This is a genomic window from Candidatus Sulfurimonas marisnigri (genome assembly GCF_015265475.1).
Taxonomy (GTDB): Bacteria; Campylobacterota; Campylobacteria; order Campylobacterales; family Sulfurimonadaceae; genus Sulfurimonas; species Sulfurimonas marisnigri.
Genome location: NZ_CP054493.1, coordinates 1,614,322 through 1,845,007 on the forward strand (window position 1 = coordinate 1,614,322; position 230,686 = coordinate 1,845,007).

Annotated in this window: 238 protein-coding genes, 1 tRNA gene and 1 pseudogene (2 of these 240 running past the window's edge); 69 read left to right on the forward strand and 171 right to left on the reverse strand. The window is 32.3% G+C overall.

Annotated elements, in window-relative coordinates:
* The 5 genes from HUE87_RS08145 to HUE87_RS08165 form a co-directional block, all read left to right on the forward strand.
* On the forward strand, positions 1-1,241 hold the 3' portion of the coding sequence (locus HUE87_RS08145; protein ID WP_194365701.1) for a serine hydroxymethyltransferase. It extends 7 nt beyond the left edge of the window; only the last 1,241 of its 1,248 coding nucleotides appear in the window; its start codon lies off the left edge, out of view; the stop codon is at positions 1,239-1,241.
* Between the two features lie 12 nt (positions 1,242-1,253).
* Positions 1,254-1,796 carry a DUF1882 domain-containing protein gene (locus HUE87_RS08150; RefSeq protein ID WP_194365702.1) on the forward strand — a complete coding sequence of 181 codons (543 nt, stop codon included), beginning with the start codon at positions 1,254-1,256 and terminating at the stop codon, positions 1,794-1,796.
* A gap of 93 nt (positions 1,797-1,889) precedes the next feature.
* Positions 1,890-2,558 (forward strand): SPOR domain-containing protein, encoded by a 669-nt coding sequence (locus HUE87_RS08155; protein WP_194365703.1) that lies wholly within the window; start codon positions 1,890-1,892, stop codon positions 2,556-2,558.
* 3 nt (positions 2,559-2,561) lie between these two features.
* Positions 2,562-3,965: an anthranilate synthase component I family protein gene (locus HUE87_RS08160; RefSeq protein ID WP_194365704.1), complete on the forward strand. Its 1,404-nt coding sequence runs from the start codon at positions 2,562-2,564 to the stop codon at positions 3,963-3,965.
* A complete protein-coding gene (locus HUE87_RS08165; protein WP_194365705.1) occupies positions 3,966-4,760 on the forward strand; it encodes a shikimate dehydrogenase in 795 nt (264 codons plus the stop codon).
* Positions 4,761-4,774: 14 nt separating this feature from the next.
* Here the strand turns inward: HUE87_RS08165 and HUE87_RS08170 are convergent, their stop codons facing one another.
* The 5 genes from HUE87_RS08170 to mltA are packed head-to-tail and all read right to left on the reverse strand — an operon-like array spanning position 4,775 to position 10,318.
* Positions 4,775-7,261, reverse strand: coding sequence for an efflux RND transporter permease subunit (locus HUE87_RS08170; protein WP_194365706.1), 2,487 nt, complete (start codon positions 7,259-7,261; stop codon positions 4,775-4,777).
* A 6-nt stretch (positions 7,262-7,267) separates the two neighbouring features.
* Positions 7,268-7,870 carry a Tgt2/MlaC family protein gene (locus tag HUE87_RS08175; protein ID WP_194365707.1) on the reverse strand — a complete coding sequence of 201 codons (603 nt, stop codon included), beginning with the start codon at positions 7,868-7,870 and terminating at the stop codon, positions 7,268-7,270.
* 3 nt (positions 7,871-7,873) lie between these two features.
* Complete coding sequence (locus HUE87_RS08180; RefSeq protein ID WP_194365708.1) at positions 7,874-8,653, reverse strand: MlaA family lipoprotein; 780 nt, start codon at positions 8,651-8,653, stop codon at positions 7,874-7,876.
* Position 8,654: 1 nt separating this feature from the next.
* A complete protein-coding gene (recR, locus tag HUE87_RS08185) occupies positions 8,655-9,224 on the reverse strand; it encodes a recombination mediator RecR (RefSeq protein WP_194365709.1) in 570 nt (189 codons plus the stop codon).
* Positions 9,224-10,318 carry a murein transglycosylase A gene (gene mltA, locus HUE87_RS08190; protein WP_229855097.1) on the reverse strand — a complete coding sequence of 365 codons (1,095 nt, stop codon included), beginning with the start codon at positions 10,316-10,318 and terminating at the stop codon, positions 9,224-9,226. Before mltA ends, recR begins: the two co-directional genes overlap by 1 nt.
* 75 nt (positions 10,319-10,393) lie before the next feature.
* On the opposite strand from mltA, the gene dnaJ reads away from it, so the two are divergent.
* Both dnaJ and HUE87_RS08200 read left to right on the forward strand, forming a co-directional pair.
* Complete coding sequence (dnaJ, locus tag HUE87_RS08195; protein ID WP_194365710.1) at positions 10,394-11,518, forward strand: molecular chaperone DnaJ; 1,125 nt, start codon at positions 10,394-10,396, stop codon at positions 11,516-11,518.
* Positions 11,519-11,542: 24 nt separating this feature from the next.
* Positions 11,543-12,130, forward strand: a complete 588-nt coding sequence (locus HUE87_RS08200; protein WP_194365711.1) for a class II aldolase and adducin N-terminal domain-containing protein — start codon at positions 11,543-11,545, stop codon at positions 12,128-12,130.
* On the opposite strand, the gene HUE87_RS08205 is transcribed toward HUE87_RS08200, so the two are convergent.
* Together HUE87_RS08205 and HUE87_RS08210 are read right to left on the reverse strand one after the other, a co-directional pair.
* A complete protein-coding gene (locus HUE87_RS08205; RefSeq protein WP_194365712.1) occupies positions 12,127-13,428 on the reverse strand; it encodes an adenosylmethionine--8-amino-7-oxononanoate transaminase in 1,302 nt (433 codons plus the stop codon). The two genes, HUE87_RS08200 and HUE87_RS08205, sit on opposite strands and share 4 nt — an antisense overlap.
* A gap of 4 nt (positions 13,429-13,432) precedes the next feature.
* Complete coding sequence (locus HUE87_RS08210) at positions 13,433-13,795, reverse strand: hypothetical protein (protein WP_194365713.1); 363 nt, start codon at positions 13,793-13,795, stop codon at positions 13,433-13,435.
* Positions 13,796-13,962: 167 nt separating this feature from the next.
* Here HUE87_RS08210 and HUE87_RS08215 point away from each other — a divergent pair, with 167 nt between their 5' ends.
* From HUE87_RS08215 to HUE87_RS08230, 4 genes are read left to right on the forward strand one after another with little or no spacing between them, the layout of a single operon-like run.
* Positions 13,963-15,426, forward strand: coding sequence for a peptidylprolyl isomerase (locus tag HUE87_RS08215; protein WP_194365714.1), 1,464 nt, complete (start codon positions 13,963-13,965; stop codon positions 15,424-15,426).
* Position 15,427: 1 nt separating this feature from the next.
* The gene (ftsA, locus tag HUE87_RS08220) at positions 15,428-16,786 is read left to right on the forward strand and encodes a cell division protein FtsA (protein ID WP_194365715.1); all 1,359 of its coding nucleotides are present in this window, start codon (positions 15,428-15,430) and stop codon (positions 16,784-16,786) included.
* A gap of 9 nt (positions 16,787-16,795) precedes the next feature.
* Complete coding sequence (gene ftsZ, locus HUE87_RS08225) at positions 16,796-17,905, forward strand: cell division protein FtsZ (RefSeq protein WP_194365716.1); 1,110 nt, start codon at positions 16,796-16,798, stop codon at positions 17,903-17,905.
* Between the two features lie 18 nt (positions 17,906-17,923).
* The gene (locus HUE87_RS08230; protein WP_194365717.1) at positions 17,924-18,352 is read left to right on the forward strand and encodes a hypothetical protein; all 429 of its coding nucleotides are present in this window, start codon (positions 17,924-17,926) and stop codon (positions 18,350-18,352) included.
* Here HUE87_RS08230 and HUE87_RS08235 read toward each other — a convergent pair.
* The 8 genes from HUE87_RS08235 to HUE87_RS08270 all read right to left on the reverse strand — a co-directional run bounded on the left by HUE87_RS08235 (position 18,349) and on the right by HUE87_RS08270 (position 25,151).
* Positions 18,349-19,296, reverse strand: coding sequence for a hypothetical protein (locus tag HUE87_RS08235; RefSeq protein WP_194365718.1), 948 nt, complete (start codon positions 19,294-19,296; stop codon positions 18,349-18,351). The genes HUE87_RS08230 and HUE87_RS08235 overlap by 4 nt on opposite strands.
* Complete coding sequence (locus tag HUE87_RS08240) at positions 19,296-19,964, reverse strand: ABC transporter ATP-binding protein (RefSeq protein ID WP_194365719.1); 669 nt, start codon at positions 19,962-19,964, stop codon at positions 19,296-19,298. The genes HUE87_RS08235 and HUE87_RS08240 overlap by 1 nt, the downstream gene beginning before the upstream one ends.
* On the reverse strand, positions 19,961-21,136 hold the full coding sequence (locus HUE87_RS08245; RefSeq protein WP_194365720.1) for an ABC transporter permease: 1,176 nt from the start codon (positions 21,134-21,136) through the stop codon (positions 19,961-19,963). Before HUE87_RS08245 ends, HUE87_RS08240 begins: the two co-directional genes overlap by 4 nt.
* Positions 21,126-21,434, reverse strand: a complete 309-nt coding sequence (locus HUE87_RS08250; protein ID WP_194365721.1) for a hypothetical protein — start codon at positions 21,432-21,434, stop codon at positions 21,126-21,128. Before HUE87_RS08250 ends, HUE87_RS08245 begins: the two co-directional genes overlap by 11 nt.
* Positions 21,427-22,530, reverse strand: a complete 1,104-nt coding sequence (locus HUE87_RS08255; RefSeq protein WP_194365722.1) for a nitrous oxide reductase accessory protein NosL — start codon at positions 22,528-22,530, stop codon at positions 21,427-21,429. The genes HUE87_RS08250 and HUE87_RS08255 overlap by 8 nt, the downstream gene beginning before the upstream one ends.
* A gap of 70 nt (positions 22,531-22,600) precedes the next feature.
* Positions 22,601-23,080 (reverse strand): DUF4149 domain-containing protein, encoded by a 480-nt coding sequence (locus HUE87_RS08260; protein ID WP_194365723.1) that lies wholly within the window; start codon positions 23,078-23,080, stop codon positions 22,601-22,603.
* 2 nt (positions 23,081-23,082) lie between these two features.
* Positions 23,083-23,913: a peptide chain release factor N(5)-glutamine methyltransferase gene (gene prmC / locus HUE87_RS08265; RefSeq protein ID WP_194365724.1), complete on the reverse strand. Its 831-nt coding sequence runs from the start codon at positions 23,911-23,913 to the stop codon at positions 23,083-23,085.
* On the reverse strand, positions 23,895-25,151 hold the full coding sequence (locus tag HUE87_RS08270) for a M48 family metallopeptidase (protein WP_194365725.1): 1,257 nt from the start codon (positions 25,149-25,151) through the stop codon (positions 23,895-23,897). Before HUE87_RS08270 ends, prmC begins: the two co-directional genes overlap by 19 nt.
* A gap of 125 nt (positions 25,152-25,276) precedes the next feature.
* Between HUE87_RS08270 and HUE87_RS08275 the strand changes: the two genes are divergently transcribed.
* Genes HUE87_RS08275 through HUE87_RS08290 form a run of 4 tightly spaced genes read left to right on the forward strand, consistent with a single transcriptional unit; the run spans position 25,277 to position 29,051 of the window.
* A complete protein-coding gene (locus HUE87_RS08275; RefSeq protein WP_194365726.1) occupies positions 25,277-25,960 on the forward strand; it encodes an ABC transporter ATP-binding protein in 684 nt (227 codons plus the stop codon).
* The gene (locus HUE87_RS08280) at positions 25,960-27,198 is read left to right on the forward strand and encodes an ABC transporter permease (RefSeq protein WP_194365727.1); all 1,239 of its coding nucleotides are present in this window, start codon (positions 25,960-25,962) and stop codon (positions 27,196-27,198) included. Before HUE87_RS08275 ends, HUE87_RS08280 begins: the two co-directional genes overlap by 1 nt.
* Positions 27,199-27,208: 10 nt before the next feature.
* A complete protein-coding gene (locus tag HUE87_RS08285; RefSeq protein ID WP_194365728.1) occupies positions 27,209-27,922 on the forward strand; it encodes an outer membrane lipoprotein-sorting protein in 714 nt (237 codons plus the stop codon).
* A 4-nt stretch (positions 27,923-27,926) separates the two neighbouring features.
* On the forward strand, positions 27,927-29,051 hold the full coding sequence (locus HUE87_RS08290; RefSeq protein WP_194365729.1) for a hypothetical protein: 1,125 nt from the start codon (positions 27,927-27,929) through the stop codon (positions 29,049-29,051).
* 9 nt (positions 29,052-29,060) lie between these two features.
* Here HUE87_RS08290 and HUE87_RS08295 read toward each other — a convergent pair whose 3' ends face one another.
* The 26 genes and pseudogenes from HUE87_RS08295 to gspG form a co-directional block, all read right to left on the reverse strand.
* Positions 29,061-29,351: a Dabb family protein gene (locus tag HUE87_RS08295; RefSeq protein WP_194365731.1), complete on the reverse strand. Its 291-nt coding sequence runs from the start codon at positions 29,349-29,351 to the stop codon at positions 29,061-29,063.
* A gap of 55 nt (positions 29,352-29,406) precedes the next feature.
* Complete coding sequence (locus HUE87_RS08300) at positions 29,407-30,762, reverse strand: SLC13 family permease (RefSeq protein WP_194365733.1); 1,356 nt, start codon at positions 30,760-30,762, stop codon at positions 29,407-29,409.
* Complete coding sequence (locus HUE87_RS08305) at positions 30,763-32,019, reverse strand: protein kinase (protein ID WP_194365735.1); 1,257 nt, start codon at positions 32,017-32,019, stop codon at positions 30,763-30,765.
* Positions 32,020-32,025: 6 nt separating this feature from the next.
* Entirely contained in the window at positions 32,026-32,916 is an 891-nt protein-coding gene (locus tag HUE87_RS08310) for an NAD(P)H-dependent glycerol-3-phosphate dehydrogenase (RefSeq protein WP_194365737.1), read from the reverse strand.
* On the reverse strand, positions 32,913-33,611 hold the full coding sequence (locus tag HUE87_RS08315; protein ID WP_194365739.1) for a TrkA C-terminal domain-containing protein: 699 nt from the start codon (positions 33,609-33,611) through the stop codon (positions 32,913-32,915). Before HUE87_RS08315 ends, HUE87_RS08310 begins: the two co-directional genes overlap by 4 nt.
* Positions 33,608-35,164 carry an ion transporter gene (locus HUE87_RS08320; RefSeq protein ID WP_229855099.1) on the reverse strand — a complete coding sequence of 519 codons (1,557 nt, stop codon included), beginning with the start codon at positions 35,162-35,164 and terminating at the stop codon, positions 33,608-33,610. Before HUE87_RS08320 ends, HUE87_RS08315 begins: the two co-directional genes overlap by 4 nt.
* A 6-nt stretch (positions 35,165-35,170) precedes the next feature.
* A complete protein-coding gene (gene gatB, locus HUE87_RS08325) occupies positions 35,171-36,595 on the reverse strand; it encodes an Asp-tRNA(Asn)/Glu-tRNA(Gln) amidotransferase subunit GatB (protein WP_194365741.1) in 1,425 nt (474 codons plus the stop codon).
* A gap of 104 nt (positions 36,596-36,699) precedes the next feature.
* Positions 36,700-36,957: a hypothetical protein gene (locus HUE87_RS08330; RefSeq protein ID WP_194365742.1), complete on the reverse strand. Its 258-nt coding sequence runs from the start codon at positions 36,955-36,957 to the stop codon at positions 36,700-36,702.
* A 15-nt stretch (positions 36,958-36,972) separates the two neighbouring features.
* Entirely contained in the window at positions 36,973-37,647 is a 675-nt protein-coding gene (locus tag HUE87_RS08335) for a F0F1 ATP synthase subunit A (protein ID WP_194365744.1), read from the reverse strand.
* Positions 37,648-37,736: 89 nt separating this feature from the next.
* Positions 37,737-38,768, reverse strand: coding sequence for a tRNA pseudouridine(13) synthase TruD (locus tag HUE87_RS08340; RefSeq protein ID WP_194365746.1), 1,032 nt, complete (start codon positions 38,766-38,768; stop codon positions 37,737-37,739).
* Positions 38,765-39,586, reverse strand: coding sequence for a bifunctional riboflavin kinase/FAD synthetase (locus tag HUE87_RS08345; protein WP_194367929.1), 822 nt, complete (start codon positions 39,584-39,586; stop codon positions 38,765-38,767). Before HUE87_RS08345 ends, HUE87_RS08340 begins: the two co-directional genes overlap by 4 nt.
* Positions 39,576-40,286: a 23S rRNA (cytidine-2'-O)-methyltransferase TlyA gene (gene tlyA, locus HUE87_RS08350; RefSeq protein WP_194365748.1), complete on the reverse strand. Its 711-nt coding sequence runs from the start codon at positions 40,284-40,286 to the stop codon at positions 39,576-39,578. Before tlyA ends, HUE87_RS08345 begins: the two co-directional genes overlap by 11 nt.
* The gene (ligA, locus tag HUE87_RS08355) at positions 40,279-42,231 is read right to left on the reverse strand and encodes an NAD-dependent DNA ligase LigA (protein ID WP_194365750.1); all 1,953 of its coding nucleotides are present in this window, start codon (positions 42,229-42,231) and stop codon (positions 40,279-40,281) included. Before ligA ends, tlyA begins: the two co-directional genes overlap by 8 nt.
* A gap of 28 nt (positions 42,232-42,259) precedes the next feature.
* Positions 42,260-42,769 (reverse strand): prepilin-type N-terminal cleavage/methylation domain-containing protein, encoded by a 510-nt coding sequence (locus HUE87_RS08360; protein ID WP_194365751.1) that lies wholly within the window; start codon positions 42,767-42,769, stop codon positions 42,260-42,262.
* Positions 42,766-43,182, reverse strand: coding sequence for a hypothetical protein (locus HUE87_RS08365; protein WP_194365753.1), 417 nt, complete (start codon positions 43,180-43,182; stop codon positions 42,766-42,768). The genes HUE87_RS08360 and HUE87_RS08365 overlap by 4 nt, the downstream gene beginning before the upstream one ends.
* 10 nt (positions 43,183-43,192) lie before the next feature.
* Positions 43,193-44,710, reverse strand: coding sequence for a GspE/PulE family protein (locus HUE87_RS08370; protein WP_194365755.1), 1,518 nt, complete (start codon positions 44,708-44,710; stop codon positions 43,193-43,195).
* Positions 44,711-46,558, reverse strand: coding sequence for a secretin N-terminal domain-containing protein (locus HUE87_RS08375; RefSeq protein WP_194365756.1), 1,848 nt, complete (start codon positions 46,556-46,558; stop codon positions 44,711-44,713).
* On the reverse strand, positions 46,545-47,357 hold the full coding sequence (locus HUE87_RS08380; RefSeq protein WP_194365759.1) for a hypothetical protein: 813 nt from the start codon (positions 47,355-47,357) through the stop codon (positions 46,545-46,547). Before HUE87_RS08380 ends, HUE87_RS08375 begins: the two co-directional genes overlap by 14 nt.
* Positions 47,341-47,871 (reverse strand): hypothetical protein, encoded by a 531-nt coding sequence (locus HUE87_RS08385; protein WP_194365760.1) that lies wholly within the window; start codon positions 47,869-47,871, stop codon positions 47,341-47,343. The genes HUE87_RS08380 and HUE87_RS08385 overlap by 17 nt, the downstream gene beginning before the upstream one ends.
* Positions 47,865-48,266, reverse strand: coding sequence for a hypothetical protein (locus HUE87_RS08390; protein WP_194365762.1), 402 nt, complete (start codon positions 48,264-48,266; stop codon positions 47,865-47,867). The genes HUE87_RS08385 and HUE87_RS08390 overlap by 7 nt, the downstream gene beginning before the upstream one ends.
* Positions 48,263-49,192 carry a hypothetical protein gene (locus tag HUE87_RS08395; RefSeq protein ID WP_194365764.1) on the reverse strand — a complete coding sequence of 310 codons (930 nt, stop codon included), beginning with the start codon at positions 49,190-49,192 and terminating at the stop codon, positions 48,263-48,265. The genes HUE87_RS08390 and HUE87_RS08395 overlap by 4 nt, the downstream gene beginning before the upstream one ends.
* The gene (locus HUE87_RS08400) at positions 49,182-50,102 is read right to left on the reverse strand and encodes a hypothetical protein (protein WP_194365766.1); all 921 of its coding nucleotides are present in this window, start codon (positions 50,100-50,102) and stop codon (positions 49,182-49,184) included. The genes HUE87_RS08395 and HUE87_RS08400 overlap by 11 nt, the downstream gene beginning before the upstream one ends.
* Before the next feature lie 3 nt (positions 50,103-50,105).
* Positions 50,106-51,320 (reverse strand): type II secretion system F family protein, encoded by a 1,215-nt coding sequence (locus tag HUE87_RS08405; RefSeq protein ID WP_194365767.1) that lies wholly within the window; start codon positions 51,318-51,320, stop codon positions 50,106-50,108.
* Complete coding sequence (locus HUE87_RS08410; RefSeq protein WP_229855100.1) at positions 51,317-51,769, reverse strand: hypothetical protein; 453 nt, start codon at positions 51,767-51,769, stop codon at positions 51,317-51,319. The genes HUE87_RS08405 and HUE87_RS08410 overlap by 4 nt, the downstream gene beginning before the upstream one ends.
* A gap of 12 nt (positions 51,770-51,781) precedes the next feature.
* Positions 51,782-51,919, reverse strand: a pseudogene (locus HUE87_RS12940) (prepilin-type N-terminal cleavage/methylation domain-containing protein); the annotation flags it as partial.
* A 2-nt stretch (positions 51,920-51,921) separates the two neighbouring features.
* Positions 51,922-52,353, reverse strand: coding sequence for a type II secretion system major pseudopilin GspG (gene gspG, locus HUE87_RS08415; protein ID WP_194365771.1), 432 nt, complete (start codon positions 52,351-52,353; stop codon positions 51,922-51,924).
* A gap of 101 nt (positions 52,354-52,454) precedes the next feature.
* Here gspG and HUE87_RS08420 point away from each other — a divergent pair, with 101 nt between their 5' ends.
* The gene (locus HUE87_RS08420; protein ID WP_194365773.1) at positions 52,455-53,252 is read left to right on the forward strand and encodes a hypothetical protein; all 798 of its coding nucleotides are present in this window, start codon (positions 52,455-52,457) and stop codon (positions 53,250-53,252) included.
* Between the two features lie 14 nt (positions 53,253-53,266).
* On the opposite strand, the gene HUE87_RS08425 is transcribed toward HUE87_RS08420, so the two are convergent.
* From HUE87_RS08425 to HUE87_RS08445, 5 genes are all read right to left on the reverse strand, one after another.
* Positions 53,267-54,595: an MATE family efflux transporter gene (locus HUE87_RS08425; RefSeq protein WP_347401026.1), complete on the reverse strand. Its 1,329-nt coding sequence runs from the start codon at positions 54,593-54,595 to the stop codon at positions 53,267-53,269.
* On the reverse strand, positions 54,580-54,852 hold the full coding sequence (locus tag HUE87_RS08430) for a hypothetical protein (RefSeq protein WP_194365775.1): 273 nt from the start codon (positions 54,850-54,852) through the stop codon (positions 54,580-54,582). Before HUE87_RS08430 ends, HUE87_RS08425 begins: the two co-directional genes overlap by 16 nt.
* A 54-nt stretch (positions 54,853-54,906) precedes the next feature.
* Entirely contained in the window at positions 54,907-55,770 is an 864-nt protein-coding gene (locus tag HUE87_RS08435) for a hypothetical protein (RefSeq protein WP_194365777.1), read from the reverse strand.
* Positions 55,771-55,879: 109 nt separating this feature from the next.
* Positions 55,880-56,128, reverse strand: a complete 249-nt coding sequence (locus HUE87_RS08440) for a hypothetical protein (protein WP_194365778.1) — start codon at positions 56,126-56,128, stop codon at positions 55,880-55,882.
* Positions 56,128-57,333 carry an MFS transporter gene (locus HUE87_RS08445; protein ID WP_194365780.1) on the reverse strand — a complete coding sequence of 402 codons (1,206 nt, stop codon included), beginning with the start codon at positions 57,331-57,333 and terminating at the stop codon, positions 56,128-56,130. Before HUE87_RS08445 ends, HUE87_RS08440 begins: the two co-directional genes overlap by 1 nt.
* Before the next feature lie 129 nt (positions 57,334-57,462).
* Between HUE87_RS08445 and HUE87_RS08450 the strand changes: the two genes are divergently transcribed.
* The 19 genes from HUE87_RS08450 to HUE87_RS08535 all read left to right on the forward strand — a co-directional run bounded on the left by HUE87_RS08450 (position 57,463) and on the right by HUE87_RS08535 (position 75,052).
* Complete coding sequence (locus HUE87_RS08450) at positions 57,463-57,831, forward strand: flagellar protein FlaG (protein ID WP_194365782.1); 369 nt, start codon at positions 57,463-57,465, stop codon at positions 57,829-57,831.
* A 144-nt stretch (positions 57,832-57,975) separates the two neighbouring features.
* A complete protein-coding gene (locus HUE87_RS08455) occupies positions 57,976-59,211 on the forward strand; it encodes an argininosuccinate synthase (protein ID WP_194365784.1) in 1,236 nt (411 codons plus the stop codon).
* A 9-nt stretch (positions 59,212-59,220) separates the two neighbouring features.
* A complete protein-coding gene (locus HUE87_RS08460; RefSeq protein WP_194365786.1) occupies positions 59,221-59,958 on the forward strand; it encodes a ferredoxin-thioredoxin reductase catalytic domain-containing protein in 738 nt (245 codons plus the stop codon).
* A 178-nt stretch (positions 59,959-60,136) separates the two neighbouring features.
* Complete coding sequence (rplI, locus tag HUE87_RS08465; RefSeq protein WP_194365788.1) at positions 60,137-60,583, forward strand: 50S ribosomal protein L9; 447 nt, start codon at positions 60,137-60,139, stop codon at positions 60,581-60,583.
* Between the two features lies 1 nt (position 60,584).
* Complete coding sequence (gene hslV, locus HUE87_RS08470) at positions 60,585-61,130, forward strand: ATP-dependent protease subunit HslV (protein ID WP_194365789.1); 546 nt, start codon at positions 60,585-60,587, stop codon at positions 61,128-61,130.
* On the forward strand, positions 61,127-62,455 hold the full coding sequence (gene hslU, locus HUE87_RS08475) for an ATP-dependent protease ATPase subunit HslU (RefSeq protein WP_194365791.1): 1,329 nt from the start codon (positions 61,127-61,129) through the stop codon (positions 62,453-62,455). Before hslV ends, hslU begins: the two co-directional genes overlap by 4 nt.
* Before the next feature lie 67 nt (positions 62,456-62,522).
* Positions 62,523-63,425, forward strand: a complete 903-nt coding sequence (era, locus tag HUE87_RS08480; protein ID WP_194365793.1) for a GTPase Era — start codon at positions 62,523-62,525, stop codon at positions 63,423-63,425.
* Entirely contained in the window at positions 63,422-64,390 is a 969-nt protein-coding gene (locus HUE87_RS08485; protein ID WP_194365795.1) for a L,D-transpeptidase family protein, read from the forward strand. The genes era and HUE87_RS08485 overlap by 4 nt, the downstream gene beginning before the upstream one ends.
* A 12-nt stretch (positions 64,391-64,402) precedes the next feature.
* Positions 64,403-65,701, forward strand: coding sequence for a M99 family carboxypeptidase catalytic domain-containing protein (locus HUE87_RS08490; protein WP_194365797.1), 1,299 nt, complete (start codon positions 64,403-64,405; stop codon positions 65,699-65,701).
* Between the two features lie 16 nt (positions 65,702-65,717).
* Positions 65,718-66,380 carry a hypothetical protein gene (locus tag HUE87_RS12715; RefSeq protein ID WP_229855103.1) on the forward strand — a complete coding sequence of 221 codons (663 nt, stop codon included), beginning with the start codon at positions 65,718-65,720 and terminating at the stop codon, positions 66,378-66,380.
* A gap of 244 nt (positions 66,381-66,624) precedes the next feature.
* Positions 66,625-67,254 carry a hypothetical protein gene (locus tag HUE87_RS12720; RefSeq protein ID WP_229855104.1) on the forward strand — a complete coding sequence of 210 codons (630 nt, stop codon included), beginning with the start codon at positions 66,625-66,627 and terminating at the stop codon, positions 67,252-67,254.
* Positions 67,251-67,886 carry a type 4a pilus biogenesis protein PilO gene (locus tag HUE87_RS08500; RefSeq protein WP_194365798.1) on the forward strand — a complete coding sequence of 212 codons (636 nt, stop codon included), beginning with the start codon at positions 67,251-67,253 and terminating at the stop codon, positions 67,884-67,886. The genes HUE87_RS12720 and HUE87_RS08500 overlap by 4 nt, the downstream gene beginning before the upstream one ends.
* Positions 67,886-68,353 (forward strand): hypothetical protein, encoded by a 468-nt coding sequence (locus HUE87_RS08505; protein ID WP_194365800.1) that lies wholly within the window; start codon positions 67,886-67,888, stop codon positions 68,351-68,353. The genes HUE87_RS08500 and HUE87_RS08505 overlap by 1 nt, the downstream gene beginning before the upstream one ends.
* An 8-nt stretch (positions 68,354-68,361) precedes the next feature.
* Positions 68,362-69,885 carry a pilus (MSHA type) biogenesis protein MshL gene (mshL, locus tag HUE87_RS08510; protein WP_194365802.1) on the forward strand — a complete coding sequence of 508 codons (1,524 nt, stop codon included), beginning with the start codon at positions 68,362-68,364 and terminating at the stop codon, positions 69,883-69,885.
* Positions 69,875-70,690, forward strand: a complete 816-nt coding sequence (locus HUE87_RS08515) for an ATP-binding protein (protein WP_194365804.1) — start codon at positions 69,875-69,877, stop codon at positions 70,688-70,690. The genes mshL and HUE87_RS08515 overlap by 11 nt, the downstream gene beginning before the upstream one ends.
* Positions 70,683-71,525, forward strand: coding sequence for a hypothetical protein (locus HUE87_RS08520; protein WP_194365806.1), 843 nt, complete (start codon positions 70,683-70,685; stop codon positions 71,523-71,525). The genes HUE87_RS08515 and HUE87_RS08520 overlap by 8 nt, the downstream gene beginning before the upstream one ends.
* Complete coding sequence (locus HUE87_RS08525) at positions 71,522-72,064, forward strand: hypothetical protein (protein WP_194365807.1); 543 nt, start codon at positions 71,522-71,524, stop codon at positions 72,062-72,064. The genes HUE87_RS08520 and HUE87_RS08525 overlap by 4 nt, the downstream gene beginning before the upstream one ends.
* A 10-nt stretch (positions 72,065-72,074) precedes the next feature.
* Positions 72,075-73,808, forward strand: a complete 1,734-nt coding sequence (locus HUE87_RS08530; RefSeq protein ID WP_194365809.1) for a GspE/PulE family protein — start codon at positions 72,075-72,077, stop codon at positions 73,806-73,808.
* Complete coding sequence (locus HUE87_RS08535) at positions 73,808-75,052, forward strand: type II secretion system F family protein (RefSeq protein ID WP_194365811.1); 1,245 nt, start codon at positions 73,808-73,810, stop codon at positions 75,050-75,052. Before HUE87_RS08530 ends, HUE87_RS08535 begins: the two co-directional genes overlap by 1 nt.
* Here HUE87_RS08535 and HUE87_RS08540 read toward each other — a convergent pair whose 3' ends face one another.
* Entirely contained in the window at positions 75,053-75,619 is a 567-nt protein-coding gene (locus HUE87_RS08540; protein WP_194365813.1) for a YigZ family protein, read from the reverse strand.
* Between the two features lie 39 nt (positions 75,620-75,658).
* Positions 75,659-76,369, reverse strand: a complete 711-nt coding sequence (locus tag HUE87_RS08545) for a YebC/PmpR family DNA-binding transcriptional regulator (RefSeq protein WP_194365815.1) — start codon at positions 76,367-76,369, stop codon at positions 75,659-75,661.
* A 77-nt stretch (positions 76,370-76,446) separates the two neighbouring features.
* Here HUE87_RS08545 and HUE87_RS08550 point away from each other — a divergent pair, with 77 nt between their 5' ends.
* Positions 76,447-76,938: a hypothetical protein gene (locus tag HUE87_RS08550; RefSeq protein ID WP_194365816.1), complete on the forward strand. Its 492-nt coding sequence runs from the start codon at positions 76,447-76,449 to the stop codon at positions 76,936-76,938.
* Here HUE87_RS08550 and HUE87_RS08555 read toward each other — a convergent pair.
* The 36 genes from HUE87_RS08555 to HUE87_RS08730 all read right to left on the reverse strand — a co-directional run bounded on the left by HUE87_RS08555 (position 76,928) and on the right by HUE87_RS08730 (position 104,930).
* Complete coding sequence (locus HUE87_RS08555) at positions 76,928-77,686, reverse strand: PP-loop family protein (protein ID WP_194365818.1); 759 nt, start codon at positions 77,684-77,686, stop codon at positions 76,928-76,930. The two genes, HUE87_RS08550 and HUE87_RS08555, sit on opposite strands and share 11 nt — an antisense overlap.
* 84 nt (positions 77,687-77,770) lie before the next feature.
* Positions 77,771-78,475 carry a 5'-methylthioadenosine/adenosylhomocysteine nucleosidase gene (locus tag HUE87_RS08560; protein ID WP_194365820.1) on the reverse strand — a complete coding sequence of 235 codons (705 nt, stop codon included), beginning with the start codon at positions 78,473-78,475 and terminating at the stop codon, positions 77,771-77,773.
* An 8-nt stretch (positions 78,476-78,483) separates the two neighbouring features.
* Complete coding sequence (locus HUE87_RS08565; RefSeq protein ID WP_194365822.1) at positions 78,484-79,200, reverse strand: nitrilase-related carbon-nitrogen hydrolase; 717 nt, start codon at positions 79,198-79,200, stop codon at positions 78,484-78,486.
* A 1-nt stretch (position 79,201) separates the two neighbouring features.
* Positions 79,202-80,140 carry an ACP S-malonyltransferase gene (gene fabD / locus HUE87_RS08570; protein WP_194365824.1) on the reverse strand — a complete coding sequence of 313 codons (939 nt, stop codon included), beginning with the start codon at positions 80,138-80,140 and terminating at the stop codon, positions 79,202-79,204.
* Positions 80,141-80,256: 116 nt separating this feature from the next.
* A complete protein-coding gene (locus HUE87_RS08575; RefSeq protein ID WP_229855105.1) occupies positions 80,257-81,021 on the reverse strand; it encodes a DNA-binding transcriptional response regulator in 765 nt (254 codons plus the stop codon).
* Entirely contained in the window at positions 80,996-81,514 is a 519-nt protein-coding gene (locus tag HUE87_RS08580; RefSeq protein ID WP_194365826.1) for an FKBP-type peptidyl-prolyl cis-trans isomerase, read from the reverse strand. Before HUE87_RS08580 ends, HUE87_RS08575 begins: the two co-directional genes overlap by 26 nt.
* Before the next feature lie 67 nt (positions 81,515-81,581).
* Positions 81,582-82,544, reverse strand: a complete 963-nt coding sequence (locus tag HUE87_RS08585; protein ID WP_194365828.1) for a tetratricopeptide repeat protein — start codon at positions 82,542-82,544, stop codon at positions 81,582-81,584.
* Positions 82,545-82,547: 3 nt separating this feature from the next.
* A complete protein-coding gene (locus HUE87_RS08590; RefSeq protein WP_194365830.1) occupies positions 82,548-83,138 on the reverse strand; it encodes an OmpA family protein in 591 nt (196 codons plus the stop codon).
* A gap of 72 nt (positions 83,139-83,210) precedes the next feature.
* Positions 83,211-84,461 carry a Tol-Pal system protein TolB gene (gene tolB / locus HUE87_RS08595; RefSeq protein ID WP_194365832.1) on the reverse strand — a complete coding sequence of 417 codons (1,251 nt, stop codon included), beginning with the start codon at positions 84,459-84,461 and terminating at the stop codon, positions 83,211-83,213.
* A 2-nt stretch (positions 84,462-84,463) separates the two neighbouring features.
* The gene (locus HUE87_RS08600) at positions 84,464-85,105 is read right to left on the reverse strand and encodes a TonB C-terminal domain-containing protein (protein ID WP_229855106.1); all 642 of its coding nucleotides are present in this window, start codon (positions 85,103-85,105) and stop codon (positions 84,464-84,466) included.
* A gap of 76 nt (positions 85,106-85,181) precedes the next feature.
* A complete protein-coding gene (locus tag HUE87_RS08605) occupies positions 85,182-85,574 on the reverse strand; it encodes an ExbD/TolR family protein (RefSeq protein ID WP_194365851.1) in 393 nt (130 codons plus the stop codon).
* A gap of 3 nt (positions 85,575-85,577) precedes the next feature.
* Positions 85,578-86,144, reverse strand: a complete 567-nt coding sequence (locus HUE87_RS08610; protein WP_194365853.1) for a MotA/TolQ/ExbB proton channel family protein — start codon at positions 86,142-86,144, stop codon at positions 85,578-85,580.
* 3 nt (positions 86,145-86,147) lie between these two features.
* Positions 86,148-86,540 (reverse strand): ATP synthase F1 subunit epsilon, encoded by a 393-nt coding sequence (gene atpC / locus HUE87_RS08615; protein WP_194365855.1) that lies wholly within the window; start codon positions 86,538-86,540, stop codon positions 86,148-86,150.
* A gap of 16 nt (positions 86,541-86,556) precedes the next feature.
* Positions 86,557-87,948 carry a F0F1 ATP synthase subunit beta gene (gene atpD, locus HUE87_RS08620; protein WP_194365857.1) on the reverse strand — a complete coding sequence of 464 codons (1,392 nt, stop codon included), beginning with the start codon at positions 87,946-87,948 and terminating at the stop codon, positions 86,557-86,559.
* A gap of 11 nt (positions 87,949-87,959) precedes the next feature.
* Positions 87,960-88,847, reverse strand: a complete 888-nt coding sequence (gene atpG, locus HUE87_RS08625; protein ID WP_194365859.1) for an ATP synthase F1 subunit gamma — start codon at positions 88,845-88,847, stop codon at positions 87,960-87,962.
* Positions 88,848-88,857: 10 nt separating this feature from the next.
* A complete protein-coding gene (atpA, locus tag HUE87_RS08630; RefSeq protein WP_194365861.1) occupies positions 88,858-90,375 on the reverse strand; it encodes a F0F1 ATP synthase subunit alpha in 1,518 nt (505 codons plus the stop codon).
* 21 nt (positions 90,376-90,396) lie between these two features.
* Positions 90,397-90,930 (reverse strand): F0F1 ATP synthase subunit delta, encoded by a 534-nt coding sequence (locus tag HUE87_RS08635; RefSeq protein ID WP_194365863.1) that lies wholly within the window; start codon positions 90,928-90,930, stop codon positions 90,397-90,399.
* On the reverse strand, positions 90,931-91,443 hold the full coding sequence (locus HUE87_RS08640) for a F0F1 ATP synthase subunit B (protein ID WP_194365865.1): 513 nt from the start codon (positions 91,441-91,443) through the stop codon (positions 90,931-90,933).
* Positions 91,444-91,452: 9 nt separating this feature from the next.
* The gene (locus HUE87_RS08645) at positions 91,453-91,875 is read right to left on the reverse strand and encodes a FoF1 ATP synthase subunit B' (RefSeq protein WP_194365867.1); all 423 of its coding nucleotides are present in this window, start codon (positions 91,873-91,875) and stop codon (positions 91,453-91,455) included.
* A 96-nt stretch (positions 91,876-91,971) separates the two neighbouring features.
* Positions 91,972-92,811: a ParB/RepB/Spo0J family partition protein gene (locus HUE87_RS08650; RefSeq protein WP_194365869.1), complete on the reverse strand. Its 840-nt coding sequence runs from the start codon at positions 92,809-92,811 to the stop codon at positions 91,972-91,974.
* Entirely contained in the window at positions 92,808-93,593 is a 786-nt protein-coding gene (locus HUE87_RS08655; RefSeq protein ID WP_194365870.1) for a ParA family protein, read from the reverse strand. The genes HUE87_RS08650 and HUE87_RS08655 overlap by 4 nt, the downstream gene beginning before the upstream one ends.
* The gene (locus HUE87_RS08660) at positions 93,590-94,225 is read right to left on the reverse strand and encodes a biotin--[acetyl-CoA-carboxylase] ligase (protein WP_194365872.1); all 636 of its coding nucleotides are present in this window, start codon (positions 94,223-94,225) and stop codon (positions 93,590-93,592) included. Before HUE87_RS08660 ends, HUE87_RS08655 begins: the two co-directional genes overlap by 4 nt.
* Positions 94,206-95,114, reverse strand: a complete 909-nt coding sequence (fmt, locus tag HUE87_RS08665) for a methionyl-tRNA formyltransferase (RefSeq protein WP_194365874.1) — start codon at positions 95,112-95,114, stop codon at positions 94,206-94,208. Before fmt ends, HUE87_RS08660 begins: the two co-directional genes overlap by 20 nt.
* Positions 95,111-95,881 (reverse strand): glutamate 5-kinase, encoded by a 771-nt coding sequence (gene proB, locus HUE87_RS08670; protein ID WP_194365876.1) that lies wholly within the window; start codon positions 95,879-95,881, stop codon positions 95,111-95,113. The genes fmt and proB overlap by 4 nt, the downstream gene beginning before the upstream one ends.
* Positions 95,882-96,991, reverse strand: a complete 1,110-nt coding sequence (gene obgE / locus HUE87_RS08675) for a GTPase ObgE (protein ID WP_194365878.1) — start codon at positions 96,989-96,991, stop codon at positions 95,882-95,884.
* Positions 96,992-97,200: 209 nt separating this feature from the next.
* Complete coding sequence (gene rpmA / locus HUE87_RS08680; protein WP_194365880.1) at positions 97,201-97,458, reverse strand: 50S ribosomal protein L27; 258 nt, start codon at positions 97,456-97,458, stop codon at positions 97,201-97,203.
* 32 nt (positions 97,459-97,490) lie between these two features.
* Positions 97,491-97,799, reverse strand: coding sequence for a 50S ribosomal protein L21 (gene rplU / locus HUE87_RS08685; RefSeq protein ID WP_194365882.1), 309 nt, complete (start codon positions 97,797-97,799; stop codon positions 97,491-97,493).
* Positions 97,800-97,893: 94 nt separating this feature from the next.
* Positions 97,894-98,235, reverse strand: coding sequence for a hydrogenase/urease nickel incorporation protein HypA (hypA, locus tag HUE87_RS08690; RefSeq protein ID WP_194365884.1), 342 nt, complete (start codon positions 98,233-98,235; stop codon positions 97,894-97,896).
* A gap of 13 nt (positions 98,236-98,248) precedes the next feature.
* Positions 98,249-99,247 carry a hydrogenase expression/formation protein HypE gene (gene hypE / locus HUE87_RS08695; RefSeq protein ID WP_194365885.1) on the reverse strand — a complete coding sequence of 333 codons (999 nt, stop codon included), beginning with the start codon at positions 99,245-99,247 and terminating at the stop codon, positions 98,249-98,251.
* On the reverse strand, positions 99,240-99,491 hold the full coding sequence (locus HUE87_RS08700; protein WP_194365887.1) for a VF530 family protein: 252 nt from the start codon (positions 99,489-99,491) through the stop codon (positions 99,240-99,242). Before HUE87_RS08700 ends, hypE begins: the two co-directional genes overlap by 8 nt.
* Complete coding sequence (locus tag HUE87_RS08705; RefSeq protein ID WP_194365889.1) at positions 99,484-100,785, reverse strand: McrB family protein; 1,302 nt, start codon at positions 100,783-100,785, stop codon at positions 99,484-99,486. Before HUE87_RS08705 ends, HUE87_RS08700 begins: the two co-directional genes overlap by 8 nt.
* Positions 100,782-101,960, reverse strand: a complete 1,179-nt coding sequence (locus tag HUE87_RS08710) for an McrC family protein (protein WP_229855107.1) — start codon at positions 101,958-101,960, stop codon at positions 100,782-100,784. The genes HUE87_RS08705 and HUE87_RS08710 overlap by 4 nt, the downstream gene beginning before the upstream one ends.
* The gene (gene hypD / locus HUE87_RS08715; RefSeq protein ID WP_194365892.1) at positions 101,960-103,078 is read right to left on the reverse strand and encodes a hydrogenase formation protein HypD; all 1,119 of its coding nucleotides are present in this window, start codon (positions 103,076-103,078) and stop codon (positions 101,960-101,962) included. Before hypD ends, HUE87_RS08710 begins: the two co-directional genes overlap by 1 nt.
* A gap of 1 nt (position 103,079) precedes the next feature.
* Positions 103,080-103,370, reverse strand: coding sequence for a HypC/HybG/HupF family hydrogenase formation chaperone (locus HUE87_RS08720; RefSeq protein WP_194365894.1), 291 nt, complete (start codon positions 103,368-103,370; stop codon positions 103,080-103,082).
* A complete protein-coding gene (hypB, locus tag HUE87_RS08725) occupies positions 103,370-104,149 on the reverse strand; it encodes a hydrogenase nickel incorporation protein HypB (protein ID WP_194365895.1) in 780 nt (259 codons plus the stop codon). Before hypB ends, HUE87_RS08720 begins: the two co-directional genes overlap by 1 nt.
* A gap of 139 nt (positions 104,150-104,288) precedes the next feature.
* The gene (locus tag HUE87_RS08730; protein WP_194365898.1) at positions 104,289-104,930 is read right to left on the reverse strand and encodes a hypothetical protein; all 642 of its coding nucleotides are present in this window, start codon (positions 104,928-104,930) and stop codon (positions 104,289-104,291) included.
* 112 nt (positions 104,931-105,042) lie between these two features.
* On the opposite strand from HUE87_RS08730, the gene HUE87_RS08735 reads away from it, so the two are divergent.
* The gene (locus HUE87_RS08735; RefSeq protein ID WP_194365899.1) at positions 105,043-105,696 is read left to right on the forward strand and encodes a transposase; all 654 of its coding nucleotides are present in this window, start codon (positions 105,043-105,045) and stop codon (positions 105,694-105,696) included.
* On the opposite strand, the gene hypF is transcribed toward HUE87_RS08735, so the two are convergent.
* From hypF to HUE87_RS08785, 10 genes are all read right to left on the reverse strand, one after another.
* Positions 105,688-107,859 (reverse strand): carbamoyltransferase HypF, encoded by a 2,172-nt coding sequence (gene hypF / locus HUE87_RS08740; protein ID WP_194365901.1) that lies wholly within the window; start codon positions 107,857-107,859, stop codon positions 105,688-105,690. The genes HUE87_RS08735 and hypF overlap by 9 nt on opposite strands.
* On the reverse strand, positions 107,856-109,523 hold the full coding sequence (locus HUE87_RS08745; protein WP_194365903.1) for a hydrogenase: 1,668 nt from the start codon (positions 109,521-109,523) through the stop codon (positions 107,856-107,858). Before HUE87_RS08745 ends, hypF begins: the two co-directional genes overlap by 4 nt.
* Positions 109,520-110,065, reverse strand: a complete 546-nt coding sequence (locus HUE87_RS08750) for a HyaD/HybD family hydrogenase maturation endopeptidase (protein WP_194365905.1) — start codon at positions 110,063-110,065, stop codon at positions 109,520-109,522. Before HUE87_RS08750 ends, HUE87_RS08745 begins: the two co-directional genes overlap by 4 nt.
* A gap of 18 nt (positions 110,066-110,083) precedes the next feature.
* Positions 110,084-110,803 (reverse strand): Ni/Fe-hydrogenase, b-type cytochrome subunit, encoded by a 720-nt coding sequence (gene cybH / locus HUE87_RS08755; RefSeq protein WP_194365906.1) that lies wholly within the window; start codon positions 110,801-110,803, stop codon positions 110,084-110,086.
* 12 nt (positions 110,804-110,815) lie between these two features.
* On the reverse strand, positions 110,816-112,549 hold the full coding sequence (locus tag HUE87_RS08760) for a nickel-dependent hydrogenase large subunit (protein WP_194365908.1): 1,734 nt from the start codon (positions 112,547-112,549) through the stop codon (positions 110,816-110,818).
* Between the two features lie 14 nt (positions 112,550-112,563).
* The gene (locus HUE87_RS08765; protein ID WP_194365910.1) at positions 112,564-113,715 is read right to left on the reverse strand and encodes a hydrogenase small subunit; all 1,152 of its coding nucleotides are present in this window, start codon (positions 113,713-113,715) and stop codon (positions 112,564-112,566) included.
* 198 nt (positions 113,716-113,913) lie between these two features.
* On the reverse strand, positions 113,914-115,173 hold the full coding sequence (locus HUE87_RS08770; RefSeq protein ID WP_194365912.1) for a nickel-dependent hydrogenase large subunit: 1,260 nt from the start codon (positions 115,171-115,173) through the stop codon (positions 113,914-113,916).
* Positions 115,166-116,041 (reverse strand): NADH-quinone oxidoreductase subunit B family protein, encoded by an 876-nt coding sequence (locus tag HUE87_RS08775; protein WP_229855108.1) that lies wholly within the window; start codon positions 116,039-116,041, stop codon positions 115,166-115,168. Before HUE87_RS08775 ends, HUE87_RS08770 begins: the two co-directional genes overlap by 8 nt.
* 2 nt (positions 116,042-116,043) lie before the next feature.
* Positions 116,044-116,634: a TetR/AcrR family transcriptional regulator gene (locus HUE87_RS08780; RefSeq protein ID WP_194365914.1), complete on the reverse strand. Its 591-nt coding sequence runs from the start codon at positions 116,632-116,634 to the stop codon at positions 116,044-116,046.
* 59 nt (positions 116,635-116,693) lie between these two features.
* A complete protein-coding gene (locus tag HUE87_RS08785) occupies positions 116,694-117,071 on the reverse strand; it encodes a RidA family protein (RefSeq protein WP_194365915.1) in 378 nt (125 codons plus the stop codon).
* 153 nt (positions 117,072-117,224) lie between these two features.
* Here HUE87_RS08785 and HUE87_RS08790 point away from each other — a divergent pair, with 153 nt between their 5' ends.
* Entirely contained in the window at positions 117,225-117,461 is a 237-nt protein-coding gene (locus tag HUE87_RS08790) for a hypothetical protein (RefSeq protein WP_194365917.1), read from the forward strand.
* 5 nt (positions 117,462-117,466) lie between these two features.
* On the opposite strand, the gene HUE87_RS08795 is transcribed toward HUE87_RS08790, so the two are convergent.
* Positions 117,467-117,856 carry a thioredoxin family protein gene (locus HUE87_RS08795; protein WP_194365919.1) on the reverse strand — a complete coding sequence of 130 codons (390 nt, stop codon included), beginning with the start codon at positions 117,854-117,856 and terminating at the stop codon, positions 117,467-117,469.
* Between the two features lie 3 nt (positions 117,857-117,859).
* Entirely contained in the window at positions 117,860-118,957 is a 1,098-nt protein-coding gene (gene dapE, locus HUE87_RS08800) for a succinyl-diaminopimelate desuccinylase (protein WP_194365921.1), read from the reverse strand.
* A 230-nt stretch (positions 118,958-119,187) separates the two neighbouring features.
* On the opposite strand from dapE, the gene HUE87_RS08805 reads away from it, so the two are divergent.
* The gene (locus HUE87_RS08805; RefSeq protein ID WP_194365923.1) at positions 119,188-119,628 is read left to right on the forward strand and encodes a hypothetical protein; all 441 of its coding nucleotides are present in this window, start codon (positions 119,188-119,190) and stop codon (positions 119,626-119,628) included.
* Between the two features lie 22 nt (positions 119,629-119,650).
* On the opposite strand, the gene HUE87_RS08810 is transcribed toward HUE87_RS08805, so the two are convergent.
* On the reverse strand, positions 119,651-122,665 hold the full coding sequence (locus tag HUE87_RS08810) for a MutS-related protein (RefSeq protein ID WP_194365925.1): 3,015 nt from the start codon (positions 122,663-122,665) through the stop codon (positions 119,651-119,653).
* Positions 122,666-122,744: 79 nt separating this feature from the next.
* On the opposite strand from HUE87_RS08810, the gene HUE87_RS08815 reads away from it, so the two are divergent.
* From HUE87_RS08815 to HUE87_RS08850, 8 genes are all read left to right on the forward strand, one after another.
* A complete protein-coding gene (locus HUE87_RS08815) occupies positions 122,745-123,689 on the forward strand; it encodes a sensor histidine kinase (RefSeq protein ID WP_194365927.1) in 945 nt (314 codons plus the stop codon).
* A complete protein-coding gene (locus HUE87_RS08820) occupies positions 123,682-124,371 on the forward strand; it encodes a response regulator transcription factor (protein WP_194365929.1) in 690 nt (229 codons plus the stop codon). The genes HUE87_RS08815 and HUE87_RS08820 overlap by 8 nt, the downstream gene beginning before the upstream one ends.
* Positions 124,372-124,467: 96 nt before the next feature.
* Positions 124,468-125,397 (forward strand): OmpA family protein, encoded by a 930-nt coding sequence (locus tag HUE87_RS08825; RefSeq protein WP_194365931.1) that lies wholly within the window; start codon positions 124,468-124,470, stop codon positions 125,395-125,397.
* On the forward strand, positions 125,394-127,256 hold the full coding sequence (locus HUE87_RS08830) for a TolC family outer membrane protein (protein WP_229855109.1): 1,863 nt from the start codon (positions 125,394-125,396) through the stop codon (positions 127,254-127,256). The genes HUE87_RS08825 and HUE87_RS08830 overlap by 4 nt, the downstream gene beginning before the upstream one ends.
* Positions 127,257-127,273: 17 nt before the next feature.
* On the forward strand, positions 127,274-129,463 hold the full coding sequence (locus HUE87_RS08835; protein WP_194365933.1) for a type I secretion system permease/ATPase: 2,190 nt from the start codon (positions 127,274-127,276) through the stop codon (positions 129,461-129,463).
* Complete coding sequence (locus tag HUE87_RS08840; RefSeq protein WP_194365935.1) at positions 129,450-130,790, forward strand: HlyD family type I secretion periplasmic adaptor subunit; 1,341 nt, start codon at positions 129,450-129,452, stop codon at positions 130,788-130,790. Before HUE87_RS08835 ends, HUE87_RS08840 begins: the two co-directional genes overlap by 14 nt.
* Before the next feature lies 1 nt (position 130,791).
* Positions 130,792-131,397, forward strand: a complete 606-nt coding sequence (locus tag HUE87_RS08845; RefSeq protein WP_194365936.1) for a response regulator transcription factor — start codon at positions 130,792-130,794, stop codon at positions 131,395-131,397.
* Positions 131,398-131,422: 25 nt separating this feature from the next.
* Positions 131,423-132,289: a hypothetical protein gene (locus HUE87_RS08850; protein ID WP_194365938.1), complete on the forward strand. Its 867-nt coding sequence runs from the start codon at positions 131,423-131,425 to the stop codon at positions 132,287-132,289.
* A 13-nt stretch (positions 132,290-132,302) separates the two neighbouring features.
* Here the strand turns inward: HUE87_RS08850 and HUE87_RS08855 are convergent, their stop codons facing one another.
* The 3 genes from HUE87_RS08855 to HUE87_RS12725 all read right to left on the reverse strand — a co-directional run bounded on the left by HUE87_RS08855 (position 132,303) and on the right by HUE87_RS12725 (position 134,712).
* A complete protein-coding gene (locus HUE87_RS08855; RefSeq protein WP_194365940.1) occupies positions 132,303-133,235 on the reverse strand; it encodes a GlcNAc-transferase family protein in 933 nt (310 codons plus the stop codon).
* A gap of 34 nt (positions 133,236-133,269) precedes the next feature.
* The gene (locus HUE87_RS08860; protein WP_194365941.1) at positions 133,270-134,358 is read right to left on the reverse strand and encodes an AAA family ATPase; all 1,089 of its coding nucleotides are present in this window, start codon (positions 134,356-134,358) and stop codon (positions 133,270-133,272) included.
* Positions 134,359-134,475: 117 nt separating this feature from the next.
* Positions 134,476-134,712 (reverse strand): hypothetical protein, encoded by a 237-nt coding sequence (locus HUE87_RS12725; RefSeq protein ID WP_229855111.1) that lies wholly within the window; start codon positions 134,710-134,712, stop codon positions 134,476-134,478.
* 386 nt (positions 134,713-135,098) lie between these two features.
* Between HUE87_RS12725 and HUE87_RS12730 the strand changes: the two genes are divergently transcribed.
* Both HUE87_RS12730 and HUE87_RS08890 read left to right on the forward strand, forming a co-directional pair.
* Entirely contained in the window at positions 135,099-137,924 is a 2,826-nt protein-coding gene (locus HUE87_RS12730; protein WP_229855112.1) for a coiled-coil domain-containing protein, read from the forward strand.
* Positions 137,925-138,703: 779 nt separating this feature from the next.
* Entirely contained in the window at positions 138,704-139,795 is a 1,092-nt protein-coding gene (locus HUE87_RS08890; RefSeq protein WP_194365943.1) for a tyrosine-type recombinase/integrase, read from the forward strand.
* Between the two features lie 98 nt (positions 139,796-139,893).
* Here the strand turns inward: HUE87_RS08890 and HUE87_RS08895 are convergent, their stop codons facing one another.
* The 11 genes from HUE87_RS08895 to HUE87_RS08945 form a co-directional block, all read right to left on the reverse strand.
* A complete protein-coding gene (locus HUE87_RS08895; RefSeq protein WP_194365945.1) occupies positions 139,894-142,860 on the reverse strand; it encodes a type III restriction-modification system endonuclease in 2,967 nt (988 codons plus the stop codon).
* Positions 142,857-144,668: a DUF7380 domain-containing protein gene (locus HUE87_RS08900; protein ID WP_194365947.1), complete on the reverse strand. Its 1,812-nt coding sequence runs from the start codon at positions 144,666-144,668 to the stop codon at positions 142,857-142,859. Before HUE87_RS08900 ends, HUE87_RS08895 begins: the two co-directional genes overlap by 4 nt.
* A 46-nt stretch (positions 144,669-144,714) precedes the next feature.
* Entirely contained in the window at positions 144,715-145,446 is a 732-nt protein-coding gene (locus tag HUE87_RS08905; RefSeq protein ID WP_194365949.1) for a hypothetical protein, read from the reverse strand.
* 1 nt (position 145,447) lies between these two features.
* A complete protein-coding gene (locus HUE87_RS08910) occupies positions 145,448-146,509 on the reverse strand; it encodes an AAA family ATPase (RefSeq protein WP_194365950.1) in 1,062 nt (353 codons plus the stop codon).
* On the reverse strand, positions 146,506-148,062 hold the full coding sequence (locus HUE87_RS08915) for a DUF262 domain-containing protein (protein WP_194365952.1): 1,557 nt from the start codon (positions 148,060-148,062) through the stop codon (positions 146,506-146,508). Before HUE87_RS08915 ends, HUE87_RS08910 begins: the two co-directional genes overlap by 4 nt.
* Positions 148,063-148,104: 42 nt before the next feature.
* On the reverse strand, positions 148,105-149,973 hold the full coding sequence (locus tag HUE87_RS08920; protein WP_194365953.1) for a site-specific DNA-methyltransferase: 1,869 nt from the start codon (positions 149,971-149,973) through the stop codon (positions 148,105-148,107).
* Positions 149,974-150,567, reverse strand: a complete 594-nt coding sequence (locus HUE87_RS08925; RefSeq protein WP_194365955.1) for a retron system putative HNH endonuclease — start codon at positions 150,565-150,567, stop codon at positions 149,974-149,976.
* A complete protein-coding gene (locus HUE87_RS08930) occupies positions 150,567-151,910 on the reverse strand; it encodes an AAA family ATPase (RefSeq protein ID WP_194365957.1) in 1,344 nt (447 codons plus the stop codon). Before HUE87_RS08930 ends, HUE87_RS08925 begins: the two co-directional genes overlap by 1 nt.
* Entirely contained in the window at positions 151,907-152,641 is a 735-nt protein-coding gene (locus tag HUE87_RS08935) for a DUF4391 domain-containing protein (protein ID WP_194365958.1), read from the reverse strand. Before HUE87_RS08935 ends, HUE87_RS08930 begins: the two co-directional genes overlap by 4 nt.
* The gene (locus tag HUE87_RS08940) at positions 152,638-155,841 is read right to left on the reverse strand and encodes a helicase-related protein (RefSeq protein WP_194365960.1); all 3,204 of its coding nucleotides are present in this window, start codon (positions 155,839-155,841) and stop codon (positions 152,638-152,640) included. The genes HUE87_RS08935 and HUE87_RS08940 overlap by 4 nt, the downstream gene beginning before the upstream one ends.
* Positions 155,842-156,142: 301 nt before the next feature.
* Positions 156,143-157,039, reverse strand: a complete 897-nt coding sequence (locus HUE87_RS08945; protein WP_194365962.1) for a hypothetical protein — start codon at positions 157,037-157,039, stop codon at positions 156,143-156,145.
* 254 nt (positions 157,040-157,293) lie between these two features.
* Here HUE87_RS08945 and HUE87_RS08950 point away from each other — a divergent pair, with 254 nt between their 5' ends.
* Together HUE87_RS08950 and HUE87_RS08955 are read left to right on the forward strand one after the other, a co-directional pair.
* Positions 157,294-158,016 carry an endonuclease gene (locus HUE87_RS08950; protein ID WP_194365964.1) on the forward strand — a complete coding sequence of 241 codons (723 nt, stop codon included), beginning with the start codon at positions 157,294-157,296 and terminating at the stop codon, positions 158,014-158,016.
* 10 nt (positions 158,017-158,026) lie between these two features.
* Entirely contained in the window at positions 158,027-158,176 is a 150-nt protein-coding gene (locus tag HUE87_RS08955) for a hypothetical protein (protein ID WP_194365966.1), read from the forward strand.
* A gap of 234 nt (positions 158,177-158,410) precedes the next feature.
* On the opposite strand, the gene HUE87_RS08960 is transcribed toward HUE87_RS08955, so the two are convergent.
* Entirely contained in the window at positions 158,411-158,950 is a 540-nt protein-coding gene (locus HUE87_RS08960; RefSeq protein ID WP_194365968.1) for a pilus assembly FimT family protein, read from the reverse strand.
* 160 nt (positions 158,951-159,110) lie between these two features.
* Between HUE87_RS08960 and HUE87_RS08965 the strand changes: the two genes are divergently transcribed.
* The gene (locus HUE87_RS08965; RefSeq protein ID WP_194365969.1) at positions 159,111-159,815 is read left to right on the forward strand and encodes a CPBP family intramembrane glutamic endopeptidase; all 705 of its coding nucleotides are present in this window, start codon (positions 159,111-159,113) and stop codon (positions 159,813-159,815) included.
* 170 nt (positions 159,816-159,985) lie between these two features.
* Here the strand turns inward: HUE87_RS08965 and HUE87_RS08970 are convergent, their stop codons facing one another.
* The 15 genes from HUE87_RS08970 to HUE87_RS09040 form a co-directional block, all read right to left on the reverse strand.
* Positions 159,986-160,930: a tetratricopeptide repeat protein gene (locus tag HUE87_RS08970; protein WP_194365972.1), complete on the reverse strand. Its 945-nt coding sequence runs from the start codon at positions 160,928-160,930 to the stop codon at positions 159,986-159,988.
* A gap of 74 nt (positions 160,931-161,004) precedes the next feature.
* The gene (locus HUE87_RS08975) at positions 161,005-161,457 is read right to left on the reverse strand and encodes a hypothetical protein (protein ID WP_194365974.1); all 453 of its coding nucleotides are present in this window, start codon (positions 161,455-161,457) and stop codon (positions 161,005-161,007) included.
* Between the two features lie 318 nt (positions 161,458-161,775).
* Complete coding sequence (locus HUE87_RS08980; RefSeq protein ID WP_194365976.1) at positions 161,776-162,024, reverse strand: hypothetical protein; 249 nt, start codon at positions 162,022-162,024, stop codon at positions 161,776-161,778.
* A gap of 29 nt (positions 162,025-162,053) precedes the next feature.
* Positions 162,054-162,260, reverse strand: coding sequence for a hypothetical protein (locus HUE87_RS08985; RefSeq protein ID WP_194365978.1), 207 nt, complete (start codon positions 162,258-162,260; stop codon positions 162,054-162,056).
* 6 nt (positions 162,261-162,266) lie between these two features.
* On the reverse strand, positions 162,267-162,470 hold the full coding sequence (locus HUE87_RS08990) for a hypothetical protein (RefSeq protein WP_194365980.1): 204 nt from the start codon (positions 162,468-162,470) through the stop codon (positions 162,267-162,269).
* A 37-nt stretch (positions 162,471-162,507) separates the two neighbouring features.
* Positions 162,508-162,813 (reverse strand): DUF2958 domain-containing protein, encoded by a 306-nt coding sequence (locus tag HUE87_RS08995; RefSeq protein ID WP_194365982.1) that lies wholly within the window; start codon positions 162,811-162,813, stop codon positions 162,508-162,510.
* 1 nt (position 162,814) lies between these two features.
* Entirely contained in the window at positions 162,815-163,528 is a 714-nt protein-coding gene (locus HUE87_RS09000; RefSeq protein ID WP_194365984.1) for a Rad52/Rad22 family DNA repair protein, read from the reverse strand.
* 10 nt (positions 163,529-163,538) lie between these two features.
* Positions 163,539-164,126, reverse strand: a complete 588-nt coding sequence (locus tag HUE87_RS09005; RefSeq protein ID WP_194365986.1) for a hypothetical protein — start codon at positions 164,124-164,126, stop codon at positions 163,539-163,541.
* A gap of 251 nt (positions 164,127-164,377) precedes the next feature.
* A complete protein-coding gene (locus HUE87_RS09010) occupies positions 164,378-165,154 on the reverse strand; it encodes a DUF932 domain-containing protein (RefSeq protein WP_229855113.1) in 777 nt (258 codons plus the stop codon).
* A gap of 167 nt (positions 165,155-165,321) precedes the next feature.
* The gene (locus HUE87_RS09015; protein ID WP_194365988.1) at positions 165,322-165,462 is read right to left on the reverse strand and encodes a hypothetical protein; all 141 of its coding nucleotides are present in this window, start codon (positions 165,460-165,462) and stop codon (positions 165,322-165,324) included.
* A gap of 853 nt (positions 165,463-166,315) precedes the next feature.
* Complete coding sequence (locus HUE87_RS09020) at positions 166,316-168,478, reverse strand: hypothetical protein (RefSeq protein WP_194365990.1); 2,163 nt, start codon at positions 168,476-168,478, stop codon at positions 166,316-166,318.
* A 55-nt stretch (positions 168,479-168,533) separates the two neighbouring features.
* The gene (locus HUE87_RS09025) at positions 168,534-169,190 is read right to left on the reverse strand and encodes a site-specific integrase (protein ID WP_194367935.1); all 657 of its coding nucleotides are present in this window, start codon (positions 169,188-169,190) and stop codon (positions 168,534-168,536) included.
* Positions 169,159-169,671, reverse strand: a complete 513-nt coding sequence (locus HUE87_RS09030; RefSeq protein WP_194365992.1) for an Arm DNA-binding domain-containing protein — start codon at positions 169,669-169,671, stop codon at positions 169,159-169,161. The genes HUE87_RS09025 and HUE87_RS09030 overlap by 32 nt, the downstream gene beginning before the upstream one ends.
* Before the next feature lie 331 nt (positions 169,672-170,002).
* Entirely contained in the window at positions 170,003-170,224 is a 222-nt protein-coding gene (locus HUE87_RS09035; protein ID WP_194365993.1) for a hypothetical protein, read from the reverse strand.
* Between the two features lie 10 nt (positions 170,225-170,234).
* Positions 170,235-170,486 (reverse strand): MalT transcriptional regulator family protein, encoded by a 252-nt coding sequence (locus tag HUE87_RS09040; RefSeq protein ID WP_229855114.1) that lies wholly within the window; start codon positions 170,484-170,486, stop codon positions 170,235-170,237.
* A gap of 333 nt (positions 170,487-170,819) precedes the next feature.
* Between HUE87_RS09040 and HUE87_RS09045 the strand changes: the two genes are divergently transcribed.
* Positions 170,820-171,986 carry a hypothetical protein gene (locus HUE87_RS09045; protein ID WP_194365995.1) on the forward strand — a complete coding sequence of 389 codons (1,167 nt, stop codon included), beginning with the start codon at positions 170,820-170,822 and terminating at the stop codon, positions 171,984-171,986.
* Positions 171,987-172,174: 188 nt separating this feature from the next.
* Here the strand turns inward: HUE87_RS09045 and HUE87_RS09050 are convergent.
* Positions 172,175-172,264: transfer RNA gene (locus tag HUE87_RS09050), tRNA-Ser, on the reverse strand.
* Positions 172,265-172,468: 204 nt separating this feature from the next.
* Here HUE87_RS09050 and HUE87_RS09055 point away from each other — a divergent pair.
* Both HUE87_RS09055 and HUE87_RS09060 read left to right on the forward strand, forming a co-directional pair.
* Positions 172,469-173,017, forward strand: coding sequence for a transglutaminase-like cysteine peptidase (locus HUE87_RS09055; protein WP_229855115.1), 549 nt, complete (start codon positions 172,469-172,471; stop codon positions 173,015-173,017).
* Between the two features lie 56 nt (positions 173,018-173,073).
* Positions 173,074-173,706, forward strand: a complete 633-nt coding sequence (locus HUE87_RS09060; RefSeq protein ID WP_194365997.1) for a transglutaminase-like cysteine peptidase — start codon at positions 173,074-173,076, stop codon at positions 173,704-173,706.
* Here HUE87_RS09060 and pyrF read toward each other — a convergent pair.
* The 10 genes from pyrF to HUE87_RS09110 all read right to left on the reverse strand — a co-directional run bounded on the left by pyrF (position 173,703) and on the right by HUE87_RS09110 (position 186,539).
* Positions 173,703-174,386 carry an orotidine-5'-phosphate decarboxylase gene (pyrF, locus tag HUE87_RS09065; protein ID WP_194365999.1) on the reverse strand — a complete coding sequence of 228 codons (684 nt, stop codon included), beginning with the start codon at positions 174,384-174,386 and terminating at the stop codon, positions 173,703-173,705. The genes HUE87_RS09060 and pyrF overlap by 4 nt on opposite strands.
* Positions 174,387-174,464: 78 nt before the next feature.
* The gene (gene acs, locus HUE87_RS09070) at positions 174,465-176,417 is read right to left on the reverse strand and encodes an acetate--CoA ligase (protein ID WP_194366001.1); all 1,953 of its coding nucleotides are present in this window, start codon (positions 176,415-176,417) and stop codon (positions 174,465-174,467) included.
* Positions 176,395-177,039 (reverse strand): 3'-5' exonuclease, encoded by a 645-nt coding sequence (locus HUE87_RS09075; RefSeq protein ID WP_430732975.1) that lies wholly within the window; start codon positions 177,037-177,039, stop codon positions 176,395-176,397. The genes acs and HUE87_RS09075 overlap by 23 nt, the downstream gene beginning before the upstream one ends.
* Complete coding sequence (locus tag HUE87_RS09080; RefSeq protein ID WP_194366004.1) at positions 177,036-178,850, reverse strand: putative nucleotidyltransferase substrate binding domain-containing protein; 1,815 nt, start codon at positions 178,848-178,850, stop codon at positions 177,036-177,038. Before HUE87_RS09080 ends, HUE87_RS09075 begins: the two co-directional genes overlap by 4 nt.
* Before the next feature lie 53 nt (positions 178,851-178,903).
* Positions 178,904-180,568 carry a cation acetate symporter gene (locus HUE87_RS09085; RefSeq protein WP_194366006.1) on the reverse strand — a complete coding sequence of 555 codons (1,665 nt, stop codon included), beginning with the start codon at positions 180,566-180,568 and terminating at the stop codon, positions 178,904-178,906.
* On the reverse strand, positions 180,569-180,883 hold the full coding sequence (locus HUE87_RS09090) for a DUF485 domain-containing protein (protein WP_194366008.1): 315 nt from the start codon (positions 180,881-180,883) through the stop codon (positions 180,569-180,571).
* 11 nt (positions 180,884-180,894) lie between these two features.
* Complete coding sequence (locus HUE87_RS09095; protein ID WP_194366009.1) at positions 180,895-182,280, reverse strand: OprD family outer membrane porin; 1,386 nt, start codon at positions 182,278-182,280, stop codon at positions 180,895-180,897.
* Between the two features lie 168 nt (positions 182,281-182,448).
* Entirely contained in the window at positions 182,449-184,536 is a 2,088-nt protein-coding gene (locus HUE87_RS09100) for a methyl-accepting chemotaxis protein (RefSeq protein ID WP_229855116.1), read from the reverse strand.
* Positions 184,537-184,665: 129 nt separating this feature from the next.
* Entirely contained in the window at positions 184,666-185,322 is a 657-nt protein-coding gene (locus tag HUE87_RS09105) for a response regulator transcription factor (protein WP_194366011.1), read from the reverse strand.
* Entirely contained in the window at positions 185,322-186,539 is a 1,218-nt protein-coding gene (locus HUE87_RS09110) for a sensor histidine kinase (protein ID WP_194366012.1), read from the reverse strand. The genes HUE87_RS09105 and HUE87_RS09110 overlap by 1 nt, the downstream gene beginning before the upstream one ends.
* 114 nt (positions 186,540-186,653) lie before the next feature.
* Between HUE87_RS09110 and HUE87_RS09115 the strand changes: the two genes are divergently transcribed.
* From HUE87_RS09115 to HUE87_RS09180, 14 genes are all read left to right on the forward strand, one after another.
* Positions 186,654-187,157, forward strand: coding sequence for a peptidylprolyl isomerase (locus tag HUE87_RS09115; RefSeq protein ID WP_194366014.1), 504 nt, complete (start codon positions 186,654-186,656; stop codon positions 187,155-187,157).
* Between the two features lie 157 nt (positions 187,158-187,314).
* On the forward strand, positions 187,315-187,716 hold the full coding sequence (locus HUE87_RS09120; RefSeq protein ID WP_194366016.1) for a hypothetical protein: 402 nt from the start codon (positions 187,315-187,317) through the stop codon (positions 187,714-187,716).
* A gap of 81 nt (positions 187,717-187,797) precedes the next feature.
* A complete protein-coding gene (locus tag HUE87_RS09125; RefSeq protein ID WP_194366018.1) occupies positions 187,798-189,594 on the forward strand; it encodes a flagellar assembly protein A in 1,797 nt (598 codons plus the stop codon).
* A 22-nt stretch (positions 189,595-189,616) separates the two neighbouring features.
* The gene (locus HUE87_RS09130) at positions 189,617-190,699 is read left to right on the forward strand and encodes an epoxyqueuosine reductase QueH (protein ID WP_194367940.1); all 1,083 of its coding nucleotides are present in this window, start codon (positions 189,617-189,619) and stop codon (positions 190,697-190,699) included.
* A 47-nt stretch (positions 190,700-190,746) separates the two neighbouring features.
* A complete protein-coding gene (gene fabZ / locus HUE87_RS09135; protein ID WP_194366020.1) occupies positions 190,747-191,196 on the forward strand; it encodes a 3-hydroxyacyl-ACP dehydratase FabZ in 450 nt (149 codons plus the stop codon).
* Positions 191,197-191,207: 11 nt separating this feature from the next.
* A complete protein-coding gene (gene lpxA / locus HUE87_RS09140) occupies positions 191,208-191,993 on the forward strand; it encodes an acyl-ACP--UDP-N-acetylglucosamine O-acyltransferase (protein ID WP_194366021.1) in 786 nt (261 codons plus the stop codon).
* Positions 191,990-193,234 (forward strand): ATP-dependent Clp protease ATP-binding subunit ClpX, encoded by a 1,245-nt coding sequence (clpX, locus tag HUE87_RS09145; RefSeq protein ID WP_194366023.1) that lies wholly within the window; start codon positions 191,990-191,992, stop codon positions 193,232-193,234. Before lpxA ends, clpX begins: the two co-directional genes overlap by 4 nt.
* Positions 193,235-193,243: 9 nt before the next feature.
* Entirely contained in the window at positions 193,244-194,281 is a 1,038-nt protein-coding gene (locus HUE87_RS09150) for a rod shape-determining protein (protein WP_229855117.1), read from the forward strand.
* Complete coding sequence (mreC, locus tag HUE87_RS09155; protein WP_194366025.1) at positions 194,274-195,035, forward strand: rod shape-determining protein MreC; 762 nt, start codon at positions 194,274-194,276, stop codon at positions 195,033-195,035. Before HUE87_RS09150 ends, mreC begins: the two co-directional genes overlap by 8 nt.
* A 71-nt stretch (positions 195,036-195,106) precedes the next feature.
* Positions 195,107-198,364: a carbamoyl-phosphate synthase large subunit gene (gene carB / locus HUE87_RS09160; protein ID WP_194366027.1), complete on the forward strand. Its 3,258-nt coding sequence runs from the start codon at positions 195,107-195,109 to the stop codon at positions 198,362-198,364.
* Positions 198,325-198,798: a Sua5/YciO/YrdC/YwlC family protein gene (locus tag HUE87_RS09165; protein ID WP_229855119.1), complete on the forward strand. Its 474-nt coding sequence runs from the start codon at positions 198,325-198,327 to the stop codon at positions 198,796-198,798. The genes carB and HUE87_RS09165 overlap by 40 nt, the downstream gene beginning before the upstream one ends.
* A complete protein-coding gene (locus HUE87_RS09170; protein WP_194366029.1) occupies positions 198,795-199,238 on the forward strand; it encodes a hypothetical protein in 444 nt (147 codons plus the stop codon). Before HUE87_RS09165 ends, HUE87_RS09170 begins: the two co-directional genes overlap by 4 nt.
* Before the next feature lie 33 nt (positions 199,239-199,271).
* Entirely contained in the window at positions 199,272-199,850 is a 579-nt protein-coding gene (locus HUE87_RS09175) for a Cj0371 family chemotaxis-regulating polar lipoprotein (protein WP_229855120.1), read from the forward strand.
* 2 nt (positions 199,851-199,852) lie between these two features.
* Positions 199,853-201,034: a glutathionylspermidine synthase family protein gene (locus HUE87_RS09180; RefSeq protein ID WP_194366030.1), complete on the forward strand. Its 1,182-nt coding sequence runs from the start codon at positions 199,853-199,855 to the stop codon at positions 201,032-201,034.
* On the opposite strand, the gene HUE87_RS09185 is transcribed toward HUE87_RS09180, so the two are convergent.
* From HUE87_RS09185 to HUE87_RS09345, 33 genes are all read right to left on the reverse strand, one after another.
* On the reverse strand, positions 201,035-202,015 hold the full coding sequence (locus HUE87_RS09185) for a Wzz/FepE/Etk N-terminal domain-containing protein (protein WP_194366032.1): 981 nt from the start codon (positions 202,013-202,015) through the stop codon (positions 201,035-201,037).
* Positions 202,016-202,255: 240 nt separating this feature from the next.
* Entirely contained in the window at positions 202,256-202,501 is a 246-nt protein-coding gene (locus tag HUE87_RS09190) for a ComEA family DNA-binding protein (protein WP_194366034.1), read from the reverse strand.
* An 85-nt stretch (positions 202,502-202,586) separates the two neighbouring features.
* Positions 202,587-204,335 (reverse strand): UDP-N-acetylglucosamine 4,6-dehydratase (configuration-retaining), encoded by a 1,749-nt coding sequence (pglF, locus tag HUE87_RS09195; protein ID WP_194367944.1) that lies wholly within the window; start codon positions 204,333-204,335, stop codon positions 202,587-202,589.
* A 121-nt stretch (positions 204,336-204,456) separates the two neighbouring features.
* The gene (locus HUE87_RS09200; RefSeq protein ID WP_194366036.1) at positions 204,457-204,741 is read right to left on the reverse strand and encodes a nucleotidyltransferase domain-containing protein; all 285 of its coding nucleotides are present in this window, start codon (positions 204,739-204,741) and stop codon (positions 204,457-204,459) included.
* A gap of 78 nt (positions 204,742-204,819) precedes the next feature.
* Positions 204,820-205,245 (reverse strand): type II toxin-antitoxin system VapC family toxin, encoded by a 426-nt coding sequence (locus tag HUE87_RS09205; protein WP_194366038.1) that lies wholly within the window; start codon positions 205,243-205,245, stop codon positions 204,820-204,822.
* Positions 205,238-205,471, reverse strand: coding sequence for a hypothetical protein (locus HUE87_RS09210; protein ID WP_194366040.1), 234 nt, complete (start codon positions 205,469-205,471; stop codon positions 205,238-205,240). Before HUE87_RS09210 ends, HUE87_RS09205 begins: the two co-directional genes overlap by 8 nt.
* 55 nt (positions 205,472-205,526) lie before the next feature.
* Positions 205,527-206,489, reverse strand: a complete 963-nt coding sequence (locus HUE87_RS09215) for an MraY family glycosyltransferase (protein WP_194366042.1) — start codon at positions 206,487-206,489, stop codon at positions 205,527-205,529.
* Positions 206,490-206,765, reverse strand: a complete 276-nt coding sequence (locus tag HUE87_RS09220) for a type II toxin-antitoxin system RelE/ParE family toxin (protein WP_194366044.1) — start codon at positions 206,763-206,765, stop codon at positions 206,490-206,492.
* On the reverse strand, positions 206,755-207,009 hold the full coding sequence (locus tag HUE87_RS09225) for a prevent-host-death protein (protein WP_194366045.1): 255 nt from the start codon (positions 207,007-207,009) through the stop codon (positions 206,755-206,757). Before HUE87_RS09225 ends, HUE87_RS09220 begins: the two co-directional genes overlap by 11 nt.
* Before the next feature lie 43 nt (positions 207,010-207,052).
* Positions 207,053-207,982 carry an NAD-dependent epimerase/dehydratase family protein gene (locus HUE87_RS09230; RefSeq protein ID WP_194366047.1) on the reverse strand — a complete coding sequence of 310 codons (930 nt, stop codon included), beginning with the start codon at positions 207,980-207,982 and terminating at the stop codon, positions 207,053-207,055.
* The gene (locus HUE87_RS09235) at positions 207,979-209,190 is read right to left on the reverse strand and encodes a glycosyltransferase family 4 protein (protein ID WP_194366049.1); all 1,212 of its coding nucleotides are present in this window, start codon (positions 209,188-209,190) and stop codon (positions 207,979-207,981) included. Before HUE87_RS09235 ends, HUE87_RS09230 begins: the two co-directional genes overlap by 4 nt.
* A 6-nt stretch (positions 209,191-209,196) precedes the next feature.
* Positions 209,197-210,060, reverse strand: coding sequence for a dTDP-4-dehydrorhamnose reductase family protein (locus HUE87_RS09240; RefSeq protein ID WP_194366051.1), 864 nt, complete (start codon positions 210,058-210,060; stop codon positions 209,197-209,199).
* Between the two features lie 2 nt (positions 210,061-210,062).
* A complete protein-coding gene (gene wecB / locus HUE87_RS09245; RefSeq protein ID WP_194366053.1) occupies positions 210,063-211,190 on the reverse strand; it encodes a non-hydrolyzing UDP-N-acetylglucosamine 2-epimerase in 1,128 nt (375 codons plus the stop codon).
* Between the two features lie 3 nt (positions 211,191-211,193).
* A complete protein-coding gene (locus HUE87_RS09250; protein ID WP_194366055.1) occupies positions 211,194-212,222 on the reverse strand; it encodes a polysaccharide biosynthesis protein in 1,029 nt (342 codons plus the stop codon).
* Positions 212,215-213,336, reverse strand: a complete 1,122-nt coding sequence (locus HUE87_RS09255; protein WP_194366057.1) for a glycosyltransferase — start codon at positions 213,334-213,336, stop codon at positions 212,215-212,217. The genes HUE87_RS09250 and HUE87_RS09255 overlap by 8 nt, the downstream gene beginning before the upstream one ends.
* Position 213,337: 1 nt before the next feature.
* Positions 213,338-214,165 (reverse strand): NAD-dependent epimerase/dehydratase family protein, encoded by an 828-nt coding sequence (locus tag HUE87_RS09260; protein ID WP_194366059.1) that lies wholly within the window; start codon positions 214,163-214,165, stop codon positions 213,338-213,340.
* Positions 214,166-214,350: 185 nt separating this feature from the next.
* Positions 214,351-215,784, reverse strand: a complete 1,434-nt coding sequence (locus HUE87_RS09265) for a hypothetical protein (protein WP_194366061.1) — start codon at positions 215,782-215,784, stop codon at positions 214,351-214,353.
* Between the two features lie 136 nt (positions 215,785-215,920).
* Positions 215,921-216,748, reverse strand: a complete 828-nt coding sequence (locus HUE87_RS09270; protein WP_194366062.1) for a glycosyltransferase family 2 protein — start codon at positions 216,746-216,748, stop codon at positions 215,921-215,923.
* Between the two features lie 13 nt (positions 216,749-216,761).
* On the reverse strand, positions 216,762-217,742 hold the full coding sequence (locus HUE87_RS09275) for a WaaS/CpsH family glycosyltransferase (protein WP_194366064.1): 981 nt from the start codon (positions 217,740-217,742) through the stop codon (positions 216,762-216,764).
* Positions 217,729-218,307: an acyltransferase gene (locus tag HUE87_RS09280; protein WP_194366066.1), complete on the reverse strand. Its 579-nt coding sequence runs from the start codon at positions 218,305-218,307 to the stop codon at positions 217,729-217,731. The genes HUE87_RS09275 and HUE87_RS09280 overlap by 14 nt, the downstream gene beginning before the upstream one ends.
* A gap of 25 nt (positions 218,308-218,332) precedes the next feature.
* Entirely contained in the window at positions 218,333-219,166 is an 834-nt protein-coding gene (locus HUE87_RS09285) for an FkbM family methyltransferase (RefSeq protein ID WP_194366068.1), read from the reverse strand.
* Positions 219,167-219,214: 48 nt separating this feature from the next.
* Positions 219,215-219,859: a CatB-related O-acetyltransferase gene (locus tag HUE87_RS09290; RefSeq protein ID WP_194366070.1), complete on the reverse strand. Its 645-nt coding sequence runs from the start codon at positions 219,857-219,859 to the stop codon at positions 219,215-219,217.
* Positions 219,852-221,690, reverse strand: a complete 1,839-nt coding sequence (locus tag HUE87_RS09295; RefSeq protein ID WP_194366072.1) for a hypothetical protein — start codon at positions 221,688-221,690, stop codon at positions 219,852-219,854. The genes HUE87_RS09290 and HUE87_RS09295 overlap by 8 nt, the downstream gene beginning before the upstream one ends.
* Positions 221,687-222,706 carry a dTDP-glucose 4,6-dehydratase gene (gene rfbB / locus HUE87_RS09300; RefSeq protein WP_194366073.1) on the reverse strand — a complete coding sequence of 340 codons (1,020 nt, stop codon included), beginning with the start codon at positions 222,704-222,706 and terminating at the stop codon, positions 221,687-221,689. The genes HUE87_RS09295 and rfbB overlap by 4 nt, the downstream gene beginning before the upstream one ends.
* Positions 222,696-223,460 (reverse strand): NAD-dependent epimerase/dehydratase family protein, encoded by a 765-nt coding sequence (locus tag HUE87_RS09305; RefSeq protein WP_194366075.1) that lies wholly within the window; start codon positions 223,458-223,460, stop codon positions 222,696-222,698. Before HUE87_RS09305 ends, rfbB begins: the two co-directional genes overlap by 11 nt.
* A complete protein-coding gene (gene rfbC, locus HUE87_RS09310; protein ID WP_194366077.1) occupies positions 223,453-224,028 on the reverse strand; it encodes a dTDP-4-dehydrorhamnose 3,5-epimerase in 576 nt (191 codons plus the stop codon). The genes HUE87_RS09305 and rfbC overlap by 8 nt, the downstream gene beginning before the upstream one ends.
* Positions 224,018-224,911, reverse strand: coding sequence for a glucose-1-phosphate thymidylyltransferase RfbA (gene rfbA / locus HUE87_RS09315; RefSeq protein ID WP_194366079.1), 894 nt, complete (start codon positions 224,909-224,911; stop codon positions 224,018-224,020). The genes rfbC and rfbA overlap by 11 nt, the downstream gene beginning before the upstream one ends.
* Positions 224,912-224,965: 54 nt before the next feature.
* Positions 224,966-226,471, reverse strand: coding sequence for a lipopolysaccharide biosynthesis protein (locus HUE87_RS09320; protein ID WP_194366081.1), 1,506 nt, complete (start codon positions 226,469-226,471; stop codon positions 224,966-224,968).
* Between the two features lie 7 nt (positions 226,472-226,478).
* The gene (locus HUE87_RS09325; RefSeq protein WP_194366083.1) at positions 226,479-228,257 is read right to left on the reverse strand and encodes a carbamoyltransferase C-terminal domain-containing protein; all 1,779 of its coding nucleotides are present in this window, start codon (positions 228,255-228,257) and stop codon (positions 226,479-226,481) included.
* Between the two features lie 32 nt (positions 228,258-228,289).
* The gene (locus HUE87_RS09330) at positions 228,290-229,060 is read right to left on the reverse strand and encodes an oxidoreductase (RefSeq protein WP_194366085.1); all 771 of its coding nucleotides are present in this window, start codon (positions 229,058-229,060) and stop codon (positions 228,290-228,292) included.
* Positions 229,047-229,754 (reverse strand): acylneuraminate cytidylyltransferase family protein, encoded by a 708-nt coding sequence (locus tag HUE87_RS09335; protein ID WP_194366087.1) that lies wholly within the window; start codon positions 229,752-229,754, stop codon positions 229,047-229,049. Before HUE87_RS09335 ends, HUE87_RS09330 begins: the two co-directional genes overlap by 14 nt.
* Positions 229,751-230,659 (reverse strand): Gfo/Idh/MocA family protein, encoded by a 909-nt coding sequence (locus HUE87_RS09340; RefSeq protein WP_194366089.1) that lies wholly within the window; start codon positions 230,657-230,659, stop codon positions 229,751-229,753. The genes HUE87_RS09335 and HUE87_RS09340 overlap by 4 nt, the downstream gene beginning before the upstream one ends.
* A protein-coding gene (locus HUE87_RS09345) for a nucleotidyltransferase family protein (RefSeq protein ID WP_194366091.1) crosses the window boundary here: on the reverse strand, positions 230,660-230,686 show its end. The gene runs 1,020 nt beyond the window's last position; only the last 27 of its 1,047 coding nucleotides appear in the window; its start codon lies off the right edge, out of view; it ends in the stop codon at positions 230,660-230,662. It lies immediately after the preceding gene.

The following is a 230,686-nucleotide window of genomic DNA, read 5'->3' on the forward strand; positions in this document are numbered from 1 at the left end:
TTTTAAAAGAATATGATAGTGAAATTTTTGATTTATGTGAAAAAGAGTTAGAGCGTCAAACTGACCATTTAGAGATGATTGCTTCTGAGAATTTTACACTTCCTGCTGTTATGGAAGCTATGGGTTCAGTTTTTACAAACAAGTATGCTGAGGGTTACCCAGGTAAGCGCTACTATGGTGGTTGTGAATATGCTGATGGTGTTGAGCAGTTGGCGATAGACAGAGCATGTAAACTTTTTGGATGTAACTATGCTAATGTTCAACCACACTCTGGTTCACAGGCAAATGGTGCTGTTTATGCCGGTCTTTTAAAGGCTGGAGATAAACTTCTAGGCATGGACTTAAGTCATGGTGGTCATTTAACTCACGGTTCAAAACCTAGTTTTTCTGGTCAAAACTATCACTCATTCACTTATGGTGTTGAACTTGATGGTCGTATTAACTATGACAGAGTAATGGATATTGCTCAAATAGTTAAACCTAAAATAATTGTATGTGGTGCCTCTGCTTACGCCAGAGAGATTGACTTCAAAAAATTCCGCGAAATAGCTGACGCTGTTGGTGCAATTTTATTTGCTGATATTGCACACATTGCTGGTTTAGTTGCAGCAGGCGAACACCCTAGCCCATTTCCATACGCTGATGTTGTAACTACTACAACTCATAAAACTCTTGCAGGTCCAAGAGGCGGTATGATTATGACTAACGACGAAGATATTGCTAAAAAAATGAACTCTGCTATCTTCCCTGCCCTTCAAGGTGGACCACTTGTACATGTAATTGCTGCAAAAGCAGTTGGTTTTAAATACAACCTATCAGCAGAATGGAAAGAATACGCTAAACAAGTAAAAGCTAATGCTAAAATACTTGGTGAGGTTATGGTTAAAAGAGGTTATGACGTAGTTAGTGGTGGTACTGACAATCACTTAATCTTAGTATCTTTCGTTGGTACTGAAATAAGCGGTAAAGATGCAGACATAGCTCTAGGAAACGCCGGTATAACTATCAATAAAAACACTGTTCCAGGTGAGACAAGAAGTCCTTTTGTAACTTCAGGTATTAGAGTTGGTTCACCTGCTCTTACTTCTCGTGGAATGAAAGAAAAAGAGTTTGAATATATTGCAAATAAAATGGCAGATGTTTTAGACGATATTAATAACACTCAGCTACAAGCAACGATAAAAGAAGAGCTAAAAGCCTTGGCTCAAAATTTTGTAATATACAATCAATCAACTTACTAGGAATATTAATACATGACTTCTATGGATTTGAAACTGATAAAAATGGTAAGCAACCACTACTGGCTTAAAAAAGAGACCGTAGTGGATAAGCTTACTTATAAAGGCCGTACTTTTTATAATAAATTTGAAAAAGTAAATGCAACTTTATCACAGGCAATTATAAGCCAACATCTAAAAGGTGATATAACCGTTGCTCATTCGATAGTTAACTCTCACGGAAAAGTTGAAAATATTGTAATAGACTATAATGGCAGAGACCCTGAACGTTTTTACCATAAGGCACAACTTTTACTTCGTGAAGAGGGGTATATAAACTTTACAGCTTATAAAACAAAGACAGAAGGACACCTTCACGTATATATACATAAAGGTCATACAACACTGCAAGAAGCTATACAACTTGGTAAAATGATTTCTATGAAACTAGCTGCAAAACAGCCAAAACAGTGGAAAATGTTTCCAAGCGATGATATACCAGATGAATATAATATTTTAACTCTACCATATGAAGTGTATGCTAAAGAGCGTGGAGCATCTTGGTCAAAGCACATGTAGCTTTATTGCTAAGCGTGAGCAATACTTCAAAATATATGTAATCTTAACAAGTTTTTGGTATTATTAGTCTAAACAATTTAAAAGGGGTAACTTATGGAAGAAAAAAATGAATTAAACGATATTATTTTAAATAAAGGTGGTGCTACTGCAGGTAACAAGAAAGTTGTTTTAGCAGTTGCTACTTTAGGAGTTATTTTAATTGTTGTAGTTATGCTAATGAATACTCTGACATCAAATGGCACGGACAATCTTCCTCAAGCAGTGCTTCCCCCTGAACCACAAAAGAAACAAACTAAAGCAATGGAAGAAGAGCCTCTTTTTGAAGAAGTTAAAGTTGTTCAAGATGCTGATCAAAATAGTGATTCCCTTGATAAAATTGCAAAAAAACTTAAAGAAGAGAGTCAAAAAGAGAATACTTCAGTTATTGAAAAAGATATAATAACAAAAGAAATTACTAAGCCAAAAACCATAATAAAAGAGCGTAAAAAAATAACTGCTAAGAAAGTTCCTGAAGCTAAAACAGCGTCTTCACAAAATTACTATATTCAAGTTGGATCTTTTTCTAAATATAAGCCGAATAAAAAATTCTTGGACTCTATAACAAATAAAGGGTTTAAATACAAATTTCATGAGGTAACTCGAAATTCTAAAACATTAAATAAAGTTTTAGTTGGTCCTTTTGCATCTGAGCAAGAAGCGAGAGAAGCTCTTAGAACAATAAGAAGTTCTATTGAAGCTGGTGCATTTTTAACTAAAATATAATAGATGATATATTCTAAACAATTTATTCAAGACCAATTAGCTCCAATTGCTGTTTATGCACAACTAAAGAGTATGTTTAAAGGTGAGATTTCTTATCTTTTTGAGAGTGCTGGACAAAGTGATGGAAATTATAGCTTTATATGTATCGGTGCAAGAGAGAGACTTCAATATATAGATAATCAAACTATTTATACAGATGCAACTGGGGCTACACATCTTAAAGATGAATCTCCTTTTACCTTTTTAAAAGATTATTACAAAAAAATAGACACAACAATATATAAAAAAGCCACAACAGAGTTAAAAATTGGTTATGTTGATGGTTTTATAGGCTATATCGGCTATGACATGGTAAAAGTGTTTGAACCAAAACTTAATTCAAATATGGATAATTTAGTAGATGAGCTTAACACTCCTGATTTAGATCTTATTCTTCCAAAAATAATTTTAGTATATTCACATAAAAACCACCAACTCACTCTAGTTAGTACTTTAAAAGAGAGTGCTGAAAAGTTTGATATGATTGAGAATGAGCTTAAAAACTCTTATGAATATATTCATATGAAAAAAAATATTGGAGAAGACAAAGGAAGTTTTGCACACTCCAAAGAGCATTTCTTTAAAATGGTTGACGACTCTAAAGAGATGATAAAAAGTGGAGATGTTTTTCAGATTCTAATGACAAACCGCTTTACCAGAAATATAAAAGTTGATCCATTTAGTTTTTATAGAATTTTAAGAACTAAGAACCCATCTCCGTATATGTTTTTGATGGAATATGAAGACTTTAATATTGTTGGAAGCTCTCCTGAAGTTATGGTAAGACTAACAAATGGCAAACTTCTCCTTCGTCCTATTGCTGGAACTCGTAAAAGAGGCAATACTAGAGAGAGAGATAAAGAGCTTGAAATAGAACTACTTCATGATCCAAAAGAGTTGTCTGAACATCTTATGCTTATTGACCTAGGCAGAAATGATGTTAGCAGAGTAGCTAAAACGGGAAGTGTAAAAGTTGAGGACATGATGCATATAGAACGTTTCTCACATGTAATGCATATTGTATCAGATGTAACAGCTGAGCTTGATGAAAACAAAGATATGTTTGACCTATTTATGGCAACTTTTACAGCTGGGACTATGACTGGCGCTCCAAAAATTAGAGCGATGGAGCTTATTGCTGAGTATGAAGGCTTAAAAAGAGGCTTCTATAGTGGAAGTGTAGGCTACTTTGGTTTCGATGGAAATATGGATAGTGCAATTACAATTAGAACAGCTATGGTAAAAGAAGACAAGGTTGTTCTTCAAGCTGGTGCTGGTGTTGTTGCTGACAGTCAAAATGAACTAGAGTATTTAGAAGTAGAAAATAAACTAGGTGCTCTTGTGCATTCGCTAGAAGATTTAGACTAAATGAAAAAACTCTTTGCCATATTTGGTGACCCAGTTTCGCACTCTCGCTCTCCACTTATGCACAACTCTGTGTTTAAAAACCTAAACTTTTCTGCCTGCTATACTAGAGTCCATCTTCTTGATGGCTCAAAACTAAAAGAGACTTTTCTTGATTTAGGTCTAAGTGGGGCGAATATAACTGTTCCACATAAAGAAGCAGCATATAAGGCTTGTGACGAAGTTAGAGGGTTTGCAAAAATTGTAGGTGTAGTAAATACAATCATAAATGAAAATGGCATGCTCATTGGCTACAACACTGATGCAGACGGTTTTATGTTCGCCATAAAAGAGTTTGGTGATGTTAAAAGTGTTTTAATTCTTGGTGCCGGTGGAACTGCAAAGGCACTAGCTAGTAGATTTGTCCAAGACAATATTGAAGTTACTGTTTTAAATAGAAGTGCTTCAAGACTTGAATATTTTAAAAATCTAGTCTCTACATGTAGCACTTGGGATGACTTTGAAGTAAAGAGATATGACTTAGTTATAAACACTACTAGTGCTGGATTAAAAGATGAAGAACTACCTGCTCCAAAAGATATAATTGAAAAAGTTTTGAATAATACATCTTTTGTTGCAGATGCAATTTATGGAAAGTTAACACCATTTTTAAAACTAGCACATGAAAAAAATATCATATATAAAGATGGTGCAGATATGCTTCTGGGCCAAGGTGTTCTAGCAAATGAACTTTTTGTAAATGGTGAGTTAAAAACTGAAGATATTAAAACCTACATGTCAAAGAGTTTTAAACTCTAAAACACAAATTAGAGCTAAATACCAAACACTAAAAGAAGTACAGGCAGTAATAGAAGATCTGCAATAATTGCCATAAACATAGCAATCATAGTTAATAAACCAAAATAGATAGTTGGAATAAAATTAGATAACACCAAAATCGAGAACCCTGTCATAATAATGGTTGTTGTATAAAACATTGCTGTTCCTATACTTGCATGTGAGTTAAACATAGATACTTTTGCATCTGCTGTCTCTCTATACTCCAAAGAGTACCGATAGATATAGTGTATGGTATCATCAACAGCTATTCCTATACTAATTGCAGCAATGGTTATTGTCATCATATCCAGTGGTATATCCATCCATCCCATAAAGCCAAATATTACGCTGACAGGGATAGTATTTGCTATTATGGCTATTGTTGCAATTTTAAGACTTTTAAACAGCATTAAAAACATAAAGAAGAGAATTACTACAACTATACCTATAGTTTTTATTTGTGATTCAAAAAGAGACTGAAGCATATTATTGTACATAACTAAAAGATTAGATACTTTATGCTCTTCATACTTCTGATTTAACATACTGTTTAAATCTTTATCTATTTTTTTGATTAGCTGATCTCTTTGTAGATTTGGCATAGAGTCAATTACCCTCGTACTTATTCTTACCTGATTATTTTTTATATCTATATATGGGGATAAAATAATTTTTTTATACTCCTCTGGCAACTCGTTATAAAGAAGTGCTAAAGTTACACCATCCGCCTCTTTACCATCATTTAAAGTTTTTATAACTTCACCCATAGTAGAGAGTGAGAGAACTTTGCCTATTGGCTCAAGAGCATCAAGATAATTATGTACGTCTCTTATCTTCTGCATCTTAGATTGAGTAAACCAATATTGCTCCTTATCATCCTCACTCTCTGCAAACTCACCTGCAAATTCATCTAATTCTTTATCAGACTCTTGAGTATTAACCATAACAGATTTAACTTCATCACTGCTCTCTTTAAATGTCAAAATAACATCAAGGGGTGTAGTTCCCCCAAGCTTTTGGTCAATAATAACCATACCTTTATATATTTGTGTATCTTTTTTAAAATAATCTATAAAACTATTTTCAACTCTAAGTTTACTGGCTCCAGTTACAGAGAATGCGACAAAAACAAATGTAATCATAAGTACTGTTTTCTTATGGTAGTAAGCTACATGTGCTATTTTACTAGTAAAAGGTATGTCAACATTATTAGATTTTTGCATTCTGCATTTGTCGAATAAAATCAATACAATTGGAAATAGAATAAAAGTCATTGATAGTGAGACAACTATCCCAACACTCATCATCCAGCCAAAGTTAATAACAGGTAAAATATTGCTAAATACTAAAGAACTAAATCCTGCTATAGTTGTAATAACTACAAAAAATGATGGTTTTGCCATTGAGAGAACTGTATTTAGAGCTAATTCCATTTGTGTATGATTTGAATTTTCTAAATTTAGTTCTTTATACCTTATTATTAGGTGCACTATTAATGACATGTTCATAATCAACTGAAGAGATATATAGTTAGATGATACAACAGTTATCTCCCAACCAAAAAGACCTAAAAATCCACTTGTAACAATCAAGGAAACTGTACATATAAAGAGTGCTATTACAACCCATTGAACCTTTTTAAGAAGTATATAGAGAATAACTATCAAGAGTCCTACAATAAGAAACCCAAATGTTTTCAAGTCATACTTAACAAACTCCACCATATCATCAGCAATCATATCAACCCCACCTAAATGAAGTTTTACTTTTGCATTGTTTGATTCAAAAGTAGATAATATACCCCTAATCTCAACTATAGATTGATGGTTTTCTTCCCTTATAATATCTCTATGATTTTTTAGTTTCTGAGAAGCATTTTTAAAGTTATCTTTTTCAGCTTTTGTTAAAACTCTTTGTTTTTTTAGTTTTAAAAATTCATCTCTATTATCTATAAGATTAAAATATTTTTCATCTCGTTTTAGATTTACAGATAGTGCCGTCGTCTTAAAGTCTTCACTTACTAAGTTTTGTTTGTATATTGCACTATTTAGGAACTCATTCTTTGCCAAACCTTTATCCATATTTGGAGACTCAAGTGTTGGTATATCTTTCATCAACTCTTTAATTGGCCTGATGGGAGATTGTAAAAGTGGAACATTTACTATAGAATTAATAGATTCTACTATTTCTAAAGTTTTTATTTGTGAGCTCAATAACTTAATGTTATTGATATTCTCTTCACTTAAAAGGTCATCCTCAACACTATATGTCACAACTAAAAAGTCTGGTGTTTTAAATCTTTTTGAGACTTCTCTTGAATATTTCAGGTCTTTGTCACCTTCAAGTAGCAGTGTTTCTGCACTTGCATCAATCTCTAGCTTGATTGCAAAAAGTGCCATTACAGTTACAAAAATAGCCATAAATAATAAAATAACTTTTGGATATTTTAAAAGGTAGTTTTTATATAAGCTTGTTAACATGCTAATCTACGACCTTTTAGCCAAAACATCCATAAGTTCACTTATATTTTTTGTTTGTAAAAACTCTTTAAATTGAGCCTTGTCAGCTTTTAAAATACTGACCCCTAAAATTTCCACATCGTAAATAAGCCAGATATCTTTATCACTCTTTTTCTTTTTAGGCTTATAAAATTTATATACTATCTCCAGTTTCTCCTCTTTACTTACAAGGTCTGTTAATAAGGCTATTCTATTGTTTTTTGGCTGCTGAATCTCTTTTACTTCAACTTTTTCATCTTTATAAGCATCAATTTTAGATGAGTATGATTGTTTCATTCGCTCTACATAAAGATCTATAAATTTTTCTCTATCATTGCTAGCCAACTGCTTCCAAGTATTACCAAGACTAAGTTTTGCCATAAGTTCAAAATCAAACATCGGTGATAATGATTTTATTATATTTCCATTTCTATCATTCTTTGATAAGCTGTTATCTTTAACTATCAAAACAACTTCATCAATCTTTTTTAAAAAATGCTCTTTAAGTTCTACTTTATCATCAGCAACTAAACTTTGTGCAAACACTAATATAGAAAATAGCAACAGTGCCTTTTTAAAAATTTTATTCATTATCTATTCCTTAATTTGATTGTCTCTGTACTGCTCATATATATCTCTTAAAAATGGATATAAATCTACAGCATCTTTTTTCATCTCTTCATATCTTTCTATGTCAAGTGAATTTGTGTTTACATATTCATATGTTCTAACTGCTGTGTATTCTAGCCAAGTATCAGTTAAAGTCCAATAACTTCTATCATCATAATCAACTGGGCTTAGTAATGAATCAGGATATAAACTTAATGCATCTCTTAAATTTGACGGCCCAAAAAGTGGCAATACTATATGTGGTCCACTACCAACGCCATAAAAGCCTAATGTTTGACCAAAATCTTCTTTATGCTCTACAAGTTTAAAATAACTTTTTGCAGGATCAAACAAGCCTAATATACCAATTGTAGTGTTTATTACGAATCTTCCAGTCTCCTCTGAAGCATTTTTAAATTTACCTTGCAGAAGATTATTTACAAATCGTTGTGGAAAATAGATATTATTGAAAAAATTTCCTACACTTATTCTAATCTCTTCATGAACTACTGCTTTGTAACCTTTTGAAACCGGTTTTAAAAAATATTCATATACTCCATCATTAAAACTTGTCATAACTCTATTGTATCCACCAAATGGATCATAAATTTCTTCTGCTTTAAGTTCATTCTCAAATTCATCAAGCAGTTCATCACCCTTTTCTTGATACTGAAATATATCACTTGGTTCTTGAACATTTTTTAAACTACATCCGCTAAAACCAAGCACTATTGATATTAAAAAAATTAAATGTGTGAACTTCAATCTATACCCTCACCCTATCTTCTAATGCTCTCGTTAAAGAGAGTAAATCTATATTTTCCAGACTAACACCTGTTGGAACACCCTGAGCAATTTTTGAATAGTTAATGTTAAAAGAACTCAATTTATCTTCTATATATAATATAACGGCGTCATTTGCTATTGACGGAGTGAGTGCAAAAACCACCTCTTTTATGCCACTGTTAGCCATTTCAACCAAGCTTGACATATCTAGTTCTTCCAAAGACTCCAGCACAAAGTATCTCCCATCAAAAAGAGCATTTTCTTCCAAAAGAAGTATATCCTTAGCATTTTCAACTATACAAAGCAAAGAGTTATCTCTGCTCTCATCACAACAGATAAAACATAAATCATCTTCGCTCATACCACCACATGAACTACACTTTTTCAAACAGCCAAGTCCTTCTTCGATAGCATGTGCAATCTTCATACCAACAAAACTATCTTTTATTAACATATGATAAGCTAATCTTGTTGCTGATTTTTTTCCTATAGTTGGAAGTTCTTGAAGTGCATCTACAAGTTTATTAAATTTATTTAACGAACCTCTCATTAATTAATCTCATTTTTTGGGAGAAGTATCCATAATTTCAAAGGTGATTTCAATTCACCTGCTATCTCTGCCGCCTCATCCCCAAAACCTAAAAACATATCTGCTCTTATACTACCTTTGATTGCACCACCTGTATCTTGTGCCATAACGATTCTGTTAACACTTTTCTTATTTATATCAGCACTAAGATACAGCATACTTCCAAGCGGAATAAAGCTTGGGTCAACAGCTACTGAACGCTCTGGAGTAAGAGCCAATCCTAATGCTCCAGTCGCTTTTTGTATACTTTGTTTAAAAAATACTATCGACCTGTTATAATTAAGTACTTCATCAACTCTGGAAGTGTTTTTTATAAACCACTCTTTAATTGTCTGCAAAGATATATTCTCTTTTGATATTTCGCCCATTTCAATTAAGTGTTTTCCAATAGAGCTATATTTATGCCCATTTTGATTATCATAACCAATAAAAATAGTTTCTCCATTTTCAAGTGTAACACGACCCGAACCTTGAACTTCTAAAAAAAACAAATCTACTTTTGAGTCTGTATAGCAAATAATTTTAGCATCTAAAGCTTTTACATGTAGCTCTTCTCTATCATAATATGGAACTACTCTATTGCCTGCTAGTCTTCCTCTCAGTCTATAGTTTTTAAGTTCACTGTACTGGGCACCTAAATCAATAATTAGCAAGTCGTTGGGAGTCTCATATACCGGATAGACATATGGCTCTTTTTTTACTAATGAACCTCTTAATTGTGCTTCATAGTAACCTGTTAATAAAGCATCATTTTCGCTAGTTTTCATAGTGATTTCATATGGGATAAACTCATTTGTTAAAAATGTTTCTGGATTTAAAGTTTGCTCTGCACGCAGACATAAATCTTTGTAAATATTTTTTGTTTTTTTACTTTTACAACTATTTACAAAAGAGTCTAAGGCATTAATATAATTCTCTTTTTTATACTCCGGCAACTCATCAAAGCTACATTTTACAAGATAAGTTTTAGGCATACTTTCTAACACTACATGCGGAGATTTTGAACAACCAATAAAAAATATTAAAATTATAAAAATGAGTATATTATATTTCATAGGTAGAATTATACAGATATTAAATTAAAAACGATATAATTGCAAAAATTTAGATGTAGGATAAATAATAATAATATGCAAGATTTAAGCTATTACGAAATATTAGAAGTCTCACAAAATGCAGACAAAACAACAATTAAAAAAGCTTACAGAACAATGGCTAAGATTTACCATCCAGATAAAAATCCTGGAGACAAAGAGGCTGAGCACAAATTTAAGTTATGCAACGAAGCTTATCAATGTTTAAGTGATGAAAAACAGCGAAGTGTCTATGACCGTTATGGAAAAGAAGGTTTACAAGGAATGGGTGGCGGGAGCCGTTCTTCCGGTGGATTTGATGATTTAGGCTCAATGTTTGAAGATATGTTTAATGGTTTCGGGGGTGGGTCATCACGTCGTCGCCAAAATCCTGCCGATGTAGAAAAATACAATCTCGATATGAATGTTGACATGTATCTTAGTTTCAATGAAGCTATTTTTGGTTGTGAAAAAGATATAGAGTTCACATATAAAAATGCTTGTAAGCCTTGTAAAGGTACTGGTGCTAAAGATGGGAAACTATCTACATGTAAGCAGTGTAAAGGACAAGGTCAAGTTTTTATGAAACAGGGCTTTATGACTTTCTCTCAAACTTGTCCAGCATGTCAAGGGGTTGGAAGTGCTCCAGCTGATACATGTAAAAGTTGTGATGGAGATGGCTATCTTGAAGAGCGTAGCAATGTAACTGTTAAAATTCCAAAAGGTATTGATGATGGAAACCGCCTAAGAGTCTCAGGAAAAGGCAATATTGGTAAACGTGGTACTAGAGGTGATCTTTATGTTACATTTAGCGTAAAACCTGACAAGCACTTCCAACGAGAAGGAAATGATGTTTATATAGCTATTCCCGTCTTTTTTACTCAAGCTGTAACAGGAGAGACTTTAACAATACCGTCATTGACAGGCGAGCTAGAGCTTAAACTAGATGTGGGTACAAAAGATAAACAACACTTTACATTTAGAGGTGAAGGTATAGAAGATGTTCATGGGCATGGAAAAGGAAACTTGATTGCTCAAGTAAACATAACATACCCGACAAAACTTAATGATGAGCAAAAAGAGCTATTAGAAAAGCTTCAAGAAACTTTTGGGATTGAATCAAAACCACACGAAGGTGTACTAGACTCCGCTATTGAAAAAATGAAAAGCTGGTTTAAATAAAATAAATATATTCAAAGGCTAAACATGAATAGAGAAAATCTTAAAAATAAGCTATCCTTACTAGCCCTTTCAATGTTTAGAAAAGATTTCTTTGGAATATACCATGGTTCTATATCCGCTAAAACAGAATCAAATCGTTTCATTATTAATACTAAAGAGGCTATTTTTGATTCTATTGACGAAAACCTTATAGAGTTGTATTTCAAAAAAGATTATAGATGGAACCAAGCAAGTATTGATGCCAACATTCACCACAGTATTTACTCTCAAATATCTGATGCTAAATTTATATGTTTTAGCATGCCACCATTTACAACGGCCTACTCCTTAAATCATAATATGATAATCCCAAAAGACTACTTTGGCTATAAAGAGATAGGCTCTATACAAATAGTAGATCCAAAGCAGTTTGAAGACTGGTATGATAGAGCTCAGAGTGAAATTTCCTACTATTTTCAGAGTCAAAAAACTGATATCATGGTTATTAGAGGATATGGTGTATATACATTTAACAGGGATATTCACGAGATGGCTAAAAAAATCGCAATCTTAGAAAAGAGTTGCAGACTATTGCTTCTTGATGGTTCTGTTAAAGATTCCACTTCTGATTAAGGCAGAAGCGATATAGCCTCGTAAGCAGTATCCATCATTTTGTCAATTTCTTGATTTGTTATTATATATGGAGGCATAAAGTAAACTATATGTCCAAGAGGGCGAAGCAGCACCCCGTTTTCAAGTCCATGCTGATAAACTTTCAACCCTATTCTATCTTGTGAAGAGTATCCTTTTAATTCTACTGCACAAATCATCCCAGTCTGCCTAACTAATGCAACATTATTTAAATCACTGAATTTTTCTAATTTTTCACCCATATATTTAGCTATTACTCTGTTTTTCTCTATAACATTATCATTCTCGAATATATCAAGAGTAGCATTAGCAGCTGCACAAGCAAGAGCATTTCCTGTGTAGCTATGAGAGTGTAAAAATGCTTTGTGCTCACTGTAATCACAATAAAATTTTGCATAAATTTCATTAGAAGTAAGAACAACAGAAAGTGGTAAATAACCAGCTGTAAGGCCTTTTGATAGAACTATAAAATCGGGTGTAATGTTAGCTTTTTGGCATGCAAACAACTCTCCTGTTCTTCCAAAACCGACCATAACTTCATCGGCAATAAGATGAACATCATATTTACTACATATAGCTCTAACAAGAACCAGAAACTCCGGATGATACATGTGCATATAGCCTGCACCTTGAACCAACGGCTCCAAAATTATTGCACTTATCTCGTGTGCTTTTACTTTACAAAGCTCCTCAAACTCCAATGCTGCTTCTCTTGCAGATTCTATACTCATATCTTTAGGCACTGGAGTTTGAATTGTTTTAAGTAAGAGAGGCGCATAAGTATCTTTATATAGCTCTACATCCCCAACGCTTAAAGCTCCTATTGTCTCACCATGATAAGAGTTTGTTAGTGAAACAAAAATATTTTTATCTTTTTTTCCATCATTTTTATGAGCATGAAAACTCATCTTCAACGCTACTTCTACGGCACTTGAACCATTGTCTGAGTAAAAACATTTATCTAAACCATCCGGTGTTAGCTTTACTAATCTCTCAGACAATCTCACTACCTGCTCATGTGTAAAACCTGCTAATATAACATGCTCAAGAGTATCTAACTGCTCTTTAATTTTTTCATTTATATAACTGTTTGTATGTCCAAATATATTTACCCACCAACTGCTAATAGCATCAATAAATTTATTACCCTCAAAATCTTCTAAATAAATTCCATGTGCTTTTTTTATTGGGATCAGGGGAAGTGTTTCATGGTCTTTCATCTGTGTACATGGATGCCATAAAACATCCAAGTCTCTATTTTTTAATTCTAAATTATTCATATGTTTATTTCACTGCAGTTTTATTGCAAGTAGAAGCTTCATACTCTTCATTATATGACAAGTTTGTGCATGATAAAATACCATATAACTCCATTTGTTGCCCACTAACATGGCAAACTTCAGCACCCTCACTATCTAAGAAAATGAATTGTTCATACTTATGATCACTCTTTTGTATATATTTAGAATAAACAACAAAATAAGCATTCTTAAGATTTGGAATTTTAGCACATGCATTTATATATTTATCACATTCTTTATCAACACTTTTTATCTCTAAAACGTCTGACTGAATAGTGTTTAATAAAACCTTTGGTAGTTTTGGTAATTCTGATTCGATATTTTTATATTTTTCTACACCACTCATTTTCTATGCCTTTAAGCTAGTTTTGCCAGATTTTACCCCTTTTTATTTTACAGCTAACTTAATAAAAAAATATCTGCAATTGTTATTAAAAAGATTTTATTTCTTTATTAAGTTTTAATGCGAATTTACCTAAAATAACAAAAATATCACACTTAAGGTTTTACTTAATGATTACATGGATGCAGAGACATAAAAAATGGCTCATAATTACTATTTGGATTTCTACAATAGCTTTTGTTGGAGCAGGTTTTGTTGGATGGGGACAATACAGCTATGGTGACAAAGCTGGTGCAGTTGCAAAAGTTGGGAATATAGAGATAACTATGGGTGAGCTTCAAAAAAGCTATTCAAATCTATATAATCAATATAGTCAAATGTTTCAAGGAAATTTTGATGAAGAGAAAGCTAAAAGTTTTGGACTAAAATCTCAAGCCTTGAGACAACTTACTCAACAAGCGCTCATAATAAACCTCGCGAATTCTTATAATTTGGAGGTTAGTGACAGTGAACTACTTGAGAAAATAAAAACACAAAAGTACTTCTTTAAAGATGGTGTTTTTGATAAAGAGGCATATAAACAGGCATTATCAAGAAACAATTTAAGCCTTAAAGAGTATGAAGCTGATGTAAAAAAAGAGTTATTGATTGAAAAAACTTTTAAATTAATTCCTATAGATGCCAGAGATAGTGAACTAAAAATAATTGACACTATTGCAAATGTAGCTGATAAAATCAACTATAAACTCTTAAGTGCAAAAGATATAACTATTGAGACTTCAGATGAACTTCTAAAACTTTTTTGGGAAGGGATAAAAAACAGTTTTATGACTGAAGTTAGCTATGAAGTTAAGTTTATCAAACAAGCTAAAATCTCAAAAGAGTTTGATTCCAATACAATAAGTGAATACTATAACGAAAATAAAACTCACTTTAAAGATAGCGATGGGAAAATTTTATCACTTGAAAATGCAAAAGATAAAATAGTTGAAGAGTTAAATGCAAAAGAGACAAAGAAAGAGGCTCTAAGAGCATATATAGCGTATAAAAAAGGCAACTTAGAAAATTCTGATGTAAAAAGCTCTACTATCTCTGCATCAAACAATCCGTTCAACAGTGATGTTATAACAAGTATATCAAAGTTAAGTATGTCATCTCCATTCCTAAAACCTGTTTTGGTTGGAGAAGAGTATTATACTTTTGAATTGGTTAAGACTAATCAATCAGAAGTAAAAAGCTATGCAGAAGCTAAAGTTGATGTTTTACCACTCTATACTGAGGAACAAAAAAGATCTAAATTACTTGAATTAGCAAAAAATTCCGTTGATACTTTTAGTGGTAACACAACAAATTTTATAACAGCTATAGATGCAGACAAACTAACAAATTTAAATCTAACAGATGCAAATGAATTTTTAAGTAAACTATTTACTTCTCAAGAGAAGAGAGGACTCATTACTTTAGAAAATGGCAACATTGTTATCTATAACATCTTGGAACAAAAACTGCTTACTAAAACTAACACTAATCAAGAGAATCCAATTGTTAGATTAAAAAGTGCTATGTTTAATGAAGGCTTAGTTAAAAAGTTACAAAACAAGTACAAGACAGAGATTTTCATCCAAGGACTCTAAGTTGAGTAGAACTGTTTTAGCCATTGATATTGGCTCAACAAAAATATGTGCAATTATAGCCGAGATAGCTGATGATAATTCTATTGCAATCACGGGTGCAGGCATCTCTAAAGCACAAGGTCTCAAAAAGGGAAGCATTACAAATATAGAGTTAGCATCAAAATCAATAAGAACTGCAGTAAGCGATGCAAAAAGAGTCTCAGGAAGTGATGTTAAAACTGCTATTGTCTCTATATCTGGCGCTTATACAAAGAGTTTAAACTCAAATGGAATAGTAAATATTCAAAACAAAGAGATAAGCTTTAAAGAGATAGAGAAGGTAATGCAAACTTCTCTATATAACGCTAACATACCAAATGAGTTTGAAGTTCTTCATGCACTACCTTTCAATTTCAAAGTAGATGATCAAGACTTTATAGAAGATCCACTTGGGATGAATGCTTCAAGACTTGAGGTAGATACACATATAATCACTACCCAAAAATCTAATCTTAACAATCTAAAAAAAGCTGTGCGCGGAGCTGGTATTGAAGTAGAAAATATTGTTTTAAATAGCTATGCTTCTTCGATTGCTACACTAAATGAAGATGAAAAAGAGTTGGGCGTTGCTCTCATAGACATGGGTGGAAATACAAGTAATATAATTATTCATTCAGGTAACTCAATTAGATACAATGACTTCCTTGGCGTTGCATCTAATCATGTTACAAGTGACTTATCTATGGCTCTTCACACACCACTTAATGTTGCAGATAGTGTAAAATTAAATTATGGCTCACTACTTACTCCAAGTAATGACTTAATTGAGTTACCAATAATTGGAGATGAAACAACTACTCATGAAGTTTCTTTAGAAGTTGTGCATAATGTTATCTATGCAAGGGTTGAAGAGACTTTAATGATTTTGGCACAGTTTATAGAGAACAGTGGCCTAAAAGATCAAATAGGTGCTGGTGTTGTTTTAACTGGTGGATTTTCTCAAATGGAGGGGATAAGAGATTTAGCAGTGGCAACTTTTGGCTCTATTCCTGTTCGTATTGCTAAACCTAAAGAGATGGATGGTCTTTTTAATAATCTTCGCTCAGCCGAATATTCAAGTGCTATTGGACTAGTGATGTATGCTGCATCATCATATACACAATATGAGATAGATGTAAACAAAAGAGTACGACACTCTAACGAAGAACATATACAAAACAGTAGTGTAGACTTTAGTGATGATTCAGACATTCCAACTCCTCCATCACCAGAAGAGACAAACAAAGAGAGAATGATTTCCCTCTCTTCAAATAAAGAAAAAAAGAGTGATGAAGCAGGAACATTTAGTAAATTTTGGAACTGGGCAACCCAGTTATTTTAAGGAGAGATTATGGAAGCATTTTTAATTGAAGAAACAAGTAGTACAAGTGGTGCAAGAATAATCGCAGTTGGCGTTGGTGGCGGCGGCGGAAATATGATTGGGCATATGATTAAAGAGGGTGTTGTAGGCATAGAGATGATGCTTGTCAATACAGATGCTCAAGCACTAAGTAAATCAGAAGCTACTTCTAAAATACAAATTGGCGTAAAATTAACAAAAGGTCTTGGAGCTGGAATGAAACCAGCTGTTGGTGAAGACTCTGCTGTTGAAAACTATGATGAAATTAAAAATGCTCTTAGTGGTGCTGATATTGTATTTATTTCTGCCGGTCTAGGCGGTGGAACTGGAACTGGCGCTGCTCCTATTGTTGCCAAAATTGCAAAAGAAGTTGGTGCATTAACTATCTCTGTTGTAACAAAACCTTTTACATTTGAAGGACCAAAAAGATTAAAACTTGCAGAAGATGGACTGAGCGAACTTAAAAAGGAGAGTGATTCTATAGTAGTTATACCAAATGACAAACTACTATCTATCATTGACAGAAAACTAGGACTAAAAGATAGCTTTAAAATTGTTGATAGTGTTTTAGCTCAAGCTGTTAGTGGAACTTCTGGAATTATACTTTCAAATAGTGAAAATGACATAAATCTTGACTTTGCTGACTTAAAAACAGTTATGGGACACAAGGGAATGGCTCTGATGGGAGTTGGAGAACATGAAGGTGAAAATGCTGCTTATGAAGCTATTAAAGCAGCTATAGAGTCTCCTCTTCTTGATAACATGTCAATAAATGGCGCTATGGGTGTTTTAGTTCACTTTAATATGCATCCAAACTTTCCTATGATGGAAATATCTGAAGCTATGATTGTAGTTCAAGAGAGTGCTCATGATGATGCAGAGGTTATATTTGGTACTTCAACTGATGAAACACTTCCTGAGAACTATATGAAAATCACTATCGTAGCAACTGGTTTTGAAAAAGATTTAACAAACAATGAAAATTTTGTTAGTGAAAATCCTTCTCCAGTAATTAAATCTCGACCTAGAATTGTAGTTGGTGGTGATTTCAATAGTGATGAGTTAGATATTCCGTCTTTTATGAGAAGACAACAAGACTAAAAGCACAAAGGACACTCAATGATAAAGCAACTTTTGATAATACTATTTCTTACTATAGTTACTTTTGCAACTGATATGAAGATGCAAAATAAAGAACTTGTAGATTATACCACGATACAAAACAAATTTATCATTGATGTCGATGAGCCAACCAACTCACAAACACTTCCTAAACAAATTGATAGATATACAAAACTTGTAAATATAAAAACAGGTAATTCCGAACTTGTATATATTTATGAAATAGATACAAATTCACAAACAGATGAAGCCGTAAAACTAGAAGATAGAGCTACAATGAAAGAAGCTATCATAAGAGGCACTTGTATTAGTTCAAAGCAATTATTGGAAGCAAATATATCACTACAGTATTTATATAAAAGTTCAAGAACAAAAAAAGAACTGTTTAAATTTCAAGTCAACCATGAGAGTTGTTTTACAATTTAGAGCACAACACCATTTTTTATGTAATATATTGCTACATACAAGCTTAATAAAACTACATAAAAAGTATTAAACAAAAGTGAAATGTTATAACTTCTTTGTGACTCTTTAATAAAACCAACTGCTATCCCATAAAATGTTCCTACAAAAAGTAAACTATATATAATATATCCCACATAATAGTAGTCACGCTGTAAAAAACAAAATGGACAGTGATGAGATGGAAGTTCATATATATATGTACCAAAAAAAGAGATTAAACTAATCAAAGCAACTACTATAAAAAGAATATTTGCAAATGCAAATAAGTATCGTTTTTTCAAAAAATGAAACAGTGCTATAAATGAAAAATTACAATAAAATATAGTTAAAAGAGTAGTTGTGCCTAATGTTAAAACTGAAGAAATAGCAGAGGTAGAAGAGCTAGAGTATATACTTCCGCAACAACTCACCATCTTATCTATCTCTATTGTATTAAACGTAACTACTTCTAATATTATCTCTAGCATAAAAAAGAAAAACAGAGGAATGAATACTCCAAACTTTAGCTTAGTGTATGGTTGATTCTCATACTTTACATCTTCTACATGTAGTTTTAGCCAATAAGCAAAAAGGTAAAGGTTTATAATTTTAAGAACTATTAGCAAAGCCCCATATTCAGTAGCATCAACAACCCCTGCTCCGCACATGGCACCTGTTAATACATTTGATATTTTGTCTAGTGTAAAAATAAAAAAAATAAAAAGTGGGACTTTTATTGCAAAGATGAATTTTATAATTGTAGCGCTCAAAACACTCTGCTTCTCTAAAGCATATTGAATTTTAGATGTAGAGTTAATATCAAATTTAAAAAATATATTTACGCTAAGAGCAAATGCAACTATTGCAAAAAGTGCAAAAATAAAATTTAGTATCAGTATAGTTAAGACTTCTGGAGAGAGTAACATTAGCTAATTATGCCTTGGTTTATTTCAATCTCTCTATCTATAATATCAAGGGTAAAGAAAATAGGGTCATGGGTAGCTATAACAACTGTTTTACCTTGAGCTTTTAGCTCCTTTAATATCTCTATAAATGCAAGTGAAAGGTTCTTATCCAAGTTTGCAGTTGGCTCATCAGCTAAAATAATTTTAGGCTCATTAATATTAGCGCGAGCTATAGCTACTCTTTGCTGTTCCCCTCCTGACAAATTTTTTACAAGCATATCTTTTTTATGCTCTATATGGAACATATCTAAAACTCTAGACAATTTTTCTTCAATAACATCTACATGTAGATTCATCGGAATAAGTGCTAAAACAATATTTTCTTTAACACTAAGATTTGCTATAAGATTATACTTTTGAAATATAAATCCGACATTATCACGCCTGAAGTCTGATGAAAAATCATCTGAGAGTTTAGAGATTCTCTTATTATCAACTATAACTTCTCCACTAGTAGGTTTACTAAGAGCAGCAATAAGCGAGAGAATTGTACTTTTTCCACTCCCACTTGGACCTCTTAAAACCACCAACTCACCCTCTTTAATAGATAAATTTATATCATCTAATGCTGTTATAATATTGTTTTTATTTATTTCATATTTTTTAGTAATATTTTTTAACTCTATCATCTTATAACCTCGTCAGCTTCTAATGTAGCACTTTTCCAAGATGGAATAATTGTCGCTGCTATATAAATTGGTACACTTAAAAAGAACACAATGGATAATGTTTGAATATCAAAAACAAAAGGTAATTCAAAAGATGTTTTTAACTCTGAATAGCCTGTAAAAATATTTTGTAAAAGTGGCGCTTTAAAAATATACACAAAAGCTAAAGATAGTAAAACACCAAATAAATATGAAAAAATTGAGATAATAAAACCTTCATAAAACTTCTCTTTTAAAATATCATTTACCCTCCAGCCAATTGCCTTAAGTATCCCTATCTCTTTTTTTTCTTCGCTGCTAAGTCCACTTACTTTATCGTAAATGATAATAAAAAATGTGAAAAGTGTTATTATAAAAAGTGCTAAAAACACTCCACTTTTGTAATCAAAAATATTTTGATAACTAATTTTCAAATCATCTTTTGTTATTACTCTGCTATCTGGAAACATAAGCTTAATTTTTGAAGCAACAGTTTGGATTTCGTCTATATTTGAGACTTTAACAACTATGTCTGTAGCTTTAGAATCTTCTATATCAAAAATTTCTCTAACATTTTCTTTACTCATGACAATCATATCATTAGATTCTAGCTCCGTATCTCCTTTAAAAACTCCACTAATCATAATTTTTTTGAGTTTACCATCTGGTTTTATAAAATTAAAGTACTCGTTGTAATAGATCTTTTTCATACTTTTTTTAACACCTTCTCCAACTATCATTGAATTAGTACTAAAATCTAGAGTTTTCGCAACATTTTCAAAGGAGTTTTTATATTGTTCTTCATACTTCTCTATCCCAACAATACTAAAGTTTACACCAAGATTTTCAAAATAGTAATATCCCCAGACTCTGGACACTGTAGAGTTAACCCCCGCAATTTCTAATATATCGTCGGCTACACTAACATCTATATCACTATGACGACCTGCTTTAATCTTTTGTACCACAATCTCTGGCAGAGTATCTACTGTGCTTTGCAGTTCATACTTTATGGAGTTTGTTATAAAGAAAACTGATGTTAATATAAATATAATAAGAGTTAAAACAGTAGTTATAAAAAAGCTCTTATACTTTTGTCTCAGTAAAGAGTTTATTGCATATTCAATTAGATAAATATTTATTTTATTTCTCATTTAAACTCTTTTTATTAATGATGCGAGAGTGCGAGTAAGTAAAAGTTGATACAAAGTACTCTCTCAGACTACCATCATCTTTAAATATAGAGAACATGTCGCTCATACTCCTATGTCGAACATAACTAGCTTCAGTAGAGATAGCTAAATCTGGCAACCCTACCATCTTCACAAAAGCCACTTTAGAGTTTATCCTCTCACTACCGCTTTTACTGCCAAGATAGGTAATCTCTGCAATAACAGCTCCAACAAGAAGCAAAAAAGTATAAAAGAGAACTCTGCTTTTTTTATTAATCAAGCTTGTTCACTTCCTCTTTTTTTATATCAATAAAATTCAAAACTTTAACTCCCTTATGATCAATGTAAAAAGTTTTTGCTTCGCTCTCATTTTTAAATGGGATAATTTCATCTCCCATAGGTCCATAAACGTCACTCCCTATAACATAGTATGCCTCTTGTGCATTTATAGCTTTTTGAGAGTAGTAGTCTGTAACTATGATTTTAGAAATTCCATCTTTATGTTGAAAATAGTACTTCATCATATCTTTTACACCATCAAATGAGAAATGAAAATTGGCATAAAATATTTGAGCAGCCCATTTTGGATATTTATAGACAAACATCCCGCAAATAGGACATTTTTCATTTTGTGTGACCTTTATAGTATTATCAGCTTTTGCTAAATCTTCAAACCTTTTTACTTCCCATAGGTAAATTGAAACTGCTTGAAGCTCTTTTTCTTTTAGCTCCTCACCATTTTTTGCCTCACAAAGGTTCTTATTTTTAATTGCTGACTTTAACTCATTAATTTCTAAATAGTTATTGGGCTCAATATCTTTATTACATACATTTTCAAAGATTTTCTTGCCCATTGGGTATATTTTCTTCTTTTTCTTCTTATTTATCATTTGAATATCAGACTCTAAAGATTTATTTGCAATATTTATTGCTTTGTCAAAACTAACAACTTCGCCGCCGTTTTCAATACTAAAATCTTCTGCAGATTCAGTATTTATAAAAGCTAGTTTACTAACCTTCGTCATCGTCCCTTTAACATCTGAGCCAACTACGTAAAAAGCTGTTCTAGCATCTATTAGTTCTTCATTAAGCACATCTATGACTTTCACTTCATTAACGTTTATTTTATGCTCCAGCATGTCCAATGCTAAACATCTAATAGAACAATATTGTCTATTTTTACCGCTAGGCAGCTTAGAGGTATGAGAAGTTTTATAGTTCATTTTTATACTCATTCCACAGACACTACACCAATGTTTATGATTGCCACTTTGGAGTAAGAGAGGCTCTAAAGTTGATTCTTTTGTAAATGCAAAAAGTGAAGGTGATGAAAGAAGGAGCAAGAATGTACCCAAAAAAAGTGTAGTTTTTTTCATAGAAAAAGTTTCCTATATTTATAATTACATAAATATAGCTAAAGAGTGTTAATTCTACGTTAAAAAAGGTTTATGAAAGTCTTAAAAGCATTAATCTTCTAACGAATAATAGGATAAGTGATATTGCTAAAATTTTAAAATCAAGTTCACTTGCAAAATGAATATTAGCAAAAGTGTCACTTTGAGTTGCTTCCATGCCCAATGCTTGCATAGCAAGTATTTTAGGAGCATATACAGCACTAAACATAATTGAAGAAAAAATTACTGTAGCAGCACTAATTAAAGCTATTGTATCACGCTTACCACTTTTGTACAGTAATGCTTCATATACAAAAACATAAAAAGCCAAAGCATATACCCAGTATGAAAAACGGTGGAAAATTTCACCCATAATTATTCCAGAATTATATTTATCAAGCGTCACACCAATTAATATCTCATTAGAGTGAAAAACTACAGGCGCTACTATAGGACCTAAAACCATAATCGCACCAAATGTAGCTGCTAATATAATAAAATAACTAAAATCAAAATAAATTCTTTTACTCACTCTTATAACCTTATTGTAAAGCCTCTATCAAAACTAGCTAAGTCTTTATAGAACACTAAACTCTTAAATTTTCTATTTTTCAAATAAGATTGTATCTTATCCTTTTGGTCATAACCAAATTCACAACTAAACAAGTTAATGTTTCTATTTAAGACTTCATCAAGAAGTTCTTTAACTATCTCATCACCAACTGTACCACCAAAGAGAGCATTTTGAGGTTCATAAGATAGATTAAATTCTAGAGGTTCATTATCTGAAATATAAGGTGGATTAGAGACTAAATAATCTATATGTTCAGTTACCGGCTCAAGCAGTGAACCAAGCCTCAATTCAATTCTATCTTGAAGTTCAAACTTTTTTATATTTACCTCTGCGATATCAAGTGCTTCTTGTGAGATATCAACAGCTATAATACTTGCATTTGGAAATATTTTTGCAAGCATTATAGAGATAATCCCACTACCAACACCAACTTCGACAAATGTTATTTTTGCATTTTTATCTGGAATATTTTTTATAACTTCATCTATTAATAGTTCTGTTTCGGGGCGAGGTATTAGAGCACCTTTTGCTATATAAAACTCTTCACTGTAAAAACTCACACTGTTTGTTATGTATTCCAGAGGCTCATTTTTAGCTCGTCTTTGCACCCACTCTAAAAGCTTCTCACTATTTTGCACATCTGAGTTTTGGTTTGTTAAAAGCCAAAGCTCATCAACACTAAGATGAGCCATAAGAAGAAGCTGCGCCTCTCTTGATGCTCTGTCTATGATAGGATTTAGAGTAGTCGTTATCTCTTTTAAAATATCTTTTACTAAATATTTGCTTGACATGTACCCTCTAAAGCACTTTTATCTAACTCTGCTATATCAACACCCAATGCTTTTAATCGCTCTAAAACAGGTGGGTGAGTATAGTGAAAAAAGATATATATAGGGTGAGAGAGTGGAAAACTCCTATTCTCTGTCACAAGTTTTTTAAGTGCACTTGCAAGCTCAACTTCACCACCAACTCCTGCTAATTCACTCCCCATTTTATCTGCTTCGTACTCATTATGACGACTCACTATACCCATAATTGGCATCATTAAAAAACCTAAAACTGGCATAAATAGAAGCAGTAAAATAATTAATACATAAGGTGCTTGAGATAGTCCCAACTCCAGATAAAGTGATTCTGGAAGGTTTCCAAAAATTCCAAACATTGCAAAAAGCATAGCGCCGACTAAACCTATATTTTTATATATATCTCCATGTGCAAAGTGCCCTAGTTCATGGCCTAAAACAGCAAGCAACTCTCTTGTACTAAGTTTCTCTATCAGTGTGTCAAAAAGTACAACTCTTTTTGCTTTACCAAATCCGCCAAAGTAAGCGTTTAGTCTTGCATCACGCTTACTTGCATCACTTACAAACACACCAGAGCTTACAAAACCTGTTTTTTCCATTAGAGATTTTATCTCAGAATCTAGTTTTTCATCTTTAAGAGGAGTTAGTTTGTCAAAAAACATCGCTCTAAATGCAGGGTAAAGCATATTTATTAAAATAACAACACTAAATATAAAAAGAAAACTCCAAAGCCACCAGAGGGTGAAGTTTGATATGATCAAGTAAACACCCCAAACAACAATAGAGCCAAATATAAGTGTCATTGCAAATGAGATAGCAGTATCTTTTATCCATTGAGACATACTTGATTTATTAAAACCAAATTTTTCGTCTAAAATAAATTTCTCATAATATGAAAATGGCAAAGAGACAACAGAACCTATAATTAAAAACCCCATAACAATGGCAATGTTCATTACAGCTTCATTTTCAAACAATATAGTGTTCTCTAAGGCTTTAATACCAAAACCTATCCATATTATAAATAGTAAATAATCTATAAAAGCACTTGCTATAGACATCTTCTCTTTTGCAACACTATAGTTACCAGCTTTTAGAAAATCTGCATCTGACAAAAGTACAGCCTTGCCTCTTTTTGCCTGGTTAACATAGCCTATCTGCATAATACTTGCATAGATAGTAATAAGCACAAAAATAGTATATATACCAATAATCATCATTAACATTTAAAGACCTTCAAAAAATTTTCGTATTCTACCATTATTTATCTGTGAAATAATTTCATAACTATTTATAATATTTCTTATTGTTATTAATTATTAGATAAAATATAGAAAACAGAGGGGCTAATATGATATCAAACCAAAATGTCAGTAAAGTATATAAAATGGGAGAGGTTGATTTAACAGTTTTAAAAGACCTAAACCTTCAAATAAAACACGGTGAGTTTGTTGCAATTGTTGGACCAAGTGGTAGTGGAAAAAGTACCGTATTAAATCTGCTTGGATGTTTGGACAAGCCTACTGACGGTAAAATATTTATAGATGAAACGGATGTAACTCAGCTAGACACCACAGCCTTAGCAAATTTCAGAGGTGAAAACATAGGTTTTATTTTTCAAAGTTTTAACCTCATTCCAGTTCTTTCAGTTTATGAGAACATTGAGTATCCTTTAATTATGATTCAAAACTTACCAGAAAAAGAGCGCCGTGAGAGAATCATGACTCTGCTTAAAGATGTTGACATGTTAGACCAAAAAGACAAATTTCCAGATCAACTTTCAGGTGGACAACGACAACGAGTCGCTATTGCAAGAGCCTTAGTAACTAAGCCTAAGATTGTCTTTGCTGATGAGCCTACCGCAAACCTAGATACTCATACATCAAATCAGATTATCACTCTTATGCGCAATATTCAAAAAGAGTTTAACACTACCTTTATCTTCGCTACTCATGATGAAAAAATTGTTACTGCAGTAGACAGAATCATTACACTTGTTGATGGTGTTGTTACAGATGATAAAAGGGTTGCATAATGAAAAATATAATAAAAATTTCTTTTAGAAATCTACTTAGAAGCGGCAGAAGGACTCTCTTGACAGCTAGTCTTATTACTATCGGTGTGATGTTTGTTTTAATCTACTCAGCACTCTCTGGCAGTTTTAAAGCCTATATGGTTGGACAGGTTACTGACTCAATGTTGGGACATTTGCAAATTCACAGAAAAGGGTATGTAGCCTCTGTTGACAACTTGCCACTTAACAAAAACCTTAATGAGAAACAAATAGCTAAAATAGCTGAAATTTTAGATGAGAGCCCTTTTATTGAGAGTTATGCACTACGCCTTAAACTCGGTTCAATGTTCTCCAATTATATAGAATCAACAAGTATTAGATTAAACGGTATTGACCCGCAAAAAGAGTCTAAAACTCTTCCTCTGTTTGAATCACGCATACAAGGTGCAACAATAGACTCACTTAAAGAGGGGACTATCTTAGTGCCGGAGTTATTGGCAAAAGGGATGCAGGTTAAAACAGGAGACACAGTAGTTTTAGTTGCTACAAACCAAAAAGGCTCTGTCAATGGGCTTAACTTTATGGTTACAGGAAGCGTAGAAGCTGCTTCAGGACCAGGTGGAAGAGATGGTTATATTCATATCAATGATGTTAAAAAGCTTCTTAGACTAAAAGAGGTAGAGATAAGTGAAGTGGTAATTAGACTTAAAGATGTTAACAATTTAGAAAAAGCCATGAAGGAACTAGCGCCACTAACTAAGTTTACCAACCAAAAAGGGAAGCCTGTTTTTGAAGTGCACTCATGGAGACAACTTAGCCCTTTTTACAACATTGTTAAAATGCTAAACCTTATGGATATATCTATTAAAATCATCTTAATCTCAATAGTACTTATTTCTGTTTTAAATGTAATGGTAATGAGCGTTTATGAACGTATTAAAGAGATAGGAACCATAGCAGCTATGGGTACAACACCAAGCACGATTACTAAGCTATTTTTAACGGAGGGCTTAATGCTTGGTGTATTTGGTACTATTTTAGGAAGTATTATCTCTTATGGAATTATTTTTATAATCAATGCTATTGGTATAACTTTTGCCTTTGGTAGACAAGCTGAAATAACACTAAACCCTGTTCTACACTTCAATGAGATGGTAATAGTAAGTGTTATAGTAATAATAATCTCTCTTATTGCTTCAATCTCTCCTGCTAGAAAAGCAGCGAAGCTCAACCCAGTTGACGCTTTAAGACAAAACTAGGATTTTTCTAATGAAATTATTTGCCATATTACTCACACTAAGCACAATGCTGTTAGCGGAAACTCTATTAGAGACAATTGACAGAAAACTAACACCCGTCTCTGCACAAATGTATAAAAAACTTATAAACATTGAGCCTGATGGCTCTAAAAAAGAGTTTATGATGTTTCAAGCAAAAAAAGACAAAGATAAAATGGTTTCACTGTTCTTATCTCCAGATAGTGAAAAAGGTCGTGCAACTCTACGTCTCGGTGATAACATGTGGCTCTACATCCCAAATGTTGGAAGACCTCTACGAATTACGTCAATGCAGTCTGTTGTAGGAGGTGTTTTTAACAATGCTGATATTATGAGGCTTGATTTTAGCACTGAGTACGATGTTGTAACCCAAGAGAAAAAAGAAGATTTTATACTTCTTAATCTAAAAGCAAAAAATGACACTGTCTCCTACGATAAACTTGTAATGCAGGTTAATAAAAAAACTCTTACACCTATGGAGGTGGAGTGTTATACTTCTACTAAGATGCTGATTAAAACACTCTACTACAAAGAATCAAAAGACTTTGGTGATGGAATTGTCCGCCCTTCTGTTGTTGAGACTATCTCTCCTATGTATAAAGGTTATAAATCTATTATGATTTACGGAAAAATCACACCTAAAAAATTTCCTGATGAAGCATTTACTTTAGACTCTCTTGCAAACGCTTCAGAACTTAGAAGATAGTTATTTGTTAAGAGTTCTACTTCCAATCCTTATCTCTTTGTCACTTATTGCTGACGAGTACACATTTGACATTGGGGAAGTAGAACCTAAAACATATGAGTACAACGGTTATATGCGACTTGACAACAGAGTTCAGAAACTTGATAATACGGATGATGATTATCAAAACTCTCTTCATCTAGAGGGGCTGTTTAATTTTTCTTACTTTTACGAAAATATCACATTTAAAACCTCTATAATGGCTACTTATGACCATATCAAAGATAAAACATCACAAAGCTACTTCCCAATCAATGAGCTTTATGCTGAAGCCAAACTGAATGAAAATCACACCGTTTTGCTTGGAAAAGAATCTCTCGGATGGGGTAAAGGATACTTTTTCAATCCAGTTGCTTTTTTTGACAGACCAAAAGACCCGCTCCAACCGACACTCTCACGAGAAGGCTTTGTAATAGGAAAGTATAACTACAATAAAAGTTTTAACAGCAATTTAAAAAATATCTCTCTTGACCTTGTATATCTGCGTGCTAGCGACTCACTTAATAAAGATTACTATACCCTTGCTACAAATAAAGAAAAATCAAACAACATTGCTATGCGTCTTTACCTTCTTTGGTATGACACGGATATAGATGTAATTTACAACTATTCAGATATAGCTAATGATAAGATAGGCTTTGACTTCTCCAAAAATATTCAAACAAACTTTGAAGTTCATGGTGAATATGCTAAAGTTATTGATGACAATTACTCATATCTTTTAGGTATCCGCTATCTAACTGAGTTTGAATTAACAATAATTAGTGAATATATCTATCAATCAGAGGGTTTAAACAAAGAGCAGATTAAAACATCAATGCTCACACTTCCATTTATTGCAAAAGATTATCTCATTACATCCATTTCTCAAAAAGAGCCTTTTGACCTGCTATATTTTAGTATATACTATAACAATATGACAAACCTTCAAGACCTCTCACGACAAAATAAAGTTGGTGCTACTTATAGTTTTAGCAATAATATAGATGTTGACTTCTCTTATAACATAAACAGTGGTTCAGGTTTGAGTGAGTTTGGGAAAAAACAGGTGAGTGATTTTGTATGGTTAAGAGTGACTTGGAACTACTAAGGTTATTGATTACAATACATAATCAACAACCTTAGACTCTAATGTTACAGACTTTATAAGCTCCACTACTTTTAGATGCTCCGGGTGAACGGCATAATCTTGCAAATCCTCTTTTGTATCAAATGTTGAGTATAGTGACATGTCAAATGCTCTCTCGGTTCGTGAAAAATCAACTCCAACTTCCATAGATTTTAGAGTTGGTATCAGCTCTACTAAGGCGTTTAACCTCTTTACTACTTCTTCTATATTTGCATCTCTGTTTTGCTCTTTGAATTTAAACATTACTATATGAACTATCATTATAAACCTTTACTATATTTGATGGAATCTTATCTAAGCAGAGCAAATGCACCCCTTAAAGAATCCCTTTCCAGAAAAACTGGGCAATCATTACTATTAAAAATATTCCAACAAGATTGAGAACCAAGCCGTATCTCGCCATCTCTTTAACAGATACCGCTCCACTGCTCATGGCAATTGCATTTGGTGGCGTGGCGATTGGGAGCATAAAAGCATAACTGGCACATATCGTTGCTACCATCATAAAGAGAGTTGTGTTTATACCTGTTTGCTCTGCTACTGCATATATAACAGGAAGCATTATAGAGATTAGTGCAGTGTTTGAAGTTATCTCTGTTGTAAAAGTAATAAGCATAGCTACACTAAAAAGCAGAAGTATTGGAGGTAAAGCTGTCATAACTATTAGATAAGATGCAACTTCATCTGCCAAGCCTGTTTCGCTAAAAGCTTTTGCAATACTAAACCCTGCGCCAAATAAAAACATAATTCTATATGGGATTTTTGCTTTATCATCCATCCAGTCAAGTATGCTAAATAGTGGTGCGAAGAGTAAAAGACCACATGTAAGTAAAAGTCCAGCTTCACTTAGTCCAAGTCCATTCCAGTATGGTTTTATAGGTGCGTTTATCAAAAGTAAAACTACTAGACCGGCAATTAGATATAACACTTTTTTTTGGTTTATGTCTAAAGTTTTATTTTCGCTATCTATTGAAATATTAATATCTTTTACACCAATGCTAAGAAGAGAAGCAACTACGAAGAACATCATAAAAACTAAAGGAGCAGCCATCCACATCCACTGAAAAAATGGTATAGCTTCCATTGCTTTATCCTGCATAATCCCAAGCAAAATAAGGTTCGGAGGAGTGCCAATAGGGGTTAATATTCCGCCAACGCTAGCACCATAAGCTATTGCCAGAGCAAATCTCATTTTAAGTCTTAAATTATCTGTTATAAAAAGAGCAATAGAGATTAGTAAAAGTGTTGTTGTAGTATTTGAGAGCACTGAGCTAAGTATCCCGGATGTAATGGTTAGTGAGAAAATTATACCCTTTGGAGTTGATGGAAAAATAGAGAGCATTTTATCTGCTATCCAAGTGTGAAGATGCGTTTTCTCAACTGCGATAGCAAGTAAAAAACCGCCTAAAAATAAAAATATAATAGGGTGAGAGTAGTTTGCTGTTGTCTCCTTGGTAGTCAAAATTGAAAAAGCTGGAAATAAAATGATTGGCAAAAGAGAAACCACACCCAAAGGGAGCCCCTCATTTGTCCACAGAGTAACCAAAAGAGCAATAAGCCCTAGAAGTGAAGCTTGTTGAGTTGTAAAAACACTTAAAGATAGAGCGAAGACTAAAGCACCTATAAAAATTCCAATAGCTATCTTTTTAAACTGCTGCGTATGTTCACCCATCTAAAACACCATCTCTTCAAACAGTGGTCTGCTCTGTACATCTTCGCTCATGCACTTGTTTCTTAACACATCAAGACTCTTATACGATTGTTCATCTTTTTTATCACAGCGAACTAACATGTCATCTAGAAGACATCCAAAAGCTCGTACTTCTATTTTTTCATAATCTCTATTTTCTTTATCATAAAAACTTGCAGCTCCAAAATCACCTAAGTAACATTTATACTCGTTGTTAATTAAAATATTGTGAGCATAAAGGTCACCATGCATCAAACCCTTATTATGTAGATGAGAAGCAGCGGAGACTATAGCTTTTGCAATTTTATAAATGGATTCTATACTGAACTCTCTACCCTCTTCATATATATCTCTTGTACATGTATCAAAGTTTGGCGGAAGGCCTAGATTTTCAAAAATGGCTGGTATGTATTCTAAAAGAAGACCTAAACGCTCATCTCCTTTTATCTTCGCAAATACTTTAATAAGATTTTCATGCTCACCAACACTCATACATGCATTCATCTCATCTTTTGCATATCCATCGCTAGTTACGGCACCCTTAAAAAACTTAATGGCTACATCTTTGTCTAACTTTTTCATATACCCCTTAAATATTTTACCTGAAGCACCCTCACCTAATAGTTCTTTCACCTCTATCTCTTCATAAGCTATCTCTTTGTGGTTTGTCTCAGGACTCTCAACACATGGATTACCAGAGAATGCCAACCATGAAAGTTTTGGAAGTGTTAATAACCAAGATGGTATCTCTTGTAGTTGATTTGCGGATAAACGAAGTAGCTCTAGATTTTTACACTCTGCCATCGAGTCTGGAAGATAAGTTAGTTGGTTACCAGCAAGTGGAAACTTTTGCAGTTTTGATAGTTTACCGATGGAGTTTGGCAAGCTTTTAAGTCTGTTATCTGTCAAGATAAGCCAACTAATACTAAGAGGTAATATTTCTTCATCAAAGTGTTCTATTTGATTTGCTTTTAAACCTAACATGTAAAGATTTTCACACTCTTTAAATGCAGATGGCATACTAGTAAAGTTATTATATGAAAAGAAGGCAATCTTTAGTTTTTTAAGTCTGCTTAACTCTGATGGGATATGAGAAAGTAAGTTATTACTTAAATCTAAAAACTCCAAGGTATCTGCTAGCTCAAATATCTCATGTGGAAAAGATGTAAGATTCTCAGATATAGAGAGTTGTTTAGTCCCTTTTAGCTCGCCTGAGCGAAGTTGTGCTAAGGTTTGCATTTAAACCTAACTCGACAGTAAGTCTCTTAAAGACTCTTGTGGATTTTTGCCCTCTAGCATCTCGTAGACCTCTTTGGCAATTGGAAGATACAAATTACGAAGCTGAGAGATTTCATGTAATGCGTAAGTAGTTCCTATCCCCTCCGCTACTTCTCCCAACTCCTCGAGAATATCCTCTTGAGTTCTCCCTTTTGCTAAACCTAAACCGACGCGAAAGTTTCTTGACATGTTAGATGATGCAGTTAGAAAAAGATCTCCTGCTCCGCTAAGTCCCAAAAAACTATCCTCTTTTGCTCCGTAATGAAGACCAAACCTCTGCATCTCAACTAGTCCGCGAGATATAAGAGCTGCTGCTGCATTTTTACCAAGTCCTAACCCCTCGCAAATTCCAGCAGCTATGGCTATTACATTTTTATAAGCACCTGCAACCTCTGCGCCAATTACATCAGTTGACGTGTATGTTTTTATAAAAGATGGGAATAGAGATGATAACTCTTTACTTAGCTCTTCATTTTTAGAATTGATTACTAAAGCCGTAGGAAGCGACTGCATAACCTCTGTTGCAAATGATGGGCCTGAAAGAAAAGCAATGTTAGATTCAGGAATATGGTTTGCATAAATATCATTTAAAAATCTACCAGTCGTTGCTTCTATGCCTTTAGATGCAACTAAAATCTTTTGGTTTGTAAATACAAAATTTTCTTCAAGCCAAGATGCTATTTGTTGTGCTGGTACTGTAATAATCAAATATTCACATTTTAATATTTCTTCCAATGAAACAAAATTTTTCATCTCTCTTGGTCTTCTTGAAGTTATAAAAACATCACTTTTCTCACTTAATGCGAAGGCTAAAGCCGAACCCCATTTACCTGCTCCTATAACACCAACTTTACTCACAATCTGCTCCCTATCAACTTTTCAAAATCTTTAATATCTTGTTCATATCCAACAACAACAAAAATGTCACCGCTTTTAATTATATGGTGTTTTTCCTTCGATGAGTATATAAACTCGCTACTCATATCATCATGTACAATAGAAATAACGATTATTCCATGCTCCCTGCTCCAATCTATATCTGCCGGGTATTTACCCTCGAAAAAATTATTGTTTTCAACTGCTATTTGAGCTATTTTTAAATCACTTTTTTCATATAAAATATTGTGCAATACCTCTGTAACTATTGGTTTTTCAAGCATCTCTACAATAATATTCGCAGTAGTCTGCGTAGTTGGAATAACTCTTGTTGCCCCCGCTAAAGTAAGTTTGTCTGTACTCTCTTTATCTTCTGCTAAAGCGACTATTGTCAAATCTTTAAACGAGTCTCGCAGTGAAATAGTTAAAAATATATTTTCTGCCATATCCTCAAGAACACAAAACGCAACACAATCATCTATATCAACAATAGTGCTTAAATCATCCCAATTGTCACTCAAATCAAAACTATGTATTTTATAATTATTCTGCTCTTTTAGCTCACTATATTCGCCTAATCTAAAAATGTATATATTTTTATAGTGTGCTGATATATTTTTTTCAATCTCAAAAGTGTAGTCGTTGTAGCCAAAAATCAGAGCACTTTTTTGTCTCATTTTTTACCCTTATTATTCAATGAGTTGCTAAACTCCTTTATAAACTGTATATTTCCTATTACAAGAAGATAATCGCCAACTTCTAAAACTGTGCTGTCAATAGGATTAAATAAAAATCTTTTTATACTCTTTTTATATATTCCCAAAAGTATAACCCTATACTTTTTATTATGCAAATCACCAACGGTTATAAAATTACTTAGAACTCTATCGCTTACAAGAATCTCTTGCATATCAATACCGTTAAAGTTTGAACGTAAAGCATGGATTGCTTCAAATGCAACTGGCTGACCAACAAACTCTTTAGCGACTATCCCAACCAACTCTTTTTCATAAATAAGTTCATTAACACCTGCAAATATTAACTTGTTTCTATTGCTCTTATTTTTTAAAACAGACAATATAAACACTTCCTTGTTAAAGGAGCGAACAGTTAATGCTGTATACACATTTTCTACATCGCTATAACTTAAGCAGATAATTGCTTTTACTTGCGCTTGTATATTTATACGAAGTTTTCGGTAGCTCTCTGTAGCTCCTGGATCGTAATTTAGCACTACAAAACCATCTTTACGTGCCGATTCAGCTTTTGAGAAATTTTCTTCTAAAATAATGACTCTATTTTTTATAGAAAGTTTTTTAGCAACCTCTTTTGATATATTTTCATAACCGCAGATAAGATAAAACTCTTTTATTTTTTCTATATCGTCAATAAGTTTTGTGTCTTTTATCTCATCTAATTTTTCTGTAAATGCTGTAACTATAAGTGAAGTCGTAAATGAAAAGACTGCAATACCAGCAACTATAACAAACATCGACACTACTCTTCCAGGCTCCGTTATTGGAGTTATGTCTCCATAACCGACTGTTGATATTGTAACTATAGACCAATACAAGGCATCAAAAAGAGTCTTTATCTGTGAGTCTGGGCTGTTTGCTTCCATTACATAAATCAAAACAGATGAAACAAAAATAATAATTGAAGCAAAGATTAGTAACGTAAAAAACTCAAACTTTTTTGCAGCAAGAACTGAAGCAAAAGTTTGAATACTTTTTGCATATCTAAAGAGCTTGAAAACTCTAAATAGTATAAAAATTCGAAGAAGTCTTAGTTCATGAAAAAATGGAATAATTGCCATTAAATCAATAATAGCTTTAATTGATAATATATATCTAAATTTAATTTCAATTATCTCTTTTAAAGCATTGAAAAACTTAAATTTTTCCCCAAGCATAGTGCTGTGCTCACTTTGCTCAATAATAACTTGAGTTACGCTGCTACTAACCCAAAGCCTCAACATGTACTCAATAAAAAAGATTATAGATATGACATAGTTATTGAAAAAAAGAAGAGTGTCGTTAACATGTGACTTTACTTCTCGTATCAAAATTACAACACTTATAAAAATAAGAGTAATCATAAATAGGTCGAAATATCTTTTATATTTGTTGTTGCTGTTTTCTAATAAATTATAAAAAAAATGTTTATTTTTTGCATATTTTTCAGATGTATTTATATGGTATGCAGTATCGACCAGCAAACGCTTAAACAAAACTAATTATCCTAGTTTTGCTTTTAGCACTTCATTTACGGTTTTAGGATTTGCACTGCCCTTTGACTCTTTCATGACCTGTCCTACAAAGAAGCCAAAAAGTTTATCTTTACCGCCCCTATACTGCTCAGCCTTATCTTGGTTTGCAGCTATAATAGCGTCACATATAGCTTCAATTGCACCATTGTCACTAACTTGTTTTAGACCCAAAGCATCAATAACACCGTCAACTTCAAGATTTTCAACCATAAGCCTGTCAAGTACCTCTTTTGCCGCTTTTCCACTTATGGTGCCGTCCTCAATTCTTTTCACCAATTGCCCAAGTTTTTTAGCATCTACCGGTGAGTTTGTAATATTCATCTCCCCTTTTAGACGACCTTGAAGTTCTGTTGTAAGCCAAGTCAAGGCATTTTTTGCAGATATTTTCTCTTGCATCATTGCCTCAAAGAAGTGCGCCATCTCAACAGTAGAAGTTACAACACCCGCACTATACTCATTCATGCCATAATCTTTTACAAATCTATCTCTCTTTTCATCTGGGAGTTCTGGTATTTGTGAGTATACAGCCATCATTTCATCAGTTACTACAGCTTTAAGTAGATCCGGCTCTGGGAAGTAACGGTAATCAGCAGCTTCCTCTTTACCACGCATAGAACGAGTCTCTTGCTTCGTTTGGTCAAACAATCTAGTCTCTTGAGCTATCTCTCGCTCATATACTCCATCTTCCCAAGCCTCGCTCTGACGAGCCACTTCCAGTTCAATCGCTTTTTGGATAAATTTAAATGAGTTTATATTTTTAACTTCAACACGAGTATAAAGTTTTTCATCACCTTTTGGACGAATTGAGACATTTACATCAACACGAAATGACCCCTCTTGCATGTTCGCGTCACCGATATCTAAGTAACGAATTATTGAGTGAAGTTTTTTTAGATAGAGGATAACTTCTTCTGCACTTCTCATATCAGGCTCAGATACTATCTCTAAAAGTGGAGTTCCTGCACGGTTTAAATCAACTTTAGATATATCACCATCATGTATATTTTTTCCAGCATCAGCTTCGATATGAGCACGATTAATGCGGATAATTTTGTGACTTCCGTCTTCAAAGTCTATTTGCAACTTTCCATGTTCAACAACAGGAGTGTAAAGCTGGGTAATCTGATAGGCAGTCGGACTATCTGGATAGAAGTAACTTTTTCTATCAAAGAAAGATGTTCTATTAACGGTTCCATTTATAGCAGTTCCAAGCATAATAGACTTATGTAGAACTTCTTTATTTAGCACTGGCAGGGCACCTGGAAGAGCTAAACAAGTTGGACATGTATTTGTATTTTGTTTGTGATTGAAACTCGTAGGACACGAGCAAAAAAGTTTTGATTTTGTATTTAGTTGTACATGGACTTCGAGACCGATAACTACTTCAAACATAAGTTTCCTTAGATAAAATTCATAATATTAAGGGTACATTTTACCTAATTAAAGCTTTTAACTCTCATAAAGTCAAAATATCTTAATTAACTATAGCAATATTTTTAATTTAGTTTTAAAATATTCTCTAGCAGCATTGTTTGTTTTTTAGCTTCTTCGAGTCTTTGCCTATTTATAGAAAAAGCATCTAGAGATAAAGTCATAAAAAGTGAAATAACTATGAAAAATATTGTGCAGAAAATGGCTAAGCCTAAGCCTAGAAAAAGAAAAGAATTGAAAACTATTAGAGAACCAAAGAGCAATATAGCCCATGATGCTCCAAGCAAAAAGCTTATAATTCTATCGAATTTATCTTTTTGCATATTTATTAGTTGTGACTAGTGATCGTCAACCGCTACAGCACCACCAAGGTAAACATACGTAAGCATCATAAAGATGAACGCTTGCAAGAAAGCCATAAATGTAAGAAGTGCAAATGGAATCATAGGTAACACCCATGGAGCAAGCATTAAGATTACCATCAAGAACATATCATCACCTTTAACATTACCGAAAAGACGGAAGCTAAGGGATACTAAACGAGAAAAGTGAGAAACGATTTCTATTGGGAACATTAACCAATACAGCCACCAAACTGGACCCATAAAGTGTTTGAAGTACTTTATAACACCTTGCTCTTTTATACCAACATAGTTGTAATAAACAAATACTGATAAAGCCAATGTCAAAGGCATTTCTAAAAATGCAGTTGGAGCTTCAAAGCCTGGCACTACACCTATGAGGTTAGCAATACCAACAAAAAGACCGATAGTAGCAACTAGTGCTACGTATTTACGAGCTTTTTCTTCGCCCATAACATCTGTTCCCATCTTAAGAACACCAGAGATGTATGCTTCCAAAACATTTTGAGTTCCTCTTGGAACCATTTGAAGATTAGACATTGCAATCTTAACAAGCATTAAAGCTATACCTGCTGATAAAAGCATGTGCGTCATGTAGATAAAAGTCTTATCGTGAGATAATAAACCGAAAAATGTGAACAATTCACCCATAGGTGTACTCCCTGTCTTAAATAATTGAGGCATTATATTCAAAGTTGGATTAAACTTTTATAATACCGCCTATAAATTATGTAATTTTTTTATTTTTGTTTAATCTTTGGCTTTACATCTTTAGCTGTATAGTTCTTATTTGCAATACTTTCTAAAAATACTGTTGCGTAAGAACCTTTTGGAAGTGTAAAAGAAATCTTTAGTTTTGTTTCTTTTCTAATATACTTACATTCTATATCTTTTGGATATATTAGTGCTTCTCTTCTATAGCCTTTTTCTTGTAAAAACTCATCATCGTACTTTTTTTCTATCTCTCTTGCTTCATCTCTTGCACGAAAAGTATCTCTACCGCACAAAAGCCCAGTAGGAACAAGTTTTTTACTTTCGAATTCTCTTGTTGGCATAATTTTGGGAGTAGATAAGTCACCCTTATTATCTTGATATACATCTCCATCAAGTAGTAAAAATTTACCATCATTTTTTTCACGTGATAGCTCTACTCTCTCTCGCAGCCAGTCATTAAAAAATGTACTCTGATAAATAGAAATTAAAAAGTTTTTAATCTTTGTATCTTCTATAAATATTTCCCCTTTTATCATCTCCTCTGCTTGTTTTATTGAGTCGTTATCACGCCCAAATCTTTGGTAACCAAAGTAGTTAGGTAAACCATTTTTAGCAATTTTTCGTGCACACTTCTCAATCTTACCTGAATCAATATTATCAACAAAATGTAAATTTATACTAAATCTGTTGCCACATAAATCACCCATTCTAATAGAGTGGGAGTGTCTTATTGTCTTTAATATCTTAATCTGTTTATGGTGGAACTTTTTAAGCATCTTTTCATATGAAGCGTCAACAGATATGTACTGCGTTGTTGTTGCATGTTTGTCTTTTAATCCAGCATAACCAATCTTTTGTGCAGGAATACCAAAGTACTCTGCAAAAATCGCTACCATGTCCCAAGTTGTAAGTTCAACTTTTTTTACATGTATAATTAAGTAGTTTCCTTTGCCCTTGAACTCTGTGCACATAACTTCATCAACCATAAAATCATCAGGTGTTTGGAAGAACTTAAAACTTATATCTTGTGTAGTATCTAAATATTCTCTTTTTCTCATAATTGCAAAAACTTTAATTCTTTTGAAGCGACAAATATATCTTTGTTTATCGCTTTTTTGAGCTCATCAAGTGACTCAAACTTTTTGTTGTCTCTTATAAAAGAGACAAAACTAATTCTTGCTTTGTCGCTACATGTAACTTCGCCGTCAAGTATATGAGACTCAATAGCAAAACTTCCATCTGTAGTTACGCGGTGCCCCACAAATGAGACTGATGGATGATAATGTTCTTCATCATCTATTCTAGTAAGAGTAGCATAAACTCCCTCTTTTGGAGTAAGAAAACCTTCTGCTTCTATATTTATAGTCGCTACCAACTCTTTTTTTCCTATACCTTGACCTTTAACTATTTTACCTTTAATAGTGTAATTATGCCCTAAAAATGCGTTTGCACCTTTAATATCGCCTATACTTACTTTTTGTCTGATTTTATGTGAATGAATAGAGTCACCATTTAAAGTCACCTCATCAACAACTTTAACATCTCCAGTAAAAAGTATTTTTAAGTCATCAAAAGAGTATTTTCTGTTTTTTCCAAAGTGAAAGTCATATCCAACAACTATTTTGTCTAATTTTGGAAACTTATCTTTTAAAAAGCCTATAAACTCTTCCCCACTCAAATGACGAATATCATCTAACTTAAGATAAAATATAGGATAGTGAGAAAAGTTCTCACGCTCATACTTTGGAGTTAAGTTTGCATAACCTGTCTCAATTACAACAATAGTCCCACTCTTATCAAGCTCCGCAAAAAGGTGTTGATGTCCTATATGCATACCATCAAAACCGCCGATGGCTATTGCACGACTATTTTTCATAGCAGTAACAGTATTCAAGATTCCCCTCCTTGCCTGTAAGTTTTGAAGCAGATTTTAAAATTCGTTTCCACCCCTTTAACTTACAAGCATCTTCAAATTTTATCATAGCATTTAGTATTGCTTTTTCATCAGTCACAACACCGTTATTATCTCTTTTTGCTTCGCGCCCTACTTCAAACTGCGGTTTAAACAGCAAAATAATTTTATCATTTGCCAATCTGTCAACATCATCTAGTATATGAAGCAGAGATATAAAAGCGACATCACTTACTACTATATCAAATATTTTATCACTCTTAAACTCTCGTATGTCACAACTCTCGTATGAGTGAACTCTATGATCTTCTTTAAGGCTTACATGTAGTTGCTCTTTGCCGACATCAACTGCAGTCACTTCGCTAGCACCATATTCTAAAAGAACTTGCGTAAAACCTCCGGTTGATGAGCCTATATCTAAAGCAGTTTTATCCTTTGCGTGTAGCTTTAATTCATCTAAAAATCCACTAAGTTTAAACGCTGAACGAGAGACATACTGTTTATGCTCTTTTACAATAACTTCATCACTATCTTCTAACTTATGAGAGCTCTTAATTGTTACTTTGCCATTAACACTTACAAGTCCATCTTTAATCAAGCCTTGAGCTTTGTTTCTGCTTTGCACTAAAGAATTCTCTACTAAATAATTATCTAATCTACTCAATTTTTTCTCTCATCTCTTGCTCCGTTAAACACTCTACATGTAAAGATATTGCTTTGTCATATTTGCTTCCCGCATCCTCGCCATATATTAAAAAGTCTGTCTTTTTAGAAACTGAACCTGATACTTTTGCGCCAAGCTCTTCTAACATCTCTTTTATAGCACCGCGTGACTCACTCATAGTTCCGGTTAGCACTGCTGTTTTACCTTTGAAAGGGTTCTCTTTTGCTTCAGCTTTTTGTATAGGTTCCAATGGTTTTAAAATATCTTGTAATTTTAAAATAGTCTCTTTGTTTACCCTTACAAACTCCAAAACAGACTCAGCCATCTCTTCGCCTATTCCATCACAAGCGATTATCTCTTCCTTGCTTACATGTAAGAAGTTACTTCCAAACTTCTCGCTCAAAGTTTTAGATGCAACCTCTCCTACATGTTCAATCCCAAGTGAGTTTAAAAAACGCCAATATTCAGAGCCTTTAGCATCTTCTAGAGAGTTCAAAAGATTTTGAGATTTTTTCTCTTTAAAACCTTCAAGTGCTAAAAGTTTATCTAATGTTAAATCAAATAAATCTACAACACTTTTCACAAGACCAGAGTTAAAAAGAGCCTCAACTATTTTGTTGCCAAGTCCATCTATATTAAGACACGGTTTTGAGGCAAAGTATATTATTGAGTTTATAACTCTTGCTTCACATGTAAGATTTTGGCACTTAAGCAAAACCCCCTCATCCAAGAGTTCACTATTACAAACTGGACAACTCTGCGGTCTTTCGTATTTTACTTCGCTTCCGTCTCTCTCATGAGTTAAAACTTTTATAATCTTGGGTATAACATCCCCGCTTCTGAGGATAATAACTTTGTCATTAAGTCTTATATCTTTTCTATCTATCTCATCGAAGTTATGCAAAGTTGCCCGTTCTACTACTACTCCATCTATGTCAGTAGGCTCAACTATCGCCACAGGAGTCACAGCGCCAGTTCGTCCAACCTGAAGTATAATCTCTTTTACTGTAGTAATCTTCTCAACCGCTGGGAATTTATAAGCAACGGAAAAACGAGGATTTTTAACCGTATAACCCATATCTATTTGAGAAGCTATTTCGTTTACTTTTACAACCATACCATCAAGCATCATAGAGTAACTATCTCTATCTCTATTCATAATCTCATATATATCTTCTATCTCTGCAAAATCTTTACAGGTAGAGCTTTGAGGTGGCTTTCTAAACCCTAAGGAGTAGATAAACTCCATCTTATCACTTAGCAGTTTATGTTCTAACAAGTTCTCTCCAACACCGTAAGGCAAAAAGACCAAATTTCTTGAAGCAGTTACAGAAGAATCAAGTTGTCGCAAGCTTCCGGCAGCTGCATTTCTTGGGTTTGCAAAAACAGCTTCACCATCTTTCATTCTTGCTTCGTTTATTTTTTCAAACTCTTCTTTAAATATAACCACTTCACCGCGAATCTCTATACGCTCATCATATTCTATGATAAGTGGAACAGTTTTTATTGTTTTAACATTTTGAGTTATAAGCTCACCTATCTCTCCATCACCACGGGTAATTCCCTGAACTAATTCACCGTTTTCATAGATAAGGTTTAGACTAGCCCCGTCAAATTTCGGCTCACAATAAAATGAGATATTTTTATCTAGTTTGTAGGTTTTTGTAAGCCACTTTTGCAAGCCCTCTGCGTCAAAAACATCTTCTAAACTCCACATGCGAGTGAGATGTGAAGCCTTTGTAAAGCCATCTCTAACTACATCACCAACTCTCATTGTTGGTGAGTTTTTTAAAACATCATCTTTATTATTTTGTTCATATTCCACAACCTCATGGTAAAGTTTATCGTAAACCTCATCAGTGGTAATAGGGTCATCTAAGACATAGTAATGATGTGAGTAGAGGTTAAGTTTTTCTACCGCTTCTTTATACTCTTGTAAATTCATAATGGAATTTTATCTTAATCTTTCTAAATTAATCTTCCAATACTTTAACTTTAAGAAGTATCTCTTCTCCTTGTTTAAACTCTGCATGTATTAAATAAGCCTCTTTTAGGTTGTCATTAGATTTGTAGACTCTAAAACTATCCACTTCACCTAAAGAATCTATGCTAAAAACACTATCTTGGTTTAATGGGTACTCTTTAAACTCTTGTAAAGATTCCAATCTGTAAAGCTTAGACTCTTTAACTATGTATGCGACATAAGGGTTGTATTTTCTATGCAAAGAGTTTGAACTTTGCATAAAAACAACATCTACATGTGAATCTTGATTTATGATATTTACTTTCTTATCAAGAGCTAAAGAGAAGTCTAAAAACACAACTCTTTTCTTCAATTGTTGGCTTTTTATAATATTTAACTCTTTTTTTAAAAAGTAATTTGAACTGTTTAACGAGGCATAACTTTTATATAAAAAAACCATCATAATTGATAAAATAGTTACTGAGATTAACATCTCAATAAGAGTAAAAGCTTTTCTCATTGGATTCTAAGTCTCAACAGTCCACTAGAAGAAGTGTCAGTTATAAGTATAGTCTTACCTATCTCAAAAATCAAACTTGAGTTTACTAGCTTATCTTCATTATTTACATCTTCTATCTCAGCAGACTCACTCATATCAATACTCTCAAGGACTTGATAAATCACTTTCATCTTGCTCTCTTTAAATCTTCGCCTTAAATCATCTTCAACATCAAAATCATATATAAGCTTATCCAATGTAACTGTTTTATTTTCAAACCCATAATTTTTATTTGCAATTAAAAATGAGGAAAACTGACTTACTGCAACTTTTCTACCAAGCTCTAAGAATATATGTGAACTATTTCCCTTCATCTGGAAAAGAGCCGCTATTACTACTGAAATAATTACTACAGAAACCATAACTTCAATCAATGTAAAGCCTTTACGCATTTCCCAATCCGATACGAATCGCTTCATCTAAAGATGTTTCTCCATTATATAACATTTCTGAGAGTTGAAAAGAAATAGTCTTAAGTCCATCAGCTTCTAGTGCTATTTTAATCGTATGCTCATCTGTAGTACTTTTCAACAAGTCTTTTATTTTATCATTCATTATTAAAAGCTCACCTATGGAACGACGACCGGAATAACCGCTGTAATTACAACTTTTACACCCTTTTGCCTTAAATATTTTTGCATTTACTTGTAATCTATAATCTTCTGCAAAATTTTCTGCTAAAGCATCCTCAACTTTACACTCCTCGCACAAAACACGGATCAATCTTTGAGCAAGAACTCCCAAAAGTGAAGAGGAAATCAAGAAAGGTTCTACCGACATATCTGCAAGTCTTGAGATAGTCGCAGCAGCAGAGTTGGTGTGTAGGGTAGAAAATACCAAGTGACCGGTTAGAGCCGCACGAATTGCTATAGCGGCTGTCTCTTCATCACGAATTTCACCTATCATTATGACATCTGGATCTTGTCTAAGTATGGAGCGAAGAGCTGAAGCGAATGTGAGCCCTACCTTCTCATTTACCTGAATCTGAGCAATATTGTCCGACTTGTACTCAACCGGGTCTTCAACTGTTATAAGGTTTTTTTCAGGCGATTCAACTTCACGTAAGAAGGAGTGAAGAGAAGTTGTTTTACCACTACCAGTTGGTCCTGTTACTAAAATAATTCCATGAGAAGATCGAAGCAGTTTTTTTACATCCTCTACTAGTTCGCTGCAAAATCCAAGTTCATTTATTTGTGGAATTTGAGAACTTTGCATCAGAAGTCTCATAACAACTCTCTCGCCATAAAATGTTGGCAAAACAGAAACACGAATGTCTAAAGTCTCTCCGGCAATTTTTATCTGTGTTCGCCCATCTTGCGGGATTCTCTTTTCGGAAATATCAAGGTTTGAAATAACTTTTATACGACTAATAATAAGGTTAACAACTTTTTTGTCTAAATCGGCATTTTTACTCAACATGCCATCTATTCTAAACCTGACTTCTCCCCGTTTTTCTTGGACTTCTATATGAATATCTGAAGCCCGTTTTTTTATAGCCTGATAAAACAGAGCATTTACAAACTTAATAATTGGAGCAGACTCTTCTGAGGTTAAAATATCTGATGAAGTTCTTAAAAAGTCTGTTAAAGATATATCTTCATCTTCACCCTCTTCACTAGAATCTTCTTTCATTGTCTCTATTGCTTTGTCTGTACGAAGTTCTAAAAAACGGTTATATAGCCTGTCATAAGAGTCCTCATCTAGCATTTTTATAGGATATTTATTCTGTAGTTTTGTATAATAATTACTAGCTTCTACTAAATATCGCTCACAGACCAGAGCACAGACTTCATTGTCAATTTCACTAAACAGAAGATAATTTTTAACACTTATATCAGTATCTAACTCCCACGGCTCATTAACATAGAGTTTTAGATTATGAAGAGGCTCTAAGTTTAACAATCAAAACTCCTCTTTAGCTGTCTCTTTAGCTGACTCTATATCTTCAGAAGCAGCAGGTTTTTTTTCTATCTTCTTAAATACTTCCTCATTATACTTTTTTTGAAGATTTGCCAAAACTCCTAAATCTTTTTGAAGTTGAGATAATTTTTCACTTTTATCTAAAACATACGGTGTTAAAATAACAACTAAGTTAGTCTCTTCATTTGATATTGATGTAGACGAAAATAGATATTCACCTATGAGAGGGATGTCACCTAATAGTGGAATCTTATTTTTATTTTCTGTATCAAAATTTTTCACAAGTCCACCTATAATAATAGACTCACCATGACGAAGGATAGCTTGAGTTTTCACCTCTTGTTTGGAAGTAACAGGTTGTTCTCCAGTTACTGCATCTCCAAAACTATCTATATTCTCTAAAATAGTTTCTACTTCTAAAGTTACTTTATCTATAGATGAGACACGAGGTTTAATTTTCAGAGTAAGACCAACATCTTCTCTTTTAAAAGATGCTGTTGTCCCTGCAGTACCAGTTGTAGAACCAGATGAAACAGAAATAGTTTGACCAACATATATTGATGACTCTTTATTGTTTATGCACAGAATTGATGGGTTAGATACTGACTGTGAAGCACCATTGGTTTGTAAAAAATCTATTGCAGCGCCAAGAGCGAACCCTGATGTTAGATTTTCAGGAAATGAAATTAATGCTTCTGCAGCTTTAGAGATAGAAGCCCCTCCGAAGTTTGTAGATAAAGAATAGAGTCCGCCATTAGAACTTACAGTAGCGCCATCAAATCCCCATTTTACACCCAAGTCTTCTGCTTTCTTTTTATATATATTAATTATTCTGGCTTGAACATAAACCTGGTACTTCTCTTTGTCAAGTTCATCAATAATAATTTTAATACCCTTTATAATTGCAGGTTCCCCAACTGCAATAATGGCATTTATCTCTTCACTCATTGAAACATTTGGTTTTAGTGCTGGGTCAGTATATGTCTGTTTTGAGATAATTTCAGTTAAACTGGCAAGAACTGCCTTCGCATCAGAGTTTTTAAGATTGAATATCTCAACACTCTTACTGACGTTTGACTCAACATCAAGCTTTTCTATTAAAGCCTCTACTTTTTTAACATTATCTTTATTGCCAACAACTATAATCCCGTTTGTATTATCATCAAGTATGATTTTAACTGTTTGAGACTCTACTTTTTCATTAAATAGTGACTTACTTATATCTATAACTCTAGCCAGAAGTTTTCTTATTTCTGCATGCTTAATGTAAATTATTTTTACAATAGCTTCGTTATTTGTGTCAATATTTTTTATAACCTTTTTAATTGTCTCTATGTTTTTTGGATAATCAGTTATTAAAAGAATATTACTCTCTTTCATAGTCATAAGCTTAGCTGTTTTAGAGATAAGATAACGAATTTTAGCAGCTACTATATCAACATTTTCACCCTTAACCACTATGGCTTGAGTAACCATAATGGAGCCATGAAGTTTTTTATTTTGAACTTCAACTTTAACATTATATTTTGCTGCCTCCGCTGAGCGAACAACCTCATATAAAGAGCCGTTTTGGATTAGAGTAAAGCCTTTAGACTCCAAAACAGAGACTAATATTCCCATAAGTTCATCATCATAGATAGGAGTGCTACTAACAAAGTTGACAACTCCTGCAACATTATGATTAATTAAAATATTTTTATTTGTAATTTTTGATATTAATTTAATAAAATCATCTATTGCTAAATTGGAAAAGTTAACATTAACCTGTTCTCTTGCACTTAAAACAAACACTAAACTAAGTGTTAAAAATATAAATCTAATTAATCTCATATACTAACTCCATCTCTTGATTGTTTCTTATTACCACTATTTGTATCATGTCTAGTTTATCTATATTTTTATAAATATCTAATGCATCTCTATATGACTTGAGTCTAATATTATTTGCTTTTATAATTAAATCATTCACTTTTAGCCCTAGTGAAGCAAACTTAGATTTGTTATTTATCTTCGTAACTTTAAAGCCTTTGATATTTTTGCCATCTTTTACCTCAGTTATAGAGATATTTTTCCATATCTCTTTTGGATTTTTTGCATATAAAGATATCTCTTTGCGAGTCAGTTCTATTTTGCTGTCAGATCCACCATCGACCTTAATCTTTGTAACATACGAAGAACTTTTCCCATTTTGTTGTTCAAGATAAAGAACATAATCTTTACCATCTTTCTGAAATATTGCACTCAATGAAGCAATTGATTTTAGAATATATCCATTATAGAGTTCTCCTACAGCAACAATATCTGTTTTACTAGGATTTACTTTTAAAGCTATAATTATAAAACCACTGTTTTTTGTTCCATATAGACCATTTAAAATCATATCAGTTATATTTGTGCCCACATCTTCAATATTAGCAGTCGCACTCATATTTTCTCTTTTTTTGCGTTGTATCATATTTTTAAAATCTACTCTTTGATATTTGGGTTGAAAATTCTCTTTTACACTAAGTTCAACTCCTTCGTTTGGCAGATACCACAAAACTACAAGTGACAAAGATTTTGCCAGGACAAGTAAAATTAAAACATTTGTTAATAGTGAAATAATGGCAGAGTTAGATATGTTTCTCATATATATACTCCCCGTTTTCAGATTTTTTCAGATTCTTCAGTGTATTCTTGTAATCTTTCAACATTATTTTTGAAGGTTTTAAATTCAAATGAAATACTCTGTCAATAATATTAAAATAAGAATCCACTTCTCCAAATTCCCCAACACTCACAGCTTTAATATTTAAAGGGTCAAAAATTGAGTATTTAATATTAACACTCTTTACATGTAGAGGCAAGAAAGATGTAGCAACTGGGGAGAGTGTAATACCTTTGAAGTCTATAGTGTTATAAACAGTAAATAGATTTATTTCAATATTAGATATAGTAGCGCTATCGACAGTTTTAACCGATACTACGGCATCTTTTATACTTAAGCCAAAGCCGTTGTCTTTTACATCCTCTTTGCTTACTATTACAGAGTAGGAGTTTAGTTTTTGTTCTAAATAGTAATAAACGCTAACTTTTGGTGTAAAATACATTATTGCCAGAGTAAAAAACAAAAAATAAGCAAAAAACCTTCCTATCTTTACCATTTTATCTCCATTTTAAAGCTTGCTTTGTCATCACTTAATTTTTTTATCTGCAGTGAATCAATATTGTAAGAACTGTTGAGAATTTTACTCATAAGTAAATTTAAAGAATTTATATCTATAGATTTTGAACTAATATTTACAGATGAGGCCTTAAAAGTCTCACTTATAGATTTTGACTTAAGAGCTGGTAGTTTTAAAATAGATTTTAATGATTTTTTTACTTTTTCTCCATACACATCTTTTAATGCACTAAGCTCAGTTGCTATTGTTTCAGTAGTTTTATAGATCTCCTGAGTCTCATTAAACTCTATTTTGCCTGAATTTAGTTTGAGTGTGGCAAGAACTAAAATCATTACTAGTAATACTAGAATATATATTGGATTTATGCGATTCATAGAGCTATCTCCAAATGTAAAACTCCATTGACATAAGTTGACTTAAACATTACATTTTTTGCTTCTAAAGAAGAAGTTATATGTGAAAAAGCCTTCTCTTTAGTACCGCTAAAGTTCACAACCATTACTCTCTCTTTTAAACTTATAAGTGTTATATATTCATTTTGCTTTAATTTAAGTGAGAGTAGATAAGATATATATTTTCTAATACTAGTCTGTTTCATGTGTATTGCTTTATATTTTTTCAACATTGCTGTGTTTTGAAACATTGTAGGTTGAAGACCGTTTTTAGAAAAAAGCTCATCTTTTAACTCTAAAATATTATCTGCTTTTTGAGCCGTAATAAACAATTCACTAAAAACAATTAAAATTAAAACAACTAAAACAGCTCCTATATTATAGAAATTTTTAATATCTACAATATGCCCAAACTGTTGCAGTGAGACTTTATGCTTAGATAGAACTACAGAACTTAAATCTAATTCACCTTTTTCTTCTACCCAGCAACATGGAACTAAAACAAGAATATCATCTTTTATATAAATACTTTGACTCTCATTGATTTTAACTGCTCCATCTATCGATAATAGTTCACTTTGAGCAAAGTAAACATTTACTACCTCAGCTATAGATATATTCTTTTTAGCTATTACGTCAAGTATATTTTTATCTTCATAGGCAAAAACAAAAAATTCTGATCCCGTAGAACCCTCATAGGCACTATAACTATATTTACCATCAGGCAAAGTCTCTTCAAAGATTGAAGGTAGAAGTTTTTTAACCTCCCTCACACTATTTACAGGTAAAATCATTTTTTTTACCCAGTATAGGGAGGGTGATAAAATTATATTTACACGACCATCTAGGGTCTCAATATCAGAATTTGGATCTAAAAAGATAGTTTTATACTTTTTATTAAATATCATAATTAAAATTAGACCCTTTTTTAGTTTTAATATTATACTCAAATCTTATGTTAGCTCGTTTATTATTTTGCAAAATTTCCACTCTAACATCTATATATGGCTCAAAATAACTTGGATTAAATCTTTCAAGCATCTCTTTCTCATCTTCTTGCAAGTCAATATCTTCAATTTTATTCCAATAGCCTCTGTCAACTGCTATTGTTTTAGCTCTCTCTTTTGTACATCCTAGCATCAACTCCCACACATCAGCTGTTGCATAGTTTAAATCAATTATTGTACTTCTATCACTGCTAAAATAAAATAGATTCTCAAAGTTAATATTTTTTAAACTATTCTCTTGAATTGCTTGCATATAAAAACTATTTAATTCATCTAAATGCTTACTTGATGCTATATAATCTCTAAAAAGATAAGGTTTTTCATTGAAGATTTCCGTATTATATGAAAAGTCTTCTTTAACGCCACTCATGCTATCCAATAAGATATCTACATATATATTATCTACCATATTTTCGCTCATGTATTCTCGCAATGCTTGAACTCTTGGAGAGTCTACCTGAGTACTATTGCCGTCTGCTAGTGTATTTGGGTTAAACCTTGACCTTGCACTGCTAAACTCAAGATTAATCTTTAAGCCTGAACTCTCAAATGGAATAAAACTGCTTTGTGATAAAAATGTAAAAAGAGCCTCTTGCGACTTCTCTCCTACTATTGACTCCAACTCTTTAGAGTTTTTAAGCATTGTTAAAACATCGTCTATAATTACAGATGTCTGAATCATGAAATTTTCACTATTTACCTCAATGGAAGCTTCATTAACATATTTTAGACCAACTCCAATACTTACAGTTATTGCCATTATGAAAAACAGTGTTGTTATTAGTGCAATTGCTTTTCTACATGTAGACATTTATCAACCAACACTCATAGAAAAAATAGGCAATAACATCGCCGCAACAATAAAACCTATACTGCCTCCAACAAATAACATAAGCACAGGTTCTAGCAGTGTTAACAGCATACTTATCTTGTCTCGGTTCTCTTCAAAATAGAGCTCTGAGATATTTGTCAATACATGTTCAAGCTGTGATGTCTCTTCACCTAGAGCAATAGACTGCATAAAAGAATAGTCTATTTTAATACTTGAGTGATTTAAAGCATTTGAAAGCAGTTTTCCTTCAACCACTTTTTTAGCAGAAGTTACAAAAAGATCTCTCAACACAAGGTTATTTAAGATATTTGCACTAAGGCTTATTGTTTGAACAAAAGGAACACCAGAACGAACTAAAAGTGAAGCGATATAAGAAAACCTTGCCAATTCACTTTTTTGCGTGATTGTCCCAAATAGTGGTAATTTAAGTATAAGCTTATGTACGCCATATGAAAAAGCATAACTCTTGTTCATAAGTAGCATAAACATAAATATAAATACAGCTATTAATATTAAAATAGTTGTAAAATTGTCATTAAAAAAATCACCCATAGCTATAACAACCTGTGTAGCTTTCGGAAGCTCTTGGTCCATACTCTCAAATATACCAGTAATCTGTGGGACAACAAAAGCCAACATAAATGATATCATAAGCAGTGAAATTCCAATCATAAAAGATGGGTAGGCAAAAGCAGCTTTTATCTCTTTTTTCATTTTATCTTGTTCTTTTAAAAACCGTGACAATTCTAAAAGCACTTCATCTAGAATTCCACCATTTTCACTTACTTTTATAGAGTGCTTAAAAAATTCTGGCAATATTACAACATTCTGTGACTCTAGTGCCGTATAGAAATCTTGTCCCTCGTCTAAGTGAGTTGAAACTGTGTTTAAAAACAGTTTCATTTTTTTATTGTTCTCATAGTGTGTTTGTACAATTTTAAGCGCTGAAACAATGCTGATTCCTGAGCGAATATACATGGCTAGCTCACGAGAGAGTGAAGACAACTCTTTTACGGGGATTTTATACTTGCGAGAGAAGTCAAAGTTTTCATAAAAAGCTGGAGTATCTTCATAAATATCATAGTAAATAATTTTTTTAGCTCTTAACTTATTTTTTGCTTCTTCTAGGGATGCAGTTTCTACTCTTTCCCTAACTTTTTTGCCATTAGAGTCTATCCCTTTATATTTAACAATCATCTCAAAACCTCCTGAGTCAAACTCTCTTTAGATTTAGCCATTTCTTGGAGCGAACTATAGACAGTTGATGAACTTAAGTGTGTTGAGAAATCATAAACTCTCTCTTTGAATTCTACTATCACTTGGTCACCTACCCCTTTTTTGTCAACACTATATGAGAAGCATACATTCTCTTGCACATTTTCACTGTTAAAATGTACTTTTTGACTTTGTTCCTGTATACCTGTGTAAAAATCATATCTATAGACTCTAATGGAATCATCTATAATATCATCAAAGGCACTTGTTGAATTATACTCTTTAGAATCAACTAATACACTACATCTCATACAATTATCAAGACACAAGAGTTCAACACTTTTAGTATGTGGGATACTGTACAAATACTCTTTTAAATTTTTCAAGCTAACTTCGGTGTTTGAACCTTTTAGGTTTTGAAAATTTGACACAGACAAAGTATAAACAACTCCCATTATCACAACAACAATTATAAGTTCTATGAGTGAGAAGGCCCTTCTGTTTTTCTCTTTTTTATAGAGCAAAGCCCCATAAAAATTCCTCTCACTAAAGCTTTGCCTTTGGCAAGAAAAGAGATTCAAGTTTATTTACACTCACTCATTTTTATATCAACTGCCCCTTCTTTTCCGCCCTCTTTTCTATCTGCACCCAAAGATATAAGTTCTACGCTTCCATTATCATTTACATAGATAAATTCACTTCCCCATGAGTCTTTTGGCATTTTCGAATCTTTAAAATAGCCACTTGTTGAATAGTTTACATACTTATCTGCATCCGGATTTGACACCAAAGCATTAAGTCCCTCTTCCGTTGATGGATAAACACTGTTGTTTATTTTAAACATATCTAAAGCACCATTATAAATGCTCTTCATCTGAACACAAACTAAGTTTCTTTTAGCCTCTTCCCCTTTACCCGTAAGATTAGGCATAACCATCGCTGCTAAAAGTCCTAAAATAACTATAACTATCATTAACTCTATGAGTGAAAACGCTTTTCTTGCTTTTTGTTGCATAACAATACCTTTTAAGTTTTTAACTGCTTATTATAGTGAAATTTTTTAATTAATTGATTACAATAAAAATTATGTATATAATTACTGCTTAAAGGATTTATATGCGTAATATTATTGTTTTTGCATTATTGGCAAACATACTTCAAGCTGAAACATTTCAAAACAGGCTGGAACTCGGGCTTAAAACGACAGCTTATGATTATACTGAGCGTAACTTGCAAGGTGAAATAATTGACACAGAAAACTCAAAAATTTCTGAAATTAACGGTATTTATGGAAGTTTAGATTATTTATTTAATGAATATAGTGAAAACAATTACGACGTGGCTTACTATTTTAATATTTTTGGAAGTGCTCAATACGGAGATACAGACTATGTAGGCTCACTTTTAAACTCTAATCTTCCTTACGGCTCACATACATCGAGCACTTTAAACACTTTTTACGAATTTCAGACAAATCTAAAACGCTTACACCAATATGACAACAGTTCGCTTTATTTTACTCTTGGACTAGGTTACAAAGTATGGGAGAGGGAGCTCTCTTCTACTCAACTCGAAACATACTATTATCCTTTTACGCAGGTCTCAATTGGTGTGGAGACAAAAATATATAATAATCTACATGTAGGTCTAGAACTGAGCGGACAATTAGCATTTGACGCAAAAATGGATGCCCTCAACGAGACCTTTAATTTAGGAAGAGTTTATAGTTATAAAATTGTAGCTCCGATTAAAATACCTATGTATGAGAAGATTAATTTTACAGCAAAACTTGAGTATGAGTATGCCAATTTTGAAAAATCTGATTTTGTACAGATTGGAAATTTTACTTACTACGAACCAGACAGCGAACAAAAAAACTGGAATTTATATGCGGGAGTTGAGTTTTTATTTTAAAATCGACAACTAAGTTAAACCTTTGTATCAAGCCAGACTCTTTTGCTATAAATATAATAATAAATAAGCCCCTTTAAAAGTGTCTCTATATTCATTATTATAAATATAACAATTATCCCGTAACCCATTTTATACGCAATATACGATGGAATAACTCTAAAAATCCACAATGAAAACACGTTAACTATCAAGGTTATTTTTGTTGCCCCCGCACCACGAAGGGCTCCAGAATATACAAACATTATTGCAAGTGGGATTTGAGCCAATCCAACAAGTATGAGGTACTGTGAAGCTACAACTATTGTTGCTTTGTCTGTTGTAAAAAAACCTACTAAAAATTCTGGAAAAAGTATAAGAAAAACACCAACACTTCCCATAAATACATAAGCGATTCTTCCACTTATTATCCCCATATTGTAAGCTCTATCTTTGTTGTTTGCTCCTAAGTTTTGCCCAACCAAAGCCATAGCAGCTATTGCAAAACCAAAACCTGGCATAAAAGCAATTCCTTCTATACGAAGACCGACCTGATAAGCGGCCAACTCTGCCGTTCCATAGGCTGTAATAATTGATACAAAAACAAGAAATGAAATACTTGACACTCCTCGGTCAAGTGCCGCACTCCAACCAACATTCCAAACTCTTTTTAAATCTTTTTTTCTGATTATTGGGATTAAGTTTAACTTTGAGTGTGGTTTTTTTATAAGTACAAAATAGGCTGCTACATTGAAACAATATGCAATTACCGTAGCATAGGCTGCACCCTCTATACCCATTGCTTCAAAGCCATAATGACCAAAAATTAAAACATAGTTTAAAAAAGCGTTAATTGCCGCGGAAAAAAGTTTTATGTAGAGTGAACTTTTAGTATCTCCGGCAGCAGAGAGTGCATTGTATAGAAGATTGTCTATAAATATTACAACTATACCAAGGGAGAGTATTTTAAAATAAATTGTACCCTGCTCCACTACATCACTCTGAGCACCCATCCAAGAGTAGAAAGATTCACTTCCAAAGTATCCTCCAATAGTTACAAATACAGAAAGTATAATTGCAAAGACAGCAAGAGAGTAGAGAAGTGCTGAAGCTCGTCTTTTTCTTCCCTGCCCAATAAAGCGCGAAATTAGAGCGTTACCACCAACAACATAGAGTGTCATAAGCACATTTATAATCATCATAAACTGCATACTCATCCCAACCGCTGCAAGTGCAGATACACTAACCATACCTACCATTAACATGTCAATAAGAATTTGAAGAATATCTACAAGATGCTTTAATGCGGCAGGAATTGCAATTGAGAAAACTTTTTTAGTATCTCTGGAGATTAATCTTGAAAAAATTGTGCAACCTCTGTCATTGTATCTATAAGTTCATCCTTAGTCTCGAAGTGCAGCTCTTTTTTATCTCTATGTTCCTCTTTAGGTGGAGTAAAATCAAAAATCAAAGCATATGAAGTAATATTTACCTTATCACCATTCATATCAGCCCATTCAAGTGACATTTCCGCTATTTCTCCATTAACTTCAACAACGGCAGCTGGATAAAGCCTTACTATTTTACTTAAATCTATATCACCTATTTTTGACTTATAAATCATATTATCCCTTTAATTTCGGATTTTATCTTATATTTCCTTTAATCACAGATAAGGCTAATTCTTATGTCCTTGATAGCGCATTATAAAGATAAAAATACTCAAAGAGATAATCATAATACCAATTCCTGAAATAAGATAAAAAGCGTGAATCATTTGAGCATAGTCACTAAGTACGATTTTAAAAACCACCATTAATGCTTCTATTGAAAGAGCTACAATAATTGAAATTAAAAAACGTGCTAAAAGTTTGTTCTCTAAATTATAGTTACGACTTAGTTCCTTGTAAAAAACCTCATGTTCCAAAATGGTTTTTGCCAAATCAAAAATAGCTAACCCAAGAGTTAAAGCAATTATAGAACGAAAGAAACCAGAAAGCACTTCCTTGTCGTTATAAATAATAACTTCATAAATAATAAAAATTGCATATCCTATCAATGATAAAGAAAACAGCGTAAGCAGAAATCCAAAAAAACCGTAAAAAGATTGTACAAATATAGTAAATCTCTTGTCTCCACCAATAAGCATTAGCCCTTTTAAAAGTGCATAAAGTTCAAAGTCATAAACTAAATATTCATTATTTATATGAAGCACAATAGTAATAGAAGGTGTTGCGGTTCTAGAGTTTACATAACTGTTTGAGATATAAATATTGTCATCTCTAAACTTGATTCGTGAAAGAAGGTATGATCTATCTTCACCAAATGAAATTTTATCGGCTCCATCTTCTGTATATATCGGTGTAGACTGTTTGTAGTTTTTATTGATTTTATATGTAGCTTTAAGTGCAGGAAGCAGAGAAAATATAAACTTCTCTTTTATCTCATCATATTGTGTCAAATCTATATTCTCAACCATAGACGTAAGTGAGTTTTCTATAAATGGGCGTTGTTTTTTGTATATAGTAATAATCTCTTCCATAGTGACCTCGATACAACTATAAAATATTCTATACTGTATCACTTAAAAACAAAAATAATAATGTTAGTAGAGAATTAGTTTTACTTTATAAGGAATAGTTATATAAAAATCATTCCACTTCATTATTATGTAGACTCTTATTCATGTCTCCATTTTTCATTTTTATAAATGCCAATATTCCAAAAGCAACACCAACTACAATTGATATAACACCCCAAAAGTCATCACGCTCGTATGCCATTATTATCCAACAAAGGTCTGCAAACAGATAGACTATCACAGCTTCATATATTTTCCCACGAAATGTTAAATATGCACCTACATTTAGAAGTAGACCGCCAATTACTGCAAAACTCATTATATAATATCCTTAATTTTCTGACTCTTTAAAATCCAAGCAAAGTATGCAGCACCTATCATAAAGGCAAAGCCAATCAACACTGTTATAAACTCCAGCGAATAACTAGATGTAGCTAAAAATCCAATCATAAAAGACGTAAATGCCGCTGAACTTAAAAACAACATGTCATTATATGCCACTATTCTACCATAGTATTTTTGCTCTATATTTTTTTGAAGCAGTGTATACGTATACGACCAAAGTGTTGTTGTAAATAACCCGACAATTACACTTGCAAAAAGTGACATATAGAAATCTTTCATTAAAAATGCCCATAACCAAACAGCAAATGCCTGAAACATAAATATATACACTAGTCTTCTATTATTTATCCACTTACTTAATATTATAGGCCCAACAACTAACCCTAATGCTCTTGATGCGTGTAAAAGACCAAGCGCTAAAGAAGTTGCAATCATAGAAGCATAATATTTATCTACCATCAAAGCTACTAAAGCATCAAAAGCAGTTAAACCTACAAAAGAGTGAATTAACATCAGATGAATTGCATGCGGAGTTTTTTTCAGATATTTAAAGGTGTCTTTCATCATAAAAAGTAGATTTTCACCACTTTTACTAAAAGCAACATCTATATCCACTTTATAAAGTAATATAAACGCTATCATAAACATAAAGGCATCAAGTAAAAATGCAATTTTTACTCCAAATAAATAAACAACAAACCCACTAAGTGCCATCCCTAAAGTATAAGAAAATGACCATATAATTGAGTGAAGTTCATTTGCTTTTTGCAATTTATCCCCATCAAGCAGCTTTGGCAAAAGTGACATCTCTGTTGTAAAGTAAAAACTTGCAGCTGCCATTTTTACAAATATCAATATATAAAGTAGCCATAAATCAGATACATCATTTACAAAAATCAAAAATAGTGTTGCAAATATTTCAAAGGAAATCAATATCAACATCAGTTTTTTAGGCTTCATATTGTCTATTATTGAGCCACTTAAAGGAGCTTGTATTATGCCTGAGAGAAAATGAAGCATAGCAACAAATGCAATAACTTCAGCAGATACATTCATATCTAGTAGTAGTGTATATATGGCTACATTACTAAACCATGCACCAAAATATGCAATAAGCTGTATTGTTGACAATCTCTTTAATATAGGTTCAAGTTTTAGTAGTTTGAAATATTCATTCATAAACGGAAGATTATCATAAATAAACAGATAAAAATTTAAATATTTAAATTTTTATATTATTTGTTAAAGTTATTTCTTTATTGGTCGATCTTCCGTTTAATAATCATATCTTTAATGAAGGGGTAAGTCATGGATGGCATAGCAAATGTTGCAAAACAACAAACACAAGTAGGCTCGCAAGAAACTCAAGGAAGAGTGGTTCAACAACAAGTTCAAAAAGTGGATGTTGTAAAAGAGATACAGAAAGAGTCTTCAAATACAGAGACTAAAATAAATTCTAAAGAGCAAGTTCAAGATTTAGTTAACCAGTTAAATGAGGCTATGGCTCCTATGAATACAAATCTGAAGTTTGGTGTAGATTCACAAGATATATTTTATGTTTCTGTAATAGAGTCTGAGACAAGTAAATTAATTAGAAGGTTTCCCGCAGAACAGGCTGCTGATTTTCTTCCTAAAATGCAAGAAGTTACAGGGATACTATTTGACTTAAAAGGGTAGTTTCCACCCTTTCTTGAAATGATTTTTCCAATTTTCAAATCTCCACTAGCCTTGAATTTTAATTTATATAACTGCTGCTAACCATTTTTTAATCTCTTTTATTGTAGTATCACAACATTTATTTTGCGCACAAGGGTTTTTTATATGAAAAAAGAAGTTAAAAAAGTAGTCTTAGCATATTCTGGCGGACTTGATACTAGTGTTATTTTAAAATGGCTACAAGAAGAGTATAAAGCTGAAGTTATTACATTTACCGCAGATTTAGGTCAAGGTGAAGAGGTTGAACCTGCTCGTCAAAAAGCACTTGACAATGGTATCAAACCTGAAAATATTTTTATTCTTGATATTCAAGAAGAGTTTGTAAAAGATTATGTATTTCCTATGTTTAGAGCAAATGCAATTTATGAAGGTGAGTATCTACTAGGAACATCAATAGCAAGACCACTCATAGCAAAAAAGCAAATTGAAATTGCTGAAAAAATGGGTGCAGATGCAGTAAGTCATGGCGCAACTGGAAAAGGAAATGATCAAGTTAGATTTGAACTTGGATATCTAGGACTAAATCCTGACATCACTGTAATCGCTCCCTGGAGAGAGTGGGATTTAAACTCTCGTGAAAAACTTCTATCATATGCAAGAGAACATGGAATCAACATAGACCAAAAACATGTTGATACAGATGGGAATCCAACTGTAAGCCCTTACTCTATGGACGCAAACCTACTTCATATCTCGTATGAAGGTCTTCACTTAGAAAATCCAATGAATGAGCCTGAAGAGACTATGTGGTTGTGGTCAAACTCTCCAGAGAACGCTCCTGATGAAAAAGAGTACATCACCATCGGATACAAAAACGGTGACCCAGTTTCTTTAAACGGCAAAGAATTGTCTCCGGCTAGTATACTTAGAACTTTAAACGAATATGGAAACAAGCACGGTATTGGTAGAATTGATATTGTTGAGAATAGATTTGTTGGTATGAAAGCTCGTGGATGTTATGAAACACCAGGTGGAACAATTATGCTCAAAGCACACCGTGCAATTGAGTCTATCTGCTTAGACAGAGAAGAAGCTCATATGAAAGATGGAATGATTGCAAAATATTCTGAGCTTATTTACAATGGGTTCTGGTTCTCACCTGAGAGAGAAATGATGCAAGCGGCAATCGACACAACTCAGAAATACGTTCAAGGGACTGTAAAACTTAAACTTTACAAAGGCAACGTAGAAGTAGTTGGTCGTGAATCTGATATGTCACTATATTCAGAAGAGCATTCTACATTTGAAGAAGATGAAGTTTACAATCAAAAAGATGCAGAAGGTTTTATTAGACTAAACGCTCTTAGAAGAATTATTGCTGGTAAAAAAAGAAATAAATAAAGGACTAAAATGAGTATTATAAAAATTGATATGAATTCACCTGAGTTCCAAGAAAGAATGGAAAAAACAGTAAAGTTTACAGATAAAGTAATTAATCAATTTGGTTGGGAATACAACCCTCAAGAAGAAGTTAATGAAGGTGTACAAATGGGTCTTGCTCGCAATAAGATGATGTACAACAAACTGTTTTGTCCATGTTTTATGGTTGAAGAAGTTGATGGAAAACCACAAAGTGTAGATAATAGAATTTGTCCTTGTGCCCCTGCTATCGAAAAAGAGATACCAGAAGAAGGAAAGTGTCATTGTGGAATATTCTGTACTACTGAATATGCAGCAAAACAACGTATTGAGATGGGAATGGAAGAAGTAGTTCATACACATTCACGTGGTCTTACAAAAGAGGAGTGTGAAGTACTTGTAGCGCAAAATGAACTAGATAGCGACGAATTAGTGTCACTTCTTGAAGCAAGAGAACTTGATATGACTCAATTTAAACTTGTAGATGTTCGTGAGCATATGGAGTGGCAAATGGGTCACATCAAAGGTTCTGACAAACTTGTTCCAACAAGTAGCTTTTTCGCGGCTCTTGATGATGCAAAACTAAATAAAGATGAAAATATAATTGTTTACTGTCATGTAGGAAGTAGAAGTGCTCACTGTGCTAGAATTTTAGCAGATATGGGATACACAAAAATAGGAAATCTAACACATGGTATTGTTTCTTATGGCGGCGAAATAGAAAGATAATAATTGCATTAATGCGATGGGTTTCCTCCCAGAGAAAACTAAGCGTTCAGAAAAAAATTTAGTTTTTTTCTAAGTCGCCCTTTAGCGTAAAAGCGCAGCAAGTGGAATTAACTCCACTTACGGAAAAAACGAATGAAGAGGTTCCATTCATTTTATGAAATAAAATTAAGGATAAATAATGAAAGTACTACTAATCAAAGATGTAAAAAGCCTTGGTAAAGCAGGTGAAGTTAAAGAAGTTAAAGATGGTTATGGCAAAAACTTTTTAATTGGAAAAGGTTTTGCCAAACATGCAACTCAAGAAATCTTAGCTCAACATAAAGCAGATGAAATACAAAATGCTAAGGATTTAGCAGATGAAATTTCAACTCTAAAAGCCATTTCTGAAAAACTAGACAAAACTGAAATTATCATTACTAAAAAACTTGGCCAAAACGGTCACCTATTTGGATCAATTACAAAAGATGAAGTTGCACATGCTTTGCTTGAGCAACATAAAATAGAGATAGACAAAAAGCATATTACAGATAAAGTAGCAATTAAAACTGTTGGTGAGCACGATTTAGATTTAAAACTAGGTCACGGAGTACATGCTACACTACATGTGGATGTAGTAGGAGAATAATTTGTTTGATGCAACAACAATACTTGCTTACAAAGGTAAGAATAGAGCGGTTATAGGAGGTGACGGGCAAGTCACTTTTGGTGATAGCGTACTTAAAGGCAATGCAACAAAAATCCGTACACTTCATAACGGTAAAATACTTGCTGGTTTTGCTGGAAGTACTGCTGATGCATTTAATCTATTTGACATGTTTGAAGAGTTTTTAAAAGATAAAAAAGGTGATATTTTAAAATCTGTTATAGAGTTTTCTAAAGCGTGGAGAAAAGACAAAGTTCTTCGTCGCCTTGAAGCTATGATGATTGTTTTAAATAACGATCATATTTTTATACTCACTGGAAATGGTGATGTTGTAGAGCCTGAAGATGGAGAGTTAGCATCAATTGGCAGTGGTGGAAATTATGCCATATCTGCTGCGCGTGCGCTAAAAAAACATGCAAAACTAGATGAAGAGGAGTTGGTTAAAGAGGCGTTACATGTAGCGGCTGATTTGTGTATTTATACCAACCACAATATAAAAACGCTAACACTAGATGGAGAGAATAAGTGAATTTGACACCAAAAGAGATAGTTGAATATTTAGACAAGTATGTTATTTCGCAACATAATGCTAAAAAAACTATTGCACTGGCTCTTAGAACAAGATATAGAAGAATGCAATTAGATGATGAACTTCAAGATGAAATAATGCCTAAAAATATATTGATGATTGGTTCAACTGGTATTGGTAAGACTGAAATCTCAAGACGACTTGCTAAAATGATGCAGGTTCCTTTTATTAAGGTAGAAGCTAGTAAATATACTGAAGTCGGTTTTGTTGGTCGTGATGTTGAGTCTATGATTAGAGATTTAGTTGTTTCATCAATTGCAATTGTTAAAGCTGAAAAAGAGGAACAAAATAGAGAAAAAATACAAAACTATATTTTAAATAAAATAGTTGAAAAACTTCTCCCGCCACTTCCAGATACTGCAAGTGAATCTAAAAAAGATGACTACCAAAGACTTCTAAAAGCAATGGAAGAGAGAGTAACATCTGGCGAGATGGATGATAAAGTCATAGAACTTGAAATGCAAAAGATACATGTAGAGTTTAATGACACAAATTTACCTCCTGAAATGGCAAAAGTCCAAGAGAGTTTTTCTAAAATATTTGAGACAATGAATAAAGAAGATAATAAGAAAGAAGTAACTGTAAAAGATGCTAAATCAATTTTAAAACTTGAAGCGACATCCAAACTATTAGATATGACAAATATCAATGCTGAAGCACTTAAGCGAGCTGAAGATGGTGGAATAATCTTTCTTGATGAGATAGACAAGATAGCCGTTAGTGAAAAATCTCAAGGAAGAAATGATCCAAGTAAAGAGGGAGTTCAAAGAGATTTGCTACCAATTGTTGAAGGGAGCAGTGTTACTACAAAATACGGTGTTATAAATACTGACCATATCCTTTTTATAGCTGCTGGTGCATTTCACACAACAAAGCCTAGTGATCTAATTCCTGAACTTCAGGGTAGATTTCCTCTGAGAGTTGAACTTGAATCTTTAACGGAAGATACACTATACAAGATTCTGACACAAACAAATAACTCTTTGCTTAAGCAATATGAAGCACTATTGGGTGTTGAGGGGATGAAGTTGGTATTTGAAGACGAGGCTATTAAAGCAATTGCAAAGCTTTCTCACAGAGCTAACGAAATAACTGAAGATATTGGCGCAAGAAGACTCCATACTGTACTTGAAAAAGTTTTAGAAGATATTAGTTTTAACGCTGATGAAAAGAGTGGTGAAGAGTATAAAATTACTTCAGAATTAGTACATGAAAAGCTTGATTTAGTTGTTGAAAATGATGACTTATCCCGCTATATACTTTAACAATAAAGACAAAAAAGTGATTTCTTTGTCCTCATGCCATTTCTGGCTATTTAAATAAAGGGTTAATATGACAAAAGTGGATTCTACTAAAGAAACTAGAGCTGGCTTTGTATCTCTAATCGGTCGTCCAAATGCTGGGAAAAGCACACTTATGAATTCACTTTTAGGTGAAAACATAGCTATGGTTAGCCAAAAAGCGAATGCTACAAGAAGAAGATCAAATGCAATAGTAATGTATGAAGATACTCAAATTATATTTGTTGACACTCCAGGCTTGCATGAGAGAGAAAAAATTTTAAATCAATTTATGCTTGATGAAGCTCTTAAAGCAATGGGTGATTGTGATTTGATAGTATATCTAGCACCAATCACAGACTCTACTGAACACTATGAAAAATTTTTAAAACTTAATAATGGCAAGGTTAAACACATAATAGTGCTTAGTAAAATAGACCAAGTAAATCAAGATAAACTATTTAAAAGAATTGCTTCATATAATCAATATTCAGATCAGTTTGAAGCACTTATACCAGTTGCCATTCCTAAGAAAATGGGTCATGATGAACTACTTAAAGTTATCTCTAGAAATTTACCCAATAGTCCTTTCCTTTATGATCCTGATGATTTAACAAGTGAGCTTGTACGTGATATATATGCTGGTTTCATCAGAGAAGGAATTTTTGAAAATGTCAGTGATGAAGTACCTTATGAAGCTGATGTACTAATTGATTCTATTAAAGAAGAAAAAAACATAGATAAAATTTTTGCCACAATTATCATTGAAAAAGAGTCGCAAAAAGGTATTATTATTGGTAAAAGTGGTGATTCTATTAAGAGAATTGGGAAATACTCTAGAGAGAAAATAGAAATGCTTAGTGGGAAAAAAGCTTACCTTGAGTTACAGGTCTCTGTAAAAAAAGGCTGGACTAAAGATAAAGCTTTTTTACAAGAAATAGGTTATTCATCATGAGATTATTGCTTCTAATATTTATAAATTTAACTCTTTTTGCTAATGATATTTTAACTAACTACAGAATTAGTGGCATCAATGAAATTGAGAAGCAGATGGACTTTGAACTTACTAAAGAGGAGTATTGGTCTGCCTATATACAAAATATAGATACAACATTTGGTTACATTGAATCATATTCAAATATTCTTACATGTAATAAAGAAGCATCCCATCTAAATCTATATGTTTCAGATGATAGTTCTAATTTTCAATTTAAAAAAGAGTACAGTGCATTTACTGGAAAAAGAAAAGGTGATAAAACTGAGGAGGGAGACTTAAAGACACCAATTGGAATATATCAAATAGTTGAAAAACTATCCAAGGATACAAAACTAAATTCGTTTTATGGCCCACTGGCATTTGTTACTTCGTACCCTAATATATATGATGAGTATAGGGGGAAAAATGGCTCTGGTATTTGGATACATGGGCTTCCAACGAATGAGTCAAGAGATGATTTCACAAGAGGCTGCATTGCTATAAATAATCCAAATATAGAATGTTTGGATAGAAATATTGATATTAAAAAAACTCTATTAATTATAAATAGTTCTGAAGTTAAAAAGAATATTCCTAAAAAAACTCTCTCATCAATTTTGTCACAACTGTATGCTTGGAGATATGCTTGGCTGTATAATGATACGAACAGCTATCTAAATTTTTACAGCTCTGAATTTGTAAGAAATGATGGAATGGATATTCAAAAATTTAAAAACTATAAAGCAAGAGTTTTTAGAAAGAGTGAGAAAAAAACCATTATATTTAACGATATAAATATAGTCCCATACCCAGATAGTAATGATGTTTATCAAATTGCTTTTAAAGAATTTTACGAGTCTGATACATTTAAATTTTCTGGTGATAAAACTTTAATTGTAAAAATTGATAAAAACAGTAAAATCTCAATTTTAACAGAAAAATAAAAAGCATTTATAATGAATACCTTTATAGTTAAAATAATTTTTATATCTCTTTTGTTGATCACTAATGCTCACACTAACATACAGCTTATTAAGAAAGAGAACTCTGACTCAAATACAACACTGCTTATAATAGCTGGCGTTCATGGAGATGAACCAGGTGGATATTTTGCTGCATCTATATTAGCCACTCACTATGACATTAAATCTAAAAACTTATGGATAGTTCCAAACCTGAATCAAAAAAGTATTCAAGAGGATTCAAGAGGAATATATGGAGATATGAATAGAAAATTTTCTGCTATTGACAAAGGTGATAAAGACGCTAACATTATTAAAGAGATTAAAGAGATTATTCTATCAAAAAACGTATCATTAGTTTTAAATTTACATGATGGGCATGGTTTTTATAGAAAAGAAAACCATGGTAAAATTTTCAACCCAACCGCGTGGGGGCAAACCTGTGTAATAGATCAATGTAGTCTTAATCAAAATCAACCATTTGGAAATTTAAACAACATAGCTTCAACTGTTAAAAATAACATGAATAAGAAACTTTTAGAAGAACATCATAGCTTTAATGTTAAAAATACAAAAACAAAATTCGATGATGAAGAGATGCAACTATCACTTACATATTTTGCTGTAACAAACAATAAACCAGCTTTTGCTATTGAGAGTAGCAAAAATCTCTCTTCATTATCTCAAAAAGTATTTTATCAGCTACTAGCAATTGAAGAGTTCATGAACATAATGGAAATTTCATACACTAAAAAATTTGAGTTGAATGAAAGTAACCTAGGAGACATTATAAAAGGCTATGGGATATTGGGTATAAATGACAACATTTTGTTAAATTTGAGCAATATCAAAAAAAATTTAAGCTATATTCCGATAAAATCAAAGGGTAATGTGTTTAAGTTTTCAAATCCATTGGGTAGTATCAAGAGTAGCAATGGTAAATTCATTGTTTACATTGGTAACAAAAGTGTTACAACGCTTAAACCACAATTTTTTAAAAGTGCAAGTGATTATGCAAAAAAATTCGATGCTATTATTGATGGAAAGACTATTTCATTCGATAACACTTCAGAAATTTTTGTATTTGACGATTTTAACATAGTTGAGCAAGCTGATTATCGTGTTAATGTTATTGGCTACACTTCTGTAAAGAAAAAAAGTGAAAGTGGGATAGACATAAAACTTAGAGACTTAAACAAAAGGTTTTCAATTGACAATAACAATAAAGTTTATAGAGTTGAGTTTTATAAAAATGATGAGTTTTGCTTTATGTCAAAAATTCATTTTAAATAAATAGGATTATTAAAAAATGAGTGAAAAAGAACAATTATCTTTTACTAATGTAATTTCTGTTAATCCATACAAGAGTACGTATGTGAGTTCAGTTTCAAGTTTTTTGAATGAAACGGCTTCTCCAGTATATACTAAAGACCAATATTCGATATCTTATCTAAATACAAAAGACTTTATTAATAGTCATATCAGTATAAGCAAAAATATTCCAGATGAAGATTTATATGATGCAATTTTCAATAAAGCATATGATGAGCTAGGATTAGACCAAGCTGTCACATATCATATACAATATATTGAAATGTTTAATAAACTTGACGAGAACAATAGAGACTTTCATGTATTTATCATAGACCCTATAATTGTGGAAGATACATTCAAAAGCACAATCGAAAAGATTAAATATATTGATTATATTATTCCGTCACCTTTATTAATAAAATCTCTTTATTCAAAAGACATTATAGAGGATGGTGGTGTTCACTGTTTTTTATATTTTCAAGAAAATGATACATTCATAGCAATTTATGATGAGAAAGATTTTGTATATATGAAGTCTTTAAACTATTCATTCTTGCAAATGCATGATAGATTTTGTGAAATTTTTGGAGAAAGAATTGAATATGAAGATTTTATAAACTTTATTTCAAATGAAAATTTAAAAGTCACATCAAAGTAGATATAAAGAATCATTTATCAAACTGTATAAAGAGATATTTGCAAATGTTAATGATATCTTAACGTATGTAAAAAGAGCTTTAGACATAAAAACAATCGACCATATCTATGTAGACACACAGTTAGAAACTGTTATTAAACTGGATGAAATAGCAGAAGTAGAGCTTAGTGTTAAAAGTAGTAGTTTTGATTTCAATTATGGATTTGAAAGTAATAATGAGTATATTGATCATCTTCATTATCTTATGCATCTATACACAACCACTAATACTGAAGAAAAGTATGAGTGTAACTTTACTACTTATCATCGCCCTCCTAATTTTGTAAAAAGAGAAAGTGGGCGTGTTATTTTACTAGCTATTGCTTCAGTTGTACTTGCTTTTATTTATCCAATATCATACTGGACTTTAACGTATGCTCAATCAGTTCAATACAACCTTTTAGAAGAAGCGTACAAGGAAGTTCACAACACTAAGATAACAAGAGAAGCAATAATTAAAAATAAAGAAGCCGATAGACATAAGACATCTACTCTTCTTGATCAAGAGAAGCAAGACTATATTGAAAAGAAAAACACACTCATAAAAATTCATGATGTTAAAGTAAATTATCCTATGAAAGCAGATCTTTTATATAAACTATCAAAAGATATAAATAGATATAAAGTCAAACTTGAGACAATACTCTATTCTGAGCAAGAGACTACAAAAGAATTAAAACTTGGACTAGTCTCTTCTAATGATAAAAAGATAACCGACTTAATTAAGTACTTAACTAAAACATATGAAGGTAAGTTTAGCTTTTCAATAGAAGAGATTTCATATATGGAAGAATCTAAATTGTACTTTGGTGAATTAAAGGTGAACTTATTATGAATTTTAAATTAACAGTAGAAGATTACTTACAAAAGATAGATAACTTCTTTAAAGAAAAGTCAAAAAAAGATACTTATTATGTATACATAATGGTTGCAGGCGTAGTAACTGCTTTAGCATATCCATTTTATGACTTATCGGTTGATGAGTTTACAAATGTAAAGAAGAAAGTGACTGAAATAACAAAAAAAATTAATGCTGATAAAGCATTTTTACAAGTTAATCCAGAAACTAAAATTGTTAAATTAAACCAAGAGATTAAAAGATTTGAAACTGAATTACAAATCAATAGAGACAATAATGAATATATAAAAAGTAAGATTGAAACAATATCTTCACTTATATACGATGAAAGAGCTTGGGGTGAATATCTTAGTTCTATATCTACTAATGCAAAGAAATACAAAATTAAGATAATCAATTTCACGAATAAATATGCAACAAATAATAAATCTTTTGGACATATACTTGATATAAACATTCAACTTCAAGGTAACTACTCGAATACGCTTAAATTTATAAACTCTTTAGAAAAAAGTGAACTTGTTGTAGACGCACATGATATAAGTATGAAAGCAGAAGATGCTCTAAATACAAAACTTGATATTTCAGTTTGGGGGATTACCTACTAATGAAAACAATATTAATAGCAAGTGCTTCAATTATATTAACTTGTATCTTAGGTGCAAATGAACTAGCATGGGTGGATGAACAAATAGAAGCAATTAAACCTTCTAGAAAGGGTATCAATATATCTAATGCAAAAAATCCATTTATTTTTTTAGAAAAAAATGGTTATAAAGTTAAACAGAGAGCAACAGTTTCTTCAACATCTCGATCTGTTAAATCAACTTCATACTCTGCAGGCATTGCTCCATACAAACCAGAAAGCAAATCGTCAAGAACAACATTAACTCTGGATTTACTTATAAATTCATCAGCCATGATCAACGGCAGCTGGTATAAGGTGAATGATAGAGTTGGAAACTATACACTTGTAAATGTTGGTAAAAAATTTGTAACTCTCAAAGCAGGCGATAAAGAATTAACTTTATCAACACGTGTTAAAAATAAAAATTTAAAATTTAAAAATAAGTAGGACTAATTATGAAACTTTTAAAAACTACAATGTATACAACATTAGTAACACTTCTACTTTCAAGTAGTGTATTGGCAGACTGTTCTTATGAACTATTTAGTATAAGTTCGACAAAAAATACCAAAATAATAGATTTTGTTGAACAGCTTAGCGATGAGTGTGATTATAGTATTATCATAACTGATTCACATGCTGAAGAATTTTTAAATACAAAATTACAAAAAACTAATCTTAATAATTTAACAATAGACGAAGTTTTCAACATTGTATTAAAAGAAAATAATCTATCATATACACTTGAAAACAATATTCTAAAGATCTCATACCTTAACACAAAAATGTTTAGTATCGACTATATACTCTCACAAAGAAAAGGTGAGTCAAACACCGATATAACACTCTCTTCAGAAGGTGCAGGAACTGCAACAGCAACTACTACAACTGCTACAACTACTGATGGCAATTCAATGGGTGGTGGTGGTGCTGGTAAATCAGGTATGAAAATTGAGAGCACAGATGAAGTTGTCTTCTGGCATGAACTAGATTTAGAGCTTCAAAGAGTTTTAAACAGACCTCAAGATAAATACAAAGCAGAAGCTCCTATTATAAATAAAAATGCAGGTATAGTAACCGTTACTGCAACGATAAAGCAGATGGACAGACTGGAAGGCTACCTTAAAAATCTTCAAGACAAAGTTCAACTTCAAGTTTTAATAGATGTTCAACTTCTTTCAGTAACAATGAGCAAAGGTAAAACTACCGGTGTTGATTGGAAACAGCTGTATGCTCTTCAAGATATTAATATAAACTTTCAGACAGGTGCTGGCCAAATAGATGGAGCGAAGCAAGACAGCTTTATTACACTTAATAGTGCTACTGGTGTGAACTTAAACGAGGTAATAAAATTTCTTAAAACGCAAGGTGATGTAACTTCTATCTCTAATCCGAAGGTTTTAACTCTAAATAATCAACCTGCACTAATAACTGCAGGAGTGGAATATTTTTATAAAATAACAAGTACAGAGACATTAGCAGGCGCTACAAGCGGAACTCAAAGCTCTAGCGAAGATGTTCAATCAGTTTTTGCAGGTGTTCTTTTAGATATTACACCTGAAATTTCTGATGACAAAACAATTACACTCAAGATTAACCCATCTCTCTCCGAAGCAATTAGCAGCACATTTATAGCTGCAGGAGCTTCTGATAGAACTATGCCACCGGATTTAAGTCGTCGCCAATTGTCATCAGTAGTAACTGTTAAAGATGGTAATCGTATTATTTTGGGTGGTTTAATAACTACACTTGACTCAATTGATGTAAATAAAGTTCCTATATTGGGTGATATTCCTATTGTTAACTATCTTTTCAAATATGAGAATAAAGTTAAAACTGTCACAGAGCTTGTAATTGTAATTGAGCCTCATATAATTAATAAAGAGAAGGATACACTTTCTTTAAGTGACCTAGGTTATACAAATATTTTAAAAGATCAATTATTAAATGTCAAAAAGAAAGAGGCAGATGAAATCTAGTATCTATGAAATCTCTAGGGATGTTTTTTTAGATACTGTAAATGCTGAGGACTACATACAATTAGATAGAGTGTCAACTATTTATCAATCTCTAAAATACTCTATAAATAAGCCTCTTAAAATGATACTTCTTTATGGAAAGCCCGGTACTGGAAAAAGTATGTTTTTAACGAAACTACATAAAGATCTTTCATCTACTCAAAAAATTCATCTTTATAAGACACCTATTCTAGATGAGAGTGAGTTTTTCAAAACACTTGCTCAAGATTTATTTGGTATTAAATATAGTGGAGAATTAAATTTTACACAATTTATGAAAGTAGTAGAAAATCAAGAGCTTGACAACGGAATAATCCCTTTGATACTTCTTGATGAGGCACAATTATATTCAACTCCTTTAATTGAAAAAATTAGACTTCTATCAGATACAAGAAAAGTAAAATTTGTAATTGCTCTTCACAAAACAGATAAAGAAGATATTATTGCAAAGGAGCATTTTCAAACAAGAATTTGGGAGAGTATTCAGCTCGAGAATTCTTCAAGCTCAGAGCTTAAAATCTATATTCAAAAAAAACTTCTTAAAGCAAATTGCTTTGACAGCGCAAATATGTTCTCTAGAAAGTCTGTAAATTTAATACATAAACTAACAAATGGAAACTATAGAGATACTAATAAATTAATCTACACATTATTTGACATATATGTTCATTATATGCAAAATAATCCATCTAAAATAAATGGGGATACTATTTCAAAAAAAATTATTGAGATGTCAGCAATACATACAGGACTTATAAGTGCTTAATATAAATGACTTAGAAGCTAGACATACAAAATATAAACTGAAATCATACGTCCCACACGTAACTATAACTATTAGTCTAATTGTTATATTAATCTCTGCAATAACTATATTTAATTATAATACTAATTCAAATATAGATGTGAAAAGTGCAAATAAAGAGAAATATATAACCAATAAACCTATTCAATCAAAAGTAGTAGCAGCAAGTGCTACTAAAATAACAAATGCAATTAGTGTGGATAAAACTTCTATAGTGGAACCAGTCGTGATTATAAAAGAGACTACTAAAGATAAAGTTGTTATAGTTGAAAAGGAAGAAAAACTGACACTATCTCCATCACTAAAGTTTATGCGTAAAATACAGGGTGAAACAGTACAGCATTATGAAAACAAAAAAATTAGCAACAATAAGAAAGCAGTACCTAAAAAACCACTTAATAAAAAGCAGATTAATAAGAACATTGAGAAACCTGAGGTAATTAGAGCCGACTTAAGTATACAAAACAACTCAATAAAGATAAAAAGACAAGATACATATAGTGATATTAATCATGTTATACAAAGATTTAAAACAAATAATAATCCAGCCCTAAGTTTATTTGTAGCAAAAAAGTATTATCAACTTAGTGAATATGAAAAAGCATATAATTATGCCTTAATTACAAATGAAATAAACAACAATATAGAAGACAGTTGGATAGTTTTTTCTAAATCACTTGTAAAACTAAAAAAGAAGAAGATGGCAGTTGAAACACTTAAGAAATATCTAAATCATTCTAGTTCTTCACAAGCAAAAATCTTATTAGATGAAATTTTATCAGGGAAATTCAAATGAGAGTATTATTAATTATTTTAATCACTATAAGCTTATATGCTGATACTAAACAAGATATGTTTAACCTTTATCAAAATAAAAAATATGAAAATGTTTGTAATATTGGCTTTAATAATTTCAATAAATATAGACAAGATGAAGAGTATATATCTCTATATGCCTTTGCTTGTCTTAATGCGGATTATATAGACCGTTTATCTACGCCTGTTGCAATGTTGAAATTTTCACAAGAGTCTCGTTCTAATTCTGCATATTTTTCGGTAATATTAATGCAGAAAAAGCTACTCTATCATGCTTTGATTGATGGATATAGTATATCGTCTTTAAATTTACCTACTACTGATTATGTATTATCAAAAGTTTTTGATTTATATGCTAAAATTGGGGAGCATGAGCCGAGAAACTTTTATTTATTTGAAGATGAGAGTAATAGTAAATTAACATATAAACTATATCTTATTAAAGATGATGAATTAAGTAAAATAGTAATTGAAGAGTATTATAGTTCAGCAATTATTAAGAAACATATTTACTGGTAGGAGGCATTAAATGGATAGAATTACTTCGGATTTACTAGCCAATGGCTCCATTATGCAAAGCCAAGTTGACAGGCTAGTTGCAAAAGGGTTGGACACTAACCTAATCCTTAGAGATATTACACTCTCTGGGTTTATGACAATGGATAGGCTTATTCGATTCATAGTAGATAAAATTCAAAATGGTATTTATGATATCTCAATTATAGACAACTATGACTACATACAGGAAAAGGATGTTTTAGTTAAACTAGCTCAAGAGCAAGACCTTTTATTTTTGGACCTTGACTCTATTGATATGGACTATAGATTAACTGAAAACTTATCCCTTACACAACTAAAGAAATATAATGTTTTTCCTATATCAGAAGATGAGATGAGTGTTACAATTGCTTTTTGTGATCCACTTGACTTAGAAGCTCAGGAATCTGTTCAGAGGCTTTTTGTTAGAAAGCCTATTAAGGTAGCAGTATCAACAAAAAAACAGATTCTTTCATATCTTTTTAAAGTTGAACTTAAAGATAGCGTTAAAGGTCTTGTAAGAAAAATAAGAGATGAGCTAAACTCTATTAGTTCTATAGAAGAGCAACAAGAAGCATCTTCAATATTACTTTTGATTGATGTTATTTTAAATGCATGTATTAAAGGTCGTGCAAGTGATGTTCATATTGAACCAACAGAGAAAAACTGTGTAGTTCGTGCACGTATTGATGGGAAATTAGCTGAAATATTTATTTTTGAAAAAGACATATATCCACCTTTAGCTTCAAGGCTAAAACTACTTGCAAACCTTGATATTGCGGAGAAGAGAAAACCGCAAGATGGACGTTTCTCAACACTTGTTGGCTCTAGAGAATATGACTTCCGTATATCAACACTACCTATATTGTATGGTGAATCCATTGTTATGAGGGTACTAGATAAACAAAAAGCATTAGTTAAACTTGAAGAAGCAGGTATGGATAGTGCAAGTTATCATAAGCTTCTAAAAGGCTTAGAAGCTCCTTATGGAATAATATTAGTCACAGGTCCTACTGGTAGTGGTAAGACAACTACTCTATATGGTGCACTAAATGAACTTAGAAATGTTGAAGACAAGGTTATAACTGTTGAAGACCCTGTAGAGTATAGAATGAACCTAATTCAGCAGGTTCAAGTTAATCCAAAAGTAGGTCTTAGTTTCGCAGATGCACTTCGTTCGATATTAAGACAAGATCCAGATAAAATAATGATTGGTGAGATTCGCGATAAAGAGACACTGGAGATAGCAATTAAAGCAGCGCTTACAGGCCACTTAGTAATATCAACACTTCATACTAATGACTCTATTAGTGCAATAGCTCGTATGGTTGACATGGGTATACAACATTACTTAATTAGCGGTGCACTTGTTGCTATACAGGCGCAAAGGCTAGTTAGGAAAATATGTACACATTGCAAAACTGTAACAAAAATACCAGCTTCTGCTCTAGAAGAGTTACATGGACTTATTCCAGAAAATTCTAAATTTTATATTGGAAAAGGGTGTAAAGAGTGTAATGATACTGGCTATATGGGAAGAGAGATGATATGTGAGGTTCTCACTATTACTGAAGAACTTTCCTCTTTAATTGCAAAAGGTGAATCTAATGATATACTACATGCCCAAGCTCTCAAAGATGGTTTTATAGGAATACTAAAAAATGGTATTGACAAAGCTATTGAAGGCATTACAAGTTTAGAAGAAATTTTAAAGGTGGCAAAATAATGAAATACTTTATAGCAACTATACTCATAAAAGGCAAAAAAGAGGAGCATGGTTTATATGCAGAAGATAGAAAAAAAGCTAACGAACTTGCAAAATTAAAACACTTAGGAATAATTATAAAAGTTGCTGAGGGGGAAGAACCATTAGAGGCTAGGATTAAGAGATTTAAAACAAACTTACTAAAAAATGTTCAAAAAAGAAAATTAAAACCTGATGGACTAATTGCTTCAATTCGACAACTAGCTGTTATGACTAACGCTGGTATTTCGATATATGATTCTCTTAATGAAATTGGAAATTCGTCTGATGATCAAAACCTAAAACTTGTTTTTAAAAAACTCGCCGAAGACATTAACTCTGGACATGCTTTATCTAAATCTATGGAAAATTTCCGCTTTGAACTTGGTAATTTAACAATCGCTATGGTTCAACTCGGAGAGAAGACTGGTAATTTAGATGAGTCTCTATATTCGCTTGCGGATATGCTTGAGGAGATTCGTGCAAATATTACTAAATTTAAAAAAGCAATGGCATACCCTAGAAATGTAATGATAGCGATGGCTATTGCTTTTACTGTTCTTATATCCTATGTTGTACCTCAATTCAAAGCAATTTTTGAAGAATTAAATGCTGAACTACCTCTACCAACTCAAATTCTATTAACACTTGAACATCTTTTTAACAACTATGGACCATATGTTTTAGCAGCTTTATTTGTCTCATTTGTCACGTTCAAGTATCTTATAAACAATAATAAAGATATAAGATTTGGATGGCATAATGTACTTCTCAAAACAATGCTTATAAAAAACATAATAAAGTATGCAACTCTAAGCCGTTTTACTCTTGTATTTTCTGAACTAATACGAGCAGGTATTCCAATTGCTGAAGCTCTTGATACTTCCGTAGCAATGATAGACAATCTTCCATTAAAGAAAAAACTATTATCTGTTAGATCGACGGTTGAAAAAGGTGGAACATTGAATGATGGTCTAAAAGATACTGGGCTTTTTGAAAATATGATTATTCAAATGATTAGTGCAGGAGAAGATAGTGGTACCCTAGACACAATGATAAAAAAAGTTGCAGAATACTATAAAATGAGATTTGATGCGATTATAGATGGTCTCTCAGAAGCGATAGAACCGTTAATGCTATTGATAATAGCATCTATGGTTATTCTATTGGCTCTTGGTATATTTTTACCTATGTGGGATATGGGAAGTGCAGTTAATGGTCGATAATCAATAGAGCAATCTCTCAACCCTCTCTAAAAAGCACTCCATGTTTACTGTGGATGCTTTTATTTCATATACTACTTGTATTTCAAATAATTTATTAACAATCTCAACTCCACATGTTAAACATTCATATTCAACTCTTCCAACATTAGAATATTTAAAAGATATTCTTTTAGAAACTTCTTCTTTGTATTCTAATAATTCAGACGTACTAATAACTAAGTTGACGGCATCACTATATGCTCTGACCAATCCACCAGTACCTAGTTTTGTACCACCAAAGTATCTCACAATTATAACTGCACTATTAATCATCATGTTACCCTGCAGTACCATTAAACTTGGTTTTCCGGAGGTTCCATTTGGCTCACCATCATCACTTGAATGTTCTACAATCTGATTATATTTATTAAAATATCTAAAGGCCACAACAAAGTGCCTTGCTTTTGGATTAGAAAGCATTAATTGTTTAAGAATATTTTCATAATCAGTATATGGAATGAGATGAGCAATAAATTTCGACTGTTTAACTTCTAATGTTTGAGTAGTATGTTTATTTATGAATTTCATATATGAGAATTTCTACATGTAGCTACATGTAGAAAAATATTATGCTAAGTTAGTAAAAACTTTTTGCACATCCTCATCATCTTCAAGTTTTTCTAAAACTTTATCTATATCTTCTTGTTGCTCATCTGTAATAGATATTTGTGCATTTGGCATTCTCTCAAGATTTGCTTTTGTTATTTCAATACCCATCTTTTCTAAAGCTTCACTAAGTGTTCCGAAACTTGTATAGTCACCGGTAACTAAAACAATTCCATCTTCCTCTTCAATATCTTCTAAACCAGCATCAATTAACTCTAACTCCAACTCTTCAATATCCATACTATCTTTTAGAGTAAATTCTATTAATGCTTTTCTATCAAACATAAATTCCAAAGAACCTTTAGTAAGCATTTCACCGCCATTTTTAGTAAGTATATTTTTAACATTTGCAACTGTTCTTGTATTGTTATCAGTCATACACTCTATAAAAAGTTGCACACCATGAGGAACTTTGCCTTCAAAGTTAACTTCAATCATACTAGCTGTATCTTTTGCCGATGCTCTTTTTATTGCTGCTTCAATATTGTCTTTTGGCATATTTTCGGCTTTAGCATTTATAATAGCAGTACGAAGTTTAGAGTTCATATCAGGATCACTACTACCCTCTTTTGCAGCCATAGTAATAATCTTTCCCAATTTTGGAAACAATTTTGACATTGCTCCCCATCTTTTTAATTTTGATGCTTTTCTATATTCAAAGGCTCTACCCATAAAATTTTCCTTACTGTTAATACTAATTTTAAATTCAAAAATGTATAATAGCATATAGTATTGTAGAGGGGATTAAAATGCAGCCTAGTTTTGGAATTAAACACCATTTTTTTAGTGCTTTTCGTGAATTATTTGTTCATCACCATGGTTCATTAGAGTTTCGTGCTAAATTATTTGCCCTTGTAATAGCTGCTAATTTAAGCTCGAGAGCAGAATGCTATGAAATAGTAAAAAACATTGGACTAGGTATATATAAGGATGATGCTGATAGAGCAAATCTTTTAATGCTATCTACAAAAGAGCTTGTAAAAAAAGTAGCAGATGACAATGGCTTAGATATAGACACTCTTGTAGCAAATATTCAAAAAGATTTAAAGATGGTTCCTAGATATGCTAAAAAAATTGATATTGATTCACTTAAAAAATTGCTTGTGTTATCCCACGATAAAGATGTAATATCTTACCAGGAAAATATTTTAGAATTTTTACAAACTGTAAAATCAGAGATACTTCATGATAAGAAATATCAAATTGAGCTTGATGAAGAAAATTTAGAGTCTAAATACTAAACTTCTCTTTATCAAAAAAACTATCAACAGATATATTTTTAAATGCAGCATTTAGACTAGTAAACAAACTTGGAAACTCTTTTTCCATTTTAAAAAGCATCTCTTTCATCTTTGCTCTTGCATGCGGCATCTTAACGTCAAACCTCATTGATGGACAGGCTTCATCACCTATGGTAGAAATATTATTTTCAAGTGCGAATGCAGATAATTGACGTTCCCTCATTTGAATAAGTGGTCTTATAACTATAAGTCCATTCTCTGCTTTATACTTTGGTGCTAGTGAACGCATTTGACCATTATATATAAAGTTCATAAAAAAACTCTCAGCAGCATCATCCATATGGTGACCTAGTGCAACCTTATTACATCCATGTTCTTGTGCAGCACTATAGATATATCCTCTTCTCATACGAGAGAAAAAGCTACAGAATGATGAATTTTTTCTTATTTTTTCTTTTGCTAAATCATAAACATTTGTATTATGAACAATATGTGGTATATCATACTCATTACAATGCTTTATTAGTTCATCAAAATTTTCACCCATTCCATAAGAAATAGTAACTGCTAAAAATTCAAATTTAAAGGGTGCTCTACACTGTTGTTCTTTCATAGCATGAATCATAGTAATGGAGTCTTTACCACCACTAAGTCCAACTAAAATTTTGTCACCCTCTTCTATTAAATCAAACTCGGCATTTGTTTTACCAAGTTTACTCATAATTTTTTTTGATATTTTTATTGACATAGTAAAATCTTTAAGTACAGTTTATCAGTACATAAGCTATCTGATGAAGAGAACTTAGCGTTGGCATAGTTAAATGTACTTTGTTCATTTAGCGTTATTATCAAGCAATTTGTCAACCATTTTCATAACAAATTCTGCACTCTCAACAGCACTAGTCTCAAGAAACTCATCAAAAGAGAAGCTAGCATCCATATCAGCCGCATCACTGATAGCGCGAAGTATAAAAAATGGAATATCTAAGGCATTACAAACTACAGCGACGCTCCCACCTTCCATCTCAAGAGCGTCAGCTTTAAAAGTATCACCAATCCAATTCTTTCTCTCTTCGTTAGCAACAAATTGATCACCCGTAGCAATAATTCCTTCTTGAACTATTTTACCCATCTCTTTTGCCACTTCTTTACTCATATCTATCATTTTTTTATCTGCTTCAACAAATACAGCACCTTCTGGCACAAAACCAAAAGGGTGTCCAAAAGCAGTAATATCCAAATCGTGTTGAGACAATTTTGTAGCAACAATTAAATCTCCGACTTTAAGAGTAGGTGATATAGCTCCAGCAACTCCTGAAAACAGAAGTTTTTCTGCTCCAAAATGCTGTATCATTGTTGTCGCAGTCAAAGTAGAAAACACTTTGCCTATCTTAGAATAAGCAATAACTAAATCTGCACCTTTATATGATGCTTCATAGTACTTATTACCAGCATACTCTGTTGTTTTGTACTCACCTAGTTTTTCTAATATTGGAGCTACCTCTTCTGGCATTGCTCCCATTATTGCTATTTTCATATATTTCCTTATATTTTAAATGTTTTTGTTATTGTCTCATAATGAGGTAGTTTATGTATAACATTTGCGTTTTCATCAAGAATGCAACTTCCGCCCCAAAATCCAAGTCCATCTTCAAAACCAACACGATTTACAAATATTAGTTTTGAACTGCACTCTTTTGCTACTGTCTTGATTATATCTATCCACTTATTCTCTATATCTAAACCATCATCACTAAATCCTCTAGCCGGAGAAGCTACAAGAGCCAAAATATAATCAGGGTTTTCAGACATTAAATCTTTATGCACAGACTTATGCCATAAGTCCTCACATACGACCATAGATACTTTTCCGTATTTACATAAAAAGCTTTCAAATATATTTCCAGCTTTAAAATATCTAGCTTCTTCAAACATACCATAATTTGGAAGATGTACTTTATTATGTTTGGAAAGTAGTTTACCTTCAGAGAAGTAAAGAGCCGTATTTCTAAAATTATCTCCATCTCTTATGGCAGCACCTATTGCAATATCTACATGCAAACTTAATGTATTTAATTCATTTAGTTCATCTATATTCCATGCGTCTTCATAAAGCTTATCTTGGAGTAGATAACCATTTAAAGACAATTCAGGAAAAACTATTAAATCACTACTATCTTTAAACTCATTTATAGTTAGAATAACATCATGAAGATTAGAACGACTTAACCTAGGTGAACTCTGAACTAAAGTGACTCTCATATTAGCTACAAACTTCCTCTACCACTTTAGCTAATGATTCATTATCTGAAATATTTAATGTTGTCATATCTTTAGCAATTCGACGGTTTAAACCTTTGAGTGTAACACCATTTCCAAATTCTATAGCTATGTCAACATCATTAGAAATAGCTACAATTGATTGTTTATATTTTACTGGCTTAACTAACTGATCTTTAAGCAATGATACCGCTTCTGTTTTTGTATTGTATGGAGTTGTTGTAACATTTGAAATTATTGGAGCTTCAAAACTATCTTCAATCATACTCTCCATTAGGCTTTCAAAAGGTATTTGTGCAGATGACAATAGTTCACAATGACTAGCAACAGACATATTCAAAAGTATGGCTTTTTTTGCACCAGCATCTTTAAATGTTTGCTCTAATGAACTTAAATCTGCTTTCAATCCAGCTACAACTAATTGTCCATCTTGATTATAATTTGCTGGCCAAACTTTTTTCCCATCTACTTGCGCATCTAAACAAACTTTTTCAATACTCTCATCATCCAATCCAACAAGAGCCATCATACCAGCTTCAATATCACTACATGCATCTTGCATAAGCTGACCACGTCTGTGAACAAGCTCAACTGCATCAACATAGTCAATCGCACCACTAGCGCATAAAGCAGAAAACTCACCAAGAGAGTGTCCTAAAAATAACTCTGCTTTTATATCTGGACATGCCTCTTTGAACAGTCGATATGCAACCATTTGAACTAATAGTATTGCTGGTTGAGTATAAGCCGTTTGTCCTAACATATCATTCTCTTCAAATATTAACTCTTTAAAGTCAACACCTATTCTTTGTCCAGCTTTTTGAAACATATCTTTTGCAATCTCAGAATTTTCATAAAAATCTTTTCCCATTCCAATTGCTTGTGAGCCTTGTCCTGCAAATATCATTGCTATTTTTTTCATCTATTTCCTTTGCTTAAACTCACTCTTTAGCCAAGGGCTATGAGTAGAGTTCTAGTACTTCCAATTCTATAAAAATTACGAAGTTACATTAAACCCCATAGGGAGTACAACTTCTATCATAAATAATCTGCATTATCAGATATTTTTTTTCTAAGAGTGTTTCTATTTAATCCTAGCTTATCAGATAGTTGAAGCTGAGATTTGAACCTTTGTAAACCTGCTTTTATTAGCGGTACCTCATATAAATATAAAAAGTTTTTATAATCACTGTTCGAACCAAGTTTATCAACTAAATAATTCTCCAGAATATCCATTAACTCACTATCTTTAATATCTTGTAGCAAATAGCTAATCATTACCTGTCGTCTCAAAGAGTTTGAATTTTGGCTTAAATCAGGCTGAAAATGCTTCATATTAAACTCTTCCTTAGTATAAAAAAGTTCTGATGCTTCTTTAACAAACTTTTTTATTAAGAGTTGAACATCTTCTAATCTCTGAGATAATGGAGGTATATCAAATTTAATACTAAAGAGTTTATCAATAACCTCATTATAATAAGAACTTTTTGCTGTAGCAATAACTCTAATATTTTTAGAAGTAACAATATCAAAGATTTTATTTATATTTGGTGAGTTCTCTAAATTAGTAATAACTATTTCACTAACACTATCAAGTGCAACTAATAGTTCTTTAAAATTTGATGCGTCAAGTATTGGCGCATCTGGGAGTATATAGTGTGCTAAACTCTTTTTTCCTACACCAAGTTCTCCTGTGATAAGAGAATTTACACTTAGTGATTTTAAAAGAGTGGCAGTTTTAAATGCTTGAGCAGATGAAGCAGAAGCTGCTATATAACTAGCATCCACAACCCGCGCCGCCACCAGTACCACAACAACCTTCTTTTTCTTGTTTGTTTTCTGCAGGGATTCCAGTCATTGCTTCTTCAGCAGAAGCTTCTCTAATATTATTTATAGATACGTTAAAAGTTAAGTCTTTACCTGCTAAAGGATGGTTAAAATCAATAACTACATCCTCTACACCAATCTCTTTGACTATAACTTGAACTGTACCACCATCTTCACCTTGACCATAAAGACTCATTCCAACTTCTAAATCAATACCAGCAAATTGATCTTTTGGAACTTCTTGTTTAGCTTCGTCATTATATTCGCCGTATGCATCTTCAGCTTTTATTAATAACTCTGACTTATCACCAATAGACATATTGACTATTCCATTTTCTAATCCTGGAATAATTTGACCTTTGCCAAACATAAATACTAATGGTGCTCCGCCAATATTACTATCTACTATACTATTCCCATCATTTACTTCGTACTCTATTGATACAATTTGATTTGCTTCGATTGCCATTTTAATGCCTTTTATAATTTTTTTGGATTTTATCATAATAATACTAATACAGCTAAATTAATAACGATTATTTAACTAAATCAAGTTTATTCTTTGCAATTTTAGCACTACTACTATTTGGGTACTTTGTAATAACAGCATTATAGAAAGTTTTTGAATTTTTCCTATCTCCAGTATTATCCATTGAAATAGCTGTGTGTAACATCAATATATCCATATATGATGCTTTTGAATAAAGAGATGCACTCTTTTTAAAGTAAGCAATTGCATCAGAATAGTTTTTCCTATAATACTCTATTTCACCCAACATATAATGTGCACGTGCCGGTCTATAATTTCTTTTTATTAAATAGGTATAATATTCATATGATTTTGAATAAAGTTTTTTATCATAAAACCTTTTAGCTTCATTCTCAATATCAGCACTCTGCATTGATTCTAAGCTTGATTTCTTTTGCTTTATATCATCTTTTAACTCTTTTGATACTAAATCTTTAAATTTATTGATGTCATTAACAAGCAGATTAAACTCAGCCTTTGTTACATAAGCACTGTTTATAGTATCAACTAGTTTAGTTATTTCTACTACTGCAAGGTTTATCTTTTTGATATCTGCATTATTTACAAGAATAAGGTTATTATTCTCTTTTATTAAATTATTATTTAATTGTGTTGAATCAGCAAGTCGCTTATTAAACTCACTACTACTTTTTATTTCATCACTATTCTCTTTATTTAATGACTTTAAATCTAATTTATTTTGACGGGACAAAGAGCTTATGCTTTCAACAATACTCTGAAGACCATCAATTCTTTCTCTTAGTGAATCAACTTCATTAGCCTGATTATTGCTTTTAACTACAACTTTATGAAGATTTTTTTTATTTTCTAAGAGTGTTTTTTCACTTGAGGTCAAACCATATGGTTCTGGACTGTTTAAATTGCCAGCACCGAATGCAGAAGGTTCTGCACCGATTAAGTAATAAGGTAATAATATTGCATAAAGAGCAATTAATATGCTTCTAATCATAAATTACGGTAATAGTTTAAAATCAACTCTACGGTTTTTAGCCCAACAATCTCTTGTTTTATCAGTACATGAAGGGTTGCTTTCACCATAGCTTACCATTGTAATACGATTGACAGCAACACCCTCTGCAACCAAAGATTTCTTAACTGTACTCGCTCTTTTAAGACCTAATGCAAAGTTATACTCATCACTTCCCCATTCATCACAGTTGCCTTCTAATTTTATAGAAAATTTACTTGCTGTTGAATTTGCCAATTGTACATCGCCAGAAACTTTAGTTTGCATATCAGAACGAACATTGAACTTATCAAAATCAAAGTATATTGATGAAAAGTTTTTCTCTATATTTTCCATAGAATCAGTACCTGAAGAATTATTACTGCTTTCGTCTAGCGTTGTTTTTTCGTTTAATACAGAAGACTCACTAGATGATACAGTTTCAGTCTCTACAGGTGCAACTTCTTCAGCCACTTTGTCCTTTGCTACTTCACTAACAACCTCAGTTTTAGTTTCGTCTATAACTGGATCCTTACTACTACATCCGCTTAAGATTAAAAGTGCCGTTACTACACTTGATATTACTATACTTTTCATATTTTCACTACCTTCAGTTTTATTTGTATCATTGTACCAGAATTATATTAATATATTTTAATAAAAACTGTTTTACCAATCCATTGATTGAACTTTTCCATATTTCAAAGGAAAAAGATAATTTTTATTATGATTTAGCCTTATTATACCAATAGAACTTTGAGCACTATAATTTTTAATAAAAATTATAGCATCACCATCTATAGAAAATCTTGGAAATTCATTTACCCCTACAGCTGTAAGTCTTCTTATAAAGTCTGTCTCTGTTGAGATAAGATGCAAATTAAATGTATTATCGGAAAACGCTTCAGAGCTTTCTCTTGCTTTATAGACTATATATTTCCCAAAAGCACTACATGCAGCATTACTTTTTCCATAGTAAACCATCTGTTCAACACTACTCCCATCGATTCTTTTAGAAAAAATATTTGGATACCCGAGTCGGTCAGATACAAATATTATATTTTCATTATTTACAAATTGACCGCTAACATCAATACCGCCATATTTTGTCAATCTTGTAGTTTTTTTCATTTGGACATCATATAGATAAATATCTGGTTGTCCGGTAGGTGCCTTAGTCAGTAACAACCTTTTTCCATCATCACTTACATCAGAACATATCATCATTCCATCCGAAGATGCTATTACTTCACTCTTTCCTGTAGTAATATCAACATATTTTAAAGTTGGCTTTCTTTCATCCAATGAAGTATAATAAAAAGCTGTTTGAGCTTTATTTGACCACTTGGGAAACAAGTTGAAACCACCCTTAACAGCAATATGCTGATATGTTAGAGTATAATCTGAAATAACTAATTCGCTTTTTTGTGGAGCAACAACTCTAGAAAAGATAACTTTTCTTTTAATCCACTCAATAGATGGTTCACCCATAAATTTATTAATATCATATGCTATAGTGTGTGAAAGAAACATATAAATATTTTTATTGTTAACTTTGTAGTTTTTATTAAACACAGTATTACTATTACTTATTATTTTTAACTTTATGTTTAAGGCGCCAGCATCATCTTCAATAAGCTCATATCTTAAAACATAATTCATATCTCTATTTTCTTGTGCTATATCACTAGAATCAAACTCGATTTTACGATGATGTCTATCAACATTAAATATTGATATTACGTTTAAATCAGCTACTATTGATTTAAAAAAAATCATTTTAAATGTATCGCTGTAACTTAAAGAAGAATCTTCTACTGCCAAAGTTGGAAGAGAATCTACTTTTTTAACGACTTCTATTGTTGCATCACTTGCATAAGCTAAAGTTATAGCAATTAAAAATGAAATTAAAATTTTCATATTTACTCCTCGGACCTTAATATTATCGTATATGTTCCTGAGCTATTATCAGGATTTTTCGGAAAAATCACACTTCTAAGTCTACTATTAATTTTATCACACTCACTATTCAATTCAGTACTAGATGAGTATCTTAAAATTCTAAAATCATACACTCTACCAATAGAACTAAGTTCAATAACAGCTTCTACACTATTTCCCTGAGAATTTTGAGGTGGATAGAAGTACTCATATACCAAGGCTTGAATTTTAGCTAAATATTCATTAACTTCAAGCGCAGTAGAGCTCTTTAAATTCTCCTGCTCAATCTTATTAGTCTCAATTTTATCAACTTTTTTGGATAATGATTCAACGCTATTATTTTCTGCTTTACTAATAGGTTTTTTGATTTCATGTAGTCTTCTTATGTCAACTATTTTTGGCTTTTGTTGTGGTTTTTTTAAACTTTTAGTCCAAACATTACTAAATAGATTATCTATATCTAGCTCTTCATTCTTTTTTGATGTTTCACTTTTCTTAATTACTGGTTCACTTACAATTTTTTCAGAACTCTTTTGTTCTATTTTTGGCATGTCAATTGATACTGAAATATAGTTGTCTTTTTTTATAGAAAAAGCTTTTACTTTGTCAGATGATGTGACCATAAATATAAATAGTATTAAAAAAAATATAAATAGAGATAGTGATATAAAACCACTAATATAGAAATAGGAGTTGTTTTTATCCATTAGTAGCTAATGAAACCTCAGAAAATCCTGCTTGTTTCACAGCAGCTAACACTGACATAACGACACCGTAATCCAAACTTTTATCTGCACTAATAAGTACAGTAGCTTTTTTATCTAGTTTTACAGTGTATAAATAAAAATTATCCATAAATGAGCTAAACTGATAGCTGTCTTTATTAATTTTAAGATTTTTATTTCTATCGATTGTAATATGAACAGGAGGTATTTTTGACAACTTTGAAGTCTTAGAACTTTGAGGAAGGTTTATTTTTTCTTCATAAATCATATTTGGTGCAATAACCATCATAATTGCTAAAAGCACCAACATAACGTCTACTAGTGGAGTAATATTTAACTCAGGTTTTTCATCCCAATCATAATTCATATTTTATACTTTACGAGCTATTATTGCATCACTTTGCATCTGCATAAAACTTATTAGTTCAAAAGATTTTCTTTTTAGTATCTGATGATACGTATATGCGAAAATTGCAACAAATATACCTGCAGCAGTTGCTACTAAAGCATCTGAAACACCACTTGCTATAATGCTCATACCACCACTGCTTTGTCCTATATGTGTAAATGTATCCAAGATAGAAACAACCGTTCCAAATAGTCCAATAAACGGAGTAGTGGATGCAAAGATTGAGAGTATAGATAAGCCTTTGGTAGCTTCTTTTGTTGCAGCAAGCATTCCTAAATTTAACACTTCTTTAGTAATATTAGAACTAGTTTTTAGAAAATTATATAGAAATGATTGCTGATTAACTGATGTTGCTCCCATTAGAAGGCTCTCTAGAGATCTATTCTCAATCTCAAGCCAACTACTAAGAGAAAAATAACGATAAAAATAAACCCAATTCAACACTATAAAATAGATTGCTAAAAGTGCTAAAACACCCAATGTAACTGGGTGGCTTTTTAGATAAAAATCAGTTATTTCGTTTATCATTGTTTATAATAAGTTGTGAGCCGCTGATTCAATTCTTGCAGAAACAGCTGCTATTGCAGGATTGTCATCCTTGATAGATTCAATAAGTGTTTTAGCATCCTCAAGTGCATCAGCAATTGCGCTTTCGCTCTCTCCACGAATAGCTACAGCACCTTCAACTAGCACGATAACTTTTTCTTCATCAACATGAACAACACCCCAGTTGATTAAAATTGATTCTATTGACTTATCTTCTTTTTCTATATCAATTACACCAGCTTCAAGCAGTGTTGTAAGTGAAGCGTGTTCTGCAAGAACACCAAATTCACCCTCTTCACCTGGAAGAGTTACACTAATAGCTTCACCATTATAGATTTCACCATTAGGAGTTAGAATTTCAAGTTTTAACTTACTCATTTGGGTCCTTTATGAATTACTTCTTTTGAGATTTCTCAATTGCTTCATCCATGCTTCCAACCATGTAGAAAGAATTTTCTGACATATGGTCACATTCACCATCTAGAATCATTTTGAAACCTTTAATAGTATCTGCCAATGAAACATACTTACCAGGAGAACCTGTAAATACTTCGGCAACAAAGAATGGCTGTGATAAGAACTTCTCAATTTTACGAGCTCTCTCAACAACATTTTTATCGTCTTCTGATAATTCATCCATACCAAGAATAGCAATAATATCTTGCAAGTCTTTATATTTTTGAAGTGTTTGTTGAACACCACGAGCCACACCATAGTGCTCTTCACCTAAAATTTGTGGATCAAGCAATCTTGAAGTTGAGTCCAATGGATCAACTGCAGGGTAAATACCTTTTTCAGCAATTTTACGGTTAAGAACTGTAGTTGCATCTAAGTGAGCAAAAACAGATGCTGGAGCCGGATCAGTTAAATCATCGGCTGGAACATAAACAGCTTGAACAGAAGTAATTGAACCATTTTTAGTTGATGTAATTCTATCTTGTAATGCACCCATTTCACGAGCTAAAGTTGGTTGGTAACCAACAGCTGAAGGGATACGACCAAGAAGTGCAGACATCTCTGAACCTGATTGAGCGAAACGGAAAATATTATCAACAAACATCAATACATCTAGACTTTTTTCATCTCTAAAGTACTCAGCCATAGTAAGACCAGTTAGAGCAATACGGTTACGTGCTCCTGGAGGCTCACTCATTTGACCATAGCACAGTGCAACTTTGTCAAGTACATTCGAGTCTTTCATCTCATGGTAAAGGTCATTACCTTCACGAGTTCTCTCGCCAACACCAGCAAATACTGATAAACCATCATGACCATGAGCAACATTGTGAATAAGCTCCATGATAATAACTGTTTTACCAACACCAGCACCACCAAATAGTCCAACTTTACCACCTTTTGAGTACGGTGCTAGCAAGTCTACAACTTTAATACCTGTCTCAAACATCTCCGTAGTAGTTGATTGATCAACTAATGGTGGAGGATCACGGTGAATAGACCACAATGGTGCGTCAGAAACTTGCTCTCCATCATCAATTGTCTCACCAATTACATTAAAAATTCTACCAAGAACTTTTTCACCAACTGGAACCTTAATAGGTGAACCAGTAGCAGTAGCATCCATACCACGAACTAAACCTTCACTCATATCCATTGCAATCGTTCTAACACGACCATCACCTAAGTGAGCTGCAACTTCTAATACTAAACGATTTACAGAACCCTCTAAACTTATTTGAACTTCAATTGCCTCATTAATTACTGGAAGATACCCATCAAAATCAACATCAACAATAGGCCCCATAACCTGGCTTATTTTACCAATCATATTTTTCTCCATTATTTCATAGACTCCACACCACTTATAATCTCTATAAGTTCTGTTGTAATAGCTGCTTGTCTAGCTTTATTAAATTTAATATTTAATGATTTAACCATATCTTTTGCATTATTAGTAGCTGTATCCATAGCCTGCATTCTTGCACTGTGCTCAGCCGCAACTGAGTCAATAAGCGCATAATACATAGCATATTCTACATATCTATTAACCAAAGAATCAAGCATTTTCTCTTCATCTTGAGCTTCAATCGCTAGGATTGATTTTTGTACTTCATCACATTCAAACTGATCTGCATCTACTGGCAACACTTTATTTACATGTAACTCTTGAGTTATCATATTTTTATAGCCATTATACACAAGATGAAGAGCATCAATTTTTCCATCTTTAAAATCTTCAATAGAAGTTTCGATGAAATTGTCTGCCTTATCTTTATCAGGCTTTGAACTAAGATTTATAACTGAGTCAAACATTTCGACTTCATTATATTTAAAAAACTCAACACCTTTTTTACCGATTCCACGTAAACGCACTTTTACATTTTTTGCTTTATATTCTGCAATTAGTTTTTTGACAGCCTTAATAGTTTGAATATTAAAACCACCACATAAACCTTTATCAGCAGTTACAAAAACAATATCAACAGTTTTTGGATTTTCAATTTTCGCAAAACAACGATTATCAATTCCGCCAACTTTATTACATTTAATGCGTCCAGCTATTTCGGCAATTACCTGATTCATTTTTGCAGCATAAAGACGAGAGCGCTTAGCTAACTCTTCTGCACGACGAAGTTTTGCAGTTGATACAAGCTTCATAGCACGAGTTGTCTTTTGAGTGTTAGAAACACTCTTTATCTGTCTTTGAATATCTTTCAAGTTTGCCATAAAGTTTTCCTTACTTAGCTACAAAGCTAGATTTGAACTCTTCAAGTGCTTTTTTCAATAGTGTTCTAGTATCATCATCTACTTTAGAAGTACTTCTGATATTCTCAAAAATCTGAGGATAAGATGCTTCAATAAATGGATACATCTCAGCTTCAAAACGAACTACATTTGATGGAGCCATATCATCTAAGAAACCTTCATTTCCAGCAAAGATAATAGCAACTTGTTTTTCAGCAGAAAGAGGAGAAAATGGTCCCTGCTTAAGAACTTCTACCATTCTTTGCCCACGCTCTAGCTGATTACGAGATGTTTCATCAAGATCAGATGCAAATTGTGCAAATGCTTGAAGCTCACGATATTGAGCAAGATCAAGTCTTAAAGTACCAGCAACTTGCTTAGTAGCTTTAATCTGAGCTGCACCACCAACACGAGAAACAGAAAGACCAACATTAATTGCTGGACGAACACCCGAGTTAAATAGTTCAGTTTCAAGGAAAATCTGACCATCTGTAATTGAGATAACGTTTGTTGGAATATATGCCGCAACATCACCAGCTTGTGTCTCAATAATTGGAAGAGCAGTAAGCGATCCAGCACCTTTCTCATCAGAAAGCTTTGCAGCTCTCTCAAGAAGACGAGAGTGAATATAGAAGACATCACCTGGATAAGCTTCACGGCCTGGAGGACGACGAAGAATAAGTGACATTTCACGGTATGCAACTGCATGCTTAGATAAATCATCATATACAATTAGACCATGTCTAGCGTTATCACGGAAGTATTCACCCATAGTAACACCAGTATATGGAGCTAAAAATTGAAGTGCAGCAGCTTCAGCAGCTGTAGAAGACACAATAATCGTATATTCTAATGCACCATGCTCTTCTAAACGACGAACTATTTGAGCTACTGTTGACTCTTTTTGACCTACTGCAACATAGATACAAACAACGCCATTACCTTTTTGGTTAATAATAGCGTCTAGTGCTACTGTTGTTTTACCTGTTTGTCTATCACCAATAATAAGTTCTCTTTGACCACGACCAATTGGAACTAATGCATCAATTGCTTTAATACCAGTTGCTAACGGCTCATGAACAGATTTTCTCTGCATGATACCAGGTGCTTTTTCTTCAACGAAACGAGTTTCAGTTGTCTCTATAGGACCCTTACCATCGATTGGCTCACCAAGTGCATTTACAACACGACCAAGTAGTGCATCACCAACAGGAACTTTAAGAAGTTTACCAAGTCTTTTAACAGACATACCTTCTTTAAGTTGTGAACCTCCGCCAAGTATAACAACACCTACTCTGCTCTCTTCAAGATTCATTACTAAACCTTGAGTACCCTCGTCAAACTCTACCATTTCTCCAGCCATAACATTGCTAAGTCCGTAAACCTGTGCAACCCCATCAGCATAAGAAACTATTTTACCAGTTTCATTAATATCAACACTTAGTTCAAAGTTATCGATACGCTCTTTAATTATTGAGCTGATTTCATCAGCTTGAATTTTTGCTACCACTATATTTCTCCTCTCTTGAAGTTAAATTGCTTTTATAATATGTTCTATCATTTGACTGTTTATTCTAGATTTAGAGAAACTTATCTCTATACCAAGATCTTGAACATCTACTTTAATACCGTTGAAGTCACTTTTCACTAACTCTAATGATATAGTAGAATCAAATTTTTTACCTAATCCACTACTTAAATCTTCTATAGTTTTTGTATCAATACCGCTATCGCTGTATATGAAACCACTATAGTTTTTACTTGTAGTTGCAATATCTTTTCTCAATACTTCCGCTAAAGTTGGAATAATATTAATACGATTGTGCTCAGCAAGTAATTTAATTAAATTCTCAACATCTTTAGAGTTAGCTGATTTAACGGCTGCCAAAAGAATTTCTGATTTTTGATCTCTGCTAACATCAGGGTTATTAATAATCTGAAGAAACTTCGGATTATTAAAAGACTCAGCTATAGTAGAAAATATCAAAGCCATATTTTGCATTGAGTCCGTATCAGAACTTTTCTTAATAGCTTTTATATACCTTTTTGCGATTAACTCTTCCATTTATGCCACCTTCTTAAGGATGACATTAGCCATAGCTTCTTTATCAAAACCATCACTGCTTTGACTTAACACATCTTCAAGTGTATCTTCAACAACTTTACGAACCATCTTTCTCTGTTCAAAATCTAACAAAGTTGCTTGTTGCTTAACTATTGTTTCTAAATCAACATCACACTGATTCATAATATTGTCATTAATAATCTTATTCTCTTTTTTTGAAGAGACTAGTAAGTCTGTAGCAAATTTCTCTGCATCAGATATTTTCACTAGTACCTCTTTTTTTAGAGCGACAGACTCTTTTAACTTATCTTGAACCTTTTGCATCTCGTTAGCAATTGCTTGACTTCTTGATGCAAAATAGTTTTTCGCTGGTTCTGCAACAAGATACCATACAAGCCCAGCGAATAATAAAAAGTTTACTGTTCTTTGAACTATATCTGTACCTGCATGTTCTGCATTAGATGCCAATGCTATTGTTGATATCATAATCATTAATACTATAATTCTACTCACATTACATCCTTATATTTGACTAAATTTAGCTTTAACAGCTTCTTTAAACAATGGAACTTGTGATTTTAAATCATTTGTTAATTGTTCATGAGATTGAGCAAGTGACCGCTCAAACTCTAAATACTGACTAGCTAATTCAGCACGCTTTGCCTCTATCTTACTATCTGCCAACTCTTTAGCATCTGCAATAACTTTCTCTCTCAGAGCCGCAGCCTCCAGTTTAGCATTATCAATTATTGATTGTGCTTTTGCATGAAGTTCATTGATTTCATCATCATTAGAACCGACTTTACTCAAGTCTTTTTTAATGTCTTCATCTCTTTTATTCATATAAGCAAACAATGGATTGTAAAGCCAACTGTTAAGAGTGATAATAAGTGTAAGAAACACAATAAATGTAGCTACAAGTAATATCGGATTTATATCTAACATAGCACCTCCTAAAAGTTGCGTGATTATACTATGATAAAATTGAAAGAATTGTTAAAAGAAGAATAAATTTTAATATTTATACTATTTTGAGTATTATTATTTAAGAAAAGTTAAAAAATCACTTACCTGAGATTCATTGTTAAACTCTATTGTTAAACTTTTATTTGATGTCTTAATCTTAAAACCAAGAGCAGAGAATTTACTTCGGACATCTGTAAAATCATATGAAACAACTTTTTTATCAAAAGGAGATTGGGATTTTGTGTTTTTAATACTCTTAATCATAGTTTCTACTTCTCTTACACTTAACTTTTGTCCAATAATAGAGTTTATAATTAACTGTTGCTCCTTTTCATCTAACCCAACCATGACCTTTGCATGCCCTGTAGAAATTTTTCTTTCTATTAGAGATCTTTGTGTTTTCGCAGATAGCTGTAAGAGTCTAATAGCATTTGTTATATGGGTTCTGTTTTTATTAATCTTTATAGATAGTTCTTCTTGGGTCAAGTTATGAAGTTTTATTAACTCTGCATAGGCGTGTGCTAATTCAATAGAGTTCAACTCATCTCTTTGTATGTTCTCAATCAAAGCAAATTGTCTCATCTTCTGCTCATCACTATTTTGTATAATGGCACGAATAGTTTTAAGTTTTGCCAATTTAGATGCACGAAGTCTTCTTTCTCCTGCAATCAGAACATATCCATCAATATCTTCTGTCACCACAATTGGTTGAAGAAGACCGTCATTTTTTATTGATTCACTTAATTCATAAAGAGAACTTTCCTCAAAATGTTTTCTTGGTTGAAAAGGGTTTGGTCTTACATCTTTAACTAAAACTTCTATTATAGAGTCTCTTGATGAGCCTTCATTTTCATAGGCTTCACCCATTTCTCCTAAAAGTGCATCTAATCCACGGCCGAGTTTTTGTGATTTCATTGTTCTATTATCGCTTGTGCTAAATTTTGGTATGAAATCGAGCCACTTGATTTCACATCGTATAAAATTGCCGGTTTACCAAATGATGGTGATTCAGCTAACTTTACATTTCTTGGAACAACAATTATTTTGCCATCTTTACTTTGGAAAAGTTTACTTTTGAAATGTTGTTTTAAATCAGCAAAAACTTGCTTGGAAAGATTATTTTGAGAACTAAACATAGTTGGCAAAAAACCTCTTACTCTAAGTTTTGGATTTATAGACTTTCTTACAAGTTTTATAGTATTTAAAAGTTGCGCAAGGCCTTCAAGTGCAAAGAATTCACACTGTATTGGTATTATTACAGAATTTGAAGCCGAAAGAGCATTAATAGTCATTGGTCCAAGTGCTGGAGGGGAATCTATAATGATATAGTCATAATCCTTCAGTACATTAGAAATAGCCTTCTTAAGCACTAGTTCACGCCCCTGTGCCTTATCCGCATCATAATACTCTTTTTCAATTCCAACTAAACCAATATTTGATGGAGCCAAATGCAGGGTCGGTAATTCAGACTTTAAAATTATATCTTTTAGTTTTTTTGTTCCTATTAATACATGATATATGTTAAACTCATAATCATTTCTGTGAAAGCCCAAAGATGTAGTGGCATTTGCCTGTGGATCAGAGTCTATTAAAAGTACTTTTTTTTCTGCAACAGCAAGAGAGGCAGCCAGGTTTACAGCAGTTGTTGTTTTGCCAACACCACCTTTTTGATTTGCAATTACTATTACTTCGCTCATCTTAGACTATATATCCTCTCGCCATCACTTATTATAGAGCCATCACTTTGCAGGATAACATCTTTTAAAGAAATTTTTAAATTATTTTTATGTGTAAAAAAGTTTTTGTTCTTATGGAATTCTATCTGATAGTTACTAAAAACTTGCTTCCATAAAACATTTTTCTCAACACTTTCGAAATACTTATTCAATAGTTTATCTATACTTATTTTAATATCTAATTTTTCAAAATTTTCAGGAGAATTTTGTATATTTAAACCGACTCCACAAATAAGAGTCTCTTTGACTACATGTGTGATCATTCCACCAATTTTTTTATTATCTATATAAAAATCATTTGGCCATTTTAACCAAACCTTAGAATCCAATTCTGCTAATGTCTCTTTTAATATATAAGCAAAATATATAGAAGCAGATTCTAGTTTTAAATCTTTTGGAAGCTTGTTTAATGATATAGCAAAAGAGAGAAAAAGATTTCCATCCATGCCGTTCCAAGAATTTTCTCTGCTGCCTATGCCATTTGTTTGAGTTTTGGCTACAACTGCCAAAGGAGTGGTAACTTTATTTTGTTTTACTAACTCTTTTAAATAATTTTGAGTTGAATTTATACTATCAAGAGAGAGTATCTGCAACGGTTAATCTTTTACCATTTATATAAGATAATATATCCATCTCATTTTTAGATTGTGGCTGAACTCTTAAAATTCTAAGAGTTCCATTTTCGCATCCAACTACAATACTGTTTTTATCTACATGTAGAATTTTTCCGGCCTCATTTTCACTCTGAGCCTCTATAAATTCAATATTTTTTAACTTTAATCTACTACTTAAATAAACGCCAGGCCATGGTGTAAATGCACGATATTTATTGTAAAGTGTGGTGGCATCTTTAAACTCAACTTCACCATCTTCTTTTGTAATTTTGCTACAGTGAGAAGATAGAGAATCATCTTGCTTAACATGTGGATATAAACTAAAGTTTTGCAATACATCTATTGTTAAGGCACATGCAACATCAGTAAGTCTATCAAACAAAGACTCTACCATTTCAGTATTATTAACATCAATCTCTTTAATTTTAATAATATCACCAGTGTCCAAACCAACATCCATAAGCATTGCAGTAACACCCGTTTTGATGTCACCATTGAGAAGAGTTTGCTGAATTGGACTTGCTCCTCTATATTGAGGTAGTATAGATGCATGTAAGTTTATGCATGGGGCGTGTTGTAAAATCTCAAGTGGAAGTATCTGTCCATATGCGGCAACAACAATATAATCACACTCTATTTTAAGAAGCTCTTTTACTACAGACTCATCACGAAGTCTATTTGGCTGAAAAACGTCAATGTCATTTTCCAATGCAAGAGTCTTTACTTCTGGCGGAGTCATAACTTTTTTTCTTCCGACAGGTTTATCTGGCTGAGTATAAACTGCAACCACTTGCATATCTTTTGTATTTATAATTTTTTGCAGTATAGCCTTTGCATAATCAGGCGTACCCATAAAAATTATCTTCAATTATCTTTGCCTTTTGTAAATAGTGTTCCGCCGGTATATTTTTCGTCCAACATGTAGCTTTTAATGTCGCTCAAATCAAATCCGCTAGATAAAAACATATCTATTGAATTGGTTAAAAGGTAATCAGCAGCTTTTAATTTAGTCAAAATTCCGCCTGTAGCAAAAGCGCCGTGAGGTGTTGCATCTTTTTGAAGCTCATTTTTATCAATAGAATTTACAATTTTTAGCACTTTTGCATCTTTGTTTTCTCTTGGATCACTGTCATAGTAACCATCTATATCAGAAAGGATTATAAGCAAATCAGAATCGGTATGTTTTGTTATATAAGCTGATAACTGATCATTATCCCCAACAACAAGTTCTTTTGTAGATGTTGCATCATTCTCATTAATAATTGGAATAACACCATTTGAGATAAGAGTATCTACAGTATCTTTAATTCTTTGTATCTCATCTTCTCTTTGTAAATTTGCAGCAGTAACCAACACTTGAGCCGAAAGTATATTGTGAGTTGCGAATTTTTTACTATATTTGTCCATTAGTATCGGTTGACCGATAGATGCTAAAGCTTGTTTGTTCTGCAATACACTTCTGTCTAATTTTAATGCTGTATATCCAGCTGCAACTGCACCTGATGAAACTAGTATAACTTCAGAACTCTTTTTCAACTCTGCTAAAAAATCGACCAATGCTCTCATCCGCTCAAGAGCAATTGATTCATTTTGTGTTAAAACAGCACTACCAACTTTAACAACAATTCGTTTCATTTATCGCGCATCACTTCTGTTTGTATGTACTAAATTAAATAGAGAGTATTTAAGAGGTTCAATATTTTTATTAATAGCAGAAGATATTGGTGCAACAAAATATGGAAGAGTTCTATCATACCCTAGAGTTTCATCTGCGCTCTCTTGAATAAAGTAAGGCATTGAATCATCAAAGTTAAATTCACTGCTTTTATTAGCTTTAACTCCAATAAGCTCTAAGAAACCATTTACTAAATCGTTTAATTCGTCCGGAGGAACGACATCTAGTCTTGTAAGTGCGATAGCATATTGATTTGTACCTAATATTTCAGAAAATGATGATATCTCATTTTTAAGAGTTTCAATCTGCTCTTTCAAGTCTCTGTAAGAGGCCAAATCAACCATATACAGAAGCGTTTTTGTTCTCTCAATATGTCTTAAAAACTGAATTCCAAGACCTTTACCCTCGTGAGCGCCACCGATAATACCAGGAATGTCAGCCATAACAAATGATTCGAAATCACCAATATTCACTTGACCAAGCTTTGGTGTAAGTGTAGTAAACTCATAGTTTGCAATCTCTGGACGAGCATTTGAAACAGTAGAGATAAGAGTAGATTTTCCAACATTAGGAAAGCCAACCAAACCAACATCTGCAATAAGTTTTAAATCTAACTTGATTTTTCTTGTTTCACCCTTTTCACCAGGTTGTGCGTAAGTTGGTCTTTGGTTAGTAGAACTCTTAAAGTGAACATTACCAAGTCCGCCTTTTCCACCTTCTATAAATAACACCTCTTTACCATGTTCTAGCATATCAAAAAGAACATCACCTGTTTCAAGATCTAATATCTGTGTACCTGGTGGAACAATAATGATTTTTTTAAGACCAGATTTTCCAGTCATAAGTGAGCCAGCACCAGGAACTCCGCCATCTGCTTTGATGTGCATTTTTTTCTGAAAATGTGAGAGAGTATGTGTATTGTTGTCGCATCTAAACCAAACATCTCCACCTTTTCCACCATCCCCACCGTTTGGTCCGCCATTTAGAACAAACTTTTCACGACGAAATGCTACACACCCTTGTCCACCTTTTCCTGATGAAATTGTTAATTCGACACTATCTGTAAACAAGTGCTCTCCTTCTGATTTTTCTTTAGCTAGTAACTATCCGTGTAAGATTTCTAAGAAAAAATTAGAAATCGATATTAAACTTAATATTTAAAAACTTAAAAATTCACTTGATTTTAAAATAGTAAATTGTTAAATATTTTTATATTGTTTAGGTGTAAAACCCATTGTGAAGCGGAAAATATTTGGGACATTGCCCAAATATTGTAGAATTATGCAGCAGGTATTACTGAAACTTGTTGACGTTTTTTGTCTTTTCTTTCAAAAGTAACTACGCCTTCAATTAGTGCAAATAAAGTATGATCTTTACCCATACCAACATTTTTACCAGGATGAACTTTAGTTCCTCTTTGGCGAATAATGATGTTACCAGGTATTACTACCTCACCACCATACTTTTTAACTCCAAGTCTTCTACCAGCTGAGTCACGATTATTCTGTGTACTTCCCTGACCTTTCTTATGTGCCATCTGAAATCTCCTACTTAATTATAAGCTTGCTATTATGCAGCTATTTTCGTGATACGAACACGAGTGAAGTCTCTTCTGAAACCTCTTTTTACTTTACTGTCTTTACGACGACGTTTTTTGAAGATAACTACTTTTCTGTCACGACCTTCATTGATCACTTCAGCAGTTACTACAGCTCCATCAACATAAGGAGCTCCCATTTTAAGTTCGCCTGCGTTAACAGCTAGAACTTCATTAATTTCGATGATAGCTTTAGGCTCAAGAGACATTTTATCTAATAATAAAACATCACCCTCTTGAACTTTATATTGCTTACCGCCGTTTTTGATAATTGCGTACATATACAATTCCTTAAATATATCTAAAAAGTCCGGAATTATATCTAAATTAGCTTTAAGTTTTATTTAATCCTTTACCAATATTCAAACAAAGTACTTATTCTAGTTCTAACTGCATCAAATACATATCTTCACCATCAAGTATTGATAATTCTGTACTCTTGCATTTTGGGCAAGTATACTCTAGTTTTTTAAGTGTAGATTCGATTAAACAACTGTTACATTTTACAATAACACTTTGGATATTTATAATAAATTCTGCATCTTCACATATGGTTTGTTCTTTAAATGTATCAAAGGCAGTTTTTAAAAGCTCTGGTTCTACTCCACTCATTACACCTATCTTTATAACAACCTTAATCACCTTTGTAGCATTGTTAGCTTTTGCATTCTCATCACATGAGTCTAAAAGAGATTGAACTATACTATATTCATGCATTCACAATATCCTTTTAGCAAATTCTTGGAAGCAGCTCACCGCTAGGCGTCTCTAAAAATCTTGAAGTTCCAAAACTGCTATTTAAGATTACCCTTTTTAAATGTCTATCTGTCACCTTACCTATAATAGTAGCGTTTGAGCAGTTTTGAAATGTTTTTAAAATCTCTACCGCTTTTTGTGCATCCTCTTTGTTTATAGCAAGTACGAAAGTTCCCTCATTTGCCAAAGCAGTTGCCTCAAAGCCAAGCATCTCACAAATACCTACTACCTCATCACTTACAGGGATTTTATCTTCTTGTACTTCTATACAAATGTTTGACTGCCTAGACCACTCATTTAAAACAGCACTCACTCCACCTCTTGTTGCATCTCTCATAGCGGTTATATTTATATTTGCATCTATTAGAGCCTTTACTTGAGCAAACAATGATTCACAATCGCTTTTTAAAGAGCTGCTCATCTCAATACCTTCACGAGCTGAAAAAATAGTTGCACCGTGACAACCGATATCACGGTTTACTATAATTAAATCATCCTGAGTGATGTTGTTCGAGCTGATACCTTTTTTTATAACCTCACCAATGCCAGTAGTGTTTATAAAAATCTTATCAACACTTCCACGAGGTACAACCTTTGTATCGCCGCTTACTACAATAGCACCGTTTACCTCAAGTTCCTTTTTCATACTGCTTACAATAAGTTCAAGTTCAGAAGTTGAGAATCCCTCCTCTATAATAACGCTACATGTAAGGTATTTTGGCTTTGCCCCCATCATAGCCAAATCGTTACATGTACCACAAACCGCAAGCTTGCCTATGTCGGCTCCGGCAAAGAAAAGTGGACTAACAGTAAAGCTGTCGGTTGAAAATGCCAACTCTCCATTATGAATAATTGCCGCATCTTCGCTTTTTTCTAATATATCGTTCTTAAATGCTTTGTAAAAAACTTTAGAGATAAGCTCGTTGTTCTCTTCTCCGCCGTTTCCCTGAGCAAGAGTGATTGTTTTATTCATTTGTATTTTCTTTATTTGAGGTATTCTTAGTGCCAAGATACAAATCTTCAACTTTTTTTCTAGCCCATGGTGTCTTTCTTAAAAACTTCAGGCTTGAGTTTATAGTTTGGTCAAATAAAAAGCATCTTATATCTATAAGTTGCCCCAACTTCTTCCACCCGTAATGCTTAACAAGCGACTCTAAGATATCTTGTAGTTTTACACCGTGTAATGGATTGTTTTTGTTTTTTTCTTGCTCACTCATTGTTCTCTTCCTCTTGTGTGGTTGTAGTTTCAAAGATTTTTATTGCTTTGTTGTAGTTATCTTCATCAGCATAAAAATATTCTTCTAAAAGTGGTTTGATTTTATACTCTTTTGTAAACTCCAAATCTTCTGTAGTTTGTATTTTCATAAAGTAACTATGTCCTAACATGTAGTCTTCATTTAGATTCTCTTTTATAAATTTATTTAAGTCATTAAAGAGTTTTTTTGCTTCTACATGTAAGATTAGATTTTCATTTGGCTTCATCTTTAAAAATGTAAATCTTCTTCTCAAGGCTATATCTATAGTTGCGATAGATTTATCCGTTGAATTCATCGTAGCAATTATATAAAGATTTGATGGAACTTTGAACTTTTCTTTTGAGTATGGAAGCGTCACTTCATAAACATCTCTTTTATCCTCTTCTATGAGTGTGATAAGCTCTCCAAAGATTTTAGAGATATTTCCTCTGTTTATTTCGTCTATGACTATGTAGAAGTTTTTATCAGATTTTTCTGCACCACTACATAGTTTTTTAAATATTCCATCTTTTAGCTCAATATTTCCGCTCACACTTGGTCTAAAACCCTCTATAAAATCTTCATAAGAGTAGCTTTGATGAAATGTTATAAACTCGACTCGTTTCTCATCTTTAACTTGTTTAAATAATCTATCAATACTGCCTTCTTCAATTTCATCATCTTTATTATTGATAATAAAATCAAAAATTTTATTTTCTAAAAAATCACCACCCTCAATAAGTGCCACAATTTTTTTATAGTTATGAGTTTTTCCAACTCCAGGTGCACCGTAGAGGATTATGTTTTTGATTTCAGGAAACTCGAGTTCTGGTTCTTCTCCATCATGATTATCTAAGATATTGATATTAAAGCTTTGTTGCTTTGCAAAATTAATCATTTTATCAATATTCCCATCTCTATTCCCCCATTGAGTAGTAAAATATAATTTTTCACTGTTGTATTCAATTGGATTTCCATAGTTTCCTTTTCCAAAATACCTTTCATTTTTTTTACTATCATTATTTGCATGATTATCGAACCAATTTTGAAAATCTGCTTCATTAAAAATAACTTTCCGTTGACTATTTTGACCAGATAACTGCTTATGAATAGTTGAGACATTAAATGTATCTTGCAATTCTTTATATGTTTTACCAGGATTCATACTTAAGTAATATTTGAAAATATCAAAACAAAGTCTTCCTAAACCATCTCCATCATTACCTACTACATTACCATTTTTTCTGTATTCTTTATTGTTGAATATTACTTTCATTTTACAATCTCCGTTATTCTAATTTTAATCTCTTCAATATACTCTTTATAACCACCGCACCCATCAAACCACAAATCCAAACTCTTTACTTTCATTTTTACTTCCTCGCCCTTTTCCCCTAAAACCAAATCATAATCAAAATGCTCCAGATGTTTCGGATAGAGAAGCATTGTATTTGTTATATGATAGTTTTTTCCATAAACGAACATCTGAAACTTGTCATCTCTTTTTATATCATTTTTTGCACCAAGCTTTTTATATTTAGTGTCTATTATCAAATCTTTTACAATAATATCAGGTTTTAAAATCAGATCTCCGTATGTGTCACAGCTTTGAAGCAGTGTTGCGGGTTCAAGCTCTTTTACCATCTTGCCGACAAACCTCTCAAAAAGAACATTCATGTCAAACAAGAACGCAAAACTTTTTTTATCTTTTGCAAAGAGCGGAATTGATTTGTTTAAGAGCAAAAGTGCAAACTCAAAACTATCTTTGAACCTGTTGTTTAGTCTGTTAAAATGTACATGTAGATTATTTATGTCAAAAGTTTTAAACTCTACCTCATCTAGTACAAGCTCACAATGTTTTAAAAGTTTTTTGTTTTTTGTGTAATTTACTAAAGTTTTTACGGCAAATAAAAAAAACTGATTTAGCTCATTATTCTCGCTAAATTCATCATATTCGCAGTAGATTTTATTTTTTATATGATTATATTTAAGATTTTCATTTATAAGATATTTGCCTCTAAGGGTCGTGAGATTATCCTGCTCGGTTATATACTCTTTGTAAATGCCTCGTTTGAACTCTTTAAACAACCTTTGTGCAAAAAGTTGTATAAAAACTTCTAAGATGTTATGTTTTTCATTTTTGCAAGAAGCTATATCTTCATTTTCAAGTTTTACGTCATAAGCATACATCAACATGTAGATGAAAATATCAAGATTTTTTTCATCGTTATTGTCTGCTATTTTTCGAGGAAAGTTTGCTTCGCAACCGCTATTCGCTACTTTTGGAAGCAGATAAAAATCTTGATTGTCATAGTTTAATATTCCGCAATACTGTTGTGATTTTAAAATATTCCAATCAAGTTTAAAATATTTATGAAGCAGCGGAGTATCTATGATGTGCTTTTTTAATTTTTCATCTTTTACTTCGCTATATTCATAAATAGTATTCATCAAAGGTTCCCATATTTATAGTACGCTGCACAAGCACCTTCACTGCTTACCATGCAGCTTCCTACAGGTGAAGATGGCTTACATGCTGTGCCAAATATACTACACTCAACAGGATTTGCAAGACCTCTTAGTATATCGCCGCATATGCATAGTTTATGGTCGTCTATCTTTTGGCTCGGCAAAATCTCACTATAAATTTCTTCTGCATTATACTCTTTATACTCATCTCTTAGCTTCAACCCGCTTTTAGGAATATCACCTAAGCCTCTCCATCTAAAATGCTCAACTTTTTCAAAATACTTGTTTATAAGCTCTTGTGCTTTTATATTTCCATCATAAGTGACTGCTCTTTTATACTCAACTTCTAGCTCGCATCTATCTTCTATAAACTGTTTTACTATCATACTTATTGACTGCATAACATCAACTGGCTCAAAACCTGAAACAACTACAGGTTTATTGTAATCTCTTGGGAACTCTTCATATATTTTACTCCCACTAATTACGCTTACATGTGAGGGTCCTAAAAAAGCGTCTATCTTGTTCTCTTTGTCGGCGAGCAGAGCAGACATAGCCTCTGGAACTGTTACATGGTTTACATGTAAGAAAATGTTTTTTACACCTTTTTTTATTACCGTATCAAGAAGAGCTGCTGTCATAGGAGTAGTTGTCTCAAAGCCTATGGCAAAAAAGATTATAGTTTTTGTTGGGTTCTCTTGGGCAATTTTGAGACAATCCAGAGGAGAGTATACAAAACGTACATCGGCTCCCTTGCTCCTTGCATCTTGAAGGCTTCCACTGCTTCCTGGAACTTTAATCATATCGCCTAGTGTTACAAGTATCACATCCTCTTGCATACTTAGTACATAAGCATGGTCGATTCTCTCTTTTGGCATTATACAAACAGGACAACCCGGACCATGAATAAACTTTATATTCTTAGGTAAAAGTTGGAGAATTCCATACTTCATAATAGTATGGGTATGTCCGCCGCAAACTTCCATAATATTTATAGGATTATTTAACTTCTTTGCATCTTCTTTTATGATTTTTGCATAAGCTTTTATGGTGTCTGCATCTCTAAAGTTGTCATATAAATTTTTAAGCTCTAAACTCATATTACTCGCCTCTGTTTGGACACTCATCGTCTTCTAAAATTGCCATTTGCCTATCTTCTTCATTCATGGCGGCAATTATCTCTTTATAAAGCTCCAAACTATCCAAAGCGTCTGCTTCATCAATCTTGTTCATAACAAAGCCGATGTGCAAAAGTACATAATCACCAATCTTTATATCCTCTTCACTTACCAAGTCTAAACTGGCAGCTCTTTGCACGCCCATAGTGTCAACCGTTGCAACGCCATTTTCTTTGTCTATTTTAACTACTTTTGAGGGTATTGAAAGACACATTATCTCATCTCCATTTTAAACTTAATCCAAGAAGCGACTTTTTTAATGCTCTCTTCGTCTTTAGTGCTTACTTCCATAATGTCTACGCTCGGTTTTAGTTTTCTTGCCATCTCTTTCTCTTTTTGCATGTCATACTCAAAGTATGGAAGTAAATCTGTTTTAGTAAAAAGAATCAAGTCGGCAGTTCTAAACATAACCGGATATTTGGCTATTTTATCCTCACCCTCTGGAATACTTACCAAAACTATATTTAGGTGGCTTCCGACATCATAAGAGGCTGGACACACGAGGTTTCCTACATTCTCTATAAAACATACATCCATATTGTCCAAATCCATATGGTGAAGAGCTTTGTGAACCATAAACGCATCAAGATGACATGCAGAACCTGTTTGAATCTGGTGAGCTTCTATCCCTTTTGCTTTAAGTCTGTCTGCATCACGAGAAGTCTCTAAATCCCCCTCAACTACACCAAATTTAAACTCAGCAATATCTGAGAGAGACTCAAGAAGAGCTGTCTTTCCGCTCCCTGGAGAACTCATAAGATTTATACACAACACGCCCTTAGAGTTAAAATGCTCTCTGTTGTGCCCTGCTTCGTGGTCATTTTTATCTAAAATTTTAGTGATTATAGAGATGGTTTTTGGATCATTTAGCTGTGGATTGTCATGTAGGTGTTGGTGCGCACCTTGATGCTCACTTGAATTTTTGTGAGAGTGACTATGCTCATGAGTATGAGCCTGTGAATCTGTTATACTGCAACCGCAATCTTTACACATATTATTTATCCTTAATTTTATTTTATAAAATGAAAGAAACCTTTCATCTATTTTGCCACGTTATCGGAAGTAATTCCGCTAACTACGTTAACTCTTGGTTTCCTTCGACAGGAGGTCCATCAACACTTATGTTTCTTTTTTATCCTACGAGCATATTAGAGCCTACAACTACTGAAATTAAACCTGCTGTTGTAAATACTCTTCTTACATTTTGTTTTGAATTTAATAGATTTTTATTAATATACAATATTACTGTACCAAAACTTACAAATACGGCCATTACACCCAAACCAAATACTAAAACCATTACCAAATCAAGGCTGTTTCCCTCTATAAGCCCAAGAGTTACAAGCATCCCTCTGACTCCGCCAATCCCCATTAAGGCTCCAACAGTAAATGCTGAAGCGGTGTCACCGTTTCCATGGCTGTGTTCTCTTCCAAACCAGATATGCAAATGCTCTTTTCCATGATGTATATGTGTTTTCAGCTGGATTTGGTCGCTGTAAACCATATAAAGCAGATAAACACCCATCGCCAAAATAACAGATGACGATATGACATCTCCGAAACCCAGAATATTTTCACTGATATGGTAACTCTCTAAAATTTTTGCAAATATAAAAAGTGTGAGACCATGACCGACGGCAAATAAAACCGTTATCATCATAGTTTTCTTTTTGTTCTTTCCTATTGAAAAGTCTGCAATAGCACTCAAATGATCAGGTCCGAATGCATGCAAAACACCATACCAAAAAACAAGAAGCAATCCTACGTTTTCCATATCTAATCCTAGTAGTGAATATGTATTCATATTCTATATATTTAATGTGAAAATAACATTAAATTTCTACTTTCTTATATTGTTTTGGTACTAAAATATGTTAAAATCTCCTATGAAATGTATTTATTGCAATAATGAAAAGTTATATAAACTAAAATCTGCTCAAGTTAAATGCTCAAAGTGCAAAAAAAAGTTTTCTCCAAAGAGAGTAGAAAAAGATTTGAGCGTTATAGAGTGCTTTTGTGAAAATCTAAGTATAGACCAGACAAGTAAAAAACTCTTAATAAACTATGTGAGTGTAAAAAACAGATATGAACTTTTCAGGCAACTTATAGCTAAGCACTTAGAAGAGATTTACAGAGATAAGGCTGTTATAGAGTACGATGAGTATATATATCTGCCAAAAAGCAAAAAAAAGATAAAAGAAAATATCTTTGATGCACAAAACTTTTTAACATTTCATTATGAGAACAAAGTCTACAACCTTCTTATGACAAACCTGAACATACATAAAAAGCAGTTTTTAGATGATGGAGTTGGAGATGCCTACTTTAAAGAGTTCTCAAAATTTATGATGTATAACAAAATTTCTAAAACTCAAAAAAGAGAAAATGTTATCACTAAGTTTTGGCTTTTTTTTGAAGAGTCTATCTTAAAATATAAAGGTATTAAAGATGAGAACTTTTTTTATTACTTAAAAGAGATTGAGTTTAAGTTTAATTATAAGCTTGAAGAACAAAGAGAGATTTTGATAAATTTATACTAAAACCATATTATGCAACAAAGCATAATAGAGTTGCCCCAAAGCAATTCCACCATCATTTATAGCTGTTTCTTGTTGATGATAATACTTGATTTTCGCTTCTTCTAATTTTATACATGTAATCTCTAAAAGTGTCTTATTTTGGAATACTCCACCGCTCAAAATTACATCTAGTTTTTCAACTTTTGAAATCTCTGCTACTACCTCTGCTAACGTATTTATAAACTTTGTAACAATATTTTTATCAAAAAAATCAAACTCTATATCTATAACTCCGTCAATTATTTTATACTCAAAACTTTTCTTTACATGTAGATTATAGTTTTGTTCGCACATAAGTCCTGTTTCGCCCTCGTATGTTTGTACATGTAGCAGGTTTGCAAGACTTGCCACACCGTCAAAAAGACGGCCGACTGAACTGCTTTGCGGTGTATTTAAATTTTTTAGATAACTTTGATGTAGTATTTTAATCTCTATCAATGAGAAAGATTTCACTACATGTAAGTCCAGAGCTAAAACTTCATCTAAACTATACTTGTCAAAAAGCATACTAAGAGCGACTCGTCTTGGCTCTTTAATTGCTTTTTCACCGCCAAGAAGTTTTATGGGCTTAAAGTGGTACTTTCTCTTATCGCCGAGAAAAACTTCGCCGCCCCATAGTGAGCCATCATCTCCATAACCTGTTCCGTCAAAACTAAACCCCGAATAATCTCCACTTAATCCAAACTCTGCCTTACATGCGTAGATATGGGCTAAATGGTGTTGAACTTCCAGCAGTTCTTTGTTTTGTATTTTTGCCCACTTTGTTGTTTCGTATCTTGTATGTTTGTCGTGAACTATAATATCGGGCTCAAAATCATAAAAATTTTTAAAACTCTCTAATGTTCTAAGAAAAAAGCCAAATGCCTCTAAAGAGTCCAAATCACCAATATGAGGAGATAAAATAATATTCTCATCTATGACCAAAGCAATTGAGTTCTTTGCATTTGCTCCAACTGCTAAGATTTTCTTTTTACTTTTAAATGGGAGTTTTATAACCTTTGGGGCATAGCCGCGTGAGAGTCTTAAAACTTGAGTTTTACCGGCTATCACTTGAACCAAAGAGTCATCAACTCCATTTATTATATCTCTGTCAAAATCTAAAACAAACTCTACAAATGGGAGTTTTATATAGATTTCTTCCACATTTGTTATGATTGGCTCACTTCCCAAGTTTGCACTTGTTGCGACTATTGGATTCTCTACATGTAGAAACAAAATATGATGAAGTGCTGTGTATGGCAAAAAACACCCTATTCTACCTATATGTGGAGCTATTTTTGTGGATAGTTTAGTATCTACATCTGCACCTTTTTTCAAAATAACGATAGGAGCCTCTTTTGATATTAAAAGCTCTTCCTCTTTTTCATCTACATCTGCAAAAGATTTTATCTGCTGTATATCTTTGCACATTACTGCAAAAGGCTTAGCGGGTCTGTTTTTAAACTCTCTTAATTTTGTAACTACCTCATCATTTGTTGCATCACAGACTATATGAAATCCGCCTATTCCCTTTATGGCAACTATTTTTCCATCTTTAATCTTTTGTGCGCATGTTAAAATAGTTGCAGACAAACTTGGTCCGCAACTGTTGCAAGATATCGGCTGTGCGTGGTATCTTCTATTTAATGGGTTAGAGTATTCATCCGCACATGACGCACACATCTTAAACTTTTGCATAGATGTGTTTGCTCTGTCATAAGGAACTGTTTTTATTATGGAGTATCGTGGTCCGCAGTTAGTGCAGTTCGTAGCGAAATAATCTCTATATTTTTCTACATGTACAATGTCATCTAAGCACTCTTTACATGTAGCGATATCCGGAGAGACTAAAGCAGTTTTTACTGACTCTTTAGAGCTTTGTTTAATCTCAAAATTTCTTACATGTAGAAGTGCCATCTCTGATGTTTTAATCTCATCAATTCTTGCTAGCGGAGGCAGAGTTGAATAGAGTTTTTTTTCAAATTTTTCTATAGTCTCAGAGAAACCTTCGAGCTCTAATTCTACACCATTAGTTGAATTTTTCACAAACCCAAAAAGTTTTAACTCTATCGCCAGCTTATATATAAATGGTCGAAATCCAACACCTTGTACTTGTCCACTTATTAGATATTTATGTCTAATCAAAACAGTTCATTTCCACCATATTGAATATTTCTACCATCTACCGGCAACTCTTTATTAAAACAGAGATTATGATTTACGGACACCTCTTTGCTAAGTTTACTGAAAAAATGTCTGTTTTGCAGTAATGAGCCTGTGATTACAACAGAGTCACTTTTCATCTGAGCTTTTATCTCATCGAGCTGAGCAGATATAAACTCGGCAAAACTCTCAATAACGCCATAACTAAGAGACAGCTGGTCAAGTTCGGCAAGTTTGAAACTCATAGCGGTTCTAACTGTCATAAGCGGATCTATAAAAACTTTTGAGTCAATTCTGTTTAACTTATAGTCTATTCTGGGACCTTTATCACCCATAAACGTTACTGCAAAATTTTCAAGTATTTGCGCTGATTTAACAAGGTCACTATCTTTTGAAAAGCCTAAAATTATAGAAACAACTCCCCATAGTTTGTAAACGTTAAAATCTTTTTCATCAAACACTATTTTAGATATATCCTTAAAATGTTCACTGAATTTATTTTTATAATTATTTACCAACTTCTCACCGGTTTCATCGGTCGCTGCAATAGCATCAAATACCTCTTGGATAGAGCCAAAGCCAAATTTAAAAGATAGATATTCTATTGTTCCAAATTTTTTTGAATAGATTAAAATATCATTATGATAATCTTTGCTTAAATTTACGCCTATTACTGTTTTTTCAAGTAATGAGTGCTCTTTGATAACAGAAAAAAAAGCGCCGATGTGAGGAATCAGAACCTTCTCTCCCAGCTCTTTGTACGGCAAACCTTTGTTGCCTTTTAGTATGGCAATATGCTTATCACTTACGACAACTTCAATCGGTTCGAACTCTTTTACACTTTTAACCAAGTCCAACTTAACTTTTGAGGGCATCTTATCTTTTGTTATAAAAACCAGATTGATTCCAAGTATATGCAACTCACTCATTAAAAGGTGCAAAACAAAATCATCGGCGAGCTTAAAGCGAATAAGTTCATTTTGTATATCTTCAAAATCTGTTTTAAATAAAAGGTTAGTTTTTACTCTTATAAGAGGTTTTTCTATCGCTCCCAAAGCTACTATTTCGCTGTTGGTGGCATTTGTATAGCTTTGTACTGTAAGGAGGTCATAACAAACAACATCAAAATCTAAATCATTACATTTTTGATCTAATTTGCCAACATAATATTTTCCATAAAATGTATCTACTTCAGCTACCAATCCATCATTTATTGACTTAGCAATATTTACAAATGTCTCTTTATCACTTTTACTTTGAGAGTCTAAACCGTACCCACAAACATCACACTCTGTAAAGATATTGTAGTAATTATCGTCAGATTCATTCATAACTTCATTCAAACATTTTGGACAAAAAGGCATTTCTCTCTTTGGTGTCTGAGGTAAAGTAAAACTCTCACTCGGCATATCATATACTACTTTAGCACCTGCTTCGTGTAAGAATATAGAGTGAGGTAACTCTAGTGACAATTTATTTGCAAAATTTTCAAGTTCATCACTATCTTCAGACTCAACATATAAAAAGAGTTCATCACCATTTTTTACTAGTTTACCTTCTATAGAAAAAAGTTTTAATGTATTTAACATTATTTTTTCGTAAACTAAAGAGGAAGATGAATGACTAAAAGAAAATTCTAGAATCATAAAGCACCTTTTAAATATGTATTTGGAGCGACTTCTGCTAAGGTTATCTCTTTTTTTATTGAAGCTTTAAAACCAAAATCCTCTATGTATTTTATGATGGCATTTTCCATTGTTAGTCCAGCTTTTAAGACCTCTGGAGTCATAGTAAAAGTGCTGTTTTCTCCAATAACAAAAGGGATGACACCTACTATTTTTGTAGGTGGCAAATCTCCCATCATCTCAATCATCTGAAGAGTTTGAAGCATTTCTACTTCATGTGCACTACCATTCCATGTAATGCACTCTGGCACATCATTAAAATCAAACAAGAACACATCACCTATTTCGCCATCAATTGAACTAACGCAATCAATAAGTAAAACATGGTCGTAATCAGTAATAATAGGTATCAGCCTTTGAGCTAATGTACCGCCATCTAAAATTTCTACACTGTGCTCATCAGACTCAAATTGATATTTTTCATCAATTAGATTTGCTAAATGTGGACCAATGCCCTCATCACCAAATAAAATATTCCCAATACCAAGAACTAAAATTTTCAAATATAAATCCTTATTGTACTAATGCTTATTCTTTCTTATCCATCTATACCCACTAAATATAGAATCAACAGTGCCTTCTTTTCCATTAACTGCATTAAATACAACCATATACACATGTCCAACTATAAATAAAATAATCCCCCACATTAGAACATGGTGTAACTCTCTTACTGCAGCAAGACCACCTAGCATAACTTCTAAGTTTCTCATTGGATCATATAGTAATCCACCAATAAATTCATGATAACTATGAACATAAAGGACAAGTCCTGTTATTATCAGTCCACTTATTGCGAAATAAAAGGCAACATAAGCTAAAAGCTGAATAACATTATATGCTCCACTTAGTTTTGGGTGCTTAGACAAAAGTAAATAGTACCCTATCTGATTCATCCAATTTTCTAAATTCATCACATCTTTAAAAGAATTGATTTCAACTTTATCCTTTACAGAAAAGAAGAAATAATATGTCTTTCCTATAAACATAGAGATCATTATAAAGCCAAAGATTTCATGCCATGTTCTAAACACTGCATTTGTAAAAATTGTTGGCTCTGCACTTATTTCTGGTGTCAAAAATGGTGATGCCAGATAAAATCCGGTTATCATTAACGCTACAATACTTACTACTCTAATCCAGTGATGCCATCTATAAAAGGCAGTAAATTCAAGTTCTCTCTCTATTTCTTGTTCTACTATTTTAGAAGAATCTTCTTCTATTTTAACAGTTGTATCCATTACTTACTCCTTTTATACGCTACATCCAGCATAGAGTGGATCTAATTTGTATTCACTTAATGTTTTCCCTTTTGTGTCCATTACATGTACTGCACATGCTATACAAGGATCGTAAGAGTGAATAATTCTAATAATCTCTAATGGTTGCGTTAAGTCGGCAATTTTAAGACCTATTAAATCAGCTTCGTATGGTCCTTTTGCACCTTTAGAGTCCATCGGTCCAGCATTCCAAGTAGAAGGAACTACAGCTTGATAATTTTCAATTACACCATTTTTAATTCTAACCCAGTGACTTAACATTCCTCTAGGAACTTCACCGATGCCTCTACCTTTGTACTCTTTATTTTTATCAATAGTATAAGTAGCACAAGTTTCTTGATCAACTTTAAGGTTTTCAATTAGATTATTAAAAGCAATAAGAGCATTGTCTGCAACAAGTTTAGCCTGAAGCATACGCGCTGCTGTTCTTCCCAAAGTTGAAAATAGTGCAGCTGCTGGAACACCTGTTTGTGCAAGAAAATCACCTACTACTTTTACTACTTTTTTATTGCCACTTGCATAACCAACTAATATAGATGCTAATGGTCCAACTTCCATTGGATTACCATTATATCTTGGTGATTTAATCCAACTGTATTTTTCGTTTTGGTTAATCAATTTAGAATCAACCATTTTTCCATCTGGTCCAACACTGCTTCCATCTACATAACCAGTATAGTTTGGATTTGTTGTTCCATCATACGGATGTTGTGGTGCATCATCTTTATACCAAGAGTGAGTAGCTTCTTCTGTAATCATATCTTCATCAATTTCAAGAACCTTACTAAGGTCTCCATTCATAATTACACCACTATTAAATAGATGCTCATTTCTTCCAATGATAAACTCTTCATGTGCCATAAAGTTCTTAACACCCATAGGCTTCATAACCGATGGCTCTGTTTTATACATCTCTGCCGCCATAATAATATCAGGATAATAAGCATTGTTAATAAAATCAGCCATAGCTTGAAATTTAACCATGTATTCACCCATTTTTGCTGGGTTAAGAATATCCATAACACATGTAACACCACCAACAACTAAACTTTGTGGGTGTGGTTGCTTAGCACCAAAGATAGCCATAAGTTGAGCTGCAGTTCTTTGCATCTCTAGGGCTTTTAAATAGTGAGAAAGTGCAATAAGATTTTGTTCTGGAGTAAATCGGTATGTTCCATGCCCCCAATATGCGTTAGCAAATGGCCCAAGTCCTTGAGGATTTTTAGCAAATTTACCTATTTTTTCTTGTACTTTTTTTAGCTCATTTTCACCAGTTCCAATTGGGTTATTTGTATATTTAAATGCTAACTTACTTGCTTTTGCAGGATCTGCACTGAGTGCTGATACAATATCAACCCAATCAACACCATGTAAATGGTAGAAATGAACAGGATGGTCATGCATAAATAGAGCGGCATTCATTAATGTCCTTACAAGTTCTGCATTATAAGGAACTTTAATATCTAGTGCATCTTCTATTGCCATTGTACTTTTTAAATAATGTGAATAGGTACATACCCCACAAATTCTTTGCATCATTAACGGTATATTTCTAGGGTCACGACCCTTAGCTATTACCTCAAGACCTCTCCATAAAGTTGAAGATACAAATGCATCCTGAACTACTCCATCATCGCCAACGATAACTTCAGCTCTTAAATGTCCTTCAATTCTTGTTATTGGGTCTACAATTACTCTTTTTGCCATATCAAACTCCTCAACTATTCTTTTGGTTTTTTAATTAATGATATTGCCGCATGCGCTGCTATACCGACTGCTGTAACTGTAAGAATTCCCACACCAATTTTATCTGCTGTAGCATCTGAACCTAATCCACCAAATACTGTGTGATAAAGTCTATTGCCTAATGGTTCATGTACAATTCCCATTTTATCCCAAAAGTCAGGTTCACTACAGCCCATACAACCATGTCCAGCCTGAACAGGCCAAGATGTACCTTGATTAAATCTTTGCTTTGAGCAGTTATTAAACGTATATGGTCCTTTACATCCCACTTTATAAAGACAATAACCATTTTTTGCACCATCATCACCAAATTGTTCTACGAACTCACCAGCATCAAACCTACCTCTTCGCTCACAAGCGTCATGAATTCTAAGCCCATAAGCCCATTTAGGTCTATTGTACGCGTCAAGTGCTGGAAGTGTTCCATAGAGGATAAAATGCAGTAGTGTTCCAACAATATTGCTCTCACTAGGTGGACATCCTGGGACATTAATAACAGACTTATTTGTTATATTGCTTAGAGCTGTAGCATTTGTAGGGTTTGGATATGCTGCTTGAACACCCCCAAAAGATGAACAAGTGCCAATAGCAAAAATAGCAGCTGCATTTTCAGAAGCTTCTCTAGCAATTTTTTCTCCTGTTTTTCCATGTGCCCCAATAGTTAAGTAAAAATCACTTTCACCATGAGGAATGCCACCCTCAACCATTAAGATATATTTACCTTTATATCTCTCCATTGCTGATTCTAAATTATGCTCAGCTTGCCACCCAGCTGCAGACATAATTGTTTCATGGTATTCTAATGAAATGTAGTCAAATATAAGACTATCAATGCTTGGTGTCGCTGTTCTTAATAAAGATTCACTGCACCCGGTACACTCAGCCATATGTAGCCAAACTAAAGGGAGTCTGTCAGCCATTTCAGCTGCTTTTGCAACCAATGGAGTAAAACTTGCCGGTAACATAAGCATTGATGTCATTGCACCTGCCCAACCCATAAATTCTCTTCTAGAGAAGCCTTTTTCTTCAATCAACCTTGATATTGACTTTTCATCATCTAACTTTGGTAAATTAGATAACTCGTCTAGTCTAGAAGATAACTTTTCAAACAAAGCCTTATTTTCCATAACATTCTCCCTTTAATTGTTAATTACATATAATGAATGACTATTCATTTATCTAATATCATATAAAAATTAAACTTAAAATAAAATGAATATATATATAATTTTTAATTATAAATTAAGTTTTTATTAGTATTTATGATTAGTGTTTAAAATTATACCTAAATATATGTGTTGTAAGTAATTAAAAAAAGTTTTTTATCAATGTGTGGTGCAGACTGAGCATACGTCAAATGTTTTAAAAACAAGTTCAGCCATTTTAATATCATATAGACCAATCATAGCTTTTTGTGAAACTCCTTGCTTCTCTCTTGTTCCTCCACTTAGGTTCCATTGAGTTGGAGTTATTATCTCATAGTTTTTTATAAAGCCATTCTCAAGTTCTACTTTATGTATAAGAGTACCACGCGCAGCTTCTACTGCAGAGTACCCACTGCTGCTGAATTGTTTTATATCTATACATGGTTCAATATATGATGGTTCATTTAAATCTAACTTTTGTATTAATTTTTTTGAGTGTTTTAAAAGTTGAGATATTTCGGAGACCCTTGCCAAAATTCTGCTAAATATACTATCACCATATTTTCTATGAGCATCTAATATAAGTTTATTTTTATTTACCATAGCACGTGCTAAAGGACCGACTTCATAGTATTTATCTTTATAGCTTACATTTTTTGCAAATGACGTAGCCGTTTCAGACTCTTTTGCATGTTCTATAAAAATATTGTTATTCACTCTAGTTTTTAATGATTTACCTTTTTTAAAGTAGCTATTCTCTCCAAAAGAGATAAATCTTCCATAGCTCTTTCCATACGCTAACAACTCTTCCTTTTTTATTTGTCTTAGTATGTCTGGTAAATCCCCTTCATACTTCAAAATATTGTCTACACTCTTACATGTAGAGAAACTTTCACTCTCCATCTTGATTAAGTTATCTTCAACGAATTTAACCGTTTGCTCTATATAATGCTGTAGCTTTATAATATCCATCTCTGTTATATCACAGACTACTCCGCCTACAACTGCATAAGAGGTGTGTGGATATTGTCCTCCAAAGAGTGCGATAGCTTTACCCATAAGCTGAGACGGGTAAGTGGCTTTTAGCACCTCTTGCTTGTGTCCAAACAGAGGCATCATTGTTAAATAAAACCACTTAAAATGGTTTTGTATAAGCTCAAAATTAAGTGTCAATTCTCTTAAACTTTTTGCTTTATTTGAAATTTGTAAATTATCATAACAACTCTCAAGTGCTTCAACAGTAGCAATAAGATGAGCATGACCACATATACCGCATACTCTCGGATTTATTACAAGTGCGTCAAAAGCTGATTTTCCTTTTAAAATATTTTCTATATTTCTTGTTGACATAAACTCTATATCTACAAAATCAATCTTATTATCTTTAAAGTTAAAGTTTAACTTTGCTTCACCTTCTATCTTTTCTATTAGTTTAATCATCAAATAACTTCTTTTGTAATCTTTGTATATTAAATGCTTTTGTTATCCCAGCAAGTGTTAGGTATGTTCTTTTGCCTACCCCAACAGGGAGATATTCAGGTATACCCATGTTTTTTTTCGTCTCAAAAAGGTTTTGTTTAGGAAATTTTGGCTCGGTACACCCCATGCAAGGGAGACCTGCTCTTGTCTTTGAGTTAACCTCATTCCAGAGTATTTTATTACAACTTGCATGTGTGTATGGTGCTTGACAACCGTGGTCATAATACATGCACCCCTCCAGCTCTCCAAACTTGTGATTATCAACTTTATATTCAAAGTACTCATTTCTAGTGCAACCATTATGGACTGTGTAGGCATAAAACTCTTTTGGACGCAGAAAATTATCTAATTTTAAATTAACACTTTTTTTAATTGCGTAAAGAGTGTTCACTAAGACTTCTGGATGAACTGGACATCCTGATAAAGATACGGTTTTATCAAGTATATCTTGAAAGTTTCCTAATGATTTTTCTTGATTAAAATGTAGACCTGAAGTGTTCTCATAATCACTCTCTCTAAAAATTCCTCCAAAAGTCGCACATGTACCTACTGTAACTATTTTTTGAACTATTTTAGAGTAGCTTTCTATTATCTCTATAACAGAGACATCTGCTCTTTGAAACTCTCTTGATATTGCCCCTTCAATAAGTAAAATATCACAAGGTATTTGATTTAAAACTATGTCTTCAAGTGAGTAGGCAGAGTCTATCACTTGATGGTAGATAAATTCAAAATCGTTTAAAAATTGTTCTATATATGGATAGTTTAAAAATGAGTGAGTATTGCCGTTACAAGCAATTGCGCTTAGCCACAAGACTCTCATTTTCATAATTACTCCACACTCAAAGCTTTGTATATATTAAAGGTTATATCATCTATATAGTCATCCAAATCTTTAGGTAAAATATTTTCACCTTTTAAAAAGACCATTCCACCTAAATAACCCATAAAAAGACCAAATGCGCTAAAAAAATCTTGTTCTCTCAAATCTCCGCATTTTACACCCTCTTCAAAATAAATCATTATCTCTGTAACAAATTCATTTATACAGATCATCCCCTCACACCCATCTTTAAAAACTTCACGGGTAGAGAGGTATATTCGTAAAAAATAGTCTATCATCTCAGGTTTTAAGGATGCAGTTTTAAAGTATACTTCAATAATTTTTCTTGTTTTTTCTTTAGTAGATATATCTTGTTCGTTAATTTCCCTTAGCTGTTTGCCAAGATATATGGAGATATGTTTTATAATTTCTTTGGCTAAAATATCTTTGGATTTAAAATAGTTGTACATATTGCCAACACTCATTTTTAGAGATGTAGCAATATCTGGAATAGTAGTGTTGTAAAACCCTTTTGAGGCAAAAAGTTCTAGAGCAGATTGTATTATCTGCTCTTTTTTTATCTGTTTTTTATCCGACAAAGTATATTCTCCTTAAATTATGGGTAAATTATACTATAAAGATATTTTAATGCTTCTATTTATATATTTACTACTGCCACTGCATCTATTTCAACTAGAGCATTCTTAGGTAAAGTTTTTACAGCTACCGTTGCACGTGCTGGCTTATGAGTGCCAAAAGCCTCTTCATATATTTCATTTATGACTGCAAAGTCATCCATAGAGTCTATAAAAATTGTAGTCTTAACTACCATGTCCATTGAACTACCTGCCTCTTCTAAAACAGCTTTTAAGTTTTTAAGAACTTGCTTTGTTTGAATTACTACGTTACTTTCTAGCATAACACCTTCTGGTGTTAGTGCGATTTGACCTGATGTATATACCATACCATTTGCTACAACTGCTTGAGAGTACGGTCCTATTGCCGATGGAGCTTTACTTGTCTGAACAAATTTCATCTATTTCCTTTAACTTTTGTTTTATTATTTTACTTTCTTTTAACTTATAAATGCCAACATATTAAAATTAGAGATTGATATATATATTTATTTTTCATAAAGAAAATACTATTCCTATATGGTATAATCTTATATTAATTTTAGGGGTATACTATGCGTCGCGATGAAAAAAGACAATCTTATGGAACTCTTCTACCAAATATATTTTTTTCACTTCAAGTAATTGCTATCTTGTTGATTTTATCACTTATTGTGCAGTTTGTTGAACTCTTTAATCTTGCCATACCTATTATATTGATATCTTGTTTTATTGCCATAGGTTTTGTGTTCTACTTTCTAATACGAAGAAAAAACATTATACAAAGACAAGACATCTACCATAAAAAATAAATTATCTAGTCATCCTTGAACATTTCAACTTCTTCTAGTAGTTCGTAAAAACCCTGAATATTTCTATAGCCAACAGTTGTATAAATAATTTTTCCATTTTCTTTTAGGAAATAGTGTCTTGGGATACTTTTAGTTTCAAACTGACCAGGAATCTCGTCCATAACAGTTGAGAGATAAAGAAGTACATAATCTTTTTTTAATCTCTTTACTACTTCATCTTTAACTAAAACATTGCTTTTAAGCTTTGTACAAAAATGACAATACTCAGAGCCAATCAATAAGTAAATGTTTTTCTTCTCTTTTTTTGCCTGTTCTAGAGCTTCTTCATAATCACTTGGCCAATCAAATGCATTTAAGGTTGACAGAAGTGCAATTACTAAAATTAAATATCTCATTATCTATTCCCACATCTTAATTAAATTTTTAAATACACAATAGAGATCTTCAACCTCTTTTACTGTTGTTCTCTCGTTGACACTGTGTATTGTGTCATTTTTTACACCGAATTCTATTACATCAATTCCCAAAGGTGCTAAAAATCTCGCATCTGAAGTTCCACCAGCTGTAGAGTGCTTTGGTTTTAGACCAGTTACACTTTTTATTGCTTCACCAATTTTTCTAACAAGCTTAGTATTTGTATCTGTCTTAAATGGATATGAACCTTGTGTAAGTTTTAGCTCATAATTAAGCCCATCCATATTTTTTGCTACAAATTTTTCAACCTCTTTTTGAGTTGTGAGAGTTGTGTTTCTTACATTAAACATCATTTTCAACTCATTTGGAGTTACATTTGTTACTTGCATTCCTGAACGAATATCGGTAATTACAAATTTACTAGGACTAAAAAACTCATCACCATTGTCAAGATTAACTCCTGCCATATTTTGTAAAATTGGCGCTATATTATGTATAGGATTTATAGCTTTTTCAGGATATGCAGCATGTCCCTGCTTACCTTTTAAAGTTATATATCCATTTATAGAGCCACGTCTGCCTACTTTTATCGCATCTCCAAAATTATCTTCACATGTAGGTTCTGCTACAACTGCTGCATCTGGAAGTAAGTTATGTTCTTTTAGGTATTTTAAAACCTCAACAGTCCCATAGATTCCATCTCCCTCTTCGTCTGAGGTAAGTAAAAGAGATAGTGTACCATTAAAACCTTGTGCTTCTTTAACTGCCTGAGTAAATGCCGCAACTCCGCTTTTCATATCTTGAGTTCCGCGACCATAAATAAATCCATCTTTTTCTACAGCTTCATACGGGTCAGTCTCCCAACCTTTACCGGCAGGAACTACATCTACATGTCCGGCAAAACACAAGTGTTCTCCATCTCCAAATTTTTTATATATAAAAAGATTCTTTACATCTTCAACATCTATTCTAATAGCTTTAAAATCTGGCAGATAATTCTCTATAAAATCTAAAAGTCCACCATCATCTGGTGTCTCACTTTTACAAGATATCATATATTTAAATAGTTCAATTATATTCACTGTTTTGCACCTTGATTATCGTAAATTATATATGGAATAGTCTGATTACTTACATTGCAGAACAATACAATTTTAATCAAATAATTCTCATAATTTTTATAAATTAAATTATACAATTTTTTAACTACAAACAGCATGTTATAAATATATCTATAATAATAACTACTCTTATATTAACTATAGTTATTATATGGTATATTCTGATTATCAAATATATCAAAGAGTAAAATATGCTAAATAAAGTAAAAAATAGTCGTCAACAATATCATGAAAAAATCATAAGTAATTTACAAGACTACTCATATAGGAACAAAAGGTATAGTATAGAATTTGCTCTTGCTTTTGGCCTTTGTGATGATAGTAATGACTTTTACGACTTTGTTAATTCAAAAAGAAAAACTGATAAAGTTATCGCATTAGAAGATAACCTATGTTGTGTGATAATAGATTGTGTATCCAAAGAAGACGCCATTAAAGCAACTTCAAATTTAGTACATGGATTTAAGAGCAAAAAATCAAAAGAGACTCTGTATTCTGGTGTTGTTTCTTCCATAGATTATGAAAATGATGCCAACATTGTGGCTTCTCTTTTGGATATATTGGAGTACTCCATATCTAATGATATGAAAGGGTTAATTACTGATAAAGATTATATGGGACATTCAGTTTAATAAACAACTTACTGGTTAGATTCTAGTCCCAATCATCTAAGACAAAACCTTCAGACTCATTTATCTCAGGCTCTTCAATCTTAGTTTCTTTAGGCTTACTCATCTGCTCTTCATAAGTAAGCTCCAGACCATTGGATGTCATAACAAAGCCACCTATTTTAATTTTACCCTCATGTATCTCTTTATGATGTTCTTTACATAGTGGTACGAGATTATGTTTGGAGTCTTTATGAAAGTGTCCTATAAACCCTGCCCCATCTGCTAAAGATTTATGATTTATATGGTGAACATCTTCAGCCATAGCTCCGCAAATCACACATTTAGTTACATACAACTCTTTGTTGTACTTGCTTGTTTTTTTCTTCACAAGTAACTCTAGCTCATCAAAATCTTTTGCCAGACGTTTGCGGATTTTATTTGCTGTATCTAAAAACTCACTATCCATATGAAGTGATTTTGCAAACTCTAGACCATAAATGCTACTTCCGCTTCCAGCTTGAAGAACTCTATTAAAGAGTAGAGTATCTTGGGCTTCATCATACTCAACACTAAGATGCAAATCTACTACATTATCAAGGGATGTAATCTCTTTCATGGTTGAGAGTTGGTGCAGATGTGTCGCAAACAGAAAAAGTGAGCGAAGTTTTGCCAACTTTATTATAGCGCTAGAGACAATTGCCACACCAGAGAGGGTCTCTGTACCATGACTTATTTCGTCCCCTAAAATTAGTGAGCCAACTGTTGCACGATTGAAAATATTTTTAAGCTCAAGCATCTCAACAGCAAAAGTTGACAACCCTTTTGAGAGATTATCTTTTGAAACTATACGGGTAAAGAGTGAGTCAAAAAGAGAAAACTTCATAACAGCAGCACTTACAAAAAAGCCTGACTGAGCCATTAAGGTAGCTATTCCAATACTCTTCATAAGGGATGATTTCCCGCTAGAGTTTATTCCATAGAGCAAAACACCGTTTATATCATGCCCATCATGCACGCCAACTTCGAGCATAACACTTTCAGGATGTGGCAGGTCCATATAGCTGCGATTTCCCATAACTATATCATTTGGTATATATATTCCGCTGAGCTCTTGAATCTCTATTAAGGGATGGCGAAGTTGCATAATCTGCATAAAATTCTCATCTTTGTTTACATCAACAATCATTGGTCTGGAGTGCTTGTACATATCGGCAACTTTTGATGAGCTTACCCCGACATCTAAATCGGCTACATAACTTATAACACGGTCAAAAAGAAGTGAGTATCTTTTCTCGTAAACCCCTTGAAGTTGAATAAATCTATCTTTCACCAAAGAGACTATCTTGCGGCGGTTCTTCATAATCAGGTCTGAAAGATTATCTGTAAAAGCAGATGTTATTTTTACACTATTTGTAAGTTTTTTAACACTGAACTCTTTAAAATCTTCATCTTTTTTAAACTCATCTTCAATCATGGAAAATCTGTTTTTACTCAAAGAGATGTAATAACCATCTTTTTCCAAAAGACCAAGTGTTACTAAGCGACTTGTGTTCCCTGCGTTGGAACTATCCAATAACTTTTCGATTTTACTTATAATATCTTCAAAAGCTACAAGCATAGTAGAGTTTTCTTTAACCAATGTATCAACAGACTCATCAACACCACTCATTAAAAAGTTTTCATCAACAGTTGCATTTGTAAAGCGACGCGAGACATCAAGGTCTATGCTTTTGCTTATATCTCTTAAAAACTCATCAAGTTCGCTCTCATGAAATGGAGTTTTTTGAATTTTATGCTTTTTAACATAGAGCATCAGCTCTTTTACGCTAAGTATGGATTCATAGACATGGTTCATCTCAAAAGGGTGAAGTCTCCCTAAATCAAGTCGGCGAGATAACCTCTGCAAATCATACACCCCGCGCATAGTCTCATCTAGATACCTTGTGTGAGATGAGACACGCTCTATTAGGTTATATCTTCTCTCAAGTTCCTCTTTTTCCATAATTGGGTTTAAAAGTCTCTCTTTTAAAAGTCTCTTTCCAATAGCAGTCGCACTTCTATCCATCATCTTTAAAAGAGTAAACTCTTTTTTATCTTTAGAGACAACGCCCATCTGTTCAAGAGCACTGTTGCCTAGATACATAAAGCGGCGATTATCTATTATATTTGGAAGGTCAAGTTTTTGGACAATATGTATATCATGCTCAATAACAAAGTGGATTAGAATTGCCAATGACTCAGTAATCATAGGGCTTCTCTCTAAGTCCAAGTGCTCTATCGGCGAGAGGAGTGAACGTATCTGGTAAACCTCTTTAAACAGCCTGTTTTGAAACTCTATTTTAGGTCTCTCATTGTTTACGCTGTAGTGATAATGGTCTGGAATCTCAAGATACTGCATAACATGTCGCTGGTCTGTAATGCCATCTAAGAATGTAACAACAACCTCTGATGTGCGGTAAACATTTAAAAGATTAAAGACTTCATCAAGCGCATAAGATGGGTCTTCACTTGTCCCATGAGACTCATAAAGCCAAGTCTTTCCGGTTGTGACATCTATAGCACTGTACCCTACTGTGTATATATCTTTGTATTTATCAAGTAAAATTGAGACTATATAGTTGTCATCATTATCTACAATATGGTCAAAGTTAGTTCCTGGAGAGACAATTTGAGAGATATACCTGCTGATTTTAGGCGGATTGCCTTTTTGTTTCACAACAATAACGGTATATTTTTGTTCCGAGATTACGCGGTTTAAGTAGCGCTCAAACGAGACAGCCGGAACACCTGCTAAAAGCGGGTTTTTATCAGAGTTTTCTATAATGTTTTTATTTTTTTTAGTTAGCTGAATATTTAAAAGTTCTGCTATCTCTTTTGCTTTACCAATCTGTTCATCATCATTGTTAACTTCGTAGACCTCAAAAAAAGTACCTATCTCCATAAATACGACTGTATCACTTCCGTATTTCTCTTCAAAATATATCTGTAAATCGAAATATACTTGAGTTAATAATTTATCTTTATTATCTAAAATAGAACTTACATCTGATGAGCGCATTTATCACTTTTCATAATTATTTTTAGTCGTGATTATATCATAATTGAAATTATCAATATTTATGTGATAAAATGCGCTCATGCAGACTATAACAAAGATATTTTCAATACTATTTATAACAAATGTATATTCAAATGAGATAATAAATGATTCAAAACATATAATATCAGCCTCTGACTATACTCCTGTTTTTGTAGTTTTAGCATTTATTGCAGCGATAGGAATCTTCATACTCCATAGACATTATGACAATAAAAGGATAAACGAAGAGTTAAAAAACACAATAGATGAAGAGCTAAAAAAATCTAGAGAGAAAGATAAAATAATTTTTACACAAAGTAAACTTGCATCTATGGGAGAGATGATGGAAAACATTGCTCACCAGTGGAGACAACCTCTGTCTCAAGTCAATTCTGCTGTTTTAGTCATTGATGATATTTTGTATGAAAAAAAAATTAATGACTCTGTAATTGAAGAGAAATTATTGGAGATAGAGTCTTTAACAAAGTATATGTCAAAAACAATTGATGATTTTAAAGATTTTTTTAACAAAAACAAAAAAAGAGAAAAGTTCTCATTAAATGAGTTGATTGAACACTCTATATATATTGTAAAGGGAACTTTAAAATCAAACAATATAGAAGTTAAAACCTATTTTAATGAAAAGTTAGTATTCAATGGGTACAAGAATGAACTGCAACAAGCAATTATCACAATATTAAATAATGCGAAGTTTATGTTTGTTCATAGAAATATATTTAAGCCAAGAATCACCATTCGCGCTGAAAAAATTGATGATTATTTTGCAATAACGATTAGTGACAACGCAGGGGGCATTGATGCGGAAGTTATCTCTAAGATCTTTGAACCATACTTTACAACTAAGCATAAGTCTCAAGGGGCAGGATTAGGGCTTTATATATCAAAGATGATGATTGAAGAGAGTATGAACGGAAAACTCAATGTCAAAAATAGTAATGGTGGTGCTTGTTTTGAAATAATACTAAAGGCTGATGATGAGTGAAAATAAATTTCCATATACTATTTTATTTGTCGAAGATGAAGATGCCACAAGAGAGAACTATGTTCGTTTTTTGAAAAAGTATTATGAAAATGTTTATGAAGCTGGTGATGGAGAGGAAGCTTACAAGATTTATAAAGAGAGAAAACCTCATATATTAATTGTTGATATTAACCTTCCAAAACTAAGTGGGATTAATCTACTTAAAAAGATTAGAAAAGATGACCATAGTATAAAAGTGATTATGTTAACAGCCCACTCTGAAACACACTACTTACTTGAAGCAACTGAACTAAAGCTAACAAAATATTTAATCAAACCTATCACAAGAAATGAGTTGAAAAATGCACTAAACTTGGTACTCCAAGAGTTGTCAAAGTTTACTGTCTCACCCAAAAAACTGCTGATTTTAAAAGATGATTTTTCTTGGAATTATGATTTAAAAGAGTTACTTTGTGAGGAAAAATCTGTACCGCTCACAAACAAAGAGAGAAAAATACTAACAGTGCTTTTTTCAAATATCAATAAAACATGCGACTATTATGAGATAATATATGAAGTTTGGTACGACTACAATGATGATAAGCTTGATGCACTAAAGACAATTATAAAAAACCTAAGAAAAAAACTACCAAAAGAGACTATTGATAATGATTTTGGCGTCGGTTACAAACTAAAACTATAATTTAACGACAAATTAGCGACAGTATCAAACAAAACTCACTACTTCATCACTTCTACAAGCTACAATATAATAGATTAGTTTTAACAAGAGGAAACAATGAGATATATAATACTACTGATTTCAGCTGCATTACTTTTTACATTGAATGCAAATGAAGTAACACAAAAAAATGAAACAGCAAATGAGTTTGCATATATTCAACCAATATCAGTTGAAGAAGCTCCTGTAATAGCAATACTTGATGGCGATAATGATGGGGTTGCCGATGAAGGTGACAAATGTCCTACTACTCCGCCAAACACAAGAGTAGATTCTAAAGGTTGTGAGCTTGACAGTGACAATGATGGAGTTGTTAATTCAAAAGATGATTGTCCTACTACTCCTCCAAATACTGAAGTGAATTCTAAGGGTTGTACAATTGTAAATGACTCAGATAATGATGGAGTTGCCGATGAAGATGACAAGTGTCCAACTACTCCTCCAAATACTGAAGTAGACTACCAAGGGTGTCGTGATTCAGATAAAGATGGTGTCCCAAATATAGATGATAAATGCCCTGGTACACTAGAAGGAATCAAGGTTGACTACAGAGGATGTGAAATAGACAGTGATGATGATGGTGTTGTAGACTCTCAAGACCAATGTCCAGATACAAGTAAAGATTTTTCTGTTGATGGCTATGGCTGCCCTCAAACTGCAACTCTAAAAGTTAACTTTGCAACATCTAAATACAATGTAGACGATAAACTAGTTAAAGATTTACAGAAATTTTCACTATTTCTACAAGAAAACAAAGGGTACAAAGTTGTTATATATGGATTTACTGACTCAGTTGGCGACAGTAATAAAAATCGAATACTCTCCAAGAACCGAGCAGAAGCTGTTAAAGAGGCATTAACTCTATATGGAATTGACGCATCTAGATTTACAACAATAGGAAAAGGTGAAGCAAGCCCTATCGCTGATAATTCAACTAAAGATGGACGTGCACAAAATCGTAGAATAGAAGTTGAGCTAATAAAATGATTAAATTATACGAGGGTAAAATGAAAAAAATAGCAACATCAGTCTTAATAGTTTCGACGCTATTGAGTGCTCAGAGCTTAAAGATGTCAGTGAGTGAAGTTTTAGGTACAAATCCGGTTATTTTAGAGAGACTTAAAAATTATAATGCAACAAAAGAAGATATAACGATTGCAGAATCAGGGTATTATCCAAAGCTTGATTTATCAATTGGTATTGGAAAAGAAAAAGGTGAAAGAGCTGGCGGAACTGACTTTGATTATAGTGTTTATCAAAATTCTCTTTCATATACTCAAAATCTTTTTAAAGGTTTTGAAACTACATACCAAGTACAAGAGCATGAAAACAGAACAATAGCGGCAGCTTACAGCTACCTAGAAAAAGTGAATGATACATCTTTTAAAATGATAGATACTTATTTACAGGTGATGAGAAATAAAGAACTTCTAGATAATGCGCAGGCAAATATAGATATAAATGCAGAAATATTAAATAAAGTACAAAAACTTTATGATTCAGGCTTAACAACTCTTTCTGAAGTAAATAAAATAGAAGCATCACTATCTCTCGCAAAAAGCAACTATTCTGTGCAAGAAAACACCCTATTAGATGTTAAATTTCAACTACAAAGAGTTCTTGGACGCAATCTTAAGCATGAAGATATGAGCCGACCTCAACTTGTTGTTATCCTTCCTAAAAGTATAGAAGATGCAACTCTTGTTGCAATGGAAAATAATCCATCTCTTTTGGTAAGCAAGTACAATGTAAAGCTAGCTCAAGCTACATATCATAAGAGTAAAGCTCCTTTTTATCCATCATTAGACATTGAAGTATCAAAAACTATGACTAAAAATCTTAGCGGAGTTGAGGGAAAGTATGATAACCTTAGAGCTATGGCTTATCTAAAATATAATTTCTTTAATGGCTTTGCAGACAAAGCAACTCTACAACAAAGTGTAAGTACCATCCATAAAGAGGTACAGATAAAAAACACTCTTAGACGTGAAGTAATTGAGGGGATTAGTCTATCTTGGGCTGCTAACGAGAAGCTTACAGATCAGTTAGGACACCTCCAAAACTACAAGAAATTTTCACAAAAGACTCTATCCCTATACTCAAAAGAGTATGATTTAGGCCGTCGTTCACTACTAGACCTTTTATCTTCTCAAAATGATTTTATCGCTTCAAAAGCTCAAATCATTAACACTGAATATAGTATGCTTTTTGCAAAATACAGAATTCTTGACGCTATGGGTATGCTTGTATCAACAGTTATGGAAGATGGTGATATTAGCTGTTCTAATGTTGGTTTTAAAAGTAAAATGCCCAAAAACAGTGTTGTGCTTCCTGAATTAAATGACACAGACAAAGATGTACTTCCTATACTATATGATGTTGACAGAGATTTAATTGTTGATGAAGTTGATATTTGCAACAACTCTTTACCTAATGATATGAAAAATATATATGGATGTAAAGAGACATTTGAAGATGTAAAACGTATAGAGCGATATAGCGGTTTCTTATTTGATAATGATAATTCAACACTTACTCAAGATGGTGAAAGTAGACTTAACAGCTTAATAAAGCAGATAGAACCATATGGCTGGGAAAATTTGAAATTTAGTCTACTTGGAAATGTTGAAAATATCAATATGTCAAAAGATGATATTCTGCTTTTATCACAAAGAAGAGCTCAAGTAGTTAAAGATAAACTGATTAAAGCTGGTGCATTTGAAGATAATATAACTCTACATGCAAATTCAGACAAAAATCCTATGTATAGTGACGAAGAGAGTGAATCAGTGGCATTAAATAACCGTACTGATATCATAGTTAAAAAACTTAAACTAAATAAATAGAATTTCAGAGGTATTAAATGCTTTTAACAAGCAGTGAAAATTTAAAAATGGATTCCTTGCTAGAGTGCTTGGTTCTCTTTACAAAACTTTACCATAAGCCATTTTCAGCAGAAGCACTTACTGCTGGCTTACCCATAGAAGTAGGTAGCGATACTCCTGAACTTTTTTCAATTGATAATGCAAAAGGGCTTTTCTCTCGTGCAGCAGAGAGAGCTGGTCTTAAATCATCTCTCATAAAGCGACCTCTCTCACAAATATCTCCTTTACAACTACCTATGATTATACTCCTCTCTAATCAAGGTGCCTGTATTTTAGATAGATTTAACGAAGATAGAAGTCAAGCTAAAATAATTATGCCTGCAGAAGAAGCAATTGAGCAGTGGGTTGATACTGATGTACTTCAAGATGAATACATTGGCTTTGGCTTTATGGTCAAAAAAGCTTTTGAGTACACAGATGAGACCTCAAGAACGCTAAATTTAGACCAGAAGCATTGGTTTTGGAGCACTATAAAACTATCAGCTAAAACATATAAAGATGTTTTATATGCTTCACTACTTATAAACCTTTTTGTACTGGCTTCACCTCTATTTACTATGAATGTTTATGACAGGGTAGTACCAAACAATGCGATAGAGACTCTATGGGTATTTGCGATTGGCGTTAGTATTATATATATAATTGATACATTTTTAAAATTCACTAGGACATACCTGCTTGAGAGTGCTGCCAAAAAGAGTGATATAATTATGTCTTCAATTGTATTTGAAAAAGTTTTAGACCTTAAAATGGAAAATCATCCATCTTCTGTTGGTTCATTTGCCAGTAATATAAAAGATTTCGACAGCATTAGAAGCTTTTTAACAAATGCCACAATGGCTGCTATAATTGATTTACCTTTTGCTATAATATTTTTAACAGTTATCTGGTACATCGGTGGTGGAATTGTTCTTGTTCCTATTGTTACAATGTTTCTTATTCTAAGTTATGCTATTTTAATTAAAAAACCACTTAAAGCCAGTATAGAGAGTACGCATGAAGCAAGTGCGAAAAAGAGTTCTATACTCATTGAAACTCTAAATAATATAGAAACACTAAAAACTCTTGGTACAGTAAATCAAGTTCAATGGAAGTGGGAAGAGTCAACTGGGGAGATTGCTGAAAAAAGTCTAAAATCTCGTTTATTATCAGCTTCTATTCCAACTATTACTCAGCTTTTCATTCAACTAAATACTGTAATGATTATAGTGTATGGTGTTTACCTTATACAAGCATTTGAGCTATCAATGGGTGGACTTATTGCCATAGTAATTCTTACATCAAGAACACTGGCTCCAATGGGACAAGCTGCAGCACTTTTAACAAACTATGAAGACACAAAAACATCTTATGAAACACTAAATGAAATCATTTCTCAACCAAGCGAAAGACCAAAAGGTAAAAAATTTCTTGAAAAACCTGAATTTACAGGTCATATAGAGTTTATAGATGTTACATTTGTATATCCAGGAACAGAAGTTCCAGCACTTAAGAATGTATCATTTGTAATAAACCCTGGTGAACATGTTGCCATTATTGGTCGTATTGGTTCAGGAAAAAGCACGATTCAAAAACTAATCCTCGGTCTTTATGAGCCTAGTGCTGGTCAAATACTTATAGATGGCATAGATATTAAACAAATAGACCCTGCAGATTTACGTAAAAACATTGGCTATGTCTCTCAAGACATAATGTTATTTCGGGGAACTGTAAAAGACAATATTATATACCGTGCAACACACGCTAGTGACTATGACATGATAAGAGCCGCAAACATAAGTGGTACTTCAGAATTTATCAGAAAACATCCTAAAGGTTATGAAATGCCAATTGGAGAGAGGGGTCAAGGTCTTTCTGGTGGTCAAAGACAGAGCATTGGAATAGCTCGTGCATTTTTAATCGAGTCTCCAATTATGTTAATGGATGAGCCGAGCAACGCTATGGATCAAATTACTGAAGCTAAACTATTGAACAATATTGCTAAGAATACAATAGGTAAAACATCACTATTTGTAACTCAAAAAATGACTCTACTAAAAATAGTTGAAAGAGTAATAGTTATTAATGAAGGAAAAATATATATAGACGCCCCAAAAGATGAAGCTCTAAAACAACTACAAGGCAATAAGAAAGATACTAACGAAGGGAAAAATATTGAGCAAAGATAATAAACCTATCGAATACACAAAAAATGACTATAGCTTTATGAACAGCCTCAGTGCTGCAGTTTTAGAGCAAACGCCTTCTAAAATGAGTAGAGTTATCAAGATATGGCTTTTCACTGTTATTGCATTTTTAACTTGGGCATCTTTAGCAGAAATTGATGAAATCACAAGAGGAGACGGCGATGTCATTCCTTATGGACAAAATAAAATAATTCAAAATCTTGAAGGTGGAATAGTTGAATCTATTTTAGTTGAAGAGGGTCAAATAGTTAAAGCCGGTGAAGTTATTTTAAAAATAAACAATGCCAAGTCGACATCAACATCTCGTACAAATAAGATGAATTACTATGAATTAGAAGCAAAAAGATTAAAACTTTTTGCTCAAGCAAATGAACTCCCTTTTAGCTCACCAATTGTAAAAGATAAGGAGCTTAGAGCCCATATAAAACTTTCAGAAAATTTATACAACTCAAATAAAAGTGAGTACATCGCTAAAGACAAATCATTCGTCAATCAAATTGAACAAAAAAAACAAGCTTATAAAGAGGCAACTGCTAGAGTTTACTCTCTGCAAAAATCGCTGGAGTTTGTTACAGAAGAGATAGAGATGACAGCACCAATGGTAAAAGAAGGTGTTAAGTCAAAGGTCGATTTTTTAAAGCTTAAAAGAGAAGCAAACGGTATAGAAAATGACATAGAAGCAGCAAAGCTTTCTCTTCCAAGACTCTCATCTGCGATTGATGAAGTTAGAAACAAAAGAGAAGAGTCAAAGCAGCTATTTATAAACGATGCCAAACAAGAATTAAATGAGGTCACTGCTGAAATTTCTAGACTTAAAACTCAGCAAGTTGCATACAGTGATCAAGTTGAGAGAACAATGGTAAAGTCACCGGTTGAGGGAATCGTTCAAAAATTATTTGTTAATACCGTTGGTGGAGTAATTAAACCAGGTGCTGATTTAGTTGAGATAGTCCCAACAAACAAGAAGCTCTATTTGGAGGTTAAAATAAAACCAAGCGATATTGCATTTTTGCATCCAGGAGCTCAAGCTAGAGTAAAAGTATCGGCGTATGATTTCGCTATACATGGTGGACTAATTGGTAAAGTTGTAAATATATCTCCAGATACTATTACAGATAATAAGGAGAATACTTTTTACATCATACATGTAGTAACTGAAAAGAACTACTTGGGAACAGAGGATCATCCACTGATGATTATACCGGGGATGACAGTAGGTGTAGATATTATAACTGGACAAAAAACAGTTATGCAATATATTTTAAAACCTATATTAAAATCTAAACAATATGTTTTTTCAGAGAGATAATATGAAGATAATACTCTTTAGTTCAAATATAAATACTATAGATGAATGGGAAAAAAGACATATCATTAATCACGCAGATACATGTCTAGATATTGATTCTTTAATTGCTAAACTAGAAGATAATCAAAATATCATTCTCATTGCTGATTACGATAGCGTTGCTTCTGAAATAAATAATTTGATTTCATCATACTCTCTTCCTGAAAATTTAATTGTACTTGAAAAAGTGCCTGAAATAGCAACTGGAAAAATGCTAATACGTCATGGAGTAAAAGCATATGGTAATTCTAGAATGCTAACTCACCACTACAAACAAATGCTTGAAACAGTGACTAATGATAATATATGGACATACCCTGAACTCACAGCGGCATTAGTTAAAACAACAAATAAAGAATCTCTAAACAGTGATGCTTTACAACTAATACAAAATAGGCTCTCAAATAAAGAGTTAGAAGTAGTATACTTAATACTAAACGGACAAACGAACGATGCAATAGCTTCAGCACTTAACATTACAACAAGGACTGTTAAAGCGCATGTAAGCTCAATATTTTCTAAGCTACATGTAAATGATAGAGTCTCTTTGATTCTTCTTTTAAAATAGTCTATATCTTTTTAAATTGCTATACATGTTAAATACAATAAAAAACTTTTTAATTCTAATAAGTTTTTTATCAGTTCTAGTAATTGCAGAAGACAGACATTATCCTCCAAAGTACCCTTGGCATTTAGCGGATATATGGTGGGAAGCGAAGCAAAAAACACTAAACTTCAATAACTTAAGTATAGATTTTGAAATTATTGGAGAAGTTGACGATAAAGTCAGACTATATATAGCACCAATGGGGTTGGGAAAATTAAATGGAACTAATTTTTATGGTGGAATTCAAACAAATGCCGGCGGGTATGAAACAAAAGAGAGTAAATCACATGTACAGATTGGAAAAGGCGGTATTTTCTCTAGATGGTCAAAAGATAACACTCCTCTATCTTTAGATTATGCACAGGGTGACTTAACAACCTATTATGAAAGTGCAGGCTATGAAGGAAATTTTGTTAGTGTTCGAAAAAAAATAATATGGAATGAAGGTAAGTATACATATATTATTAACAAGTTAAGAACTGTTGAGAATAACAACACTGCATACACATGGTTTGGAGCATTTGTTTTTGATCATAAAAAACAAATAAAACACTACATTGGTTCATTGAAATTCAAAGGCAAAGAGTTTGCATATGGAGTAAAACACGCTGCATTTCTTGAAGTTTATGGTGGAAATAAAAGCCGAATACCTCAAATAGCAGTTATATTTGATATTCCAAAAATAAACAATAAATATCTTAAAATAAAAAAAACTACAATCTACTACCCTGATAATGGAAGTAAATCAAAAAATACATCTAGATTTGCATATTCTCAATATGGAAAAAATAAAATTATTATTATCACTATCCCAAGTGGCTTAAATGATAAAAAGAAGAAAGAAGTTTATTAAACTATTTCAAAAACTAAAGTGATAAAATTGTTTTATTCTTATAATCTATCCCGCTTAAGTTTATATACTCATCTAATGTTCTTTTATCACCCAATCCATAAATAGAGTCTCTCATACCATCTCCATAAAACAGCCTGTTGATTCTTTTTATTGCTCTTATTTTAAGATAACTTGCACTTAATGTTCTTTTAGACTCTACACTTTTATTCCAATGTTGTGAAGAGTATTCTGTGTTTATAGTTTTATAGTGATGGTGCATAGGAATTTTATTTGGATGATAAATATCCCAACCCCTCGTATAAGCTCTAATAGCTATACTCTGCTCTTCTCCATGAAAATATAAAAATGGATCATATGGTACTTCTTCTATAAAATCTGAACTTGTAAATATAAAACCTCCTGCAACGTGACACCCCAATACTGGTTTATCTGTCAATTTGTGTTCTGCTCTAAATCTCAATACTGCATTTTCTTCTTCTAGTAATGTGTCTGGATGTGGTCTTAAAACTAGAACATATTTATCTGATTGCTTTTTAAACACTGGATTATTCTCCTCGTCAAAAGAAAAATTATAAGGGTATGTAGTTATTATTGGTTTATCAGAGATTTTTTTTAATTCATTGTATTGATTTATTAGTGTAGTGTCCCAATCTTTTTCAAATAACATATGAGAGTCTATTTGCAGTAAATAATCTTCACCATCCCATAACGAAAAAGCAATGTTCCTTGCCCAGCAAACACCTTGTGTATCAATGTTATTAATATAAACATACCTAATTTGTTTATTAAAGTCTAGTTTTTCAATTTTTTCTTTTTGTGTTGTTTCATTCTGATCAACTATTCCAAAAAAAATATTTTCTGGTTTATTCGCTTTTGATATACAATCATTCAACGTGAAAAATAGAAGTTCATCACAATATGAAGCAATACTAATAAAAAATTTCATAAATGGTCCTTAATTTTTATTTATTAATATGTATCTAATCTTCCAAATTAAATACATATTCAATACTATCAATTCCTTCTGATAATAATGGGAATGCCAATGTCATCAATTTATTAATTGTATTTTGCTTACTGATAGTTTTTCCAGAAGATACAGACCGTTTTTTAGAGCATATTAGTAAATCATTAAAAGGTGTTAAAAATAACACCACTTTTATAGTATGAGTTCTACAAAAAGCGTCTATCCACTCTTTCCTATTTTTAATTTTCAAGTTAGGATTATCAATTATAATATCTTTATTGACTGAGTTTTTTGCACAATTTTCTATAGATTCATCCAAATTATCAACTTCTTTTTTGACATCTTTATTTTTTTTCATTAAATCATACGAATCGTCATATCCTTTTTTTCCATACTTTTTTCCAATTTTCTCAACACAGGCATCCCTATTTACAACAATATGTTCATCTAGCATGCTCTCTACCCATGTACTTTTTCTAGAACATGGCGGTCCAACTAATATATATACTGTATTATTTTTAGTTGACTGTGTTTTTTCAGTATTTATTATAGTGTCAGAATATAGTATAAATTCATTGACTTTATTGATATTGTAGTATTTTCTTTTGCTCTCATCAATTATTCTGCCAAACAAATCACATTTAACATATTCGGATAAATCTTTTAAGCACTCTTCTTCATATTTAAACATACTTAGAAGTTCATTTTTAGATGGAGTATCATACTTAATATAATCAATTATTGTATACTGAAAGGATATTATCTTTAAGATTCTTATTATATTATTTTTAGAAACTTTTGCTTTCTCAAGTATCTCTAGAGCAACAAAACAAGAAACTCCTTCAAAGTCTCCAAAGTGAACTCTGTTTTTTACTGTATCAATTTTTTTTGTATGAACTCTGCCTATGTCATGCAACAACAATGCCCACAATACTTCTTCAGAAACATTATTATTAATTCCATTATTATAAGACATAACAGTATGAGACCATATATCACCTTCAAGATGATGATAGTTTAATAAATTATCACCGTTATGGTATGTACATTCTCTCATCATCTTTACATACTCAGGATATGTTTTTAAAAACCATTTAATCATTCATAACCAATATTTTGTGTAGTTAAGTATTGCACGCTAACACTCATAACATATTAATTAATAAACTAATACAATTTAAAGCCGCTAAGCGTAGCTTTAAAGTTTTAGTTATATTTATTAACTCTCCTCAATAATAATTTGAGTATTTATTTCTAGGCTAACTGTATCATTCCCATCTGTTGAAGTGTATTCCATATGCGTAAACCCTTCACTGTCAACAAAGTGATCGCCAAGTGTCCATTCAGAATCTCCATCTGAAGTGTCAATAGAAACTGTATCTTTATTATCACCATCAATACGAATTGTATTATCTTCATCAGTGATTTCCAATACATCCTCTAGACTTAGTTTCACTTCTTGTTTATTACCAGTAAGTTCTAATGTATCTATTCCTTTATCTTCAATGTTCGATAAATCAATACTTTTATCATCTACTATTAATTTATCAAGCTCACTCCCCTCATCTGAAGAGTTTTTGTCTTCCGTTTCATCCTGATTACCGTTTTTATTAGAATTACCTGAATATTTTTCTTCTACAGTTGCAGTACCACCGTCAGCATTTTCAGCATTGTTATTGTCTAATGAACCGCCAGGAGCATCATCATCTCCATTTCCTCTACCATTATCTTCATGCTCTTTTGAGTCTTTCTCATCAGGTGCTTCTGTCGGAGCTTCTGTTGCTGTATTTTCAGACCATCCATGTCCACCGCTAAACTGTTCCCATAATTTTTCGAATTCTGTTGGTTCATCAGTCGGTGCATCTGTTGGAGCATCTGTTGGAGACTCTCCAGAATCTTTTGAATCTTTTGAATCTTTTGAATCTTTTGAATCTTTTGAATCTTTATCTTCAGGTTCTTCAGTTGGAGCATCTGTCGGAGCATCAGTTGGTGCGTCAGTCGGAGCGTCAGTTGGAGCGTCTGTTGGAGACTCTCCAGAATCTTTTGAATCTTTTGAATCTTTTGAATCTTTTGAATCTTTATCTTCAGTTGGAGCGTCAGTTGGAGCATCTGTTGGTGCATCAGTTGGTGCATCAGTTGGTGCATCAGTTGGTGCATCAGTTGGAGCGTCTGTTGGTGCATCAGTTGGAGCATCAGTTGGTGCATCAGTTGGAGCGTCTGTTGGAGACTCTCCAGAATCTTTTGAATCTTTTGAATCTTTTGAATCTTTATCTTCAGGTTCTTCAGTTGGAGCATCTGTCGGAGCGTCAGTTGGAGCGTCAGTTGGTGCATCAGTTGGAGCGTCTGTTGGTGCATCAGTTGGAGCGTCTGTTGGAGACTCTCCAGAATCTTTTGAATCTTTTGAATCTTTATCTTCAGGTTCTTCAGTTGGAGCATCTGTCGGAGCATCTGTTGGAGCATCTGTTGGAGCATCAGTTGGTGCGTCAGTTGGTGCATCTGTCGGTGCGTCAGTCGGTGCGTCAGTTGGAGCGTCTGTCGGAGCATCTGTCGGTGCGTCAGTTGGAGCATCTGTCGGAGCGTCAGTTGGTGCATCAGTTGGAGCGTCTGTTGGAGCGTCTGTTGGTGCGTCAGTTGGAGACTCTCCAGAATCTTTTGATTCTTTTGAATCTTTTGAATCTTTATCTTCAGGTTCTTCAGTTGGAGCATCTGTCGGAGCGTCAGTTGGAGCGTCAGTTGGTGCATCAGTTGGAGCGTCTGTTGGTGCATCAGTTGGAGCGTCTGTTGGAGACTCTCCAGAATCTTTTGAATCTTTTGAATCTTTATCTTCAGGTTCTTCAGTTGGAGCATCTGTCGGAGCATCTGTTGGAGCATCTGTTGGAGCATCTGTTGGAGCATCAGTTGGTGCGTCAGTTGGTGCATCTGTCGGTGCGTCAGTCGGTGCGTCAGTTGGAGCGTCTGTCGGAGCATCTGTCGGTGCGTCAGTTGGAGCGTCAGTTGGTGCATCAGTTGGAGCGTCTGTTGGAGCGTCTGTTGGAGCATCAGTTGGAGCGTCTGTTGGAGCGTCTGTCGGAGCATCTGTCGGAGCGTCAGTTGGTGCATCAGTTGGAGCGTCTGTTGGAGCGTCAGTTGGTGCATCTGTCGGAGCATCTGTCGGAGCGTCAGTCGGAGCGTCAGTCGGAGCGTCTGTCGGTGCATCAGTTGGTGCATCAGTTGGAGCATCTGTCGGAGCATCTGTTGGTGCATCAGTCGGAGCATCAGTCGGAGCATCAGTTGGTGCATCTGTCGGAGCATCTGTCGGAGCGTCAGTTGGAGCGTCTGTTGGAGCGTCTGTCGGAGCATCTGTCGGAGCGTCAGTTGGTGCATCAGTTGGAGCGTCTGTTGGAGCGTCAGTTGGTGCATCTGTCGGAGCATCTGTCGGAGCGTCAGTCGGAGCGTCAGTCGGAGCGTCTGTCGGTGCATCAGTTGGTGCATCAGTTGGAGCATCTGTCGGAGCATCTGTTGGTGCATCAGTCGGAGCATCAGTCGGAGCATCAGTTGGTGCATCTGTCGGAGCATCTGTCGGAGCGTCAGTTGGTGCATCTGTCGGAGCATCAGTCGGAGCATCAGTTGGAGCATCAGTTGGAGCGTCAGTTGGAGCATCTGTCGGTGCATCAGTTGGTGCATCAGTTGGTGCGTCAGTCGGTGCATCTGTCGGAGCGTCTGTCGGAGCATCTGTCGGTGCGTCAGTCGGAGCGTCAGTCGGAGCGTCAGTCGGAGCGTCAGTTGGTGCATCTGTTGGTGCATCTGTCGGAGCATCAGTTGGAGCGTCAGTCGGAGCATCAGTTGGTGCGTCAGTCGGAGCGTCTGTCGGTGCATCAGTTGGAGCATCTGTTGGTGCATCAGTTGGTGCATCAGTTGGTGCGTCAGTTGGTGCATCTGTCGGAGCATCAGTTGGTGCGTCAGTTGGAGCGTCTGTTGGTGCATCAGTTGGAGCATCAGTTGGTGCGTCAGTTGGTGCATCAGTCGGAGCATCAGTCGGAGCATCTGTCGGAGCGTCTGTCGGAGCATCTGTCGGTGCGTCAGTCGGAGCATCAGTTGGTGCATCTGTCGGAGCATCTGTCGGAGCGTCAGTTGGTGCATCTGTCGGAGCATCAGTTGGTGCATCTGTCGGAGCATCAGTTGGTGCATCTGTCGGAGCATCTGTCGGAGCATCAGTCGGAGCGTCAGTTGGAGCATCTGTCGGTGCATCTGTCGGAGCATCAGTCGGAGCATCAGTCGGAGCGTCAGTTGGTGCATCTGTCGGAGCATCTGTTGGTGCATCTGTCGGAGCATCAGTCGGAGCATCTGTTGGTGCGTCAGTTGGTGCATCTGTCGGAGCATCAGTTGGTGCGTCAGTTGGAGCATCTGTCGGAGCGTCAGTTGGGGCATCTGTCGGAGCATCAGTTGGGGCATCTGTCGGAGCATCAGTTGGTGCATCAGTTGGTGCATCAGTTGGTGCATCTGTTGGTGCGTCAGTCGGAGCGTCAGTTGGAGCATCTGTCGGTGCGTCAGTTGGAGCATCTGTCGGAGCATCAGTTGGTGCGTCAGTCGGAGCGTCAGTCGGAGCGTCAGTTGGAGCATCAGTCGGTGCATCTGAACGACGAATTTCTTCACCTACACCTTCGTTCGACTTTTCTTCGTCATTTCTAAAACCACGATTACGAAGATCTGCGTTTACATCAGTGCTTGCATTATTTACATCTGCAAAATCTGCTTCTCCACCTTCAGTAGATTCAGCTGAAGCGCCTTCACCAGCTGCAGTTTCTATATCATCTGCATTGTCAGTATCACCATTTTCTTCTATCATGGCCTGAATAGAGTCTTTCCTTGTTACAGTCTCTTCTACTGCAAATTCCTTTGCTGTAAGAGATGCGTCAAATAACTGTTTGTCATGACCTAATATAACCATATCGCTGCCATCAGTCATTGAAACTATAACACTACTAATAGATGCATTACTTTTATCGCCAAAAACAGTTTGACCTTCTAAAATTTCATAACCTTTTGAAACTTCGTGAAGAGAACCGTCTGCCCCTTTTGCATAAAAAGTACCATCAACACTGATTACTTTTCCTATTATATTAGACATGTGACACTCCATAAATGTAGTTTAATTGTATAATAATATGATAATTTTAAAAAATTGTATATTGTACCCAGGTACTAGTGCGGAATAAAAATTGTTTTTAGGGGAATTTTGTAAAAATAAAGTTTCTTCAGTGGTGGACGAGGAGAGGTTCGAACTCTATTATATACTATTTACTAAGTTTCTTAATGTTATACAATCATCTCTTATATTCCCTATAAATAGGAATTTGATTGATACAAACCTTACACAAAGTTTGCTATAATAATGCTATGTTTTATAAATAGTGGTTACCAATAGGTTACCAATAGATTAAATTTCTGAAACTTAAATGAGGTGTATGATGAGTAGAATCAAAAGTAAAAAATATTCTGGGGTGTACCTTAACAAACTGGAAGATGGTGATATAAGTTACTCAGTCATGTATAAAGATGAAGATAACAAAACCAAGAGATTCACAATTGGTAAAAAATCAAATGGTATTACTGAAACATACGCTTATAATAAACGGAATGAATTTGTCAATAAAATAAAGTTGGGTGAAGAACCGACGGCGGTCACCAACAAAAAGAAAAAAGATATTATCACCCTTGATAGTGTGGCAGTTGAAAGCTATGAACAAAAAGAAAAACATAATCGTAACAATCAAAAATCAAAAAGAAAATACGAAATACATGTATCCCCTACTCTCGGCAAAAGAGATATTAGAAGTATAACATCCGCTGATGTAGAAAAATTACAAACTTTGAAATTAAAAAGTTTTTCTCCAAAAATGGTTAATACGATTTTAGGCGAACTAAGCACTGTCTTTAATTATGGAATTGATAAAGAGATAATCGCACTCAATCCTATAAAAAAAGTAAAATCTCTTAAAGTAGATAATACCAGAGAACGCTATTTAAACAAAGATGAAATCTCTCTATTATTGAAACGCACAAAAGAAGATGAACAAATTCATATATTCACATTACTTGCATTAACTACAGGTGCCAGAGCAAATGCAATTGCTTCATTAACTCCAAGAGATATAAATTTTGATACTAAGATTATAAATATCCTTGATGAAAAAAATAATGAGAGATATACAGCTTTTTTGGCTAACGATGAGTTGGAATCTCTATTGCGGAATCGAACTCTCGGTAAAAAAGTTTTTGCTCTTATTTTGGAAGATAATAATCCAAATGTATACAATCAAATATCTTATAAAATGGCTTCTCTACTTGACACATTATTCAATAAAGGAATTACTGAGACCAAACACAGAGTAGTAATTCACTCTTTACGCCACACATTCGCTTCACATCTTGCAATAAACGGCACTCCTATTTTTACAATTCAAAAGCTACTCAATCATAAAGATATAAACATGACTTTGAGATATGCCAAATTAGCTCCCGACTCAGGTCGTGAAAGCGTACAGGGATTGTTATTGTGAGAGAATTATCTAAAAACATCGATTGAAGAGCAATCAATTTTATGATTCTTCCACCCATTTCACAGCTTATTTTTTTCATTTATTGAAAAAATGAAAGCCTAAATATGATTCCTTAAATTGCTAAAATTATTCGACTGAATAAGCTCGACTTTTGATGATATTTCAGCAAAGTGTTTTTTAGCACATTTGATTTTAGAAGACTCTGCCGTTTTTATATCCAATCCTAAATCACTCCCTTTACTCTCAACGACAAAGTAAAGCTTTTCTTCATTGTCTTTCTCTATCAGTACTGCCCAGTCAGGGTTATATGTTCCAAGTGGCGTGTTGATTTTAAACCATGATGGAAGTTTTGTGAAGAGTTTGACATTTGAGTTTTCATTAAACGATTTGGCAAAGTTTTCTTCGATGGTTGAGTCATACACAGTATACGTATAGATAGATTTGTTCTCTTTATTTTTAATCATATTAGAAGATAAGTATCCATAAAGCTCTTGGTCTTCAAAACACTCCTGAGCATAGTAAAACTCATCACCTAGTCTTTCATACTTGATGCCATCAACTATAAACATGCTCATAGTCTTTTTAATGATTTTGATAGCACCATCTATGAATTTTTGAGGATTGTTTTTAAAGTCTTGAAGCTTACCGCTTTTGATAAGGATATCTACAATATTTTTTCTTGTAAGATTAGTCTCATTTTGTAGATAAGTAACTATATCAGGGAGTTCATAATCAACGATATCGCAGTTTATGAAGTCGTCTTTTTTACTTCCCTCTAAAATCTCAACACCAACTTTAGATATTTTATTTGTAGCTTTTGAGTAAAGATATTTTATCTTTCCAACTGTCAAATCATTGGCTATGTGTTTCGCGCACTCATCAACGAGCTTGGCAACATCAAAATTCACTCTATAAGTAGTCTTGTATTTTATTTGCTCCCATAAATCTTTAAATTCTTCACTTAAAAACACTTGTTTATTGAGCGTAATGAGTTGCTTGTCATCTGCATTTTTGATATTGAGGTTACCTGCAATTTTTGTAATTACAGCAGTTATTTCAGCTTTGAGTGTTGCATATTGCTCTGGAACTTCAAATGTATTGTTTTTAATATCCGTTCTTAATGTATCTTGTATTTTTCCCTTAGAATCTATATAGTTGTTTTCTTGCAGATGTCGGTAAACATTCTCACTATTTGTAGCTCCAAAATACTCTACTGTTCCATCTTCATTTTGCACTGGAATGTTTGCAAAGAAGTGCTCTTCAATAACACCAAATTTAATACCCTCTTCATCCTCTATCTCTTTTTGAAGTGCTCTTGCAAAATCTTCATAACTCTCATTTGCCATAACGGTTAAAGTGTTTACATCAAAGCCTCTAACTCTTTCACCGTCTTGATTGACACAAATTCTAAGTCCACGACCTATCTCTTGGCGTTTTTTCATTACAGAGTTAGTTTCATTAAGGGTACAGATTTGAAAAACATTAGGATTATCCCAACCCTCTTTTAAAGCACTGTGCGAAAATATAAAGCGTAGAGGCTCTGAAAAACTAAGTAACTTCTCTTTATTCTTCATAATCTTATCAAACGCACTCTCATCATCAGCATTGTTTCCAGTACTGTCTTTTACACGACCTTTTTTATCTTGTGCAAAATATCCGTCATGGATTTTATGAGCTTCAGTATCTATATCTATCTTGTCAAAAAGTGGATTGTATCGTCGTCTTTTAGAAATTATCTTGAACTCTTCTTCAAACCACTCGGCATATTTGCCTTTAACTTCATTCCCCTCTTCATCATAGCTTCTATAGTTAGCTACTCTGTCGATAAAAAATAGACTCAGTACTTTAATCCCTCGTGAATTTAAGCGAAGCTCTTTGTCTAAATGCTCTTCAATGGTTTTTCGCACTTGTAGTCTTTTAATGCTGTCGTCATCAACATCACCAATAGTAGCACCTAAGTCCACACTCTCTTGGTTTGAAAACTCTATGAACTCTTTGTCTTTTTCTATGTAAATATCATTGATTGTATAGCCACTATAAACATCTCTGCTATTTGATTTTTCATAAAGGTCGTCGCCATCTTTTACAGCTATAGCTTTTCTTTTAGTAGTGCCTTTTTCGTTCACATCTATCTCTATTTTGGCACTTCTTGGGCTTGCTTTGACACTTATCAATCTAATATATGGCTTGTTAGAAGTATCTTCAAGTTTTACATTTGCCACTTCTATCTGCTTGACGAGCTGTTGCTCATATGCGTCTATAGAATCAAGCTTGTACATCAAGTTAAATTTCTCTATATGTGTAGCACTGTAGCGTAGCTTACAAAGAGGATTAAGAGTTTCAATAGCCTCTTTTGCTCTTGGAGTATTATCGACGCTCTGAGGCTCATCTATGATTAAAATTGGATGTGTAGAGGCAATAAACTCAATAGGTCTCTGCCCATTGAGTCTATCGTTTTGTCTATGGATAATATTTGCTTTTGTATCTTTACTTGGATCGCTAAAACTTTTTCTAAACGCATCAATATTTATAACCATTATGCGGATGTCACTGCTAGTTGCAAAATCACGCACTTGTTCAAGGTTGGAGCTGTCATAGACAAAAGAGTCATAATTGACATTATCAAAGAGAGTTTTAAAATGCTCATTCGTTATTTCAAGTGTTTTCTTCGTTCCCTCTTTGATGGCTATAGAGGGTACAACGACTATAAACTTTGTAAAACCATAGCGTTTATTTAACTCAAAAATTGATTTGAGATAAACATAAGTTTTACCCGTGCCTGTTTCCATCTCAATTGAAAAATCCATACTATTCAATTTTTTAGATTGAGGAAGTCCATTTCGTAGTTGGATGTTTTGAACATTAGTAAGTATCTCATCATCTAAAAGTTCAAGTCTGTTTCCTATACCCAAGTCATCAAAATCTGCCGTAGTCTTTTGACCTTTTGAGTGTTGTCTAACAATACTAAAGTTGCTTTGACAAACTTCTTGACCTTCAAAAATATCAACTATGGAACTTATGGCTCTATCTTGGTAGTCTAAGTTGCTTTCAAATTGTATTTTCATTTATTATCTTCCCCATTTGGTACATTATTTAGAACTAACTTTAAACATAGCCACCAAAAATATATTGCATGTATTGACCTTAAAGTATTAACTTCGCATAATCCATGTGCTACATTATTTCTGAAATTTTTACCTATTTGTTCAGTGAGTAGAGCTTTAAATTCAAACAGAATAGTTTCATCAAGCACTTCTGTAATTTTTTCATTATCCAGTAATGTACTCAATCCATTTTCAGTTTCGATTCCATCTGTACTTATTGTAGATGTTTTAATGCCTTTTTCTTTCATTTTAACTCTAACAAGGTGTTCTATTTGAGGTATTAGTAAATGAGTTGAAACAATAAAATTATTTTCAAAACCAAAATAAAGACCTTCTATCCAAAATACAGTTCTATATGCCGGAATAATTGAAGAGGTAGAGCAAAGTGAATATAAATCATCTTTAGTAATTCTATGTTCAAATAACAATTGTTGAAAAGCAGGTATTATAGAGGCTTTTGTAATTAAATCAATCTCTAAATCATAACTTTGAACCATCTCGTGAAAAATAGAATCTTCATAATCTTTAGATTCTTTATCTAAAAAATCCATTCCTGCTCTTTTTGATATGACTCTACCATCACTTGCAAAATGAGTTGCTCCGAATAATTTACTAATAGAAAATTTTTCTGTACTTTTAGTAGCTTCTTTGTGTAGTTTATTAACATCCTTACTAGAATATATATTTGCAAACCTATATAGTGCCTCTTCAAAATTTTTATCACTAACTTCTTTAATACTATAATTTGTAAGCTCTGTTAAATTTACTTCACCTAAATCCATAGGTTGCATATAATCTAATGATAGTAAATTTGATTTATTCATTTCTTGATGGATTTCATCAATTCTATCATTAATGTTGATATCGTATTTTTCTCTATGTTTTCCTGCTACTTTTCTATACTCTTTAATTGCATTTTCATAAAAATGTCCACTTGCTAAGGTATTTACTGACTTAGCTTCAAGTACATATAACTCTGCAATTTCTATTATAAATTTATTTAACTTATCAATATCATCTGTCCAATTTTTGCAAGACTCAAAATAACTTCTTGCTCTATGGAAATCTTTATTGGTTTTAAATTTATTAGCAAATAATTCTAATTTATCAATTATTTCTTCGTAATGCCTTTTATCAACTTGAGAAAGCAACAATAATTCTTCTATATAACTAAGATAATATCCATCTGCAAAGTCTACCTTCTCAAATTGTGCAAGAAGATTGTTAGAAATTAATTCTAAAGATTTTTTAGTCCACAAAGACAATTTTATAGCTCTTTCCCAAGCTGATTTAGAATCATCTAGTATATTATCATATGCAAGAGAAAATTGTTGATAGTTTTCAATCGCTATTTCTATATGTTGTATATTTTTAGGAGATTTTTTTAACCATAAAATATCTGCAAAACGACTTTTAATTCTATAATCACTACAAAATTCTAAAATATTTTCAAAAAAATCAATTTCATCCTCTGTAAAGTCATCAACAATTGCAGAACGACTATTTGTTTGATACATTATTGCAAATGGTTTAAAAGGTTCATTTTTACTATTAGGGTTTAACATCATAGAGCATGCATCAGCTATAATCCATAATATTTTTCCTGATTTCAACTCTCCATTATCAATTCTTTCCCTTGCTTTTTTAGATAATATAGACCAATACTCAGAATAACTATCACCTACAATATTATTAATAATTTTTTGACAATCACTATTTACAAAATCATCAACTGTAATAATTAAATTTTGTGGGTATCTTTCATTCATTGCACTAAACACTTTAAAATACTATGTATGAGGATTGGTTTCATTATTATTTAATCGCAATAACATATGTAAAGTCTTTGGTAGAAGTTGAAGACAAATTATCTAAACCACTACTCAGAAGTATTTTTAATTTATCAGTTTCAATATAGCGGTCATGGATATTATGATTTAATTGTTCAACTTGAACTGTCCATTTATTAGACGAAAGCAACTTTAATTCATTTTTTTCACTTTCATTAATTCCATTACGTTGACTATCTTTATCAGCACCAATAATTTTTAAATTTAAATTTTTCATAGGTACTATATCTGCAATTGTATTTTTATTCTTTTCCCACTGTCTCGCATTTGCAATATATCCATCTGTAATAATTATCCAATTTGCATCAGACAATAAAGCTTTTATGTGTTGTTGTGCCTTATTTTTATCTGTAGCATTTGGATATGTTCCACCATACTTTAATTTTAATTTTTCATAATTATTATTTATATTAAGAGTAATATAGTTAACATTAGCGTGAGTATCGACAAGCATAAACTTTAAAGTAGTATTTCTTACCAATTCATCATCACTACACGAATCAATAATTTCAATTAATGGATCTACAAGTTGACTCGCTGTTGCTGGGTCAGAGAAAAATGAAGAATGATTTGTTTGAACAGGAAATGTTTGAATAAATTTAAATAATTTTTTTATTTTAATATGGTCATAAGAATCTTGAAATATATAGTTCACATACTCTGTTATTAAGGAATTATGTAATGCTAAGTCTGCCAAATCATCTTCCCTTATTAATTTTAAAAATTTCTTTTAATGTTGCATCATAAAAACCACTTGGAAAACTATTTTCTCCATTCTTATCACAAAATTTTCCATTTTCTGTAATTTCTATTTGCTCAAAAGATGTATCCTTCTCTTTGTAATGAATAATTATTTCATCAGATTTTAAATTACCTTCATAAACTTCATATCTAAAACGATTGATTATATGGTCATTATGTGTTTCAATAATAATTTGAATACCTTTAGAAGCTACAAATGCTAAGAATTCTCCTAGTTTAGATTGAGCTTTAGGGTGCATATGTATTTCAGGATTTTCTATGATAATAATATTTTCTTTATTTGCTGATAAACAAGCAATGAGAATCGATGTCAAATAACTAATTCCTGAACCAATATTTTTAGGTCGTACAAATTCATTACCATTTTTAAATTTAGCTTTCACTTGATTTGTACCATTAATTTCTTCAGTAACAATTTCTGTATCTAATATGTGAGTAAGCCAATGATTAACTTGGCTATCTAAAAATTCTCTACTTACACCATCGTGTTGTATTAAGTCTTCAATCACTTTATGCTTATTTTTTCTTGCGTTCTCTAAAAAACTGATAGCATATTCTCCATTGAGTCCAAATCTATCTAATGGATTATTATTCTTATCATAAGTATCTTGCGGACCTATTCTATCAGCAGATAGAAATACTAAATTTCCCTTACTATAAGAAATATTTTCAGCTATTCCTTGGTCTTTATGACCTTCTATCATAGATTCTCTAATAAAATTATATTTTAAACTTCCACCAAATCCATCTATCGCAATAGTATATTTATCAACATCCATATTAAAATTAACTGCTTCATCAAAATTAGAAATAAAATCTAAATACTTCAACAGAGGTGATGCATAATCACGGTTTGAATGTAATGACAATTGTAATAAGCTCTGAATAACAGAAGATTTTCCACTTCCATTAGTCCCAGTTAAAACTGTTAGATTTCTAAATTCTAAACTTTCTCTTTCAAAACATTTAAATGCTTCAATATGTAATTTATCTATCATATTTTATATTCCTCTAAAACTTCATCAATCTTCTTAAATCTTTTTTCAACGCTAACTGTATTATCAATTCTTATTGTTAGTGAAGTGATAAAATCTTGATCTTTTAATAAACTATTAATTTTACTTAAAAACACTTCAGGCTTATCTGCTTTTCTAATTTTACTAAATAAATAGCCCAAACTCTCCATTAAAGCCATATTTATTGGTCTTTTTCTCTCATTACTTGGGATTCTGAATGCATCTTTTTTTCTTAACTTATACGCCAATTCCATAGTTTCATTAAACATTGTTGACAGGTCATTAATATAAAACTCGTCCTGCTTATTTAAAAAATACATAGTTTTACCGACAAATTCATCAATGTTACTTGCATATTCAACAAAATTTCCTTGCGCATCTTTTAAAAGCTTTTCTTTCCATAAATAAAAGGCTAGAAATCTTAAAATCATATATTTATCTTTCATTCGCATAGGGCTAATACCGTGATCTGTAGCTTTCAAAAATAATTTATTATTAGCCAAAGCATTTAGTAATTCCGTTGATTTACCTTGATATAATGCATTTCTCATTTCTTGATTGTTAAGCGTTGAACCTTTTCTATTAACTCTTTCAAAAATATCAAATTTTATTTTATCAGGAGTCGGAGGAATAATAGTCTGTGTTACAAATTGATGTCTCGCTATCTTTGTTCGTTCAGCAGGTTTTAAATCCCTGTATTTTAGTCCTCTTAAGTGTGAAAGTATTGGTAAACTAGAAAGAGGATATAAATTATCTAAAAAATTAAATAATGAAGTTAGCCTTTGCTTCCCGTCTACTACCTGAATAATTCCTGCATCACCTTCAAAAAAATACACCATTGGAAGAGGTATTCCCATTAAAATAGACTCAATTAGTTCTGATTGTTGTCTTAATGTCCAAACAAATTCTCGTTGAAAATCAGGTGCTAAAATCAACATTTTTTCTTCATATTCCGTTTTTAATTCTCTGACGGAATACATATCTCTTTGTATTTTTACTTCTACAGGATAAAGCATATCCTCATCATCTAAATTTATTTCAACATCAGGTTTAACATCATCATCTTGAGCATTTTCTTCAATTTTTATAATATGTAGTATATTTTCATATTTTTCTTTTTCTAATTTTTTACTACTCATTGAAAAATAATCAGTGCCAAGAATTTTTTCAGACATATCCCTATCAATATGTTTATTTTCTTTAAATAAATTTTTCAAAACTTTAATCTGAACTCTATCACATTTATCGTTTTCATCATAATATAATTCTTTTGAAATTTCAGCAGTGGCATAAATACCTGCATCTAAAATATCAACAACTTCGTCATTTACGAGTGTTCGTCTCTCTATAGAGCGTGTATCATTACTTATTTTAACAACACATTTATCACCTATTTTTGCATCTTTAAAATATTCTTTTCTTACTCTCCACTCTTCTACATCTAACTTAAGCAATTCCTCATTAACATTAGCATTATTTACAGACATCTCACCGAACCATTTATCAGGTGAACCTAAAAGTAACCAATAATTCATATTAACCCCAATACTTAAAATAATTTTTTAATTTTAGCATAATTACACACTCACAACTTCATCAATATCAAACTGTTTCAACACTTGTATAGCATTAGTTTTGACATTAGTATCTGCAAAGCTTTTATCTTTGAAGACTACTCTTGCGTGGCGTTTTTTCTTCTCTTCGTCATAGACTACTTGGCTCTTGATATACTCGGCTATGGCTTCTACTACTTCTATGGTTATCTCATCATCGAGGCAAACGACTAATGCTCCATAGCCTATGTTATAGACTATTTTACCATGTATGTTTTTTTCTTCTATCGGCAAAGTTAAGTCCAGTCCGTATTTTAGGAGTATTTCGTAGAGTAGGTCTTGTGGGCTTCTGTCGGCTTTGATGTTTTCAACGCTATCGAGAAGATTTTGTTCTAAGTTCTCAAAGTTACTATCCCATGTTTTGATATTTGAGCTATCGAGTTTTAGGACTTTGAAGCCGATATCGAGGTTTGAGAGGTCTTTGTCTGCATTGTCTGTTCTAATCTTTTCCCCCGCACGGCGGATGCGTTCTTTGCCTATTTCACAGATGTTTTTGTATCCTGCTTTGTAGGCTTTACTTTTTCCATCTGTTTCCTCTGGTAATTGAATACAAATAAACTTTCTCTTACTACAATCTTCACTGTTGATTTGCATAACTGAATGTGCAGTTGTTGCTGAACCTGAAAAGAAATCAAGAACAATATCATCTTCTTTTGTTCCTGATATTTCTAAAATATATTTCAATAATTTAACAGGTTTTGGAGTATCGAAAATATCTTCTGGTATCATCTTTAATAATTCATATTTTGATTGTCGGTTATGACCTGTCTTATCTAAATCTATCCATAAATTAGAAGGAGGTAAGCCTTGCATATCACACAAGTAAGTTCTTCTTCTAATAGCTTTTCCATCTTCTGTAAATCTTATCTCACCTGTTTCGATTTTTTCTTGAATTGTTTCTTTTGACCATCTCCACCCATTCTTTGGTGGTTTTATAATATAACCAGTTTGAGATACTAAATCATATGTAAGATTTTCCCTTGGATTTGGTGAGTTTAAAGGATTACCATCAAAATATGCTCCCTTTGGGTCATTATCTGGATTTTTAAAATGAGTTTGTTTTGCTGAATCAGATATTTTTACTGGTTGCCAAGCAGGATTTTTTGAATAAATGAGTGTATGATTATAGTCTGAGGAAAATTGTTTAGCATCATTATTACTATTATCAGTAGACCGCCAAATACTATCTGCTACAAAATTATCCTCCCCAAAAATCTCATCACAAAGTTTTCTGAGATTTGCCACTTCATTATCATCAATAGAGATAAAAATAACCCCATCATCTTTGAGCAGATTTCGTGCAAGTTTAAGGCGTGGGTACATCATGTTCAGCCAGTCGCTATGATATCTTCCGTTTGTGTCGCTGTTTGTGCTTAGACGGTTTCCCTCACTATCTACTTGCCCAGTTATCTCAAGATAGTTTTTGATGTTGTCTTTGAAGTTATCTTTATAGACAAAATCTTTGCCTGTGTTGTAAGGTGGGTCGATGTAAATCATCTTGACTTGTTTGTGGTAGCTTTTTTGAAGGAGTTTGAGCACCTCTAAGTTATCGCCCTCAATGTAGAGGTTTTGTGTGGTGTCCCAATCTTTACTCTCTTCTTTGCAAGGTCGAAGTGTTCCTGTGCTTGGAGTTTGAGCTATGCGTTTGGCTTCGCTTTTTCCAGCCCATGTGAAGTTGTAGCGTTCTGCCTCATCCTCCGCAAATGTGCCCAACTCCTCTTGAAGTTTAGCAAAGTTTATCTTGCCCTCGCTAAATACTTCGGGGAAAATCTGCTTTAATTTTTCTATATTGTCATTTATTATGTTCATACTTTTGCTGTCTAGTTGTGTCATTTATTTTGCTCCAATTGTTCTTTCAATAACTTGATTATATTCCGTTGGAAACATCATAGGATAATCACTTTCTAAATAAGCTTCCAATGCTTCGGGTTCTCCTATTAAAGCTAATATAGTTTCTTGTAATGTGGTAAAAATACTTTTTCTTTTTGATTCCAAGTTGGGGCAATCCAATCCAAAATCTTTAATAATATTTTGAGCATCTTGTGAAGTCCCTTTAATTTGTCCATTAGCAAAAAATTCAAATTTTCCATTCGGATCATCTAAATAAGGATTTATCCAGTAGCTTTCAAAATTACCACCTTTTTTATTATCACATGAGCCAATTTCATCACAAGAAAGTGTTAAATTATTCCAATCAAAAGTTAATGAGTAATGTAATTTTTTAGGTTTAAAATGGTCTATACGAGTATTACTAGATAAAGATACTTCACAATATGCGCAAAGATTGTTTTGAGCTTGTTTAAGTTTTGTTCTAACTTCATTTTTATCAAATTTTTTCCATGCTTCATCTTGAGAAGGTGTACCATTATAGTTTTGTCTAGCTATAGCTAATGTAGCAGGTTCCGCTGGTCTTGTTAATTTTCTCATTACTTACCAACTTTTTTTAAAGCTTCAAATCTTCTAATAAGCATCTGTGTTTGAATAATGAATTCACTGTTTTCTCCATAGTTGGAAGTCAGTTCTTCTTGCAGTTGTTTTGCTCTAGAAGATTCATATTCTTTATTTTCTATAAGCCTTTGGTATTCTTTTCTTTTTTCTACAATTTCTAATGGTGGTAAAGGCGATACATTCATTAGCTCTGCAAGTAATACTGAACTATCTTCTCCAAAACTATGCGTGGATGGTGTTGTTACAGTATTGTCTCCAAGTAGTCTGATTTGTTCTCTTTTTACAGTTGAAAGCACTTGTGAACTGTGAGTTGTAACAATAAACTGAATATTTGGAAAGGCTGATGTCAAATCTGTTAAAACTGTTTGTTGCCACTTTGGATGAAGATGCATATCTACTTCATCTATCATAATAATTCCTGATGTCTCTTTAGGAGCATTTTTTAAATGAGGGTTGAGTTTAATAGCTCTATATGCTATGTCTGCTACTAAACCTATCATACTGCGGATGCCATCACTTAGTTGTGCAACCGACAATATTCCACCTACCTCATTCTTCATCACAATTGATTTGGCTTTTTGTTTATATACTATATCTTGCCAACCACTATTATTTTGTATAACTTGATTAACTGCTTCTTGAAGAGATCTTCGTATATCGCTAAACTCGTTATCTGGTAATTTTATATGCTCTTTTTCAAGTGCTTCCATTTTAATTTCAAACTCTGATTTACAGATGTATTCATACCATGATGTAAAAGCTTTATAACTAGAAAATGAATCTAAACAATCAATATATCCACTTAAACGACTCGTTTCACTTTTTTTCTTATTTTTAGTTGCTCTCTTTTGAGCCCATAATCTACCAGTACCGTAGTATGAAATTAAAGGTAAATTAGTCCCTTCTCCATGAGAAACAATATTTCTAATCTTTGCTCCATAGTTTACTAAAGGTTTTGTATCTTTCGTTGTTGTGGCTCCGTTTGGTTTTCTAAACTCCCTAATCCATTGTGTTTCATCATTGTCTATAAAACCATTGGCTTTTAGAACAAGCGGGTAAGCTTCTTCCATTTCATTGCTTTGAGTCTCTCTTACTTTAAATCTTCTGACATCTTCTCTGTGAAAAACAACACCGTTTGCCAATCCAGTCGCATTTACAAATGTTCCAAAAGCTACCGCAATAGCATCTAAAATAGCCGTCTTTCCTTTTCCATTAATTGCTATTAAAACAGTTAATTGCTCATCAAAATCAATAGTGAAGTCTTCAAATGCTCGATAGTTGTCCAGATAGAGTTTGTTAATTTTCAATAGTTTATCGCTCATAATTTTCCCTTCAACTCATCGAGATTGATATTTAGTTTTTTTAGCTCTATGTTCATATTCACTTTATCTCTTGTATTTGTCTCTTTTTTTATTTTAGAAGTCACTTCGCTTATTTGTGCTTCAATGTTTTGTATCTCTTGAAGTATTTCTCTGCTTGCATCTGTAATACTGAGAGTGCCACTATGTTTTGAGGCATTAAAAGCTATTATTTTATCTAAATAACTGTTATAAAACGAATGAAAATCTGTAAAAGGATGATTTTGTATCTCAAGGCTTTTTATAAACTCTTCTTCTAATCTGCTTGCGTTTTGCAGGTCAATCCATTCTGTAAAGAGGCTCTCTTCTAGTACAAGCTTTGTGCTGTCGTTTTTGTTGATTCTTTTAGGAGTCACATTGAAACATATAAGATTTTCATGCCTAAAAAGCACTATGAGCGGATAAGGAATATTTTGTATGATTGCAGCTAAGGGTTTGAGTTTTTGTTTATTTAAAATATCTACTTGAATAAACGCTATTTCAGAGTAATCTTTTTCATCATCTACAAAAGGTGCGATGTTTATATTGTCCTTGTTTAGCAGATACTCTAGGGTTATACTCTCTATGTCATTTGTGAGTGTCTTTTTCTCGTTTACATTAAGTGTGAAGTTTTCGCTGAACTGCTTTTTAAAGAGCTTTCGCCCAATTTTACACGCTGATGGGATGTTTAAGTTTTGTAGTAAATCTTGTCTCATTTTATCACCAAATATGAGATAAGCTCAAAGTCTTCCATGGAGTTAAAGCTATTGCTAGATATATTTGTACCACCACGAGAGAAAAGCGAGTCCATGCCGCTCTCTTCTCTCTTGCCGATAATACTTTCTATTGCACGTTTAAGTCCTGATGTGTAGTGTGCCATATTGCTGTAATCATCAGTTTCATCTTCAAAGAGCTTTACTGCATCTGCTATAGCTTCATCTTTACCCATACAGAGATTTTTGTAGATATCGAGTATGGCTTTAGCACTGGTAAATCCAAGTTTCACTTCATTTTCTTCATCAACATAGACCAAATAGTATGGCTCAAGTGAGTAGTTTTGAGAATATACTTCATTTTTTAAAAGTCTGAGACAAAATATTGTCCCTTTTACTACATCTTTGTTTAGACTCTCTTGTGCAAGAACTACACTGTGGATGCCAAGCGGGCTTCTTTTTAATCTCTCTTCATCTGTTTTGAGATATCCCATCAAGTCCATTTTAAAGTCATTGAGCGTTAAGTCAGTGATGGATATACCACCACTGACATCTTCAAGGTCTATAACGCTCTCTTGCAGCTCTTTTAGTTGTTTAGCACGATAGGACAAGTCATTAATATCGCTGGTGTCGCTTGTATCTATAATATTTTCTTCGCCTGTAGCGGAGACATCAAGCAGTACCATTCTCCCACTTACTCTAGCTTCCAAGTTGATATACTCATCTAGCTCCATATTTGCCCAAAAGTTTACAAGCTGGATTACCTCATTTTTGCTTCCAAGTCTGTCAATACGACCAAATCGCTGAATAATCCTTACTGGATTCCAATGTATGTCATAGTTAACGAGATAATCACAATCTTGAAGGTTTTGCCCTTCGCTAATACAGTCAGTAGCAATGAGAATATCTATCTCTTCTTTGGCATGTGGATCTGTTTTGTCACGGCTTTTGGAGATTGGTGAAAAATTTGTAAGCAGTGCGTTTAAATCTTTTTCTTTTGTTGGGAGTGTAGTTTGATTTGTGCCACTTCCCGTAATAAGACAACTATGAAGATTGAACTCTTTTTTCGCCCATGAAGCAATATTCTTATAAAGATACCCTGCCGTATCGGCAAATGCCGTAAAGATGATGACTTTTTTATTGTTGTCATTGAGAGGATTATTTATTTTTTGTGTGATGTTCTCTTTTAAAATGCGCAGCTTATTGTCTCTTTGTACGTCCACTTGTAAGGAGTCTGAGAGTAACTCTTCAAGCTTCTCTAAATCACTCTCTAAATCTTGTTTCCATTTTATTTTATCAACATCCGAAATAAGGACTTTAACCTTTTTCCCTATGAGTTGAGAAGCATACTCGTCACTCTCAATATCTACCTCTACAATACTTTTTTCTTCATAGGTGGTACTGTTGTGATTGTTGAGCATATCGATGATTCTTTGGTTATTTTCAATGAGCCTTATAAGTGTCAAAGAGAATGAGTTTATGGAGCTTTCCATACGCTTGAGCAGATTTACTCTCATTAGATGGATTAGTGAGTTCTCTCTATCTGTTTGTTTAAACACTCGACCATTTTCAAGTTCAATATCGTACTTGTGTGAGTACTCCTCTTGCTTGTGAGGGTAAACATATTTAAGAGGTGAATACGCCGATAGATTGAGTCTTCTAATGGTTTTGTTTATCTCTAACATAGGTGGAAAATTATTTTGGGTGTCAATATCAGGCTTTAGTGTAATAGGCTTGTTTCTATGTGGGAACTTGCCTATATCTGTAGTGTCATAATACTTCTCTATATGTCTTCTGCTTCTAGCAATAGTTACAAGGTCGAGGAGCTTAAAATAGTCAAAATTTAAACTCTCTAAGAGTTTGGCAGTTGTTCGCTCATTTTCAGTTAGCTTGAGCCAGTTGTTGAATTTGTTTTGGGAGTTTTTGAGCGTTTGTTCAATCGATTTTATGCCCACATCTTTAAAAGCAGCATCGTTGGCTTCTGTAATAAACGCCACTTGATTTTTTAAATCATTGAGTTTGTTGTTTACGGGTGTAGCTGAGAGCATTAAGACTTTTGTCTTCACTCCTTTTTTTAGTACATCTTCAAGCAGTCTAGCATAGCGTGACAAAGTTTTTTTCTTTTCGTTTGTAGTCCCACTGTTTCTAAAGTTATGCGACTCATCTATAACGATAAGGTCATAATTTTCCCAGTTAAGTGTAGCAAGATTTATCTCTCCACTCATCCCTTTGGTTCTTGTGAGGTCGGTATGGTTTAAAACATCATAATTAAATCTATCTTTTGATAAAACATTGCGTTTGTCATTTACGGTGTAGATAGTCCAGTTTTCTCTTAGCTTTTTTGGGCACAAAACTAGGACTCTATCGTTTCTGAGTTCATAGTACTTTATCACTGCGAGTGCTTCAAATGTTTTACCAAGACCAACACTATCGGCAATAATACAGCCGTTATGTCTTTCAAGCTTATCTATGGCTCCAAGGACACCATCTTTTTGAAAGTTATAGAGTTTGCTCCAAACAAGCGTATCTTTAAAACCCGTTTTTGTTCGTATGATTTTCTCTTCGTCTAGGTCGCCTATAAACTCTTTGAAGATATTGTAGAGAGTTAAAAAGTATAAGAATTGTGGTGATTTGTCGACATAAAGTTCTTTTATACTCCCTAGTATGTTTTCTTTAATGTCATGCACCATATCTTTGTTGTGCCAAATCTCATCGAATGTAGATAGAAAATGTCGTGTTGTTTGGGTATCTTTTACAAGTGTGTTCATAGCAAGCGCATCTGAGTGTGCATAACCAAGCCCCACAGAAGAGAAGTGTGAGCTTCCTTGAATAGCTGTCGCATCATTGCCATGGTCAATATAGTAGAGATTAAAGGGTATAGCACCTTGAGTTTTAACCTCTTTTATTAGTACTTTTTCTCTAATCCAAGAAGCACACTCACGAGCAATAGGAACTTGTTGTAGTGAGTTTTTGAATTTAATCTCTTCACGCTCTCCAAAAAGAGGATTGCTCATATAGTTGTTTTGATAGATGGGAGAGGTCAGGAGAAGTCTAAGTTCTTTTATTTTAGTCAATTCTTTTTTAAGAGCAGCAAAAGCATAAAGGGTAAAGTAGGCTGAAACTATAGAGAGTTTACTATTGCTTTTAATAGTCTGCTTTAATACATCTCCTACTTTACCGTTTTTCTTATTGTCTATTAACATATACCGTCCACTTCTCATAATATTATTTAACATTTAATTTAATAATTTAGTTGTTGCATTTTAGCTAAACTAAACAAAATTTATGATGTTCTTTTTAAACTTTAATAATCTCCATTATCAGCATCTTTGAGTGCTTTTATATACTCATCTCTTTTGAGAGTAAATCTTCTTGCCATTTAACCGGCATAAAACCATGCTGTCTAATTTGCTAGCTGATATATCATCAAGTGGTGTAGCATCGTCTATTGACTTTATGGAGTGTATCATTTAAGCTACCCAAAGAGTGGCATTAATTTATCATTTAAGCGATTGCAAACATATCCTGTTCCTGCACAGTAAGCAAACTATTTATAAAGCCTACAATAGCCGATATGTCGTGGTAGCATCTGTAATTGTCTAACTTTAATCTTTTAATGTCTCTATCCCGTAGTGTAAGGTGTGCATCATATTGATCCATCAGATACTGCTTCTCTTTTTTATTAGGCACAGACATCACATGGTAGCGGTCTAATGCGTTCATTATTCCTGCAATAATATTGTCTCGGTTCTTGTTAAAAAACTTAGGCTGTAGCTTCACTTCAAAGCGTGTGACGCTATAAGGCAGATTTTCTTTGATAGCTTTGTCATAAAGGTATGCTCTTTGTACCGCTAGTTGAAGCTTATGATTGGGTATCTTCTCCATATAACTTGTTGTGTCAAACCATTGTAATTCATTTGCTCCGTAGTAGACTGTTTTAGGTGATTTCTTCGTACATAATGCCAATACATGTTCATACTTTGTAAAGAGATCCAAACTGATGTCTAGTCCATTTAATTTAAATGTAATTTGTCTCGTATTGAAATATGCACATGTTTTCATTAGGATATTGTTGGTTATTGTATCAAGTTGTTGATTGTATGTCATCAAACCAGCAAACTCTAGAGAGATGTAATACGTGGTTACAACAGTCTTAGTCAAACTATTTTTTATAGAGAAGCTTCCTGCTCTTACACTTGCTACGACTATATTATTAGCATATACATGATACTCCCTGATATAAAAGTTAGAGTGTTGGTTTATTGGATAGCCCTTGTACGCTACATAAATATTATCTTGTTTAAATAATCCTAGTAACCCCTCTAATATGGCATTACGTGTGTCTTCCTGTGTTGTATCTATTTGTAAAGATACAGTGTCTATTCTTGTTTGGTACTTCATTGTACTTACTTTGTATAAAGATAAGAAGATAAGATATAGTTATAATTATGTAATAATATGTACTTATATAACTCTATATTATAGAGATGAAAGTATTACTATTCATAGCACTAATTAATATGGGTAATTACTAGTGTAGCCATGCAATTATCTGTTTTTATCCTCTTTCATACAAAGGAAATGTTTTAAAAAAAAGTGTACTTAGAAGTTAGTCGAGAAAATGATATTATTGCAAGACAACAATTAGGACTAAAATGAAATTATTATTATCACTGCTGTTATTATCTACACTCCTGTTCTCAGCTAATGAATCATTCTCAAAATCAAAGAAAGAACTTCGCAAGATATACCAAGGTCATCAAACGACCATCTACTGCGACTGTAAGTACAATTACAAAGATAAAAAGAATATGATTGTCAGAGACTCATGTGGATATATACCTCGTAATGAAAGAACCAAAAAAGGTAAAGTAAATCAAAGAGCGAAACGAATAGAATGGGAGCACCTGATTCCTGCCGAAAACTTTGGTCGTCAATTCTCTTGCTGGAGAGACGGAGATGCTAAATGTACAGATAAAGGAAAAGCTTTTAAAGGGCGTAAGTGCTGTGAAAAGATTGATAAGCAGTATAGAATAATGCAAGCAGATATGCATAACCTATTTCCAGCTGTAGGAGAGCTAAATGCTGATAGAAGTAATTTTAGATTTGATTTTGAGTTACCATCAAAAGGTCAATATGGCGAATGTAGATTCAATGTAGATTTTAAGGACAGAAGAGTAAAAGTTAGAGAAGAGATAAGAGGTGTAATAGCAAGAGACTATCTTTACTTTAATAAACAGTACAAAATGAAACTCTCAAAACAAGAGCTTCAAAAATATAATGCTTGGGACAAAGAGTATCCAGCTGATACATGGGAGATACAACGCAATAATCGTATTGAGAAGATTCAAGGCAACTCAAACCCATTTATAAAATAAGGACAAACATATGAAGCAACTACTCATCGTCTTATTGTTTGTAATTAATGCTTACTCCGATAACAATAATAGTTATGCCACGGCTCTATCAAACTTACAAAGTGTCATCGATAGCAACGCTACAAGCGAACTATTGGATATGGGTTCTAAATACATATAAGAGTATTGATACCAAAGCCAATAGAGATAAGGCGATAATATACAACGACTCTGCTGATAAAATGAGAGATTTTGCAGTTAAAGGTTTAATAGAGATTTAACCACAGATAAGGCGAAATTGATATTTGAAGACAGAAGAGCTAAATTATTAAAATAAGGTTAGTATGCAAAAGACTAACAAATGATAAATTATAAACATGAAGTTCCAATGTAAATAACATTTATTCGAATAGTACTATTGTATACTAGCATATCCAGTTTCAGGTCTTATTGTTATATTAATATCAGTAGTACCATCAGATACTCCAATTACACAGTTAGCTACCATTAAATTACCAGCTACATATGCTGAGCCAGTGCCAGACAAGTCACCAAGTATAGGTCTGCCGACATGATCAAATCCAATAATAGTATTAGCACCACAGCTACCACTGAAAGCAATAGTAACTCCGTAATCGTCATTTAGGTCAATATCTTGCATATTAGTGCCATTATTCATTGCGTCTTGAGCGAAGTTTGTATTGTCATTACTAACTATCGAATATGTATTACCAGTAAATCTTATCTGCCATATATTTTCATACCAGTTTGCTACAGTAGAATCAAATTTATCATCAACTAATGCTAGGTGTTGTGCATATCGAATATGTGAAATTAGCTGAGTTGCTGCCTCTGCTACATTATCTCTGCCAGTTCTTGGTATAGCCACTGCTGCTAAGATACCAATAACTACAATAACCATTACCAATTCTAACATTGTAAATGCTTTTTTCATTCTACCTTCTCCTGATAATCAATTTCATATATTTTATAAATACAGTGCACTAATTCTAAATGTTTTACATTTTTAAACCAAATTATATCCTAGCATGGTACTATATTGAATAAAAATTATAAAATATTTGATTGGGTTTTGATATGGTGAACTTACAGACATGAAGATAAAAATTTTAATAATTAGTCTAAGTATAATTATCTTCAGCAACCTTCTTGTTATGCTATCAATATTAAAAATGCACTTACCTTATACTATCTCAATGTTTATATTTACACTATTATCATTGCTGTTATGGTTTTTTTTACTTAAAAAAGATGTGCCACTAAGCATAAAAAATATAGACCATGGTACTTTTAAAGCTTCATTACTATTAATAATTATAACTTCAAGCTTGTCTGTATTTATGATAGCTACATCAGAAGTAGTTAATTATAATCATATTGTTCTAATGCTAATAACGGCAGTTCTAGTTGCTGTATATGAAGAAATAATTTTTAGAGGCATTGGATTAGGTTCATTCTTAAGTTCTGGGATAAGTCCACTTAGAGCAATTTTATTATCATCTGTAATATTTTCTTTATTTCATATAGGCTATGTTGCAAGTATCGGACTTGATATTATATTATTGTTTATGAATACTTTTATGATGGGGTTTATTTTAGGAACCATCTACTATAAGACTAAAAATATACTTCTTATAATAGTTATACATTTTTTATGGGATTTCGCAGTTTTTATAAATCAAAAACTTCCAACGGTAGAGATTGGTACCGTAACTACAATTATATTGTTTGTTACGACTATTTTATATTTTACATGGAGCGCAAGAAAGGTTAGACTATCAAGTCATTTGGTAAATTAAATTGAGGTCACTCCAATAGGAGCTTAAAAAGTTCAAAAATCTACAGGTTCTTAAACTTAGAAAATATTTTAAAGTCCTTATAAAGCCACCTTTAATGCTCTAATCTATCAATGAAAGCTTCTAATAATATTCCACATGCTTGAACTGTCAACCTGTTTCAGTCAGACTACTTAGTAACCTTGTGCACTTAAAGTATCGTAATAAGAACATCCAACAATATCTTTTAACTCACAAGATTTTTTTAAAAACTCTTGTGCTTTTGTATAATTTTGATCAATATTATTACCTGTATACGTCAACCCAATATAACGGAAAGCTTCAGCATTGTTCATTTCAGACGATTTAAGAAATAAATTAAATCCCTTAGCTTTATCTTCTGGGTTACGGCTTTGGCTATATTTTTTACCAGCCTCATTACATCCTCTTGCAATTTTTCCGTCACATGATTTTTCATAAAGTTCCATAGCTTTTGAAGTATTTCTTTCCACTCCTATCCCTTTATCATACCATTGTCCTAGCTTGAAGCACCCTTGCATATCATCCTTTTCACAAGACTTAGTATAAGATGATGCCAAATCTATATAGGATTCTTTTATACTATTATCAAGATTACAAATTTTTACTACGCTATAGCAACTTATAGAACCATATACTGAGTTACAAGCTTTTTCATAAAGTTTAACAGCTTTTGAATAGTCTTTTTCAACTTCAATACCATCATAATACATAACTGCCAGCCTATGACATCCATTAGAATCACCCATACTACAAGCTTTTGAAAAATATTCCACTGCTTTTGCATTATCTTTCTTTACACCAAGAAAATCAACTCTATACTTAATTCCAAGATTTGTACACGCATAAGGTATATTTCCTTGACAAGCTCTACTAAAAAGTTCAATAGATTTAGCCACATCTTGCTTCACGCCCATTCCACTATTATATAAATTTCCAAGCTTATTACATGCTTCTAAATTACCTTGATTACATTCGGTTGTGTATCGCTCCGCTTCTTTTGTAAAATAATGTTTTATTTTTGTTTGATTCTTTAACAAAGAGTCTTCTGCTTGTACAAGCATGAATAACAAAACTATTAGTATAGGTACACTTTTCATAAATTATATTCCTTATTGTTTAAGTTATTGTATTAGTATCATAATAATACTAATTCGTTTAGCTCTATATTTTCTTAATCTATAAATGAATGACACCAACTATTTGTTGAACCATTTACTATCCACATTATTGGAAGTAAAGAACACATATTAGTAGGTGTCTGAGCATATTCATATAGCGTACCTTTTGTCATATTATTATCAAAATAAACTGTAGTACTTCTATAGCCTATGGGTACAACAAGAGGTATTGGTATAATTACCCAAATAACTGCGCCTCCCCATGCCATACGATTATTATAAATCCAACCTTCCCATCCATTATAAGCTATAATATGTTCATCTGCTTCTCCCCAAAATCCGGCTACTTCTTCTTTAGTATATCGTTTAGAACCACCCCTAATAGTTCCATCTATTAAATCTGGATTAAAGGAAACATGTTTTTCTGCAGATTTTATATTTGTTACACCTACACAACCAGTTATTCCTATCGATAAACTTAACCCAAGTAGTATTTTATATGTCATTTTTTCCCTTTAATCAAACAATAAATTTACTAATTTAAATCATCAAGTATAAGAAATTTTATTGAAATATACTTAAAATTTACTAATTATAATTATTTCATAGTTAAACACTTACATCTCATAACTTTTCGCTAAGTTTAATAACCACTTATATTTGGAACAGCAGTAGCGATTACAAGCTTTCGGTGTTCCACAAAGTGTTCAAAAAGTAAAAACATTAAATTCCCACAAACCTTATGGATTTTTGGAACAAATAAATAGACCTTTACAATTAGATATTCAAAGCATTTCCATTCTGTAGACAATTGAGACAAAAAACTATAAACCTCTCTTTGTCAAGTCATCAGCCAATTCGATAAAATATTCAATAGCAGTCTCTGGAATGAAAGTTGTGCAAGTACCACCATCGATTGGACTTTCATCTTCTCTGTAATCTCTTTGAGAGTAGTAAACATCACCCTCATAGTCTCCATCAGATCGCTCTTGTATATAGATGAAGTGGCTTTCGTGTTTAAATTTAACCTCTTGGTGTTTGAGTAGCTTGGCTGCAAGTGTTTGATGATTCATTTTGTGATATGTCCTTATCATGTAGTTAATTAAATGTCATACTCTTGTAAAGTAACTCCAGTCAAATTGGTGATGAAGACTTTATGAGCATAAACATTAAACCAAAGCCTCGGATAGCCAGCTGGCAGTGGTGTAGCGTCATTAGCAATAATCTTCTCAACTCTTAGAGCATCGAACTTGCCTGACACAAAGTCTTGTGTGATTGCGTCTCCGTTTTTATTGTGCAGTATTTTCATCTGATTTTAAAGAGTAGTTGCCATAGGCATTGTTGTGCAAACTGTTGGTATCTCTCTTTTCTCCTCCAATAGCTTTTTTTCTATTAATGCAATTTGAGAGACAGTTAAAACATCTCTGCGGCTTCTTAGTAGAAACTCTAAACCAATCTTCGTCCAGTCTTTGAATCTCTTAGCTTGTTCTTGTTTGTAGTACGCTTGTGATGCATTCATAGCAGAACCTCCTCAAGAATTGCATTTTTAAAGCTACTCATGAGAGTTCCTTTACTTTTGAAAAGGGTATAGGTTTAAACGATAAATCTCTCTCTATAGCCAAACCAAGCGGACCATGAATACTTTCCAATTCATCAAGAGTAAAGTATCCTAGTTCACTCTCCATACCCTGCACATATCCAAAACAAGTTTTAGCGTCTTCCTTTGAAAACTCTATAATAAACCAAGTCCAATTTGCATCAGGTGTAAATAGCTTCACATGGCAAATCGGGTCTAAAATGCCTTCAGTTTCGTATAAATCAGGAATATCACTAAGCAGTGTTTGTGGTATTAATTTACCCATATTAAGCCACCTGTTGTTGGTCTATCGGTTTCCACCAAGTTTTACTAGGTGTGTCGAATCTAAATCCACAAGCTTTAATCGAATCTCGCTTATTGTACATGTCATCACCCATCACGATTAGGTTTTGACCTTGCTCAAGAATCGTTAAGCCAAGATTGTAAAGAGAAGAATAGTCATAGGGATTATGAGATTGTTGCGGATGCTGTTGTTGAGATGGTGTTTGTTGTATCTGTTGTTGGCTTGGTTGAGAGTATTGTTGTGGTTGCTGTATCTGCGGTTGGTTCTGATTACGACTCTTATCATAGAGCGAATTGCCAAACTGATTGCCAAAGCTTCTAAAACTTCTTTTGATGGCATCTGTGACCGCTTCTTTAGCTGCTCCTTCATGTGCATCTGCAAGTGTTTTTGCAATGCCGGTACCAAAGCCTACATCTTCTCTTTGAACCTGCTTAGCGTGTTGCATATCATGCACGGTTACTACTATAACTGCTTTATAGCAAAGCACTATGTTTTGGTTAGGATTTGTCTCTTGTGAGACTTCTTCTAAGCTCGTGATTGAATACGACCAATTGCCATAACCAAATATTCTGTTGGCTGTCTCTAAAACATCAAACGCTTCAAGATAGGAAAGATTGATATTACCTTTTGAGCGACTTTTAATTCTACTGCTGTCTAGCTCATAAGCTAGAACTTGGTTCTGTTTATCATTGAACATTTTATCTCCTTTATGCTGCTTCTTGTGAATCTACTAAATTTAGTAGTTCTGTTGCTTGATTATTTGCACTTGTGCGTCTAGCGTTGACTTTTATACGAGCCGGTGTTTCTTCGCTTGTTACACTAACTTTTACAAACTCATCTATCTCATCCATCCCCTCAACGCTTAGCATTGCCTCCTTAACAGACTGCTCATCCACTACTACTGAAAAGTATCCCAGCTTGATAAGTGCATCTGCATTTATGATTTCAAATGTTTCTGTAAGTTTTGTCCTTTTTGGAGTAATTGTGATTGAAGAAATGGAAGTGCCATCAAGTCTATCTATACCATACTCTGCTAAAACCGCTGCTGTGGCTTCAAGTGTTGTTGCTTTTGCAAGTGATAGATTTTTCTTTAACGCTGTCATCTCCTGTATGTCTGCTGTTAGGTAGTCTATTTTATTTTGGATCTCTTGGATACTGAGACCTAGATAATCTGCTTTTGCATAATAGGGTTTGTTTGATTCAAGAACTTGTCGTACATAGTTTTTGAACCACTCTTGGTTATCCTCTTTGATATTCTCCATCTCTGTCTGTAAGCGGTAGTTGGTTACTTTCATTTTGTTTCCTTTGTTCGGTGTCTAGCAGAAGTGTTGATTTCTGCACTTGTTTTAAAATCATCTATAAAAGCTATGAGATGATTCAGGCTATGGAGTGAATGGTTTATGTGCGATTCAACTCCAACGATGGCACTCCGAGATGTATGTAACTTCTTTGCACTTCTTTTTGCTAGAGTGAGCTGAAGTTGCATTATTTTCAGCTCTAATAGGATGTCGTTGCAGGTGTTGATTGTTTTTGGCATGGGAGAAGATTAAGCAGCTAACGCAAATGATGGCTCTTTTATGGAAGCTATTCTTTCTGCAATATCCCATAATCCTTGATTGACATCAACATCTTTTGAAATAGAGGTGATTTCTCTACTTGTAAAACGGCGACCTGTCTCTTTATTGGTTCCTGATATGTTCCCACGGATAAGGTTTTCTTGGATGACATTAAGTACGGTGTACAAATCATTGCGTTTATCTTCTTCTCTGTGAGGAACAAGTAAATCTTGATAATCTACTTGTAAGTGCTTCTCAAATCGTAGAGGAATTGTACTGCGTGCAAATGACTCCTTTTCATGTTGGCTTAGTTCTATAGATTCTAGTATTTCAATCTTATCCATCAGTTTTGGTTTAATTGCCGTAATGTTAGCAACTGCTGCGGCTACATCATTTTCTCTTTCGCCAAGGTGTTTGATTTTATAGCTCTCAAACACACTGTCTGCTATTACAAGACCGTTAGCGCATACGAAACGAAATATGCCAGCTGATATGCTAAAGCTTTTGCTTCTATCGTGAGAGTTGAATAAAAGTAGCTCCACTGCGTTTTCTTGTGGGTTTAATAGATCGTCAAAGTGTCTAAAGCGAACGAGGTGTTGTTGGTAGCCTTCTTTATCTTCTTGACGAACTTTAGCCTCTGAAACTGATACGGGATACCAGTTGTTTTTCTTGATTTCGTTTATGACTTCGATTGTTGGGATGAAGTGATATTTATCGCTTACATCGATATGTGGCTGCTCTGTGAAGAGCGCTGGGGCTTGGTTCATTAGTTCTGCGTGGGTTAGTGGAAATTTTGACATGGGTGTATCCTTTTTAAGTTTGGTTGTGTTGGTTGAGAGTCTCATTAGACTAATTTTCTTGTGACTCTAGGGTCTCTTTTAAGATTGTTGCTCCTGCTATAACTATTGCAAGCAGTACTGATGTTGGTATCATTTTACGCTCCAGTTTGTGGTCTATAGTCTATGTTGTTAAAAGGGAATAATTTATTTTTACTATTACCTCTTATATTCAGTAGTCCCTTTATCATTGTTTCAGAGATAGTATAGAACTTCATCTCTTCATGTTTTTTTGCCATGTATGCTCCTTTGGTTTATGTGTGAAATTTTCAAAGCTTCTTTGGGCTTTGCTATATTTATGATATATGGTTATAAAAAATTGGAAATACAAGAATATGGCTGTATTTGGCTTAAATGCGGTAGTTGGATGATGTTTTAGGTGGTAATAGTGTTTTTTTTTTGGGGTGAAGGAGTTGATTTTATAGCTTGGATACTTTAGATGTACATATTGAGCTATTTTAACGGTGGATACGAATACGAACTCTTTGGAAGGCACTGTTACATTAGATTCTTTACTTAATCGTTTTTTAGACATTTATTATTGTCTCCTTGTGGGTTGCTTTCAAAGCTGGTTTGCTTTGCTATATTAATGATATGTGAGTAAAAAAAGTGGAAGTGTAATTGTGTGCAGGATGGTGTTTGGATGCAACAAATATCTATGTGGTTTAAAAAAATAGTGTGTAGAAAAGATGGATGACTAGACTGTATAAAAGCGAAAATATAATTTAATTAATTCTATTAGTATGGCATAAAAACAAATGGATACTATATATTAAATGTATATATAGCAGCACTATAAATTGTTCTATCAAATTATAAAATACTTTGTCCGAAAGTGGCTCTGAGAGGACTTTGAGAATCGTCTGAGGCTGCTTTGAGAGTACCTTGAAAGTAATTCTTGAGGTTAAAGAAAGAGTGCGAGAGAGCCAAGAAAGTGATTTTCTTAAGATTAGCAGGTTTGGTTAAGTAGTGGTGTTTAGTTAAAATTTAAAACTTTTTTTGCTTGATTTTTAGATAGTGGTTTTTTAAAATTTGATTAAACTGTAAGTTGAAAATCCAATGCTTGAGTCAACAGAAAGACCCAAACATTTTTTATGATTCTTTTTCTTCTTTTTTGTCTGCATCATATTTTTCATACATTATATTAGCAGTTTCTATGTCTTCGTACTTATATTCAAAGCGTTGTTTTTTACTCTTACTTTTAAGAATATGGTTCTTAGGAACCGTAATATCTTCTGGTAGCGTGTACTCTGTTATTTTCAAGAGTTTTTCATTTTTGGCTTCACTATAAGTAGGGTTTCCGTTAAATAGAACTTGCTCGACTCTATTTTCATCAATAGCTTTTAGTTTATCAACCTCTTGGGTAAATAACTCATCTTTCTCTTTTAGAACTTCAAGAAAAGTTGTATTGCTTTTGAAGACCTCAGAGTCATTTACAGCTTTGAAATAGTCTAGCAGATGTTTTCTAATAACACAATTTTTTTCAAAAGATGATGTTAAACTATTGTAGAGTTCTGAGTCTTTTAGTTTAGTAAAATAGTTTATATCTTTTTGTTTTATTGCTTGTATAAAATTTAGAATCTTGTCTTCAAAATTTTCTTTCTTAGCTTCTGATAACATATTATTTTGTGTGTTAAATTTTGAGACAACCGCAATAGAATCTATATTTGCATTTTTATTCCAAAAACTAAGATAAGTTGAAAAGATATCTATTGCTTCATCGTTAAACTTTAACTGTAATAATGGTTTACTACCAGCTAAATTTATAATAACCTGTTCTTCGTTTTCAATGTTTATATATTCAAACAGGTCAAAATGCTCATCCATATAAGATATGGTTTCATCGGCGCTAATTAAAAGCTGTCCATAAACAGGTACTTTTACCGTTTTACCCGATACCACTGAAGATACATATTTATCTATTAATATAGCCTCTAAAAGTTGATTTATTTTATCTATATTTTTTTTAGTCGGTGAAAAATCAACAATACGAAAAAATATTTTATCTTTAACTATCTCTTCAATTGGTTTATTCAAAACATCGTCGTCAATAGTTACAGAATAAGCTTCTGAATCAAAAATCTTTTGTATTAATTTTTTCCAAAATATATCCGCTATTCTCTTGCTACCATTCAACACTAAGGCAATATGCAAACTCTCCATTTTTTGAAAAAAGTAAGAGAGCCAGTTAAGAATTGCCCTAGTAAAAGGTTTGTCATCATTATCCTGATTAAATTCATTTGTTATATTCTCTAAAAAATCTATGACAAAGCCATCATAAATCTTCGATGTATTGTTTATGTTATCAAATCTTTTTTTTAAATATTGGGTATATAAAAACTCATTTCTATACCATACGCCATCTTTTATAAAAAACTCTTCTTCTTTGGGTTCAAACACCTCATTATCGACAATATCAATGTGATACTCAAAGATATATTGTTCAATTTGATCGTGTATGATTTTGTCTTCTTTTTTAATATCTTTTACAGAGACTATTCTAGTTGCTTTATTCAAACGCCTGCTAATTATCCCGCTAATATAATTTTTATCGCCTTTTGATAGTGTGGCATTTTTTGCTGCTTTGTAGTAATATAAATCTTTATACATCCAAAGACATAAATCATTTTTATTTATTTGTTCTACTAAAAAACGAGATTTACCTTCAAGAGGACTAAATTTTGCTAATTCTGTAAATGATATATCTCTTTGTGCATTTTCTTTTGCGTAATGTGTCGCCATGGAATTGTTATAAGTCGCAATCCCTTTGTCATGAGCTTTTTGTATTGGGGATGAAGTATGCAACATTTGCATATTTGATGCGATAGTTACAGGCATAGAGTTTTTTTGGGTTTCTATAATTTCAGCTTCAACATATTCACTGTTTTGACTATTGAATTTTTGTGGTACATCATTTTTTTCATCGCTTAAAGGTTCTATCGCATTAGACTTGTTCTGCTGATTTTCATTATTATCTATATCTTCATCTTCGTCAGCACAATCTCTGAGTAACGCTTGGCGAAATAGTTTTTCCATCTCAGCTATTCGCCCACTAGAATCACCTTTCACGCTATGTTTATTGAATATTTGAACTTCATCTTCATCTTCATCTTCATATTCGTAATAGTTCGGAGATTCTATATCTTCATATTCATCATTGTGTGGAGGCTCATTTCTATCGTGTTCTTCGTCTAGGAAATCTAGTTCATATTCATCATTGTATGGAGGCTCATTTCTATATATATTCTCTTCCATATTAAAGTCACCCCTTGTTACCATCATTTCTATAATGATAAATTATACCATACCCTCACTTCAACAACCTCCCAGCGCAACTCGCTGCGTTCATAAGGCTCTCGTTTGATAGATGTGCATATCTTTGAGTCATCTTAGCTGTAGAATGACCTAAAAGCACTTGCACTTCATAGAGGGAGCATTTGGCATTGACAAGTGCTGAGGCGTAAGTGTGTCGTAAATCATGTATTCTGACTTCTGGTAGATTGGCTTTTATCCTTGCTGTATTCCAAGATTGAAAGATAGATACATATGGTTTTTTTGTCTTTGGGGATGCAAATAAGTATTTAGTTTGTTTTTTGATTTGCGCTAAGAGGTCTTTGAGTGGTGGGGTTATGGGCAATATTCTTTTCTTACCATTTTTGGTTATGGGAATTGTCCATAGGTTGTTTAGCATATCAAAGTCAGACCAAGTTGCATCTAATCCTTCACGCTTTCTTGCACCTGTGAGTAGCAGCATTGGGATGATGTATTTTAGATGTTCATTTTGGCTTTTGTTTACCTCTTGAAGTAATCTTTTAGCTTGTGTTTTAGAGAGAAAGATTTGTCTTTGGTTATTGAGTTCATATTCTTTTACACCCTTACAAGGGTTATAGTCTTGCAGAAGTTCAAAGTCATTGGCAAGGTTGTAGGCACTATTTTTAAAAGATGATAAACTTATTTGCAGTGGCAGGGGCTAGATGCTTCTTGTGGATCATGTTGGAGTGGTGGGTCATGACTTCTATTTTTTTAAGTTCATTCATTGGCGTAGTTGCTAAGTCTGGGAGAATATGGTTTTTAAAGATGCTTATATTTGTTTCGTAGCTTTTTATGTGGGTCTTGATGTAAGGGAGATAGTAGCTATCGTAGAACTCTTGGAATGTTATGGGTGGCATCTCTTTGGTTTGTGATGGTGGCTCGGGGTTGTCTTGGTTCTCTTTGAGTGTGTAGTACTTCTCTTTGGCTTCTTGGAGACTTATATCTGTGGTTGTTCCTATGCGTATCATCTTTTGAGAGTTGTTTTCTCTGTATCTGTAATAGTAGATTTTACTTCCTGTGTTTTTTACTTCAAGCATAAAGCCTGTGAGGTCACTATCGAAGTATTGCTCTTTGGCTTTGTCGGTTGGTGGTTTTAGTTGTTTTATGGAGTCGGTTGTAAGTTTCATTTTTGGCATCTTTTTTCTTCCTTTTTTAGTCTGTTTTTCACATCATTTTTGAGTGCTGCCGACCAGCTATGAATGTAGGTGGTAGATTTGGGAGTATATTGAACTCTCAAAAACCTTGTCAAGAGGGCTCTGCCGACCAATTGCCGACCAAATGGAACTTAATTTGCACAAAAAAGTGTCCCATAAGTCTAAAGTGGGTTTTGGGTTTGGGATGATGTGAAATGTCTATAAATAGATGGTTTGAGGTGTCTCATAATAGTTTTGGGACACTGAGACAGTTTTAGCCGACCAAATTGCCGACCATTCAGCTAGATTGAAGTTTAAAAGAATTTTGCGAATTTTAGGAAGTGTTACTTAAATCATATTCATCATAACTTTCGATGTCCATTACTTTACAGTTTAGACGAGCCGTCCAAGATAAGATATTAGTAACATCTTCATCTTTACCTGCAAAAACTATAACTTCATCATTAATTGCACCATCTTTTACTTTTGAGAATAGTTCAGCACATATAAGCACTTTTAGACCATTATTCAAACTTGACTTATCTAACTGAATCATTTGATATCCTTTATGCTGTTTTGATTGTATTGCTTAAAAATTCTGCAAGGTCGATAATAGTAAAAACTACTTTTGCATTTTTGGCAGTTCCTAACTTCTTGTAGTTAGGGATTCCCATATTTTTTGAGATATACAAATCAACTGTAGAAACTGATACTCCTAATTCCATAGCTATCTGTTTTTTATTGACTGTTGCTCCTAGGTACCGTGATTTTAAATCTTGATAGATCAACACTGCTTGAGGGTTTGTGAAATTTTCCATAACTTAGCCTTTATTTGTTAAATTTGGGAGAATTATAGAAGAGTAGATCGTTAATTTATACCGCATAAGTTGGAATGTTTTTAGGGTTATTTGTATAAGATTGGAAATTGATGTTTGATTAGAAGTGGGGAGGTTTCAGCAGAAGTACTATACCATAAAGCGACAAAATGCAAGCATTATATAATCATACTAACTCTGAACGCTGTGTGTAGAAATATTTTAACTTATGTGCATATATATACCTTATTCAAGATATTTTTCATTATTCTATTAATCATTTGTCATAACTATGGTATGCTAAAATAAAAAAACAACACATGAAAGAAAAATATAATGGCTGATTTAGCAAAAAGAGGTAGTCCCAAGTATACTGATATAGAAGGGTTTAAACCTTATGAACTAACTCATTGTATTGTATATGAAATGGCTAGTCGAAACAAAAAAGTTCTAGACATACTTGAAAAATTAAGTTATATTGAAGAATTTAAGAAAACTAAACCATATTCAAATTTAGCTTATACTTTTGTGCTAGTTACAGATGAAGAAGAAAAGAAATTTTTAGCAATGAGTAAGTACAGTCTATCAGAACTACGACATGAACTTGAAGAAACGATAGATTGGGATATCATCTGTAAAAATTTGATAAAGACTTCTGAAAGCAAAGGGGATAATACAGATGGTGACAATGGTATAGACTTTATCTATAAAGAAAAAGGTTATTGTCAGGATGTTTCCGAGGATAAAAGAAAATTAGTCGCAGGATATCTGGAAATAGCTATAGCTGAGCTTGAAGATGATTTAGTTAACAATTATTTTATTTATCCAGAAGGGTATGTTTCCAACTTTCAAGGTGCAGATGAAGATTATATCCATGAAGTTGAAACTAGAGAATTAACAGATATTGGAACAACATTTGATAATGAAGTAAACAAAAGTGTTCATAAAGGATTTTATGTACTTCAGGAAATGCACAAGCACAATAAAACATATGCTATCAATCATATACTCCCAAACTTTAAGAGAAAAATTCATAATTCAAATCAAGTTGCTACTTTTTTGAACTTTTCACTTCCTCTAAATGAAATTCTTGAGTATATTTCACATATTAAAAATACTTTAAATGACCAAGGCAACATAGATGAAAGAATCATTAAGTCCCCTGCAGAGTTACTCGGAGAAAAATTAGATAAAGCTGATGATATTAATAACATGTGCTCAGAGAATAGAAATAGTAACTTAAAATGTTTTGAAGGCAGAAAAGGCTTAACAAAAACAGAAAAATTTGCAGACATGTTTTTTATCTATGACATGATAAAGGCTGGAAAAATTAAGTCAGAAATATTGATTGCTTTAGATAAATACCATGATAAAGATAACATAAAGACAAAATCTTTTCATGGGGATACATATGATAAATATCTCCTAATTGCAAAGGACTATATAAATAATGAACGATATAAAGAACTTATTACTGGAGTAAAAAAATCTGAAAATATTTAACTTTAATTTTTTGTAGTGCTATAAATCGCAATAGAGACAGTTGATATTAGAATTGGCGTATCTTTTTGTAGGTTACCAATAAGATGATTTTAAATAATGGTTACCAATAGGTTACCAATCAGTATTATTCAGAAAACTTAGAGTAGTATTTTAAAGGCTATATTTAGGGGTTTGATGAGGTTCTTCAGTGGTGGACGAGGAGAGGTTCGAACTCTCGGTACAGTTACCCGTACGCATCCTTAGCAGGGATGTGGTTTCAGCCGCTCACCCACTCGTCCATTTGAAGACCGTGATTATAATCATATATTTATAACAATTAGCTTAATTATATAATTTTAAGCTTACATGTAGAAATCTTTTTATGCAAAGAGTGTATAATTTCAGTATTGTTTACATGAGGAGTAAATATCAAAATACTTATATTTGTATTCTTATTTTCCATAATTAATGCTTCAGACTATCCTAACTTTACAATTCAAGAGTTGCATAGTATAGAAAAAAAATCAGGAACTGTTGCTAAAAACAGAATTATTGACTATGAACAAAGTATTGCACTCTTCAAAAAATATCCAAAATCTAAACAATTAATACAAGTAAATTTTTATTTAAATAAACTTTTACCACAATATGACGCTATAACTCAACAACAAGAAGATTACTGGTCAACTCCAAAAGAATTTTTAATTACTGGCTATGGAGATTGTGAAGATTATGTGATAATCAAATACTTTACACTGTTAAAATTAGGATTTAAAAAAGAAAAATTATTTCTCACTACTGTACGTGAAAAGTACTATGGAGGCTACCATATGGTTCTTAGTTATTTTAAAGATAAGAACAAGCCACCACTTATTTTAGATAATCTAAGTTTTAAAGTTTTAGATCTAAAAAAAAGAGTCGATTTAGAAGCAGATATTTTTATAAATTCTAATGGTGTCTATAAGATAAGTAAAGAGTATAAACTCACAAAAATTGATAATAAATTTAAACAATATGAAGATCTAGAAAAAAGAATAATAAAAGAAAACTAATCTTGTAATTTTATGGAACTATAGTTGCATATGATTGGTCAACAAATGGAGGCTTGATGAATATTAAAATTTTACAATCATTTTTTTTTACATGTACTATTGCTTATGCATCAAACTATCCTAATTTTACAAAGTATGAACTAAATAATATAAAAAATCATGCAGGGCAAGTTGCTAAAAACAGAGCACTTGATTATACTGCGACTATTGAGTCATTGAAAAAACTGCCAATTCAAAAACAGTTGGATAGAGTCAATTTTTACTTAAACCAGTTACCTACAAAAGCTGACATAATAAATCATAACAAAAGTGACTATTGGGAAACTCCTAAAGAGTTTTTAACATGTGGTTATGGTGATTGTGAGGACTACGCAATTATAAAGTACTTTACACTTTTAAAACTTGGCTTTTCTAAAGATAAACTTTTTATAACTACTGCTTACGAGAAATACACTGGGCAGTATCATATGGTTCTTAGTTATTTTGAATCAAACAATAAATCGCCATTGATTCTTGACAATCTTAGTTTTAAAATTTTAGATTTAAACACTAGAGTAGATCTAAAAGCAAATATATTTATAAATTCAACAGGAACTTATAAAATAAATAAAAATAACAATTTAATAAAATTGGATAAAGAACATCCAAAATTTAAAGAACTAATGCAAAGAGTAAAAAGAAATGGTTAAAGCTTTTCTAAAATCTTCTCAACTACTGTTGCAGGATTTTGGGCTCTGTAAATAGGTCTACCAACCACTATAAAATCTACATGTGCATTTTGTGCAAACTCAACATCTGCAACTCTTTTCTGGTCACCTGCATCTTCACCAAAAGGTCTAATACCAGGAGTTAAAGTCATGAAATTTTTACTAGTGATATTTTTAATTGACTCACTCTCATAAGCTGAACACACTACTCCATCTAGACCGCTATCAAAAGCATCTTTTGCAAATTGGTCAGCTTTACTAGCAATACCTTTTTCATAAACTTCACCAAACTCTTCTTCAGTAAATGAAGTAAGTGCTGTAACTGCTAAAACTATAGGTCTAGTGTCATATTTTTTAAGTCTATCCATCACGTTAGACATAGCTCTTTTGCCAGCACTTGCATGAATATTAAACATATCAACACCAAGCCCCATAATAGACTCTGCAGCATCAGCCATAGTGTTTGGAATATCATAAAGTTTCAAGTCTAAAAATATTTTAAAATCAGGGTTTATTTTTTTGATAGCAAGCAAAAAATCTTCACCATCGCGAATATATGTACGAAGTCCAACTTTTAGCCAAACATCATAATCTTTTATTTTGTGGATTAAATCTAAATTTTCTTGTTTTGTGGGTAAGTCGAGGGCAACACATAATTCCATAATAACTCTTTATAGTTTGATTATGAAATTATATCATTTTTACATGTAGGTTGTTCCCTACATGTAACTAAAAAATATCTATTTATTTACCATAGTTGATATTGTTTCAACTATGCTTGGATCTTCAAGTGTTGAAATATCTTGAGTAATCTCTTCGCCTTTAGCAATCGTACGAAGAATTCTTCTCATGATTTTACCTGAACGAGTTTTAGGTAATCCTGGAGCAAAAACCATATCATCACAAAGAGCAATATTACCAATCTCTTTTTTAATGATGTTATTGATTGCTTTTACTTCTTCAACTTCATCAGCTACACCATCATCAGACTTTAGTACGATATATGCAAAGATTCCTTCACCTTTTAATGGATGTGGTTTTCCTACAACTGCAACTTCTGCTACATTTGGATGTTTTTTGATAGCAGCTTCAACTTCAGCCGTTCCCATTCTATGTCCAGAAACATTTATAACATCATCAGTACGGCCAGTAATAGTAATGTAGCCATCTTCATCATAACGTGCACCGTCACCAGTAAAGTAAACTGCTTTACCATCTTTTTGAACATCACCAAAGTATGATTTTACATATCTTTCTGGATCTCCCCAAACACCACGGATTTGTGAAGGCCAAGGGCGAGTTATACACATGTAACCTGTTTCGCCTGGTTCAGTTATTTCACCAGTTGCCGGGTCTAAAATCTCAGCCATAATTCCTGGTAATGGCAGTGTTGCACAACCTGCTTTAATAGGAGTAGCACCTGGAAGTGGAGAAACTACATGTCCACCAGTTTCAGTTTGCCAATAAGTATCAACAATAGCACATTTACTTTGTCCAACATCTTCATAGTACCATTTCCATGCAGGAGGGTCAATTGGCTCACCAACTGTTCCAAGAACTTTTAAGCTTGATAAATCATACTTAGCTGGCTCATCTTCACCCATCTTATGAAGTACACGGATAGCTGTTGGAGCTGTATAAAATTGATTGATTCTATGCTCTTCAACCATTTTCCAAGGACGGCCTGCATCTGGAAATGTAATAACACCTTCAAACATTACAGTTGTAGCACCCATTGCAAGTGGTCCATATACTATATAAGTATGACCAGTAATCCAACCAACATCGGCAGTACACCAATAAGTGTCATTCTCTTTTACATCAAATACCCATTCCATAGTCATTTGAGCCCAAAGAATATACCCTGCACTGTTATGCTGAACACCCTTTGGTTTACCAGTTGAACCTGATGTGTAAAGTAAGAATAAAGGATCTTCTGCGTCCATAACCTCTGGCTCACACACACCTGATTTATCTTTTATAAGTTCATTATATGAATAATCTCTTCCAGCTACCCAAGTAACATCTTCGTTATTTCTCTCTACAACTAAAACTTTTTTAACTGGTGAGTTTTCATCGATAGCAGCATCAACAACTGGCTTTAACATGTAAGGTTTAGTTTTTCTATATGCTCCATCAGCAGTAATTACTACTTTTGCCTCAGCATCTTCAATTCTGTCTTTAAGTGCCTCAGAAGAGAATCCACCAAAAACAATAGAGTGAATTGCACCGATTCTTGCACATGCTAACATAGCATAAGCAGCTTCTGGAATCATCGGCATATAGATTACAACTCTATCACCCTTTTTTACGCCAAAATCATTTTTAAGCAGGTTTGCAAACCTATTTACATTGTAATATAACTCAAGGTAAGTTATGATTTGCTTATCACCTCTGTCGCCTTCAAATATTATAGCCGCTTTATTTTTGCGAGAATCTAAGTGACGGTCAATACATTGAGAAGACACATTTAGTTTTCCACCATCAAACCACTTTACAAATGGAGCATTACTCTCATCCAAAACATTTGTAAATGGTTCAATCCAATCAAGTTTTTCTTTAGCGTATGAACCCCAAAATCCTTCATAATCTTCTTTTGCAAAATCTTGCAAATCTTGATACTCACACATGTTTTTTATTCTAGCATTTTTGCTAAACTCTTTATTTGGCTTAAAAATTTGTTTTTCTGACATCAATCTTTTCCTTTGTTAATTTTAAATAAATCATTGCAGTCATAATGGCGTCATTTACTGCATTATGCGCACCCATGTTCGGTAATGAACAATCTTTTAGAATTGTATCAAACCTTAAATCAATATTTCCTTGAGGTATTAAAGCAATTTTTTGCTCAAAATATATCTCAGAAACTTCAATCATCTTATTTGGTAATGTTATTCCAAAGATTGGCTTTACATACTTATTAATCATACTCACATCAAACTCTAAATAGTATCCTATAAGAGGTCGTGAGCCTATAAACTCTAAAAAATCCCTAACTGCATCTTTACTATTTTTAGCATTTTCTAAATCACATGGTCTGATACCATGAATTTCAATACTTTTAGAACTAATAGCTTTAGAATTCTTTACATACACTTCAAATGTTTCTGACGTCAGTATTTTATTATCTTTTATCTTAACTGCACCTATAGACAAGATTTCGTCTACTTTTGGGTTAAGCCCTGTTGTCTCTGTGTCAAAGACAACATACTCACCACTCTCGTCTTCATCAAAAAGATATGAAAAGCTATCATCCTTTAATTTTGCTCGGTTTCGCTTTCTCTTGTAGTTATTAAACAGAGAATATAACATCATCCGACCATGTTTAGATGAAAATGAAAGCTCATAAATTTTTTGAACTTATTTATAACTTTAAAACTATCTTTGAGTAAATCCATCTGAATTTTTTGCAGATTCTTAGGATTTATATAGTTGCTCTCTTCTAAGTCTTTTGCTTCTAGCATCGCTTTTAAACGAATAGATGATAATGTATCAAAACTCTCCATCAACTCTGTTGCAAAATTTTTATCAATAATACTTTTATTGTTTAACTCCTTTATTCTCATAATGGTACTAGTTTCATGTATCTCATATTGAAGAGCCAATGTTCTTATACCGTGAACCAGTGCAAATATACCACCTTTTTTTAAGTCAAGTTTATTGTTATGACTCTTTTCTAACACGAAACTTGAAAAGAGAGATAAAGGTGTTTCAAAGCTCAAAACAGCTTTTGCCAGATGTGCCAAAACATCATCACGAGAGTGAAAACTATGATGAAGGTAATTTGTAAGTTCATCAAGTAAGTCATTATTTCCAGCAACACACTTAGCATCTAAAAATATGCTCAATTGTTGCAAAGTTTCCTCACTTAAACTAGTAACCCATAAATCTATAAGAGACTTGTAACCACTAACATTTCTTCTCCAAAATTCATTGCTAACCATTACATTACCTAAACATATTGGAAAACCAAGCTCAAGAAGGCTATGGTTCAACTTTATCATTGGCTCTCGAAAAAGTTCTACATCAACGCCATCTTTTATAATAAGCGCATTATCTTGGTCTGTTTTGACGCTCTGCTCTTCCCTTCCCTCTGAACCCATAACTATTAGAGCACATTTATCATGAAGAGTTTTATCCACACACATGTCAAAAACTTTTTTATATATCTTAATATTTAGTGTTGATACAAGTTTAGTGATGTAGCGTACTTTTACACCTTGAGAATGTAAAACAATTAAAAGATTTTTTAAATCATTTTGAATATTTTTTAGGTCATCTACACTTTGTGCTTTATCTATTTGAACAGCAACTAAATGAGAGTGGTTAGCAAAATAACTCAATAAATCAAGCTGTTCCAAAACACCTTTTATCTTTCCATCTTCCATAACAACTATTCTTTTTATCTCATTGTGTGTTATTAATAAAAGGGCATTAAATAAAAAGTCATTTATATCTATACTAATAACCTTGTTTGAAGCTATTTTACCTATTGGCTGACTAACATCAATGCCGCCAAGTATGACTTTGTCTCTAATATCTGTGTCTGTAGCAACATAATAAAAAGAACTATCTTCGACTATAACAACACTTGTTTTTAGCTCTTTCATTTTAAATACTGAATCATATATAGTTGCATTTTTATCTACAATACAAGCTGTATGTAAAAACATATCTGATACTTTTGAGATCAAGAATGGTGTTAAATCACTCTGTGCATCATAATCTTTTAAGTGTTGATGACGAGTCACAAAGTTTTGTAAAAAGTAGCCTTGAACTTTTTTATTTTGCATTAAATCAATAAAGTCTTCTTTTTTTATCTCATAACAAACCAAATCTTCATCTACTATAAACTTACCTTCACATTTATCATATATTAGGGCATCAGCATCAAAACTATCACCGGCACTGTATACGTTATGAAGTTCATCATCTATAAATTCAGCGACTGAACCTTTAATGATTATATAAAATGCAATTGATGGGAGATTTTTTGAGATTAGAAGTGTGTCTTTAGGGTAATATGCTATGTCAATCTTTTTCATAAGATTGTCTAAAGTAGTAGAGCTTAACAATTCAAATGGGTGAATAGACTCAATAAGTTTTCTCTGGTCTAAGATACTCAAATACTCTCCTAATTTTCTACATGTAGATATATCTACATGTAGAGCTATTATTACTAGTGATCACTAGCGCCTTCGGCACCAATACCAGTTTGACTTCTAATATATTGAGCTTCAAAAGCTTCTCTTTCTTTCTCTGCGTCATGTGAGCTATCTGTAATCGAGAAGAACCAGATACCAATAAATGCTGCAGTTACAGAGAACAATGCTGGGTATTTATAAGGGAAAATTGCTTCAGCATTTCCTAAAATTTGTACCCATACAATTGGACCTAATATAACTAACATTACTGCTGTTGCAAGACCAATAGATCCACCAATTACAGCACCACGTGTAGTTAATTTTTTCCAATACATAGAAAGGAATAAAATTGGGAAGTTAGCAGATGCAGCTATAGCAAAAGCAAGACCAACAACGAATGCGATATTTTGTTTTTCGAACATAATACCCATAATGATAGCAACAATTCCGAGAATAATAGTAGCTATTTTAGATACTTTCATCTCTTTAATACCATCAACTTTACCCTTCATGATAACAGATGCGTATAAGTCATGACTTATTGCAGATGCACCAGCAAGTGTAAGACCAGATACAACAGCTAAAATAGTTGCAAATGCAACAGCTGAAATAAAGCCTAGGAAGAAATCACCACCAACAGCATGTGATAAGTGAATCGCAGCCATATTATTTCCACCAAGAATTGGAGAACCACCGCTAATCGCTTGTTTTGCTAAATCTAAATATTGTGGGTTTTTGAATACCATAACAATTGCACCAAAACCGATGATGAAAGTTAAAATATAGAAATAACCAATAAAACCTGTTGCATAGAAAACTGATTTACGAGCTTCTTTAGCATCACTTACTGTAAAAAATCTCATAAGGATATGAGGTAAACCTGCAGTACCAAACATTAGTGCAACTGCTAGTGATATTGCCGATATTGGATCACTTACAAGACCACCTGGACTCATAACATCAATACCTTTCATCTCAACTGCTTCAGCGAAAAGCGAACCAAAACTAAAGTCATAATGTGCCATAACAGCGATTGCCATAAATGTTGCACCTGAAAGTAATAAGAATGCTTTTACAATTTGTACCCAAGTAGTTGCAAGCATACCACCAAAAGTTACATATAAAACCATCAATACACCAACTAAGATAACTGCAACTTCATACTGAAGACCAAAAAGAAGCTGGATAAGTTTACCAGAACCAACCATTTGAGCTATAAGATAAAGAATAACAGTTGCAATAGAACCAGATGCCGCAAGAGTACGGATTGGACCTTGACGAAGTCTATAAGAAGCAACATCAGCAAAAGTATATTTACCTAAGTTTCTTAAAGGCTCTGCAATCATGAAAAGAATAATTGGCCAACCAACTAAAAAACCGATTGAGTAGATAAGACCATCGTAACCTTTAAGGTAAACAAGACCAGAAATTCCTAAGAATGACGCAGCTGACATGTAGTCACCAGCGATAGCCATACCATTTTGAAAACCTGTTATTCCACCACCAGCAGTATAAAAATCTTTTGCAGATTTTGTACGTTTAGCTGCCCAGTAAGTGATACCTAAAGTACCGCCGACAAATAGTAAGAACATTACAATTGCAGACATATTAAGTGCCTGTTTTTGTATCTCACCCTCTATAGCACCAGATGCAAAAACTGCAATAGTACCTAGTATTAAAAATAAAAAAATTCTACTCATTTAGTTTTCCTTTATAGAATTTTTGATTTTATTATTTAAATCATCAAATTCGCTATTTGCACGTTTAGTATAAATACCTGTTAGAATAAAAGCAAAAACAATAATAGCCATACCTATTGGAATACCTATAGTTGTTACAGAGTCAGCTGACATAGGAGCTCCAAGAGCAGCTGGGTTAAATGCGATTGTTAATATAAATGTAAAATATACAACCAACATTGCAATTGAAAGTTTAATAGCAAAACCAGATCTAGCTTTCACTAGAGTTTGATAATCTGGATTTGCCTTGATTTGTTCAACAAGTTCTTTTTTCATTTTTTTTCCTTTTAGAAGTTATAGTTAGCTATAAGTCTGTATTCACTCCAACCTGTAGAACCTGAACCACTCTCATGAAAATCTCTCGGGAAATTTCCTCGAAAACGAAGCTGAAGGTTTTTTACTGTTTGAGGATAATACTGTAAGTCAAAACCAGGTTCCGTAGCTGTTCTTGAAATTCCGTAACCACTGTTTGCATCCATATCAAAAGATGTGTAATAAGCAGAGAAAGATCCTTTTACACCCAAGTCTTTAAAGTTATAAGTTGCAGCAACTTTAGTAGCTTCAGTACCTGCTAAAAATTGATGTCTTGTTACCATACCTTGAGTAAATGCTGGCATTCCGCCCCATGGCGTTATAATTGCATTTTTATAACTAGAATCACCTGTATCATTTTCAGTTGTTTTAGAATATGCTACATATGCAGTGAAAGCTCCAGCTTTTGCACCAACTTTTGCAGCCCAGAAAAGAGAGTCTATCTCACCGTTTCCGCCAAGAAGAGAATTATCACTTAAAACCTCATCACCTACACTGTTCTCTTTAATAACCTGAACAGAAGCAAACGGTTTTACATTTTCATTTAATGCACAGTTCCATTTAAAGTCAACTTGCCCGTAAACTGCATTTAAGATGTCATGTGCGTAATAGTCCCAAAGTTGTACTTTTAGGTTTTCAATACCTTTATATGTTACACCAACTAAAGATACACCATCAGTTGATTTACCTGTTGCGTATTCTCCCATATTAACAAATCTTCCAACTTGTTCATCCGGATCAACTACAGAGTAACCAGATGTTACAGAAAGAATTTGATTGGCTGCATTTGCACTTGTGTAAACATTACCAAAAGTACCCTGAGCAAACTTTGTCAAGTGTCCTGCCACTATAGTAGTGTCTTTAATATCACTGTTTGTTAAAACATAAGCTTCAACTAGGTTAGGAAGCATTCTGGCATCATCAGTTCCTATTAGTGGAGAATTGAACTTTTGGCGACCACCTTTAAAAGTTGTATTTCCGCGCTTATACTGAACATAAGCCTCACCTAGTATATTGTAACCTTCATCGTTTGGTCCAAACAAAGTTGAATCAGTTTCTGTCGGCTCAGCGCCATCATTATAATCCAACCACTTAAGTCTGTTGGTTGTGTACAAAGCCGTACCTAAACTCAAACCACTAAGTTCAGCTGTCTCAAACTTTAAATTACCACCCACTGCATGTGCATTTCTATGAGTGTCATTACCAGCTGTCCCTTGATATTCTCTATCAATATAGAACATTCTTACTTGACCGCTTGTCTTACCTTCACTAAACATAGTACTTAAGTCTTCAGCTGCTTGCACGTTAACTGAACAAATAAGTCCTGCTGTAATAGCACTAAAAAGTAACTGTTTTTTCATATATTTTCCTTCTCTGCATTTTTAAACATTACAATCTTAAGATAAGAGAATAGCATGAGTGTAGCAATACTAAAGAATTATGATTAAAGTTTAATATTTGTAAATAGTGTGTAGATTTGTAGCATATAAAGGTCTATATTTAATAAACCTTATATAAGATATTTTTATTTATGTTTTAAATAGTTCTAGCTTACCACTAAGCTCCTCAGTCATACTGTATAAATGTTCAGCTGCACTAGCAATTTCTTCTACACTTCTTGCATTTACGGTTGATAATGAGTTTATTTCATTAATACTGTTTTCAATATTTTTAATTTTTTCGCCTGTACGCTCAAAGTCTTTAACGGTCTTATCACTTGCACTTGTTGCATTATTAACAATAGTTGCGGTTTCATTTATTTTTTTCTCTACTTCTATTGATGTACATGCCAATGCATCCATATCTTTTGAATTACTGCCCATTTGATCACTTGCAGATGCAGTAGATTGAACTATTACATTTATTGTTGCATTTATTTCCAAGAGACTCTTTTGTGTTCTCTCTGCTAGTTTTCTAACCTCATCAGCAACAACAGCAAACCCTCTTCCATGTTCTCCTGCGCGAGCTGCTTCTATCGCTGCATTTAGTGCTAGTAAGTTTGTTTGGTCTGCAATATCGGCAATTACTGTTAAGATACCTTTTACTTGTTCAGTGTCTTTTGACAATGCTTCTATGCTAGAGGCAAGTTCTGTTTCGTTTTGTGCACTTGATTGTACTTTTTTCGTAAGTTCCACAATTTCATCTCTAACACTGTTTAGTATATTATTAGCTTCTATTATTTCATCTTTACTTGCTCGTGCATCTTTTATTGAGTCCATTATCTCTTGCATTATTAAATGAGTTTTTTCTGTAGTTTCATTAACTATCAATACAGATTTCTCAACATTTTTCCCAACGTCCAAAGAGGTAACAGAAAGTTCGTGAGAAATAGAAGAGTTATCAATACTAGTGACTTTAGCTCCATCGATACTAGCATGTACTTTTTCTATAAACCTGTTCATCGAGTGTGCAATATCCTGAATTTCATCATTACTATTTACAACTGCTTTTTTTGTAAGGTCGCACTCTTCAAGTTTTACTAAAATTTTTAAAATATCTTTTATTGGCAATATAATAATTTTATTTGCCACCAAAACAACCATAAGTCCAACTAAAAATGCCAATATAATTGTAGTGACGATTATGTCAGTAACAGAGGAAGCTATTTCACTATCTGCGTCTTTGCGCATTTGTAAGATTTTATCTTCAATGTTATCTACATATTCTCCTGTTCCGATTATCCATCCCCATGGCTTAAACATTTCAATATATGATATCTTGGGTTGCGGTTTATCATACCCCGGTTTTTCCCAGTGGTATTTAACAATTCCAGAACCTTTATCTTTTGCGATTTTAGCCATCTCATTAAAAAGATAAACCCCTTTTGGATCCTTAACTGCTGACAACTCTTTTCCATTGAGAGAAGGTTTTATAGGATGCATAATCATTTTTGGATCTGCATTATTTATCCAAAAATATCCACTCTCTCCAAATCTTATTTCAGATACTGTTTTTAGTGCTTCTTCTTGCATCTTTGTGGTAACATCAGAAACATATGCACCTGTTCCTATTACCCAGTTAAATGGCTTAAATAGTTTCACATAAGAGATTTTTGGCTGTGGTGTGTCAAAGCCCGGTTTAGCCCAGCTGTATTCAACAACGCCTGCACCTTTTGATTGTGCTATTTTTGTCATTTCGCTAAATATGTGAACACCATTTGGATCTTTAAAGTTAGAGAGGTCCTGACCATCTAAGCTTGGCTTTATTGGATGCATAACCATATTTTGATTTGTATCGTTAATCCAGAAATAGCCATCTTTACCATAAGTAGCACAAGATAAAAGATTTTTTATGTGATTTTGAAGCTGAAGTTTAGACAATCTATTGTTGTTACTTTCATACTCATTTTTTATAATTTTAAATATAAAATCAGTTTGTATCTCCAAATCATTAATAAGCTCTTTTTTTACTTTTTCGCTAGATGTTCTTTTATAAAAAGACTCTACTGATTTTATAGCTACTGAGACATAGTTTTTAAGCTCTATCTCTTTGTTTGTATACGCTTCTTGTGTATACTTTTTTATATTTTCTTCAGTCAATGCATTTATACTATAAATTGACTGCAACACAATTGATGTTGAAACTATGAAGACAGTTGATATAATAATATACAACATTTTCGTTTTTATTGAAACCCTAACCATTAGTAAAACCTCTTTAATAACAAATATAAACAAAATTATACTTTGCTATAATAGCACGAAAGTAGCACTTAAGGTTAAATTGTAAAACTTATAAATATTATATTAAGGCTTCTCTATCATATACCCCATGCCGCGAACATTTAATATAACCTCTTCTTTTAAAAACTTCTTCAGCCTGTTTATTTCAGCTCTTATGGTAGCATTATCTACTATTTGCTCATCCCACACATATATCTGAAACTGTTCAAAATCAACTACCATCCCTCTGTTTCTTGATAAAAGATCAATTATTTGGGATTGCCTTTTACTTAAAGTTTGATACTCTCCATTAAAAAGAAGTGTGCTGTGCTCTTGGTCATAGCTATAATTTTTTGAGAGTCTTAGGTGAACTCTTGGAATATCATTGGAGAGCTTAACCCTGTCTACTCTTAATGACAACTCTTTTAAATGAAACGGCTTTTTCAAGTAATCATAACAACCCAAATCATAAGCGCGGGATATATCCTCAATATCCACCAAAGCACTAATGTATATTGTCTGTACATGTATTTTAAGCGCATGAATATTTTCTAAAAAACTAAGTCCATCCATTCCTGGAACATTGATATCTAAAATCAATAAATCATAAGAGTTCTTTTTTATGTTCTCATATGCTTCCAGCCCATCAAAATATGTCTCTACCAGGTGTCCCTGTGACTCTAGATACTCACATATAGATTCATTGAGCATCACCTCATCTTCTAGTAAAAGTATCTTCATTACGCACCCATCATTTTAAACTTATAGCTAAAGCTTGTAAAAGAGTCATCTGAGCTAACTTCAATCTCAACCCCCTCTTCATCACAAATAGTTCGGACCAATTGCAAGCCTAAACCAAAACCGTCTCTATTCTCCTCTTCTCTATAGTAAGCATCAAAAACTTTATTTGTATCTTTAATGGCTTTGGAATGACTTCCCATAGAGAACTCTACATGTGAACCATTTTTATTTAAGCTTACATGTACCTTTTTATTTGCAAGAGTATATTTGATTGCATTTGTTATTGTGTTGTCTATAATTCGTTGAAGTTTTGTTTCATTAAAATATATATGTAACTCATCAATAGGCGGATTATAATTAAAACTTATTCGCGATAGTTCCGCAACTTCTGTAAAAAAATCTATTCTGCCAGAGAGGTAATTTTTAATATTTATCACAACTTTTGGGTACTCGACTTGATCTTTTTTAACCAAATAGCTTAAATCATCATATATACTAAAAATATTTTTCACAGCTGCTTCTATTTTTGAGAGTTGTCTATCTTTTTTATTTTTCATGACATAAAGTTCAATACTTGTCAATATAACGCTTAAAGGAGTATTCGTCTCGTGAACTGCATATTTTAAAAACTCTTTTTGTGATTTTAATAACTCCTGCGAAAAGATTTTTTCTTTTTCGAGATTTTTATTTATTATTTGCAAATCTCTTGTTTTTCTCTTGACCCTCTCTTCTAAGTCAAGGTTCATATCCATAAGGGCATATTTTTGTTCACTGATTTTTTTCACCATATCATTAGCGTACCCTATCATCACCTTAAAATCTTTAAAAAATATCATTTTTGGGTTTATTACTTGGTCTCTTTGTGCTGCATTCTCAAAAAAATCTAAAAAAGTTTGAGTATCCCTTTGTAGAAGTCTATTAAATATATTATTTAGTCCCACAAATATAGCAAAGAGCATAAAAGAGAGAGTAACAATAACCAAAACAATTTTTATAAAAAATGATTTTAATAACTTTTGCTTTTGATTTAACAGCTCACTGTTATCGTAATCATTAGTTTTAACTAAAATATTTTGCTCATATATGCTCTCGTAATCCTCATACATCTCTTCTACAAGAAGTCCAACAAAGATCATGGTAAGAAAAAACAGAACTAAAATTGTAAATATATTGGCTTGTTTTATTGTTATATTTCTAAATAGTGCTTTAATTGTCATAACAAAATTATACACTGATTTTTTCACTCGGCAAATAAAAATAATATCATGACTAATTTATATATTGATAAACTTATACTATAATTTCAAAAATATTTCTAAAAAGGCAAAAAAATGTTTGGAAGAACAGAATTAAAAACATATGAGTTAAGTGCTGATGAGTTAAGCAAACTTCAATGGGCTAAAGTATCAACAAGTAAAGGTGACATCTGGATAAAACTATTCCCTGAAGAAGCACCAAACACTGTTGCAAATTTTGCACATTTAGCAAACACAGGTTTTTATAATGACCTTAATTTTCACCGTGTAATACCTGGTTTTATGGCTCAAGGTGGTTGTCCTACTGGAACTGGAACTGGCGGACCTGACTGGGCAATTCCATGTGAAACTGCACAAAACGTATCTATTCACACTAGAGGAACACTTTCAATGGCTCATGCAGGACCAAATACTGGTGGAAGTCAATTTTTCATCACTTTTGTTCCAACTCCTCACTTAGATGGTGTTCACACTGTTTTTGGAGCAATTGAAAAAGATGATGCTGATAGCTTTGCAGTTCTTGACAGTGTTGCTGGTCAAGATGCGATTAACTCAATTGAAGTTCTTGAAACTAGATAACTCAACAAAATCTCCTTGGTTTATCCTAGGAGAAACTAAAAAAATATAACACTTTTTAAAACCAATAATCCGCTCTACATGTAACAATTAATCTTTGTAATATCAGTGTAATCATAATTATATAAAATCTTAAACCTAAATAAACAAAGGATAATAGATGGCTTATTTTGATGATGTAAAAGTTAAAGATAGACTTTATGGTATTATTTTCGGTGCAGGAAAAGTGTCACAAGTATTTGAAAATAGTCATTACAAAATGATGGTAACTTTTAAAGATGGTTATGAGGTACCTTACACTGAAGATGGTATACCGGGTTGGGGTAAGTTTAAGGAACAAACTATTTATTATAAAAGTGATATTGACCTTACTGATATAGACTTTACACCTGTTACAAAAGTTTTGTCTCCTAAAAAAATAATCAAACTTAGAGAAAAGAAAAAACTTGAGATAAAACTTCCATCAGGCATTTGGATAAATTGTAAAAAATGTGTGAAAAATTATATGGAAGAGATGCTCGAAAAAGAAAACTATCACCTATTTAGAAAAACATTAAAATAATTTCCCTAAACAACAATACAAAAGCATATATTAAGAACCTACAAACTAAAATAGGCATATTCTAGTTTAAGGCTCACATAAGTGCTAATCTTCACTCCTATTACCAAAATTTCATTTAATATAATAAGCACAATAAATGAAGTTGCGAAAAATAGAAATATCAAACAAAGTGATGTAGATTTTGATTTACTTGGGATGCAGACGCTTATTCAATCTGGAGTACATAAAGACTGGACAATTATAGAAAAACCGCTTGAAAAAGTATTTGATGAAGATACACTAAGGTCTAATACACTCTTTGTAAAACAAGAGTATAAACTCAAGCTAAGACCTTACATGCAAAATAAATTTTTTGAAAATATAAAAATAGAAATAGCATTAAACAAAGCAAAAAGCAAAGTCGTAGCCACATTTAAAAAGGGGTCTGTTTTTCCTTGTGACAAGAATTTGGCAAAACTTCTAAAAAAAGAGATTAACCATAGAAAATTGCGTATAGGGCTGCTCATTGGACACTTTGAAGGTACTCTAAATTCTACATTGATTAAACTCTCAAAAGTAATAAAATGCAATACACCGCTTCAAAAAGATTTAAGAATTACAATAGCAAGTTCTCCTGGAGCTGTATTTTCTGTTGATGATTCAATTATTTTACATTATGAAAAAAATGAAAAGAAATTTATTGAAGGTGTTGATGTTAATGAACTTATTTTTGAGTATATAAAACCAAAAAAAGGTATACATGGCAGAAGCTGTAATGGTAATCAAATTACAGTAAGTGAGCCAAAGGTTGAATTTTCACAATATAAGCCAGATAAAGAAACTATTGAAACTAAAGAGGATGAAAATTCTGTCAAATATTACTCAAAAGTAAATGGATATGTAAAAAACGAATCTGGCTTTATATCAATATCTAAAGAGGTATCCATAAAATCTGCTTCTTTTCGTGGTACCGGCTCTATAAGTACAGGCGAAGATAGAGATATATCTATAAATATACACAATGAAAATAGTTCGGATGATGCTGTTGGAAGTGGAGTCAGTATAGATGTTAAAGAGCTTCATGTAGATGGCACAGTAGGCTCACATGCTAATGTAAAAGCAACTGATTTAAGTGTCGGTGAGCAGACACATAGAAATTCACAGCTAGAAGCTGTTGAAAATGCAAAAATTCATCTTCACCGTGGTAATCTCAAAGCAAAAACTGCACAAATTGAGATTTTAGAAAATGGAATAGTTGTGGCAGATGATGTACATGTAAAGAAAATGTTAGGTGGAGAAATAGTAGGAAAAAGAATTATTGTCGAGGAGCTTGCGTCAAATACAACAATTATAGCATCGGAATCGATTGAGATTTATACTATATCAGGTCAACACAATAAGCTAATAATAAACCCTGACAAGATAGAATCATATCATGAAAAAGCAGAAGCTCTTAAGGAAGAAATAAAAATAAAAAAAACTCTACTTGCAGAAACAAAGAAACAGCATGAAAAAGATTTATCTGAACATAACAAACAACTAGACAGAATAAAAGTATTTCAAAAAAGAGTTATAAACGCAATAAAAGCAGAAAAAGCACCAAACAGAACAGATGTTATAAGAGTGAAACAATATAAAAATGAAGCTGAAAAATTAAAAAACAAAGCTGCGCTTATCGCTGACGAAGAAAATGAAATAATCCAAACAAGCACTGAGCTTGAAAAGCTGTATGAAGCAGAACTTCATGCAAAAATAGTGAATAAAAGCAGATATGACGGGCATACTCAAGTTATATTTGTAGATGTTAAAACATCACAGGAGTACACCATGCTTCCTGAAGGAGTTTATAAAGAACTGTTTCTGAAAAAAGATGGTGACGACAAAAAAATAAGCTGGTAAGAAAAGCTTAAAGGAGAATATTATCTTAGTACACATTTGCTGCAGTGTTGACTCACACTTTTTTTTACAAAAACTACAACGTGATTATCCGGATGAGAAACTGACTGGATTTTTTTATGACCCAAATATTCATCCTTATTCAGAGTATCAGCTCCGTTTTTTAGATGTACAGCGTTCTTGCAAAATGCTTGGTATTGATTTACTTGAAGGTGAATATGATTTTGAAGCTTGGATGATAGCAGTTCGAGGCTTAGAAAATGAACCTGAAAAAGGTGCTAGATGTGAAGTCTGTTTTGATAAACGTTTTGATGTAAGTGCTAAAAAAGCCCTTGAACTTGGCGAAACAAAAGTAACCACAACCCTCCTTGTCAGCCCTTTAAAGTCTCAAGAACAACTTAAACGCAGTGGTGATATTTTTTACGAAAAATATGGAGTTGAATTTATCGCTGTAGACTACCGTGCTGGTGGTGGCACACAAGATCAAAGCCGTGTTACAAAAGAAGAACAGCTCTACCGCCAAGACTACTGTGGATGCGTCTTCGGACTAACTATGCAAAGAGACCAGCAAGAGCGCCTAATGGATGAAATGTTTTCTCCGATTTCAAATCAAACTCTCCCTGCTTCTATTGAAGAGAGACTTCAGATGTATAGATTTAGGATGGAGTTAGAAGATAAAAATACAGAGTATAAAATAATAAAAGAGAAATTTCTAAACTACCGCCAGTTCAGTTTTAAACTTATTTCCGGCAAGAGTGAAATTATTCCAGCATACGCCTTGACTTACTCAACTTTAACAAGGAAAAAAGCACAAGGTCGAGTAGAGTTTGAGTCTAAAAACATTCACTACTTTAATCGTGAAGAGATAAGATTTGTAACATTAGAATTTTTCAACTCTACATGTGGATTTGAGTACAAAACAATAAATGAATTGATATTTAATCAGCCAAATTTAAATGATGAACTTAAATTTAGAAATACACTCACATACACAAATTATGACTTAAGCCCTATTATTGTTGTTGATGATATTCCACAAACTAAATTAACTATTATACTTGATGCAAAAACTTACGAAGACGTCAGAGAAAAACTAATCATAATCTAATATTTTTTTAGATAAAATAGCCAAAATTATTATAAAGGCCTTTTCATATGACAATGGACGTTACTGAAATTCAGAAAATTATACCTCACCGTTACCCTTTTTTACTTTTAGATAGAGTTACTGATATTCAAGAAAAAGAGTCTCTTGTTGGGTTTAAAAACGTAACTATTGGCGATAATGTATTTCAAGGTCACTTTCCTGGTCACCCTATATACCCAGGAGTTATGATTTTAGAAGGCATGGCTCAAGCTGGTGGTATTCTTGCATTTAAGAGCATGGGAGATATGACTGAAGAAGAAGCTGCAAATAAAGTTGTATATTTTATGAGTATTGATAAAGCAAAGTTTCGTACTCCCGTTAAGCCAGGTGATAGACTAGAGTACCGTATAAATGTTATAAAAAATAAAGGTGCTATCTGGATGCTTGATGGTAAAGCTTATGTTGATGATGTTTTAGTTTCACAAGCTGAATTAAAAGCTATGATTGTAGATAAATAAAAGGCAAAAATTTGAGTAAAATTTCTCCTCATGCTATCATCGAAGATGGTGCAGTTATAGGTAAAGATGTTGAAATAGGGCCTTTTTGCTTTATTTCAGCACAAGCAACAATTGGTGATGGAACCAAAATAGAGCAAAGTACATCAATATGTGGAAAAACAACTATTGGTAAAAACAACCATATATTTTCAAATGCTGTAATTGGTTCAATTCCACAAGATTTGAAATTTGATGGTGAAGATGTTGAGCTAATTATCGGTGACAACAACAAAATCAGAGAATTCACACTTTTTAACCCTGGAACAAAAGGTGGAGGTGCTAAAACTATCATCGGCTCACATAATCTTTTTATGGGGTATGTTCATATTGGACATGATGTAATTATAGGGAACCACTGTATTTTAGCAAATGCTGCAACTCTAGCAGGCCATGTAGAAATGGGAGACTATACTGTAATTGGAGGGATGACTCCAGTTCATCAGTTCGTTCACATTGGGGACTATGCTATGATTGGTGGTGCTTCTGCGCTTGCTCAGGATATACCACCATTTTGTATGGCCGAAGGTAATCGTGCCAATTTAAGAGGACTTAATTTAACTGGCTTGAGACGCCATCTTAATCGTGAAGATATAAATGAACTAAAATCTGCATATAGAGAGTTGTTTGAGTCAGGAAGACCGCTAAAAGATGTAGCTAATGAATTACTTGAAAATACAAAAAACCATTATGTTAATGACTTGTGTGATTTTGTAATTAAAACAAAAAGAGGAATCCCATATGAAAGGAAAAACGTATGATTCATAGAGCCTGTAGTTTTTGTGATGCAAAAGAGAGTGAAGAGAACCCTCTAATAGCTGGAAATGGTGTGTACATATGTAGAAATTGTGTTGTTTCAGCATATAAAATTATGTTTGGAGATGATTTAGAATCTGCTTCTTCAAAAAATTCTGAGCTTGTTGATGCTGTTGTCAAACTTATGACTCCAAAAGAGCTAAATAACTTTTTAGGTGATTATGTTATTGGTCAAGAACGTGCAAGAAAACTTATTAGTGTTGCTGTCTATAACCATTATAAAAGAATTTTTAAAATAGACAAAACAAGTGATGATGATACAGAAATTGCAAAATCTAATGTACTTCTTATTGGACCAACAGGAAGTGGAAAAACTCTTATGGCTCAAACTATTGCCAGAGTTTTAAATGTTCCTATTGCCATAGCTGATGCGACTAGTCTTACAGAGGCTGGTTATGTTGGAGAAGATGTTGAAAATATTTTAACAAAACTTATCCAAGCAGCAGATGGTGACGTTGAAAAAGCACAACAGGGTATTGTATTTATTGATGAAGTAGATAAAATTTCTAGAATGAGTGAAAATCGTTCAATAACGAGGGATGTTTCCGGAGAAGGCGTTCAACAAGCACTTCTTAAAATCATAGAGGGTGCCGTTGTAAACATCCCGCCAAAAGGCGGGAGAAAGCATCCAAATCAAGATTTTATTGCTATTGACACAACAGGTATACTCTTTATATGTGGTGGAGCTTTCGATGGTCTTAGTGAAATCATAAAGAAAAAACAGGGTGAAAATGTTTTAGGTTTCAACCAAGAGAAAAAAACTAAAGATGAGAAAAAAATCACTTATGATATGGTTGAGCCTGATGATTTAGTAAACTATGGACTTATACCAGAGCTAGTTGGCCGTCTTCCAATTATTGCATCGCTTAATGAAATAACAGAAGAAGACATGGTTCGAATTTTAACTGAACCAAAAAATTCTCTAGTAAAACAATACAAAAAACTATTCTCTATTGATAATGTAGAGCTAAACTTTGAAGAAGATGCACTCAAAGCAATTGCCACAAAATCTATAAAAAGAAAAACGGGGGCTCGTGGTTTACGCGCAATTTTAGAGGAAAATATGATTGATATCATGTATGAACTTCCAGAATATAGTGGGTATGAAGTTTTAATAACAAAAGCTGTAATTGATGATGGTGAAACACCTATATATATCAAAAAACAGTCTAAACAAATAGCATAAGGTAGCGTAATGATATTTAACAAATTCATTGGACTTTTTTCAAATGATTTATCTATAGACTTAGGAACTGCAAATACAATTGTAATTGCAAAGGGAAGAGGTATCATTATAAATGAACCATCTGTTGTTGCTGTTAAAACAGAGAAAAATGGTCACCAAAGAGTGTTAGCTGTAGGACAAGAAGCAAAAAATATGGTTGGTAAGACACCAGGAAATATCAAAGCTATTCGTCCAATGCGTGATGGCGTTATTGCTGATTTTGATATGACTGAAAAAATGATTAGAAAATTCATAGAAAAAGCTCATGGAAGAACTAGTCTTATTAGTCCTAGAATCATAATATGTGTACCTTATGGACTAACTCAAGTTGAACGAAAAGCTGTTCGTGAATCTGCTCTAAGTGCAGGAGCACGAGAAGTGTTTCTTATTGAAGAACCTATGGCAGCAGCAATTGGTGCTGGAATAGAAATCAGAGAGCCAAAAGGTAACCTAGTAGTAGATATTGGTGGTGGTACAACAGAGATAGGTGTTGTTTCACTTGGTGGTCTAGTGTTATCAAAGTCAATACGTACTGCTGGAGATAAAATAGATCAAGCTATTGTCAACTACGTTAGAAAGAAATATAATCTTTTAATCGGTGAGAGATCTGCTGAAGAGATTAAGATTGAAGTAGGAACAGCTGTAGCTTTAGATGTAGATTTAAAGATGACAATTACTGGTCGTGATCAAGTAGAGGGTCTCTTAAGTTCGGTTGAGTTAACAAGCGAAGATGCAAGAGAAGCGATGAGAGAGCCTCTTAAAGAGATTGGAGAGGCTCTTCGTGATGTACTTGAGCAAATGCCTCCTGATTTAGCGGGCGATATTGTAAATAATGGAATCATTTTAACTGGTGGAGGGGCTCTTATTCGCCAGCTTGATAAATTTTTATCAGATATTATAAGAATACCTGTATATGTTGCAGATGAGCCACTTTTAGCCGTTGCGAGAGGAACTGGGCGAGCACTTGAAGAGATAGATTTACTGCAAGAACTTTTCGAAAATGAATAAGGGGCTGTTTAGCTTTTTTTTAATCTTTATTGCACTCTTAATGGGTGCACTGTATTATACAAACATTATTCAAGCACCATTTATTTCAGCGTTAAATACTATTAAATCTAACTATCACACCATTGTAGAATCTGTAGAAGAACAGATAGATAAACATTTTTTTCAAGCTGATAAAATAGCTTTACTAGAAGAACAACTACACAAATATGAAAATAATCATCTTATTATGCAACAACTTGCCTCTGAGGTCAATGATCTTTTTGCCCAAAATCGCTCAAAGCTAAAAACAGATCCAAAAGTACAGCTTGTAAGAACTATTTCATATCAAAAATTTGCAGATCTTAATAGAATCTGGCTAGAAGTAGATGATTATAACGCCTCTAAGGTATATGGACTTACATATAAAGAACTTGTGGCCGGAATAGTTGTCTCCAAAGATGGAAGAGCACTTGGTCTGCTAAATCGAGATATAAAAAGTTCCTATGCAGTTTATGTTGGGGATGAAAAAGCTCCTGGTATTGCACATGGAAATAGTGGAGAAAACTTACTAGTAAAGTTTATTCCAGCCTGGTTTTCTTTAAAAAAGGGAGATGAAGTTATAACTTCTGGACTAGATAAAATTTTTTTCAAGGGCTTAAAAGTCGGAATAGTATTGTCTATTACAAAATCCCAAGGCTATCAAAATGCAGTTATTGAGCCATACTATAAAGCTAATGACCCAAACTATTTCCACATGATAAAAGAAGTCAAATAACTCATCAAATCTTAAGTGCTTTTTACCTATAATATGCAAATTTTTTCATGCACACATATTAAGGGTAAAAAATGCCAAAACGCACAGATATAAAAACTATTTTACTTATTGGCTCTGGTCCAATTATCATTGGTCAAGCTTGTGAATTTGACTATTCAGGAACTCAGGCTGTTAAAACTCTAAAAGAGTTGGGTTACCGTGTAGTTCTTATAAATTCAAACCCTGCTACCATTATGACAGACCCAGAGTTTGCTGATAGAACTTACATTGAGCCTATCAAAGAAGATGTCATTGCTAAAATCATTAGGGATGAAAATGTAGATGCTGTACTTCCAACAATGGGTGGACAGACTGCACTAAACGTAGCTACTAGCATGTATGAAAAAGGAATGCTAGAGGGAATAGAATTTTTAGGTGCGACTCCAGAAGCTATCCATAAAGGTGAAGACCGATTAGCCTTCAAAGATGCGATGATTAAAATTGGAATGGATTTACCATTCTCTATGTACGCATACAATATGGATGATGCACTTAAAGCTGCAGAAACAATTGGTTTTCCTATAATTATCCGTGCTTCATTTACACTCGCCGGTGGAGGAAGTGGTGTTGCTTACAATATGGATGAGTTCAAAAAACTTGCAGCTCGTGGTCTTGATGAATCACCAGTTACAGAAATCCTGATTGAAGAGTCGCTTCTTGGCTGGAAAGAGTACGAAATGGAAGTTATCCGTGATAAAGCGGACAACTGTATTATTGTATGTGCTATAGAGAACTTTGACCCAATGGGTGTACATACTGGTGATAGTATCACAGTTGCTCCGGCACTTACTTTAACAGATAAAGAGTACCAGAGAATGCGTAATGCCTCTTTTGATATTTTAAGAGAGGTTGGTGTTGATACTGGTGGAAGTAATGTTCAATTCTCAATTGACCCTAAAACTGGAAGAATGATTGTAATTGAGATGAACCCTCGTGTTTCTCGCTCATCAGCTCTTGCGTCTAAGGCAACCGGTTACCCTATTGCAAAAGTGGCTACTCTTTTGGCAGTCGGCTTTACTCTTGATGAAATCACAAATGACATTACGGGAACTCCTGCATCATTTGAGCCAGTAATAGATTATGTTGTTACAAAAATTCCACGTTTTACATTTGAAAAATTTCCAGAGGCTGAAAATACACTTAGTACAAGTATGAAGTCTGTTGGCGAGGTTATGGCAATTGGACGCACTTTTAAGGAGTCAATTCAAAAAGCTCTCTGTTCACTTGAGACAGATTTATGTGGCTTCAATGAGATTGATGCTGATTTTGATTTTGTTAAACATGAAATTCGTCGCCCAAATGCAGATAGAATCCTATATGTTGCCGAGGGTTTTCGTCGCGGGATGAGCGTTGAGGAGCTATTTGACACATGTCAGATAGATCCATGGTTCTTATACCAACTAGAAGAGATGATAAAAGCTGAGAGCACCATCACAGATAAAATTTTATTCGATGCGGAATTTATGAGAAGCATGAAGGTCGACGGTTTTTCAGATAAAAGAATATCGCAGCTTATAGCTAAAAACTCAAACCAAAAAGTTAGCGAATATGATGTTTACAATGCAAGAAAAACTCTACATGTAAACTTTGAATATAACGAAGTTGATACATGTTCTGCTGAGTTTGAAGCTCTAACTCCATATCTTTATTCAACAACAAATATCACAAAACTACCTAACGTAAAAAACAGGGTAAGCGACAAGAAAAAAGTTCTTATTCTTGGCGGTGGGCCAAACAGAATCGGTCAAGGTATCGAGTTTGACTACTGTTGTGTTCATGCAGCATTCGCACTTAAAGAGATGGATATTGAGTGTATTATGTACAACTGTAATCCTGAAACTGTCTCAACTGATTATGATACTTCAGATGTATTATACTTTGAGCCAATAGACTTTGAGCATGTAAGAGCGGTTGTTGAAAATGAAAAACCAGACGGAATTATAGTTCATTTTGGTGGGCAGACGCCACTTAAACTTGCAGATGCTCTGACTAAAATAGGTGCAAATATTGCAGGGACTCCTTCTGCTGTAATTGACTTAGCAGAAGATAGAGAGCAATTTTCAAACTTTGTAATCAAACATGGGCTTAAGCAACCTGAAAATGGATTAGCTAGAACAAAAGAAGAATCTTATGTTATAGCTGAAAAGTTAGGATTTCCGGTATTAGTTCGTCCATCTTTTGTTCTTGGTGGTCGCGGTATGAGAATCGTTTATAGCCAAGATGAGCTTAAACAGTATATGGATTTAGCAGTATCAGTTTCAAACAATGCTCCAGTTCTTGTAGATAAATTCCTAGACCAAGCTATAGAACTTGATGTTGATGCTATCTGTGATGGCACTGATGTTTATATAGGTTCAGTTATGCAACATATCGAAGAGGCTGGAATTCACTCTGGGGACAGCGCCTGTTCACTTCCTCCAGTAAATCTTTCCCCTGAGATGATTGAAAAAGTTGAACAACAGACAAAGGTTATTGCTCTTGGTCTTGGTGTTGTAGGGCTTATGAATGTTCAATATGCAATCTATAAAGATGATATTTATCTTATAGAGGTAAATCCTAGAGCTTCTAGAACTGTTCCTTTTGTTTCTAAAGCGACTGGAATGCCATTAGCAAAAGTTGCGACTCGTGTAATGGTTGGTGAAACGCTTAGAAGTTCACTAGAGTATTACGATAAATATGATGTAGTTCAAGAGGTAAATGGACTTTTAAAACCTCGCCTTAAAGACCACATCTCTGTTAAAGAGGCAGTTTTCCCTTTCCATAAACTTTATGGTGCAGACCTAGTTCTTTCTCCTGAGATGAAATCAACTGGTGAAGTTATGGGCATAAGTTCTAACTTTGGTATTAGCTTTGCCAAGGCTCAACTGTCAGCTGGAAATAAAATTCCTACTGAAGGCACATGTTTCTTATCTTTTGTTGACACAGACAAAGAGCATGCTCCTGAGATTGCAAGCGGTCTTCACAAACATGGTTTTAAACTTGTTGCAACAAAAGGTACTCAAGCTATTTTAGAAGAGGCTGGTATACCATGTGAAGTTGTTCTTAAAATATCTGAAGGTCGTCCAAACATTGAAGATAGTATGAAAAATGATTCCATCCATATGGCTATCAATACTTCAGACAACAACACTTCTAAAAAAGATGCAGTGGTTATCCGTCAAGAGGTACTTAAAAGAAATATCCCGTATTTCACAACCTTAAGTGCTGCAAGAGCATTAATTCTAGCACTAGATGAGATGAAAGACGACTCATGGTCAAATGCGAAAGCACTGCAAGATTTTCTAGCTTAGCAGTGTCTGTTATTCTAACTCAAACCGACACTACTGTCGGTTTTTTATCTCAGGATTCAGACAAACTGTATGAGATAAAATCTCGTCCAACTACAAAGCCTTTTATAATAGTTTACAAAGATTTTAAAAACTTTTTACTAAATGCGAACAGAGTACCTCAGAATAAAAAACTTCTAGTTCGACGTTCAAAAAAAACAACCTTTATAATTAAAAATAGAGCCTTTAGAGTTGTTGACACTAAATTAAACTCGCAAATATTAAGAGATTTATCTTGGAACTATTCCACATCTGCAAATGAGACTCAAAAAAAATTTGATAGAGTTTTTTGTGAATCAAAAGCTGATATAATAATAGAGGATAAGAGTGGTCTAAATGAGAACAGTTCATCATCTCTTGTTAAAATAAATAGATTAAAAAGGAGAAGATTGAGATGAGCAAAATAGTACAAGCACTATTAACTGGTATTTTTTTTACATTCATTTTAGACTTTTTTATATTTTTAGGTATCAAACTTAATTATATAGATTTTTATGAGATTGATTTATATTATAACATTCTGTTTGCCGACAATCAAAATATATATATCTTCTCTTTTTTCAGTATTTTAATTGGTTTTATAATTACCTATATAAATAAAAATAAAATAACTTTTTCAACTTTAGGACTGTTTTTCTTTTTCGCAATGTTAACACTGATTGAACCAATCGGTTATAGCCTTGGGGAGAGTATGTTTATGAAAAAGAACTCAACTCTTAAAGATAAAAAATTCACATTTTACGGTGATATTTACTACGAGGGAAGAACTAAAATAACATTTTATGACCATGAACTTAAAAAAACAATACTATTAAATAAAAAGGATTTAATTAAATGAGAACAAGCAAAGCTCAATACACAGAGACACAAAATGTCTAGCAATAAACATATCTCCACTATTTCAAGAGGTGTTGCACTCGGTAGTGCCGGCATAATTATGATGAGTGTTCTAAGTGGCTGTGAAGCTCCTCAGCAGAAGCAGCAAAACCGCTATTTGGTTATTGAACAACAAACTAGTGGAAAATATATTGTAGTTGAAGAGATGCCTACAGAGGGTCCAAACCGTGCTATTATTCGTGAGAAAGATGAAAACGGAAATACAGTTGAGCGTTTCATGAATGAAACGGAGATGAAAGCCTTAGCCGAACAAGAGTACAAAAAAGTTCAAGATGGGACATCAGAAACAGTTTCAAGCAACAGTAGCGGTGCTGGAATGGGCTTGGCAGGAACTATTTTAGCCGTTGCTGCAGGCTCACTCATGGGCAATATGATTGGAAATGCTCTTATGAATAACAAGAACTTTTCTAATCGCTCAAGCTCAGTAAATAAAAGTGCTTACAGCCGTTCAGCTGCAGGCAAAGCATCAAGAGCTGGTACATCATCTAAAAGAAGTTTTTTTGGCGGTTCTAGCAGAACTTCATCTTATAGCCGTACAAGTTATGGTGGTTAATATTGATTAAAATACAAAAGATAAACCCGCTTGAAGATAAAATATTAGAAGAATTGGGCTTTAGCTGGCACACTGACAAAGATGGTAGCAAATATGTAAATAATGAGCTGGTTAAAATATCTCAAGAGGAGGCAGAGGCTTATTATGAAGCTGCAAATGAGTTATATGACATGTACGTTGAAGCGGCAGAGCATGTCATAGAGAATAACCTTTTTTTTGAGCTTGGAATCCCTTTTAATCTAATAGATGCAATAAAAAAGAGTTGGGAAAATGATGTTCACTGGCATATTTACGGTCGCTTTGATTTAGCCGGTGGCTTGGTGGATGGTAAACCAATTAAACTCATAGAGTTTAACGCAGATACTCCAACATCACTTTTTGAAACTGCCCTGCTACAATGGGCACTGCTTAAACAAAACAATATGGATGAAAACAAGCAATTTAACAATGTTTATGATGCAATCAAAGAGAACTTTAAAAGATTAGTTACCCTTTTTGATGATACCAAAAATTTTGATGAGAGATATGATGGCTGGAAAATTCTTTTCTCATCAGTAGAAGGTAATGATGAGGAGGAAGCTACAACAAGGCTACTTCAGCAAATTGCAACTGATGCGGGATTCAACACTGGCTTTGAGTATCTTCATAATGTTAGATTTGATAAAGACGGGATATTCGATGCAGATGACAATCAATACGAGTATTGGTTTAAACTCTACCCTTGGGAAGATATAGCGCATGATGAACCGGAGCTTGCAACTATCTTAACAGATATAATGCAAAATCAAAAGGCAATCATATTAAACCCTGCATACACCCTGCTCTTTCAATCGAAAGGTATGTTGAAAATATTGTATGACCTATTCCCTGACTCTCCATATCTGTTAAAAACCTCTTTCGAACCGCTAAAAAACACTCTACATGTAGAAAAAACTGTTTTTGGCAGAGAGGGGGCAAATGTAAAAATAGTCTCTTCTAATGGCAGTGTCATCGAACAAAAAGACGGTCCCTACGACAACTATAAAAAAGTTTATCAAGAGTATGTTGAGTTTAACAAAGATGAGAATGGAGCAAAATACCAGGCAGGAGTTTTCTTCGCCTATGAGGCTTGTGGATTAAGCTTTAGAAAAGGCGGTGAGATTATGGATAATATGAGTAAATTTGTGGGGCATATTATAGTTTAACTATGCCTCCTTTTCTTCTTCCTTAAAACCTTTAATAAACTCCATAAAAAACACTATGAAGATAGATAATATAAGCCCGGTTACAAAAGCAACTACAACAATCAACTTTTTCTTAGGAGCTATTGGATAATCATTTGTCATAATATTACCAATAACTTCTGAGTTTTTATAGTTATATGGTTTCATTAAAACTTTTAAAGCGTTTAACTCCTCTTCGTACTTCTCTATCTGAACTACTTCAATGTTATTTTTTTCATTCTCAAATCCTTCCAAAGAGTCTTTTAGTTTTATCAACATATCTGCTAAATATCTTTGTTCATTAATTTGTATTGTTGCTAATGTAGGGTTTATTTCCTTAATTTTTTTAAGATTGCTTTGCACATCAAGAAAATTTGTTTCATAGATTGTGATGTCTTTTTTATATCTATTTATTTTATCTAAAAGTGCTGGAAGTGTTTTGTTTTTTAAAAGAGTTAACTTTCCTTCAATCTGTTGTGCTTGAGCCTCACGGAGATTTTTCACATCATCAAGAATTTTCTTATGGTTACCTTGAACATAATCAATAACTTTTTTTAATTCTGATGAAGCTACTTTATTTGAACTGCCAACAGCTGAAATTTCCAAGAAATTTTTCTGTTTTTTCAATAAATCAATTTTAGCTTCTCTATCTTTATCATTTTTCAGAATATCTATAAATAAGATTTCTAACTCTTTTGAAAGCTCTGAGGCATTTGCGATTACTACTTTAGCATTAGCATTATCATTAGCATTAGCATTAGCAAGCTTATACTCACCAATCTTGATAATCGCTTTTACTTGATAAGTCTTTGGTGTCATATAGGCATAAATAACTGCACCGATTGTAATAAGAGAGGTAATAAGCACAATTTTAACTCTGTTTTTCATAAGAGTTCTTAACAACTCTCTTAAGTCTATCTCATACTCTTCATATCTTTGTATGTTTTGCTGACTCTCTTGCATATAAACCCTAAAATTATAATTTGTTATTTAATTGCAATTGTGGTTAAATTTGCATATAAAACCACTTAAGTTAGTCCAGAGTTGGCAGTCAAAAATCATACTAGTGGCTATCATAAAACTTTAGGAATACCTTACTATAATTCATAAACCAGATTCCAAGTCAAGCTTGAAATGACTATATTTCCGTCATTATGGATTAAATTCAGAATCTAGTTGCTAATTATTCAGAGAGTTCTATTATTATTTGCAGCCATTGGCTGTTAAGTTTGCCCTATTCTTCTCAACCGTCTTTGCTCCAATGCCTTTTACATTTGCAAGCTCGTCTATGCTTTTAAAGCAATTAGTGCTTCTATACTTAATAATCGCATCAGCTTTTTTGGCACCGATTCCATTTATACTACTGAGCTCTGTTTGATCTGCATTGTTTATATCAACAGTTCCAAACAATAAACTTACTCCAAGAAAAATCATTGTTAAAATTTTCATTTTAACCCCTTTGTTTTTATTTTTAGAGCAGTATATAATAAAATTAAATATTTTGCAACTATATTGCAAATTGTTATATTTATTTTTAAATATTTGCCTGATGATGAAACTCGGGAACAATCGCCTTTAATTTTGCCAACTTGTCTTTACATGTAAGCAACTCTTCAATATCTCTATTTAACTTATCTATATCGTAAAGTGTCGGTTTTGCAACAGTGATAGACTCATAATCCGTTTTACAGTCAGTATCATCTATCAACAACTCTTCATAGAGCTTTTCCCCTGGACGAAGCCCTGAAAACTCAATCTCAATCCCTTCTCTTCCACTTAGCTCAATCATTTTTTTAGCTAAATCAACTATCTTTATAGGCTCTCCCATATCAAGTATAAATATCTCTCCACCCGTTCCAATAGCACCGGCTTGAAGAACCAACTCACATGCCTCTGGAATAAGCATGAAATATCTTGTTATATCAGGGTGTGTTACCGTTATCTTTTGTCCATTTTCTATTTGAGATTTAAACTTTGGTATAACACTGCCGCTGCTTCCAAGTACGTTTCCAAACCTTACCGCTACTATATCCGTGCCCTTACCGTTCGAATTTTCTAAAGAAACTACGTTTTGGGCATAAAGCTCACATATACGCTTGGTTGTCCCCATTACATTAGTTGGACGTACTGCCTTGTCTGTAGAAATCATCACAAATTTTTGAACACCATATTTTATAGAAATATCTATAACGTTTTTAGTTCCAACAACATTATTTAAAATCCCTTCATATATATTTGCCTCAACCAAAGGGACATGCTTATAGGCAGCTGCATGTATAACAATTTCTGGTTTATAAGTCTTAAATGTTTCATCTAAAAATTCTTTTTTCACAACACTTTGCATTACAGGTATAGTCTCAATTTTTTGCAACTCCTGCTCTATAGCATAAAGATTATATTCACTATGATCTAGCAGTATTAACTTTTTGGCTCCAAACCTTTCACACTGTCTGCAAATCTCACTCCCAATACTTCCACCGGCACCAGTCACTAGAATAGTTTTACCTTTTATAAAAGCCGATATTTTACTTTTGTCCAAATCCTGAGGGTGGCGTGCGAGTAAATCTTCTACCGATACATTTTTTAGCTGCATAGCAAAATCTTTACTCTCTAAAATCTCATCCATTGAGGGCAGTATCTGTATAGCTTTAAAGTATTTAGATAAATTATCGTAAATCTCTTTTATCCTATTTTGTGATGCCGATGGTATTGCAATAACTAATAAGTCAAATTTATCATCGCCTATCTTCTCTTTTAGTTTTTGCTTTGATATCACTCTAATCGCATCTATTGAGCGGTTTTGAATTATTTTGTCATCATCAACAAAATATTTAACTTTATACACACTATTTGTAAATTCTGACTCTAGCTTTATACCAGCTCTTCCAGCACCATAAATAACAACTGATTTTGTTTTAGTAATTTGACTCCTGTTAATTAGGTAGTAGTAAAAATACATAGTAAAGTTTATCGCAAAGAGATATAAAAAAAGTTCAGAAGCTAAAAATGAAAATCTTACCTCACCATAAAAAATAGGAAAATAGACAAAAAATGCGGAGATATACACAAAACTTTTTATAATAAATGTTTTTTGAGAAGCCTTTGACCACGAGAGGGAGTAGTCATTAAAGATAAATGCCGATGCAAGCATACGAACAGACACAACACTAATCACAAGATTAAAATCAAATGGCATATGAAATATAAAAAATGTCCACCAGAATGTGCCAAAGGTAAAAATAATAATTACCAAAAAGTTTAATATTCTTTTATCTATATTTATCAATTGTATTTCCCTATTCTCACATTTTTTCCATATACTTCAGTGTAGTATTTATACAATATCTCAATCCATGCAAGTTGTTTTTTTAGTAACAATTTATCTAGTGTTAACTTATCTTTCATCATAACAATACCGCCTTTTGAAATATAAGCTTAGTAAATGGGTTTGTAAGTGTCCCATCGTCAATAACTATGTCCATCTTCTGCTCACCAAACTTTTCAAAAAATGAAAGTCTCAATTTTCGTAAATCTTTTTTTCTTAACTTATCAGATAAAATTAGTAAATCTATATCTCCGCCCCGCCTTGTGTCATCCACCCTGCTCCCAAACAGATATAACCTTGCATCGCTAGATAATTCATAAAGTTTATTTTTCAATAACGTTATCTCTTCTTTTGACAATCTCATAACTATTTACCTACTTTTCACATTTGTTTTAATTTGTTGAAGTATATTATAAAAATTAAAATTTAACAAATTTAATTTTTAAATGTATTTTGCGCAAAACTCCTCAGTATTTAGTAACTCTACTTCAGATGAGTAAAAATTTTTATCATTTGATATTATAAGCTCACATTCTGATTTTTTAGCCAGTATATACTGAAGAGTATCCTCTAAATCCTTATAGTTTTTATCCTTATTCATCAATTGACATGCCAGTGATATCTCTTTATTTGAGAACTCTATAACTTTACAAATTTTATTTATTCTTTCAATCCCACTCAAGGCATTTGCTTTATCTTCCTTTGCCAAGATATAGTAAATAGTTGTTATTAAATCACAGCTAGTGTATATCCCTATTCCATTTTGTGTCAAATACTTCAATATATCCAAGCTTTCCTGATATCTTTTTCTATTCCTGTCATTAATATCAATAAAGATATTAGCATCTATAAAAACCTTTTTATACATTCATATTCGCTTTGATTTCTTGGATTGTCAAATCTCCATAAAGGCCTGTACCACTTCCAGCAAAAGCATTTAGTGCTTCCAATTTTTCATCAATAGAAATCTCTTGATATCTCTCCTCTATCAAATCTTTAACAACCTGTGTCTGAGTAATATTTTCTCTGCTCGCTATTTCTTTTAAATGTTCTACTATTTCATCATCAAGTAAAAAATTTTTTCTTATTGTCATAATATCCACCCCACAATCTAATTATATGTATTATAACATACATATAACTACATACTTATTCAAAAGCTTTTTTAGTATCGATAAACCTTATGACAATGTAAAGAATAATCAACGAGAAGACAAAAGCGACAAATATGTTCGAGACAAAATAAACTAAACCAAACAACACAATATTTACCAAAACTGAAAAAATAGTAACTCTATCGTGAGCCCATCCACTTTGTGTTAATCTTTGGTATGCATGTTTTCTATGAGCTTGGCTTAACTGCTCACCATTTTTATATCTTCTAAGTAGTGTTAATGTTGCATCGAACCAAAACAGACCAAAAAGTACTATCCAAACCCACAAATTAGAACTTTCCTGATTTGCATAATAGATGGTAAATATAGCAACATTGTAACCTAGTAGTGTACTTCCAACATCCCCCATAAAAATCTTGGCCTTATGCCAGTTCCAAACTAAAAAGCCTAAAACTGCTACTATTAACACCAAAAAATGACTTCCGCCAAAAAGTAAAAATCCTGCAATTCCAAGAAACACAGCTTCACTACCGGCATACCCATCTATGCCATCTAAAAAGTTATAAAGATTTATAAACCAGATTATCATAAAAAATGCAAAAATATTTGTAAATAACTGATTCTCAATGGAAAATAAACCTAGTTCAAAACTTCCTAGTCCGCCTAAAAAGTATAGCCCTAAAAGAGCAACTAAAGTTTGTGCAACTAATCTAACCTTTGCACTAAGTTCATATAAATCATCAAGGTAACTAACAACTGATATAACAATACCAACCATTAAAGCAAAATACAAAGAGCTATTTATATCGTTTATATAATAGAGATACGATATTCCAATAAACCAAGTAACTGCTATAGCTATGCCACCGCCATGAGGAGTTGGTACAGTGTGAGAACTTCTATCGTTCACCTCTGCAACAAATGATTTTTTTATGGCATAGTTTTTTATAAAATAAGTAAGATAAAAAGATAAAAAAGATAAAAAGATATAAATCATTTAATATACCTCCTCATGAGTTCCTATATCGATTGGTATTATCTCATCATCTTCTATAATAAAGTCTATTACTACTCGATATTTCATATTTATAGACACACTGTGATACTCTTGTAGTCCACCTTTTAATTTATGTAACCTCAAAGATGGATGCCACGGGTCTAGCTCTAGTAATTTTATTGTTTTTGCATATCTATCTAGAACTTCAGGATGCTTTTTTATAAACTTTTTTAATTTTTTAAAATACTCATCAGTTCTTACAATCTTATAATTCATCCATCAGCTCTTTTATATGTTCTGATGCACTCTGAGTTTTATAATTTCCATTTTTGATATCCTGCATAGTTTTCATATATGCTATATCTAGTTCATTTTTTCTAAATTCTTTGTATCTCTCTATATCAATTACAACATATCTGTCTTTACCGCGAACATTGATTATCAACTCATCAAACTTATCTAACAAGCTTCCAAATATAGAAACGCCCTTCGTTTTCACTTCATTTGCACTTATTACCATAATAGTATCCTTAATAGTACTTTTAAAAGTATTATAACATAAGTTAAGTCACTTCTCCATTTGTCATAAACCTAATCCCATCTTCCACCGTATATAAGTTTTTAAATTCTAATATATCTTTTGTAAGTCTGTTATCTACTACTAAGCTCCCATAAAGTCTTTTATGAAAAGATGGCTTAACAAGTTTCAGCAATGTTTCAAAAAATGGAATTTTTATCAAATACACTTTTTTATCTAACTCTTTAGCAATTAACTCAATCAATTTTGTAGTACTAATGGCCTCATCATCAGAAGCTAAAAATACACCAGAACCAGTCATTCCATCCACACTCGCCATTCCATTCATACTCGCCATTCCACTCACATCCGTCATTCCAAACTTGATTTGGAATCTAACAACTGCATCTATCAAATGACAAAGATTTCCAATATAAACCATACTTCGCTTATTATCTATCCCACCAAATGGCAAAACAGAAACTTTTTGCACTAAACTAACAAGATTTTTAATATTTGCTTTAACACCATAACCATAAACTATAGGTGTTCGTATGATACTTACTTTAAAACCATCATCTTCAAGCTTTTGTAGTTCTTGCTCAGCTTTTAGCTTACTCTTTCCATACTCATCTTCAGGAGAACAAATACTGTTTTCGGTATAAGCTATATCTGTCTCTTCCCCATACACCTTAACTGTACTCATAAATATAAAATGCTTAACTCCACCCTCTTTAGCTTTTTTAGCTAACTCCAAAGTCTGAGTAACATTTACTTTTTCATACTCTTCTTTAGTTGCTCCACCCATCTGATGAACCAGAGCAGCAAGATGAATCACAACATCTACATCTTCTACATGTATAGATTTAAAATCATCATTTAAAAATGAAAATCTTGCTATTTTATAATTTGCAGCGTATTTATTTACAAAGTAGTTTCCTATAAAACCATTTGAACCTGTTAGCAATAATTTCATTTCTCTTTCCCAATTAATAAATCCAATAATGAAGAAATTATCTTTTCCTTATTGAAAACTGTATTTGTCAGTTTTCGACCATTTCTAGTAAATTCCTCTATTTCTTTAGGGTTTGCATATATGGCTTTTTCAAAAACATTTTTAATATCTTCTATATTATCAGGTTCTGTACAAAACCCCAAATTGTTATCTTTTATAATATCTGATGCTTCACCTTTTATCACTCCAAATAATGGTTTATTTGCAGCTATATATGTTTGAGTTTTAGCGGGAACCGTTAGTGAAAAAATCGGTTTGTCGATTAATGAAACAATTAAAAAATCACTCGCTTTAAAATATTTATACATCTCTTCTCTTGGTTTTCTTCCCCAGAAGAGAATATTTTTTAAACTATTATCTTTAACCAGTTTCTTTAAACTTTCTAAATGCGAGCCATCCCCTATTATGTTTATCTGAGATTTATCTATCAAATCATCTGCTAAATTGCCATAAGCTAGTAATATATTGTCAAGATTTTGCACTTTTCCTACATTTCCAGCAAAGGTAAAGTGAACTTTTTTTTCATCACTAAATACAAAAGGCTCCAACTCCTCGTTAAATTCATCAGCCCAATTTGGCAAATATCGAATTTCTTTACTATCATCCAGATATAGCTTAATCTTATTCTCAAAACCTTTAGCAGAAATTGCAAAATTTGAACTATTTCTATAAACAAATTTCACAAATCCATTCAACATAAACTCCAATAGTTTTGTTTTTTTAAACCCATAAGCATATACACTATCAGGCCAAACATCTTGTACCCATAATGTCACATTTTTTTTATAAGTTTTTTTAAGAATCACAGCTGGAACCATACAAGTTAAAGCAGCAATATCGAAGCCAAAAACGTAGTCATATTTTTTGCCGATTTTAAGACTGACAATGCTCCCTAAAATCATAAAAGTGAAATATTTCAAAAGCTTTTTATATAAGCTACTTTTGTATCCAGTCACTGCTTTTACTCTAAAAATATTTATGCCATTATATGTATCTTTAGCGTACCACTTATTTTCATACTCTTTATATATTTCACCAAAAGGATATGTTGGGTTTTGGGTAAGCACATCTACGTCATAACCTTTTTCTTTCCAGGCTATTGCTATCTCATTTATCTTAAACTCTTCTGGGTAAAAGTATTCTGTAACTATTAATATTCTTTTTTTCAATCTATCTTAACCTATTTTATATTGAGAATATAATTTATTATTTCTTATTAAATTGACCATGTCTTTTACCATCTCGTCATAGCTTGGGATAACATAGTCAATCTCTTTTCTTGTATCTATAAAGCTTTTATCAACTTCCTTGCCCTCAACTGCAATTATCTCAATATCTTTTTTTGTATATTTTTTAAATAAATTAAGCAACTCGTTTTTGTTTATCGACTTATTGTTCGTCACATGATATAGACCTGTTATATCATTTTCTATTGCCCACTTTACGGCTTTTGCAAGTTCTAGCGTAGTCACCCCTGACCAAATAGCTTTAGTAAAACCATTGATAGTTTCAGATTGATTCATAAACCAGTGAAAAAGTTCTTCTCCATCTGTTTTCAACTCTGGACCTACTACAGAAGTACGAAGCGTAAGATGCTTGTTATTTATAATCTCACCGAGCCCTTTTGTTTTTGCATAAGTATCTTTGCCATCTTTTTCATCACTCTCGATATATGGTTCTTTTTTATTTCCTGAAAAAACACAGTCAGTTGAAATATGTATTAGTTTTGCACCTATTTCATCTGCTAATCTTGTTAATCTATGAGGCATATATGAATTTATAAAAATTGCATTTTCTGGATTTTCATTTGCCCCATTAATCAGTACGCCGATACAGTTAACAATATAATTTGGTTTTATATTCTTAATGATATCAACAAAGTAATCTTCATCTCTAACATCTGCTATTATGGTGTCATATTGTAATTTTTTTCTGTATGAAATATTTAAAAGTTTATAGTCACTGTTTGATTTTAAATAATTATACACCTGATGACCAATTAGTCCGGTAGAGCCTAGTATTAGAATTTTAGTTCTCAAATTTATATCTCTTTGTGCCAAACTGTTCTGTTTACGTAATCAGTATATGATAATATTATTCTTAATATCTTTTTCGATACATTATCTGCTTCATAATCTCTTACAGGTTTTATTGTTCTTTGACTTTCACTATTATGTTTAGTAGCAACTTCAACTGCCTCTAAAACTCTAGCTTTGTTAAGCCCAGACATAATAACTGTAGTCTCATCCATGCCTTCTGGTCTTTCATGAGCTTGTCTGATAGTCACAGCAGGAAGATTCAATATTGACCCCTCTTCCGCAATTGTTCCACTATCCGAAATCACACAAAAAGCATTAAGCTGAAGATTGTTATATTCATGAAAACCATAAGGCTTAGAAAATCTAATCAGATGATTTTTCTCTTCATATCCTATCTCTTCAAGTTTTTTTCGAGTTCTTGGGTGTGTAGAAATAATAATTGGAATTTTATATTTTTTTGTCAACTCTTCAATTGAATCTAAAAGATCACTGAAATTTTTAGGAGAATCAACATTTTCTTCCCTATGGATACTCATAACTATATATTCTTTAGGATTTAAATTTTCTTTTTTTAAAATATCACTAGATAAAATTTTATCCATGTTGGCATTCAAAACCTCCATCATTGGTGAACCTGTTTTTATTACTGTTTCAGGCTTGATACCTTCTGCTATTAAATAGTCTCTTGCCTGTTCTGAAAGTGGTAAATTAATATCACTTAAATGATCTACAATCTTTCTGTTTATCTCTTCTGGCACTCTCTGGTCAAAACATCTATTGCCGGCTTCCATATGAAAGATAGGTATCTTTCTTTTTTTTGCAGGAATAACGCTTAAGCAACTATTTGTATCTCCGTATATTAAAAGAGCATCAGGCTTTACATCATCGAAAATTTTATCAGCCTTAGCAATGATATCCCCAATAGTTTCAGATGGTGTACCTTTAACTGCTTCTAAAAAATAATCTGGCTTTCTTATATCTAATTGTTCAAAGAATAGTTCATTTAACTCATAATCATAATTTTGACCAGTATGAACTATAATATGTTCTGTAAATTTATCTAGCTCTTTCATAACCTGACTTAGTTTTATGATTTCTGGTCTTGTACCTACAATTGTCATAACTTTCATTGTTTATATCTCCTCATTTATATTAAATTCTTTTAAATCTTTTTGAATTTCTCGTAAGTTCAAAAGCATTCTTCTCAATTCATTTTCATTTAATCTATTCGTATTGTGTGAATGGTAATCTACTACTTCTGTAATAATTTCACCATCTTCAAAATACTTGTTATAGTTTAAATCCCTATTATCTGCAGGTATTCTGTAATATTCACCCATGTCAACGGCATGAACCATCTCTTCTCTTGTCAAAAGTGTTTCATACAATTTTTCGCCATGTCTTGTGCCTATAATCTTTACAATATGCTCTTTCTTATTTAACATATTTTTAAGTGTATTTGCCAAAAGTTCTATAGTTGCTGCAGGTGATTTTTGTACAAATACATCTCCATTTTTTCCATTTTTAAAAGCAAACATAACCAAGTCAACCGCATCATCCAAACTCATCATAAATCTTGTCATATTTGGATCAGTGATGGTTATTTCTTCATTTTTTCTAATCTGCTCTATAAAAAGAGGTATAACGGAACCGCGACTAGCCATAACATTGCCATACCTTGTACAGCATATTGTAGTTTCAGCACCTAAATTTCTAGACTTAGCAACTGCTACTTTTTCCATCATGGCTTTACTGATTCCCATAGCATTAATTGGATAAACTGCTTTATCTGTACTGAGTACAATTACTTTGCTGACACCAGATTTAATAGAAACATTCAAAACATTCTCTGTTCCGATAACATTTGTCTGAACTGCTTGCATAGGGTAAAATTCACAAGAAGGCACTTGCTTTAAAGCAGCTGCATGAAAAATAAAGTCAACACCTTTCAATGCATCTTCCAAAGAATTAACATCTCTAACATCACCAATATAAAACTTAAGTTTATCATTGTTGTATCTCTTACGCATATCATCCTGTTTTAATTCATCACGAGAAAAAATTCTTATCTCTTTTATATCAGTATCTAAAAAATTACGAAGGACGGCATTACCAAATGAACCAGTTCCTCCTGTTATTAGTAGTATTTTATTTTTAAACATCTTGTATAACCTCTTTACATAATTTTAAATATTCTTCGGCCCTTTCTTTTGATGATGGTAATTCTTCAATAATTAACAATGCTTTTGACACCATCGCTTGATACAACTCTTTATCATAATAAATTTTTGTTATCTGATTTATAATATCATTAACGTCATATGGATTAAAATAAAGTGCACCATCTTTACATACTGAAGTTGCAAAAGAGTAATGCGATGTTAAAATTGGCTTTTTCATTACCATAGCTTCTGGATATGAAGCGGTAAAACTTTCAACTAGAGTCGGTAAGAATAACGCATCCGACATAGAATATATATATGGGCACTCTTCAAGTTTTACAGGGCCTAAGTTTATAATATATTCTTTTGATTTTTGAAACTTGCTTTCTAAAACATTTTCTGGCAATGTCAATATAAACTTAACATTAAGATTCTTTTCTTTAATGATTTTAACTAAGTCATTTATTATATCTAACTTTTTATGTGGATAATAAGCTGATATGGTAACAAACCAAAATTCATCTGCTTCTTTTTTTGGTAATAGATTTAAATCATTAATTTCTTGTTCAAATATAGAATGATACTTACTAGAGACTACTCTTATTTTTTCTTTAGGTTTATTTATAAATTTAGAAAATCTATCTTTCATATCTTCTGTTTGTACAACATACAAATCTGCATTATTTTTTAAAAGAAACTGATGGTAAGTTTTTTTTAAATTAAATTTTAACTTTTCTAAAGCACCCATATTTTGCATATATGGCAAATCACCGTACAGATACAACCCATTGGCAAACCCCATTATATGTTTTGATTTTGGCTTCCAATATGTTGGGCCAAATACAGAAAAGACACAGTCTGGTTTGATTTTCTCTTCCATTTTATTTAAAAGCTTAATTGTTTTATCAAAAACAATAAATCTGCTTGGATTATCAAAACTATAAAATTTAAAATTTTCAGGAAATTTGTTTTGTTCTATCTCTTTTCTCATCGATGGAGACAAAAAAATATGATATTCATTTTCAGTAAAACTTGTACACTCATAAATAAAAGAAATTGCAACTTGCAAAGCTCCACCGATTTTCAAGTTAGTTGTATTTATAATTATTTTCATTTTATCTTTTCAATTCTTTGAGCAGATAATCTATGACGTTTGTAAAATCATCTGTATTAACCACCTGATTTAGAAGACTAACATCAGATATTGAGGCATTAATCTCTTCTCTTTCTATATTATTTATATCTATATGTATTTGATTTTTACTTAAAACATTTAAAATATCAAAAATTCTTTTTCCACTTCCACTTGCAATATTCAAAACTTTAGGTATATTATCTCTTTTATTCAATAAATTTTTATATACTTTTACTACGTCATCTATATGAACATAATCCCTTATAGCGTTGCCATTGTTTATAATATTTAGCACTTCATTATTTAAATATGAACTTTTTATTTTACTTATTACAGAAAAGTTATCATCTCCACCATACATATTAAATATTCTAGTAATTGTATAATTGATTTTATATTCATTGCAAAACCTTTTAATCAACTCTTCATTTGCAACCTTTAATGCTCCCTGTAAGTTCATAGGCTTTACTTGATCATCTTCAGAACAAAATTTATTATTACCATAAACTGAACTGCTGCTAGTATAGATCAGGCTACTTATTATGATATTGTTATTAATTAAAAATGACAATATCCTAGATGTATTTAATATAGATTTTGTAAGGTAATCATCAAAATTTATATTTTCATTTAACGATATTGATATCTGGAAATTGTTTAGTACAATATTTACTCTACCACTTTTGCAATATTTTAAAATATAATCTAAATTATTTTCAATCTCAAATGAAGAGATCAATACACAATCATCACACTTTTCAAGTATTTTTTTTGAAAGATTACTTCTTTTTCCAACAACTAATGTCAATTACATACCTTTAAATATTTTGAATCTTCTAGAAGTATAATCCTTCGACACTGTATGGCCACTTACTCCAATTGCAATCTTACCAAAAGAAGCTACATCCAATAAAGGTAATCCAAAAGTTCCTAAATTGATTAGGAATACTACCAACATTACAACTACTACGATATTTTAACATATTTTCGTAGCTAATTCTTCGAATAAAATTTAAATCTATACCGAAAAAACAATGAATTTATATAAAGAGATACTAATAGTAATAAATTATATAATATAATCCAATCTAATCCAAAATCTTTAATCATAGAAATAAATAAAAAAAGAATGAAAAATTTATATAAATAAATATTAAATAAATTATTACTTGGTATACGATTATATACATATTTTAAAAAATAAGCCATTAAAAAAAACAACCAAACCGAATTATAACCAAATAAAACATACAACTCCCCATGAATACCCAATTGATCAGATTGATACATACTAGCAACATTTGATTTAAGTGGGTTTCCATAATCATTATACACAAACACCAAAGAGTTCGCAATTTTTGGCTGATCAAATAAATCAAAACCTGGTGTCAAAATATTATCAATGATACTTTTTCCATATGTTGATAAGTTAAATATATCAATATATTTTTCTCTATGAGCAATTATTTCAGATGAAAAATCAAAAAAACCAATTCTTCCACAAATATGAGCAATAAAATACTCAATTTTACTACCATCCATACCTAAATCCATAGAACTTGCATAAGTCAATTTATCATTAAAATTAGCAGTTGAAGATCCTGTAGCTCTATTTGTAGTAGCAAGAGAATATGAAAAGAAAAGCATTACCACAATAATTGGTGAAAATAGAAATACCATATAAACTTTTTTCTTTAAAAATTTAATATTATTATTTACCGCTAAAAGTACTGCCATTAATATTTCTATAAAAGTGACAATTCCAGATCTACTACCTGATAATATAAGAAAAAGAATTAAACTTAATATAAACAAAAAAATACATATACGCAAAAAACTAGAAATCTTTTCCTTATATGTCATAAAATATATCAAAACAAAAATAAATCCTATTTGTGGATTAAATAAGAAAAACAGAACCCCTAAAGATCCAGAAAATTTTTCTGAAAAAATATTTATAATTAAAATTAAAAACATAAAAACATAAATATATAAAGAAGGAGACTTTGTATTTATTTCTTTCCTTTTATCTAAAAAGTGTTTTTTAACTTTTATTAAAAAAAATCCAAAATAAAGAAACATATTAGAAATAATTATAAATATCATAGTAAAATTAGAATCACTTGCATCATATTCATATCTATCAAATACATGCGATTCTGGATAAAGAGAAAGTGTAAAAACACGTAAAGAGTAATAAAAAATTATAAAAAAAGTAAAAATTATCACAAAAGGATCTTTACTACCTTTTTCAATTAATAGTACAATATGTGTCTGAATTGATAATATAATTCCTAATACTAATGTCCAATGATTTATATATGGATTATTATCAACAAATGAAAAAGCATAACAAATACAAATAGAAATCAAAAAATTTATAAATGTTAAAATAGAATTTAAATCATACGTGTTTTTTATTCGCATACTATTACTTATATTTAGCTTGAATTAAAAAACCTGATTTACTTCTCTTTAAAAAAAGGAGCATTATAATCATAGGTATATTAAGATAAAGAATTAAAGAGTATATTTTTGTATATTCAGCTAGATCTATCATTCATTATCCACAGAAAAGCTTATTTATACAAAAGTTTTGTATTTTTTTCATAAATATATGTTCATTAGTATTTATATATTTGAGTAAATCAAACCTATTAGCTTCTAAAATAAATTTTAAACAATAATACATTGCCTTTGCTTCCTGTTTACCTTTAATTGATCTATCAGATATGGAATTACTTACTATTCTATATTTTAAAAAGTCATTTGGATAATAACTATAATTAATAGATTTATTATTAAACATATGAAGCCATAAATAATAGTCTTCAACTGAGATACAATTTTTTTCTTCACTAAAATTTAAAAAAATATCTTTTTTTAACATAACTGATGATAAATAAATAAAATTACCTTTCACCAATTGTTTTATATCATAATTTATATTTTTTTTTAAATATTTTTTAAAAAAAATAATTTCATTTAATATCTCGGAATTTTCATTAATAGTTATTGCACTATGACTTGAAAAATTTTTATTTTTACTTTTCATATACTCTAGTTGTTTTTCTAATTTCTGAGATGTCCATAAATCATCAGCATCCAAAAAAGCAATATATTCACCTTTTGAACTTTCAACTCCTATATTCCTAGGTCTTGATGGTCCACCAAAATTAGTTTCTAATGATATAAGTTTAATTCTTTTATCGCTTTTTTCAAAACCACTGACTATATATTTACTTTTATCAGTAGAACAATCATCAACTATAATCATCTCCCAATTTTCATATGTCTGATTTATCACACTTTGTATAGTTTCAGATATGTATTTTTCTGCATTATAAAGAGGTAATATTATAGATATTAAAATATTTTTGTTTGTTTGCACTAAATAATTCCTTTTAAGTATTCAAAATTTTTTTTATCCAATTGTTTATATGCAGATTTTTATACTTACCTCTATCATACAATTCCATTTTTAAAAATTCAGTATCTATATGTAAATCATCTCTATCTAAAACATATACATAACTCTTGTCATATAATTCACTATTAACTATTTCTTTATTGGTTGTTAATAATTTTTTATTTGCACCTAATGCCTCTACCGTTCTAATTGTTAAGCCAGTTTGATTTGTCATTTCAATATCTAAAACAGATCTTGATTTACTATAAACATCAACCATTTCTTTTAAAGAAACTGTGTGTGTTTTTAAAAAAAATAAATCTCTTTTAGAAAGCTCTCCTTTAATCCATAATTTAAATTTATATATTTTACCCGTATAAAGATGATGCTTAAATTTTAAGTTGTTTTTTTCACATATTTGATTTATTTTTTTGATAATTTTCAATCTATCACTGTGATAAGTTCCATAAAACACAATATCATATTTTTTTTCACTTGATATATTAGCTAACTTTTCATACTCGTCAGTATAAAAAAGTGGCAAATATTCTATACCTATGTTTTTTGCATCTTTCTTATCAAAAGTTAAAACTTTATCAAAATATTTAATTTTAGACAGATAATCATTATGAATTAAAGAGTCCCATTGATACATAATAAAAGTAGTTGATTTTAATTTCTTTCGTAAAGCTTTCAAAAAAACTTCATTTATCAGTTCACCCCTAACTAAAAAAAAAATATCATACTCGTTTTCCTTTACTTCACTTAAAATATATTTAAAGTACAAGGTATCTAAACTTTTATTTAAAGGGCTGAATGTTTTATGTCTTATATTTGTAAACAGTTTATTGTTTATAACTTCTGGAAAGTATTTAACATCTGCTCCTAATTCTTTGATAGAATTTATAATTTTCCCATGGTAATGTCTAAAATATGGAGCGATTAATAATACTTTCTTATTTTCAAATATTTGCATAAGCTGAATCCCACTTTTGTGTATGAATATTGTATTTTTTAATTACAACAGCTGGATTCCCAACAGCTATCGAATAATCTGGAATATTTTTAGTAACAACTGAATTAGCACCAATAATACAATGTTTACCAATTTTTACACCAATTACTGAAACATTTTCCCCTATCCAGCTGTTCTCACCTATTTCTACATCTGCTTTATATAAAATAGGTTGTTTCATAATTGGTAAGTTTATATCTTTATATTCATGTATATTATCAGATATATACACTTTATCTGCTATCAAAACATTACTTCTAATTACAACTTTTCTAAGTGATACTATGTGAGAAAATCTTCCAATAACTGTTCCATCTTCAATGATTAAAGATGGCTCAATACCATCTTGCTTAAAAGCAAGAATCCATGCCATACTTTGAAAAACCACATTGTTGCCGATACTAATATATTTATACCCTTGTATAATATCTGGCTTTATAAAAACTGCACTTTTAGAAAATTTTTTAAATTTTTTAAAATTTAAAAAATAAAACAATCTTTTTCTAAATGCTTGTATAAGAGTCATAACATAATTCACAATAAATCTGAATCTACTTTCTATATGCGTATATAATTATATCTTGAAAATGTTCAACTTCAATATCATTATAAAAATTCCCTTGAATATGATATCCAAATTTATTACTTTCTAGAAGTTTCAACATCTTAGAAAAATCATCAACACCTTTTATTATATGATGATGATATTCTATTACCATTTTTTTTATGTATTTTATTTTTCCAGAATTACAAAGTTCAGTGATTACACTCATTTCAGCACCTTCTATATCCATCTTTAAAAAATCCACTTCTTTATCTATATAACTAGACAATAATTCAGATTTTACACTTCTTTTTTGTTTTGGTAACCTTTCTTGCACTGAACTCATCAGTAATGAACCAACATCATCTTCATCATAAAAAAAATCAATAAAGCCTTCTTTATCAGAAAGAGCCACTTCGTATGCTGCTACATTATCTAAGTTGTTATTTTCAATATTTTTTAAGAGACAAGCATATGTTTCCTTACCTGGTTCAAAAGCAATTATCTTTGATTCAGGATATATTGTTTTAAAATACAATATAGACATTCCTATATTACTACCACAATCAATTATATATGGCTGTTTATTATCAGCAGTAAAATAATACTCGTTACTTAAAAATATTTCTTTATAAAGATATTTAAATAAATCAAAATCTAAAAAAGACACTTTATAATCCATGATGATTGCTGTGCTACTCTCTTTGTTATAATAATTAAAGAAAAAAACTTTTATCCATGTAGAAAAAAAACTATTTTTAAGTTTTTTTTCTACATTAATCCTTCTAAGTTCTACTATTATCCTTAGTAAATTATAAAACTTACCTACTATATTTTTCATACTATACCCTCTAAACTTTTTAAAGTAATATTATACTATATATTACTTTCATTTTATTTCGTTAAGCATCAAATTTGGATTACTGAAGTATTCAGATAAGCCTATGATTTTTTCATCACTTAACTCCCACCATTTTGACAAATAAAGCTCATTCCTAAGTTTCTCATCAAATCTATACTTTAAATGTTTTGCTGGTACTCCACCAACTATACTGTATGGCTCTACATCTTTAACAACAACTGCTCCTGCAGCGATAACAGCGCCCACACCAATTGTTACACCAGATTTTATCATAGCTCCTTGCCCTATCCAGACATCTGATTCAATATTTGTAATGTTATGCTTACTATCATATAATATTTCTTTTGTAAAAAAACAAGGTAAAGGCTGAGTATAATCATAAAAGATAGGACTTGTACTTATCATACTCATAGGATGATTTGCCAACCCTATACTTACATTACTTGCAATACTGCAAAATTTTCCGATATTTGAAAATAAAATATTGGAATTAGATTGAATGTAAGTATAATCTGATACTGTACTGTGTAATAAATTTACACCAGAAAACAAAACAGTATTTTTACCAATAAAACTTTTTTTATCAACTGTTACATCAAAATATATTTTACTTGTAGAAAATTTTTTTACTAATTTATAATAGTTAAACCTTTCTTTTAAAAATTTAAGCATTAAGACCATCTATATTTAATAATTTATATATAAATTGTAAATTTCTATCTAAATTTTTTCCATCCAAAGGTCCTATATACTTCTCCATATTAGTTCTATCTAAAAATGCGTCATATCTTTTATTTTTATTTTGAAAATCATCAAAAGCTTCTATAAAATCTTCAACTGTTGAAACTGTTACAAGTTCAGAATTATTATCAAATGGAGGCATCATAATTTCATTATCCTTTTTATAATATATAACGGGTATTCCTAAACAAGAAGCTTCAAAAAGTGTTTGAGAGTATATGGATACATAAAAATCTGTTTTTTTCAATACAGTTTTCATTGGAGTATTTTCTATAACAGTAATATTTAACTCTGAAAAATACTTTTTGACAAAACTATCATACTGCTTTTTATATCCATTTGAACGAACTTTTATATTTATTTTAAACAAAACATTTTTATTCATACTCTTTTTCAATGCAAAAAGAACATCATATAAAAAATCAAATTCAACCGCTACATAAGAATTTAAATCAACAGGATTATATCCTGATGTACCAATAGTTATAACAGGCATCACTCTATTTATCTTATTTTGATTTTCACATGCATAATCATCCATTCTTGGATCACCTAAAGTAACAATATTTTCCATGTTTTTAAAATAATTTTCTTTTATACTTACTGAGTATGAGTTTATAATGGTTGCATATTTAGCTTCATCTGAGTACTCAGGACCTAATAATCCATTAATTATTAAATAACTAGGAATATTCTTAGATTTGCAGACTAAATCAAATAAAGTTGCAGTATGACCTATATTTGCAATAAGAACAACTAAGTCGACTTTATTTTTATCTGTATATCTTATACAGTTATTTAAGGTTCTTAAGAAATGTGATAATCTTGGAGCAATTCGATTAATTATAATTTTATAAACTAACTCACTTATATCTGAGCCATCTTCCAAAATTAATTTATGGTATTTTTCTTCATAAAATTTACCAATAAGACTATTGGCAAAATTATCATATTCCTCAATCTTTCCAAATATCGGAATCGTACGTTCTTTAAACTTAGAAGAAAGATTTGTTTTTTGTGAGAAATTTTCTAAAAGTACTCTTTTATCACTACTATTTCTTATTTTTTTTATTATTTTTTTTGTTGGATGATGTTCTTGTATAAATATATTTTTTTTCTTTGTTAATAATTTATCGATATTTATAATTACAGAACTATATATTGAGGAACACAAACTTTTATATTTTCTTAAAAATCCTCTTAAGCCTTCGGCTCGAACCTTTTCATTCATCCACTGTTCAATAGGAAAATAAAAACTAATATCTTCATTTTCCTTACAAATATATTTTGAAAATTTTAGTTTATGGACAACTAATATTTCCTCAATAGATTTGTTGTTTGAAAATAAATAAAGATTTTTATGATTAATTTTAGAAATAGATTGTAAATTTATATATAAACGTATATAAAAAGTAAAATCATTCCAAAACTCTTGTCTAAAAGAGAAACCAAAAGGGATTCCCTTATATGTAAAAATATCTTCATTGTTTTTATTATAATGCCAGTTGGTAAAGAATTTATAAATTAAAAAATTATTATTTTGCATTATTGTATTATCAATTAGATGATCAATATAAAAAGATTCACCACCCAAAGAGTTTATATAGTCTTTTAATTCAAAATCAAAAGTAAGCACTAAATCTTTTTTTAAATCATAGTCAATTGCATTTTTATTCCATAATGAAAAAGAGTCTACAATAAAAATATTTATATATTCTTTATTTAAATTTTTAGATACAAATAATTTTTCTGAATTTTTCATATATAATATTTTCCTAAATACCATTCAGTAGTCTTAACAATTCCACTATCAAAATTTTCATCTGCTTTCCAACCAAGTTCAGTTTCTAACTTTGTTGCATCTATTGCATATCTTCTATCATGTCCTGCTCTATCTTCTACAAATGTAATTAAATCTTTATAAGATTTTTCTTGTGGTACTTTTTTATCCAGTATAGAACAAATAGCATCTACTATTTGCAAGTTTGTTCTTTCATTTCTTCCACCAATATTATATGTCTCACCAGAGTTTCCAGAATGATACACTAAGTCAACACCTTTACAATGATCAAGTACATATAACCAATCTCTAATATTCTCACCATCACCATAGATTGGAATTGATTCATTATTTAGAGCTTTTCTTATAATTGTAGGTATAAGTTTTTCATCATGTTGTTTTGGGCCATAATTATTTGAACAGTTTGTAATTACAGTATTTAAGCCAAATGTTTCATTATATGCTCTTATAATCATATCACTACTAGCTTTACTAGCTGAATATGGTGAGTTTGGTGCATAAGGTGTAGTTTCAGTAAACAGATCTGTTTCATTTAATGTTCCATATACTTCATCAGTTGAGATATGATGGAATCTACAATCTTGATAATCAGATTTATATTCAAATGGTTTATTCATCCAGTAGTTTTTTGCTACATCAACTAATATATATGTTCCATTTACATTAGTTTCTATAAATAGACCTGGATTTTTGATAGAGTTATCTACATGTGATTCTGCTGCAAAATGTATAACACCCTTAATATCATATTCATTAAATATAAATTCTACTAACTCTCTATTACAAATATCACCTTTGATAAATTTATATCTAGGGTTATTTTCACATTCTTTTAGATTTTCTAAATCACCTGCATAAGTTAGTAAGTCTAAATTTATTAAATTATAATCATGGTATTTATCTAAGAAGTATGGTACAAAGGTTGATCCTATAAATCCTGCTGTTCCTGTTAGTAGTATATTTTTATTATTTTTCATCTAAACTCCTATAATAATCTTTATAAGTTTGGAATAATTTTTGTTTAAAACTGTTGTTTTCAACTTCATAATTATTCATTAATACGTTTTGTTTGAATTCACTAATAAAATCAACAACTTCACCTAATGTTGTTTCAAACATTTGTTTTGGCTCTAAATATAGTTTTAGTTTTTTTTGATTATTTAAACTATATAAAAAATCTTCTATTATATCTTGTACATATGCATAACATATCTTAATATTTCTATCGTAGACAACTATTTCTTTATCAGTAATACTATTATAAATCCATGTACTTATTACTGAATTATAATTTATTTTACATCCTTCTCCAAACACGTGAGGAAGTCTATAAATAAAAGAATTTATATTATACTTAATAGAATATTCTTCTACTAATAATTCTGAATCTCTTTTTGTTTTCCCATATTCATTTTTTAATAAAACAGCATGAATTGTTGATGCCAATAAAATAGGTACTCTTATTTTATTTTTTTTCAATATTTCGATCATTTCTTTTGTTAAAGAAACGTTAGATTTTTTAAAATTTTTATCACTACTATCAGGTCTTACTTCTCCTGCGAGATGAAATATAAAGTCACTTTTAATTAATAATTTTTCTAATACCTCAGAACTATCTCCTCTATTATATTCTAATATATGAATTCCACTAATTTTATTTAATTTCTTTAATTTCTTTAATAAGTTTTTACCGATAAAACCTTTTGAACCCGTTACTAAAATATTAAACATAATAATTTTCTCCAAATTCAAATAAGTCATTTATTTGTGATAATTTTGGTTGTTTTGTATCTTTAGGAGATAAGTTTAATTCACTATATTCAATTTGCCAATTAATATTTAAATCTTTATCATCAAATGCTATTCCTCTATCACATTGGGGAGAATAGTAGTTGTCTACTTTGTATGCAAATGTAGTATTATCTTCAAGTACTACAAAGCCATGTGCAAAACCTCGTGGAACTAATAATTGTCTTTTATTTTCACCACTTAATTCAACAGCTACATGTTGTCCAAATGTAGGTGAGTTTTTTCGTATATCTACTGCAACATCTAAAACTTTTCCAGCAATAACACGAACTAATTTTGTTTGAGCATATGGAGCTAATTGGTAGTGTAAACCTCTTAAAACTCCTTTTGAGCTTTTTGATTCATTATCCTGACAAAATTTTATTTTATAACCCAAAAAAAAATCTAATTTATCTTGGCGAAAAGTTTCTACAAAATAACCTCTTTCATCACCATGAATAGTTGGTTCCAAAATTATTACATCGGTGATAGATGTTCTTTTAAATATCATAAATCTTACCTTGATTTGCTCTAGCAATTAGATATTGTCCATACTGATTCTTTTTTAGTGGTTCAGCAAGCATTAGCAACTGTTCTTTAGAGATATAATTCATTTCGTAGGCTATCTCTTCTAAGCATGCAACTTTTAAACTTTGTCTATTTTCAATTGTCTGAATAAAACTACTAGCTTCAAGTAAACTCTCATGAGTTCCAGTATCAAGCCAAGCATACCCTCTACCCATTAATTCAACTTTTAATCTATTTTCATTAAGATAGTCTTGATTTAATGTAGTAATCTCAAGTTCACCTCTTTTACTTGGTTTTACTTTTTTTGCTTTTTTTATTACATCATTTGGATAAAAGTACAACCCTACTACTGCATAATTTGATTTAGCTTTATTTGGTTTTTCTTCCAAAGAAGTAACAGTGCCATCTTTATCAAACTCAGCTACACCATATCTTTCAGGATCTTTAACATAATATCCAAAGACAGTTGCTTTATTTTGTTCTTTTACATTTTCAACACTTTGCTTTAAAAGTTTAGTAAGTCCATGACCATAAAATATGTTGTCACCTAATACCAAGCACACATCATCGTTTCCAATAAATTTTTCACCCAAAATAAATGCTTGAGCTAATCCATCTGGGCTTGGTTGAACTATATATTCAAATTTCATACCTAAATCACTTCCATCACCTAAAAGCTCTTCAAATCTTGGTAAATCAGTTGGAGTTGAAATAATAAGTACTTCTGTGATTCCTGCTAACATAAGTACTGATAATGGATAATATACCATTGGTTTATCATAGATAGGAATTAATTGTTTACTTACACCTTTTGTTATAGGATAAAGTCTTGTTCCACTTCCTCCGGCTAGTATTATTCCTTTCATTTTCTTTCCTTTTTAAAATTATATTATTGTACTAAATAATCACTAAGTGATTTATTATTTCGATTTCTTTAGCTTCTGTTTTATACTATAGACAAATGTCATTATTTCTTTTTTATTACTAGAAAAGATAAAAGGAAAGAAAAGCACTGTAATAAAAACAAACATAGTATATAAAGTTCCCTGAAATAAAAAGTTACCTAATATACTTTCTTCAAATAAAACTATCTGTGCACTAAAATAAGCAAGTACAATAAAAAATAATATTGATATTATTTGATGAAAAATAAATGGCGACAATTTTATTTTTAAAAATTTTACATTAAAATATAATTGTATATTTACTGAAATAATTTGAATTATAACCATTTTACAAGCAAAACCAACTGCACCCAATTCTAATAAATAGATAAAAATATATGTTAGAATTAATCCTAATAAGGAGGATATAAGCCCAATATTTCTATATATCTTTGTCTCTTCTAGTGCAAAAAACAATGACCCACTAAGTTGACCATATGTTTGGTGTATAGGATAAAAAGCCATTATCATCAATACAAATAAAGCATCTTTAAATTTTTCATCAGTAAAGATATGCAAAAGGTTTTCAGCTTGAAATGCAATAAATATACTAAAATAAGCAGAAATTGCATAAAGCATAGGTATATATTTTTGAAATAACTCTTTTACATGTTCCATGTCATTTTGTGCATACGATTTAGAAAATTCTCTGCTTATAATGGGTGTCATTGCACTAGTGAATAAAAAACACATAGCAGCTATGGAATATGCTAATCCATAAAACCCCGTTTGAATTGAACCACTTACCTTCTGCAATAACCATATATCAAACAAACTAATAGCAATAGCTATAACATTAAACATAAATAATGGTGAACTAAAAGCAAAGAATTCTTTAACTAATATAAAATATTTTATTTTAAAATCAAGTATTTGTTTTGAAAATATTGATTTTTTAATAAATAAAATAGTTATAATCATCAAAAATGACACTAACGCAATAAAATGAAAATAAAAGTATATATTTAGATCAAATGGTAAAAAGTTCACCATATATAGAAGTAAAACTAGTGTTATTATTTTATGCATAATTTTTATTAGTTCTACAGACACAGTAAGAGCATAAGCATCTGAAATTTTTATATATACTTGAGTAACCCAAGTGAAAAAACCAAATAAAGCACCATAAAATACATATTCATTAGGTATCTCAGGTAATAAAAATGCAATATAATCAAAATATCTCAACAAATAAACTATCAAAAATAAAGTAAATAATAGAACTAAAGTGAAAATAAAGTAAAAAGTTATCAGTTCTTTACGACTAGATTTTGCCGATAACTTAGTAAAAAAAGCTGTTGATGTTCCAGCATCTAAAAATGCTATAAATTGCGAAAAAAATTGCTGTAGATAACTAAACTGCCCAAAGGCTATAGGACCTAATGCTTTTGGGACAATCGCTACCAACACTATATTTATTATTCCATTTACAATATTAGATAACAATTTAATAAGATATCTTTTTTTTAGGCTGTCTTGCATACAAATATTAAACTTTAGAAATCAAAATTTTATCAAGAATTAAATATTTTAATCCTGAATTTTCAAATACATGAATAGCATCTGACACATCGTTTACAACAGGCAGTCCATGTAAGTTGTAACTAGTATTTAATAATGATCCAATACCTGTAATTTCTGAAAACTTTTCTATTAGATCATAATAGTCACTATTTTGCTTTTTAGTTAATATCTGAGGTCTTATAGTTTCATCATATGGATGAGTTCCCGCTTTAATATCTTTTAAAAATTCTTTTTTAGTATCCATTGCTATCGCCATATATATCGAATCAAATTTTTTTGGATTAACTAAATATTTTTCAGCATATGTATCCAATACTGTTGCTGCGAATGGCATCCAAAAGTCTCTTCCTTTTATTAACTCATTTATGTGTTGAATAATAGATGGATTAGATGGATTGGCTAAAATACTTCTGTTTCCTAATGCTCTTGAACCAAATTCCATCTTTCCTGAAACTCTAGCAACAACTTCACCTTTAGCTAAAAGTTCAGCAATCTCTGTGTTTATTACTTGCGAAATTTTATATTTTTTATCTAGATTATTTTCTTTAATATATGCTTGAACTTCTTCTTTTGAATTTTCTGTTCCTAAGTATAAATTGTTTAATGGCTTGTTTTTAACATCATGTTCATAATTTGCAAAATAACATGCCCCTATACTTTCGGATTCATCAGAAGATGACCCTGCTACAAATAAATCACTAACACATTCTAAGTCTCCAATAGCTTTATTTGCTTTTACATTCATAGCCACACCACCACTAAATACAAAATTAGAAAATCCAATCTCTTTTTGTGCTTTAGAAAATAGTTCTAGTAACATATTCTCAGTATATTTTTGTATTCCACCAGCAATATTATCAAATCTAAAATATTTTAACTTTTCATTTAAAAACTCATATAAATTCGCAGGTCTAGTTTTGTGTACTATCTTTAATCCATCAAACTCTAATAATTCTTCAAATACTTTTACCACTTCATCAGAGTACTTATCTTTTGCATATGGGGCCAAGCCCATTACTTTAAATTCATGCTCCAATGGTTTCATTCTTAAATACAAAGTAACCATTCTATAAAGTCTTCCTATTTCACATTGACTACTATCGGTAATTAGTTCAAACTTATCATTTTCAATTTTCCAAACAGTCTGGTTTCTACCATCACCATAGGCATCAACTGTAATAGCGATTGTTTTATCTTTTTTATTTGGATTTGCAAAGTAACCATACATAGCATGACAAGTATGATGATCATAAAATTTTATTTTTGCTTTGTCAAGATTCATAAAATTAGCAACACTAGTTACAACAACTTCTTGAACTTTAACTAGTAATTCATCATGATGCAAATTATAAAAATCTAATGGAATTTCATAAAAATTCTTTTCATTACTAAACTTAGCTTCAAATATTTGTTTTGCATAATCTTTTGAATATTCTTGTCCAGATAATTTTGGCTTCCAATAATCATTCATCATATCTATATAATCATCTATTCCAAAAACAGCATCTATCGGATACTGAATATTATTAATATCAGTTCTATCAGTTGTCGCCATTGCAACAACATCGATCTTTGAATTATCTAAATGATACTTTTCCATTATATAAGTAATTGCTTTTGATGGAAAACCAGTCTCATTTTTTCTTTTTGTAAAACGTTCTTCTTGCACTGCACAAACTATTTCTCCATCAATCGATAAAGATGCTGATGAATTGTGTCCATCATAAATACCTATAATTGTCATTCTATTTTCCTTGTCTTTTATTTTAACCTATTTTATAAACTAAACCCATCATCCACAACAATATTTTGTCCATTGACATACTTACTCATATCACTCAGTAAATAAATCAATGTTCCTTTTAAATCAGATTTATCAAGCATTCCCTTGCTTAAGCACTTATCTTTGTACTTTTCTAAAAAAGATTCTGGTTGAGTATCAAATATACCTCCTGGGGTTAGAGTATTTACCCTAATATCCATTCCTTTAAAATATTTCGCCATATATTTTGTAAGATGTATCAAGCCTGATTTTATAGCCGCATATTCAACAGGTACTGTCATAGTTGTTCCTGTATATATTTCAAATTTAGGAGCTACAACTCCATATATAGAACTTATATTTACTATATTTCCATACCCTTGTTTTTGAAAATATTTTGCAAATACTTGCGATGTTGTAAAATACCCACCAAGATTTAAACCTAAATTCTCTACAAAATCATTATACTCAACATCAAAAAAATGTTGTCCATAATTTTTATTTCTAGGGTATGCGTTATTTACTAAAGCATCTATTTTTCCATATTTGCTATCTAAATAATTTATACACTCCATTAAAGACTCCTTTGACGTGATGTCAAGTTTAATAAAGTCTATATTTATAGTATTTAATTCTTTTGATAAATCATTCTTTGCTATTAAACCAATCTCTTCATTTATATCAGCAATTATTGCTATACCATTATTTTCAAGAACAGCTTTTATAAATTCTTTTCCTATTAATCCAGCACCGCCAGTTATAACAACCACTTTATCTTTTAACATCATTTTCCCTCATTAAAAATTCTACAAACTTATAGTCTAATTCAGTATCAATATCTATTGACCTCTCTTCTGGCATAACATAAAGTCCTGTATTTTCTAAAAACAATGACTTATCATTTAAAATACTATCTCGCTTCCAAATATAAATAGAAGCATTCATATCATAACTTTTAGGAGCATCTTGTCTTCTTACAATTGAATTATCTAACTGCTTTGATAAACTTACTTTTCCAACACTATCAACTTCTACGAGATTAAAATAGGGACTTCTTCTACTTGGCATAGCTGTTATTAGATTATCATTATTATTTTCTAAAAATTGATTAAAGGACTTGATGATATCATCAACATTTCTCAGTGGTGCAGTTGCATCTAAATCTATAAGGTAATCAAATTGTTTATTATAATATTTCTCACTTCTCACAAATGCATCTCTGATTACATCCAATTTTCCGGCAATATCACTTGCAATTTCTGCGCTTCTTTTAAAAAACACTTCTGCGCCATATTGTTTAGCTATATTTGCAATGTCATCTGAATCTGTACTAATGACGATATGTTCAAAAAGTCCTGAGTCTTTAGCTTGCCCTATTGTGTAGGCTATAAGTGGCTTACCATTAATCTCTTTAATATTTTTGTTTTTAACGCCTTTGCTTCCACCTCTTGCACAAATTGTACATAAAACCTTACTCATTTGTTTTGTTCCTGAATTATTGATATTGTATTCATAACTTTAAGTCCTTCATTGTAACTACATACACTTTTTTTATGACTTAAAATTGATCTATGCATTTGTTCAAACATATAATTTCTTTCTAGATTTGAAAAGGTATAAACTTGTTCTAATCCAATTTTATCTTTTTGTATCAAAGTGTTTTTAATAAAGTCTAACTCATAAGTATCATTTAAAGTATGAATTAACATTTTTCTATATGTAATTTTACTTATATAATCTATTGATAAATTAACAATAACTTCTCTATCTGTTTTTCCTATTAAAGTAGTTAAATCATCGGTCTCTATTTCTAAGTCAGAAATTTTCAACTGGTAGCTTTTCATTTCTTTCATTGTCCCGAACAACCATTGAATATAGTCTATTTCATGACTTAAATCTAAAAGAACACCACCACCTTCATCTTTTTTTGCACTATAAGAATTTCGATAATCTATATTTTGTCTCCAAGTTGGTAAATATTGTCCACAATTAACATTTACGCTTAAAACTTTTTCGTTTTGTAAAAAACTTTTTAACTTTTGAAGCATTGGATGAAATCTAAGAACATAACCTACAAAAACTTGATTTCTTTCTATTTTTAAATCTTTAGTAATTTCAAAAAGAGGTTTTTCGCAAAATATAATTTTGTCTGTTACATTTGTTTCTAAATATTTCAATTGCTCATAATGCTTATGAGTCTCTGAAGCTATTACAAAATAATCATATAATTTTAGGTCATTTACTTGATTGACATCATTAAAAGTTTTTTTATTGTCAATACTTTGCTTTGTAACAATATCTATGGACTCTGTCTCATGAAAAGACGACAAAACTTCTTCATGTCTTCGTCCAATAGAGCCATAGCCGATGATTAATACTTTCAATCAAAACACCTCATGATATTCATTATT

What these genes read in the sequence shown, in the direction of transcription:
- HUE87_RS08900 (WP_194365947.1), bottom strand. Translation starts at nt 144,668, where the DNA reads ATGAATGAAAGATACCCACAAAATTTAATTATTACAGTTGATGATTTT.
- HUE87_RS09030 (WP_194365992.1), bottom strand. Translation starts at nt 169,671, where the DNA reads ATGCCAAAAATGAAACTTACAACCGACTCCATAAAACAACTAAAACCA.
- HUE87_RS09185 (WP_194366032.1), bottom strand. Translation starts at nt 202,015, where the DNA reads ATGCAAGAGAGTCAGCAAAACATACAAAGATATGAAGAGTATGAGATA.
- HUE87_RS09115 (WP_194366014.1), top strand. Translation starts at nt 186,654, where the DNA reads ATGTTTGGAAGAACAGAATTAAAAACATATGAGTTAAGTGCTGATGAG.
- HUE87_RS09265 (WP_194366061.1), bottom strand. Translation starts at nt 215,784, where the DNA reads ATGCGAATAAAAAACACGTATGATTTAAATTCTATTTTAACATTTATA.
- HUE87_RS08735 (WP_194365899.1), top strand. Translation starts at nt 105,043, where the DNA reads ATGAAATGTATTTATTGCAATAATGAAAAGTTATATAAACTAAAATCT.
- rfbB (WP_194366073.1), bottom strand. Translation starts at nt 222,706, where the DNA reads ATGAAAAATAATAAAAATATACTACTAACAGGAACAGCAGGATTTATA.
- HUE87_RS08705 (WP_194365889.1), bottom strand. Translation starts at nt 100,785, where the DNA reads ATGAAAGTAATATTCAACAATAAAGAATACAGAAAAAATGGTAATGTA.
- HUE87_RS09015 (WP_194365988.1), bottom strand. Translation starts at nt 165,462, where the DNA reads ATGGCAAAAAAACATGAAGAGATGAAGTTCTATACTATCTCTGAAACA.
- HUE87_RS08555 (WP_194365818.1), bottom strand. Translation starts at nt 77,686, where the DNA reads ATGTCAATAAAAATATCAAAAAAAATTATGAGTAAACTTGGTAAAACA.
- HUE87_RS08445 (WP_194365780.1), bottom strand. Translation starts at nt 57,333, where the DNA reads ATGAATGAATATTTCAAACTACTAAAACTTGAACCTATATTAAAGAGA.
- HUE87_RS08340 (WP_194365746.1), bottom strand. Translation starts at nt 38,768, where the DNA reads ATGAGAAAAAGAGAATATTTAGATACTACACAAGATATAAGTTTTAAG.
- hypE (WP_194365885.1), bottom strand. Translation starts at nt 99,247, where the DNA reads ATGAATAAAACAATCACTCTTGCTCAGGGAAACGGCGGAGAAGAGAAC.
- HUE87_RS09000 (WP_194365984.1), bottom strand. Translation starts at nt 163,528, where the DNA reads ATGTTCAATGATAAACAGAACCAAGTTCTAGCTTATGAGCTAGACAGC.
- HUE87_RS08205 (WP_194365712.1), bottom strand. Translation starts at nt 13,428, where the DNA reads ATGAATAATTTAGAATTAAAAAATAGAGACTTGGATGTTTTATGGCAT.
- HUE87_RS08785 (WP_194365915.1), bottom strand. Translation starts at nt 117,071, where the DNA reads ATGAAATTTGTTCAGACAAGTAAAGCTCCATCGGCAATAGGACCGTAC.
- HUE87_RS09010 (WP_229855113.1), bottom strand. Translation starts at nt 165,154, where the DNA reads ATGAACCAAGCCCCAGCGCTCTTCACAGAGCAGCCACATATCGATGTA.
- HUE87_RS08430 (WP_194365775.1), bottom strand. Translation starts at nt 54,852, where the DNA reads ATGATTTATAAGTCAAAAATAGGTGATATAGATTTAAGTAAAATAGTA.
- HUE87_RS08230 (WP_194365717.1), top strand. Translation starts at nt 17,924, where the DNA reads ATGATAAAGCAACTTTTGATAATACTATTTCTTACTATAGTTACTTTT.
- gatB (WP_194365741.1), bottom strand. Translation starts at nt 36,595, where the DNA reads ATGTTTGAAGTAGTTATCGGTCTCGAAGTCCATGTACAACTAAATACA.
- HUE87_RS08860 (WP_194365941.1), bottom strand. Translation starts at nt 134,358, where the DNA reads ATGATTAAATGGTTTTTAAAAACATATCCTGAGTATGTAAAGATGATG.
- HUE87_RS08765 (WP_194365910.1), bottom strand. Translation starts at nt 113,715, where the DNA reads ATGGAAAATAAGGCTTTGTTTGAAAAGTTATCTTCTAGACTAGACGAG.
- HUE87_RS08540 (WP_194365813.1), bottom strand. Translation starts at nt 75,619, where the DNA reads ATGAAATTCATAAATAAACATACTACTCAAACATTAGAAGTTAAACAG.
- HUE87_RS08945 (WP_194365962.1), bottom strand. Translation starts at nt 157,039, where the DNA reads ATGAAGTACCAAACAAGAATAGACACTGTATCTTTACAAATAGATACA.
- HUE87_RS08770 (WP_194365912.1), bottom strand. Translation starts at nt 115,173, where the DNA reads ATGATTAAACTAATAGAAAAGATAGAAGGTGAAGCAAAGTTAAACTTT.
- HUE87_RS08490 (WP_194365797.1), top strand. Translation starts at nt 64,403, where the DNA reads ATGAATACCTTTATAGTTAAAATAATTTTTATATCTCTTTTGTTGATC.
- HUE87_RS08440 (WP_194365778.1), bottom strand. Translation starts at nt 56,128, where the DNA reads ATGAGTTTTGCAGTAATTGGCGGTCTACTTCTAAATGTAGGTGCATAT.
- HUE87_RS08925 (WP_194365955.1), bottom strand. Translation starts at nt 150,567, where the DNA reads ATGAGAAAATTAACAAGACCAGCGGAACCTGCTACATTAGCTATAGCT.
- HUE87_RS09040 (WP_229855114.1), bottom strand. Translation starts at nt 170,486, where the DNA reads ATGGAAAATTTCACAAACCCTCAAGCAGTGTTGATCTATCAAGATTTA.
- HUE87_RS08535 (WP_194365811.1), top strand. Translation starts at nt 73,808, where the DNA reads ATGAAATACTTTATAGCAACTATACTCATAAAAGGCAAAAAAGAGGAG.
- HUE87_RS08435 (WP_194365777.1), bottom strand. Translation starts at nt 55,770, where the DNA reads ATGGAAGAGATTATTACTATATACAAAAAACAACGCCCATTTATAGAA.
- HUE87_RS08235 (WP_194365718.1), bottom strand. Translation starts at nt 19,296, where the DNA reads ATGTTACTCTCTCCAGAAGTCTTAACTATACTGATACTAAATTTTATT.
- era (WP_194365793.1), top strand. Translation starts at nt 62,523, where the DNA reads ATGACAAAAGTGGATTCTACTAAAGAAACTAGAGCTGGCTTTGTATCT.
- HUE87_RS08910 (WP_194365950.1), bottom strand. Translation starts at nt 146,509, where the DNA reads ATGATAGATAAATTACATATTGAAGCATTTAAATGTTTTGAAAGAGAA.
- HUE87_RS08890 (WP_194365943.1), top strand. Translation starts at nt 138,704, where the DNA reads ATGAGTAGAATCAAAAGTAAAAAATATTCTGGGGTGTACCTTAACAAA.
- HUE87_RS08335 (WP_194365744.1), bottom strand. Translation starts at nt 37,647, where the DNA reads ATGGGTGAATTGTTCACATTTTTCGGTTTATTATCTCACGATAAGACT.
- HUE87_RS09295 (WP_194366072.1), bottom strand. Translation starts at nt 221,690, where the DNA reads ATGAAAAATTCAGAAAAATTATTTGTATCTAAAAATTTAAATAAAGAA.
- HUE87_RS08515 (WP_194365804.1), top strand. Translation starts at nt 69,875, where the DNA reads ATGAAATCTAGTATCTATGAAATCTCTAGGGATGTTTTTTTAGATACT.
- HUE87_RS08845 (WP_194365936.1), top strand. Translation starts at nt 130,792, where the DNA reads ATGAAGATAATACTCTTTAGTTCAAATATAAATACTATAGATGAATGG.
- HUE87_RS09190 (WP_194366034.1), bottom strand. Translation starts at nt 202,501, where the DNA reads ATGAAAATTTTAACAATGATTTTTCTTGGAGTAAGTTTATTGTTTGGA.
- rpmA (WP_194365880.1), bottom strand. Translation starts at nt 97,458, where the DNA reads ATGGCACATAAGAAAGGTCAGGGAAGTACACAGAATAATCGTGACTCA.
- HUE87_RS09105 (WP_194366011.1), bottom strand. Translation starts at nt 185,322, where the DNA reads ATGAAGATACTTTTACTAGAAGATGAGGTGATGCTCAATGAATCTATA.
- prmC (WP_194365724.1), bottom strand. Translation starts at nt 23,913, where the DNA reads ATGTCAAGCAAATATTTAGTAAAAGATATTTTAAAAGAGATAACGACT.
- HUE87_RS08815 (WP_194365927.1), top strand. Translation starts at nt 122,745, where the DNA reads ATGCAGACTATAACAAAGATATTTTCAATACTATTTATAACAAATGTA.
- HUE87_RS08155 (WP_194365703.1), top strand. Translation starts at nt 1,890, where the DNA reads ATGGAAGAAAAAAATGAATTAAACGATATTATTTTAAATAAAGGTGGT.
- HUE87_RS08645 (WP_194365867.1), bottom strand. Translation starts at nt 91,875, where the DNA reads ATGTTAGATATAAATCCGATATTACTTGTAGCTACATTTATTGTGTTT.
- HUE87_RS08610 (WP_194365853.1), bottom strand. Translation starts at nt 86,144, where the DNA reads ATGATAAACGAAATAACTGATTTTTATCTAAAAAGCCACCCAGTTACA.
- HUE87_RS09090 (WP_194366008.1), bottom strand. Translation starts at nt 180,883, where the DNA reads ATGAAAAAAGAACTTGTTGAACAAATCAAGGCAAATCCAGATTATCAA.
- HUE87_RS08835 (WP_194365933.1), top strand. Translation starts at nt 127,274, where the DNA reads ATGCTTTTAACAAGCAGTGAAAATTTAAAAATGGATTCCTTGCTAGAG.
- HUE87_RS09210 (WP_194366040.1), bottom strand. Translation starts at nt 205,471, where the DNA reads ATGACAATAAGAAAAAATTTTTTACTTGATGATGAAATAGTAGAACAT.
- HUE87_RS08405 (WP_194365767.1), bottom strand. Translation starts at nt 51,320, where the DNA reads ATGATTGTTAAATATAAAGGGATAGACTCTAATGGCAAAAAAGTTAGG.
- HUE87_RS08285 (WP_194365728.1), top strand. Translation starts at nt 27,209, where the DNA reads ATGAAATTATTTGCCATATTACTCACACTAAGCACAATGCTGTTAGCG.
- rplI (WP_194365788.1), top strand. Translation starts at nt 60,137, where the DNA reads ATGAAAGTACTACTAATCAAAGATGTAAAAAGCCTTGGTAAAGCAGGT.
- ligA (WP_194365750.1), bottom strand. Translation starts at nt 42,231, where the DNA reads ATGAATTTACAAGAGTATAAAGAAGCGGTAGAAAAACTTAACCTCTAC.
- mshL (WP_194365802.1), top strand. Translation starts at nt 68,362, where the DNA reads ATGAAACTTTTAAAAACTACAATGTATACAACATTAGTAACACTTCTA.
- HUE87_RS08635 (WP_194365863.1), bottom strand. Translation starts at nt 90,930, where the DNA reads ATGGAAGAGTTAATCGCAAAAAGGTATATAAAAGCTATTAAGAAAAGT.
- HUE87_RS09165 (WP_229855119.1), top strand. Translation starts at nt 198,325, where the DNA reads ATGGTCAAATGCGAAAGCACTGCAAGATTTTCTAGCTTAGCAGTGTCT.
- HUE87_RS08525 (WP_194365807.1), top strand. Translation starts at nt 71,522, where the DNA reads ATGAGAGTATTATTAATTATTTTAATCACTATAAGCTTATATGCTGAT.
- HUE87_RS08930 (WP_194365957.1), bottom strand. Translation starts at nt 151,910, where the DNA reads ATGAGCGATAAACTATTGAAAATTAACAAACTCTATCTGGACAACTAT.
- HUE87_RS09110 (WP_194366012.1), bottom strand. Translation starts at nt 186,539, where the DNA reads ATGACAATTAAAGCACTATTTAGAAATATAACAATAAAACAAGCCAAT.
- HUE87_RS08545 (WP_194365815.1), bottom strand. Translation starts at nt 76,369, where the DNA reads ATGGGTAGAGCCTTTGAATATAGAAAAGCATCAAAATTAAAAAGATGG.
- HUE87_RS08300 (WP_194365733.1), bottom strand. Translation starts at nt 30,762, where the DNA reads ATGGGTGAACATACGCAGCAGTTTAAAAAGATAGCTATTGGAATTTTT.
- HUE87_RS08805 (WP_194365923.1), top strand. Translation starts at nt 119,188, where the DNA reads ATGCTAAATAAAGTAAAAAATAGTCGTCAACAATATCATGAAAAAATC.
- HUE87_RS09150 (WP_229855117.1), top strand. Translation starts at nt 193,244, where the DNA reads ATGATATTTAACAAATTCATTGGACTTTTTTCAAATGATTTATCTATA.
- HUE87_RS09335 (WP_194366087.1), bottom strand. Translation starts at nt 229,754, where the DNA reads ATGAGTAAGGTTTTATGTACAATTTGTGCAAGAGGTGGAAGCAAAGGC.
- HUE87_RS08605 (WP_194365851.1), bottom strand. Translation starts at nt 85,574, where the DNA reads ATGAATTATGATTGGGATGAAAAACCTGAGTTAAATATTACTCCACTA.
- HUE87_RS09305 (WP_194366075.1), bottom strand. Translation starts at nt 223,460, where the DNA reads ATGTTTAATATTTTAGTAACGGGTTCAAAAGGTTTTATCGGTAAAAAC.
- HUE87_RS08160 (WP_194365704.1), top strand. Translation starts at nt 2,562, where the DNA reads ATGATATATTCTAAACAATTTATTCAAGACCAATTAGCTCCAATTGCT.
- atpC (WP_194365855.1), bottom strand. Translation starts at nt 86,540, where the DNA reads ATGAGTAAGTTAAAACTTGAAATTCTAACTCCTAATGGTGAAATCTAT.
- hypD (WP_194365892.1), bottom strand. Translation starts at nt 103,078, where the DNA reads ATGAGTTTAGAGCTTAAAAATTTATATGACAACTTTAGAGATGCAGAC.
- HUE87_RS08400 (WP_194365766.1), bottom strand. Translation starts at nt 50,102, where the DNA reads ATGTCTACATGTAGAAAAGCAATTGCACTAATAACAACACTGTTTTTC.
- HUE87_RS08385 (WP_194365760.1), bottom strand. Translation starts at nt 47,871, where the DNA reads ATGGTAAAGATAGGAAGGTTTTTTGCTTATTTTTTGTTTTTTACTCTG.
- tolB (WP_194365832.1), bottom strand. Translation starts at nt 84,461, where the DNA reads ATGAAAATTTTAATTTCATTTTTAATTGCTATAACTTTAGCTTATGCA.
- HUE87_RS08970 (WP_194365972.1), bottom strand. Translation starts at nt 160,930, where the DNA reads ATGAAAAGTGTACCTATACTAATAGTTTTGTTATTCATGCTTGTACAA.
- HUE87_RS08795 (WP_194365919.1), bottom strand. Translation starts at nt 117,856, where the DNA reads ATGAGATATTTAATTTTAGTAATTGCACTTCTGTCAACCTTAAATGCA.
- HUE87_RS08580 (WP_194365826.1), bottom strand. Translation starts at nt 81,514, where the DNA reads ATGGCAATCGAAGCAAATCAAATTGTATCAATAGAGTACGAAGTAAAT.
- HUE87_RS08165 (WP_194365705.1), top strand. Translation starts at nt 3,966, where the DNA reads ATGAAAAAACTCTTTGCCATATTTGGTGACCCAGTTTCGCACTCTCGC.
- HUE87_RS08810 (WP_194365925.1), bottom strand. Translation starts at nt 122,665, where the DNA reads ATGCGCTCATCAGATGTAAGTTCTATTTTAGATAATAAAGATAAATTA.
- HUE87_RS08855 (WP_194365940.1), bottom strand. Translation starts at nt 133,235, where the DNA reads ATGAAATTTTTTATTAGTATTGCTTCATATTGTGATGAACTTCTATTT.
- HUE87_RS08745 (WP_194365903.1), bottom strand. Translation starts at nt 109,523, where the DNA reads ATGATTCTAGAATTTTCTTTTAGTCATTCATCTTCCTCTTTAGTTTAC.
- pyrF (WP_194365999.1), bottom strand. Translation starts at nt 174,386, where the DNA reads ATGGAATTATGTGTTGCCCTCGACTTACCCACAAAACAAGAAAATTTA.
- HUE87_RS09325 (WP_194366083.1), bottom strand. Translation starts at nt 228,257, where the DNA reads ATGACAATTATAGGTATTTATGATGGACACAATTCATCAGCATCTTTA.
- rplU (WP_194365882.1), bottom strand. Translation starts at nt 97,799, where the DNA reads ATGTACGCAATTATCAAAAACGGCGGTAAGCAATATAAAGTTCAAGAG.
- HUE87_RS08990 (WP_194365980.1), bottom strand. Translation starts at nt 162,470, where the DNA reads ATGAATGCATCACAAGCGTACTACAAACAAGAACAAGCTAAGAGATTC.
- HUE87_RS09175 (WP_229855120.1), top strand. Translation starts at nt 199,272, where the DNA reads ATGTCTAGCAATAAACATATCTCCACTATTTCAAGAGGTGTTGCACTC.
- HUE87_RS08270 (WP_194365725.1), bottom strand. Translation starts at nt 25,151, where the DNA reads ATGTTAATGATGATTATTGGTATATATACTATTTTTGTGCTTATTACT.
- rfbC (WP_194366077.1), bottom strand. Translation starts at nt 224,028, where the DNA reads ATGATATTTAAAAGAACATCTATCACCGATGTAATAATTTTGGAACCA.
- HUE87_RS09020 (WP_194365990.1), bottom strand. Translation starts at nt 168,478, where the DNA reads ATGGAAGAGAATATATATAGAAATGAGCCTCCATACAATGATGAATAT.
- HUE87_RS09045 (WP_194365995.1), top strand. Translation starts at nt 170,820, where the DNA reads ATGGCTGATTTAGCAAAAAGAGGTAGTCCCAAGTATACTGATATAGAA.
- fabD (WP_194365824.1), bottom strand. Translation starts at nt 80,140, where the DNA reads ATGAAAAAAATAGCAATGATATTTGCAGGACAAGGCTCACAAGCAATT.
- HUE87_RS08920 (WP_194365953.1), bottom strand. Translation starts at nt 149,973, where the DNA reads ATGACACAACTAGACAGCAAAAGTATGAACATAATAAATGACAATATA.
- HUE87_RS08315 (WP_194365739.1), bottom strand. Translation starts at nt 33,611, where the DNA reads ATGAGACAAAAAAGTGCTCTGATTTTTGGCTACAACGACTACACTTTT.
- HUE87_RS08280 (WP_194365727.1), top strand. Translation starts at nt 25,960, where the DNA reads ATGAAAAATATAATAAAAATTTCTTTTAGAAATCTACTTAGAAGCGGC.
- HUE87_RS08215 (WP_194365714.1), top strand. Translation starts at nt 13,963, where the DNA reads ATGATTACATGGATGCAGAGACATAAAAAATGGCTCATAATTACTATT.
- HUE87_RS09035 (WP_194365993.1), bottom strand. Translation starts at nt 170,224, where the DNA reads ATGATTCAGTTAGATAAGTCAAGTTTGAATAATGGTCTAAAAGTGCTT.
- HUE87_RS08965 (WP_194365969.1), top strand. Translation starts at nt 159,111, where the DNA reads ATGAAGATAAAAATTTTAATAATTAGTCTAAGTATAATTATCTTCAGC.
- HUE87_RS08485 (WP_194365795.1), top strand. Translation starts at nt 63,422, where the DNA reads ATGAGATTATTGCTTCTAATATTTATAAATTTAACTCTTTTTGCTAAT.
- HUE87_RS08505 (WP_194365800.1), top strand. Translation starts at nt 67,886, where the DNA reads ATGAAAACAATATTAATAGCAAGTGCTTCAATTATATTAACTTGTATC.
- HUE87_RS09280 (WP_194366066.1), bottom strand. Translation starts at nt 218,307, where the DNA reads ATGACTCTTATACAAGCATTTAGAAAAAGATTGTTTTATTTTTTAAAT.
- atpD (WP_194365857.1), bottom strand. Translation starts at nt 87,948, where the DNA reads ATGATTGGTAAAATAAGCCAGGTTATGGGGCCTATTGTTGATGTTGAT.
- HUE87_RS08650 (WP_194365869.1), bottom strand. Translation starts at nt 92,811, where the DNA reads ATGAAATCACAAAAACTCGGCCGTGGATTAGATGCACTTTTAGGAGAA.
- HUE87_RS08955 (WP_194365966.1), top strand. Translation starts at nt 158,027, where the DNA reads ATGAAGCAACTACTCATCGTCTTATTGTTTGTAATTAATGCTTACTCC.
- HUE87_RS08560 (WP_194365820.1), bottom strand. Translation starts at nt 78,475, where the DNA reads ATGAAAATAGCAATAATGGGAGCAATGCCAGAAGAGGTAGCTCCAATA.
- HUE87_RS09250 (WP_194366055.1), bottom strand. Translation starts at nt 212,222, where the DNA reads ATGTTTAAAAATAAAATACTACTAATAACAGGAGGAACTGGTTCATTT.
- HUE87_RS08550 (WP_194365816.1), top strand. Translation starts at nt 76,447, where the DNA reads ATGCAGCCTAGTTTTGGAATTAAACACCATTTTTTTAGTGCTTTTCGT.
- HUE87_RS08345 (WP_194367929.1), bottom strand. Translation starts at nt 39,586, where the DNA reads ATGAAAAATAGTCGTGCAATAGCCATCGGCGGTTTTGATGGTATGCAT.
- HUE87_RS08295 (WP_194365731.1), bottom strand. Translation starts at nt 29,351, where the DNA reads ATGATAGTTCATATAGTAATGTTTAAATTCAAAGAGCAAAACAGAGAT.
- HUE87_RS08150 (WP_194365702.1), top strand. Translation starts at nt 1,254, where the DNA reads ATGACTTCTATGGATTTGAAACTGATAAAAATGGTAAGCAACCACTAC.
- HUE87_RS09320 (WP_194366081.1), bottom strand. Translation starts at nt 226,471, where the DNA reads ATGCAAGACAGCCTAAAAAAAAGATATCTTATTAAATTGTTATCTAAT.
- HUE87_RS08820 (WP_194365929.1), top strand. Translation starts at nt 123,682, where the DNA reads ATGAGTGAAAATAAATTTCCATATACTATTTTATTTGTCGAAGATGAA.
- HUE87_RS08980 (WP_194365976.1), bottom strand. Translation starts at nt 162,024, where the DNA reads ATGAATCATCAAACACTTGCAGCCAAGCTACTCAAACACCAAGAGGTT.
- gspG (WP_194365771.1), bottom strand. Translation starts at nt 52,353, where the DNA reads ATGCAACAAAAAGCAAGAAAAGCGTTTTCACTCATAGAGTTAATGATA.
- proB (WP_194365876.1), bottom strand. Translation starts at nt 95,881, where the DNA reads ATGAAACGAATTGTTGTTAAAGTTGGTAGTGCTGTTTTAACACAAAAT.
- carB (WP_194366027.1), top strand. Translation starts at nt 195,107, where the DNA reads ATGCCAAAACGCACAGATATAAAAACTATTTTACTTATTGGCTCTGGT.
- mltA (WP_229855097.1), bottom strand. Translation starts at nt 10,318, where the DNA reads ATGAAATATAATATACTCATTTTTATAATTTTAATATTTTTTATTGGT.
- HUE87_RS08975 (WP_194365974.1), bottom strand. Translation starts at nt 161,457, where the DNA reads ATGACATATAAAATACTACTTGGGTTAAGTTTATCGATAGGAATAACT.
- HUE87_RS08825 (WP_194365931.1), top strand. Translation starts at nt 124,468, where the DNA reads ATGAGATATATAATACTACTGATTTCAGCTGCATTACTTTTTACATTG.
- HUE87_RS08500 (WP_194365798.1), top strand. Translation starts at nt 67,251, where the DNA reads ATGAATTTTAAATTAACAGTAGAAGATTACTTACAAAAGATAGATAAC.
- HUE87_RS09200 (WP_194366036.1), bottom strand. Translation starts at nt 204,741, where the DNA reads ATGAGATTGTCAAAAGAAGAGATAACGTTATTGAAAAATAAACTTTAT.
- mreC (WP_194366025.1), top strand. Translation starts at nt 194,274, where the DNA reads ATGAATAAGGGGCTGTTTAGCTTTTTTTTAATCTTTATTGCACTCTTA.
- HUE87_RS08775 (WP_229855108.1), bottom strand. Translation starts at nt 116,041, where the DNA reads ATGAAAATGAGAGTCTTGTGGCTAAGCGCAATTGCTTGTAACGGCAAT.
- HUE87_RS08565 (WP_194365822.1), bottom strand. Translation starts at nt 79,200, where the DNA reads ATGAGAGTCACTTTAGTTCAGAGTTCACCTAGGTTAAGTCGTTCTAAT.
- rfbA (WP_194366079.1), bottom strand. Translation starts at nt 224,911, where the DNA reads ATGAAAGGAATAATACTAGCCGGAGGAAGTGGAACAAGACTTTATCCT.
- hypA (WP_194365884.1), bottom strand. Translation starts at nt 98,235, where the DNA reads ATGCATGAATATAGTATAGTTCAATCTCTTTTAGACTCATGTGATGAG.
- HUE87_RS09285 (WP_194366068.1), bottom strand. Translation starts at nt 219,166, where the DNA reads ATGAAAAATATAGTAGGTAAGTTTTATAATTTACTAAGGATAATAGTA.
- HUE87_RS09330 (WP_194366085.1), bottom strand. Translation starts at nt 229,060, where the DNA reads ATGTTAAAAGATAAAGTGGTTGTTATAACTGGCGGTGCTGGATTAATA.
- HUE87_RS08655 (WP_194365870.1), bottom strand. Translation starts at nt 93,593, where the DNA reads ATGAGCGAAGTAATAGTAATTGCAAATCAAAAAGGTGGTGTTGGCAAA.
- HUE87_RS08585 (WP_194365828.1), bottom strand. Translation starts at nt 82,544, where the DNA reads ATGATTAGAAGCATATTAATTGCTCTTTATGCAATATTATTACCTTAT.
- ftsZ (WP_194365716.1), top strand. Translation starts at nt 16,796, where the DNA reads ATGGAAGCATTTTTAATTGAAGAAACAAGTAGTACAAGTGGTGCAAGA.
- HUE87_RS09290 (WP_194366070.1), bottom strand. Translation starts at nt 219,859, where the DNA reads ATGCTTAAATTTTTAAAAGAAAGGTTTAACTATTATAAATTAGTAAAA.
- fabZ (WP_194366020.1), top strand. Translation starts at nt 190,747, where the DNA reads ATGACAATGGACGTTACTGAAATTCAGAAAATTATACCTCACCGTTAC.
- HUE87_RS09075 (WP_430732975.1), bottom strand. Translation starts at nt 177,039, where the DNA reads ATGATGTTATATTCTCTGTTTAATAACTACAAGAGAAAGCGAAACCGA.
- clpX (WP_194366023.1), top strand. Translation starts at nt 191,990, where the DNA reads ATGATTCATAGAGCCTGTAGTTTTTGTGATGCAAAAGAGAGTGAAGAG.
- HUE87_RS08395 (WP_194365764.1), bottom strand. Translation starts at nt 49,192, where the DNA reads ATGATATTTAATAAAAAGTATAAAACTATCTTTTTAGATCCAAATTCT.
- HUE87_RS08305 (WP_194365735.1), bottom strand. Translation starts at nt 32,019, where the DNA reads ATGCAAACCTTAGCACAACTTCGCTCAGGCGAGCTAAAAGGGACTAAA.
- HUE87_RS08730 (WP_194365898.1), bottom strand. Translation starts at nt 104,930, where the DNA reads ATGGAAAACGTAGGATTGCTTCTTGTTTTTTGGTATGGTGTTTTGCAT.
- HUE87_RS08275 (WP_194365726.1), top strand. Translation starts at nt 25,277, where the DNA reads ATGATATCAAACCAAAATGTCAGTAAAGTATATAAAATGGGAGAGGTT.
- HUE87_RS08175 (WP_194365707.1), bottom strand. Translation starts at nt 7,870, where the DNA reads ATGAATAAAATTTTTAAAAAGGCACTGTTGCTATTTTCTATATTAGTG.
- HUE87_RS08375 (WP_194365756.1), bottom strand. Translation starts at nt 46,558, where the DNA reads ATGAGATTAATTAGATTTATATTTTTAACACTTAGTTTAGTGTTTGTT.
- HUE87_RS08720 (WP_194365894.1), bottom strand. Translation starts at nt 103,370, where the DNA reads ATGTGTCTTTCAATACCCTCAAAAGTAGTTAAAATAGACAAAGAAAAT.
- HUE87_RS08460 (WP_194365786.1), top strand. Translation starts at nt 59,221, where the DNA reads ATGAGTATTATAAAAATTGATATGAATTCACCTGAGTTCCAAGAAAGA.
- HUE87_RS09060 (WP_194365997.1), top strand. Translation starts at nt 173,074, where the DNA reads ATGAATATTAAAATTTTACAATCATTTTTTTTTACATGTACTATTGCT.
- HUE87_RS09120 (WP_194366016.1), top strand. Translation starts at nt 187,315, where the DNA reads ATGGCTTATTTTGATGATGTAAAAGTTAAAGATAGACTTTATGGTATT.
- HUE87_RS09205 (WP_194366038.1), bottom strand. Translation starts at nt 205,245, where the DNA reads ATGTATAAAAAGGTTTTTATAGATGCTAATATCTTTATTGATATTAAT.
- atpG (WP_194365859.1), bottom strand. Translation starts at nt 88,847, where the DNA reads ATGGCAAACTTGAAAGATATTCAAAGACAGATAAAGAGTGTTTCTAAC.
- HUE87_RS09005 (WP_194365986.1), bottom strand. Translation starts at nt 164,126, where the DNA reads ATGAAAGTAACCAACTACCGCTTACAGACAGAGATGGAGAATATCAAA.
- HUE87_RS09170 (WP_194366029.1), top strand. Translation starts at nt 198,795, where the DNA reads ATGAGCAAAATAGTACAAGCACTATTAACTGGTATTTTTTTTACATTC.
- HUE87_RS09085 (WP_194366006.1), bottom strand. Translation starts at nt 180,568, where the DNA reads ATGAGTAGAATTTTTTTATTTTTAATACTAGGTACTATTGCAGTTTTT.
- HUE87_RS12715 (WP_229855103.1), top strand. Translation starts at nt 65,718, where the DNA reads ATGAGTGAAAAAGAACAATTATCTTTTACTAATGTAATTTCTGTTAAT.
- HUE87_RS08940 (WP_194365960.1), bottom strand. Translation starts at nt 155,841, where the DNA reads ATGTTAATAGACAATAAGAAAAACGGTAAAGTAGGAGATGTATTAAAG.
- HUE87_RS08330 (WP_194365742.1), bottom strand. Translation starts at nt 36,957, where the DNA reads ATGCAAAAAGATAAATTCGATAGAATTATAAGCTTTTTGCTTGGAGCA.
- HUE87_RS08830 (WP_229855109.1), top strand. Translation starts at nt 125,394, where the DNA reads ATGATTAAATTATACGAGGGTAAAATGAAAAAAATAGCAACATCAGTC.
- dnaJ (WP_194365710.1), top strand. Translation starts at nt 10,394, where the DNA reads ATGCAAGATTTAAGCTATTACGAAATATTAGAAGTCTCACAAAATGCA.
- recR (WP_194365709.1), bottom strand. Translation starts at nt 9,224, where the DNA reads ATGAGAGGTTCGTTAAATAAATTTAATAAACTTGTAGATGCACTTCAA.
- HUE87_RS08600 (WP_229855106.1), bottom strand. Translation starts at nt 85,105, where the DNA reads ATGGTCACATCATCTGACAAAGTAAAAGCTTTTTCTATAAAAAAAGAC.
- HUE87_RS08935 (WP_194365958.1), bottom strand. Translation starts at nt 152,641, where the DNA reads ATGAGACAAGATTTACTACAAAACTTAAACATCCCATCAGCGTGTAAA.
- HUE87_RS08240 (WP_194365719.1), bottom strand. Translation starts at nt 19,964, where the DNA reads ATGATAGAGTTAAAAAATATTACTAAAAAATATGAAATAAATAAAAAC.
- HUE87_RS09230 (WP_194366047.1), bottom strand. Translation starts at nt 207,982, where the DNA reads ATGAAATTATTGCTAACAGGTTCAAATGGTTTTATAGGAAACTACTTT.
- HUE87_RS09225 (WP_194366045.1), bottom strand. Translation starts at nt 207,009, where the DNA reads ATGGTAATAAGTGCAAATGAAGTGAAAACGAAGGGCGTTTCTATATTT.
- HUE87_RS09220 (WP_194366044.1), bottom strand. Translation starts at nt 206,765, where the DNA reads ATGAATTATAAGATTGTAAGAACTGATGAGTATTTTAAAAAATTAAAA.
- acs (WP_194366001.1), bottom strand. Translation starts at nt 176,417, where the DNA reads ATGTCAGAAAAACAAATTTTTAAGCCAAATAAAGAGTTTAGCAAAAAT.
- HUE87_RS09095 (WP_194366009.1), bottom strand. Translation starts at nt 182,280, where the DNA reads ATGAAAAAACAGTTACTTTTTAGTGCTATTACAGCAGGACTTATTTGT.
- cybH (WP_194365906.1), bottom strand. Translation starts at nt 110,803, where the DNA reads ATGGATACAACTGTTAAAATAGAAGAAGATTCTTCTAAAATAGTAGAA.
- HUE87_RS08700 (WP_194365887.1), bottom strand. Translation starts at nt 99,491, where the DNA reads ATGAGTGAGCAAGAAAAAAACAAAAACAATCCATTACACGGTGTAAAA.
- HUE87_RS08255 (WP_194365722.1), bottom strand. Translation starts at nt 22,530, where the DNA reads ATGAAAAAAACTACACTTTTTTTGGGTACATTCTTGCTCCTTCTTTCA.
- HUE87_RS09215 (WP_194366042.1), bottom strand. Translation starts at nt 206,489, where the DNA reads ATGATTTATATCTTTTTATCTTTTTTATCTTTTTATCTTACTTATTTT.
- HUE87_RS08915 (WP_194365952.1), bottom strand. Translation starts at nt 148,062, where the DNA reads ATGAATTATTGGTTACTTTTAGGTTCACCTGATAAATGGTTCGGTGAG.
- HUE87_RS08995 (WP_194365982.1), bottom strand. Translation starts at nt 162,813, where the DNA reads ATGGGTAAATTAATACCACAAACACTGCTTAGTGATATTCCTGATTTA.
- HUE87_RS08210 (WP_194365713.1), bottom strand. Translation starts at nt 13,795, where the DNA reads ATGAGTGGTGTAGAAAAATATAAAAATATCGAATCAGAATTACCAAAA.
- HUE87_RS08380 (WP_194365759.1), bottom strand. Translation starts at nt 47,357, where the DNA reads ATGAGAAACATATCTAACTCTGCCATTATTTCACTATTAACAAATGTT.
- HUE87_RS08960 (WP_194365968.1), bottom strand. Translation starts at nt 158,950, where the DNA reads ATGAAAAAAGCATTTACAATGTTAGAATTGGTAATGGTTATTGTAGTT.
- HUE87_RS08360 (WP_194365751.1), bottom strand. Translation starts at nt 42,769, where the DNA reads ATGAGAAAAGCTTTTACTCTTATTGAGATGTTAATCTCAGTAACTATT.
- HUE87_RS08895 (WP_194365945.1), bottom strand. Translation starts at nt 142,860, where the DNA reads ATGAAAATACAATTTGAAAGCAACTTAGACTACCAAGATAGAGCCATA.
- HUE87_RS08200 (WP_194365711.1), top strand. Translation starts at nt 11,543, where the DNA reads ATGAATAGAGAAAATCTTAAAAATAAGCTATCCTTACTAGCCCTTTCA.
- HUE87_RS08170 (WP_194365706.1), bottom strand. Translation starts at nt 7,261, where the DNA reads ATGTTAACAAGCTTATATAAAAACTACCTTTTAAAATATCCAAAAGTT.
- HUE87_RS08950 (WP_194365964.1), top strand. Translation starts at nt 157,294, where the DNA reads ATGAAATTATTATTATCACTGCTGTTATTATCTACACTCCTGTTCTCA.
- hypB (WP_194365895.1), bottom strand. Translation starts at nt 104,149, where the DNA reads ATGTGTAAAGATTGCGGTTGCAGTATAACAGATTCACAGGCTCATACT.
- HUE87_RS09255 (WP_194366057.1), bottom strand. Translation starts at nt 213,336, where the DNA reads ATGAAAATAATTATAAATACAACTAACTTGAAAATCGGTGGAGCTTTG.
- HUE87_RS08390 (WP_194365762.1), bottom strand. Translation starts at nt 48,266, where the DNA reads ATGAATCGCATAAATCCAATATATATTCTAGTATTACTAGTAATGATT.
- HUE87_RS08530 (WP_194365809.1), top strand. Translation starts at nt 72,075, where the DNA reads ATGGATAGAATTACTTCGGATTTACTAGCCAATGGCTCCATTATGCAA.
- HUE87_RS08850 (WP_194365938.1), top strand. Translation starts at nt 131,423, where the DNA reads ATGTTAAATACAATAAAAAACTTTTTAATTCTAATAAGTTTTTTATCA.
- HUE87_RS08760 (WP_194365908.1), bottom strand. Translation starts at nt 112,549, where the DNA reads ATGGCAAAAAGAGTAATTGTAGACCCAATAACAAGAATTGAAGGACAT.
- HUE87_RS08710 (WP_229855107.1), bottom strand. Translation starts at nt 101,960, where the DNA reads ATGAATACTATTTATGAATATAGCGAAGTAAAAGATGAAAAATTAAAA.
- HUE87_RS08455 (WP_194365784.1), top strand. Translation starts at nt 57,976, where the DNA reads ATGAAAAAAGAAGTTAAAAAAGTAGTCTTAGCATATTCTGGCGGACTT.
- HUE87_RS08590 (WP_194365830.1), bottom strand. Translation starts at nt 83,138, where the DNA reads ATGAAAAGTATAGTAATATCAAGTGTAGTAACGGCACTTTTAATCTTA.
- wecB (WP_194366053.1), bottom strand. Translation starts at nt 211,190, where the DNA reads ATGAAAGTTATGACAATTGTAGGTACAAGACCAGAAATCATAAAACTA.
- HUE87_RS09100 (WP_229855116.1), bottom strand. Translation starts at nt 184,536, where the DNA reads ATGTTGTATATTATTATATCAACTGTCTTCATAGTTTCAACATCAATT.
- HUE87_RS08420 (WP_194365773.1), top strand. Translation starts at nt 52,455, where the DNA reads ATGCGTAATATTATTGTTTTTGCATTATTGGCAAACATACTTCAAGCT.
- HUE87_RS08790 (WP_194365917.1), top strand. Translation starts at nt 117,225, where the DNA reads ATGCGTCGCGATGAAAAAAGACAATCTTATGGAACTCTTCTACCAAAT.
- HUE87_RS12720 (WP_229855104.1), top strand. Translation starts at nt 66,625, where the DNA reads ATGCATCTATACACAACCACTAATACTGAAGAAAAGTATGAGTGTAAC.
- HUE87_RS08245 (WP_194365720.1), bottom strand. Translation starts at nt 21,136, where the DNA reads ATGAGAAATAAAATAAATATTTATCTAATTGAATATGCAATAAACTCT.
- HUE87_RS08985 (WP_194365978.1), bottom strand. Translation starts at nt 162,260, where the DNA reads ATGAAAATACTGCACAATAAAAACGGAGACGCAATCACACAAGACTTT.
- HUE87_RS08450 (WP_194365782.1), top strand. Translation starts at nt 57,463, where the DNA reads ATGGATGGCATAGCAAATGTTGCAAAACAACAAACACAAGTAGGCTCG.
- HUE87_RS09275 (WP_194366064.1), bottom strand. Translation starts at nt 217,742, where the DNA reads ATGCAAATATTTGAAAATAAGAAAGTATTATTAATCGCTCCATATTTT.